Annotated in this window: 216 protein-coding genes and 1 tRNA gene (2 of these 217 only partly in view); 121 read left to right on the top strand and 96 right to left on the bottom strand. The window is 59.1% G+C overall.

Annotated elements, in window-relative coordinates:
* Positions 1–884 carry the 5' portion of a LysR substrate-binding domain-containing protein gene (locus ACQQ2Q_RS04220; protein WP_428185770.1) on the bottom strand. 58 nt of this gene lie to the left of the window's left edge, so only the first 884 of its 942 coding nucleotides appear in the window; it begins with the start codon at positions 882–884; the stop codon falls past the left edge of the window.
* Positions 885–993: 109 nt separating this feature from the next.
* Between ACQQ2Q_RS04220 and katG the strand changes: the two genes are divergently transcribed.
* Together katG and ACQQ2Q_RS04210 are read left to right on the top strand one after the other, a co-directional pair.
* Positions 994–3,198 carry a catalase/peroxidase HPI gene (gene katG, locus ACQQ2Q_RS04215; protein WP_428185769.1) on the top strand — a complete coding sequence of 735 codons (2,205 nt, stop codon included), beginning with the start codon at positions 994–996 and terminating at the stop codon, positions 3,196–3,198.
* Positions 3,199–3,424: 226 nt separating this feature from the next.
* Positions 3,425–4,054, top strand: coding sequence for a TetR family transcriptional regulator (locus ACQQ2Q_RS04210; RefSeq protein ID WP_428185768.1), 630 nt, complete (start codon positions 3,425–3,427; stop codon positions 4,052–4,054).
* A 17-nt stretch (positions 4,055–4,071) separates the two neighbouring features.
* Here the strand turns inward: ACQQ2Q_RS04210 and ACQQ2Q_RS04205 are convergent, their stop codons facing one another.
* Positions 4,072–5,028, bottom strand: coding sequence for a LysR substrate-binding domain-containing protein (locus ACQQ2Q_RS04205; RefSeq protein WP_428185767.1), 957 nt, complete (start codon positions 5,026–5,028; stop codon positions 4,072–4,074).
* Between the two features lie 188 nt (positions 5,029–5,216).
* Here ACQQ2Q_RS04205 and ACQQ2Q_RS04200 point away from each other — a divergent pair, with 188 nt between their 5' ends.
* Entirely contained in the window at positions 5,217–5,498 is a 282-nt protein-coding gene (locus ACQQ2Q_RS04200) for a DUF1127 domain-containing protein (protein ID WP_428185766.1), read from the top strand.
* A gap of 101 nt (positions 5,499–5,599) precedes the next feature.
* Here the strand turns inward: ACQQ2Q_RS04200 and ACQQ2Q_RS04195 are convergent, their stop codons facing one another.
* From ACQQ2Q_RS04195 to ACQQ2Q_RS04140, 12 genes are all read right to left on the bottom strand, one after another.
* The gene (locus tag ACQQ2Q_RS04195) at positions 5,600–6,505 is read right to left on the bottom strand and encodes a DUF937 domain-containing protein (RefSeq protein WP_428185765.1); all 906 of its coding nucleotides are present in this window, start codon (positions 6,503–6,505) and stop codon (positions 5,600–5,602) included.
* 141 nt (positions 6,506–6,646) lie between these two features.
* Entirely contained in the window at positions 6,647–8,020 is a 1,374-nt protein-coding gene (locus ACQQ2Q_RS04190; protein WP_428185764.1) for a glutamate--cysteine ligase, read from the bottom strand.
* Between the two features lie 153 nt (positions 8,021–8,173).
* Positions 8,174–8,911: a 16S rRNA (uracil(1498)-N(3))-methyltransferase gene (locus ACQQ2Q_RS04185; protein ID WP_428185763.1), complete on the bottom strand. Its 738-nt coding sequence runs from the start codon at positions 8,909–8,911 to the stop codon at positions 8,174–8,176.
* A gap of 30 nt (positions 8,912–8,941) precedes the next feature.
* Positions 8,942–10,447: an inorganic phosphate transporter gene (locus ACQQ2Q_RS04180; RefSeq protein ID WP_428185762.1), complete on the bottom strand. Its 1,506-nt coding sequence runs from the start codon at positions 10,445–10,447 to the stop codon at positions 8,942–8,944.
* Between the two features lie 152 nt (positions 10,448–10,599).
* On the bottom strand, positions 10,600–11,106 hold the full coding sequence (locus ACQQ2Q_RS04175; RefSeq protein ID WP_428185761.1) for an NUDIX hydrolase: 507 nt from the start codon (positions 11,104–11,106) through the stop codon (positions 10,600–10,602).
* Positions 11,107–11,241: 135 nt separating this feature from the next.
* Positions 11,242–13,272, bottom strand: a complete 2,031-nt coding sequence (locus tag ACQQ2Q_RS04170) for a sensor histidine kinase (RefSeq protein WP_428185760.1) — start codon at positions 13,270–13,272, stop codon at positions 11,242–11,244.
* A gap of 374 nt (positions 13,273–13,646) precedes the next feature.
* Positions 13,647–14,417, bottom strand: a complete 771-nt coding sequence (locus ACQQ2Q_RS04165; protein WP_428185759.1) for an HAD-IIB family hydrolase — start codon at positions 14,415–14,417, stop codon at positions 13,647–13,649.
* Positions 14,399–15,736, bottom strand: coding sequence for a glycosyltransferase family 4 protein (locus ACQQ2Q_RS04160; protein WP_428185758.1), 1,338 nt, complete (start codon positions 15,734–15,736; stop codon positions 14,399–14,401). Before ACQQ2Q_RS04160 ends, ACQQ2Q_RS04165 begins: the two co-directional genes overlap by 19 nt.
* Positions 15,737–16,040: 304 nt before the next feature.
* Positions 16,041–16,712, bottom strand: coding sequence for a LutC/YkgG family protein (locus ACQQ2Q_RS04155; RefSeq protein WP_428185757.1), 672 nt, complete (start codon positions 16,710–16,712; stop codon positions 16,041–16,043).
* A gap of 5 nt (positions 16,713–16,717) precedes the next feature.
* Positions 16,718–18,142 carry a LutB/LldF family L-lactate oxidation iron-sulfur protein gene (locus ACQQ2Q_RS04150; RefSeq protein ID WP_428186475.1) on the bottom strand — a complete coding sequence of 475 codons (1,425 nt, stop codon included), beginning with the start codon at positions 18,140–18,142 and terminating at the stop codon, positions 16,718–16,720.
* A gap of 4 nt (positions 18,143–18,146) precedes the next feature.
* Entirely contained in the window at positions 18,147–18,932 is a 786-nt protein-coding gene (locus ACQQ2Q_RS04145; RefSeq protein WP_428185756.1) for a (Fe-S)-binding protein, read from the bottom strand.
* Positions 18,929–19,777, bottom strand: coding sequence for a FadR/GntR family transcriptional regulator (locus ACQQ2Q_RS04140; protein ID WP_428185755.1), 849 nt, complete (start codon positions 19,775–19,777; stop codon positions 18,929–18,931). Before ACQQ2Q_RS04140 ends, ACQQ2Q_RS04145 begins: the two co-directional genes overlap by 4 nt.
* A 229-nt stretch (positions 19,778–20,006) precedes the next feature.
* On the opposite strand from ACQQ2Q_RS04140, the gene ACQQ2Q_RS04135 reads away from it, so the two are divergent.
* Complete coding sequence (locus ACQQ2Q_RS04135; protein WP_428185754.1) at positions 20,007–21,416, top strand: DUF6880 family protein; 1,410 nt, start codon at positions 20,007–20,009, stop codon at positions 21,414–21,416.
* 31 nt (positions 21,417–21,447) lie between these two features.
* Here the strand turns inward: ACQQ2Q_RS04135 and ACQQ2Q_RS04130 are convergent, their stop codons facing one another.
* Positions 21,448–22,671, bottom strand: a complete 1,224-nt coding sequence (locus tag ACQQ2Q_RS04130; RefSeq protein ID WP_428185753.1) for an MFS transporter — start codon at positions 22,669–22,671, stop codon at positions 21,448–21,450.
* Positions 22,672–22,786: 115 nt separating this feature from the next.
* Here ACQQ2Q_RS04130 and ACQQ2Q_RS04125 point away from each other — a divergent pair, with 115 nt between their 5' ends.
* Positions 22,787–23,596, top strand: a complete 810-nt coding sequence (locus tag ACQQ2Q_RS04125) for an AraC family transcriptional regulator (protein ID WP_428185752.1) — start codon at positions 22,787–22,789, stop codon at positions 23,594–23,596.
* 19 nt (positions 23,597–23,615) lie between these two features.
* Here ACQQ2Q_RS04125 and ACQQ2Q_RS04120 read toward each other — a convergent pair whose 3' ends face one another.
* Positions 23,616–24,512, bottom strand: a complete 897-nt coding sequence (locus tag ACQQ2Q_RS04120) for a LysR family transcriptional regulator (protein ID WP_428185751.1) — start codon at positions 24,510–24,512, stop codon at positions 23,616–23,618.
* A gap of 134 nt (positions 24,513–24,646) precedes the next feature.
* Here ACQQ2Q_RS04120 and ACQQ2Q_RS04115 point away from each other — a divergent pair, with 134 nt between their 5' ends.
* The 4 genes from ACQQ2Q_RS04115 (at position 24,647) to ACQQ2Q_RS04100 (ending at position 29,307) form a co-directional block, all read left to right on the top strand.
* Entirely contained in the window at positions 24,647–26,080 is a 1,434-nt protein-coding gene (locus tag ACQQ2Q_RS04115) for an FAD-linked oxidase C-terminal domain-containing protein (RefSeq protein WP_428185750.1), read from the top strand.
* A gap of 67 nt (positions 26,081–26,147) precedes the next feature.
* Positions 26,148–27,359 carry an FAD-binding protein gene (locus ACQQ2Q_RS04110; protein ID WP_428185749.1) on the top strand — a complete coding sequence of 404 codons (1,212 nt, stop codon included), beginning with the start codon at positions 26,148–26,150 and terminating at the stop codon, positions 27,357–27,359.
* A 113-nt stretch (positions 27,360–27,472) separates the two neighbouring features.
* Entirely contained in the window at positions 27,473–28,777 is a 1,305-nt protein-coding gene (glcF, locus tag ACQQ2Q_RS04105; protein ID WP_428185748.1) for a glycolate oxidase subunit GlcF, read from the top strand.
* Between the two features lie 59 nt (positions 28,778–28,836).
* Positions 28,837–29,307, top strand: coding sequence for a hypothetical protein (locus tag ACQQ2Q_RS04100; RefSeq protein WP_428185747.1), 471 nt, complete (start codon positions 28,837–28,839; stop codon positions 29,305–29,307).
* 9 nt (positions 29,308–29,316) lie between these two features.
* On the opposite strand, the gene ACQQ2Q_RS04095 is transcribed toward ACQQ2Q_RS04100, so the two are convergent.
* The 3 genes from ACQQ2Q_RS04095 to ACQQ2Q_RS04085 form a co-directional block, all read right to left on the bottom strand.
* A complete protein-coding gene (locus ACQQ2Q_RS04095; protein ID WP_428185746.1) occupies positions 29,317–29,997 on the bottom strand; it encodes an outer membrane protein in 681 nt (226 codons plus the stop codon).
* Positions 29,998–30,241: 244 nt separating this feature from the next.
* Entirely contained in the window at positions 30,242–30,937 is a 696-nt protein-coding gene (locus ACQQ2Q_RS04090; RefSeq protein WP_428185745.1) for a L,D-transpeptidase, read from the bottom strand.
* A 125-nt stretch (positions 30,938–31,062) separates the two neighbouring features.
* Positions 31,063–31,806, bottom strand: a complete 744-nt coding sequence (locus ACQQ2Q_RS04085; RefSeq protein ID WP_428185744.1) for a L,D-transpeptidase — start codon at positions 31,804–31,806, stop codon at positions 31,063–31,065.
* A gap of 214 nt (positions 31,807–32,020) precedes the next feature.
* Between ACQQ2Q_RS04085 and ACQQ2Q_RS04080 the strand changes: the two genes are divergently transcribed.
* On the top strand, positions 32,021–32,656 hold the full coding sequence (locus tag ACQQ2Q_RS04080) for a DNA-3-methyladenine glycosylase I (protein WP_428185743.1): 636 nt from the start codon (positions 32,021–32,023) through the stop codon (positions 32,654–32,656).
* Between the two features lie 69 nt (positions 32,657–32,725).
* Here ACQQ2Q_RS04080 and ACQQ2Q_RS04075 read toward each other — a convergent pair whose 3' ends face one another.
* From ACQQ2Q_RS04075 to ACQQ2Q_RS04065, 3 genes are all read right to left on the bottom strand, one after another.
* Entirely contained in the window at positions 32,726–33,394 is a 669-nt protein-coding gene (locus ACQQ2Q_RS04075; protein ID WP_428185742.1) for a DNA-3-methyladenine glycosylase I, read from the bottom strand.
* 21 nt (positions 33,395–33,415) lie between these two features.
* On the bottom strand, positions 33,416–34,120 hold the full coding sequence (locus tag ACQQ2Q_RS04070) for an HAD family hydrolase (protein ID WP_428185741.1): 705 nt from the start codon (positions 34,118–34,120) through the stop codon (positions 33,416–33,418).
* Between the two features lie 72 nt (positions 34,121–34,192).
* On the bottom strand, positions 34,193–35,200 hold the full coding sequence (locus ACQQ2Q_RS04065) for a YeiH family protein (protein WP_428185740.1): 1,008 nt from the start codon (positions 35,198–35,200) through the stop codon (positions 34,193–34,195).
* A gap of 106 nt (positions 35,201–35,306) precedes the next feature.
* On the opposite strand from ACQQ2Q_RS04065, the gene ACQQ2Q_RS04060 reads away from it, so the two are divergent.
* Positions 35,307–36,200 carry a LysR substrate-binding domain-containing protein gene (locus ACQQ2Q_RS04060; RefSeq protein WP_428185739.1) on the top strand — a complete coding sequence of 298 codons (894 nt, stop codon included), beginning with the start codon at positions 35,307–35,309 and terminating at the stop codon, positions 36,198–36,200.
* A 123-nt stretch (positions 36,201–36,323) separates the two neighbouring features.
* Complete coding sequence (locus ACQQ2Q_RS04055) at positions 36,324–37,376, top strand: Gfo/Idh/MocA family protein (protein ID WP_428185738.1); 1,053 nt, start codon at positions 36,324–36,326, stop codon at positions 37,374–37,376.
* Here ACQQ2Q_RS04055 and ACQQ2Q_RS04050 read toward each other — a convergent pair.
* Both ACQQ2Q_RS04050 and ACQQ2Q_RS04045 read right to left on the bottom strand, forming a co-directional pair.
* Positions 37,373–38,131, bottom strand: a complete 759-nt coding sequence (locus ACQQ2Q_RS04050; RefSeq protein WP_428185737.1) for a hypothetical protein — start codon at positions 38,129–38,131, stop codon at positions 37,373–37,375. The genes ACQQ2Q_RS04055 and ACQQ2Q_RS04050 overlap by 4 nt on opposite strands.
* A 10-nt stretch (positions 38,132–38,141) precedes the next feature.
* A complete protein-coding gene (locus ACQQ2Q_RS04045) occupies positions 38,142–38,594 on the bottom strand; it encodes a GyrI-like domain-containing protein (protein WP_428185736.1) in 453 nt (150 codons plus the stop codon).
* Positions 38,595–38,894: 300 nt separating this feature from the next.
* On the opposite strand from ACQQ2Q_RS04045, the gene hisS reads away from it, so the two are divergent.
* The 4 genes from hisS to hisG all read left to right on the top strand — a co-directional run bounded on the left by hisS (position 38,895) and on the right by hisG (position 42,879).
* Positions 38,895–40,412, top strand: a complete 1,518-nt coding sequence (gene hisS, locus ACQQ2Q_RS04040; protein ID WP_428185735.1) for a histidine--tRNA ligase — start codon at positions 38,895–38,897, stop codon at positions 40,410–40,412.
* A 164-nt stretch (positions 40,413–40,576) separates the two neighbouring features.
* Complete coding sequence (locus ACQQ2Q_RS04035) at positions 40,577–40,939, top strand: VOC family protein (RefSeq protein ID WP_428185734.1); 363 nt, start codon at positions 40,577–40,579, stop codon at positions 40,937–40,939.
* A gap of 126 nt (positions 40,940–41,065) precedes the next feature.
* Positions 41,066–42,187, top strand: a complete 1,122-nt coding sequence (locus ACQQ2Q_RS04030) for an ATP phosphoribosyltransferase regulatory subunit (protein WP_428185733.1) — start codon at positions 41,066–41,068, stop codon at positions 42,185–42,187.
* Positions 42,184–42,879: an ATP phosphoribosyltransferase gene (gene hisG, locus ACQQ2Q_RS04025; protein ID WP_428185732.1), complete on the top strand. Its 696-nt coding sequence runs from the start codon at positions 42,184–42,186 to the stop codon at positions 42,877–42,879. The genes ACQQ2Q_RS04030 and hisG overlap by 4 nt, the downstream gene beginning before the upstream one ends.
* Positions 42,880–42,983: 104 nt before the next feature.
* Here hisG and ACQQ2Q_RS04020 read toward each other — a convergent pair whose 3' ends face one another.
* A complete protein-coding gene (locus ACQQ2Q_RS04020) occupies positions 42,984–43,430 on the bottom strand; it encodes a DoxX family protein (protein WP_428185731.1) in 447 nt (148 codons plus the stop codon).
* A gap of 203 nt (positions 43,431–43,633) precedes the next feature.
* Here ACQQ2Q_RS04020 and ACQQ2Q_RS04015 point away from each other — a divergent pair, with 203 nt between their 5' ends.
* A complete protein-coding gene (locus ACQQ2Q_RS04015) occupies positions 43,634–44,341 on the top strand; it encodes a glutathione binding-like protein (RefSeq protein WP_428185730.1) in 708 nt (235 codons plus the stop codon).
* Positions 44,342–44,365: 24 nt separating this feature from the next.
* Here the strand turns inward: ACQQ2Q_RS04015 and ACQQ2Q_RS04010 are convergent, their stop codons facing one another.
* The 4 genes from ACQQ2Q_RS04010 to ACQQ2Q_RS03995 all read right to left on the bottom strand — a co-directional run bounded on the left by ACQQ2Q_RS04010 (position 44,366) and on the right by ACQQ2Q_RS03995 (position 48,104).
* Positions 44,366–44,809: a hypothetical protein gene (locus ACQQ2Q_RS04010; protein WP_428185729.1), complete on the bottom strand. Its 444-nt coding sequence runs from the start codon at positions 44,807–44,809 to the stop codon at positions 44,366–44,368.
* Between the two features lie 685 nt (positions 44,810–45,494).
* Positions 45,495–47,138 carry a chaperonin GroEL gene (gene groL, locus ACQQ2Q_RS04005; protein ID WP_428185728.1) on the bottom strand — a complete coding sequence of 548 codons (1,644 nt, stop codon included), beginning with the start codon at positions 47,136–47,138 and terminating at the stop codon, positions 45,495–45,497.
* A 68-nt stretch (positions 47,139–47,206) separates the two neighbouring features.
* On the bottom strand, positions 47,207–47,503 hold the full coding sequence (gene groES / locus ACQQ2Q_RS04000; RefSeq protein WP_428185727.1) for a co-chaperone GroES: 297 nt from the start codon (positions 47,501–47,503) through the stop codon (positions 47,207–47,209).
* 208 nt (positions 47,504–47,711) lie between these two features.
* On the bottom strand, positions 47,712–48,104 hold the full coding sequence (locus ACQQ2Q_RS03995; protein ID WP_428185726.1) for a hypothetical protein: 393 nt from the start codon (positions 48,102–48,104) through the stop codon (positions 47,712–47,714).
* Between the two features lie 89 nt (positions 48,105–48,193).
* On the opposite strand from ACQQ2Q_RS03995, the gene soxR reads away from it, so the two are divergent.
* From soxR to ACQQ2Q_RS03955, 8 genes are all read left to right on the top strand, one after another.
* Positions 48,194–48,646 carry a redox-sensitive transcriptional activator SoxR gene (gene soxR, locus ACQQ2Q_RS03990; RefSeq protein WP_428185725.1) on the top strand — a complete coding sequence of 151 codons (453 nt, stop codon included), beginning with the start codon at positions 48,194–48,196 and terminating at the stop codon, positions 48,644–48,646.
* A gap of 32 nt (positions 48,647–48,678) precedes the next feature.
* Positions 48,679–50,001 (top strand): chromate efflux transporter, encoded by a 1,323-nt coding sequence (chrA, locus tag ACQQ2Q_RS03985; RefSeq protein WP_428185724.1) that lies wholly within the window; start codon positions 48,679–48,681, stop codon positions 49,999–50,001.
* A gap of 119 nt (positions 50,002–50,120) precedes the next feature.
* Positions 50,121–50,972, top strand: coding sequence for a TIGR01459 family HAD-type hydrolase (locus ACQQ2Q_RS03980; RefSeq protein ID WP_428185723.1), 852 nt, complete (start codon positions 50,121–50,123; stop codon positions 50,970–50,972).
* Between the two features lie 168 nt (positions 50,973–51,140).
* A complete protein-coding gene (locus tag ACQQ2Q_RS03975; RefSeq protein WP_428185722.1) occupies positions 51,141–52,121 on the top strand; it encodes a bifunctional riboflavin kinase/FAD synthetase in 981 nt (326 codons plus the stop codon).
* A 163-nt stretch (positions 52,122–52,284) separates the two neighbouring features.
* Positions 52,285–53,484: a GGDEF domain-containing protein gene (locus ACQQ2Q_RS03970; RefSeq protein ID WP_428185721.1), complete on the top strand. Its 1,200-nt coding sequence runs from the start codon at positions 52,285–52,287 to the stop codon at positions 53,482–53,484.
* Positions 53,485–53,778: 294 nt separating this feature from the next.
* Positions 53,779–56,679, top strand: coding sequence for an isoleucine--tRNA ligase (gene ileS / locus ACQQ2Q_RS03965; protein ID WP_428185720.1), 2,901 nt, complete (start codon positions 53,779–53,781; stop codon positions 56,677–56,679).
* A gap of 130 nt (positions 56,680–56,809) precedes the next feature.
* Positions 56,810–57,436, top strand: coding sequence for a hypothetical protein (locus ACQQ2Q_RS03960; RefSeq protein ID WP_428185719.1), 627 nt, complete (start codon positions 56,810–56,812; stop codon positions 57,434–57,436).
* Positions 57,437–57,508: 72 nt separating this feature from the next.
* A complete protein-coding gene (locus ACQQ2Q_RS03955) occupies positions 57,509–57,988 on the top strand; it encodes an N-acetyltransferase family protein (protein ID WP_428185718.1) in 480 nt (159 codons plus the stop codon).
* Positions 57,989–58,106: 118 nt separating this feature from the next.
* Here ACQQ2Q_RS03955 and ACQQ2Q_RS03950 read toward each other — a convergent pair whose 3' ends face one another.
* A complete protein-coding gene (locus tag ACQQ2Q_RS03950) occupies positions 58,107–58,562 on the bottom strand; it encodes a nucleoside deaminase (protein WP_428185717.1) in 456 nt (151 codons plus the stop codon).
* Positions 58,563–58,693: 131 nt separating this feature from the next.
* Here ACQQ2Q_RS03950 and ACQQ2Q_RS03945 point away from each other — a divergent pair, with 131 nt between their 5' ends.
* Genes ACQQ2Q_RS03945 through ACQQ2Q_RS03935 form a run of 3 tightly spaced genes read left to right on the top strand, consistent with a single transcriptional unit; the run spans position 58,694 to position 62,086 of the window.
* Positions 58,694–60,604, top strand: a complete 1,911-nt coding sequence (locus tag ACQQ2Q_RS03945; protein WP_428185716.1) for a pseudouridine synthase — start codon at positions 58,694–58,696, stop codon at positions 60,602–60,604.
* Positions 60,605–60,607: 3 nt separating this feature from the next.
* Positions 60,608–61,168, top strand: coding sequence for a 16S rRNA (guanine(966)-N(2))-methyltransferase RsmD (gene rsmD, locus ACQQ2Q_RS03940; RefSeq protein WP_428185715.1), 561 nt, complete (start codon positions 60,608–60,610; stop codon positions 61,166–61,168).
* Between the two features lie 27 nt (positions 61,169–61,195).
* Positions 61,196–62,086 carry a patatin-like phospholipase family protein gene (locus ACQQ2Q_RS03935; RefSeq protein WP_428185714.1) on the top strand — a complete coding sequence of 297 codons (891 nt, stop codon included), beginning with the start codon at positions 61,196–61,198 and terminating at the stop codon, positions 62,084–62,086.
* A gap of 9 nt (positions 62,087–62,095) precedes the next feature.
* On the opposite strand, the gene ACQQ2Q_RS03930 is transcribed toward ACQQ2Q_RS03935, so the two are convergent.
* The gene (locus ACQQ2Q_RS03930; RefSeq protein ID WP_428185713.1) at positions 62,096–63,904 is read right to left on the bottom strand and encodes a monovalent cation:proton antiporter-2 (CPA2) family protein; all 1,809 of its coding nucleotides are present in this window, start codon (positions 63,902–63,904) and stop codon (positions 62,096–62,098) included.
* Positions 63,905–64,024: 120 nt separating this feature from the next.
* On the opposite strand from ACQQ2Q_RS03930, the gene ACQQ2Q_RS03925 reads away from it, so the two are divergent.
* From ACQQ2Q_RS03925 to lpxK, 6 genes are all read left to right on the top strand, one after another.
* Entirely contained in the window at positions 64,025–65,371 is a 1,347-nt protein-coding gene (locus tag ACQQ2Q_RS03925) for a TldD/PmbA family protein (RefSeq protein ID WP_428185712.1), read from the top strand.
* A gap of 40 nt (positions 65,372–65,411) precedes the next feature.
* The gene (locus tag ACQQ2Q_RS03920; RefSeq protein WP_428185711.1) at positions 65,412–66,224 is read left to right on the top strand and encodes a 3'(2'),5'-bisphosphate nucleotidase CysQ; all 813 of its coding nucleotides are present in this window, start codon (positions 65,412–65,414) and stop codon (positions 66,222–66,224) included.
* Positions 66,225–66,279: 55 nt separating this feature from the next.
* Positions 66,280–66,522 (top strand): DUF4170 domain-containing protein, encoded by a 243-nt coding sequence (locus ACQQ2Q_RS03915; protein WP_428185710.1) that lies wholly within the window; start codon positions 66,280–66,282, stop codon positions 66,520–66,522.
* Between the two features lie 159 nt (positions 66,523–66,681).
* Positions 66,682–67,998 carry a lipid IV(A) 3-deoxy-D-manno-octulosonic acid transferase gene (gene waaA, locus ACQQ2Q_RS03910; RefSeq protein ID WP_428185709.1) on the top strand — a complete coding sequence of 439 codons (1,317 nt, stop codon included), beginning with the start codon at positions 66,682–66,684 and terminating at the stop codon, positions 67,996–67,998.
* Positions 67,995–68,732 (top strand): HAD family hydrolase, encoded by a 738-nt coding sequence (locus ACQQ2Q_RS03905; protein WP_428185708.1) that lies wholly within the window; start codon positions 67,995–67,997, stop codon positions 68,730–68,732. Before waaA ends, ACQQ2Q_RS03905 begins: the two co-directional genes overlap by 4 nt.
* Positions 68,733–68,782: 50 nt before the next feature.
* Positions 68,783–69,820 carry a tetraacyldisaccharide 4'-kinase gene (gene lpxK / locus ACQQ2Q_RS03900; protein ID WP_428185707.1) on the top strand — a complete coding sequence of 346 codons (1,038 nt, stop codon included), beginning with the start codon at positions 68,783–68,785 and terminating at the stop codon, positions 69,818–69,820.
* A 12-nt stretch (positions 69,821–69,832) separates the two neighbouring features.
* Here lpxK and ACQQ2Q_RS03895 read toward each other — a convergent pair whose 3' ends face one another.
* Together ACQQ2Q_RS03895 and mutL are read right to left on the bottom strand one after the other, a co-directional pair.
* Positions 69,833–70,066: a DUF2093 domain-containing protein gene (locus tag ACQQ2Q_RS03895; protein ID WP_428185706.1), complete on the bottom strand. Its 234-nt coding sequence runs from the start codon at positions 70,064–70,066 to the stop codon at positions 69,833–69,835.
* Between the two features lie 64 nt (positions 70,067–70,130).
* Positions 70,131–71,954, bottom strand: coding sequence for a DNA mismatch repair endonuclease MutL (mutL, locus tag ACQQ2Q_RS03890; protein WP_428185705.1), 1,824 nt, complete (start codon positions 71,952–71,954; stop codon positions 70,131–70,133).
* Between the two features lie 290 nt (positions 71,955–72,244).
* Between mutL and ACQQ2Q_RS03885 the strand changes: the two genes are divergently transcribed.
* The 3 genes from ACQQ2Q_RS03885 (at position 72,245) to ACQQ2Q_RS03875 (ending at position 77,670) form a co-directional block, all read left to right on the top strand.
* A complete protein-coding gene (locus tag ACQQ2Q_RS03885; protein ID WP_428185704.1) occupies positions 72,245–73,966 on the top strand; it encodes a response regulator in 1,722 nt (573 codons plus the stop codon).
* A 121-nt stretch (positions 73,967–74,087) separates the two neighbouring features.
* On the top strand, positions 74,088–75,449 hold the full coding sequence (locus tag ACQQ2Q_RS03880) for a putative bifunctional diguanylate cyclase/phosphodiesterase (RefSeq protein WP_428185703.1): 1,362 nt from the start codon (positions 74,088–74,090) through the stop codon (positions 75,447–75,449).
* 172 nt (positions 75,450–75,621) lie between these two features.
* Positions 75,622–77,670, top strand: a complete 2,049-nt coding sequence (locus tag ACQQ2Q_RS03875; RefSeq protein ID WP_428185702.1) for an FAD-dependent oxidoreductase — start codon at positions 75,622–75,624, stop codon at positions 77,668–77,670.
* Between the two features lie 111 nt (positions 77,671–77,781).
* Here the strand turns inward: ACQQ2Q_RS03875 and ACQQ2Q_RS03870 are convergent, their stop codons facing one another.
* Positions 77,782–78,366 carry a PRC-barrel domain-containing protein gene (locus ACQQ2Q_RS03870; RefSeq protein WP_428185701.1) on the bottom strand — a complete coding sequence of 195 codons (585 nt, stop codon included), beginning with the start codon at positions 78,364–78,366 and terminating at the stop codon, positions 77,782–77,784.
* 728 nt (positions 78,367–79,094) lie between these two features.
* Here ACQQ2Q_RS03870 and ACQQ2Q_RS03865 point away from each other — a divergent pair.
* The 14 genes from ACQQ2Q_RS03865 to ACQQ2Q_RS03800 all read left to right on the top strand — a co-directional run bounded on the left by ACQQ2Q_RS03865 (position 79,095) and on the right by ACQQ2Q_RS03800 (position 93,094).
* Positions 79,095–79,835 carry a helix-turn-helix transcriptional regulator gene (locus ACQQ2Q_RS03865; RefSeq protein ID WP_428185700.1) on the top strand — a complete coding sequence of 247 codons (741 nt, stop codon included), beginning with the start codon at positions 79,095–79,097 and terminating at the stop codon, positions 79,833–79,835.
* A gap of 524 nt (positions 79,836–80,359) precedes the next feature.
* Complete coding sequence (locus ACQQ2Q_RS03860) at positions 80,360–81,412, top strand: glycosyltransferase family 2 protein (protein ID WP_428185699.1); 1,053 nt, start codon at positions 80,360–80,362, stop codon at positions 81,410–81,412.
* A gap of 10 nt (positions 81,413–81,422) precedes the next feature.
* Positions 81,423–81,836, top strand: coding sequence for a GtrA family protein (locus tag ACQQ2Q_RS03855; protein ID WP_428185698.1), 414 nt, complete (start codon positions 81,423–81,425; stop codon positions 81,834–81,836).
* 44 nt (positions 81,837–81,880) lie between these two features.
* Positions 81,881–83,545 (top strand): hypothetical protein, encoded by a 1,665-nt coding sequence (locus ACQQ2Q_RS03850; RefSeq protein WP_428185697.1) that lies wholly within the window; start codon positions 81,881–81,883, stop codon positions 83,543–83,545.
* A gap of 87 nt (positions 83,546–83,632) precedes the next feature.
* Positions 83,633–84,796, top strand: coding sequence for an iron-sulfur cluster carrier protein ApbC (gene apbC, locus ACQQ2Q_RS03845; RefSeq protein WP_428185696.1), 1,164 nt, complete (start codon positions 83,633–83,635; stop codon positions 84,794–84,796).
* A gap of 182 nt (positions 84,797–84,978) precedes the next feature.
* Positions 84,979–85,953, top strand: a complete 975-nt coding sequence (locus ACQQ2Q_RS03840) for a TerC family protein (RefSeq protein ID WP_428185695.1) — start codon at positions 84,979–84,981, stop codon at positions 85,951–85,953.
* A gap of 26 nt (positions 85,954–85,979) precedes the next feature.
* Positions 85,980–86,957: a magnesium transporter CorA family protein gene (locus ACQQ2Q_RS03835; protein ID WP_428185694.1), complete on the top strand. Its 978-nt coding sequence runs from the start codon at positions 85,980–85,982 to the stop codon at positions 86,955–86,957.
* Between the two features lie 15 nt (positions 86,958–86,972).
* On the top strand, positions 86,973–88,871 hold the full coding sequence (locus ACQQ2Q_RS03830) for a potassium transporter Kup (protein WP_428185693.1): 1,899 nt from the start codon (positions 86,973–86,975) through the stop codon (positions 88,869–88,871).
* A 156-nt stretch (positions 88,872–89,027) separates the two neighbouring features.
* Positions 89,028–90,194 carry a cell wall hydrolase gene (locus ACQQ2Q_RS03825; RefSeq protein ID WP_428185692.1) on the top strand — a complete coding sequence of 389 codons (1,167 nt, stop codon included), beginning with the start codon at positions 89,028–89,030 and terminating at the stop codon, positions 90,192–90,194.
* Between the two features lie 271 nt (positions 90,195–90,465).
* Positions 90,466–90,834, top strand: coding sequence for an AtpZ/AtpI family protein (locus ACQQ2Q_RS03820; RefSeq protein WP_428185691.1), 369 nt, complete (start codon positions 90,466–90,468; stop codon positions 90,832–90,834).
* Between the two features lie 57 nt (positions 90,835–90,891).
* Entirely contained in the window at positions 90,892–91,644 is a 753-nt protein-coding gene (locus ACQQ2Q_RS03815; protein ID WP_428185690.1) for a F0F1 ATP synthase subunit A, read from the top strand.
* Positions 91,645–91,712: 68 nt separating this feature from the next.
* On the top strand, positions 91,713–91,940 hold the full coding sequence (locus ACQQ2Q_RS03810) for a F0F1 ATP synthase subunit C (protein WP_006466154.1): 228 nt from the start codon (positions 91,713–91,715) through the stop codon (positions 91,938–91,940).
* 81 nt (positions 91,941–92,021) lie between these two features.
* On the top strand, positions 92,022–92,606 hold the full coding sequence (locus ACQQ2Q_RS03805; protein WP_428185689.1) for a F0F1 ATP synthase subunit B: 585 nt from the start codon (positions 92,022–92,024) through the stop codon (positions 92,604–92,606).
* A 2-nt stretch (positions 92,607–92,608) separates the two neighbouring features.
* Positions 92,609–93,094 carry a F0F1 ATP synthase subunit B gene (locus ACQQ2Q_RS03800; RefSeq protein WP_428185688.1) on the top strand — a complete coding sequence of 162 codons (486 nt, stop codon included), beginning with the start codon at positions 92,609–92,611 and terminating at the stop codon, positions 93,092–93,094.
* Positions 93,095–93,208: 114 nt separating this feature from the next.
* On the opposite strand, the gene ACQQ2Q_RS03795 is transcribed toward ACQQ2Q_RS03800, so the two are convergent.
* Together ACQQ2Q_RS03795 and ACQQ2Q_RS03790 are read right to left on the bottom strand one after the other, a co-directional pair.
* A complete protein-coding gene (locus tag ACQQ2Q_RS03795; protein ID WP_428185687.1) occupies positions 93,209–93,868 on the bottom strand; it encodes a ribonuclease HII in 660 nt (219 codons plus the stop codon).
* A 154-nt stretch (positions 93,869–94,022) separates the two neighbouring features.
* Positions 94,023–95,180, bottom strand: coding sequence for a PA0069 family radical SAM protein (locus tag ACQQ2Q_RS03790; RefSeq protein WP_428185686.1), 1,158 nt, complete (start codon positions 95,178–95,180; stop codon positions 94,023–94,025).
* Between the two features lie 131 nt (positions 95,181–95,311).
* On the opposite strand from ACQQ2Q_RS03790, the gene ACQQ2Q_RS03785 reads away from it, so the two are divergent.
* Positions 95,312–95,845, top strand: a complete 534-nt coding sequence (locus ACQQ2Q_RS03785) for a glycosyl transferase (RefSeq protein WP_428185685.1) — start codon at positions 95,312–95,314, stop codon at positions 95,843–95,845.
* A 9-nt stretch (positions 95,846–95,854) separates the two neighbouring features.
* On the opposite strand, the gene moaB is transcribed toward ACQQ2Q_RS03785, so the two are convergent.
* The 4 genes from moaB to ACQQ2Q_RS03765 form a co-directional block, all read right to left on the bottom strand.
* Positions 95,855–96,406, bottom strand: a complete 552-nt coding sequence (moaB, locus tag ACQQ2Q_RS03780) for a molybdenum cofactor biosynthesis protein B (protein WP_428185684.1) — start codon at positions 96,404–96,406, stop codon at positions 95,855–95,857.
* Positions 96,403–97,314: a 4-(cytidine 5'-diphospho)-2-C-methyl-D-erythritol kinase gene (locus ACQQ2Q_RS03775; protein ID WP_428185683.1), complete on the bottom strand. Its 912-nt coding sequence runs from the start codon at positions 97,312–97,314 to the stop codon at positions 96,403–96,405. The genes moaB and ACQQ2Q_RS03775 overlap by 4 nt, the downstream gene beginning before the upstream one ends.
* A gap of 4 nt (positions 97,315–97,318) precedes the next feature.
* Entirely contained in the window at positions 97,319–99,145 is a 1,827-nt protein-coding gene (locus ACQQ2Q_RS03770; RefSeq protein WP_428185682.1) for a tetratricopeptide repeat protein, read from the bottom strand.
* A 125-nt stretch (positions 99,146–99,270) separates the two neighbouring features.
* A complete protein-coding gene (locus ACQQ2Q_RS03765) occupies positions 99,271–100,287 on the bottom strand; it encodes a polyprenyl synthetase family protein (RefSeq protein ID WP_428185681.1) in 1,017 nt (338 codons plus the stop codon).
* 110 nt (positions 100,288–100,397) lie between these two features.
* Between ACQQ2Q_RS03765 and ACQQ2Q_RS03760 the strand changes: the two genes are divergently transcribed.
* Positions 100,398–100,625, top strand: coding sequence for a DUF2007 domain-containing protein (locus ACQQ2Q_RS03760; protein WP_428185680.1), 228 nt, complete (start codon positions 100,398–100,400; stop codon positions 100,623–100,625).
* 217 nt (positions 100,626–100,842) lie between these two features.
* Positions 100,843–101,634, top strand: a complete 792-nt coding sequence (locus tag ACQQ2Q_RS03755) for a tRNA1(Val) (adenine(37)-N6)-methyltransferase (RefSeq protein ID WP_428185679.1) — start codon at positions 100,843–100,845, stop codon at positions 101,632–101,634.
* A 4-nt stretch (positions 101,635–101,638) separates the two neighbouring features.
* Here the strand turns inward: ACQQ2Q_RS03755 and ACQQ2Q_RS03750 are convergent, their stop codons facing one another.
* Entirely contained in the window at positions 101,639–103,000 is a 1,362-nt protein-coding gene (locus ACQQ2Q_RS03750; RefSeq protein ID WP_428185678.1) for an Nramp family divalent metal transporter, read from the bottom strand.
* Positions 103,001–103,273: 273 nt separating this feature from the next.
* Between ACQQ2Q_RS03750 and ACQQ2Q_RS03745 the strand changes: the two genes are divergently transcribed.
* Both ACQQ2Q_RS03745 and ACQQ2Q_RS03740 read left to right on the top strand, forming a co-directional pair.
* Positions 103,274–104,134 carry a S49 family peptidase gene (locus tag ACQQ2Q_RS03745; RefSeq protein ID WP_428185677.1) on the top strand — a complete coding sequence of 287 codons (861 nt, stop codon included), beginning with the start codon at positions 103,274–103,276 and terminating at the stop codon, positions 104,132–104,134.
* Positions 104,135–104,151: 17 nt separating this feature from the next.
* Positions 104,152–104,343: a hypothetical protein gene (locus ACQQ2Q_RS03740; protein WP_428185676.1), complete on the top strand. Its 192-nt coding sequence runs from the start codon at positions 104,152–104,154 to the stop codon at positions 104,341–104,343.
* A 117-nt stretch (positions 104,344–104,460) separates the two neighbouring features.
* Here the strand turns inward: ACQQ2Q_RS03740 and ACQQ2Q_RS03735 are convergent, their stop codons facing one another.
* Together ACQQ2Q_RS03735 and ACQQ2Q_RS03730 are read right to left on the bottom strand one after the other, a co-directional pair.
* On the bottom strand, positions 104,461–105,177 hold the full coding sequence (locus ACQQ2Q_RS03735; protein ID WP_428185675.1) for a cytochrome c biogenesis CcdA family protein: 717 nt from the start codon (positions 105,175–105,177) through the stop codon (positions 104,461–104,463).
* The gene (locus ACQQ2Q_RS03730; RefSeq protein WP_428185674.1) at positions 105,174–105,584 is read right to left on the bottom strand and encodes a thioredoxin domain-containing protein; all 411 of its coding nucleotides are present in this window, start codon (positions 105,582–105,584) and stop codon (positions 105,174–105,176) included. Before ACQQ2Q_RS03730 ends, ACQQ2Q_RS03735 begins: the two co-directional genes overlap by 4 nt.
* Positions 105,585–105,870: 286 nt before the next feature.
* On the opposite strand from ACQQ2Q_RS03730, the gene ACQQ2Q_RS03725 reads away from it, so the two are divergent.
* The 7 genes from ACQQ2Q_RS03725 to glyS all read left to right on the top strand — a co-directional run bounded on the left by ACQQ2Q_RS03725 (position 105,871) and on the right by glyS (position 114,380).
* A complete protein-coding gene (locus ACQQ2Q_RS03725; RefSeq protein ID WP_428186474.1) occupies positions 105,871–106,803 on the top strand; it encodes a glycine--tRNA ligase subunit alpha in 933 nt (310 codons plus the stop codon).
* A 648-nt stretch (positions 106,804–107,451) separates the two neighbouring features.
* Positions 107,452–108,003, top strand: a complete 552-nt coding sequence (locus ACQQ2Q_RS03720; protein ID WP_428185673.1) for a LemA family protein — start codon at positions 107,452–107,454, stop codon at positions 108,001–108,003.
* A gap of 33 nt (positions 108,004–108,036) precedes the next feature.
* A complete protein-coding gene (gene aroA, locus ACQQ2Q_RS03715; protein ID WP_428185672.1) occupies positions 108,037–109,308 on the top strand; it encodes a 3-phosphoshikimate 1-carboxyvinyltransferase in 1,272 nt (423 codons plus the stop codon).
* 66 nt (positions 109,309–109,374) lie between these two features.
* Complete coding sequence (locus ACQQ2Q_RS03710) at positions 109,375–109,524, top strand: hypothetical protein (RefSeq protein WP_428185671.1); 150 nt, start codon at positions 109,375–109,377, stop codon at positions 109,522–109,524.
* Between the two features lie 100 nt (positions 109,525–109,624).
* On the top strand, positions 109,625–111,541 hold the full coding sequence (locus tag ACQQ2Q_RS03705; protein ID WP_428185670.1) for a DUF2207 domain-containing protein: 1,917 nt from the start codon (positions 109,625–109,627) through the stop codon (positions 111,539–111,541).
* Positions 111,542–111,556: 15 nt separating this feature from the next.
* On the top strand, positions 111,557–112,120 hold the full coding sequence (locus ACQQ2Q_RS03700) for a hypothetical protein (RefSeq protein ID WP_428185669.1): 564 nt from the start codon (positions 111,557–111,559) through the stop codon (positions 112,118–112,120).
* Between the two features lie 106 nt (positions 112,121–112,226).
* Positions 112,227–114,380, top strand: a complete 2,154-nt coding sequence (glyS, locus tag ACQQ2Q_RS03695) for a glycine--tRNA ligase subunit beta (protein WP_428185668.1) — start codon at positions 112,227–112,229, stop codon at positions 114,378–114,380.
* Positions 114,381–114,429: 49 nt separating this feature from the next.
* Here the strand turns inward: glyS and ACQQ2Q_RS03690 are convergent, their stop codons facing one another.
* Complete coding sequence (locus ACQQ2Q_RS03690; RefSeq protein ID WP_428185667.1) at positions 114,430–114,966, bottom strand: SRPBCC family protein; 537 nt, start codon at positions 114,964–114,966, stop codon at positions 114,430–114,432.
* Positions 114,963–115,331 carry an ArsR/SmtB family transcription factor gene (locus ACQQ2Q_RS03685; protein WP_428185666.1) on the bottom strand — a complete coding sequence of 123 codons (369 nt, stop codon included), beginning with the start codon at positions 115,329–115,331 and terminating at the stop codon, positions 114,963–114,965. Before ACQQ2Q_RS03685 ends, ACQQ2Q_RS03690 begins: the two co-directional genes overlap by 4 nt.
* A 112-nt stretch (positions 115,332–115,443) precedes the next feature.
* Here ACQQ2Q_RS03685 and ACQQ2Q_RS03680 point away from each other — a divergent pair, with 112 nt between their 5' ends.
* Positions 115,444–115,953, top strand: a complete 510-nt coding sequence (locus ACQQ2Q_RS03680) for a DUF523 domain-containing protein (protein ID WP_428185665.1) — start codon at positions 115,444–115,446, stop codon at positions 115,951–115,953.
* Between the two features lie 117 nt (positions 115,954–116,070).
* Complete coding sequence (locus tag ACQQ2Q_RS03675) at positions 116,071–116,820, top strand: dimethylsulfonioproprionate lyase family protein (protein ID WP_428185664.1); 750 nt, start codon at positions 116,071–116,073, stop codon at positions 116,818–116,820.
* Positions 116,821–116,900: 80 nt separating this feature from the next.
* Here the strand turns inward: ACQQ2Q_RS03675 and ACQQ2Q_RS03670 are convergent, their stop codons facing one another.
* The 3 genes from ACQQ2Q_RS03670 to purD form a co-directional block, all read right to left on the bottom strand.
* Positions 116,901–118,733 carry a methyl-accepting chemotaxis protein gene (locus tag ACQQ2Q_RS03670; protein ID WP_428185663.1) on the bottom strand — a complete coding sequence of 611 codons (1,833 nt, stop codon included), beginning with the start codon at positions 118,731–118,733 and terminating at the stop codon, positions 116,901–116,903.
* A 381-nt stretch (positions 118,734–119,114) separates the two neighbouring features.
* Positions 119,115–119,591, bottom strand: coding sequence for a plant virulence effector HPE1-like domain-containing protein (locus ACQQ2Q_RS03665; RefSeq protein WP_428185662.1), 477 nt, complete (start codon positions 119,589–119,591; stop codon positions 119,115–119,117).
* 128 nt (positions 119,592–119,719) lie between these two features.
* Complete coding sequence (purD, locus tag ACQQ2Q_RS03660) at positions 119,720–120,991, bottom strand: phosphoribosylamine--glycine ligase (RefSeq protein ID WP_428185661.1); 1,272 nt, start codon at positions 120,989–120,991, stop codon at positions 119,720–119,722.
* 172 nt (positions 120,992–121,163) lie between these two features.
* On the opposite strand from purD, the gene ACQQ2Q_RS03655 reads away from it, so the two are divergent.
* The 3 genes from ACQQ2Q_RS03655 (at position 121,164) to ubiA (ending at position 125,962) form a co-directional block, all read left to right on the top strand.
* Positions 121,164–123,479 carry a Tex family protein gene (locus ACQQ2Q_RS03655; protein WP_428185660.1) on the top strand — a complete coding sequence of 772 codons (2,316 nt, stop codon included), beginning with the start codon at positions 121,164–121,166 and terminating at the stop codon, positions 123,477–123,479.
* 154 nt (positions 123,480–123,633) lie between these two features.
* Positions 123,634–124,893: a class I SAM-dependent methyltransferase gene (locus tag ACQQ2Q_RS03650; RefSeq protein ID WP_428185659.1), complete on the top strand. Its 1,260-nt coding sequence runs from the start codon at positions 123,634–123,636 to the stop codon at positions 124,891–124,893.
* A 115-nt stretch (positions 124,894–125,008) separates the two neighbouring features.
* A complete protein-coding gene (gene ubiA, locus ACQQ2Q_RS03645) occupies positions 125,009–125,962 on the top strand; it encodes a 4-hydroxybenzoate octaprenyltransferase (RefSeq protein WP_428185658.1) in 954 nt (317 codons plus the stop codon).
* Between the two features lie 75 nt (positions 125,963–126,037).
* On the opposite strand, the gene ACQQ2Q_RS03640 is transcribed toward ubiA, so the two are convergent.
* On the bottom strand, positions 126,038–126,604 hold the full coding sequence (locus ACQQ2Q_RS03640; protein ID WP_428185657.1) for a DUF6101 family protein: 567 nt from the start codon (positions 126,602–126,604) through the stop codon (positions 126,038–126,040).
* A gap of 283 nt (positions 126,605–126,887) precedes the next feature.
* On the opposite strand from ACQQ2Q_RS03640, the gene ACQQ2Q_RS03635 reads away from it, so the two are divergent.
* Positions 126,888–129,509 (top strand): DUF1217 domain-containing protein, encoded by a 2,622-nt coding sequence (locus ACQQ2Q_RS03635; RefSeq protein ID WP_428185656.1) that lies wholly within the window; start codon positions 126,888–126,890, stop codon positions 129,507–129,509.
* 9 nt (positions 129,510–129,518) lie between these two features.
* Here the strand turns inward: ACQQ2Q_RS03635 and ACQQ2Q_RS03630 are convergent, their stop codons facing one another.
* Entirely contained in the window at positions 129,519–130,955 is a 1,437-nt protein-coding gene (locus ACQQ2Q_RS03630) for an FAD-binding oxidoreductase (RefSeq protein ID WP_428185655.1), read from the bottom strand.
* Positions 130,956–130,969: 14 nt separating this feature from the next.
* Entirely contained in the window at positions 130,970–131,947 is a 978-nt protein-coding gene (locus tag ACQQ2Q_RS03625) for an L-threonylcarbamoyladenylate synthase (protein ID WP_428186473.1), read from the bottom strand.
* 229 nt (positions 131,948–132,176) lie between these two features.
* Here ACQQ2Q_RS03625 and ACQQ2Q_RS03620 point away from each other — a divergent pair, with 229 nt between their 5' ends.
* On the top strand, positions 132,177–133,265 hold the full coding sequence (locus ACQQ2Q_RS03620; RefSeq protein WP_428185654.1) for a GGDEF domain-containing protein: 1,089 nt from the start codon (positions 132,177–132,179) through the stop codon (positions 133,263–133,265).
* A gap of 3 nt (positions 133,266–133,268) precedes the next feature.
* Here ACQQ2Q_RS03620 and ACQQ2Q_RS03615 read toward each other — a convergent pair whose 3' ends face one another.
* Positions 133,269–133,880: a DUF6656 family protein gene (locus tag ACQQ2Q_RS03615; protein ID WP_428185653.1), complete on the bottom strand. Its 612-nt coding sequence runs from the start codon at positions 133,878–133,880 to the stop codon at positions 133,269–133,271.
* A 290-nt stretch (positions 133,881–134,170) separates the two neighbouring features.
* On the opposite strand from ACQQ2Q_RS03615, the gene ACQQ2Q_RS03610 reads away from it, so the two are divergent.
* The gene (locus ACQQ2Q_RS03610) at positions 134,171–134,605 is read left to right on the top strand and encodes a BA14K family protein (RefSeq protein WP_428185652.1); all 435 of its coding nucleotides are present in this window, start codon (positions 134,171–134,173) and stop codon (positions 134,603–134,605) included.
* Positions 134,606–134,712: 107 nt separating this feature from the next.
* On the opposite strand, the gene ACQQ2Q_RS03605 is transcribed toward ACQQ2Q_RS03610, so the two are convergent.
* Entirely contained in the window at positions 134,713–136,605 is a 1,893-nt protein-coding gene (locus ACQQ2Q_RS03605; protein ID WP_428185651.1) for a PhoX family protein, read from the bottom strand.
* Between the two features lie 242 nt (positions 136,606–136,847).
* Between ACQQ2Q_RS03605 and ACQQ2Q_RS03600 the strand changes: the two genes are divergently transcribed.
* The 3 genes from ACQQ2Q_RS03600 (at position 136,848) to ACQQ2Q_RS03590 (ending at position 139,971) form a co-directional block, all read left to right on the top strand.
* On the top strand, positions 136,848–138,626 hold the full coding sequence (locus tag ACQQ2Q_RS03600; protein WP_428185650.1) for an acyl-CoA dehydrogenase: 1,779 nt from the start codon (positions 136,848–136,850) through the stop codon (positions 138,624–138,626).
* A 180-nt stretch (positions 138,627–138,806) separates the two neighbouring features.
* Complete coding sequence (locus ACQQ2Q_RS03595) at positions 138,807–139,568, top strand: crotonase/enoyl-CoA hydratase family protein (protein WP_428185649.1); 762 nt, start codon at positions 138,807–138,809, stop codon at positions 139,566–139,568.
* Between the two features lie 106 nt (positions 139,569–139,674).
* A complete protein-coding gene (locus ACQQ2Q_RS03590) occupies positions 139,675–139,971 on the top strand; it encodes a hypothetical protein (protein WP_428185648.1) in 297 nt (98 codons plus the stop codon).
* 22 nt (positions 139,972–139,993) lie between these two features.
* On the opposite strand, the gene ACQQ2Q_RS03585 is transcribed toward ACQQ2Q_RS03590, so the two are convergent.
* Both ACQQ2Q_RS03585 and ACQQ2Q_RS03580 read right to left on the bottom strand, forming a co-directional pair.
* Complete coding sequence (locus tag ACQQ2Q_RS03585; protein ID WP_428185647.1) at positions 139,994–141,247, bottom strand: class I SAM-dependent RNA methyltransferase; 1,254 nt, start codon at positions 141,245–141,247, stop codon at positions 139,994–139,996.
* Positions 141,244–142,008, bottom strand: coding sequence for a TlyA family RNA methyltransferase (locus ACQQ2Q_RS03580; protein ID WP_428185646.1), 765 nt, complete (start codon positions 142,006–142,008; stop codon positions 141,244–141,246). Before ACQQ2Q_RS03580 ends, ACQQ2Q_RS03585 begins: the two co-directional genes overlap by 4 nt.
* Before the next feature lie 148 nt (positions 142,009–142,156).
* Here ACQQ2Q_RS03580 and ACQQ2Q_RS03575 point away from each other — a divergent pair, with 148 nt between their 5' ends.
* Positions 142,157–143,203 carry a DUF4424 domain-containing protein gene (locus ACQQ2Q_RS03575; protein WP_428185645.1) on the top strand — a complete coding sequence of 349 codons (1,047 nt, stop codon included), beginning with the start codon at positions 142,157–142,159 and terminating at the stop codon, positions 143,201–143,203.
* A 75-nt stretch (positions 143,204–143,278) separates the two neighbouring features.
* On the opposite strand, the gene ACQQ2Q_RS03570 is transcribed toward ACQQ2Q_RS03575, so the two are convergent.
* Together ACQQ2Q_RS03570 and ACQQ2Q_RS03565 are read right to left on the bottom strand one after the other, a co-directional pair.
* The gene (locus tag ACQQ2Q_RS03570; RefSeq protein WP_428185644.1) at positions 143,279–143,530 is read right to left on the bottom strand and encodes a DUF2188 domain-containing protein; all 252 of its coding nucleotides are present in this window, start codon (positions 143,528–143,530) and stop codon (positions 143,279–143,281) included.
* A gap of 11 nt (positions 143,531–143,541) precedes the next feature.
* Positions 143,542–143,874, bottom strand: coding sequence for a hypothetical protein (locus tag ACQQ2Q_RS03565; RefSeq protein WP_428185643.1), 333 nt, complete (start codon positions 143,872–143,874; stop codon positions 143,542–143,544).
* A 265-nt stretch (positions 143,875–144,139) separates the two neighbouring features.
* On the opposite strand from ACQQ2Q_RS03565, the gene ACQQ2Q_RS03560 reads away from it, so the two are divergent.
* The gene (locus ACQQ2Q_RS03560; RefSeq protein ID WP_428185642.1) at positions 144,140–145,957 is read left to right on the top strand and encodes a methyl-accepting chemotaxis protein; all 1,818 of its coding nucleotides are present in this window, start codon (positions 144,140–144,142) and stop codon (positions 145,955–145,957) included.
* A 110-nt stretch (positions 145,958–146,067) separates the two neighbouring features.
* On the opposite strand, the gene dxs is transcribed toward ACQQ2Q_RS03560, so the two are convergent.
* Both dxs and ACQQ2Q_RS03550 read right to left on the bottom strand, forming a co-directional pair.
* A complete protein-coding gene (gene dxs, locus ACQQ2Q_RS03555) occupies positions 146,068–147,987 on the bottom strand; it encodes a 1-deoxy-D-xylulose-5-phosphate synthase (protein ID WP_428185641.1) in 1,920 nt (639 codons plus the stop codon).
* Positions 147,988–148,149: 162 nt separating this feature from the next.
* Positions 148,150–149,073, bottom strand: a complete 924-nt coding sequence (locus ACQQ2Q_RS03550) for a pirin family protein (RefSeq protein WP_428185640.1) — start codon at positions 149,071–149,073, stop codon at positions 148,150–148,152.
* 197 nt (positions 149,074–149,270) lie between these two features.
* On the opposite strand from ACQQ2Q_RS03550, the gene ACQQ2Q_RS03545 reads away from it, so the two are divergent.
* Genes ACQQ2Q_RS03545 through ACQQ2Q_RS03535 form a run of 3 tightly spaced genes read left to right on the top strand, consistent with a single transcriptional unit; the run spans position 149,271 to position 152,484 of the window.
* Positions 149,271–149,732, top strand: coding sequence for a MarR family winged helix-turn-helix transcriptional regulator (locus ACQQ2Q_RS03545; RefSeq protein WP_428185639.1), 462 nt, complete (start codon positions 149,271–149,273; stop codon positions 149,730–149,732).
* A 21-nt stretch (positions 149,733–149,753) separates the two neighbouring features.
* Complete coding sequence (locus ACQQ2Q_RS03540) at positions 149,754–150,944, top strand: HlyD family secretion protein (protein WP_428185638.1); 1,191 nt, start codon at positions 149,754–149,756, stop codon at positions 150,942–150,944.
* Complete coding sequence (locus ACQQ2Q_RS03535) at positions 150,937–152,484, top strand: DHA2 family efflux MFS transporter permease subunit (RefSeq protein ID WP_428185637.1); 1,548 nt, start codon at positions 150,937–150,939, stop codon at positions 152,482–152,484. The genes ACQQ2Q_RS03540 and ACQQ2Q_RS03535 overlap by 8 nt, the downstream gene beginning before the upstream one ends.
* 65 nt (positions 152,485–152,549) lie before the next feature.
* On the opposite strand, the gene ACQQ2Q_RS03530 is transcribed toward ACQQ2Q_RS03535, so the two are convergent.
* Positions 152,550–152,798, bottom strand: coding sequence for an exodeoxyribonuclease VII small subunit (locus ACQQ2Q_RS03530; RefSeq protein WP_428185636.1), 249 nt, complete (start codon positions 152,796–152,798; stop codon positions 152,550–152,552).
* Between the two features lie 2 nt (positions 152,799–152,800).
* Entirely contained in the window at positions 152,801–153,736 is a 936-nt protein-coding gene (locus ACQQ2Q_RS03525) for a histone deacetylase family protein (protein WP_428185635.1), read from the bottom strand.
* Between the two features lie 213 nt (positions 153,737–153,949).
* Between ACQQ2Q_RS03525 and ACQQ2Q_RS03520 the strand changes: the two genes are divergently transcribed.
* On the top strand, positions 153,950–154,351 hold the full coding sequence (locus ACQQ2Q_RS03520) for an acyl-CoA thioesterase (protein WP_428185634.1): 402 nt from the start codon (positions 153,950–153,952) through the stop codon (positions 154,349–154,351).
* 26 nt (positions 154,352–154,377) lie between these two features.
* Here ACQQ2Q_RS03520 and ACQQ2Q_RS03515 read toward each other — a convergent pair whose 3' ends face one another.
* The 4 genes from ACQQ2Q_RS03515 to ACQQ2Q_RS03500 form a co-directional block, all read right to left on the bottom strand.
* Positions 154,378–154,893, bottom strand: coding sequence for a hypothetical protein (locus tag ACQQ2Q_RS03515; protein WP_428185633.1), 516 nt, complete (start codon positions 154,891–154,893; stop codon positions 154,378–154,380).
* Positions 154,894–155,018: 125 nt separating this feature from the next.
* Complete coding sequence (locus tag ACQQ2Q_RS03510; RefSeq protein WP_428185632.1) at positions 155,019–155,582, bottom strand: biotin transporter BioY; 564 nt, start codon at positions 155,580–155,582, stop codon at positions 155,019–155,021.
* A 34-nt stretch (positions 155,583–155,616) separates the two neighbouring features.
* Positions 155,617–156,219: an energy-coupling factor transporter transmembrane component T family protein gene (locus ACQQ2Q_RS03505; RefSeq protein ID WP_428185631.1), complete on the bottom strand. Its 603-nt coding sequence runs from the start codon at positions 156,217–156,219 to the stop codon at positions 155,617–155,619.
* Positions 156,216–156,896, bottom strand: coding sequence for an energy-coupling factor ABC transporter ATP-binding protein (locus tag ACQQ2Q_RS03500; RefSeq protein WP_428185630.1), 681 nt, complete (start codon positions 156,894–156,896; stop codon positions 156,216–156,218). Before ACQQ2Q_RS03500 ends, ACQQ2Q_RS03505 begins: the two co-directional genes overlap by 4 nt.
* Before the next feature lie 130 nt (positions 156,897–157,026).
* Between ACQQ2Q_RS03500 and speB the strand changes: the two genes are divergently transcribed.
* The 5 genes from speB to ACQQ2Q_RS03475 all read left to right on the top strand — a co-directional run bounded on the left by speB (position 157,027) and on the right by ACQQ2Q_RS03475 (position 160,928).
* Positions 157,027–158,001: an agmatinase gene (speB, locus tag ACQQ2Q_RS03495; protein ID WP_428185629.1), complete on the top strand. Its 975-nt coding sequence runs from the start codon at positions 157,027–157,029 to the stop codon at positions 157,999–158,001.
* Positions 158,002–158,089: 88 nt separating this feature from the next.
* Positions 158,090–158,428, top strand: a complete 339-nt coding sequence (locus ACQQ2Q_RS03490) for a hypothetical protein (protein WP_428185628.1) — start codon at positions 158,090–158,092, stop codon at positions 158,426–158,428.
* 94 nt (positions 158,429–158,522) lie between these two features.
* On the top strand, positions 158,523–159,722 hold the full coding sequence (locus ACQQ2Q_RS03485; RefSeq protein ID WP_428185627.1) for a winged helix-turn-helix domain-containing protein: 1,200 nt from the start codon (positions 158,523–158,525) through the stop codon (positions 159,720–159,722).
* Between the two features lie 34 nt (positions 159,723–159,756).
* Positions 159,757–160,191 carry an antitoxin Xre-like helix-turn-helix domain-containing protein gene (locus tag ACQQ2Q_RS03480; protein ID WP_428185626.1) on the top strand — a complete coding sequence of 145 codons (435 nt, stop codon included), beginning with the start codon at positions 159,757–159,759 and terminating at the stop codon, positions 160,189–160,191.
* Positions 160,192–160,226: 35 nt separating this feature from the next.
* Positions 160,227–160,928, top strand: coding sequence for an RES family NAD+ phosphorylase (locus ACQQ2Q_RS03475; protein ID WP_428185625.1), 702 nt, complete (start codon positions 160,227–160,229; stop codon positions 160,926–160,928).
* A gap of 3 nt (positions 160,929–160,931) precedes the next feature.
* On the opposite strand, the gene ACQQ2Q_RS03470 is transcribed toward ACQQ2Q_RS03475, so the two are convergent.
* A complete protein-coding gene (locus ACQQ2Q_RS03470) occupies positions 160,932–161,888 on the bottom strand; it encodes a hypothetical protein (protein ID WP_428185624.1) in 957 nt (318 codons plus the stop codon).
* A gap of 245 nt (positions 161,889–162,133) precedes the next feature.
* On the opposite strand from ACQQ2Q_RS03470, the gene ACQQ2Q_RS03465 reads away from it, so the two are divergent.
* Positions 162,134–162,907, top strand: coding sequence for a gamma-glutamyl-gamma-aminobutyrate hydrolase family protein (locus ACQQ2Q_RS03465; protein WP_428185623.1), 774 nt, complete (start codon positions 162,134–162,136; stop codon positions 162,905–162,907).
* Between the two features lie 6 nt (positions 162,908–162,913).
* On the opposite strand, the gene arsK is transcribed toward ACQQ2Q_RS03465, so the two are convergent.
* The 7 genes from arsK to ACQQ2Q_RS03430 all read right to left on the bottom strand — a co-directional run bounded on the left by arsK (position 162,914) and on the right by ACQQ2Q_RS03430 (position 171,150).
* The gene (gene arsK, locus ACQQ2Q_RS03460) at positions 162,914–164,137 is read right to left on the bottom strand and encodes an arsenite efflux MFS transporter ArsK (protein WP_428185622.1); all 1,224 of its coding nucleotides are present in this window, start codon (positions 164,135–164,137) and stop codon (positions 162,914–162,916) included.
* A 2-nt stretch (positions 164,138–164,139) separates the two neighbouring features.
* Entirely contained in the window at positions 164,140–164,499 is a 360-nt protein-coding gene (locus ACQQ2Q_RS03455; protein ID WP_428185621.1) for a hypothetical protein, read from the bottom strand.
* Between the two features lie 74 nt (positions 164,500–164,573).
* Positions 164,574–164,894, bottom strand: coding sequence for an ArsR/SmtB family transcription factor (locus ACQQ2Q_RS03450; RefSeq protein WP_428185620.1), 321 nt, complete (start codon positions 164,892–164,894; stop codon positions 164,574–164,576).
* Positions 164,895–164,991: 97 nt separating this feature from the next.
* The gene (locus ACQQ2Q_RS03445) at positions 164,992–165,498 is read right to left on the bottom strand and encodes a DUF1993 domain-containing protein (RefSeq protein ID WP_428185619.1); all 507 of its coding nucleotides are present in this window, start codon (positions 165,496–165,498) and stop codon (positions 164,992–164,994) included.
* Positions 165,499–165,685: 187 nt separating this feature from the next.
* Positions 165,686–166,786, bottom strand: coding sequence for a 3,4-dihydroxy-2-butanone-4-phosphate synthase (ribB, locus tag ACQQ2Q_RS03440; protein ID WP_428185618.1), 1,101 nt, complete (start codon positions 166,784–166,786; stop codon positions 165,686–165,688).
* A gap of 10 nt (positions 166,787–166,796) precedes the next feature.
* The gene (aroC, locus tag ACQQ2Q_RS03435) at positions 166,797–167,891 is read right to left on the bottom strand and encodes a chorismate synthase (protein ID WP_428185617.1); all 1,095 of its coding nucleotides are present in this window, start codon (positions 167,889–167,891) and stop codon (positions 166,797–166,799) included.
* 148 nt (positions 167,892–168,039) lie between these two features.
* A complete protein-coding gene (locus ACQQ2Q_RS03430; RefSeq protein ID WP_428185616.1) occupies positions 168,040–171,150 on the bottom strand; it encodes an EAL domain-containing protein in 3,111 nt (1,036 codons plus the stop codon).
* Positions 171,151–171,471: 321 nt separating this feature from the next.
* Between ACQQ2Q_RS03430 and ACQQ2Q_RS03425 the strand changes: the two genes are divergently transcribed.
* Positions 171,472–171,732 (top strand): DUF1344 domain-containing protein, encoded by a 261-nt coding sequence (locus ACQQ2Q_RS03425; protein WP_428185615.1) that lies wholly within the window; start codon positions 171,472–171,474, stop codon positions 171,730–171,732.
* 12 nt (positions 171,733–171,744) lie between these two features.
* Here ACQQ2Q_RS03425 and ACQQ2Q_RS03420 read toward each other — a convergent pair whose 3' ends face one another.
* The 4 genes from ACQQ2Q_RS03420 to ACQQ2Q_RS03405 form a co-directional block, all read right to left on the bottom strand.
* On the bottom strand, positions 171,745–172,335 hold the full coding sequence (locus ACQQ2Q_RS03420; protein WP_428185614.1) for a histidine phosphatase family protein: 591 nt from the start codon (positions 172,333–172,335) through the stop codon (positions 171,745–171,747).
* Between the two features lie 21 nt (positions 172,336–172,356).
* Positions 172,357–173,175, bottom strand: coding sequence for an enoyl-ACP reductase FabI (gene fabI / locus ACQQ2Q_RS03415; protein ID WP_428185613.1), 819 nt, complete (start codon positions 173,173–173,175; stop codon positions 172,357–172,359).
* 121 nt (positions 173,176–173,296) lie between these two features.
* Positions 173,297–174,499 carry a DnaJ domain-containing protein gene (locus ACQQ2Q_RS03410; protein WP_428185612.1) on the bottom strand — a complete coding sequence of 401 codons (1,203 nt, stop codon included), beginning with the start codon at positions 174,497–174,499 and terminating at the stop codon, positions 173,297–173,299.
* 244 nt (positions 174,500–174,743) lie between these two features.
* Positions 174,744–175,199 carry an RT0821/Lpp0805 family surface protein gene (locus ACQQ2Q_RS03405; RefSeq protein ID WP_428185611.1) on the bottom strand — a complete coding sequence of 152 codons (456 nt, stop codon included), beginning with the start codon at positions 175,197–175,199 and terminating at the stop codon, positions 174,744–174,746.
* Between the two features lie 67 nt (positions 175,200–175,266).
* Between ACQQ2Q_RS03405 and pdxH the strand changes: the two genes are divergently transcribed.
* Entirely contained in the window at positions 175,267–175,887 is a 621-nt protein-coding gene (gene pdxH / locus ACQQ2Q_RS03400; RefSeq protein ID WP_428185610.1) for a pyridoxamine 5'-phosphate oxidase, read from the top strand.
* Positions 175,888–175,904: 17 nt separating this feature from the next.
* On the opposite strand, the gene ACQQ2Q_RS03395 is transcribed toward pdxH, so the two are convergent.
* From ACQQ2Q_RS03395 to ACQQ2Q_RS03385, 3 genes are all read right to left on the bottom strand, one after another.
* Positions 175,905–176,948 carry a polysaccharide deacetylase family protein gene (locus tag ACQQ2Q_RS03395; RefSeq protein ID WP_428185609.1) on the bottom strand — a complete coding sequence of 348 codons (1,044 nt, stop codon included), beginning with the start codon at positions 176,946–176,948 and terminating at the stop codon, positions 175,905–175,907.
* A gap of 103 nt (positions 176,949–177,051) precedes the next feature.
* The gene (locus tag ACQQ2Q_RS03390) at positions 177,052–177,831 is read right to left on the bottom strand and encodes a sulfite exporter TauE/SafE family protein (RefSeq protein WP_428185608.1); all 780 of its coding nucleotides are present in this window, start codon (positions 177,829–177,831) and stop codon (positions 177,052–177,054) included.
* Between the two features lie 71 nt (positions 177,832–177,902).
* Positions 177,903–179,417, bottom strand: a complete 1,515-nt coding sequence (locus ACQQ2Q_RS03385) for an MFS transporter (protein ID WP_428185607.1) — start codon at positions 179,415–179,417, stop codon at positions 177,903–177,905.
* Positions 179,418–179,878: 461 nt separating this feature from the next.
* Between ACQQ2Q_RS03385 and ACQQ2Q_RS03380 the strand changes: the two genes are divergently transcribed.
* Positions 179,879–181,174: a serine hydrolase gene (locus ACQQ2Q_RS03380; RefSeq protein ID WP_428185606.1), complete on the top strand. Its 1,296-nt coding sequence runs from the start codon at positions 179,879–179,881 to the stop codon at positions 181,172–181,174.
* A gap of 272 nt (positions 181,175–181,446) precedes the next feature.
* On the opposite strand, the gene tldD is transcribed toward ACQQ2Q_RS03380, so the two are convergent.
* Positions 181,447–182,862, bottom strand: a complete 1,416-nt coding sequence (gene tldD / locus ACQQ2Q_RS03375) for a metalloprotease TldD (protein ID WP_428185605.1) — start codon at positions 182,860–182,862, stop codon at positions 181,447–181,449.
* 65 nt (positions 182,863–182,927) lie between these two features.
* Entirely contained in the window at positions 182,928–183,449 is a 522-nt protein-coding gene (locus tag ACQQ2Q_RS03370) for an invasion associated locus B family protein (RefSeq protein ID WP_428186472.1), read from the bottom strand.
* A 324-nt stretch (positions 183,450–183,773) separates the two neighbouring features.
* Between ACQQ2Q_RS03370 and coxB the strand changes: the two genes are divergently transcribed.
* From coxB to ACQQ2Q_RS03290, 16 genes are all read left to right on the top strand, one after another.
* On the top strand, positions 183,774–184,661 hold the full coding sequence (coxB, locus tag ACQQ2Q_RS03365) for a cytochrome c oxidase subunit II (protein WP_428185604.1): 888 nt from the start codon (positions 183,774–183,776) through the stop codon (positions 184,659–184,661).
* A gap of 15 nt (positions 184,662–184,676) precedes the next feature.
* Positions 184,677–186,344 (top strand): cytochrome c oxidase subunit I, encoded by a 1,668-nt coding sequence (ctaD, locus tag ACQQ2Q_RS03360; protein WP_428185603.1) that lies wholly within the window; start codon positions 184,677–184,679, stop codon positions 186,342–186,344.
* Positions 186,345–186,431: 87 nt separating this feature from the next.
* The gene (locus ACQQ2Q_RS03355) at positions 186,432–187,388 is read left to right on the top strand and encodes a heme o synthase (protein WP_428185602.1); all 957 of its coding nucleotides are present in this window, start codon (positions 186,432–186,434) and stop codon (positions 187,386–187,388) included.
* Positions 187,388–187,525 (top strand): hypothetical protein, encoded by a 138-nt coding sequence (locus tag ACQQ2Q_RS03350; RefSeq protein WP_428185601.1) that lies wholly within the window; start codon positions 187,388–187,390, stop codon positions 187,523–187,525. The genes ACQQ2Q_RS03355 and ACQQ2Q_RS03350 overlap by 1 nt, the downstream gene beginning before the upstream one ends.
* 19 nt (positions 187,526–187,544) lie before the next feature.
* Positions 187,545–188,153, top strand: a complete 609-nt coding sequence (locus ACQQ2Q_RS03345) for a cytochrome c oxidase assembly protein (protein ID WP_428185600.1) — start codon at positions 187,545–187,547, stop codon at positions 188,151–188,153.
* A 51-nt stretch (positions 188,154–188,204) separates the two neighbouring features.
* Positions 188,205–189,080, top strand: a complete 876-nt coding sequence (locus ACQQ2Q_RS03340) for a cytochrome c oxidase subunit 3 (RefSeq protein WP_428185599.1) — start codon at positions 188,205–188,207, stop codon at positions 189,078–189,080.
* Between the two features lie 70 nt (positions 189,081–189,150).
* On the top strand, positions 189,151–189,435 hold the full coding sequence (locus tag ACQQ2Q_RS03335; RefSeq protein WP_428185598.1) for a GNAT family N-acetyltransferase: 285 nt from the start codon (positions 189,151–189,153) through the stop codon (positions 189,433–189,435).
* Positions 189,436–189,568: 133 nt separating this feature from the next.
* A complete protein-coding gene (locus ACQQ2Q_RS03330) occupies positions 189,569–189,952 on the top strand; it encodes a DUF983 domain-containing protein (RefSeq protein ID WP_428185597.1) in 384 nt (127 codons plus the stop codon).
* Positions 189,921–190,679 carry an SURF1 family protein gene (locus tag ACQQ2Q_RS03325; protein WP_428185596.1) on the top strand — a complete coding sequence of 253 codons (759 nt, stop codon included), beginning with the start codon at positions 189,921–189,923 and terminating at the stop codon, positions 190,677–190,679. The genes ACQQ2Q_RS03330 and ACQQ2Q_RS03325 overlap by 32 nt, the downstream gene beginning before the upstream one ends.
* A gap of 55 nt (positions 190,680–190,734) precedes the next feature.
* Positions 190,735–191,103, top strand: a complete 369-nt coding sequence (locus ACQQ2Q_RS03320) for a DUF1304 domain-containing protein (RefSeq protein WP_428185595.1) — start codon at positions 190,735–190,737, stop codon at positions 191,101–191,103.
* Complete coding sequence (ispH, locus tag ACQQ2Q_RS03315; protein WP_428185594.1) at positions 191,103–192,107, top strand: 4-hydroxy-3-methylbut-2-enyl diphosphate reductase; 1,005 nt, start codon at positions 191,103–191,105, stop codon at positions 192,105–192,107. Before ACQQ2Q_RS03320 ends, ispH begins: the two co-directional genes overlap by 1 nt.
* 52 nt (positions 192,108–192,159) lie before the next feature.
* Positions 192,160–192,339, top strand: a complete 180-nt coding sequence (locus ACQQ2Q_RS03310; protein ID WP_428186471.1) for a type II toxin-antitoxin system HicA family toxin — start codon at positions 192,160–192,162, stop codon at positions 192,337–192,339.
* A gap of 2 nt (positions 192,340–192,341) precedes the next feature.
* Positions 192,342–192,740 (top strand): type II toxin-antitoxin system HicB family antitoxin, encoded by a 399-nt coding sequence (locus tag ACQQ2Q_RS03305; protein ID WP_428185593.1) that lies wholly within the window; start codon positions 192,342–192,344, stop codon positions 192,738–192,740.
* A 202-nt stretch (positions 192,741–192,942) separates the two neighbouring features.
* Positions 192,943–193,908, top strand: a complete 966-nt coding sequence (locus ACQQ2Q_RS03300; RefSeq protein WP_428185592.1) for a homoserine kinase — start codon at positions 192,943–192,945, stop codon at positions 193,906–193,908.
* Positions 193,905–194,354 carry a ribonuclease HI gene (rnhA, locus tag ACQQ2Q_RS03295; protein WP_428185591.1) on the top strand — a complete coding sequence of 150 codons (450 nt, stop codon included), beginning with the start codon at positions 193,905–193,907 and terminating at the stop codon, positions 194,352–194,354. The genes ACQQ2Q_RS03300 and rnhA overlap by 4 nt, the downstream gene beginning before the upstream one ends.
* A gap of 211 nt (positions 194,355–194,565) precedes the next feature.
* The gene (locus ACQQ2Q_RS03290; protein ID WP_428185590.1) at positions 194,566–194,874 is read left to right on the top strand and encodes a Dabb family protein; all 309 of its coding nucleotides are present in this window, start codon (positions 194,566–194,568) and stop codon (positions 194,872–194,874) included.
* Between the two features lie 88 nt (positions 194,875–194,962).
* Here ACQQ2Q_RS03290 and ACQQ2Q_RS03285 read toward each other — a convergent pair whose 3' ends face one another.
* Entirely contained in the window at positions 194,963–195,448 is a 486-nt protein-coding gene (locus ACQQ2Q_RS03285) for a peroxiredoxin (protein ID WP_428185589.1), read from the bottom strand.
* Between the two features lie 64 nt (positions 195,449–195,512).
* The gene (locus ACQQ2Q_RS03280; protein WP_428185588.1) at positions 195,513–196,406 is read right to left on the bottom strand and encodes a protein-disulfide reductase DsbD domain-containing protein; all 894 of its coding nucleotides are present in this window, start codon (positions 196,404–196,406) and stop codon (positions 195,513–195,515) included.
* A 103-nt stretch (positions 196,407–196,509) separates the two neighbouring features.
* Between ACQQ2Q_RS03280 and ACQQ2Q_RS03275 the strand changes: the two genes are divergently transcribed.
* Entirely contained in the window at positions 196,510–197,115 is a 606-nt protein-coding gene (locus ACQQ2Q_RS03275; protein ID WP_428185587.1) for a YqgE/AlgH family protein, read from the top strand.
* A 35-nt stretch (positions 197,116–197,150) separates the two neighbouring features.
* Here the strand turns inward: ACQQ2Q_RS03275 and ACQQ2Q_RS03270 are convergent, their stop codons facing one another.
* The 4 genes from ACQQ2Q_RS03270 to thrC form a co-directional block, all read right to left on the bottom strand.
* The gene (locus ACQQ2Q_RS03270) at positions 197,151–200,063 is read right to left on the bottom strand and encodes an EAL domain-containing protein (RefSeq protein ID WP_428185586.1); all 2,913 of its coding nucleotides are present in this window, start codon (positions 200,061–200,063) and stop codon (positions 197,151–197,153) included.
* Positions 200,060–200,674, bottom strand: coding sequence for a GNAT family N-acetyltransferase (locus ACQQ2Q_RS03265; protein WP_428185585.1), 615 nt, complete (start codon positions 200,672–200,674; stop codon positions 200,060–200,062). Before ACQQ2Q_RS03265 ends, ACQQ2Q_RS03270 begins: the two co-directional genes overlap by 4 nt.
* A gap of 69 nt (positions 200,675–200,743) precedes the next feature.
* Entirely contained in the window at positions 200,744–202,039 is a 1,296-nt protein-coding gene (locus ACQQ2Q_RS03260) for a M16 family metallopeptidase (protein ID WP_428185584.1), read from the bottom strand.
* A 22-nt stretch (positions 202,040–202,061) separates the two neighbouring features.
* The gene (thrC, locus tag ACQQ2Q_RS03255; protein ID WP_428185583.1) at positions 202,062–203,456 is read right to left on the bottom strand and encodes a threonine synthase; all 1,395 of its coding nucleotides are present in this window, start codon (positions 203,454–203,456) and stop codon (positions 202,062–202,064) included.
* Positions 203,457–203,693: 237 nt separating this feature from the next.
* Between thrC and ACQQ2Q_RS03250 the strand changes: the two genes are divergently transcribed.
* The gene (locus tag ACQQ2Q_RS03250) at positions 203,694–204,233 is read left to right on the top strand and encodes a hypothetical protein (protein ID WP_428185582.1); all 540 of its coding nucleotides are present in this window, start codon (positions 203,694–203,696) and stop codon (positions 204,231–204,233) included.
* Positions 204,234–204,252: 19 nt separating this feature from the next.
* Here ACQQ2Q_RS03250 and ACQQ2Q_RS03245 read toward each other — a convergent pair whose 3' ends face one another.
* Positions 204,253–204,942, bottom strand: a complete 690-nt coding sequence (locus tag ACQQ2Q_RS03245) for an HAD family hydrolase (RefSeq protein WP_428185581.1) — start codon at positions 204,940–204,942, stop codon at positions 204,253–204,255.
* Between the two features lie 189 nt (positions 204,943–205,131).
* Here ACQQ2Q_RS03245 and ACQQ2Q_RS03240 point away from each other — a divergent pair, with 189 nt between their 5' ends.
* From ACQQ2Q_RS03240 to ACQQ2Q_RS03220, 5 genes are all read left to right on the top strand, one after another.
* Positions 205,132–205,461, top strand: coding sequence for an NIPSNAP family protein (locus tag ACQQ2Q_RS03240; RefSeq protein ID WP_428185580.1), 330 nt, complete (start codon positions 205,132–205,134; stop codon positions 205,459–205,461).
* Positions 205,458–205,805 (top strand): antibiotic biosynthesis monooxygenase family protein, encoded by a 348-nt coding sequence (locus tag ACQQ2Q_RS03235; RefSeq protein ID WP_428185579.1) that lies wholly within the window; start codon positions 205,458–205,460, stop codon positions 205,803–205,805. The genes ACQQ2Q_RS03240 and ACQQ2Q_RS03235 overlap by 4 nt, the downstream gene beginning before the upstream one ends.
* Before the next feature lie 114 nt (positions 205,806–205,919).
* Entirely contained in the window at positions 205,920–206,273 is a 354-nt protein-coding gene (locus ACQQ2Q_RS03230) for an MmcQ/YjbR family DNA-binding protein (protein WP_428185578.1), read from the top strand.
* Between the two features lie 148 nt (positions 206,274–206,421).
* Complete coding sequence (locus ACQQ2Q_RS03225; protein WP_428185577.1) at positions 206,422–207,552, top strand: site-specific DNA-methyltransferase; 1,131 nt, start codon at positions 206,422–206,424, stop codon at positions 207,550–207,552.
* 227 nt (positions 207,553–207,779) lie between these two features.
* Complete coding sequence (locus ACQQ2Q_RS03220; RefSeq protein WP_428185576.1) at positions 207,780–209,642, top strand: hypothetical protein; 1,863 nt, start codon at positions 207,780–207,782, stop codon at positions 209,640–209,642.
* Positions 209,643–209,671: 29 nt separating this feature from the next.
* Here the strand turns inward: ACQQ2Q_RS03220 and ACQQ2Q_RS03215 are convergent, their stop codons facing one another.
* The gene (locus tag ACQQ2Q_RS03215) at positions 209,672–210,286 is read right to left on the bottom strand and encodes an HAD family hydrolase (protein WP_428185575.1); all 615 of its coding nucleotides are present in this window, start codon (positions 210,284–210,286) and stop codon (positions 209,672–209,674) included.
* A 3-nt stretch (positions 210,287–210,289) separates the two neighbouring features.
* Positions 210,290–211,387, bottom strand: a complete 1,098-nt coding sequence (mutY, locus tag ACQQ2Q_RS03210) for an A/G-specific adenine glycosylase (protein WP_428185574.1) — start codon at positions 211,385–211,387, stop codon at positions 210,290–210,292.
* A gap of 92 nt (positions 211,388–211,479) precedes the next feature.
* Between mutY and ACQQ2Q_RS03205 the strand changes: the two genes are divergently transcribed.
* From ACQQ2Q_RS03205 to ACQQ2Q_RS03195, 3 genes are all read left to right on the top strand, one after another.
* Entirely contained in the window at positions 211,480–211,980 is a 501-nt protein-coding gene (locus tag ACQQ2Q_RS03205) for a DUF721 domain-containing protein (protein ID WP_428185573.1), read from the top strand.
* Between the two features lie 148 nt (positions 211,981–212,128).
* Positions 212,129–212,881, top strand: coding sequence for a DsbA family protein (locus ACQQ2Q_RS03200; RefSeq protein ID WP_428185572.1), 753 nt, complete (start codon positions 212,129–212,131; stop codon positions 212,879–212,881).
* A 171-nt stretch (positions 212,882–213,052) separates the two neighbouring features.
* Positions 213,053–216,520, top strand: a complete 3,468-nt coding sequence (locus ACQQ2Q_RS03195) for a chromosome segregation SMC family protein (RefSeq protein ID WP_428185571.1) — start codon at positions 213,053–213,055, stop codon at positions 216,518–216,520.
* A 9-nt stretch (positions 216,521–216,529) separates the two neighbouring features.
* Here ACQQ2Q_RS03195 and ACQQ2Q_RS03190 read toward each other — a convergent pair whose 3' ends face one another.
* Positions 216,530–217,435: a GGDEF domain-containing protein gene (locus tag ACQQ2Q_RS03190; protein ID WP_428185570.1), complete on the bottom strand. Its 906-nt coding sequence runs from the start codon at positions 217,433–217,435 to the stop codon at positions 216,530–216,532.
* A gap of 185 nt (positions 217,436–217,620) precedes the next feature.
* Between ACQQ2Q_RS03190 and ACQQ2Q_RS03185 the strand changes: the two genes are divergently transcribed.
* Both ACQQ2Q_RS03185 and ppdK read left to right on the top strand, forming a co-directional pair.
* On the top strand, positions 217,621–218,034 hold the full coding sequence (locus ACQQ2Q_RS03185; protein ID WP_428185569.1) for an Ivy family c-type lysozyme inhibitor: 414 nt from the start codon (positions 217,621–217,623) through the stop codon (positions 218,032–218,034).
* A gap of 155 nt (positions 218,035–218,189) precedes the next feature.
* The gene (gene ppdK / locus ACQQ2Q_RS03180) at positions 218,190–220,880 is read left to right on the top strand and encodes a pyruvate, phosphate dikinase (protein WP_428185568.1); all 2,691 of its coding nucleotides are present in this window, start codon (positions 218,190–218,192) and stop codon (positions 220,878–220,880) included.
* Here the strand turns inward: ppdK and ACQQ2Q_RS03175 are convergent.
* Complete coding sequence (locus tag ACQQ2Q_RS03175; protein ID WP_428185567.1) at positions 220,870–221,511, bottom strand: glutathione S-transferase family protein; 642 nt, start codon at positions 221,509–221,511, stop codon at positions 220,870–220,872. The two genes, ppdK and ACQQ2Q_RS03175, sit on opposite strands and share 11 nt — an antisense overlap.
* A gap of 165 nt (positions 221,512–221,676) precedes the next feature.
* On the opposite strand from ACQQ2Q_RS03175, the gene ACQQ2Q_RS03170 reads away from it, so the two are divergent.
* Entirely contained in the window at positions 221,677–222,582 is a 906-nt protein-coding gene (locus ACQQ2Q_RS03170; protein WP_428185566.1) for a hypothetical protein, read from the top strand.
* A 109-nt stretch (positions 222,583–222,691) separates the two neighbouring features.
* A complete protein-coding gene (locus tag ACQQ2Q_RS03165) occupies positions 222,692–223,615 on the top strand; it encodes a DUF1499 domain-containing protein (protein ID WP_428185565.1) in 924 nt (307 codons plus the stop codon).
* A gap of 9 nt (positions 223,616–223,624) precedes the next feature.
* Here ACQQ2Q_RS03165 and ACQQ2Q_RS03160 read toward each other — a convergent pair whose 3' ends face one another.
* From ACQQ2Q_RS03160 to ACQQ2Q_RS03150, 3 genes are all read right to left on the bottom strand, one after another.
* Positions 223,625–224,548 carry an MBL fold metallo-hydrolase gene (locus ACQQ2Q_RS03160; protein ID WP_428185564.1) on the bottom strand — a complete coding sequence of 308 codons (924 nt, stop codon included), beginning with the start codon at positions 224,546–224,548 and terminating at the stop codon, positions 223,625–223,627.
* Positions 224,545–224,841 (bottom strand): cupin domain-containing protein, encoded by a 297-nt coding sequence (locus ACQQ2Q_RS03155; RefSeq protein ID WP_428185563.1) that lies wholly within the window; start codon positions 224,839–224,841, stop codon positions 224,545–224,547. Before ACQQ2Q_RS03155 ends, ACQQ2Q_RS03160 begins: the two co-directional genes overlap by 4 nt.
* 142 nt (positions 224,842–224,983) lie before the next feature.
* Entirely contained in the window at positions 224,984–225,544 is a 561-nt protein-coding gene (locus tag ACQQ2Q_RS03150) for a type 1 glutamine amidotransferase domain-containing protein (RefSeq protein ID WP_428185562.1), read from the bottom strand.
* A gap of 207 nt (positions 225,545–225,751) precedes the next feature.
* Here ACQQ2Q_RS03150 and ACQQ2Q_RS03145 point away from each other — a divergent pair.
* Positions 225,752–225,826: transfer RNA gene (locus ACQQ2Q_RS03145), tRNA-Gln, on the top strand.
* Positions 225,827–226,208: 382 nt separating this feature from the next.
* Positions 226,209–226,936: the 5' portion of a flagellin gene (locus ACQQ2Q_RS03140; RefSeq protein ID WP_428185561.1), read on the top strand. 241 nt of this gene lie beyond the right edge of the window; the window shows 728 of its 969 coding nt (coding positions 1–728); it begins with the start codon at positions 226,209–226,211; the stop codon falls past the right edge of the window.

Here is a 226,936-nt window from a genome sequence, read left to right as displayed (position 1 = left end):
GCAGCGCTGCGGATGATCGCCTTTGCCAGTGCATCCATATCCTGGCGTCGCGTATTGGAGCGACGCCAGATCAATCCAATCTCACGGGTCGGTTCCGGATCTGCAAAGGGCACAATGCGGATCGCATTACGCGGGGTTTCCGTTTTCAACGCAATTTCCGGGATCAGCGTCATGCCCATGTCGTGCGAGACCATCTGCAACAGCGTAGTCATCGACGTTGCCCCGAAATTGACAAGGCTGCGTTTGCTGGCTGTCTGGCAGACCGCAAGCGCCTGATCTCGCAGGCAATGGCCCTCTTCAAGCAATAGCAGCCGGTTCGGATCGACCTGCGCTTCGGTAAGCGGCGACATCAGCACATCCTCTTCATTGCTGGCGACGGCCATGAAAAAGCGGTCTGTGAACAAAGGCCTTGCTTGCAGCGTATCGCCCTCCAGCGGCAGGGCGGCGACCACCGCATCAAGCCGGCCCTCCAGAAGATCTTCGCGCAGTCTGTCGGTGACCGTTTCCTTCAATTCGATCTCGATGCCGGGATAATGCGCCTTCAGATGTGGAACCAGTTGCGGCACCAGATAGGGGGCGACGGTCGGGATGACGCCGAGACGGATCAAGCCCTCCAGAATGCCGCTCTGCTGGCGCGCGGCTTCCTCGAGCCTGTCAATTCCTCCCAGCACCGTTCGCACATGCTGCAACACTTCAAGCCCCTTGGCCGTCAGCAAGGTATTGTTGCGCGTGCGCTCCACGAGCACAACGCCCAGATGCCGCTCCATTTCCTGAATTTGCGCCGACAGGGCCGGTTGGCTGACATGGGCAAGCGCTGCCGCCTTGCCGAAGTGCAGGGTGGTCGCCAGGGCATCGAAATAGCGCATTTGACGAATGGTAAGCATGATAGGAATATCTTATCGATATTCCCATTAAATACAATTGGAGATTATGGATGCGCTGGAGGATAGTGCTGACCAAGCCTCATGAAGGCGGCAGCGACTGGAGGAAAAAATGGACGCGAAGCTCAAAGAAATTAACGACAGTGTAGCCACCTGTCCCGTAGCGCATGTCAGTAATGGCGGTCGCTCCAACCGCGACTGGTGGCCCAACCAGCTTAATCTCAAGGTTCTGCACCAGCATTCGGCGCTGTCCGATCCGATGGGTGAGGACTTCAATTACGCCGAAGAGTTCAAGAAACTCGACCTGCAGGCGCTGAAGCAGGATCTCTACGCGTTGATGACCGACAGCCAGGAATGGTGGCCCGCCGATTTCGGCCACTATGGACCGCTGTTCATCCGCATGGCCTGGCACAGTGCCGGCACCTATCGCACCGGCGATGGACGTGGAGGCGCCGGAGGCGGCCAACAGCGTTTTGCCCCACTCAACAGCTGGCCGGACAACGCCAATCTCGATAAGGCCCGCCGGCTGCTATGGCCGATCAAGCAGAAATACGGCAACCAGATCTCCTGGGCCGATCTGATGATCCTCACCGGCAATTGCGCGCTGGAATCGATGGGCTTCAAGACCTTCGGCTTTGCCGGCGGACGTCCCGATACCTGGGAGCCGGAAGAAGATGTTTACTGGGGCAAGGAAGACACCTGGCTCGGCGACAAGCGCTATTCCGGCGAGCGCGATCTGGAAAACCCGCTGGCCGCCGTGCAGATGGGCCTCATCTACGTGAACCCGGAAGGCCCGAACGGCAATCCCGATCCGCTGGCCGCAGCACGTGATATCCGCGATACATTTGCCCGTATGGCCATGAATGACGAAGAGACCGTCGCGCTGATCGCCGGCGGCCACACCTTCGGCAAAACCCATGGCGCGGGCGATGCGGCTCTGGTTGGCATTGAACCGGAAGGTGCCGATGTCGGCGAGATGGGTCTTGGCTGGCGCAGCAGCTATGGTACCGGGAAAGGTGGCGATGCCATCACCAGTGGTCTCGAAGTCATCTGGACCACGACGCCGACCAAATGGAGCAACAACTTCTTCGAAAATCTGTTCGGCTTTGACTGGGAACTGACCAAGAGCCCGGCCGGGGCCCATCAGTGGACACCCAAGCAGGGGGGCGGGGCGGGAACTGTTCCGGATGCGCACAACCCCACCAAGAGCCACGCGCCGGCCATGTTGACCACCGACCTCGCACTGCGCTTCGATCCCGACTACGAAAAGGTATCGCGCCGCTTCTTCGAGAACCCGGATCTGTTTGCCGATGCATTTGCGCGCGCCTGGTTCAAGCTCACCCACCGCGATATGGGGCCAAAAGCCCGTTATCTCGGCCCGGAAGTGCCGGCTGAAGACCTGATCTGGCAGGATCCGATCCCGGCCGTCGATCACCCGCTGATCGATGCCACGGATGTCGCCGATCTCAAGGCGAAGATACTGGCGACCGGTTTGACCGTGTCGGAACTCGTTTCCACCGCCTGGGCATCTGCCTCGACATTCCGCGGCTCCGACAAGCGCGGTGGTGCAAATGGTGCGCGTATTCGTCTGGCACCGCAAAAGGACTGGGAAGCAAACCAGCCGGAACAACTCGCCAGGGTGCTGGCCAAGCTGGAAGAGATCCAGACTGCCTTCAACAGCGCACAGACGGGCGGAAAGAAGGTCTCTCTGGCCGATCTCATCGTTTTGGGTGGCGGTGCTGCGATCGAACAGGCAGCGCGAGACGGCGGCCACAACCTGTCGGTGCCGTTTACGCCGGGCAGGGCCGATGCAAGTCAGGAGCAGACGGATATCGAGGCTTTCGATGTTCTTGAGCCAGTCGCAGACGGTTTCCGCAACTATCAGCCTGAAAAATACACGATCCCGTCCGAGGCACTGCTGGTCGACAAGGCACAGCTTCTGACGCTCACAGCACCGGAGATGACAGCCCTTCTGGGCGGTCTGCGAGTGCTGGGCAATACGGTGGGCGGCGATACACGCGGCGTTCTGACGAGCCGTCCAGGTGTTCTCAGCAATGACTTCTTCGTCAACCTTCTGGATATGTCCGTCGAGTGGAGGCCATTGTCTTCGGACCAGACCGAGTTCGAAGCCCGCGACCGCAAGACGGGTGAGGTGAAGTGGAAGGGAACGCGCGCCGATCTCGTCTTCGGGTCCAACTCTCAACTGCGCGCCATCGCCGAAGTCTATGGTCAGGCAGACGCGCAGTCGCGCTTTGCCAAGGACTTTGTTGCCGCCTGGGCCAAGGTTATGAACGCCGATCGTTTCGATCTGGCCTGATCCGCCTCAGGCCGGGAATGGGTGGCAGCGCGAACCTTAAGGTCACGCGCTGCCACTTGTTGATCGCAGCTTGGATCTCGATCCGGCAAGCCGGGGCAAACGCCCCGGTTTTTTGCGATTCGGAATAGGAAAAAATAGAACGAATTTTTTCAGAGATCGTGAAAGATCAGGGGCTTATGGTCCGCGCCATGAAATCGGACAGGTTCGTTGTGGCCTGGGGAGAGTGATGGCTGAACAGGGCAAGGAGGCAAATCGTCTCCGTCAACGCAAGACACCGAGGCAGGAGCGCAGCATCCAGCGACTGGAGGCTATCCTCGATGCTGTGCGCCGTCTGATCGTCGCCAACGGGATTGGCAACCTCAAGATGACGGAGATTGCCGCCGAGGCCGGCATCCCGATCGGCTCGCTTTATCAGTTCTTTCCTGAAAAAGCCGCGGTCATCAGGGCACTGCACGACGATCTGACCACGCGCGTTGAAAGAGGAACGGAACAGACATTCGCCGAAATTCGCTCGATCGATGCGGCGGAAAACCTGATCACACAGAGCGTCGACAGGTTCTATGAGAGCTTCCGTGAAAACGCGATCTATCTGAGTGTCTGGCGCGCTGCCGTGTCGGATCGGGATCTCGAGCCGCTGAACCGCCTGCATTTCGAACGCATGGCGGCGATCCTCAGCAGGGTCCTCCTGCCATTGCTGCCCCCCGGTTTTAAAGGGGATTTCGAGATGCGCCTGACACAGATGGTCCACCTGTCCGGCAGCGTGGTGCGCTTCGCCCTGTCGGCCGATGAGGCAACAGCGCGTCGCGCACTTCAAGAGTGGAAACGCACGGTAAAGCTCACCTTGTTCACGCTTTAAAAGGGCCAGACCGGGCCTTACCAGCCCGGCTGCATCTGACTTGGTCTCTGCCGAGCCTGCTGGCGCGGATAGGTTCTGACATCCGCATCCAGTTCGTCATCCACCACATCTGCCGGCGTAATATTGTCGAGACAGGCGGTAATGTGATCGGTAATCGCATTGGCCAGCGATGGCAGGAGACCTGGCCGCTTCATCAGACCGATCTGGACCGGTGGCAGCGGTGGAAAACCATCGCTGGATGTCAGCACTTTCATGCCGGAGCGCAGTGCCGATTCTGGCAGAACAGAGACGGCCAGCCCGGCCAGAACAGCCGCCGCCACCACGGTCGACGACCAGCTGGTGAAGAGGATCTGGTAATCGCGCCCGTCGGCATCGAGCGACGAGCAGGCGAGCTGGCGCCAGTTGCAGTCACGCCGTCCCACGGCCAGCGGAACCGGCGCATCATCCTTTAAAGGATGGTTGGCGGAGGCGACCCAGCAAAGCGGCTCGGTGCGCACCACATCGGATGTGCGTGCCTGCGGATTGTGGGTCACAAGGGCGATATCCAGCTCGCCGCGCGCCATCTTCTCGGCCAGATCCACCGAAGGCTCGCAGGCGATATAGAGTTCCACATTGGGATTGGTCTTGGCAAAGCGTCCGATGATTTCGGGCATGTAGCGGTCGGCATAATCGTCGGGTGTGCCGATCCTGAGCGTGCCTTCCAGTCGATTGTCGTCAAAGGCGGCAATCGCTTCGGAGTTCAGCCGGATAATGCGTCGGGCGTAGTTCAGGAGCTTTTCACCTTCGGATGTCAGCCGGTTGCCGCGTCCGTCCTTCTGAAACAGCTGCTTGCCGATCCGCTCCTCAAGCCGGCGCATCTGCATCGACACCGCCGATTGGGTCTTGAACACCCGGCCAGCGGCCTTGGTGAAGCTACCGGTATCTACAATGGCAACGAAGGTATGAAGCTGGTCGATATCGAGCGGATTGGCCATGGCGAATATCCATCAGATTGTTTGATAATTACTATTAAAAACATTCGTTGGACTGATCAATGACTTTTTGAGACCTTCAGCGTGCAAACAGCACAACGCAGAACCCCTGCACCCGCCGCCGGTTCGAGGCACCTTTCCCATGTCGGGCAAGGGGTGAAGCCTTGCGCCTGAGGACAAGGAATTAAGCCATGACCATGAATGTAAGAGCAATCGATTATGATCTGCCAAAGCAGGTCCGCCCGTCGCTTTTCGCAAGCATCGGCGCGCTGGTATCCACGTTCCGGCGTCTGATCGAAAACCGCAGCGCGGTGATGCAACTGTCGGAACTTGATGATGCTCATCTCGCCGACATCGGCCTGACACGGCAGGACCTGAACCGGGTCATCAACACGGCCGGTCTCTTGGACGACCCTTCGCGCATGCTCGCCAATGCGGCATGCACAAGCGGGCGCCATATCCGTCGCAGCTGAACAGATTTCTTTCCATCCCCGCAGGGTGATGTTTAACGCCCTGCCGCTTGCCCGATGAAACCGTCTTTCATCGGGCATTTTTTATGCGCGGAGAGAAATCGTCAGTCCTTGGAAGGCTTCGCCTTGCCAGCTTTTGAAGGTGAGGACCCGGCCTTGCCTTCCCCGACCTTCATATAGGTGTCGAGGATCTGCTCCATGTTTTTCTGGTAGCTTTTCTGCACTTCCAGGCCGCTATCGAACATCGAGTTCATCATCTCCGAGAACGGATTGGCAGCACCACTGTCCTGCGGCTCGGCGTCCTCTGGCGCTGCGTCCGGTGTCGAGGGCTCGGCAGGCTTTGCGCCATTGGCTGGCATCATGTCCTGGAAAGCTTTCATGAACGGATTGTCCATGAACGGGTTTGCACCTGCCTGTGGCTTGGCGCTGCCAGCCATCATGTCCTGAAACGCCTTGGTAAAGGGATTGTCGAAGAAATTGGCGGGCTCCGGAGCCTTTGCCTTGGGCGAAAAGCCGGTGCTTTCCAGCCATTGCTGCATCATCTGGCCCATTGGCGAATTGGTGAAGGCGTCGGAGCCGTTTTGCATCTGGCCTGTGGCCTGCTTGAACAGGCCGCCCATGATCGCATCGGCCATTGCCGGCATCATCTGTTTCAGCACGTCCTGGCCAATTCCCGTCATCTGCGCGGCCTGAGCGGCAATGGCGCGAGAGACCTCCTTTGATCCGAACAGGGTTTCCAGCACATTGTTGCCATCGGCCATACCCTGCGGCGTGAAGGCCTTGTTCATGTCCTCGAAATATTTGGCATAATTGCCGGAGGTCATGGATGACAGCAGGGCGGAGAAATCCATCGGGTTGGAAGCATTGCGCTTGAAGCCGGAAGAAAAGGCCGGCATCAGCGCTGCCATGGCCTTGGTTGTCTGTTCCTGCGCAAGGTTGAATTGCTTGGCCATGGCTTCCATGGCGGTGCCGTTCTGCGCACGCATCATCATTTCGAATAGTGGCAGCATCGGCTTTCCTTCCCGGTCAGTGCAAGTCGTGTAACGACCACTATATCCGGAAAAAGCGTAACGCAAACCGCTTTCTAGCGAGAATGGACAACGCCGGGTGGTAATCCCCGATTCATCGGGGAAACGGCGGTTTCGATATGCCTAATATTGATATTCGGCAAAAACAGGCTCGACCGACTGGTTCCAGCGACCGTTATAGAGCATCAGCAGATCGTCGGCGAGAGTGGCCTTCTTGGCAATGATCTCGTCCAGCGAGGCCAGGAAAACGCTTTCATCCTCGCCTTCGCTGTTGAGCCGTGCCCGTGCCTTCAGACCGGCCCGTGAAATGCCGATGACTTCACGGGCAAGATCGAACAGACCACGACCGGCGATCTCTGCGTGAAGACCCTTGGCCGGCACGGCATTGCGAAGCGCAATCACGTCGGCATGGGTCCAGTCCTTTGTGAGCGCATCGGCTGCATCGAGAGCGGTCTGGTTATAAAGCAGCCCCACCCAGAAGGCAGACAGCGCACAGATGCGCCGCCAGGGGCCGCCATCGGCGCCGCGCATTTCCAGGAAGCGCTTCAGGCGGACATCCGGAAACAGGGTGGAGAGATGGTTGGTCCAGTCACCCATTGTGGGTTCCCAAGCGGCAAGCTCGCCCTTCAGCGCGCCGTTCATGAACTGGCGGAAGGTCACATGGGTACAGTCGTGATATTTGCCGTCGCGCACGACGAAATACATCGGAATGTCGAGTGCCCATTCCACATAATCGGCAAAGCCGAAATCGTCATTCAGCGTAAAGGGCGGAATGCCGGCGCGGGCATTGTCGGTATCGCGCCAGATCTCGCCACGCCAGGACACCAGCCCGTTGGGCTTGCCTTCCGTAAACGGCGAGGAGGCAAACAGCGCGGTCGCCAGCGCCTGCAGCTTCATCGAAACGCGCATCTTGCGGCGCATATCGGCTTCAGAGGAAAAGTCGAGATTCACCTGGATCGTGCAGGTGCGATACATCATGTCCAGCCCCATGCTACCGACCTTCGGCATGAAGCGGGTCATGATCTCGTAGCGCGACTTCGGCATGCGCGGCGTTTCATCGAACGTCCACTTGGGGCTGCCGCCGATGCCGAGGAAGCGGATGCCCATGGGCTCTGCCACTTCCCGCAGCATGGCCAGATGCTGGTTGGATTCCTTGCAGGTCTCGTGCAGCGTTTCCACCGGCGCGCCGGAAAGCTCGAACTGTCCACCCGGCTCGATCGAGATCGCGCCCTGTCCATGGGTTTCGGCAAGCCCGATGATATTGGCGCCGTCCATGATCGGATCCCAGCCGAGACGCTGGCCCATGCCGCTCAAAAGCGCGGAAATGCTGTCGTTACCGTAATAGGGGACCGGCGAGTTGTCGGCTGTGAAAAACGCGAATTTCTCATGCTCGGTGCCGATGCGGAACTGAGCTTCAGGCTTGCAGCCCTCGGCCAGATATTCGCTCAGGTCCTGGACGGAGCCAATCGGCGTATCGTCGGTGGTGTCACGAGCCATGAGGTAAACCTTGTATTGAATGCCGTCGGATTGTCGCCAGGATTGGCAGGCTGATTGGACCGGATTTACGTGGTGCGCAAGTCAATTTGTTTCAAGCGCAGATCAATGTTGCGAATACGAGCGCAGTTTCAACGGGCTGTTACGGAGAAAAATCTAGCGCCAGTCGCCAATTGCCGCCTGCACGACGGCAAGGGCTGCCACGGCTGCGGTATCTGCGCGCAGGATGCGCGGACCGAGCGGAATGGGTGTTACATAGTCGAGATCGCGCAATATCTGCCGCTCCTCATCCGAAAAACCACCCTCCGGGCCAACCAGGAGCGCAATGGACTGAGCCTGGATGGTGGAAAGGGCTGGAAGCGGGTTTTGGGTGCTGCTGTCCTCGTCGCAGAAGATCAGCTGCCGATCGGCGGGCCAGCCATCGAGAACGTCTCTGAGCTTGCGCACCGGCTCCACCGTCGGAATGGAGAGAATGCCGCATTGCTCGGCTGCCTCTATGGCGTTGGCCTGAAGGCGCTCGATACTGTTGATCTTGCCCTGCACATGTTGCGTCATGACCGGCTGCAGCACACCGGCACCCATTTCAACGGCCTTTTGTACCAGATAGTCGAGCCGCCCGACCTTGAGCGGCGCAAACAGGAAATGCAATGCGCTGTCTTCCGGCTGCGGTCGCGTCTGCGTCTCGGCAACCAGGGTGATCTTCTTGCGCGAGGGAAATGTCAGGCGCGCCGACCATTCGCCGTCGCGACCGTTAAACAGCAGGATCTCTGCCCCTTCGGTCATCCGCAACACATTGGCGAGATAATTATATTGCTCGCCGCTGGCCTCGATCCCAGCGCCGCTGGCAAGCGTGCCGGAGACGTAAAGCCTCTGCATTTTGTAATTCGCACGCATATCGTCGAACCCCGTCTTTGCAGGTCTGTCTTAGGGGATGAGCAGCACCATCGCGCCATAAAGCAGCGCGGCCAGTGCAGCAGCAGCCGGAACGGTAATGATCCATGCGGCCACGATGGTCATGAAATGCGAGCGCCGCACCAGATAGCGGCGACGCATCTCGTCCGGATTGGCAGGCCGTGTATCTTCCCGTTCCCAGCGGCCGGCCTTCATGCGCATATATTCAAGGCGACGCTTGGAGTTGCGGGTATACCATTCGCGGTAGAAGCCAACACCGAACACGGCACCCACGGCGATATGCGTGGAGCTCACGGGCAGGCCGAGGCCGGAAGCCACGATCACGGTCAGTGCTGCAGACAGCGCCACGCAAAAGGCGCGCATGGGGTTGAGCTTGGTGATCTGCTCGCCGACCAGCTTGATCAGCCGAGGGCCGAACAGCCACAGACCGAGCGAGATGCCGGCAGCACCGATGACCATCACCCAGAGCGGAATTTCCACATTGGCGGCAATCTCGTCGGCCTGGGCCGCATGCACGATGGCCGATAGCGGGCCGATGGCATTGGCTACGTCGTTCGCGCCGTGGGCGAACGATAGCAATGCGGCCGAAATGATCAGCGGCATCTGGAACAGCTTGCGCAGCGACTGGTTGCGGTTTTCAAGACCGGCGGATTGCCGTTTGATCAGCGGTACGGACAGGAGCCAGATCACGAAGCCTGCGCCCACACCGATGGTTGCAGCCGTGGGGAGCGAAATATGCGTCACATGGCTCAGCCCCTTCAGCGCCAGATAGGCGATAAAGGCACCGGCCATGATGCCGATCAGGATCGGCACCCAGAAGCGGGCGGCATCGATCTTGTCTTCGCGGTAGATAATGAAGGTCTTGATGAAGGCAAGGAACAGGGCTGCGATAATACCGCCCATCAAGGGCGATATCACCCAGCTGGCGGCAATCCCGACCATCGCGCCCCAGTTGACCGCACTAAAGCCGCTCGCGGCAATGCCGGCCCCGACCACGCCACCAACCACTGCATGGGTGGTCGAAACGGGGGCACCAAGCCAGGTGGCCAGATTGACCCACAGGGCAGATGACAAAAGGGCGGCCATCATGGCAGTGGCAAAGATGTTGGCCGATGGCATTTGTGCAGGGTCGATGATGCCCTTGGAGATTGTGGATACCACATCGCCGCCGGCAATCAGCGCGCCGGCTGTCTCGAACACGGCGGCCAGAATGAGCGCGGTTACCATGGTCATGGCGCGCGATCCGACCGCAGGGCCGACATTGTTGGTCACATCGTTTGCGCCGATATTCATCGCCATATAGGCGCCGATACCCGCAGCCGCGATCACCATGGCAGCACCCGGCTGGCCTGCCACATAGGCACCGGCAAAAACGGTGGCGAGAACCAGGAAGATGAAACCGAAGCCGAGAGGCGCAATTCCGCGCGAGACATTCTGAGCCGCTTCCTCGACATAGGCGATCTTGTCCAGATCCTTGTCGAGGGTCGGCTTGTAGAGTTTGGGCGTTTGCTTGGCCATGGTATCACTCTTCTTGCGCCGTGGTCAGGCTTTTCACCCTTGGGGCTTAAACGGGCAGCGAATGGACATTCGGCGGCTTCAGCCGCCCTTTCCGGGCACGCGTATGTATGGGAAATGCGCCGACGTCAAATCGAATCCCGGTCTTTCGGCAATTATTGCGCCGCAGCCGACCGTGGTGCGTCCGCGCCATTGGCCATCAACTGACCGAAACGATGGATGAGATCCTTGAGTTCGGGCTCCTGAACGCGCGAGGCCGCAAGTTCGCAATTGACCCATTCGAGACGGCGGGAGCGCTTCTCGGGGAAGTCCTTGATCATGTCCTTCACTTCCAGCAGATGCACCTGAACCTTGCAGTTCACCTTCAGCCCGTTGTCCAGACCCTTCGGATAATGGAAATAGCCAAAGGGATTGCGGTCAACCTTGCCCTTGACGCCCGCTTCCTCATAGGCTTCGCGCTCGGCAACGGCGTGGGATTTCTTGCCCATCATCGGCCAGCCCTTGGGGATCACCCAGCGTCCGGTGTCACGGCTGGTAACCAGCAGAACCTCGATAGCGCGGGTCTTCTTCTTGCGCCGATAGCACAGCGCAGCATATTGCTGGCGCGGTGGTCTGCGCAGCATGAGTTGAACTTCACTGGCGATGCGGCTGACAATGGTCACGTCTCGGACAAACCTCCTGCATGCTCAAATTGGGGATATACGCGCGATTCGTGACAGTATCGTCCCGTTGGCTTGCGCGGGCAATGACACGAAGGATCGGTATACACTGCTATGTGGCCATATACCCTTATAAGGTCAACCATGGCGCACCAGAAGCGGCGCGTCGTCGGCCATTTGCGCGCCGACAAAGGGATCACGATCGCTTGATCCCTCTTCGTTCGGTTCGCCTAGCGTAAAGTAGAAGATGGAACCTTGTCCCACCTCGGACTCCACCCAGATCCGTCCATTGTGGCGCTGGATGATCTTCTTGACGAAGGTAAGCCCTGCACCTGCACCCTCCACGCCTTCTTTGACATTCAGGCGTTTGAAGATGAGGAACACATCCTCGTAATGTTCCTCCGCAATGCCGATACCGTTATCCTTGACGTAGAACACGCGCTCGCTATCGCGTATGAAGTGGCCGATCTCGATCCATTTGCTGTCCTGGTCGTTATAACGGATGGCGTTGACGATCAGGTTGCGAAAGACTTCAAGGATCCGCGGCCGATCGCAGACAACGTAAGGTAAAGGGTTTGGCACCGAGATGATGGCATTTTCCTGCTTCAGGGTTACATCCAGCAGGGCCTCGATATCGGCGATGACCGAATAGAGATCGGTTTTCTGGGACGACAGCTTGTTGCTTCCAAGCCGTGAGAAATGCAGCAGGTCGTCAATCAGGCGCTCCAGTCGTTGTGACAGGAAGGTCATGCGTTTCAACCTGCGCTCGCCATCCGGCTCCAGTCTGCCTTCATATTCAGCCTGCAGCACCTGGGCATGATTGCTGAGACTGCTGAGCGGTTCCTGCAGGTCATGCGAGGCGATATAGGCAAATTCGTCCAGTTCCTTGTTGCTCGCCTTGAGCGCCGCCATGTGCTTCTGGATATTTCGCTCCGTTTGCTCCCGTTCGGAGATATCACGGATCGTGCCGACAAAGGATTTTCGGTTCCTGTCTCTGATTTCCGACACGCCAAGGTCGATGGGAAACACGGAGCCGTCCTTGCGCCGTGCAGAGACACTGCGCCCGGTGCCGATGATGTGTCGCTCATTGGTGGCCATGAACCGGCGCAGATAGGAGTCATGCGCGGAATGATAGGGCTCCGGCATCAGCATATTGACGTTCTTGCCGATCACGTCCTCTGCCGCATAACCCAGCATTTTTGCCGCCGCACTATTGAATTTTTCGATCATGCCGTGACTGTCGATCGTGATCATCCCGTCCAGAGCCGCCTCGAAGATGGCATTCAAGTGCCGGTCGCTTTCCTCCCGTGCGAGGCGATCATGCTGGCTGATATAGACGACGATCGCGGTAAACCAGATCGCCCCTATGCTGAGCAGTCTGTTCATCAAGACCGTCCAGGCTGGCGCGATTGCCGGGGGCGAGGCTGCATAGCCGGCGACGATCAATCCGGTGGCGACGGCTGCGAGGACGAAAGTCATCCGGGGTGCGCGAGCCCAAAGGCTCATGACGACAAGCGGGACATAGGCAATGCCGGTAGCAACGCCGAGCGGCGTTGCCAGGTCAAACCAGAACACGAACATGGAATAGATTGCTGCTATCCACCATCGTGGAATGCGAGCAAGGCGTGCCCGCTCTGTTCCCATCGTGTGGGTAAACAGACCAACGGTTATGAACAGGAAGCCAAGTGCCGTCTGCGGCGAAATCTGGGTGGACGTGCCCCAGGTGTAGGCAATCGGCAGGCCGGAAAAATAGCCGCCAAGAGAACTGATGGACACGAACAGCACAAGCAATTGCGGCACAATGGCCAGCGTCTGCCATTTATAGTGATCCAGAAGCGTCAGGAGAAAAAGAGTCAAGGATGTCAGCAGAAAGCAGGCGATGCTGTTTAGAGACATGCGACCGGGAAATGCCGCGTCGGGATGCCAATTGTCGTCGACAAAGGCCTGATCGACCCCCAGATCCATGTCCAGCATGTATTCCAGCAGCGTCAAAAAAGCGATTGCAGCCATGATCGCTGCCGCGGTGCGCGCCAGGTTTACCCTCTTGAGGTTGATCGCAATAACGGCAATTCCGCCGAGTGTGAGCCCCAGTGCGGTGTTGAACTTACAGGCATAGAGTAGCGGGATATTGGCCTCGATCCATCGAACCTGGATGAGCCATATCGTCATGACAAGAATGCCTGTCGCACATGCAATAGAGGCTGAATACAGCGACAAGATTGAAAAGATCAGGCTGTCGCGTCTCCCCGTACGTTCCTCCGACGGCTCGGACGGTTCGATGTGGTCATCCCGCGCGGCAACTCCGCTATAGTTTTCCATATATTCCCCGAGGCATCCGTCGGACCGGAAGAGAGGGTTGCTCACTGCAATATCTGTCGAAGTCGCCCAACCGCAGGGTGTTGTCCAAGATCGTTGCGGAAACCCCTCGAATCACTTCCACATCATTGAAGCATAAGATCCTAATATAAGGATTGATGCAATCACGAGTGGTGTCGACAGCAAATATGCTCTTGCCGGCCCGGAGCGGTGTCTCGGGGGATGTCTTAGCTGCGGATGGGGGAGGGGACGCGGAAGTGCAGGAGACCTTCAATCACGCCATCGGCTTCTGCACGGCTGGCATGGTAGAAGAAGTCGGGATCGTCAAAACGGGCTTTCAATTCGTCCAGCCCGTTGCGCGGAATAATCCCGCGAATGCCCGGCAGCACGAACATGCCGCCGTCATTGCCGGTGTCGCCGGCAACAATGGCTTCATCCGGGCCAAAGCCCAGTCGGTCGCAAAGCCATGTCAGTGCTTGCCCCTTGTCGGCATTGGCAGGCAGGATATCCAGATCGCGATTGCTGGAATAGACCACCTTGACGGCCAGTCCCTCGGCTTCCAGACGTTTCTCCAGATCGCTCAGGCTTTCATTGCTTGCATCATGGAAATACCAGCTGGATTTGTGCTGGTGCTGATAGCGGGCGGGCTGACGCTCGATTCCGTCCATCGCGCCCAGCACGGCACCGATGGCGTCGACGTCGTAGCCCTCGCTTAAGGAGCGCGAATAGGCTGTGGAAAGTTCAGGCTGGTTTTCGGCCACCATCATCGTACCGACACCGCCAATGACGAAATCGGCTTGCGGCAAGCCTTCGCCAGCGGTGAATTCCAGAATGTCATCCACCAGCCGACCGCTGTTATAGACCAGCAGCGGTCGGGTGTCGGGCTCAAGCTCATGCCAGAAGGTGGAGAAGCGTGCGCTCGCCTCCCGGTCTCCCGCCAGAGTGCCGTCGATATCCGATGAGATCAGCCGAACAGGCTTCAGTCCCCGTCGTTCCATGGTTCTGCCCAATCGCTTTCGTCCAGGGCCTGCGCAACGGGCCGTCCTTCGACAAGCGCGATCAACTGCTGTGCAATCCCTGTCCAGGTGAACAGACTGCGCGCCTTGTGCGCACCCATGCGCGACAGACGGCCATAAAGGCGTGCATGCTTGAACGGCTTCATCATGGTGATGCCGAGGTCTTCCTTGTCGAATGTATCGGCAAAGAGCGCATGTCGGCCGTAGCTGATGGCGCGGAACAGGCCGCCGTGAACGGTCACCACCGTCGGCGTGCCGCTGGCCATGGCCTCTATCGCCGTCATGCCGAAGGGTTCGTAGCGCGACGACAGCACGAACATGTCGGCGGCGCGGTAATAATCCGGCAGCTCCTCATCCGAGATAAAGCCGGAGAAACGAACCTGATCCTCGAGGCCGAGCTCTTTCACCTTGGCCGTAAGCTCGTCATAGATCTTCTGCTCGTGCTCATCCATGTTCTCGCCGCCAACGGCCAGATGCAGTCGCGCATCGGGAACGCGCTTGGCCATCACCGAAAAACCGTCGATCAGGAGGTCGTAGCCCTTGTTGGTCGCAAGCCGGCCGAGTGCCAGCACGACCTTGCCTTCAAAGCCAAGCTGGTTGCGGATCATCTGGCGCGATGCATTGGAGACCGGATAGAAGCGGTTGTCGTCATAACCCGGCGGGATCATGTGAACGCGGTTGCGCGGAACTTCGTAGTCTTCCATCAGCATATCGAGCTGGATCGGCGTGGTGGCCACAACCAGCTGACAGGTCCGGTAGATGATCGTCTCGTGCTGGATGCGTTCCTTGAAGTTGAACTCTTCTTCGAACTTGTCCGCCTTTTCGGGATAGTCCGTCTCCATCTGCCGTTTCTTCCAGAGGCCGACGGAGTGAGGCGTGTGGATGTGCGGAATGTTCAGCGCTTCAGACACGCGCTGACCGGCAACGCCGGCGTCCCAGTAGTGGCTGTTGATGAACATGTAATTCAGCTCTTCGCGCTTGATATAGCGCAGAGCCTTTTCACACCATTCGCCCAGATAGCGGTGCAGATATTCTTTCGGAATGAAATCCTTGCCGCCGCAGGGAATGCGGATGACGCGAACCAGCTCATCGACTTCATCGATTTCCGGCTGGTCTTCGAAGCGGCGGGTATAGATGTCGACCTTGTGGCCGAGCTGGGCAATTTTCTTTGCGAGTTCCAGAACGTACACCACCTGTCCGCCAGTATCTGCGGCGCCAAGGGGTGGATGAGCGGCAACATAGCCGTGCGTGGAGATGAGCGCGACGCGCGGCATCTCATTCAAGTCATTGCTGTGCAACATGATTTTCCCAAATTAGAAAATTCCTCCCGGGGAGGCAAGCCAGAAACGCAAAAAAGAAGGATTGGTTCCGTCTTTTGAGAATTTATTTGTTCGCATCTGCGAAGACACGACAGCTGTGCAAAGTCTGGCAAAGCCTTGTGACGCGGGAATGACGACCCGCGGGAGGCAATACTTCCCGTATTCGAACGCTATATTAGGCGCTTGTTATCGACGGGCGATCATGGGCTGAATGTGCATGCCGATGCAAGCCCGGACGGAGACTTAAGCTTTTGACTTGCTGAGAGACGGCGTCGCTGCCGCCCGCTCAGGCCAGAATGACGATATGCAGCGCGCGCGGTCCGTGGGCCCCCAGAAGAAGCGTCTGTTCGATATCGGCAGACCGCGACGGGCCGGTGACGAAATTGAGCGTGCGCGGCATGACGGCTTTGCCGTAGCGTTGGCGAAGTCGTGCGAATAGCGTCTCCATGTCACCGGCAATATCCTCAACCTTCAGCGCCACGATGTGATGCTCGGGCAGGAAGGTGACGGTCACCGGATTGTCCGGCCCGGATAGAAGCGCCAGCGTTCCGGTCTCCGCAATCGCACCGAAGGCCAGACTGACACCGGCGAGGTCCTCGCCGTCCGATGCACCCTGTTTCACCTCTAGCGTCTTCTCCGTCGCCCAGTCCGCACGGGCCAACAGGCTATCGTCCCCGAGACGGATCGAGGCTGGAAGATTGTGGGATTTCAGGTAGTCGACGACATGGGCGGCCAAGGCCTCGATACCGTCGATCCGCGCCGTGCTGGCATTGTATTTTTCCGCCATGGCAACAAACAGAGCAATGCGCTCATCTGTCGGCAATTGCCCGCGTTTGGGAATGACGCCAACGGGAGCCGATTGCAGTCGCTCGGCCACGGCAGCGGCACGTGTCTTGTCATCGGCCGCTGTGCGCAAGGATGAGCGGATCTTGGTGAGGATTGCCGATCTGCCATTCATGTCCGTCACTCCGTCTTGCCGTTGCGCGCCGCCCATTGCGCCAGGAAGGTACTGCCCTCCGGTGCCGGCAGGTCCCGATATTTCGTCCAGCCACCGGCAAGTGGCAGGCTGCGAAGCCGTTTGCTGGCGCCGCCCAGTGTAGACAGTGTCAGGGCGGCCATGGACGCTGCTGTGCGGTATAGCTTCGGATGCCGCGCCACAAAGGCCCAGGCCTTGATCCCGTAGCGGGCCGTGGCCGGCGTCAGATGCCGCTCGAATTCCTTTTCGCGCCAATGCCGCATCATCTTCGGCAGCGGAATATGCATCGGACACACGCTTTCGCAGCGCCCACAGAAGGTGGATGCATTGGGCAGATGCGCCGACTGCTCGATGCCGAACAGAGCTGGGGTCAGAACGGCACCCATGGGGCCGGGATAGACCGAGCCATAGGCGTGGCCGCCAACGGCATGATAGACGGGACAGTGGTTCATGCAGGCGCCGCAACGGATACAGCGCAGCATTTCCTGGAACTCGGTGCCGAGCATGGCGCTGCGGCCATTGTCGAGCAGGACCACGTGATATTCGCCGGGACCGTCCGGATCCGCCTCCCGCTTCGGCCCGGTGGAAAAGGTGGTATAGACCGACATGTCCTGGCCGGTGGCAGATCGCGCCAGCACCCGCAGGATCTGTGCGCAGTCTTCCAGCGTCGGTACGATCTTCTCGATCGAGGCCACCACCACATGCACCTTGCCCAGCGTTTGCGTCAGATCGCCATTGCCCTCATTGGTGACGATTACCGAGGATCCCGTTTCGGCGACCAGAAAATTGGCCCCGGTAATGCCGACATCGGCCTGGAAATAGCGCTTGCGCAGCACCCCGCGCGCTTCCGACAGCAGCGTTTCCGGAGCCGTCAGGTCGCGGTTCGGATCGAGATCCGTGTGGAACTTGCGGAAGTCTGCTTCCACCTGGTCCTTGTTGAGATGCACCGCCGGCGCGATGATGTGGCTTGGATGCTCGTGGCGCAGCTGGATGATATATTCGCCAAGATCGGTCTCCACCGGCTCGACGCCATTGCCTTCGAGGAATTCGTTGAGATTGATCTCCTCGGTGATCATCGACTTGCCCTTGGTGACAGTGCGGGCATTGGCCTTGCGGCAGATGTCGAGAATGATTTGGCGCGCGTCTTCTGCCGTCTCCGCCCAGTGCACATGGCCACCGGAGGCCGTCACCTTCTGCTCATAGGCTTCCAGATAGTGATCGAGATGGTCGAGCGTGTGGTTCTTGATGTCGCGACCGCGGTTGCGCAATTCATCGAATTCATCCAGCGCAGCGGCGGCCTTGGCCCGTTTTTCGATAAAACCGACCTCGACATTCTTGAGCGCCTTTTGCAGCTGCGGATCGTTCAGCGCGTTGACCGCATTGGCCTTGAAACTGGGTGAGGTGAATTCCATCGTGTCAGCCTCGCTTTCCCGAACCGGCAATCGGCGCATTGTCGGTCATCCCGGCCAGCACCTCGGCCACATGGCGCACAGCAATGGTCTTGCCCTCACGCTTCAGCTTGCCGGCCATGTTCATCAGACAGCCCATGTCGCCAGCCAGAAGCATATCCGCGCCGGTGTCTGTGATCGCCGTGGTTTTCTTCTCCACGATGGTGTTGGAAATGTCGGAATATTTGACGCAGAACGTGCCGCCAAAGCCACAGCAGACATCGCTGCCGGCCATTTCCTTCAGTTCCAGCCCCTCGACGGAAGAGAGCAGCTTGCGTGGCTGCTTCTGGATGCCGAGTTCGCGAAGCCCCGAACAGCTGTCGTGATAGGTCACGCTGCCATCGAGCTTTGCCTCGACATTGGAGATGAACATCACGTCGGTGAGGAAAGAGACGAGTTCATGCACCTTATTCGAAAAGCGCCGACAGCGTTCTTCCCATTTCACGTCGCCGGCAAAGAGCTCGGGATAGTGTTTCTTCAGCATGCCGGCGCACGAGCCCGACGGTGCCACCACATAGTCGAACCCCTCGAACAGTTCGATCACCTGCTCGGCAATGGCGCGCGTATCGGCCTTGTCGCCGGTATTGTAGGCCGGCTGCCCGCAACAGGTCTGCGCCATCGGTACATGCACTTCACAGCCCGCCTGCTCGATCAGTTTGGCCGCGGCAAAGCCGACCGACGGGCGAAACAAATCCACCAGACAGGTGGCAAACAGGCCGACGCGGGGCTTGGTGACGGTGGTCGGGGCATTCATCGTTTGCTATTCCTTGTCTCTTCGGTCGGGTCATCCGCGCTGGCCATCTTGGGCCTTGACGACCCGCCCTGCCGGTTCAGCAGTCTCAATTCAGCGATGCGGTCGCGCTGTCCTGCCCGCTCACTGTCTTCCGTTGCGCGCATCACGAAGTCGATATGGGCTTGCGCTGCCGCCTTGGCGCGCTTGCCGTCGCCGGACAGGATCGCAGCATAGATGGCCTCATGCTGCTCCAGCAGAGCCTCGCCTGAATTGGAATGAGCGAATACGGCCTTGCGGTTGAAGAAGATCCCCTCGCTCAAGAGCCGGTAGCAGGCACGCAAGGTGTGCAACAGGATGATGTTATGGGCGGCCTCGCCAATGGCGTTGTGAAATTCCACATCCGATGCCAGTTCCCGCTCGGCTTCGCCTGCCGCATGGGCTGCGCGCATATCGGCAATGATGCGCGAAAGCTGGGCCTTGTCGCCCTCTGTTGCGCGGGCGGCTGCAAGTTCGGCGGTCATGCCTTCCAGCTCGCGTCGGTATTCCAGATAATCGCGTGTCGCACGCGAATGGCGTGAGATGAGTGCGGTCACCGGCTCGGAAAAGATTTGCCCGATGATATCGGCGACATAGGTGCCGCCGCCATGCTGGCTGATCAGGAGGCCGCGGCTTTCGAGTGCCTTCAACGCCTCGCGCAGGATCGGGCGCGAGACGTCGAGCTGAAGGGCCAGATCCCGCTCGCCCGGCAGTCGGTCGCCATCGCGCAGCACACCGTCGAGGATCAGTTCCTCGATCTGCCGCACCACCTCGTCGGCTGTGCGGCTGTGGCTGACTTGCGTAAAAATCCCGCTTTGGCCCTGTTCCACCTGCTCCTCCATCGGCAAATGTCTAGCAACAGTCTCCACAACTGGTCAAATTAATTATCCAGTCTTGATCTGTCGGCAAGGCCCGCATCGGGGCGCTATGAGTGCGATACCCGCACTCACTCTTCCGGTTGCGGTTGTTTGCCTTTATGTCGTAACGGAATAGTCGCTTCCGCATCGCTATCTGAGGCGATCTCCAAAAACACCGATAAGGCAGGGTTCCACGCCGCCGATGGCAAAACAAAAGCGCGCAAAACTCGACAAGAACGGCCTCACCACTCTGGGCATCGACAAGCTGATCGAAATTCTTGTGGAAGAGGCCGGTGCCAACAAGGCGTTGAAGGCGAGGCTACAGACGGCGCTGGCCGGCGAGAGCAGCCCTGAGGAAATGGCACGGCTGATCGACAAGCGCCTTGACCTGCAGGAGCAGGCGAAGACGCGGATATCGTCGGCTCGCGCCAAGGATCTGGCCGTCGAGTTTTCCGGTCTGGTCCGCAATATTTTCTCGGAGCTTGGCAGTGTCGATGGTGCAGCTGCCGGTGAGCGCATCCTGCGGTTCCTCTCGCTGCGCTTCCGTATCTCCGCGCGGCTGGTCAATGACAGCGCCCGCCTTTGGAAAGTGTTTGACGATGCCGAGGGAAACGCGGTTCAACTGATCCACGGCCTGACAGCGGAGCAGCAGGCAGAACTCGTGCCCAGCATTGAAAAACTGCGAAGGCGCGATCGCTATGGCGAACATACCGGCTTTCACCGACAATTGGCCAAGGGCCTCGCAACGTCTGCGGCCGATGTGTGGAAAGCCACGCTGTCGGAGGTCGTGGCCAAGGAGCCGGCAAAGCTCGGTGCGCTCGATATCCTGCAACTGATCGCCCTCAACACAGATGACGTCGATGGATATCTCGCGCTCGAACAGACCAAAGCCGAGAACCGTCGCGATACGCTGGTGGTTGCCCGCATGCTGCATCAGGCCGGCCGCCATGCGGAGGCGCTGGAATGGATCCGCATTCGCCCGCCGCAGATGCGGCTGTTGATGGTACAGGGCATCGTCGCCAATGTCGGCCCCGAATATGAAGCCAGAGAGCGTCGGCTGCTGGAGGCCGATATTCTTGAGAGCCTCAAGCGCCGCAGCGATGCTCAGGAGGTTCGCTGGAAGGAATTTGCAGAAACCTTCGATCCCGAGGTTCTGAAACTCTATCTGTCGAAACTGGATGATTTCGCCGAGTTCGAAGAGCTCGACAAGGCCCTGGCCGTGGTCACGTCCGGCGACGACATCTATTCGGCACTCGAATTCCTGGTGTCGTGGCCGCGCCTCGATCTGGCCGCCGATCTGGTCCTGCGCCACGCCGCGCGCTGGGATGGTCGCCACGACGATGTGCTGGCTCCGGCTGCCGAAGCACTGAGCGACCATAACCCGTTGGCCTCAACGCTTCTTTACCGCGAACTGGTCACCTATATCCTCAAGCGCGGTCTGGGCGACGCCTATGACGACGGCGCCAGTCATCTGATCCAGCTGGCGCGGATCGCGCCGCAACTGCCGCAAGACCTGTCGATCAAAAGCCATGGCGCGTTCCTCGAAGAGCTGAGGCGTATCCACGTCAGAAAATACGAGTTCTGGAAGCTGGTCCCGCCGTTCCTGGCGTGAAACGGCGGCGACCTTTGATCCCGATCTTGGGTTAGTGCGACCGCTGCGCCGTATGACGGCGTCCCTTGCCGAGATCCGGCAGCAATACAGTCAGCAAACCCAGCAACGGCAGGTATGAGCACAGATTGTAGACGAAGATGATGCCCTTGCTGTCGGCGACCACGCCCAGCACGGCCGCGCCGATTCCGCCGATGCCGAAGGCGAAGCCGAAAAACAGCCCGGCAATCATGCCGACCCGGCCCGGCACCAGTTCCTGGGCAAAGACAACGATGGCCGAAAAGGCAGAGGCAAGGATTAGCCCGATGATCACCGTCAGCATGATCGTTGGCCAGTAGCCGACATAAGGCAGAGCCAGCGTGAAGGGCAGGGTGCCGAGAATGGAAAACCAGATGACGAATTTGGTGCCGAACCAGTCCACAATCGGTCCGCCTGCCACGGTGCCAACGGCGACAGCACCGAGGAACACGAACAACAAAATCTGCGCCTGCTGCACCGAAATGTCGAAACGTTCGATCAGGTAGAAGGTGTAGTAGCTCGACAGGCTGGTCATATACACATATTTCGAGAAGATCAGCAGGGCCAGAACGGCAATGGCCTTGATGATCGTCTTGCGCGGAAGAACGAGTGGCGGCGTCGCGGCCGAGCGCTTTGCAATCGCAACCCGGTGATGGGAATACCACAGGCCCACGCGCCACAACACGATCATGCCGGTCAGGGCCGCCAGCGAAAACCAGGCGACGCTTTCCTGCCCGTTGGGCAAGACGATGAAGGCTGCAAGCAGCGGGCCGATTGCCGAGCCGAAATTGCCGCCCACCTGAAAGATGGATTGTGCCAGCCCGTGCCGTCCACCGGAGGCGAGCCGGGCAACACGTGAGGATTCCGGATGAAAGATCGCCGATCCGAGACCGACGGTCCCGGCGCCCAGCAGCAGCACCCAGTAGGAATGCGCGTAGGCCAACAGGACGAGGCCGATCAGCGTGCAGGCCATTCCGGCTGACAGGGAATAGGGCAAGGGCCGCTTGTCGGTATAGATGCCGATCAGCGGCTGGAGCAGCGAGGCCGTCACCTGAAAGACAAGGCCGAGCAAACCGATCTGGGCGAAATCGAGCGCGTAGCCGTCCTTGATCATTGGATAGAGGGCGGGGATCAGCGACTGCATCGTATCGTTCAGCATATGGCCGAAGCTGGTGGCCAGAATGATGCCGAAGACGATATTTTCGGGCTGATGGTCGTGATCTGTTGCGGTGTTCGCCATGTCGATGCTCCCTAGTAACGGCGATTGTCTATAACGGGATTTGCGTGCGACAACTTTCGTGTTTTGGTCTATCTTTTTCGCAAGTGGGCCAATTGCATGTGGGGGGGGGAGATGTATGGTGACGAAGACGGTCGAGACCAGTGTATTTCGCGAGCGTCTGTCCGGCGTCGTTGGGCCATGGGGACTGACCCCGCCAGATCCGAAAACCTATGTCGCCGGCGAGCGGATTGCCCTGCATCGCCACGACTGCCCGCAGCTTCTCTATGCCCGTCAGGGCGTGCTGATCGCGGCAGTCGACAAGGCGCGCTGGATGGTGCCGGCCGGGCATGCCCTGTGGATCCCGGAAGGGGCCGAACACGCAGTCGAAATGCTGGTCAATGTCGATCTGATATCATTGCATGTGGCCCCGGATGTCATACCACATATGCCGGTCCAAGCGCGTGTGGTGGAGGTCAGCAGTCTTGCCCGAGAGTTGATCCTGGCGGCACTGGAAGCCGGCCCTGCGGGGATTGCATCGAACCGTATGGATCTCGTCATGCCCTTGCTGCTCGACGTCTTGTCGGCACTGCCTGAACGGGAACTCGGCCTGCCCTTTCCCCGCGATCCACGTCTTGCCACCCTTTGTCGTGACTTTGTCAAGAAGCCGACAGCCGATCTCGCCATCGACGAATGGGCGCGCACTCTGTCGATGAGCAGGCGCAGTTTCACCCGTTTCTTTCGCCGGGAAACCGGGCTCAGCCTCTCCCTTTGGCGTCAGCAGGCCTGCCTGTTCTCCGCCCTCCCGCGCCTTGCCGATGGAGAGGCCGTGACCAGTATCGCGCTCGATCTCGGCTATGACAGCATCGCCGCCTTCACAACCATGTTCAAGCGGATGATGGGCGCACCGCCACGCGCTTATGTGGGCGCGCGCAAGTCTGCGGCGTAAAGACTGCGATCGCCGGTGGCTATAGCTCCCAATAGGGTATCGGCCCGTAGAGCTCCGTCAGATAATCGATAAACAGCCGCACCTTGGCTGGCAAAAATTGCCGGCTCGGATAGATGGCCGAAACCGAGACATTCTTGGAACTTTCATAGGCCGGCAGCACCTGTCGAAGCCTGCCGTCTTTCAGCTCCGGGCCGATATCCCAGGTCGAGCGCAATGCGATACCCAGGCCCTCGATCACGGCCTCGCGGATCACTTCGCTGGAATTGGTAATGAGCCGCCCCTCCGGGCGAAAGCTGACGGCGCCGTCCGGTCCTTCCAGTCGCCACAGGTCGAAATTATGCGGCGGCAGGCAGATATGACGCTGCAGATCATCGAGGTTTGCGGGCTCTCCATAGGAGGCAATGTAATCCGGAGCGGCACACAGCACGCGCCGTACGGAGGCAAGTTTGCGCGCCACCAGGCTGGAATCGGTGAGCTCGCCAATGCGGATCGCCAGATCGAAGCCGCCGCCGACAATGTCGGTAAACTCATCCGATAGCACGAGATGAATCGTCAGCTCTGGATGCCGCTCCATGAAGGCTTTCAGATGCGGGGCCACATGCATGCGGCCAAAGGATGTGGGGGCTGAAACCTTCAGCGTGCCGCGCACTTCGGACGAGCGTCCGGCGGCGAAGGCTTCAGCGTCTTCAAGACCCGCCAGCACGGCGATCACCCGTTCGTGAAAGCCTTGGCCTGCTTCCGTCAGCGAGATCTGCCTTGTGGTCCGCTGCAACAGCCGCGTGCCCAGCCGCTCCTCCAGCCGCTTGATGCGTTTGGACACAACAGCGGGTGAGAGGCCGAGTTCGCGCGCGGCCGTCGACATGCTGCCGGTGGCAATCACCTGCGCGAAGACTTCGAGATCACCGAGATTGGTCATGATATCGCATTCTTTCCTGATTTGTCATAAGTGCATAGCATTTGCGCCCTTTGTCGCAAAGTGGTAAAAAATAAATACCAGTTGAAGTCAGGCGTGTTGGTGTATATTCGAAAACCAACTGGGGAGGCCCTGCCATGTCCGATGCGATTGCATTCCTTGAACCCGACCGGAAGGTCCTGTCTCGGCGCGCCGAGATCATTGGCGACCTCAAGGAGTTGCTCCCTCCGGAGCGGCTGATCCACGAGGCGATGGAGCTCACCCCGTTCGAGACCGATGGCTTCATTGCCTATCGTCGTCGTCCGCTGGCGGTTGCCTTGCCGGAAACCACCGCCCAGGCCGCAGCGGTGATGAAATATTGCCATCGATACAATATCCCCGTCGTCCCGCGTGGTGCGGGAACATCGCTGTCCGGTGGCGCGATCCCGCAGGAAGATGCCGTCGTCATCGGCCTGTCCGCGATGGCGAAAATTCTCGAAGTCGATCTGCCCAACCGCTGCGCCCGGGTTCAGGCCGGCGTGACCAATCTGGCGATATCCGAGGCGGTTTCGGCAGACGGTTTTTTCTATGCACCCGATCCGAGTTCGCAACTGGCCTGCACCATTGGCGGCAATATCGGCATGAATTCCGGCGGCGCGCACTGTCTGAAATACGGTGTCACCACCAATAACCTCCTGGGCGTCACCATGGTGCTGGTCGATGGCACCGTGGTGCAACTGGGCGGCAAGGCGCTGGATGCGGAAGGCTATGATCTCCTCGGTCTCGTTTGCGGCTCGGAAGGCCAGCTCGGTATCGTCACCGAGGCCACCGTGCGCCTGATCGCCAAGCCGGAAGGTGCACGCCCGGTGTTGTTCGGCTTCGATAGCTCGGAGGCCGCCGGTGCCTGCGTGGCCGATGTCATCGGCGAGGGGATCATCCCGGTTGCCATCGAATTCATGGACAAGCCCGCAATTGAAATCTGCGAGGCCTTCGCCCATGCCGGTTATCCGCTGGATGTCGAGGCCCTGTTGATCGTCGAGGTCGAGGGTTCCGAAGCCGAGATGGACGCCATGCTCGCCAATATCGTCGAGATTGCCGGTCGCCACGGCGTCAAGACCGTGCGCGAATGCCAGTCTGCCACGGAAGCGGCGCTGATCTGGAAGGGACGCAAATCCGCATTCGGCGCAACCGGACGCATTGCAGACTATATTTGCATGGACGGCACGGTACCGCTTGGCCAGCTTTCCTATGTACTCAAGAAAACCGCCGAGATCATTGCCCGTTACGGGCTGCGCTGCGCCAATGTCTTTCATGCCGGCGACGGCAACATGCATCCGTTGATCCTCTACAACATCAACGACCCCGAAGATGCCGCCAAGGCCGAAGCCGCAGGCATGGACATCCTGCGCCTGTGCGTCGATGCTGGCGGCTGTCTCACCGGCGAGCACGGTGTCGGTATCGAAAAGCGCGACCTCATGCGCCATCAATATTCCGAGATCGACCTTGCCCAGCAAATGGCCATCCGCTCCGCCTTCGACGAAGCCTGGATCCTGAATCCGTCCAAGGTGTTCCCGCTGGAGGGGAGGGTGTGATGCACGGAATTGCGAAAAGCCGCTGCAGGCCGGACCGGATGGCGCCTGAGATGAAAGAAACCGCGCAATGCTGATGCCCAACACCGAAACCGAAGCCGCGGAAATCGTTCGCGCGCATGCCGACACTGCCGCAGCGCTGGACATCGTCGGCAATGCGACGCGCGGTGGAATCGGCAATCCGGTCGAAGCGGATCAAAGGCTGTCGTCGCGCGGGCTGACCGGCATCGTTTCCTATAATCCGGCCGAAATGGTGCTGTCGGCAAAGGCCGGCACGCCCATATCGGAGATAGAGGCGGCGCTGGCTGAGGCCGGCCAGATGATGGCCTTCGAGCCGATGGATCATCGCGGTATCATGGGCACATCCGGCGAGCCGACGATTGGCGGTGCATTTGCCGTCAATGCCTCCGGTCCACGCCGTATTTCGGCGGGAGCGGCGCGCGACAATCTTCTGGGCGTGCGTTTCGTCAACGGTATGGGCGAGTGCGTCAAGGCTGGCGGGCGGGTGATGAAGAATGTCACAGGCCTCGATCTGGTCAAGCTGCTGGCCGGTTCGCACGGCACGCTCGGCTTTTTGACCGAGGTCACCTTCAAGGTTCTGCCCGTTCCAAAATATTCCGTCACCATCGTCCTTTCCGGTCTCTATGAAGACGCGCAGGCAGCCGCTGTCATGGCAACCGCCCTTGGGCTTCCGGTCGAAGTGTCGGGTGCCGCCCATCTGCCGGTCATGGTCGCGCCGCATCATCTGGATGGGAGCTTGCCGGAAGGCCCGGCAACCGTGCTGCGGCTGGAAGGTCTGGAGGCCTCGGTGCTGGTGCGGGCAGAAAAGCTGGAAAAGGCCATGGCAGGTTTTGCTCCCGTCTCGCGCCTTGGACCAGACGATACGGAAACGCTCTGGCGCGAAATCCGCGATGTGAAAGCCTATAGTGACGGTACGGAAAAGCCTCTCTGGCGTGTCTCCATGGCACCGACCGAGGGCGCCAAACTGGTCGCAAGGCTGAGGCTCGAGGCGGGCATCGATGCCTTTTACGATTGGCAGGGCGGGCTGGTGTGGATGCGTATGGAAGCCGATCCTGAAGCCGATTCACTAAGGCAGATGATCAAGGCATTCGGTGGAGGCCATGCGACACTGATGCGCGCACCCGCAGTCCATCGAGACGGCATTTCCGCCTTTCAACCGCTGGCGCCGGCTGTGGCGCTGCTGTCGCAGCGTGTGAAGCAGAAAGTCGATCCCGTCGGCATCTTCAGCCCGGGGCGAATGGCCAGAGGAGCGGGCGCGTGATGAAGTCGATGTTACGCACGCGATTCCCAGGCCTGAGAGCTGGATCATCTGATTTTGCTGCAGCGACAGTCGCAGATGGCCTTGGCGCCGCCTGCCGTTTCGGAGGCATATAAGTGCAGACCAATTTCACCGCCGAACAGCTTTCCGATCCGCAGACGGCCGAGGCTGAGGCGATCTTGCGCAAATGCGTGCACTGCGGGTTCTGCACGGCCACCTGTCCCACCTATGTGACCCTGGGCAATGAGCTCGACAGCCCGCGCGGGCGCATCTATCTGATCAAGGACATGCTGGAAAACGATCGTCCCGCCGACACGCAGACGGTCACCCATATCGATCGCTGTCTGTCCTGCCTTGCCTGCACCACCACCTGTCCCTCGGGCGTGGACTATATGCACCTCGTCGATCATGCCCGCGTCCATATCGAAAAGACCTATCGTCGTCCCATCATGAACCGCCTGACGCGCGCGGTGCTGGCCATGGTGCTGCCCTATCCGGCGCGCTTTCGCGCGGCCTTGACGCTCGCGCGTTTCGGTCAGCCGCTTGCCGGTATGATGAAGGGCATAGCCCCGCTCAAGCCTTTCGCCGCCATGCTGGAACTGGCCCCGAAACAGATCCACACGCCATCGCAATTTGCAAAGCCCGCCATCCACCAGCCCGAAGGTCAAAAGCGCGGTCGCGTGGCCATTTTGACGGGTTGTGCCCAGCCGGTTCTCGACCCGAAGATCAACGAGGCCACCATTCGGTTGCTGACCCGTCTGGGCGTGGAAGTCGTGGTGCCGGACGGCGAGGGTTGCTGCGGCGCGCTGGTTCATCATATGGGCCGTGAGGAGCAGGCGCTCGCCAGCGCCCGCCGCAATGTCGATGTCTGGTTGCGTGAGTTGGAGCGCGGCGGTCTGGATGCGATCGTCATCACGGCGTCCGGCTGCGGCACAACCATCAAGGATTACGGCCATATGCTCAGGCTCGATCCGGCCTATGCGGAAAAGGCAGCCAGGGTCTCTGGCCTTGCCAGGGACGTGACAGAATATCTGGCCTCGCTCGATCTGCCGGAGGCCGAGCCCAAAGGCATGACCGTTGCCTATCACTCGGCCTGTTCGATGCAGCATGGCCAGAAGATCACCCTGTTGCCAAAGACCTTGTTGAAGAGGGCAGGCTTTACAGTCCGCGATCCGGCCGAAGGGCATCTCTGCTGCGGATCTGCCGGCACCTACAATATTATGCAGCCGGAGATTTCCGCCACACTGAAGCGTCGCAAGGTCAAGAATATCGAAGCGACCAGGCCGGATGTCATTGCTGCCGGCAATATTGGCTGCATCACCCAGATCGCAACGGGCACCGCCATCCCGATCCTGCACACGATTGAACTGCTCGACTGGGCTTACGGCGGCACCATGCCGAAGACGTTATCCAATCGCTAACAGATCGCTGTTAGTATAAATTTGGAAACCATAATATATCGTCGATACAGGAGATCCGCATGTCGCGCTGGAACGCTTTGCCTATCGCCGCGATCCTGTCATTGGCAGCCGCCATGCCAGCCGCTGCGGCCAGTCGCTTTTATTGCGCCATAGATGACGCCGCGTTGAAGCTATCGCTGGAGAGCAATTTCACCGATGGCAGCGGACGCCGGCTCAACCATTTCCGTGGCAAATTGCGCATCAAGGGCGACAAGGTTCCGGGCCTGTTTCAGGATCTGACGCTCAATACGCCGATGCTGACCCAGACCTGGGTGGACGAGAAAAGTTTGCGTCTGCGGTTCTATTACGTGACCGAACGCCAGTTTCCCTATGCCGCCATCGACATGATCGTGAATACGGAAGTTGTTCCGGGTGAAACGGCGCGGTTCCAGGGCAAATATTATATTGCCGCCGAGGCGGTAGACCCGAAAAGCGAGAAAACCGAAGAGGTTATTCGCACCCAGGGTCAGGTCGGGTGCGAATACAAATAAGGTTCTGCCTTACCAGTGGAAGGTCAGGCCGACATTGATGGCGTTGGTGAAGATTTCCGTCTTCAGCGACGAGCCGCTGTCGATATCCACATCCACCCACGAATAGTTGCCCTTGTATTCAGCAAAGGCCGACCAGTGTTCGGCGAACTGGTAGGAAACGCCAGCCTGTGCCTGCAGCGTTGCGCCACCGAGCTGGTAGTCGAAAGTCGAGCCTCCGGTGCTGGTGCGATCCACTTCCACATGCGGAATATTCACACCCGCACCGAGGCCGACATAAGGCGTAAACTTGGTGTTTTCGAGCGGCATGCGATAGAGCGCATTCAGCGTCAACAGGTTCAGACCATCGGTAAATTCAAAGTGGGTGAAACCTGCCGTCGTCTTGGTCGAATCGTCCGCGTAAACTTTTGTATGCGTATAGTCGAGCGCCACGCCCCAGTTGCTGTAGCCAAAATCGTCAAGCCACCAGGTTCCACGAACACCGTAATAAGGCGGGGCGCCGAACGACTTGCCTTCCCAGCTGGCCGTAAAGTCCTGAGCACCCGTCCCCGAGACGCTGACATCGCTATCGGTTGCACCTTGGACGCCGCCATAGACGGAAATACCCATCTCGGCATTGGCAGAACCTGCCATCAGGAAAACGAAGCCTGCCGCCGAAACGGAAGCAAGAAGAGAGGCTGGCAGAATTTTCATGAAGACATCCATCGTGCTGGAATAGACGGTCGAGACACGCAGGCCGCTATAGGTGATTCTCTGTTGATGACCCTGAACTTAAAGAGCTTGCTGCTATTTCTCTTTGACATTTGGATGCTTCAGTATCCGCCCGCCGTCACTTTACTCAGGTGATGTTGCCTAATCGCCACAACGATGCAACCGCAATCAATGAAAGCGCGCGATCGCTCGCGCGCTTTGCGTGTTCTTCTGCCAATTGTAGAGGTCAGCCGCCGAAAATCGTGCGCAGCAGATCGATGCCGTTATCCTCGAAATTCACCTTGCCCTGGCGGTTGCCGGGACCAACGACGATGACCTTGGTGCCGACATTGGCGCGAGCGTAGAGATGCTCCACATCCTTGTTCATCATGCGAATGCAGCCCGATGACATGTTGAGGCCGATGGTCCAGGGCTGATTGGTGCCGTGGATACGGAAAATGGTATCGCGGCCGCCCTTGTAGAGATACATGGCGCGCGCGCCGAGCGGATTGTCGGGGCCACCCTCCTGGACGATCGGCAGCTTATGTCCCTTTGCCGCTTCGCGGGCGCGCATGGAAGCCGGCGGACGCCATTCCGGCCATTCGGCCTTGCGCCCGATCTTCACCACGCCGGACCAGCCAAAGCCGTCGCGACCGACGCCGACGCCATAGCGTGTGGCGCGGTTCTTGCCATCGACGAAGTAGAGAAACTTGTTGTTGGTATCGATGATGATGGTGCCTGGCGCTTCATCCGTCTTGAAGTAGACGGAGCGGCGCTTGAACTTTTCCTTCACCGTCTTTTGCTGGGCCACCTGCACGACATTGCTCGGCACCGTGTCCGAAATATTGGCCGGAGCACGGGTGAAGGCGCTCGCATCGAGCGGAGATAAAATGCCGGTCGCGGCAATGGCGACCGCCGCCATTGCGGAGATGTATTTCGTCATGATGAGCCCTCTCTAATAGATCGACGGGAGGTTACTGAACTTCAGCATCGTTTCAAGAACGAATATGGGTCCGGAAAACGAATTTGTACCTTCCCCACCATTTTAGAGGGGAAAGGGCAATCCGATTACATGACGATTACAGACGTGCCGACCTTCACACGCTCATAAAGATCCGTCACGTCCTGATTGCGCATGCGAATGCAGCCGGACGATACGCCGTAACCGATGGTCCAGGGCGCATTGGTGCCGTGGATACGATAAAGCGTGGATCCAAGATACATGGCGCGGGCACCGAGCGGATTTTCCGGGCCGCCATCCATGCGGGCCGGCAGGTAATGTCCCTTGGCCGCCTCACGGGAAATCATCTCTTGCGGCGGTGTCCAGCTTGGCCACTCACGCTTGGCGGTGATCTTGTGGCGTCCGGCCCACTGGAAACCCGGTTTGCCGACCCCGACGCCATAGCGCCGTGCCTGACCATTGCCTGTGACCAGATACAAAAAGCGCTGCTCGGTATCGATCACGATCGTGCCGGGCTTTTCCTTGCCGTCATAGGCAACCATCTGCGGCAGGAAGCGCGGATCGATCTGCGTACGGGCAGGTTTGTTGGGTCGGGCAGCCACAGGCTGAGCCTGCGCAGGGCGCGGCGCTGCAGGAAACAGTGTCCGCTGGCTGCGGCCTTGCGAGGGACGAACGCTAGGTGGCGAATAGACCACCGGCCGCGCGGCACCACCAAGCTGCATCACCCATGGGGCGCTGAGATCGGGGCTGATCAGTACCGGTGGGCGTTGCTGATAGCGGTCTCCGGCCAGAACCGGTTGCGTCAACGCCAGAATCAGGCTGGCGGTCAAAAGAAAGCTTTTCTTGATCATCGGACGAACTCACTACTATTTCACCGAGAAGGGGGACCGGAACCTCTGGTCGCTTGCCGTCATCGTGACTCCGAGAACGCCGCGAAATGGTAAAGATGCGTTCATGAAAATGCCGCCAAACCTGTAAACCTTTCATCAGGGTTAGCAGGGCGTTTGGAAAAACAGTGAACAAATGGTAAACGACTGTTGATCGACAGTGTAGGATTCTTGACGAATGGAACAAAACGGCCTGATTATCGGAGACGACGGTCTGACGCGCTGCTTCTGGCATGGCGGGCTGGAGGATTACCGCCGCTATCACGACCAGGAATGGGGCCGACCGGTAACCGACGATATCAGGCTGTTCGAGAAGATCTGCCTGGAAGGTTTCCAGTCCGGGCTCTCCTGGCTCACCATCCTGAGAAAGCGCGAGAACTTCCGTGCAGCCTTTGCCGGTTTCGATTTTCACAAGGTCGCGCTGTTCGATGACGCGGATATTGCCCGCTGCCTTGCCGATGCCGGCATAGTGCGCCATCGCGGCAAGATCGTCTCCACCATCAACAATGCCCGCCGGGCCGTCGATCTGAAAGCGGAATACGGCTCACTGGCAACCTATTTCTGGAGCTTCGAGCCCAGCGCCGACGAACGACCGGCCCGCATGGATTATGAAACCCTGCGGGCCAACCCGACATCGCCGACGTCTGTGAAACTGTCCAAGGAACTGAAGAAACGCGGCTGGAGCTTTGTCGGCCCGACAACCATCTATGCCTTCATGCAGGCCATGGGGCTGGTGAACGACCATATCGAAGGCTGCTGTTGCCGCCCCGAAGTGGAGACGCTGAGGGCCGCTTTCGTTCGGCCGAAGGGGTGAGCGGCCCCCGATCCCTGGTTTCGGAGCATCTCAATACGCCTCTGGCCTGCCGGCCATCCTCACATCACGTCAATCGATACTCATCGCCAGCACCCGGCTGATCTCCACGAGGGATCGCCCTGACTGCGCGCGCCAGTCGTTGAACGCGGCCTGCACCGCTGCCTTGGCCTTGACCGATGTCGGCGGTTTGTCGATCACGCCTTCCGCAATCAGCCGGTTCACCACACTTTGCGACAGGATGAAGCTGTCGATGCCGGCAAAGCGCAGGAAATATTGTCCGGTATTGCCACCAAGCCGGCTGCCGCGCTTTTTCAGGATCTCCAGCAGGCCGATGTAATCCTCCGCAGGCCAGCCGGCGAAAAAGGCGCCGGCACTGCCGTATTCCGTTGCAAGATCGGACACGAAGCGCGCGTTTTCCTGGACCGTCCTGATCTTGGGACCGTGACGGACGATACGGGTGTCGGATACCAGTCGCTCGAAGTCTTCGTCATGGAGCATGGCGCAACGGGCGATGTCGAAACCGTCAAACGCGGCCTCGAATCCCGGCCACATGGCTTCCACCACTTTCCAGTTGAAGCCGGCCTGAAACACGCATTTCGCCATGAGGGACAGATAGCGGTCATCCGGCAGGGCCGCGATTTCAGCGCGTGTCTTCGGCGTGGCGAGATTGTTCTCCACGGCCTCTTCGCTGCCCTTGCGCCCGACGGCAAGCGCATAGATCTCGTCAAATCTGTGCATGATATTCCAGTCTCTCGTCCATTACCCAAGGCTCTCGATCAAGGCTGGCAACTCGCCCAGATTGGCGATCTCGCGGAAGCGTGGCGCTTCGGAGGGTTTTTCCACATGCTCCAGAATCCAGGTAAGGGCATGTGGAACGAACACGCCCCAGGCGCCCGTGGCGATGGCCGGCACAACATCCGATTTCAGCGAATTGCCCACCATCATCGCCCGCTCGGGCTCTTCGCCATTCATCGAGAAAATGCGGCGATAGGTGGTGGCGGTCTTGTCCGAGACAATCTCGACATTGTCGAACAAGGTGCCGAGCCCCGACTGGGCAAGCTTGCGCTCCTGATCGAAAAGATCGCCCTTGGTAATCAGCACCAGATAATATTTTCCGGCGAGCGCCTCCAGGGTTTCCAGCGCATGCGGCATGGTCTCGACCGGATGACTTAGAAGCTCGCGACCGATCTTGAGGATTTCAGAAATGACGCTTGAGGGAACCTTGCCCTCGGTGATCTCCAGCGCCGTCTCGATCATCGACAGGGTGAAGCCCTTGATGCCGAAACCGTAATAGGAAAGGTTACGTTTTTCAGCCTCCAGCAGACGCTCCGACACATGCTCGCCCTCGGCATAGTCAGTCAGCAGCGCCCTGAATTGCTCCTCGGTCAGCCGGTAATATTGTTCGTTCTGCCAAAGGGTGTCATCGGCATCGAAGCCCACGGTCGTCAGCGAGTGGCGGCTCATCGGATCTTGCTCCCTCCATCTGTTGAGGCGCAATCTAGCGCCGCCATCGTGGCGATGCAAAGGCCTGGATGATCAGGCGATCTGCAGCATGTGGATGAGCAAGATGCTGATGACCGACAGCAGCAGCAGCGAAAAGATGGCCGCCGTAATGACCCGTCCGCCGGCGCGGGCCGTGTGGCGGACATCGACAGACAATCCAAGGGCTGCCATGGCAATGATGGTCAACACATTGGTGATTGCGGAGATTGGGCCGAGGGCTGCTTCAGGAATGAAACCGAGCGAGCGAAGCGCGATCATCGCGGCAAAGCCCAGGATGAACCAGGGCAGCATGTGACGCATGGAGATGCTGGTGTCGCGGGCACCGTGTATCAATCCCAGAGTGAAGATGACAGGTCCGAGCATCAGCACGCGGATCAGCTTGACCAGCGTTCCAGCCTGCATGCTGATCAGGCCCGCCGGTGCCGTGGCCGCCAGAACCTGCGGCACGGCATAGACCGTCAGGCCGGCAAAGGTGCCGTATTGTAGGGAGGTGAGCCCCAGCAGCCTCTGCAAGAGCGGCATTAGCAACACGGCAAGCACGCCCAGAACGGCGGTAAAGGCAATGGAAGCGGCCACATCGTCCGCATCGGCATCGATCACGGGTGCCACGGCGGCAATGGCCGAATTGCCACAAATGGAGTTTCCGCAGGCAACCAGCGTGGAGAGCTTCGCTGACAGTCCGAGCATGCGTCCGACAAGGAAGCTCAATCCGATCGAAATGATGACTGTCAGCGCGATTCCGACCACCAGTCCGGCGCCGGCATCTTCAATCGCCTTGAGGCTGATCGATGCACCCAGAAGAACGACTGCGATCTCGAGCAGAAGCTTGGCACTGAAGGTGATGCCGGCCTCGAAATGCGGTTTGACATGCACGGTCGAGCGGATGGTCGCGCCAATGATGATGGCAAGCACCAGGCTTTCCAGCCAGCGTCCGCCCAGAAAGGCGATTTCGAATGTCTCAAGGGCAATGGCAGCGAGCGTAACGCCAAGACTGAGGAAAAGGCCGGGGAGAATATGGAGGCAACGCTGGGAAATGGGCATGGGAATAATCCGTGAACTTACTATGTTCCGATAAATCCCATGCGCGATCATGGATTTCCATCGAATAATATGGCATAATTCGTTCGGAAAAATAGAATGATATGCCTTGACCTTTGAACAGCTCGCCATTTTCGTCGCGGTTGCCGAGCGCGAACATCTGACCCGCGCTGCCGAAGCGATCGGGCTCACGCCCTCCGCCGTCAGTTCCGCTATCCGTATGCTTGAAAGCTTCTATCGGGTTGAACTCTTCAACCGGGTGGGGCGACGGATCGAGTTAACCGCCGAGGGCCATGCTTTCCTGCCCGAAGCAAAGGCCGTGCTGGGCCGGGCCAAAGCCGCAGAGCTGATGTTGGCGGAAATGGGCGGCCTGTCGCGGGGTGCGCTGTCCGTCCATGCCAGCCAGACGGTTGCCAGCTACTGGCTGCCAGGGGTGTTGATGCGCTTCCACGCAGACCATCCCGGCATCGAACTCAATCTCACCATCGGCAACACCACCACCGTGGCGCGCGCGGTGCTGGACGGCGTCGCCGATATCGGCTTTGTCGAAGGTCCGGTCGACGAGCCGGCACTGTCTGTCACCCGCATCGCCAGCGATGAAGTGATCCTCCTGGTCGGCCGCGATCACCCCTGGGCGGATGGCCGAAAGCTGGCGCCGGAAAACCTCGTGGAGGATGGCGCCTGGGTGATGCGGGAACCGGGGTCGGGCACGCGCGCCGTGTTCGAAAGCGCTCTGTCGGCCTATGGCATAGAGCCGTCGTCGCTGAAGGTCGTGCTGGAGTTTCCATCCAACGAGGCGGTGCTGTCGGCGGTCCGATCCGGTCTTTGCGCAGCCGTGGTCTCTGAAATTGCGGCCGAACCGCAATTGCGCGCGGGGCATCTGGCGCGTGCCAATTTCGCGCTTCCGGCGCGCCAGTTCTCCTGCCTGCACCACAAGGAGCGTCGCCTGAGCAAGGCTGCAGCCGCCCTGCAGCAATTGAGCCGGGAAGCGGCCGTGACCTGAAGACTTCTTCCGCCAATGATCCATTGAGCCTTGCCAAAACGTGCCCACCCTGCATCATTCGAGGGCCAGGCATCAATGGGGGAGGAGAACCATGCAAGCCGTGTTTGAAAAGGATAGTCGGCTGTGAGCAGGACACGTATTGCCATCATAGGTCTTGGAATGGCAGTCACGCCCCATGCGCGCGGACTGATCGATCTGGCCGATACGGTCGAGGTTGCCTATGCCTTCAGCCCCAGCGCTGCGCGACGTCAGGCGTTCGCCGAAAAATATCCCTTTCCCCTGTGCGATGACCTCGACACCATTCTTGGCGATAGATGCGTTGAAGCGGTCGCCGTGCTGACGCCGGCCAATACCCATTGCGAACTCGCCGAACGATGTGCCGACGCCGGCAAGCATGTGCTGATGGAAAAGCCGCTCGACATTTCCACCGCGAAAGCAGAGCAAATGGTGGTCTCGTGTCGCAAGGCCGATGTCAAACTTGGTGTGGTCCTGCAGCATCGCTTTCGCCCGGCCGCTCTGCGCCTGACGGAGCTGCTGCGCGAAGGCACACTCGGTGCCATCATAGGATGTTCGACGACGATAAGGCTGTGGCGCCCGCAGAGCTATTACGACGAACCCGGTCGCGGTACCTTCGCCCGGGATGGCGGCGGCGTTCTCATGTCGCAGGGTATCCACACACTGGACCTGATGTTGAGCCTTGCCGGACCCATTACCCATGTGACCGGTTTTACCGCCACAACGCCGGTCCACCAGATGGAAACAGAGGACATGGTCTGCGCTGCCGTCCGCTTCGAAAACAGTGCAATCGGCACCATCGATGCAACAACGGCGGCTTATCCGGGCTATCCTGAGGAGATCAATCTGACCTGCGAAAACGGCACCGCCCGCCTGCGCGGAACGGAACTGCAGGTGACATTCCACGACGGGCGTATCGTGTCCATGGAGCCGGATCAGTCGGCAGGCGGTGCCGGTGCCGATCCCATGGCCTTCCCGCACGACTACCACCGCGCCGTGATGGCTGACTTCATCTCGGCTATCAGACACGGTCACGAGCCCAAGATATCGGGCGAGGAGGCGCTCAAGGTCCACAGGCTGATTGACGCCCTGATCGAGACAGGCAAGACGAACCGTGTCGTGGAGATCGGCCAGGCAGCAGGGTTAGACGACAAGCGCTAGCCGTGGATTGCCGCGATGACCGTGTGCACGATCCGGTAGTCGGGGCTTTCCTCGCCAAGCGGCACCACGGGCCAGTCCCACTGCGCGCTATGCATCGGCGGCTCTGCCCCATACAAAAGATCGAAGCTCTCGTGCTGTTGGCCGGTGCGGTCGATCAGGCCGTAGGCGATATCGGTGATCAGGCACGTCCGGCAGGGCAGGTTTTGAAGACCGTCGATATGGGTGCGGGCAAGCTGTGCGACCGGTTCCATCGCCGGCTGTCCGCTCGCCTCCAGCCGCCGCTTGGCCCCGCGTCCGATCTGCGAGAGAAGGTTGGCGGAGGCAACGAAATCGAGATAGGGCACCTGTCGCAGAAAATCGAGCGGCTGTGCTTCGCGGCCCGCGATCAAGGCGTCGAAGCCCGATAGATCGCGCTCGATCGATCGCACATTATGCAAGCCCTTGATGCGCAACCATGCCCGCACGCTCGCCAGATGCACGAGGTCGACCAGGACCACCGTATCGAAGGTTTTCGCCAGTTCGACAATCGGCACATCGCGCAACAGGCCGGAGCCCAGAACCACGGCGGTGCGTGTCTGCTTCAGATCGGCAATGGCCGATAGCATTGCCCGTTTGCTGTTATCCTCATGCGCGGCCCAATCCTTGGCGCAGCGGCTGGCACGCGACCACAGATTGACCGAATAGCGGATCGAGCTTCGATGATCCGCAGTCGTGAGCGGCCAGGTGGCAAGATAGTTCAGCGCCTCAAGGATCATCGCAACGCCCTCAGCCGAGAAGAAGCGGCTTGGGGGCAAGTTGCAGATTGAGTTCGTGCGGAGTGTCGGCAAGGCCCGGCAGATAGCCGAAATCGAGCGTCATCCCCGTTGTCTCGGCACCCATGGCCGCCGCGTGTTCATGCAGGGTCCGAAAGCTCGAATCGATCTCTGACAATGGCCCTCGATGCAGCAGGCGAAGATATTGCCCGGCAGGGATCGAAACCCGTTCCAGACCATCCGGGATCTTTGTCTTGCGCGCCGCCAGGTAGCCCACAAGCGCGCCAATCTGGTCGCTCGGCGCCGGTTGCGAGATCTTGAGGAAAGCTGTCGCACCGGTCTCCGTCGAATACAAGGTCTTGAAGGCGTCGGCCACGGCTTGGGGAAACTCCGCAGGACTGGCCACAACGGCAATGCCGATGCAGATCAGTTCGGGCAGGTCTATGGTCTGGATATCTGTGCTCATGGCCTTGGCCTATTGGGATTCGCAGGCCGGGTCCAGCACCGTGCCAACAGCTTGATATTCATCGCCGGCGATAGATGTCGCCGCGGTGGCCAATCTCGAACACCAGCACGACGAGACGATCATCCTGAATGTCGCATGTTCTCGACGGACTTGCGACCCTCCGTGTTGTCGTCAATCCGCCAGGTCATGCCAGAACTCTTCTTAGCTCGTCGCCTCGCCTCCTTGCGGCCTTGCCGTGAAAACCCCGATCCTCTAAGACAGCCGCAACTCTTCAAAGACATGAAAAGACGGTCCGAACCCATGAGCGAAAAGAACAAGAAGCCGCAGAAACTCAAAGCCCGCCTGCCGCGCGGTTTCGTGGATCGAGAGGCGCATGACATTCGCGCCGTCAACGAGATGACCTCGAAGATCCGCGAAGTCTATGAGCGTTACGGTTTCGATCCGGTCGAGACTCCGCTGTTTGAGTATACCGATGCGCTCGGCAAATTCCTGCCTGACTCGGACCGCCCCAACGAGGGCGTGTTCTCGCTGCAGGACGACGATGACCAATGGATGAGCCTGCGCTACGACCTGACCGCGCCGCTCGCCCGCCATGTGGCCGAGAATTTCAACGAGATCCAGCTGCCCTACCGCACCTATCGCGCCGGCTACGTCTTCCGCAACGAAAAGCCCGGCCCCGGCCGCTTCCGCCAGTTCATGCAGTTCGATGCCGATACCGTCGGCGCCCCCGGCGTCCAGGCAGATGCCGAGATGTGCATGATGATGGCCGACACCATGGAAGCGCTCGGCATCAAGCGCGGCGACTATGTGATCCGGGTGAACAACCGCAAGGTTCTGGATGGGGTGCTTGAGGCGATCGGTCTCGGCGGTGACGACAATGCCGCCCAGCGTTTGACCGTGCTGCGTGCCATGGACAAGCTGGACAAGTTTGGTCCCGAAGGCGTTAAGCTGCTGCTGGGAGATGGGCGCAAGGATGAGTCCGGCGATTTCACCAAGGGTGCCGGGTTGAACGCCGAGCAGATCGAGAAGGTGCTGTTCTTCGTTGGCATACAGGATTACGCCGCGAATGCAGACGCTCTGGCGCAGCTTGTCGCCGGCACCTCCAAGGGTGAAGAAGGTGTGGCGGAGCTGAACATGATCGGTGGTCTCGTAACCAGTGCCGGTTATGATGCGACACGCATCAAGATCGACCCCTCCGTCGTCCGCGGCCTCGAATACTATACCGGCCCCGTCTACGAAGCCGAACTCACCTTCGACGTCACCAATGAAAAGGGCGAAAAGGTCGTCTTCGGTTCGGTCGGTGGTGGCGGGCGTTACGATGGCCTCGTCTCCCGCTTCATGGGCCAGCCGGTGCCGGCCACGGGCTTCTCCATCGGTGTATCGCGCCTGATGACGGCGCTGAAGAATCTCGGCAAGCTCGGTCAGGACGAGGTTATCGCCCCCGTTCTCGTCACCGTCATGGACGGCGATGTCGAAAGCATGGGCAAATATCAGAAGTTCACCCAGGAGCTTCGCGCAGCCGGTATTCGCGCCGAAATGTATCAGGGCAACTGGAAGAAGTTCGGCAACCAGCTGAAATATGCCGACCGCCGCAACTGCCCGCTCGCCATCATTCAAGGTGGAGACGAGCGCGAAAAGGGTGAGGTCCAGATCAAGGATCTGATCGAGGGCAAGCGTCTCTCCGGCGAGATCGAGGACAATGCCGCATGGCGCGAGGCGCGCGTGGCCCAGGAAGTGGTCAGCGAGACAGATCTGGTCGCCAAGGTCAGGGACATGCTGGAAGCCCAGGCTGAAGACCGCCGCCGCGCCAACAGCTGAACTTTCCAACCGTCAGACTGCCAGGGGCATAAGCGACAACCACGGCTCTCTCCCACTGTGTGGGGGAGAGAGCCGGTACGCCGACGGAGCTTGGTCTACGCGGTCTATTCGAGGGCTGCATTCGGCAGAAAATCATCCTATGCTCCCATGCGGAGGATCATCGGATGTCCATTCTCTTCATTGAACATGTCCAGCTTGCCATGCCCGCCGGTCGCGAGGCCGAAGCGCGGGCTTTTTATGCAGGCGTTCTCGGTATTCCCGAAGTTGAAAAGCCCGACAACCTCAAAGCCCGTGGCGGGTGCTGGTTCGAGGATGGGCCGGTGCGTGTCCATCTCGGTGTCGAGCCGGATTTTCGACCCGCAAGGAAGGCCCATCCGGCTTTCACCGTGGAAAACGTTGCCGCACTGGAGCGGAAGATTGCCCGAGCCGGCTATCTGGCAGTCCGCGACGAGCCCTTGAGAGGCTTTGATCGTTTCTATGCCGAAGATCCCTTCGGCAACCGCCTCGAATTCCTGCAGGCAATATGATTGCCGAACTCTGCGCCCGGTTTGCGGAAAAAATGGCCCAATCCGCCCGCCAATCGTTGACATCCGGGTCAAAGGGTGGTGTTCGCTTCCCCCGAAAGCCTGAACAACCGACTGCCGGGATAGCCTATGCCCTTGATCAATATGCCGGACTTCTCCGACGAGCTGCTGGCGGCCTTTGCCGAGCGACGCACCGAACGCGTTGATGCGCCCGTCATTCAGCCGGCCGAGCCGTTCCTCGACATGGCCGGAGAAGATCTGCGCCGCCGTATTTTCATGACCGAAAACGAGCGCGGCGAAAGCCTGTGCCTGCGTCCGGAATTCACTATTCCTGTCTGTCTGCGCCATATCGAAACGGCCACCGGCACGCCCAAGCGCTATGCCTATCTGGGCGAGGTGTTCCGCCAGCGCCGCGACGGCGCCAATGAATTTTATCAGGCCGGCATCGAGGATCTGGGCGATAGCGGCATTGCCGGAGCCGATGCGCGCGCCATTGGCGACGCCCATGCGGTGCTATCGAAACTGCTGGATGGCCGCAGGCTCGAAGTCACCCTTGGCGATCAGTCGGTATTCGAGGCGGTGCTGTCGGCCCTTGGCCTGCCGGATGGCTGGCGCAAGCGGCTCATCGATGCCTTTGGCAATGCCGAACGGTTGGAACAGTTGCTGCAGGATCTGGCGAGCCCGCACCCGGTCGCCGGTCTCGATTTCAAGGTGGCCTCGCTGGTGGCAGCCGGTGACGATGCGGCCCTGATCGCGCATATCGACGAGACCATGCATGCGACCGGCTATTCCACCAATGCCAGCCGCGCACCGAAGGAAATCGCCACCCGGCTCAAGGAGAAGCTGGTTCTGGCCGCCACGCGGCTGGATGACAAGACGCTGGCGCTGCTGACGGAATTCCTGTCGCTGGAATTGCCGCTGGGCGAGGCAAGTGCCGCACTTGCCGGCTTTGCCGATGCGGCCGGGCTGAAGCTCGGTGCCGCCATTTCCCGTTTCGATGAGCGCGTGGCAGCGCTTGCCAATATCGGACTCGACCTTGCCACCATCACCTATCGCGCGGCTTTCGGCCGTCCGCTGGATTATTACACCGGCCTCGTCTTCGAGATAGGGCTCGCAGGCGAGGAGGGCGTTCTGGCCGGTGGCGGTCGCTATGACCGGCTGCTGACATTGCTGGGCGCTGCCGACCGCATTCCAGCCGTCGGTTTCTCGCTGTGGCTGGACCGGATCGAAGCTTCAAGGGCAAAGCCATGACCATTACAATTGCGCTGCCCTCCAAGGGCCGGATGAAGGAAGATTGTGCTGCGATCTTCGAAAAGGCAGGCATGCCGATCACCGCTGTCGGCAATGATCGCTCCTATCGCGGTCGGGTCGAGGGCTTCGATGATATCGAGATCGCCTTCCTCTCGGCATCGGAAATCTCGCGCGAGATCGGCAATGGCACCGTGGATTTTGGCGTGACCGGCGAAGATCTGGTGCGCGAAGGTCTGGCCGATGCCGATACCCGCGTGGAATTTTGCGCCCGCTTGGGCTTTGGCCATGCCGATGTCGTCGTGGCCGTGCCGGATATCTGGCTGGACGTGGACACGATGGCCGATCTCGGCGATGTCGCCGCCGATTTTCGCGCACGCCATGGACGCCGGCTGGCGATCGCCACCAAATACTGGCGGCTCACCCAGCAATTCTTTTCCCGCCGCCACGGCATCCAGGTCTATCGCATCGTCGAAAGCCTGGGCGCGACCGAAGGCGCACCCGCTGCCGGTCAGGCCGATATCATCGTCGACATCACCTCTACCGGCTCAACGCTGAAGGCCAATCACCTCAAGATCCTGTCAGACGGCACGATCCTCAAATCCGAAGCCTGCCTGGTGCGCGCCCGCAAGCCGGAACATGAGGGAAATCCTACGGTGGCCAGGATCATTGAGGCTGTCAAAGACGCGCTCTGACAGACGCTGCGACGGACGGTCTTTTGGCTTGCCGCACTGAAAAGCTGATATAAAAAATGCCGCCGGAGCGATCCGGCGGCATTTTTGCTTGGGGCAGGGAAGCCTTAGGCGGTGACAGTGTTCACGCCACGGCGGGCATCGATCGAATAGGCGCCGGCACCGACAGTCGCGAGCAGAAGATAGCCGCCGGCCAGTGTGATGTTCTTCATCATCATGATCATGTTGAGCGTATTGATCCAGCCAAGCGCTGCATCCGGCCAACCTTCAATGGCAACGGTGCCGCTGTGGAAGACAAGACCGGTGAACACACAAAAGAGGGCCAGCAGAATAGCGGCGATCTTGGTCTGAAAGCCGACGAGCACGGCAATGCCGGCCAAGAGTTCGAACGCGCCTGCGAGATAGGCAAGCGCAGTTGCAGCCGGCAGGCCGGCGCCGGTGATCATGCCAGCCGTTGCGGCAGGGTCGGTCAGTTTGCCGAAGCCGGACATGATGAACATGAAGGACAGTAGGATACGGGCGACCAGGATCGCGACATTTGTCGTGTTGGACATATTTTTCTCCAGAAGCGAGTTGTTGGATCGGGGGACTGAACTATGTGGCTATAGATGTTCTTTTTCTGTCGTTCTGAATAGATGGACAATAATGCACATATTGTTCAACAAACGGAGACAATTAACGATCCTGCCTCGGTACCGGTTTGAAACGAGGACGTCTCGCTCAGTCGAACCGGTTCTGGCAAAAATGGAGAATGCCCATGTCTGATTTGACCGCCTATCCCGTTACCCGGCGCTGGCCTGCCAAGGACCCCTCGGTCATCCAGCTTTACTCGCTTCCGACCCCAAACGGTGTGAAGATCTCGATTGCGCTGGAGGAATTGGGCCTGCCTTACGAGCCGCATCTGGTGTCGTTTTCCACCAATGATCAAAAGACACCAGAATTCCTGTCGCTCAATCCCAATGGCAAGATTCCGGCCATTCTCGATCCGGATGGTCCAGCTGGCAAACCGCTCGGTCTGTTCGAATCCGGGGCAATCCTGCTCTATCTCGCCGAAAAGACCGGCAAGCTTTTGCCGTCGGATGCGGCGTTGCGCTATGAAGCCATTCAGTGGGTTTTCTTCCAGGTGGGCGGCATCGGCCCGATGCTCGGTCAGTTCGGTCACTTCTTCAAATTCGCAGCCGACAAGGTGGCCAATAATTCCTACGCGATGGAGCGATACCGGGATGAGGCAAAGCGTCTGCTCGGTGTGCTGGAACAGCGCCTCGAGGGCCGCGACTGGCTGATGGGGGCTGAGTATACGATTGCCGATATCGCCAATTTTCCGTGGGTGCGCGCCATTGAAGCGGCTTATGGCGCGGGCGATGTCATCGGCATTTCGGATTTTCCAAAGGTGATGAAGTGGGTCCAGCGCGCGGAGGTCCGGCCTGCAAGCGTCAAAGGCCTGGAGATTCCGGAGACCAGCTGACCATGTCTGGATGGCGTGACGCCGTCACGCCATCGGCTGCGGACGGTTTGCGCCAAGCTTGAAGCGTGGAAAGATGAAGATGCCCAGCATGGTGCCTGCCAGCTTTTCTTCCAGCCCGTTCGATTCGCCCATACAAAACACAGGCTGGCGGTTGCCATTCGCCTGCGTGATCATGGTCGAGTAGCAGAAGTTGGAGGAGGCCGTGGCGGCCTGCTCGAAAAGTTCGAGAATATGCCCGCGGTCATTGGTCTCATAGGCGCGCATCATCGACAAGAGGCCGCATTCCGGGCTTGTGAGGCCGTGAAGCGCCATGGCGCGCTCGCCGAGGCGGATCACACCGTTCGAGAGGTCGCCGGTCCAGGTTTCGGAGGCAGCAAACTGCGACATGACGGATGAATTGCCGCTGTCACGTTCCGCACAGGCGGTAACGAGCGGTTCGGCAAAACTGGACTTGGCAATTTTAAACAAGTCATTCCTCAACGAGTCGCACCGATGGCCCCGCATCCCCAAAAAGATATGGTCTCGGCTGATATTTTCAATAACTGTACCGCCTCGGTCTTTTCTATGGCGGCGCAAGTAGCAGTTACGCGGGCGCGGTTAGAAAGCCCATTCATGCGTCATTGACCCGTCATGGCACCTTTGGAAGGCTCATGCCGACGGAAACTGCGCGGAGCCTGTCTATTGCGGGCATCCGGGCGGGCAGACAAGTCACCCCAGATCATGAGGTCAAGCGATATATAGCCGAGACATGTTTATATTTTGTTTTTGCGTGTCGGCAATGTGTCTTGTCAATATTCCGAGCCGAGAGTGACATTCGCCGGAAGTCGCACATCGCACACGTGTATTTTGCGCAGCGCGCACGAAAAAGGGCGGTCCGAAGACCGCCCCGTATTTCTGAACCGATATGGTTGGCTTTCGCAATAAGGCTTTCGCCTTATTACATCATGCCACCCATGCCGCCATTTCAGCGCGCTTGACGCGCTGAAACTCTTGAAGGCAATGGGCGTGCTTTATGGTTGGCTTTCGTAATAAGGCTTTCGCCTTATTACATCATGCCACCCATGCCGCCATTTCAGCGCGCTTGACGCGCTGAAACTCTTGAAGGCAATGGGCGTGCTTTATGGTTGGCTTTCGCAATAAGGCTTTCGCCTTATTACATCATGCCACCCATGCCGCCCATGCCGCCCATGTCAGGCATGCCGCCGCCAGCAGCTTCCTTCTTCGGAAGCTCGGCAATCATGGCTTCTGTAGTGATCAGCAGCGAAGCAACCGAAGCTGCGTTCTGCAGAGCCGTACGGACAACCTTGACCGGGTCGACGATACCCATGGCGATCATGTCGCCATATTCAGACGTCTGGGCGTTGTAGCCGAAGTTGTCTGTGTTGCCGTCGAGGATCTTGCCGACAACGATCGAAGCTTCGTCACCGGCATTGGTGGCGATCTGGCGAACCAGCGACTGAAGAGCCTTGCGAACGATGTTGATGCCAGCTTCCTGGTCGTCGTTTGCACCCTTGACGGTGATCTTGGTCGAGGAGCGCAGCAGAGCTGTACCACCGCCAGGAACGATACCTTCCTGAACAGCAGCGCGTGTTGCGTTCAGAGCATCGTCGATGCGGTCCTTGCGTTCCTTGACTTCGATTTCCGTCGAGCCGCCAACGCGGATGACGGCAACGCCGCCAGCGAGCTTGGCAAGACGTTCCTGCAGCTTTTCGCGGTCGTAATCGGAAGAGGTTTCTTCGATCTGAGCCTTGATCTGGGAAACGCGACCTTCGATGTCCGACTTCTGGCCGGCACCATCAACGATCGTTGTGTTTTCCTTGGTGATCGAGACCTTCTTGGCGCGGCCGAGCATGTCGAGCGTGACATTTTCGAGCTTGATGCCGAGATCTTCGGAGATAACGGTACCACCGGTCAGGATCGCGATGTCTTCGAGCATGGCCTTGCGGCGATCGCCGAAGCCAGGAGCCTTGACGGCAGCAATCTTCAGGCCGCCACGCAGCTTGTTGACGACGAGCGTTGCAAGAGCTTCGCCTTCGACGTCTTCAGCGATGATGATGAGCGGCTTGCCAGACTGAACGACAGCTTCCAGAACCGGCAGCATTGCCTGAAGGTTTGAGAGCTTCTTTTCGTGGAGCAGGATGTATGCGTCTTCGAGATCCGCAATCATCTTTTCCGGGTTCGTCACGAAGTAAGGCGACAGGTAACCGCGGTCGAACTGCATGCCTTCAACGACTTCGAGTTCGGTTTCAGCGGTCTTGGCTTCTTCAACCGTGATGACGCCTTCATTGCCGACCTTCTGCATGGCTTCGGCAATATCTGCACCAACCTGCTTGTCGCCGTTTGCCGAGATCGTGCCGACCTGAGCAACTTCTTCAGAGGTCGAGATCTTCTTGGCCTTGGCCTGAAGGTCCTTGACGACTTCCGACACAGCCAGATCGATACCGCGCTTCAGGTCCATCGGGTTCATGCCGGCAGCAACAGCCTTGTTGCCTTCGCGCACGATGGCCTGGGCCAGAACGGTAGCAGTCGTGGTGCCGTCGCCGGCGATGTCGTTGGTCTTCGAAGCAACTTCGCGGACCATCTGGGCGCCCATGTTTTCGAACTTGTCTTCCAGTTCGATTTCCTTGGCAACCGATACACCGTCCTTGGTGATGCGCGGTGCGCCGAAGGACTTGTCGATGATGACGTTACGACCCTTGGGGCCGAGGGTAACCTTCACGGCGTCAGCGAGGATATCGACGCCATGAAGCATCTTTTCGCGCGCGGTGCGGCCAAACTTGATTTCTTTAGCAGCCATGTTTCAAAACTCCCGGAGCTTAGCTCTTTGGTGAATTGTTGATTGGATTGAGAAGTAACCGGCTAAATTCAGCCGATAACGCCCATGATGTCGGATTCCTTCATGATCAGAAGGTCAACGCCATCGAGCTTTACTTCGGTGCCCGACCACTTGCCGAACAGGACGCGGTCGCCGACCTTGACGTCCAGAGCGACGAGTGCGCCCTTGTCGTCACGAGCGCCGCTGCCGACAGCGATGATTTCGCCTTCAGCTGGCTTTTCCTTGGCAGTGTCAGGAATGATGATGCCGCCCTTTGTCTTTTCTTCAGACTCGACGCGCTTGACTACAACGCGGTCGTGCAGCGGACGGAAATTGGTGCTTGCCATTGTCTAATCCCTCGATCGAATGACATTCGCGGGATCTTTGGGTCCCGCATGGATGTTGTTAGCACTCTCATACGGGGAGTGCTAGCGAGCTCGATCTAAGGATGGGAAGGCTGAGAGTCAAGAAAAACGGCTAAAAATTTTTGCCGTCTTTTCGCTTTCTAGGCGTTTGCCATGTCGAGAATGTGTCTGGCGTGTCGGCATGTCTAAGTCAACCGGCTGCGTGACGCTGCGCATGAAAGGCGGCGACATCGTGGTAAAGGCCGAATTCTCCGGTGATGCCGCGCTCTGCCATGAAGATTTTAGGGTCGAAGCCGTCGACACTATAAAATTGGTCGACAGCCTCCTTTGCGGCCGTCAGGGCTGCCGCACTCTTCCATTCGACGATGGTGACGATCTTCACGGTCGAAGGTCCGGGCGCAACCGCAACCCGATTGTAAAGGCAGCCCTCAAGCGTGTCGAAATAGCCGTGGATAATGGCAAGGCGGTCGGAAAAGGCGCGCACATGATCGGGCGGGCACTCGAAGCAGTCGATGCGAAAGAGGCTGGCGCTTTCCGCCGGAGCTCCGTTTTCGTTGGCGGGGATTTGCAAGGACAATGTCATGGCAGGCGTTCCTCTCTCAAAGGCGTGTTGTCAGGTGAACGCGAGCACGATAAAACCTCAACAAAGATTGAGGTCAAGGCGTAATTTCCATGTCGCAAACAACCCGCAAAACAGTGCAGTCTCTCTCGGTCGGCGAGATTGCCCAGCGCTCCGGCGTCGCCGTGTCGGCACTGCATTTCTATGAGCGTGAAGGGCTGATCGAAAGTTGGCGTTCCCAAGGCAATCAGAGGCGCTATCCGCGCGGAGTCTTGCGGCGCATCGCCGTCATCAAGACCGCCCAGCGACTGGGCATCCCCCTGGCGGAGATCCGAGTCGCACTGTCCAGACTACCGGCGGACCGACCTCCCAGTGCTGCCGACTGGCGCAAGCTGTCAGCCGCCTGGCGCGCCGAGCTCGACAGCCGTATCGAAACCATGATGGCGCTGCGCGATCAGCTCGACAGCTGCATTGGCTGCGGCTGCCTGTCGCTCGATGATTGTCCCCTTCGCAATACTGACGACAAACTGCGTTATGAGGGCGCCGGTGCACGGCTTTTGCCGTGATGATGGGGTGTCCGGTTTGGAGTTGAACGACGATGGCTGAAAATTCCGAAGCGGTTGCCCGTCCACAATTGTCGGAACTGGTGGGTGCCTTTGCCCGTATCGGCCTGATGAGTTTCGGCGGCCCGGCCGCGCAGATCGGGCTGATGCACCGTGTGGCCGTCGACGAGAAGCGCTGGATCTCCGAGGATCGCTTCCTGCATGCTTTGAACTACTGCATGCTGTTGCCTGGCCCGGAGGCCCAGCAACTTGCCACCTATATCGGCTGGCTGACCCACGGCGTGCGCGGCGGCGTCGTGGCCGGCCTGTTGTTCGTGCTGCCGGGGTTGGCCGTCATGCTCGGCCTTTCGGCTGCCTATGCGCTCTATCAGGATACCCAGTGGCTGACCGGCCTGTTCTTCGGCCTGAAGGCGGCAGTGCTGGCCATTGTCATCGACGCCTTGATCCGCGTCGGCAAGCGGGCGCTGAAGACGCGGTTTCACCGCATTGTCGCGGTCGTCGCGTTTCTCGCGCTTTTCCTCCTGTCGCTGCCATTCCCGCTGGTGGTTCTGGGGGCCGGCATGGCCGGGCTCGTCCTGGCCCGCTCCAGGGCAGCCACCGCGACAGGGGATATCGACCTGTCAGCGGTGCAAGCCAAACTCGTCGGCTCGCGCCAGGTCCTTGTCCTGTTGTTCTGGGTCGCTGTCTGGCAGGCACCCCTGGCGGTGTTGTGGCTTGTCGCCGGTCCAGACGGAATGACCGCGCTTTACCTGTTCTTCTCCAAAATGGCACTGGTGACCTTTGGCGGCGCCTATGCCGTGCTGGCCTATGTGGCGCAGGTGGCGGTCGATCATTATCGCTGGTTGATGCCCGGCGAAATGCTGGACGGCCTGGCGCTGGCAGAGACCACACCCGGTCCGCTGGTGCTGGTCCTGTCCTTCGTCGGCTTCCTTGCGGGCTTTCGCGATGCCGGTTTGGGAGCGCCGCTTGTCGGTGGCGTGCTCGGCGCACTTCTGACCGCCTGGGCGACCTTCGTTCCAAGCTTCATCTGGATCTTCGCCGGTGCCCCCTATGTCGAGCGTCTGCGCGGCAATCGCTTTGCCACCGCTGCCCTGTCCGCCATCACCGCAGCCGTGGTCGGCGTCATTCTCAACCTTGCGCTCTGGTTTGCGCTGCATGTCCTGTTTGCCAGGGTCGGGCGCATGTCATGGGATCTGGCCGGCGCCAGCATCCCGGTGCCGGAATGGTCAAGCCTCGATGTGGCGGCCCTCATCACCACACTTCTTGCCGTCGTCATGATCTTTGCCTTCAGGCAGGGGGTCGGCAGAACGCTCGTTGTCTGCGCTATCGCCGGCTATGGAACCCGTCTCATCCTGTGAGGCATAGAAGGCCTGCTGCATATGTTTTGGCCAACATCGCCATTAAAGACGGATGTCTCTTGTAATCTGCGATCCGGTTTGCGATGTGACACCAGACTTTATCAAGCAGGACATTTTCCATGGCAAAGCGCATCCAGACCCTCGGTGAAGCCACAGGCGGCTATGACGTCATTCTGTGTGACGTCTGGGGCGTCCTGCACAACGGGATCGATGCGTTTCCCAAGGCATCCGTGGCATTGACCGAAGCCCGCAACGCCGGTCTCACGGTTGTGCTGATCACCAACTCGCCGCGTCCCTCTCCGGGCGTCATCACCCAGTTGAAGGCAATCGGCGTCGCCGATACCGCCTTTGACCGGATCGTCACCTCTGGCGATGTGACCCGCAAGCTGATTGCCGAGGGACCGAAGAAGGTCTTCCTTCTCGGCCCCGAGCGCGATCTGCCGCTGCTGGATGGAACAGGTGCCGAAGCCGTCGATGCGGCTGATGCCGAAGCGATCGTCTGCACCGGTTTCTTTGACGACGAAAAGGAAACGCCGGAAGATTACCACGACATGCTCGTGGAATTCCAGAAGCGCCAAGTGCCGCTGATCTGCGCCAATCCCGATCTGGTGGTCGAGCGCGGCGAACGCATCATCCCCTGCGCAGGTGCGGTAGCTGCCTATTACGAGCAACTGGGCGGTCAGACCCGTATTGCCGGCAAGCCCCATCATCCGATCTATGAGGCCGCCATGGCTGCCGCCGCTGAAGCTCGCGGCGGCAAAATCGATCCGGCCCGCGTGCTGGCCATTGGCGACGGCATGCCGACCGATGTCCGCGGCGCGCTCGATGCCGGCTATGATCTCCTCTATATCTCCGGCGGCATCCATGCTGGTGAATACACTGTCGACGGCAAGACCGACGAGGCCATCCTGAATGCCTATCTCAAGCGGGAAAGCGCGACGCCGGTATTCTGGATGCAGCGGCTGGCATAAGGTTGGTTTCATGCCGGTGAACTGGACTTCGATCACGGCGAACTGTTGGCGCAAACCTATGTGTGTTAGCGCAACGGGTAATCCATGCCTTGACGCCGCATCCGTTGGGCAGTGCCATTGCAGAGTGTCGGACAGCACGGCGTCCTTGTTCGGAAACGGAGCGTCGGCGTGACCGTTTTTCACCGCAACGAACAGAAGAACCCGCTTCCCGATGCGCTGAAGGGCGGCGTCATTGCCATCGGCAATTTTGACGGCGTGCATCGCGGCCATCAGGCTGTTCTGGGCGAGGCACTGGAACGGGCGCAAAGTCGCGGCGTCCCGGCCATCGTCTTGACCTTCGAACCGCATCCGCGCTCTGTCTTCAATCCCGACAAGCCCGTTTTCCGTCTCACGCCGCCATCGCTGCGCGCCCGGCTTCTGGAAGCGTTGGGCTTCCATTGCGTGGTCGAATATCCCTTCGATCGTGAATTCTCCACCACGTCGGCCGAAACCTTCGTGAAGTCCATTCTCGTCGATTGGCTGGGGGCCTCGCAGGTGGTGACCGGTGTCGATTTCCATTTCGGCAAGGGCAGGGAAGGCGGTCCGGCCTTCCTGATGGGCGCCGGCGAGCGCCACGGTTTTGGCGTCACCCTGATCGACCCCTTCCGCGACGAAGGCGCAGAGATCATATCCTCAAGCCGCATCCGAACGCTGATCGCCAAGGGCGATGTGGCACAGGCCGCAGGTCTTCTCGGCTATCGCTATACGGTGGAAGCAGAGGTGTTCAAGGGCCAGCAGCTTGGTCGCACCATCGGCTTTCCAACGGCCAATATGGAGCTGGCGCCGGAGGCGGAGCTGAAGCCCGGCATTTACGCCGTCAGGTTTCGTCGCGCCGATGGCACATTGCACGATGGCGTTGCAAGCTTCGGTTACCGCCCCACCGTCAGCAGCGATGGAGCCGCCTGGCTTGAGACCTACATCTTCGATTTCGACGGTGACCTCTACGGTGAGACCTGTTCGGTCTCCTTCTTCGGCCATCTACGCGATGAGTTGAAATTTGACGGCCTCGATCCGCTGGTTGCCCAGATCCGTCGGGACGAGGAAGAGGCGCGCGCGCTGCTGTCAGGTGTCAGAACGCTTGGCGACCTCGACACGGTCATCGCCTTTTAAATTCAAGTTTAACATTTTTCAGAAACAAAGAGATTGAAGTGCACCGTTTGACAGTCCCTGTCGAAGTCGGGGCTGAAAGGTGCATAATTTCTAAAATTAACAATTAATTTGTCCACATCCACTATAACTGGAGCGTAAGGACGATTTAGACTCATTGGATGCGATGTTGGAGCTAAAAACAATCTTCATCTATACAGCGATGATCAATCTCTCGATCGTCTCCGTCGTCACGATTGCCTGGCTACGAAATCCAAGGCAAAAAGATCTGGTCCTGTGGTGTATGGCGGCTCTTTGCGCGGTGCTCAGCGGCGTCTTGATGAGCAAATTCAAGTTGATCTCTGTGGACTATGTCGAGTTTTTCGGCGGCGCGCTTCTGATCAGCATGACCGGTTTCATATGGCTCGGCTTCAAAGACTTCTTCCGCTGCTCCTACCATCCCATCGAAGCTTTCGCCGTCACGGCCGCCGCTGCCATACTCATGGTTCTGGCGGGCTTCTTGCCTGATCCGGAAGGTGTGCGTGGCATGCTGATTTACGGGGGCTCAGCCGTGAATCTACTGCTGGCTGCCAATGTCGTATGGGGCAGCCCGAGCAGCGAGCATCTTCCGTCACGCCGATTGGCCGCCCTGGTTCTCGGGGCCTATGCATTGACGAACATTCTGATTGCGCCAATGTCCATCGTGGCGCCCGTGGAGATCGTGGTGAACACACCGGTGTCGGCCTGGCTTGGTCCGGCAAGCATCCTGCTGGCGATCTTCAACATGGCCTGCTTCCTGGTCATCGTAGTCTTGAAGCTGGAGCGCACCAGCGAAAGGCAAAGGCAGCTTGCGGAGCGCGACGCCCTCACGGGTGTGTTGAACCGGCGCATGTTTTTCGCCCTTGGCGAGACACTGGCAAGGACCGGCAATGGCGCTGTTGCAATCTTCGATCTCGATTACTTCAAGCGAATTAACGATACCTTTGGCCACAAGGGCGGCGATGATGCCCTGATTGAAGTGACGAAAGTCATCGAGGCGAATCTTCCTTCCGGCGCTCTTTTGGGTCGCCTTGGGGGCGAGGAATTCGGTCTGTGCCTGCCGGGGCATGATCGGCGCGAGGCAGCAGCGGTGCTGGAGCGTGCGCGTGCGGCAATAGAAAAGCTGGAAGTCCAATCGGCAGAAAACCGCTTCAGTCTGACGATTTCCTGCGGTTATGTGATGATGAACACTAGCCCAGTGCGGACCCTGGATGCATGGGTCAACGATGCCGACCGCGCACTTTATGCCGCCAAGAACGAGGGGCGCAATCGCGTCATCCTCCACCATGTGACGGAAGCCGCGAGCCCCTTTGAAGGCATTTCTCCGCCCAAACCGTCACCGGCATAGCAATGTGCCGCGCTCGGCCGGAGGTTTCAAGCAGCCGTCATTCGGTAGCCCGCCCGGTGAACGTCGACATTCTTGCCGGCCACCTCTTCCTTTTCCCGGTAAAACCGCCTAAACAACCGCCACCATGAGCAAGGTACGGCAGACGATATTCTTTCGAATTATTGGCCCGGCCTTCCGCGCGCTTTGAGAGCTGCCGGAGGGTCCGGGTTTTGGGCGCTTCGTTTGCCCCCCTCCGTCACCGCGAATTTCCTTGATTTTCGGCGCGCCTCAAGGCCGCCCCACTTTGGCTAGATCATGACAGATACTGTTGAAAAAGTAGACTATTCCTCCACTCTCTATCTGCCGCAGACGGATTTCCCGATGCGCGCAGGCCTGCCGCAAAAGGAACCGGAAACGGTCAAGCGCTGGCAGGAAATGGGGCTTTACAAGAAGCTTCGTGCATCCGCTGCCGGTCGCGAAAAATTCGTGCTGCATGACGGCCCTCCCTATGCCAATGGCAATATCCATATCGGCCATGCGCTCAACAAGATCCTGAAGGACGTGATCAACCGTTCCTTCCAGATGCGCGGCTATGACGCCAATTACGTTCCCGGCTGGGATTGCCACGGCCTTCCGATCGAATGGAAGATCGAGGAAAAATATCGCGCCAAGGGCAAGAACAAGGACGAGGTTCCGGTCAACGAGTTCCGTCAGGAATGCCGCGACTTCGCAGCCGAGTGGATCAAGGTCCAGTCGGAAGAGTTCAAGCGCCTGGGCATCGAAGGCGACTTCGACAATCCCTACACCACGATGAACTTCCACGCCGAAGCCCGCATCGCTGGCGAACTCCTCAAGATCGCCAAGTCCGGCCAGCTCTATCGCGGCTCCAAGCCGATCATGTGGTCGGTGGTCGAGCGCACGGCGCTGGCGGAAGCCGAGGTGGAATATCACGAGGTCGAGAGCGACACGATCTGGGTGAAGTTCCCGGTGGTTGAAGCATCTGACGAACTGAAATCCGCCTCCGTCGTCATCTGGACCACGACCCCTTGGACCATCCCGGGCAACCGCGCGATCTCCTTCTCGTCCCGGATCGAATACGGCCTCTACGAGGTGACGGAAGCAGCCAATGATTTCGGTCCGCAGCCGGGTGAAAAGCTGATCTTTGCAAAAAGCCTCGCCGAGGAATGCGCGGCAAAGGCCAAGGTGACACTGAACCTTGTGCGTGAGGTCGCAAGCGAGGAGCTGGCAGGGATGACCTGCGCCCATCCGCTGGCCTCGCTCGGTTACGACTTCGCCGTGCCGCTCATGGACGGCGATCACGTCACCGACAGCGCCGGTACCGGTTTTGTGCATACGGCCCCCGGTCACGGCCGCGAAGACTTTGACGCATGGATGGACAATGCCCGTGCGCTTGAAGCCCGCGGCATCTCGTCCAAGATCCCGTTCACCGTCGATGATGCCGGCTTCTACACCGATGAGGCATTTGGCTTCGGCCCCAGCGCCGAGGGCGGTGCCGCGCGCGTCATGGATGACAACGGCAAGAAGGGCGATGCCAACAAGCGCGTCATCGAAGCCCTGATCGCCGCCAACAATCTGTTTGCCCGCGGCCGCATCAAGCATGATTATCCGCATTCCTGGCGTTCCAAGAAGCCGATCATCTTCCGCAACACGCCGCAGTGGTTTGTCTATATGGACAAGGAACTCGGCGATGGCACAACGCTGCGCTCGCGCGCACTGGGTGCCATTGAAGACACGCGCTTCGTGCCGGCTGGTGGCCAGAACCGTCTGCGCGGCATGATCGAAGGTCGTCCGGACTGGGTTCTGTCGCGTCAGCGCGCCTGGGGCGTCCCCATCGCCGTCTTTGCCGACGAGCAGGGCGAAGTTCTGGTCGACGACGCGGTCAACGCCCGCATCCTCGAGGCCTTTGAGGCCGAAGGCGCTGACGCCTGGTTTGCCGAAGGCGCCCGTGAGCGCTTCCTCGGCGACCGTGCGGGCGAACCTTGGGTTCAGGTCAGGGACATCCTCGATGTCTGGTTCGATTCAGGCTCGACCCACACCTTCACGCTGGAAGATCGCCCGGACCTCAAATGGCCGGCGGACGTCTATCTCGAAGGCTCGGACCAGCATCGCGGCTGGTTCCATTCATCGCTGCTCGAAAGCTGCGCGACCCGCGGTCGTGCGCCTTACAATGCCGTTGTCACCCATGGCTTCACCATGGATGAGAAGGGCGAAAAGATGTCGAAGTCCAAGGGCAACACCGTTGTGCCCCAGGACGTGATGGCCCAGTCGGGCGCCGATATCCTGCGTCTGTGGGTCATGACCACCGATTATTCCGAGGACCAGCGCCTCGGCAAGGCGATCCTGCAGACCAATATCGACAGCTACCGCAAGATCCGCAACACCATCCGCTGGATGCTCGGCACGCTCGCCCACGACGAGGGCGATGAGATCGCCTATGCCGACATGCCGGAACTCGAGCGCCTGATGCTGCATCGTCTGGCCGAGCTCGATGCTTTGGTGCGCTCTGGCTATGACGCCTTCGATTTCAAGAAGATCACCCGCGCCTTGACCGATTTCGCCAATATCGAACTGTCGGCCTTCTACTTCGATATCCGCAAGGACGCGCTTTATTGCGATGCACCGTCATCGCATCGCCGCCGTGCCTCGTTGTTCGTCATCCGCAAGCTGTTCGATTGCCTGGTGACCTGGTTTGCGCCCATGCTGGCCTTCACCATGGAAGAGGCCTGGTTGTCGCGCAATCCGGATGCCGAGTCAGTGCATCTTGAGCAGTTCCCGGACGTGCCGGCGGAATGGCTGGCACCGGAACTGGTCGCCAAGTGGGAAAAGATCCGCGACGTCCGCTATGTCGTCACGGGTGCCCTGGAAGTCGAGCGCCGTGAAAAGCGCATCGGCTCCTCGCTCGAGGCAGCACCGGTTGTGCATATCGCTGATCCGGAACTCCTGTCGGCGCTCGATGGGCAGGATTTCGCTGAAATCTGCATCACCTCTGCCATCACGCTTGTGGCGGCCGAAGGTCCGTCGGATGCTTTCCGCCTCTCCGAAGTGCCAAAGGTCTCGGTGGAGCCGAAACCGGCGGATGGGATCAAGTGTGCACGCTCCTGGCGTATCACCCAGGATGTCGGATCGGACCCGGATTATCCCGACGTCTCGGCCCGTGACGCCGCTGCCTTGCGCGAATTGGCAGCGCGTGGATGACAAATGATGACCGGATGATTTGCGCTTTCGCGGGTCATCCGGTAAAATTGCCTGAAAATGGCCGGATTCATCGGTCAGGCGGTATAACAACATCGCGTGGGGCGGAGACCGGCAAGGCTGGAAGGGTTTCATGAAGACGGCAAATGCGTTTCGAGTTGGCGCCGGTATGGCGGGCATTCTCATGAGTTGCGTTGGCTTGAGCGGCTGCCTTGGCAGTCCGACTTATGGCACAGACAAGACTGCCATAGAGCAGCTGGCGGACGATCTGGGTGACGTCGCCTCCATTGGTGCCAACCCCAACAAGAACACCGGCGAGAAATACAATCCTCGCCCTGAACTGGTAATGCCGCCCAACCAGGAAACGGCCCAGTTGGTTCAGCCGCAGCAGTCTCTTGCCAGCAAGGAAAATCCTGCCTGGCTGGAAACGCCGGAAGAGACGCGTGCGCGTCTTCGCAAGGAAGCCGACGACAACAAGGACAATCCGAACTATCGTTCGCCGCTCCTCGTTGGTTACGGCAGTGCCGGCACCCAGACGGAAAAGCAGAAATGGGAAGCCTTCCGCGAGGCGCGCAAGATCCAGCAGGGCTCTTATCTCGATCAGCGCCGCTTCCTGGCCGATCCGCCGACGGAATATCGCGCAGCAGAAGCTGTCACGCTGGATGATCTGGGCGAACCGGAGTTGAAGAAGGCAAAGCGTCGCAAGAAGGAAGCCAAGGCTGCACAGCAGACCTCTTCCTGGTGGATGCCCTTCCAATAAGCGCAATCGACAGCATCGAAACGGCAGGCCAGTGGCCTGCCATTTTTTTTGGCTATTTATCTGGACTGAATAATGACTTTCACCATTCGCGACGCAACAGCCGATGATGTCGGCACCATCCTGCGCTTCATCACCGATCTGGCGATTTTCGAAAAGGCCGAGCATGAGGTCGAAGCCACAGAAGAAAGCCTGACGGCATCTCTGTTCGGCCCCGGCTCTGTGACCGGTTCGGCCATTCTGGAAGCCGATGGCCTGCCCGTTGGCTTTGCCGTCTGGTTTTTCAACTATTCCACCTGGCAGGCCCGTAACGGCCTTTACCTGGAAGATCTCTATATTGCCCCGGATTACCGTGGCTCCGGCGCGGGCAAGCTCCTGCTGCGCCACCTGGCCCGCATTGCCGTCGAAAAAGGCTGTGGCCGCTTTGAATGGAGCGTACTCGACTGGAACGAGCCGGCCATCCGCGTCTACGACGCTATCGGAGCCGAACCGCAGACCGAATGGATCCGATATCGCCTCGCCGGAGACAAGCTGAAGACTTTTGCCAAGGGATAAATCTCGCTCAAGTCCCGTCGCGGAAGACTCGGCGCGGCAGGATCACATAGAAAACCTCGACTGATGGGCGCGCCACAGTTGACCATGCCCCTCAGCGACCCTTGCATGGGCTGGAGGATCAGCGCTCCCGTTTCTCCTGAAAGAACCGTTTGAGAATATCGCCTGCGGCACGCTCGCCAATGCCGGAATAGACGTCCGGTGCATGATGGCAGGTCGGCTGGGCATAAAACCGCCCGCCATGATCCACGCCACCGCCTTTCGGGTCCTCGGCGCCGTAGTAGAGACGACGGATGCGGGCAAAGGAAATGGCGGCCGCACACATGGCGCAGGGCTCCAGCGAGACATAGAGATCGGCGCCCGGTAGCCGTTCCTGCTGAAGCGCTGCTGAGGCCGCGCGAATAGCCTCTATTTCCGCATGCGCGGTCACATCATTCTTCTCGCGCGTGCGGTTGCCGCCGCGCCCGACGATCTCTCCATCGAGCACCACAACGGCCCCGATTGGCACTTCGCCACGCTCTCCGGCGGCTTGCGCTTCGGCCAATGCCGCTTCCATGAAGCGATTTGTCTCCGCCATCCGATGATTTTCCTCTTAACCCGGACCGCGCGACCTGATAGGACACGCAAAATTGCCTCGCCCCCGCGGATATACCGCTTATGGTTGGCGCCATGCGGTCGCCCGAGGTTAGGAACACAGGCAAACAGCAAATGACACCTAAAGACAAGTCCACAGGACCCAAGCCTGCATACGCATCCCGCGGTTCGCGCGACAGCCGCAAATCGGATGGCGATGCGCCCAAGCGTGACAGCAAGCCGGCAGGAAAAGCGTCCGACAAGACGTTCAGCCGCTCATCGGCAGTCGCATCGGCATCGGGCGAAGCAACAAAGCCCGAGCGCATTTCCAAGCTGCTCGCCCGCGCCGGCATCGCCTCTCGTCGCGATATCGAGCGCATGATCATGGAAGGCCGCGTCAGCCTCAACGGCAAGGTGCTGGAAACCCCCGTGGTCAACGCAACCTTTGCCGACAAGATCGAAGTCGACGGCGAACCGATCCGTGGCGTCGAGCGCACGCGCCTGTGGCTCTACCACAAGCCAGCCGGTCTGGTGACCACCAATGCCGATCCGGAAGGTCGCCCGACCGTCTTCGACAACCTGCCGGAAGAATTGCCGCGCGTCGTCTCCATCGGCCGTCTCGACATCAACACCGAAGGCTTGTTGCTGCTGACCAATGACGGTGGCCTTGCCCGCGTTCTGGAACTGCCGACAACAGGCTGGCTGCGTCGCTACCGCGTTCGCGCCTATGGTGAGGTCGAACAGGCCGATCTCGACAAGCTCAAGGACGGCATTGCCGTCGATGGCGTGCTCTATGGTGCCATCGAAGCCACGCTCGACCGCAAGCAGGGCCACAATGTCTGGATCACCATGGGTCTTCGCGAAGGCAAGAACCGTGAAATCAAGAACGTGCTGGGCGAGCTCGGCCTCGAGGTTAACCGCCTGATCCGTATTTCCTACGGACCTTTCCAGCTTGGTGACATTGCCGAGAGAAAGGCGCTGGAAGTGCGCGGTCGCATGTTGCGCGATCAGCTCGGTCCCCGCCTGATTGAAGACGCCAAGGCCAATTTTGACGCACCGCTCTTCTCCGACGGTGCTGCGGAAGAAAAAACAGAGGCCAAGGAAAAGCGTCCCTGGGGTGCACGCGAGAAGGGTTCGGATTTCCGCGAGGAAGGCCGTGCACGTCTCGACACCCGCAAGTCGTCTTCCGACCGCGGCGAACGCAAGTCGGCACCGAAGAGCTTTGGCGGCGGCAAATCTGCCGGCCGTGACGAAGACCGTGGTTATGGCGACAAGCCAAATAGCCGGCCGGCTGCCACGCGCGCCCGCACGGCCAATGTCTGGATGGCTCCGGGTGCTCGCCCTGTGGCTGAAAAGACCGCAAGAGAAGAGGGCGCAGAAGCTCGCAAGCCCGCACGCCGCGATGGCGCTCCGCAGTCCAAGCGTTACGGTCGCGACAAGGATGGTCTGCCGACCAGGAGCCGCGGCAAGTTCGATCCCGACAGCAAGGGCAAGTCCGATTTCCGTCGCGACGACGGCCCACGCGTTGTGGTGAGCCGTACCCGCGACGAAGAGGGCGAATGGATCCGCGCGGATTCGCCTGCCAAGCCCGACCGCAAGGACGGCGGCGGTTTCGGCGACAAGCGCAGCTTTGGCGGGCGCAGTGATCGTCCGGAACGCAATGATCGTGGCCCAAGAGATGACCGGGGCCAAAGAGGCGACAGAGGTCCCAGAGAGGACCGTGGCCCTCGTTCAGACAGAAGCGACCGCCCTGCACGCGCTGAACGCAGCGGCGAAGGCCGTCCGGCCCGTGGCGACAGACCTTTTGGCGACAAGCCCTTTGGCGACAAGCCGCGCGGGGCAAAGCCTTTTGGCGATAAGCCCCGTGGCAAACCTGCCGGTGGTCGCGCCTTCGGCGACAAGCCCGGTGGCGGCAAGCCAAGCGGTGGGAAGCCCAGTGGCGGGCGATCCTTTGGTGACAAGCCCGGCGGCGATCGTCCGCGCGGCGACCGTCCCGGTGGTGGCAAGCCCCAGGGCGGACGTGGTCCATTCAAGGGCCGGAGGTAAGCGGTGCGGATTGTCGGCGGTGAGTTTCGCGGACGTGCTCTGGCCGGTCCGAAGTCGAATGATATTCGCCCGACGACCGATCGCACCCGCGAGAGCCTGTTCAATATTCTGGGCCACGCCTATCCGGAATGCCTGGATGGGACGCGCATATTGGACATTTTCGCGGGCACCGGCGCTGTCGGTATAGAGGCATTGTCGCGAGGATGCCGCACGGCGCTGTTTGTGGAAAACAGCGTCGAGGGCCGCAGCATTCTGTGGGAAAATATCGATGCCCTGGGCCTTCATGGCCGGGCCAGAATGCTGCGCCGCGATGCGACACAGCTCGGCGGACCGGGAACCATGGAACCATTCGACCTGGTGTTTGCCGACCCGCCTTACGGCAAGGGTCTTGGCGAAAAAGCCTTGGCCGGTGCCCATTCAGGCGGCTGGCTTGTACCCGGCGCCCTTGTCATTCTCGAAGAGCGATCCGATATCGAACCTGCCGTCGACCCCGTCTTCAACCTGCTTGAGGATCGCGGTTTTGGCGATACGCGCATGCATTTTTATCGCTACACGCCCGGCTGACGGGCCGCAAGAAAAGGTCGTCCGTCCATGGATCAATCGCAGTCTTTGACCGGTACGGAACGAAAAGCGCACTCCTCTGATCCGACCGTGGCCATTGCCTTCGGTGCCGGCGGCGCACGCGGCTTTGCCCATATTCCCGTTATCGAGGCGCTGGATGAAATGGGAATTCGCCCGGTGGCGATTGCCGGTTCGTCCATCGGCGCCATCATGGGTGCGGGCATGGCGGCCGGCATGACCGGTGCCGAGATCCGCGAATTTGCGCTGGAGACCGTTGGCAGGCGCGGCGCTGTCACCAGCAGGCTTTGGAGCCTCCGCGGTGGCACCATGCGCGATGCGCTGGGCGGCTTTCGGTTCGGTCAGTTCAATCTTGAAACCATCCTGCCCGCCTTCCTGCCGGCGCAGCTTCCGGACCAATTCTCCGGCCTGCAGATACCGCTGACAGTCATGGCGACCGATTATTACGGCCAGCGGGAAATCGCGGTGAGCGAAGGCAAACTGGTGACGGCACTGGCAGCCTCTGCCGCCATTCCAGCACTCTTCATGCCGGTCAGCCTCAACGGCGCGCTCTCGATCGATGGCGGTATCTTCAATCCCGTCCCCTATGACAAGCTGAAAGGCAGGGCCGATATCATTATAGGCGTCGATGTCGTCGGCGGTCCCGTGGGCGATCCGACAGAAGCACCCAGCCGTTTCGACAGTATTTTCGGGGCCGGGCAGCTCACCATGCTCTCGGCCATCCAGCTGATGCTGAAGATCTATACGCCGGAGATATTCCTGCGCCCGCCGGTTTCCGGCTTCCGGGTTCTCGATTTTCTCAAAGCCCAGCAGGTGCTGGAGGCGACGGAAGGTTTGAAGGACGGGTTCAAGCGCGATCTGGAAGGCAAGCTGGAAGCGGCTTCGCGCAAATCCATCGAATAGCTTGTCTTATCATCCTGCCTCGGTCGAGGCCTCTTCGTCTGTTTTCTCGACAGGATTTTTGAGACGCTTCGGCTTGATCAGCGGTTCCGGGTTGACCGGTCTGTTGTGCAGCATGTGTCGACCGGCCAGAATGCCATCTGCGGCCTGGATCTGAAGCCGCTCCTCGTCGCGGCGGCGCACATCCTTGACGATGGCACGCGCATCGTCCTCCGACATGCCAAGCGCCTGAATGGTTTTCCGCCCGAACATGAGGCCGGATTCCAGCGTTTCGCGCAGTTCGTACTCCACGTCCCGTGCTCGAAGCGACAGGCTGTGGACGCGGTCATAAGACCGCACGAACAGGCGCGCATGCGGATATTCGTCCCGCACCAGATCGACGATGCGGTCCGTCGTTTCCTTCTTCTGCGTACAGACAGCGACAATCTTGGCATGTTCGATACCGGCCGCCCGCAGGACATCCAGCCGCGTACCATCGCCGAAATAGATGCGAAAGCCGAAGGAGGCCGCCTGGCGCACACGGTCGGCGGAATCGTCGATGATGGTTACCTCGCGACCGCTTGCCAGCAGGATCTGTGCGCTGATCTGGGCGAAGCGGGAAAATCCGATCATCAGCACGTCCGCGCCGGCACCCTCGAAATCCTCTTCCAGTTGCTCGCGACCGTCCTCTGTCAGGAACCGGCGCGACAGCAAAGCACCCAGCGGCGTGAGCGCCATGGTGAGTGTGACCATGGAAATGAGCAATGAGGCCGTGGCATTGGAAAACAGTCCGGCTGTGGTGGCGGTGGTGAACAGCACGAAGCCGAATTCACCGCCCTGCGGCAGAAGGAAGGCAATGCGCACCGCATCGTTCCGGCTTGAACCGGTGAACCGCGCGAGCACAAACATGATCGACGCCTTGACCACCATCACGGCAACCACGCCGACGGCCAGCAGCAGCAGATTGTCCATGATCACGGCGAGCTCCATCGAAAGCCCGACCGCCATGAAGAACAGCGCCAGGAGCAGGCCGCGAAAGGGCTCGATATCCGCTTCCAACTCGTGACGATAGGAGGATTCCGCCAGCATGACACCTGCCAGGAACGCACCCATGGCCATGGAAAGCCCCGCCACCTGCATCAAGGTGGCAGCGCCGATGACGACAAACAGCGCCGCCGCAATCATCACCTCGCGCGCACCGGTGCGGGCAATGATCTGGAAAAACGGCGTCAGCAGATAGCGTCCGGCCACAACGGTCGCAGCAATGGCACCGACGGCTTTCAGAATTTCGGGTAAAACCGCAGTCTCGGACTGGCTGTGACTGGTGCCCAGAATGCTGACCATCGCCAACAGCGGCACGATCGCCAGATCCTGCAACAGCAGGATCGAGAAGGCGCGTTGTCCATAGGTTGAGTTCCGGTCGCCCTGATCATTGAGAAGCTGCAATGCGAATGCGGTCGAGGAAAGCGCAAGACCAAACCCGACCACCAGACTTCCGCGCCATTCTGCAATGCCCGCCACCATGGAAAGACCTGTCAGGGCCAAGCCTGCAAGCATCACCTGTGCGGTTCCAAGCCCGAAGATGTCGGCCCGCATGCGCCACAACCGCGACAGATTGAGTTCCAGCCCGATGACGAACAGCAGGAACACCACGCCGAGTTCGGCGATGCTGAGAATTTCCTCCGCGCCGGTGATCAGATGGAGCACCGGGCCGATGACCACACCGGCTGTCAGATAGCCCAGAACGGTTCCAAGACCGATCTTGCGGAACAGCGGTGCAGCGACAACGGCACCGCCCAGAAGCAGCAGCGTTTCGGAAAACAGAGTTGTCGAGGTACTCATGAACGACTTTTCCTTCAACTCATTTGGCGACAATTGCCGCAGTTCTGCGGGAATCGACGGTGCTGCCCTTGATGCTGGGTGTATTGCACAATAAATGGTGCCCGAACGAAAGGCTATTTCATGTCGTCAGAATTCGATTCCGCCAGCCTGTTATCCCGCGCCGATCAACTTGTCGAGCTTGCCCGCGCCGCCGGTGCGGATCAGGCCGATGCCGTTGTTGTCCGGTCCCGCTCCAAGTCCGTGTCTGTGCGCCAGGGAAAAGTGGAATCCACGGATTCCGCCGAAAGCGACGATTTCTCTTTGCGCGTCTTCGTCGGCAAGCGTGTTGCCAGCGTCTCGGCAAATCCGGGCTTCGATTTGAAGGTGCTTGCAGAGCGCGCCGTGGCCATGGCCAAGGTGTCGCCGGAAGATCCTTATGCCGGTCTGGCCGACAAGGAAGATCTGGCAACGACCTTCCCGGATCTCAAGCTCTTCGACCCGACGGAAGTGTCGAGCGAAGAACTGACGCAGGCAGCCCTTGCCATGGAAGAGGCCGCCCTTTCGGTGGACGGCGTCACCAACTCCTCGGGCTCCGGTGCATCCTCCGGCCTTGGCGGCATGGTACTTGTCACCTCCGACGGCTTCTCCGGCAGCTATATGGGCTCCCGCTTCGGTCGCTCCGTCAGCGTCATTGCCGGCGAAGGCACCAAGATGGAGCGCGACTATGATTTCGATAGCCGTCTTTATTATTCCGAACTGGATAGTTCCGAGGATATCGGCCGCCGCGCCGGCGAGCGCGTTGTCCGTCGCGTCAATCCGCGTCAGGTGAAGACCGCCTCCAATCTGACCGTGGTCTTCGACCCGCGTGTCGCCCGTGGCTTTGTCGGGCATATCGCGGGCGCCATCAACGGGGCCTCGGTTGCCCGCAAGACCTCGTTCCTGCGCGACAAGATGGGTGAGCAGGTCTTGAAGCCCGGTCTCACCATCATCGACGATCCACGCCGCGTCCACGGCTCGGCCTCGCGTCCCTTCGACGGTGAAGGCGTGGCCGGCGAGCGCCTGACCATGATCGAGGACGGTGTCTTGAAGCACTGGTTCCTCTCGTCGTCCACGGCGCGTGAACTGGGGCTGAAGACCAATGGTCGTGGCGCACGCGGTGGCACCTCTGTCTCCCCGACATCCACGAACCTTTCGCTGGAACCGGGCGACGTGTCGCCGGAGGAACTCATCCGTTCCATCGGCACAGGCTTCTACGTCACCGAATTGATCGGTCATGGCGCCAACATGATCACCGGCGAATACAGCCGCGGGGCATCCGGCTACTGGATCGAAAATGGCGAGATCGCCTATCCGGTCTCGGAAGTGACCATCGCGTCCAACCTCAAGGACATGTTCATGCGGTTGACGCTTGCAAATGACATCGACCGCGATTTCTCAGTGGCATCGCCGACCATCGCCATTGAAGGCATGACACTCGCCGGCCTTTGAACAGACCGGCCGGTCACCATAGAAAGGCAAGGGCAGCACCATGACATCCGCTCCGACGAACGAACGGCTTGCGGACCTCGCCCTTGTTGCCAAGGCGGCGCGCAGTGCCGGCGAAATAGCCATGACATTCTTCGGCCAGTCACCCGATGTCTGGTGGAAAAACGAGGGTAGCTCGCCGGTCAGTGCCGCAGACTTTGCCGCCAATGACCGCCTGTCGGATATCTTGCGCTCCGCACGTCCCGACTATGGCTGGCTTTCGGAGGAAACCGACGACGATTCAGCGCGGCTTGGCTATGAGACCCTGTTCGTGGTCGATCCAATTGATGGCACACGGGCGTTCATCGGTGCCAAGAAAACCTGGTGTGTGAGTGTCGCCGTCGTTCACCGGGGTCGCCCGGTTGCCGCAGCACTGTATGCCCCGGCCTTGGATGAGGAATTCCTGGCGGTCGCTGACGGCGCCGTCACCAGGAATGGCAGCCCGATTTCCGTCGCGGGTCCCTCGGCAGGTCCAACCCGGGTCGCGACCGCGACCGATATGCTGGACCTTCTCGATCCCGCGTATCGTGAGACGGTCGAGCGCGTGCCGCATATCCCCTCGCTGGCCTACAGATTGGCCTTGATTGCTGACGGACGTATCGACGCGACGCTGGTGAAGAAAAACTCGCATGACTGGGATCTGGCCGCCGCCGATCTTCTGCTGGAACGGGCCGGGGGGCAGTTGGTTGATTTTCGCGGTGAACCGCTTCAATACAATCGCGCCGAAGTTGTTCAGGATCACCTCTGCGCCGGCTCTGCGACCGCGCTGCCGGGCCTTCTGCAACATCTGCGGGTACCCCGCGCGGTTGACCTTTGAGCCGAAATCGCGCACAGCAATGGCAACAAAAACTGGAATGGAAGGATGACAAGGTATGACGGGAGCAGCAGGCAAGAAACAGCTTCTTCACCTGGTCTTTGGCGGCGAACTGTCCAATCTTCAGGAAGTTGAATTCCGCGATCTGAACGATCTCGACATCGTGGGAATTTATCCGGACTACGCATCGGCGCTGACAGTCTGGAAATCGAAGGCGCAGCAGACGGTGGACAATGCCCACATGCGATATTTCATCGTCCATATGCATCGCCTTCTCGACCCTGTCGGGAAAGACGTTTAAAAGAATTGATCCGGGTGCGCCCGCGACTGGCTTGATTAGCCATCGCGGGCGCCACTATTTTAACGAAGTTATAGCTCAGTCAGTATAGTGGTTTGTGGGGGTAACCAGAGCCACTTTTCAGGTGCCATATTTGATATGATGACGCGGATTTCATAACCCATGAGCAATGGATTGGCCTCGGTCGCGCTGACAGCATACCGGTGGGCGGGCGTCGCTGCCTATCCGCTGGCTGGTGCGTTTCTGGCGATCCGTGCCGCCAAGGGTAAGGAAGACAAATCGCGTAAGCTCGAGCGCTTCGGCTATGCCAGCGTCGAGCGTCCGGCAGGCCCGCTGGCCTGGGTCCATGCCGCAAGCGTGGGCGAAACTCTGGCCGTCATCCCGCTCTTGCGCGAATTGCGTCGGCGCCAGATCCAGGTGCTGCTGACCACCGGAACAGTGACCTCCGCGGAAGTCGCAGCGCGCCGCGTCGGCGGCGACATTATTCATCAATATGTGCCGCTGGACGTGAAGCCCGCCATCAAGCGCTTTCTCAAATACTGGAAGCCGGACATAGCCCTGTCTGTGGAATCCGAAATCTGGCCCGCCACGATCATGGAACTGCGGCGTCGCCATATTCCCCAGGTTCTCGTCAACGCCCGCATTTCTGAACGCTCGTTCGATAGCTGGCGCCGCCATTCGGGCATCGCCGAAATCATCTTCGGGCAGATGGCGCTGGTCGTCAGCCAGACGGATATCGATGCCGAGCGCTTTCGCGATCTGGGTGCATGGCCCGTCAGCATTTCCGGCAATATCAAGGTCGATAGCGAAGCCCCGCCTTGCGATGAAGCGGTGCTGGCGCATTATGCCCAGCAGATCGGCAAGCGCCGCACCTGGGTGGCCGCGTCCACGTTCGAGGGCGAGGAAAAGGCCGCCGTGATGGTGCATCGCGCACTGAAAGCCCATACCGGCATATTGACCATTATCGTGCCGCGCCATCCCGAGCGCTGTGACGAGTTGGAAAAGACGATGACCGAGAAGGGGCTCGTGGTCGCCCGCCGCAGCCGCAATGACCCGATCACGGACGAAACCGATATCCTGCTCGGCGACACCATGGGCGAAATGGGTCTGTTCCTGCGCCTGACCGAGATTGCCTTCCTCGGCAAGTCGCTGACCGACAAGGGTGGGCAAAATCCGCTGGAGCCGGCCATGCTCGGCTGCGCAATCCTCTCTGGCCCCAATGTCGAGAACTTCCGCGAAACCTATCAGAAGATGGTGAAGGCGGGTGCGGCCCGCATGGTGCGCGATCCCGAAATGCTGGCCAAGGCCGTACATTTCCTCTCCAACAACGACATTCCGCGTCACAAGATGATGGATGCGGGCACCGAATGCCTGCAGGAGATGCGCGGTGCGCTGGCCGCCACCATCAAGGGTCTGGAACCCTACATCAATCCCCTGACCGTCAAGGCAAGGCTTCAACCGAGAGCAGCGCAGGTATGAGTGTATCAACGGTCGCCATGCCGACGCCCGAGCGTCTGGCCGCCATCGGCGGCATCCTGTTCGACAAGGATGGCACCCTTCTGGATTTCAACGAAAGCTGGGAACCGGTAAACCGCGCCGTGGCGCTGATGGCAGCGGGCGGAGACCCGGTGCTGGCTGCAGACCTGCTGAGGCTTTGCGGCATGGACCCGGCAACCGGCATGATCGCGCCCGACAGCCTCTTTGCAGCCGCCAATACACGAGAAATCGCAGAAGCGATGATTGCGGCCGGTGCGCGGTTCGAGCTGGAAATCTTGGTCGCGCGGATCGACGCCGAATTCGCCGGTGCTGCCGATCAGTCGGTGCCGGTCGCCGCGCTTGCACCCTTGTTTGCAAGCCTGAGCGCACGTGGTCTGAAACTGGGAATCGCATCCAGCGACAACGAGCGGTCGATCAGGGCCATCGCCGCGCGCTTCGGTCTCGATCCCTATCTCGATTTTGTCGCCGGGTATGACAGCGGTCACGGCGTCAAGCCTGAGGCCGGCATGGTTCTCGCATTCTGCGATGCGACGGGCCTGGAGCCGCATCAGGTCGCCGTGGTCGGCGATAACAATCACGACATGCATATGGGCCGCAATGCCGGTGCCGGGCTCACCATCGCGGTGCTGAGCGGAACGGGGTTGCGCGAAACGCTTGCAGCCCATTCCGACCTCATACTTGACGATGTGACAGGTTTGCCTGTTCTCTTCGGGTAAGGAGTGGCGGCTTCGGTTCGAAGAGCCGCCTGCAAGGGGGATAGATAGATATGGTTTCGGAAGCGCCTCCATTCTGGTGGACGCGGCGGGGATGGCAGGCAATCGCTCTGCTGCCGTTATCTTTTCTCTATGGGCGCGTGGCCGGCTGGCGCATGGGCGTGAAGAGCCGAAACTCCGTTCCTGTTCCCGTCATCTGCGTTGGAAACTTCACCGTCGGCGGTGCCGGAAAGACGCCCACGGCTGCAGCCCTTGCGCGTGAGGCCAAGGCCCGTGGTTTGCAGCCGGGCATTCTCAGTCGCGGCTATGGCGGTTCGCTGGATGTCACCACGCTCGTTGACGCAGATCACCACCGTGCAGCCGATGTGGGCGATGAACCGCTCTTGCTGGCGCGCGAGGCGGTCACTGTGGTGGCCCGCCGCCGCATTGCCGGTGCTCGCATGCTGGTCGAACAGGGGGTTGATCTGATCATCATGGATGATGGTTTCCAGAGCAATTCGCTGGTGACGGATTTCGCGTTGATCGTGATTGATAGCCGCCGCGGCATCGGCAATGGCCATGTGGTTCCGGGCGGACCGGTGCGCGCGCCGATCGGGCGTCAGATGCGGCGCCTGTCTGCGATCCTCAAGGTTGGTAATGGCGATGCTGCCGACAAACTGGTGCGAAGGGCGTCTCGAAGCGGCAAGCAGGTCTTCGTCGCAACCTTGAAGCCCAAGGATGACGAAGGACTTGCGGGTCTGGGCGTTCTGGCATTTGCCGGTATCGGCGACCCGGAAAAATTCTATCGCACCCTGTCTGAGCTCAATATTCTGATCGAGGACAGGCAGGATTTCCCCGACCATCATCATTTGGCAGATGATGAAATTGTCGATTTGCTGACCCGCGCCGATGCCAAGGGGCTCCAGATCGTGACGACGGCCAAGGATATGGCGCGGCTCGCTCATGGCCATGGGCGCGCAGCCGAACTGGCCGCCAGGTGTCATGTCATCGATGTCGATATGATCTTCGACGATCCGGGAGCACCATCACAGATCATCGACCGTGCCATCAACGCCTGCCGTGAGCGAAATCTCCGTCGCGGCCGGTCCTGATCCCGTTGGCGTTCAGCGCCCCGTCTGTACCGGAAGCGTGCCGGCACGCTTTTCGGCTTCGAACGAGGACGCGGCATCGACATAGGGCTCTTGGCGGGCAATGCTCCAGTAGCGCAACTCGTCGATGAGGATCTGTTTGCCGGTCATGGCGCAGATAACATGCGAACCCGGCGACAGGATCTGGAAATCCCCATCGAGATATTTGATCTTCGCTTCGCGATTGCTGCCGCCTTCGAACCGGTTCATGTCTTGCCCTTCCGTACTGCCGTCGTCTGCCTTAAACCGCCGAACGGTCGATTTCCAGAGAAAATCAGCTTCGTCCGAACAGACGCTCGATATCGGAGAGCTTCAACTCCACATAAGTCGGCCGACCATGATTGCATTGGCCGGAGCCCGGGGTCTCTTCCATTTTCCGAAGCAAGGCGTTCATTTCTTCCACGCGCAGCACGCGGCCTGATCGCACAGAACCGTGGCAGGCCATGGTGGCGGCCACATATTCGAGCTTGGCTGCAAGACCACCGGCTGTATCCCACTCGGCAATCTCGTCGGCCAACTGGCGCACAAGCGCATCCGCATCGACCTCACCCAGCATCGCCGGCGTTTCGCGAACAGCAATGGCACCGGGGCCGAAGCGCTCGATGGCCAATCCCAACTGGTCCAGATCCGCGGCATGGGCCATCAGCCGGTCGCAGTCTTCTTCCGGCAGGTCGATGATCTCCGGAATGAGCAATCCTTGCGAAGGAAGACGCCGTCCCCGCAGCGCTGTGCGCAAGCTCTCGTAGACGAGCCGCTCATGGGCGGCATGCTGATCGACGATCACCAGCCCGTCAGGCGTCTGGGCGACAATGTAGTTCTTGTGCACCTGCGCCCGCGCAGCACCGAGCGGAAAGCGTTCCACCGGTTCGACGCCCGCAGTCTCTGTATCCGGGCGCATTGGCTGGACAGGCATCTCCGCGCGCGCGGCGGGCACGGTCATCGTGTCGAATGCGCTTTGCACGGGTTCGCCAAATCCGCCGGCAGCGCCGGGCGTAAAGGGCCGATACGGCGAAGACTGCGTCGTCCATGTTGCGGAGGGGCTAGGCTGCGGCGGGCGATAACCCGGCCTGAAGGCGCGTAGCATGTCGCTGGCACCTTTTGTCGATGATCGGTCGCCTTCACGCGTCAGCGCCTCGCGCACAGCCCCCACCACCAGGCCACGCACCATGCCCGGATCGCGAAACCGCACATCGGATTTTGCCGGATGAACATTGACATCGACCAAGGCTGGATCGAGCGTGAAGGACAGGACCACGATGGGATAACGGCCATGCGGGATGGTTTCGGCATAGGCACCGCGCACGGCAGAGAGGATCAGCTTGTCCTGAACCGGGCGACCGTTGACGAAGGCGTATTGATGCGCCGAATTGCCCCGGTTGAAGGTCGGAACGCCGGCAAAGCCGCTCAGCTGCACATCCTCGCGTTCCGCATCAAGCGCAATCGCATTGTCGCGAAAGTCGCTGCCGAGGATCTGGGCGATGCGTGCCAGATGGTCTTCGCCCGTTGCCGGGAATTCGAGTGTCGAGCGGTCCGATCCGGACAGGGTGAAGCGGATTTTTGGAAAGGCGATCGCCATCCGTTTCACCACTTCGGTGATTGCGGCGGCTTCGGCACGTTCGCTTTTCAGGAATTTCAATCGGGCAGGGGTGGCGAAAAACAGATCGCGTACCTCGACCACGGTGCCGGGATTGGCAGCGGCTGGACGCACTGGCGAAACCTTGCCGCCGCTCAGCGCAATTTCGGCACCCTCGCTGGCCCCTTGCTTTCGACTGGTGATGATGACTTTTGCCACCGAACCGATCGAGGGCAGGGCCTCGCCGCGAAAGCCCAGGCTGTGGATATCGTCCAGCGTGTCTGAAAGCTTGGAAGTACAATGACGCCGCACGGCCAGTTCAAGATCCGTCGAATCCATGCCGCTGCCATTATCGGTAATCCGAAGCAGGCTCTTGCCACCGCCGGCGGTCGCGATCTCGATCCGGGTCGCCCCGGCATCGATGGCGTTTTCGATCAATTCCTTTGCGGCGCTGGCAGGTCGTTCGATGACCTCGCCGGCGGCAATCTGGTTGATGAGCGTCTCGGAAAGTTGCTTGATGGCCATCTGTCTATTTTCGGGGATTCGCAGGCCTGAGGGAAGGGGAAATCGAAGAGAGCGGCGCGCAGTTTTATTGCTCCCGTCGGCAATTTACGATTAACACCGCCTTAATTGAAAGGCGCTAGTTTGCCGGGAAAATGAAATCCTGGCAAAGACGGGCCAAATGATGGCAAGCGCGAGCAAGCTTGAGCTTTCTTCCATAAAAACCGGTTCCAAGCCCCATGCCTCATCCGGGCATGCATTGTCTTCGTGCGCATCGATCACCGTTCGACCTCCAGCCTTTGAGGGAGTGCACGGTGACTGACTTTGCAAAATCGTCTTCAGGCGACCAGGCCCGCGACAGGACGCCCGCTTCAGCGGCTTTGCGTGGCGGCGCGCTGCAGCCGGCAGTGCTTGAGGCTGCAGCCGACGCGCTGGGTGCGGCATTTCTCATCTTCGACCAGAACGATAAGATCATCTTTGCCAGCCGCAATGTCAGGCAGTTTTTCCCTGTAGCGCCTCTTTTTCTGGAAGCCGGAACGCGTCTTCGCGATCTTTTTGGAGCGCTTTATGACGCGGGCATGCGTGTCAGTTCCGAGGCGCCGGCCTCTGCCTCGAAGGGGGCATCCCGAGAAGAGTGGATCGCCAGCCACACCTCCAGCCATTGGCGCGAGCGCAGCGACAAACAGGAGCGTGACGCCTCAGGACGTTGGCTGCGCTATTCCCGGCGCCGATTGTCGTCCGGCTATGGCCTGTCGCTTGTGACCGATATCACCGAGCAAAAAAAACGCGAAGAACAGTGGCGCGCCGACATGGAGCGCGTGCAGTTGACCGAGGAAATCCTCGACAATCTGCCCAATCCCGTGGTCGTCCAGGATGCCAATCTGACCGTGGTCGCGGTGAACCTCGCCTTTTCCAACCTATTGTCGCTGAGTTCCGATGGGCTGCTGGGCAAGAGCATGGACAAGATCTTCAGGACCGATGTGGCCGAGCGCGTGAACGCGGCTTGCCGCCACACGCTGCAGACCGGTGCGCCGTCGGTCATCGCCCAGGAGATTGCGGCGGAAGACGACCCCTCGGCACCGGTCTTGATCCGCACCAAGCGCGTGGGAAAGCCGGGACGCTACTTCATCGTGACCACGATTGACGACCTTGCCGAGCTTCACGATCTGCTGCCGGCTGCCGCTGCATCCGCCTCGAACGGGATGCCGCGGCCAAGCCCTGCGTCCGACAGGCGTGACCATGCTGCCGGTCCGGCAGGTCCATTCCCTGTCACCGACCGCAACATTCTTCTCGTGACCGATGATCCGACGATCGAGGCGCAGGCGTTAAGAACGCTCATTGCCCTGGGCGCGGATTGCTGTGCCGTTCGCAGCATCGAAGAGGAAGAGGCATTTCTGCGGCTTGCCAGGTCATCCGGCGCTCTGGTCGATCTGGTTCTGATCGACGCGCAGATGGATATCGCCTGTCTGGAACTCGCAGAAATGCAGGGTCTGGATGTTCTGCCACTGGATGCCTTCCAGCTGACATCGGACCTGCCGCAATCGATCGGCAATTACCTGGCGACGCGCGCGAATGCGCAAAGACATTTGCCGGATTGGCAATTCTTGACCGGCTCGGAAAAACGCACTGAGGTTGAAGTCACTGACCGTCCCCTGGTGCTTGTGGCCGAAGACGACGAGGTCAACCAGGTTGTCTTTGCCCAGATTCTGGAAAGCCTGGGTTACCCCTACAAGATTGCAGTCAGTGGCGATGAGGCAGTTCGCCTGTGCCGGGACCTTCAACCAGGCATCGTGATGATGGATGTCACGCTTCCTGTATTGTCGGGTCTGGAAGCCTGCCGAATAATCCGGGAACTGGGCGGACCGGCGGGCGCAGACATACCGATTATCGGAGTGATTGTAGATAAGTCCGGTGACCTGCGTGCGAGATGTCTTGTCTCTGGAATGAACGATACAATCGCCAAGCCGCTCAGTACAGAAATGATCCGAGATGTGTTCGAGCGTTTCCTGAAAAAGAGTGTGAGCCGCCTCGGTTGAACACTGCTCCCCCCAAAATTAGGGGTGAGAACATCTAGTCTCCGTCCGCCTATTGCTATGATCTTGTTAAGAGTTGCAGGGCCATTGTTCAGCGGCAGATAGTTGACGCAGGATGACTGAAATGAGGCCCGACAACAGGACTTCGCCGGATGAGAGCCATAAAGAGCTCCAGGCAATGGCCTATACGGACTCCTTGACCGGTCTGGGCAATCGCCACCGTCTTCGAGAGAAGGTCAAGCATCTGGCTGCCGAACGCGCGGATGATCCGGCTCCCTTCACGGTGGGGCTGGTCAATCTGGACGGTTTCAAGCCGATCAACGATCTCTTTGGAACCGAGGCCGGAGACGAGATCCTCTGTCAGGTCGCCCACAGGCTGAAGGCCTGTGTGCCGGATGGCGCCACCGTGACCCGTCATGACGGCGATGAATTCGCAGTTGTCTTGCCTCTCATCTGCGAGCGCGTAAGCGCCGAGCGGATGGGCCAGATGATCAAGGATGTGCTGTCGGCACCCTATGATCTGGGCGATCGCAATGTTCGTCTTTCTGCCTGTCTTGGCTTTGCCGTCTATCCCTTTGCCGGTGCAGAATTCGAGGATCTGCAAAAGAGTGCGGAGACGGCACTCTATCGCTCCAAGCGCCGCGGCCGTGGCCACATCACGGTCTATTCCAGCGAAATCGCCCAGGAAATGATGCGGGCCACCCAGATGGAACAGGCATTGCGCCATGCCATCATCAACGACGCCGTCGAGGTCTACTTCCAGCCGATCGTGCGCCTGTTCGACAATCGCCCGGTGGGTTTCGAGGCACTGGCGCGCTGGAACGACCCCGATCTCGGCTTTGTATCGCCGTCGGTCTTCGTACCTCTTGCCGAAGAGCGCGGCTTCATCGATCTGCTGTCGGAGGCACTGCTGCGCAAGGCAGCGGAAGCGACCCTCACATGGCCAAGAGAACTCTTCCTGTCCTTCAATCTCTCTTCAGCCCAGTTGATGGATTTGCGCACCACCAGCAATATTCTGGCCATCCTCGCAAGCACCGGCTTCGATCCGCACCGGCTGGAACTGGAAATCACCGAAACGGCGGTCATGACATCGGCAGAAACTGCCGAGCGCATCATTCAGGATCTTCGTGACGCCGGGATACGCATTTCTCTGGACGATTTCGGAACCGGCCAATCAAGCCTTGGCCGACTGCGCGACTTTGCTTTCGACAAGCTCAAGATCGACCGTGCCTTCGTCTCGTCGATTTCCAAGGACCGCGCCTCCGAGCACATCGTCAAGGCCATCATTACCATGTGCGAAGGCCTTGAGCTGCAGGTCGTGGCCGAGGGTATCGAGACCGAGGCGGAAGCCAAAATGCTGCGCGCGCTGGGATGCGGCATGGGGCAGGGCTATTATTTCGGCAAACCGGTCGATGCCGCTGCCACCCTGCGTTATCTGAAGCAGCATTTTCACGAATTTACCGTCGCCGATCGCATGAACGCCTGAGATCGACCGCCCGGTCGGCCTCTTCCAGCTTGATCACCAAACGACGCACTTCGACCAGAAATCGCCGTGTCTCGACATTGCGGGTCACGGGGCGCTGCGCAACTATGGCAGACGATAGGCGGATCTTCGCCGTCCGGCAGCCATGCCGAAATGCAGCGCGAGTGTGTTCTTCATGCCTGATTTTTCCCGCGATCCGCTTCTTCAGCCATTCCAGCTCAAACATCTCACGTTGAAAAATCGGGTCATGTCGACGGCGCATGAACCAGCCTATTCCGAAGACGGCATGCCAACCGACCGCTACCGGCTCTACCACGTTGAAAAGGCCAGGGGCGGCATCGCCTTGACCATGACGGCGGGATCGGCAAGCGTTTCCAGCGACAGCCCGCCGGCATTTGGCAATCTGCTCGCCTACAGGGACGAAATCGTCCCGCATCTGAAGCGTCTGACCGATGACTGTCACGAGCATGGAACGGCGGTGATGATCCAGCTCACCCATCTTGGACGTCGAACCAACTGGAACAAGGGCGACTGGTTGCCGGTTTTGTCGCCTTCCCCGATCCGGGAGCCGGCCCATCGCCATTTCCCCAAGGAGATCGAGGACTGGGATATCGAGCGCATCGTCGCCGACTATGCCGCAGCAGCCCAGCGCATGCAGGCAGCCGGTCTCGATGGCATCGAGTTCGAGGCCTATGGTCACCTGATGGACAGTTTCTGGTCGCCCGCCACCAACCGGCGAGACGATGACTTCGGCGGATCGCTCGATAACCGCATGCGCTTTTCCAATATGGTGATCGATGCCGTGCGCCATGCCGTCGGTCCCGAATTCATCGTCGGCATTCGCATGGTCGCCGACGAGGACTGGGACAAGGGATTGTCGAAGGCGGAAGGCATGGAGATCGCCAAGCGCATCGCGGCCTCGGGCAAGATCGATTTTCTCAATATCATCCGTGGCCACATCGAACATGACGCCAGCCTGAACGATGTCATTCCGATCCAGGGTATGGCCGCCTCGCCGCATCTGGATTTTGCCGGAGAAGTTCGCCTGGCGACCAAATTTCCGGTGTTCCACGCCGCCAGGATTGCCGATGTGGCAACGGCCCGCCACGCCATTGCCGAAGGCAAGCTCGACATGGTTGGCATGACGCGTGCCCATATCGCCGATCCGCACATTGTCAGGAAGGTCATGGCAGGCGAGGAGGCACGCATCCGCCCTTGCGTCGGTGCGACCTACTGTCTGGACCGTATCTATGAAGGGGGCGAGGCACTCTGCATCCACAACGCCGCGACAGGCCGGGAAGGATTGATCGACCACGATATTGCAAAGGCGCAACGCCCGCGCAAGGCGGTGGTCATCGGTGCCGGACCGGCGGGGCTGGAAGCTGCCCGTGTGCTGGCCGAGCGCGGACATTCCGTCGATGTCCTGGAGGCGAGCGGAAACGCCGGCGGGCAAGTCAATTTGCTCACCCGCAATCCCCGTCGCAAGGAAATGGTGGGCATCGTCGACTGGCGGCTCGGCGAACTGGAGCGTCTGGGCGTTCAGATCCACTACGACACCTATGCCATGGCCGATGACGTTCTGGAATTCGAGCCGGATCTGGTGGTGGTCGCCACCGGAGGCATCGCCCAGCCGCCGGAGCTTGAGGCAGGCGAAGATCTGGTTGTCTCGAGCTGGGATATTCTGGCCGGTTCCGTCAAGCCGGCTGGTCCCGTTCTGCTCTACGACGACAATGGCGGTCATCAGGCGATGAGTGCCGCAGAAGTGATTGCCAATTCGGGCGTGGAACTGGAACTGGTCTCGCCTGAACGCTTCTTTGCGCCGGAAATGGGCGGCATGAACCATGTCCCCTATGCAAAGACCTTCGCCGAGAAGGGCGTCAAGGTGACGATCAATACGCGGCTGGTTTCCGTGCGCCGCGAGGGCAACGGGCTGGTGGCGATCCTGGGATCGGATTTTTCAAAAACCGCAATCGAAGAGCGGCGAGTGGCACAGGTGGTCGTCGAACATGGCACCATGGCCAATGCCGATCTCTATCTGGAGCTCAAGCCGCAATCGCGCAATCTCGGGGCCGTGGACTATTCAGCACTCATCAAGCGCAAGCAGCCTTTGCCGACCAGGAATCCGGATGGCACCTTCGAATTGATCCGCATTGGCGACGCGATAGAGAGCCGCAATATTCACGCGTCGATCTATGACGCTTTGCGCTATTGCACGCTGCTTTAGGCGAAACCTGTCGGCTGTCGGAGCGGCGTATCGTCCGGCAGAGGACGAAAAGAAAGGGCGGCGCACAAGGCACCGCCCTTCGGGATCGTGACACGTCCCTCGTTCAAATGCTTAGTTAGCAGTAGACGAGGTGGTCGTGCTGTCGGGCATGGTGGTTGTCATGTCCGTATCGGCTTCGGCAGCCTGCTGATCCAGTGTCTTGAAGGCCGGTGCGGCTTCCAGGGATTCGGCAGTTTCAACCGTGGTCAGACGAACATCGTTGTTTTCGTCATGCGTCACATCGATCTTGGCCATTGGAACAGCGACATCCTTTTCACCGATGCCGAGGAAGCCACCGACGCCGATCACGGCTGCGGCAACCTTGCCGTCTTCACCGATAATCAGGTCGTTGATATCACCGATGCTTTCGTCCTTGCCGTTATAGACGGACGAGCCGATGAATTCGTTGGCGCTGACCTGGTTTTCGGCCTGTTCGGTCAGATATGTGTCTGTTGTCGCAGACGCGTCAGCCGACATATCGACCTTGGGAGCAACGTCCTTGTTCATCGTATCGGTCGAAGGGTTTACACCCGTTGCCGATGGAGCTTCCACAGCTGGTGTAGCCGGGTCGACTGTTGCGTCCTGTGCGAGGGCAAACGGTGCTGCTGCACTGGCAAACAGGGCGGTGGCGGCGAGCAGATTAATAGACTTCTTCATAACAGATTCCTTTCCTCTCTCGTGAACATCTGGCGGGACGCTGATTGTCCAATCCCACCGTTGTGGTTCGGGGGGTAAATGGCGAAGGCGGGCAGATCGTTCCGGAAAAGGCGCCAACTATATTTTTTCGAAGAACAGGAACCTTGGATTGCGGTTTGCGTTTGGCCGGCCGCCATTAATGGGCGCACCTCGCTTTGAAAAAGACCCCCGTCTGCTGGCCGGTGGTCCACAACTTGTGCGCCACCGCGGTATCGCCCCGCAGCTGCATAGTCTTGAATTTACGCTGATAAATATGGCTTATGTTTCGAGTTTCGTTTTGATTGACCATGCAGTCAACGCGGAACACGCTGCGTGTCGCGTCGCTTGCCTATTGCGCGCTATGAGAGTGATCCAATTTTGATCAATCTGTGCAACGTGACTAGACGATAGGCATTTTTTGCGGATATGATGTATTGAGTTGTTCAAACCTAGAATTTTTACGATATGTCATATTTCTGACAGCGGGATCGTGGGGCGGGCAATTTTTATTGAGTATGTGGTATCTATTTAATTTATATTTTTATTGTATTCGGCTGAAGTTATTCAGTTCTCCCAGATCCGTGAACTTACCCATGACGGAAAACATAATTTTCATCATTGGTAATAGCTGACGTCATTAATAACAGTATTGGCTTTCAGGGGAATAGATTTGAATTTTCTTCTTTGGCCCTTGTGAAGAAAAGTGCATTATGACGCCAGCAGAACAAAATAATTCGGAGAGCTTTGTAACGCGCATGCTCACTGAGTTGCACTCGTACAAGACGCAATTCGATGTATTCCGCTTTATGAAGCGACTAACCGATAGCGTCGGTGCGCGAGCATTCATGGTCTTCAACATACCGCACGCAACGTCGGTTGATCTTTCCAGTAGCTCGATCATCACCAACTGGCCGGCTGAGCTCTTGTCGAGCTATGACCAGTCGCGCTTGCTGGCGAATAGTCCTGTCATCGAGCATATCCGGGTGTCGACGGTACCGCTCGCCTTTGATTTCGACGTTGACTACACCAACAAGTTTTCGGTGCCGGTCGAATCCGTGCGGGACCTCTTTGTCCGTTTTAACATGTATCGCGGGACCTATTTTCCGGTTCATGATGCAACAGGAACGCGTGGGGCTGTCGCTTTTACCGGGGACAGGAAGCCATTCACTCAACAAGAAACGATCGAACTCTATTATCTCTCCGCCCATGTGTTCAATCGCCTGGCCGATATCCGCGATCTGGACAATCGCGCGACGGAAACCTTGACCGATCGGGAGATAGATTGCCTCAACTGGACGGCGGCCGGAAAGACAAGTGTGGAAATCGCCGAAATATTGGGGCTCTCGGAGCACACCATCAATCACTATCTCAATCGCGCGACCAAGAAGCTCGATACGGTCAATCGAACCCAGGCTGTCGCCAAGGCCCTGCGCATCGGGCTCATCAAGTAGCAGTCGCGGTGCATTCGGTTTGACGAGACACGCGAGTGGCCCCCGGCGTTCATCCCCTCCGCTTCTCGTCCGGTACTGCAAAGCAGCCGGAAGCCGCCTAAAACATGTTCAGGGCTGCGTCGCATCTATACGCACTGCACAATTATTCATCGTGTGCACGTCGGCGCAAGGTTCTGCCCAATCAGACAATGTTGGCGGAAGTAACTGAAAAACAAGACGAATAAGCCGACCTGCCAAACTGGCACACATTCTGCATATCCTAAGGTAAGTCCAGAGGGGACTATGTAGAAGCGTCCATCTAAGGTCGCTCGAGACAAAGTCGCCAAGCCGCTCTCTTGCGCATTGCGTTGATGAGATCAGGCTTGGCGGCTTTTTCATTTTTAGCGTGGTAATTCACCACAACATGCGTCGGTGCTTCAATTTGCCTGCCACTCGCAGTCCCGTGGTTGGGCCACCCCGGGCGGTTAAAGGGTTTTTCACATTTTTCCGACACGATTCCGGAAAAGATGGAAGAGGCACTAGAAATGGCAGCGCGTGAATGTCTGGAGCTGTCGGTTGTAGCGCCGTGCTACAACGAAGAGGACGGTCTGGTAGAGTTTTGCCGCCGCGCGTTGGCGGCTGCGGCTGCCGCCTCGACCGATGGCGCCTACGAGCTAGTGCTGATCGATGATGGATCCAGCGACAGCACCTGGTCTTTGATCAGCGAGCAGGCGTCCCTGCACCCCCAGATCGTTGGTATCAGGCTTATGCGCAACCATGGTCACCAGTTGGCTGCCTCTGCCGGGCTTGCACATGCTCGTGGTAACCGTGTGCTCTTGATCGATGCTGACCTTCAGGATCCGCCCGAGCTGCTTTTGCTGATGATGCCGATCATGGATGGTGGGGCAGACGTTGTTTATGGCCAGCGCGCGGTGCGCAGAGGCGAAACCTGGTTTAAGCGTGCAACGGCAAGCGCCTTTTACCGAATGCTATCCTGGTTGTCGGAGACGGATATTCCAAAGGACGCCGGCGACTTTCGTCTGATGAGCCGTCGTGTGGTTGATGTGGTCCTGTCAATGCCAGAACGGGATCGGTTTCTGCGCGGTCTTGTCAGTTGGGTCGGCGGACGCCAAGTGCCGGTAATCTACGAACGCGATGCGCGTTTTGCCGGTGACAGCCATTACCCGCTGCGCAAGATGCTGCGCCTCGCGCTGGATGCCGTCACCTCATTTTCCACCAAGCCATTAAGGATCGCGTCCTGGTGTGGTGTCGTGACCGCAGCTTTTGCAATGCTGCTTTTGGCATACACGCTATGGCAATGGATCAGCGGCGCAACCGTGTCAGGCTGGGCGAGCCTTATGGTCGTACTGACAACCTTCAGCGCCGTCCAGTTGCTCACCCTCGGTATACTGGGTGAATATCTCGGGCGTCTGGTACAGCAAACAAAGGCAAGGCCCTTATATCTGGTCGACGAAATCGTCTGCCACAACGAGGTGACGACAAATCCCCGTGACGCAACAGAGAAACCCAATACGGTACAATCTACCCGGACGGCAGGGGCACGGTCCGCTGATTTGCCGCGTGCCGCGTCGAAGTGATTGGCGGCGGATGTCAGTGCGACTTTTGTTGAGTTGGCTTCGAGGCAAAGTCTTTTTCAAATATGCGTTGACCGGCATTTTGAACACACTGATTGATCTTGCTATCTTCTCGGTTCTGTTGGCTTTTGGCGCTTCGGCCCAGCTGGCAAACATCATCGGTTTTCTGTCTGGCGCAACAAATAGCTATGTTTTGAACCGCAATTTTACATTCGCTGTCGGTGGTGGACTGACCAGACGAAGCGAGCTTTCGCGAGTCCTCGCCTTTCTGATTGTCACGCTGATCGGTACCGCAATTTCATTCCTGACATTTTTTATACTTGATCCGTTGATCGGACACTTCGGTGCCAAATTACTGTCGATCCTGACTGTGTTGTGGGTGGGGTTCGCACTCAATCGGTTCTTTGTATTTCGTACAGCCGACTGAAATGGCTGATGCGCCTGCTAAGCAACGGATCCGGGGAATTGGAAATGACCGAATGTGCACAAGACCATCAGTCGAAAATGTTCACCATTCTGTCGATTATCGTTTTCGTTATCTGCGCGGCACTTTTGGTGGCTGTGGTCGATATTCCACCCGTACTGGACTATCCAAATCACTATGCGCGCATTTGGCTGCTGTCCGGCGGTATTGGCGAGGCGCCGCTTTCCTCGATCTATGAGCTCGACTGGAGCCGGACATCAACCAATATCGGCATCGACCTGATCGCCTGGAAGCTTGGGCCGGTATTGGGGGCCGTTGCGATCGCCAAATCGGCTTTGTTCCTGGCAATAGTCATGCCGCCCTTGGGCGCGGCGCTCTTGAACCGCTATCTTCTTGGCGCGTGGCACCCCTGGCAGGTTGCCATTTTTTTCTTTGCCTGGTGCGCCACCATGATCGGTGGCTTCATGAATTTCCAGATCGGGATCGGCCTGGCGTTGCTCTTCGCCATCGCCGACGCGTGTCTTCACAAAAGAACTTGGGTTTTGCAGTTCGGCTGGCGAGTATGTGCCACTACCATCCTTTATTATGACCATGCCTTTGCCGCTGCCTTCTTTCTGCTTGTCGTCGTTGCTCTTGAATTCTCTGCACGGTTTACGCCCTTTCAGGATCGTCATGCGTTCTGGAACTTTTGTCGAAGGGCGATGATGGCGACAATGGCGTGGGGCGCGGCCTTGATTGCGATTGCCTGCCTTCAGGAAGGAAAGGGGACCGTCCCGGGCGAAGACTTTCATGCGATGTGGAATGATCGAATGGTGTCGCAGGTGTGGAACCTGCTATCAGCCATTTGGTCGTATACCTTGATCGTCGATGTCCTGTTCTTGATTGGTTTACTCGTCGTCCAGAGTATATTACGGAAAAATGGTTACAGACTGCATGCCGGTCTGCTGATCGCCACCGCCCTTCTTGTGGTGCTGTCGATTGCGTCGCCACGGAGCGCTTTCGGGACTGGCTGGATCAGTTGGCGTTTTCCAATCATGGCAGCACTTGCTGCAACGGCTATGTTTTTGCCATCCCATTTGCAGCGGCGCAGCCCATCAATTGTGCTGTGTCTTATCATAGTCATGACAGTCTTTGGGCGGTTCGCCTGGATCAGCTACAATTGGGTGGCGTATCAGCCGACTGTCGCGCATGTCCGGGACCTCTTGGTCCAGATCCCGCCGGGGTCAGCAGTTTTGCAAGTCGGTCACGTATTTAAGGAGCGTTCTTCTCAAGCGCCGGCTTTTGAACGGATGAGCTGGTATGATGATACCTATCGTCATTTGGCGACGCTTGCCGTCCCGATTGCGCGCTCATTCGTGCCAACAGTCTTTACTGCCAAAGGCAAACAGCCGCTGATGGTCACGCCGCATTGGCGATCTATCGACGTACCCGAGGATAACCTGATCTCGACATCCACATTGATCTGCATCCCACCCGAAAAGTTCGAAGGCGGATATCGAAACTACTTGGCTGACTGGCGGAACCGGTTTGATTACGTGCTGCTGTTGAACGCCGATCAGCCGGACAAAATCGCCGGAATGGACTTGATCGGTGGCTTGGACCTTGTAGACGGAAGCGGCTTTGCCCAACTTTACAGGGTGGACAGAGGCTGGCGTGCGGATATCGGTGACCTCAGGCCTGCCTATTGCGACGCCGCCGAGCCTTGGCAGTGACGAAAGTCGGTGTTAGGCCGTGATTCTGCAGGATGCTCAACAGGCGTCTGTCGCGTATGAAATGTGTTAGGACGGGGTACAAAAATTATGACGGCTGTTACCAGAGAACAGGTTCTCGAAACGCTGAAGACCATTCGCGGGCCGGATCTGGAAGGCAATGTCGTCGATCTGGGCATGGTCTCGGATATTTTCATCTCCGATGCCAAGGCATATTTTTCGATTACGGTCCCTGCCGATCGTGCCAATTCGCTTGAGCCTCTGCGTGAGGCCGCCGAACGGGCGGTCAAGGCGATCCCCGGCATCAAGGGGGCGCTGGTGTCCTTGACGGCAGAAAAAAAGGCGGGTGCGCCCAATCCCACGCCCCAACCGGCGCGGCCTGCAGCAAAACCGTCTGCGGCACCGGCGCATGGCCATTCCCATGGACCGGCTTCAGGCAGCCGCCCGGCCAAGACCGATATCCCCGGCATCGGCGCCATCGTGGCCGTTGCGTCCGGCAAGGGTGGCGTTGGCAAGTCGACGACAGCAGTCAATCTGGCGCTGGGCTTCAAGGCCAACGGTCTGCGTGTCGGCATTCTCGATGCCGATGTCTACGGTCCTTCCCTGCCGCGCCTCATGGGCATTACCGGCAAGCCGAGCCAGATCGAAAACCGCATCATCGTGCCCATGGAAAACTACGGCATCAAGGTCATGTCCATGGGCTTTCTGGTGGATGAAGCGACCGCCATGATCTGGCGCGGACCGATGGTGCAGTCGGCACTCATGCAGATGCTGCGAGAAGTGGCCTGGGGCGATCTCGACGTTCTGGTCGTCGATATGCCGCCGGGCACCGGCGATGCGCAGTTGACCATGGCCCAGCAGGTGCCGCTGACCGGTGCCGTGGTGGTGTCCACGCCACAGGACCTGGCCCTCATCGATGCGCGCAAGGGCATCACCATGTTCAACAAGGTCGAGGTGCCTGTTCTCGGCATCGTCGAGAATATGAGCTATTTCATCGCGCCCGATACCGGAAATCGATACGATATCTTCGGTCATGGAGGCGCAAAGGCCGAGGCCGAGCGCATCGGCGTTCCCTTCCTGGGCGAGGTGCCTCTGACCATTTCGATCCGTGAGACGTCGGATGCAGGCACGCCTGTCGTGGTATCGGAACCCGATGGTCCGCAGGCCAAGGTTTATCGCGACATTGCCGAAAAAGTCTGGCAGCAGGTCAGCGCGAAATCGCCGCGGTCGGCACCCAATATTGTCTTTGAGTAACGGGATATCGGCTTGCTGATCGACATAGATCAGCGACTTATTGAATAATCCCGACCGATGACCATATCTTCGATGTGCGCCTGGAACGACGCGCCAACTGCGGGCCCCTCTGGCGGGAAATTTCGGCTTTCCCGTGATGTCGGAGTTGTTGTTTCGTAATCCGCCGGTGGATTTATTCCTCCATGTACGCGCTCTCTGCTGATTTTATGGGGCAGCCACTGTGGATGTGGCTGGGCTACCTTACCTTCGTATTCGTTCTGCTTTCCTTCGATCTCTGGTTCCTCAGCCGCAAGGGCAGGGACATCGATATCAAGCAGAGTATGCGCCTTTCAGCTTTCTATATCTCGATGGGCCTTGCCTTTGCCGTCTTCATCTGGTGGCGTCTGGGCGGCGACGCGGCGGTCCTTTACCTCACAGGCTATGTGGTCGAAGAGAGCCTCTCGCTCGACAACATCTTCGTCATCGCCCTGATTTTCGGTTATTTCCAGATCCCGCAAAGTCATCAGCATCGCGCGCTCGTTTACGGCATCATCGGTGTCGTCCTGCTGCGCGGCCTGATGATCGGTGCCGGCACCGCCATGGTCGATCGCTTCCACTGGGTGCTTTACGTCTTTGCTGCCTTTCTGGTTTATACCGGCATCAGGATGCTGTTGTCGGCAGATGACCAATTCGACGTATCGAATGCCAGTCTGCTGCGTTTCCTGCATCGCCATCTGCCACTGACGACAGAGCTTCACGGCGATCGCTTCTTTGTTCGAGAGCCAAAGACAGGTGCCGAAAAGGCCGGATATTTGGCAACGCCCCTGTTTTTGGCGCTGGTCATGGTGGAGTTCGCAGATGTGATCTTTGCCGTCGACAGCGTGCCGGCGATCTTCTCGATCACCACCGAGCCCTATATCGTCTTCACCTCCAACATTTCTGCCATTCTTGGCCTTCGTGCGCTCTATTTCGCACTGTCGGCCATGCTGGAACGGTTCTCCCTTCTCAAATACTCGCTGTCTGCCGTGCTGGTCTTTATCGGCGGAAAGATCCTGATCGGTGAGATGATGGGACTTGGCAAAATGCCGGATCTCTGGTCGCTGGCGATCAGCGTCGCCATTCTGGCTGCAGGCGTCGTCGCATCGCTGGCGTTGACCAAAACGCCTAATACGCAATAAAGAGCCTCCGAAACAGGATCTGCATCGTGATCAACGTTTACCATCAGGATGGCACGGCCAAGGCCTTGCAGATGTCGCAGCCGCCTCAGGTGCTGGCCGATAATGTCGTATGGCTCGACCTTCTTAATCCCGACAAGGGCGAAGAACATCTCGCTGAAACGCTGCTGGGCATCGAACTTCCGACGCGCGACGAGTTGAAGGATATCGAGCCCTCCAGCAGGCTTTATATCGAAGCCGAGGCTGTCTTCATGACAGCATCGCTCGTTTGCAAGGCCGAAAGCGAACTGCCGCAACTGGCCGATATCGCCTTCATTCTGGCGGGCAATCGGCTGGTCACCATTCGCTATGCCGAACCAAAGGCCTTCACCTTGTTCGTGGCCGCGATGCAGCGCAATGGCGGCAAATGTCGATCGGGTGTCGAGGTTCTGGCACGCCTGATGGAGACTGTGGTTGACCGCACCGCGGAAGTGCTGGAACTGGCTGTGTCCCGCATCGACGACCTGTCCACAAATGTATTCGTGGATCGCAAGGCGGCCAAGCGTCGCCCTCCACGCTTTCTCGAAGACAAGCTTCTCGACATTGCCAGTCACCACCGGCTGGTGAGCAAGGCACGCGAGAGCCTGATCACGCTGGAGCGGCTGGCGACCTTCATGCGGGCGCTGCCACAGATCAAGAAGGACAAGGACGCCTCTGATCTCTGTCGTATCATTGCGCGCGATGTACAGTCACTGTCCGAACACGCAGCCTTTATCGCCAACAATATCACCTTCCTGCTCGATGCATCGCTTGGTCTGATCAATGTCGAGCAGAATGCCATCATCAAGATCCTGTCGATTGCCTCGGTGGTCTTCCTGCCGCCAACCCTTGTGGCATCGATCTACGGCATGAACTTTGAGTTCATGCCGGAGCTGCACTGGAACTACGGCTATGCTGCCGCGTTGCTGGGCATGCTCGTCTCTGCCATCGTCCCCTTTGTCTTTTTCCGCTGGAAAGGCTGGCTCTAGCAGCCAGGGTCACCCATGTCCCAACCTTCATCCGTTGAAACCGCGCACCCGCGTGCGCCCAGTCTTTTCGCGCTCACGCTCGGCTCCGTCGGTGTCGTTTATGGCGATATCGGTACAAGCCCGCTCTATGCCTTTCGCGAGGCACTAAAGCCGATCAGCGCAGACGGTATCGACAGGCCGGAAATCATTGGCCTCATTTCGCTGATGATCTGGGCGCTGACCATCATCGTCACCATCAAATATGTGCTCTTCCTGCTGCGTGCCGACAACGAAGGCGAGGGCGGCACGCTGTCGCTGCTGGCGCTTTTGATGAAGAATTCCGACCGATACATATCCGTCCTCACCATGATGGGCCTGGTCGGCGCGGCACTCTTTCTCGGCGATGCGATGATCACGCCGGCTCTGTCGGTCCTGTCGGCAGTCGAAGGCGTCAAGCTCGTGGCGCCAGGGCTGTCGGATTATGTCCTGCCGATTACGATCGGCATCTTGATCGGCCTGTTCCTGTTCCAGGTGCGCGGTACCGGAGCCGTCTCGGCATTCTTCGGACCGATTACGCTCGTCTGGTTCGTCGTCATGGCGCTTGGCGGCATCGTGCATATTTCCGATGATTTCGGCATCCTGTCGGCCTTCAATCCCTGGTATGCCGTGGCATTCCTGATGGAAGACGGATTTCTGGGTTTTGTCGTTCTGGGGGCGGTCTTCCTGACAGTCACCGGTGCCGAGGCGCTATATGCCGATCTTGGCCATTTCGGCCGCAAGCCGATTCAGCTCGCCTGGTTCATCATCGTCTTTCCGGCACTCGTGCTCAATTATCTGGGGCAGGGCGCTCTGGTCTTGAAAGACCCTTCCGCCGCCAGCAATCCGTTTTTCCTGATGTTTCCCGATTGGGCGCTGTTTCCGGTCGTGATCCTGGCAACGGCTGCGACCATCATTGCCAGCCAGGCCGTCATCACAGGCGCATTTTCGCTCGTGCGCCAGGCCATCAACCTTGGTTTCCTGCCACGCATGCAGATCCTTTTCACATCCGAGACCCATACCGGCCAGATCTATCTGCCGTCGGTCAATCTCATGCTGCTGATCGGCGTGCTGTCGCTGGTGTTGCTGTTCCAGACATCCGATGCGCTGGCCACCGCCTATGGCATCTCGGTCACCGGTGCCATGGTGGTCACCACTATCATGGCATTTGAATTCCTGCGCACCCGCTGGAAGTGGCCGGCTTTCGCCGCCGTGCTGGTGTTGTTGCCGCTTCTGGTGCTCGAACTGGTTTTCCTTGGCGCGAACGCCATGAAGATCATGGATGGTGGCTGGGTGCCGGTGCTCTTTGCCATTGGCTTCACTGTCATCATGTGGACCTGGCGACGCGGCTCTGACCTGTTGTTTGAAAAAACCAGGCATGCCGACATTCCGCTCGACAGCTTTATCGCTTCGATCGAGAAGAAGAGTGAGCATGCTCCAGTCCAGGTGCCCGGAACCGCGATCTTCCTGACATCCGATCCGCAAACGGCCCCCGCGGCACTGCTGCACAATCTCAAGCACAATCATGTTTTGCACGAGCGCAACATCATCTTGACCATCAAGACGGTGAACCGTCCGCGCGCCACCGAGAGCGAACGCTTCATCGCCGAGAGTATTTCTCCGCGTTTCAGCAAGGTGGAATTGCGCTTCGGATTCATGGAGAGCCAGAATGTCTCGCAGGCACTCGCCAAGGTGCGCAAGAACGGACTGAAGTTCGACATCATGTCGACCTCCTTCTATCTTGGGCGTCGCAAGCTGGTGCCGGATGCAAAGAGCGGCATGCCCTATTGGCAGGACAAGGTCTTCATCGTGCTGGCCAATGCGGCTGCAGATCCGTCGGATTACTTCCGTCTGCCGACCAATCGCGTGGTGGAACTGGGATCGCATGTGATCATTTGACCGACCTGCAAAACCGACCGTAACGCGCATTTCAAGCACTCGGATCACGCTATTGCGAGATTTCGTTAGGGTTGCGTGCATTAGAGTTAACCAATCATCAAGGTTAACAAGGCATCTTTTTCGCATGTAACCGATGTCGCGTATGGAGTGCCGGTTTTGCGTTCGAGTAAGCCTGTGTCTAAGTCGTCCCGTGTCCGCCGCCGGGACTGGGTATCCCCTCTGGTCTTTGGCTGTCTTGCCTGGCTGGCCCTTCCCAACGACGCTGCACGCGGCGATTTGGCCGGCCTTCTGGCCGGCGAAGATAGTGGCCAGCAATGGCGCATGGTCCTGACCCCGTCACCGGCGGGGTCCGTCCATACCGCCGAATTGGCCTTTGCCGGTTCGACCGGTCCTGCGGCCTTTTCGGGCGATGCCGGACTGATCATGCCGGACGGGCGCAAGATGGCCTTCGTCGATCTTGAAAAGGATGCGGTGGACACACCGGACGAAGATCGCGTCACCCGCACTCAGAAAAAATCGCGTGTTGTCACCGTCGAGCCCATGCAGCCACCCAAGGCTTTTACGGCGGGCTCGGTCCTGCAGCGTACCAGCATGCTGTTTACGCCGAAGAAAGATGGTGCTGAACAGGCGGCCTTTACCCGGGACAAGCCCAAGAACCTCAAGCTCGCAAGCTTCTACTACCGCAAATCCGACAAGAAGGCGGATCCGGGCGTGCCGACCATGCTGGCCGGCCTCGTGACCAACCGCAAGGCCGATATACTTGCGACCGCCTATGCGCCGCCTGAACCCGATTACGCAAGGGTCTCCCCTTTCGATGCCATTTTGGCAAAGCCGGACGCGGGCCGCTTCGTGCCGCAAATCGCACCCGACGACCACGCCTGGGCCGCCGCCGTGCTGCCGCCTGAGGTGTTTTCTGCCAAGGAGCAGCAATGTCTGGCATCGGGTGTCTATTTTGAGGCCCGCGGCGAATCGGTAAAGGGACAGGCAGCCGTTGCCCAGGTCATTCTCAACCGCGTCCGCAACCCGTCCTATCCGGATACGATCTGCGGTGTTGTCTACCAGAACCAGGATTGGCGCAATCGCTGCCAGTTTTCCTTTGCCTGCGACCGCATAAAGGACCGTATCAATTCGCAGTCGCACTGGAAGGTCGCGCGTGATGTGGCCATGGCGGTGACGGCTGGAAAGATCTGGCTTGATGAGGTTGGCTCTGCCACTCACTATCATGCCGTCTATGTCCGGCCTGCATGGGCACGCACCATGAAGAAGGTCGGCCGCATCGGTCTCCACGTTTTCTATCGCACCTATGGCGGCGGCTGGAGCTGAGGCACACGCCCCATTGGCCTTTCGCACGCAATGCGACAGCGATTCCCCGGCGTCGCTTTAACGGGGAATCGTCACATGCGACTTAAGTCTATGATTTCCCGGTAAAATTTAGTTCATTCACAACCCGATTCCACGCCTTGACTATGCGGGCACTCAAAATTATGGTGCGCGCGACTTCAAAGCGGGCCCGAGGAAGGCGTTACTCAGCCGATTGCATATCCGCAAAAGCCGTTTAGGCTCGCGATACGGCGCAAATCGGACGGAGGATGTCATGGCCAAGGACCGGGAAGAAAGTCTGGAAGAACGCCGCAAGCGACTGGGGGCCGAATTGGCAGAAGTCCGCACTGAGGCGACGGAAGACGGGGAGAGGGAAGTTCGGGCAGAGCAAAGCCGTAAAGGTTATGCACAGGCCATGAAGCTTTCCAGTGAATTCATCTCCGCAATCGTCGTTGGCGCCATTCTGGGCTATCTCTTCGACCGTTTTGTCGGTACAGCGCCATGGGGCATGATTGTTTTGCTGCTTCTGGGCTTTTGTGCCGGTGTATTGAACGTACTTCGCTCCGCTGGCGCCGTGGCCTCGCCACATCCGGCGGATCGTGACGTAGGTAAAGACAGCTCGAATGGGAACGGCAAGGCCTGAACCTGATCGAACAATTCAAATTCCGCGTTTCAGCGGCAAAGCGAGAGATTAAAGACGGTGTCAAACGATCCGACTCATCAGTTCCTGATCAACAAGATTGTCCCGATCGAAATCGGCGGAATTGATTTTTCGTTCACGAACGCGTCACTCTTCATGGTCGCGACCGTGGCTGCCGCATCAGGCTTTCTGTATTTCTCGACATCGAATCGTGGCCTGATCCCGGGCCGCATGCAGTCGGTTGCCGAGATGTCTTACGAATTCATCGCCTCCATGTTGCGTGAAGGTGCAGGCAGCGCGGGGATGAAGTTCTTCCCCATGGTGTTCTCGCTGTTCATGTTTGTGTTGACGGCGAACCTTCTGGGCATGTTCCCGTACTTCTTTACGGTGACCAGCCAGATCATCGTCACCTTTGCCCTTGCTCTCTTCGTCATCGGCACGGTTCTGGTCTACGGTTTCTGGAAACACGGACTGCACTTCCTGCAGCTCTTTGTTCCGCAGGGCGTCCCCGGCATGCTGTTGCCGCTGGTGGTGACGATTGAAATCATTTCCTTCCTGTCGCGTCCGATCTCGCTGTCCGTCCGTCTGTTTGCCAACATGCTGGCCGGCCACATCACGCTCAAGGTCTTTTCAGGCTTCGTCGCATCGCTTGGAGCGCTTGGCGCGCTCGGTATCGGTGGCGCAATCCTGCCTCTCATCATGACCGTCGCTTTGACCGGTCTCGAGTTCCTCGTTGCCTTCCTTCAGGCTTACGTCTTTGCGGTACTGACTTGCATGTATCTCAACGACGCGATCCATCCCGGCGGGCACTAAGGATAATCCACATTGGCGTCCTGAGGCGTCAGTCTACAGCCGCAACAACCCATTCAAGGAGTTTTCACATGGAAGCGGAAGCAGCAAAGTACATCGGCGCAGGTCTGGCTTGCTTTGGTATGGCCGGCACGGCTCTCGGCCTCGGCAACATCTTCGGCAACTATCTGTCGGGCGCACTGCGCAACCCGTCTGCCGCTGACAGCCAGTTCGGCCGTCTGGTATTCGGCTTCGCCGTTACGGAAGCTCTGGGCATCTTCTCGCTGCTCATCGCTCTCCTTCTCCTTTTCGCCGTTTAATTTCGGTCGGAGATCGGGATCACGGCCGGGCCATATGGCCCGCCGTGATCTCTTGCATTAGGAGTACACCTGGAGGTGAGCATGTTTGTGACCCCCGCCTTTGCCCAGGAAACTGCGGTAGAGGACCATAACACGGAGACCGGTGTCGCCCACGAGCAGGGACACGGCGGTGGCGCTTTCCCGCCATTCGACCAGACCACGTTTCCGTCCCAGCTGCTTTGGCTGGTGATTACATTCGGCCTCTTCTACATGCTCATGCAGAAGGTCATCGTGCCGCGCGTGGGTGGTATTCTGGAAAGCCGTCATGATCGCATTGCGCAGGACCTCGACGAAGCCGCACGGCTGAAATCGGAAGCCGATGCAGCGATTGAGACCTATGAGCGTGAATTGACCCAGGCCAAGGCCAAGGGAAATGAAATCGCCTCGACTGCACGTGCAGCTGCCAAGGCCAAGGCCGACGCGGAACGCACGGCACTGGAAGCTGAACTCAACGCCAAGCTTGCGGCAGCCGAAGCCAATATCGGTGAGATCAAGACCAAGGCTCTTGCCGAAGTCGATGAGATCGCCAGCGAAACGGTATCGGCCATTGTCGAGCAGCTCATTGGCGCCAAGGCCACCAAGGCGGACGTCAAGTCTGCCCTGACAGCATCCACCAAGGAGGCATGATCATGGCATTGGACGCAACATTATTCGCTCTTGTCGGCCTGATTCTCTTCTTCGCGCTGATCGTTTATCTCAAGGTGCCGGGCATGCTCGGCAAGGCGCTTGATGAACGCTCCGACAAGATCCGTGAAGATCTGGCCGAAGCCAAGCGCCTGCGTGAAGAGGCTCAGCATCTGCTGGCCGAATATCAGCGCAAGCGCAAGGAAGCAGAAGCGGAAGCTGCAAGCATCGTTGCCGCTGCAGAGCGCGAGGCTGCAGCTTTGGCTGCCGAAGCCAAGCAAAAGACCGACGAGTTCGTGGAACGCCGTACTGCGCTTTCCGAACAGAAGATCAAACAGGCTGAAGTCGATGCGGTTAACGCCGTTCGCTCCGCGGCCGTCGATCTGGCCATTGCGGCTGCTGAAAAGGTTCTCGAAAAGAAAACCGATGAAGCTGTGCAGGCCAAGCTGTTCAAGGACGCTGTCGGACAGGTCAAGTCACGTCTCAACTGAGAATGCGACCATACCCTTTGAACGAGGCCGGGTTTTGCCCGGCCTTTTTCGTTTGTGCTGTCGACTGTGTTGCACAGACAATTGCAGCGATGTTGGAGGGGTAGGGGCCGGATCTCAATCCAGATCGCTGCGGAATGTTTTAAAGCTCAGGCGATGCAGCGGACAGGGGCCATGCTCGACGATCGCGCTGCGGTGTTTCGCAGTGCCATAACCGGCATGGATCTCGAAACCATAGGCAGTGTGGACCGTGCCGGCCCTTTCCATCATCCGGTCACGGCTGACCTTGGCAATGATGGATGCGGCCGCAATCGAGACACAGCGTCCGTCGCCCTTGATCACGGCTGTTCCCGGGCAGTTGAGGCCCGGCGGCACATCTCGTCCGTCGGTGAGCACGTGCGCGGCTCTCAATTCAAGACCGGCGACGGCGCGTCGCATGGCATCGAGGCTTGCCTTGCGGATATCCGTCTTATCGATCAGTCGCGCGCTGGAGCTTGCGATGGAAACAAAGGCTGTGGCCAGGATTTGCTCAAACAGCTGATCGCGTTTTGCAGCCGACAGTTTCTTGGAATCGTTCAGCCCGTCCGGAATATTGTCGGGGTCGAGAATGACGGCAGCTGCGACCACCGGGCCGGCCAGCGGCCCGCGCCCGGCCTCGTCCGTTCCGGCAACGGGCCAGACGCCTTGCCGCCTGAGCGCAAGTTCCATGGAAAAATCAGGCCCTTTGCTCAGGTCCTGAAAGAGTGTGGGAGAATCGGGCGGCGCGCGACGTTTCATGCGGCAGAAGTCGCACGCCGACCCGATTTCCTGCAAGCCCCCGATTGGCGCGTAAAGGGGATAAAAAACGCGCCAGGCGGCAGTCCGGGGGCATTTTCCAGCACATGGCGGTGCGCCGGAACCTCAAGGCGTCAGCGCAGGCTGACAGCCAATCTCAAAGAAGCGACAACTGCACACCGCCGCCAGCCGGCGGAATGAACAGGTCATCGCGCAGGTGAATGCTGCGGCGGGTCATCTTCAGCCGTTTCGTCGCCATTTCGAAACGACGGCTGATCTGCCAGGCATAGGGGCCTGCACCTTTCATGCGCTTGCCGAATTCGGCATCGTAATCCTTGCCACCGCGCATGGAGCGCACCAGCGACATCACGTGACGATAGCGGTCCGGATAATGCTGCAGCAACCAGTCCCGAAACAGCGGGCTGACCTCCAGCGGCAGCCGAAGCAGCACATAGCTTGCCTCGGCAGCGCCGGCTGCCTTGCCAGAATCGAGGATACGCTCGATCTCGTGATCGTTGAGGGCCGGAATGATCGGGGCCATCATCACCGCAACCGGAACACCGGCGTCAGACAGGGTCTTGATGGCTTCCAGCCGTTTCGACGGTGTCGAGGCACGCGGTTCCATGGCACGCGACAGCTTGCGGTCGAGCGTGGTCACGGAAATGCCGACCTTCATCAATCCGCGCTCGGCCATGGAGGAGAGAATATCGAGGTCTCTCAGCACCAGAGCGGACTTGGTGACAATCGCCACCGGATGATTGGCCTTGTCCAGCACTTCGAGGATCTGCCGCATGATGCGCCACTCCCGCTCGATCGGCTGATAGGGATCGGTATTGGTGCCGATGGCAATCGTTTTCGGCTTGTAGCCAGGCTTGGACAGTTCCCGCTCCAGAAGCTTTGCCGCATCAGGCTTGGCAAACAGCTTGGCTTCGAAATCCAGTCCCGCCGAAAGCCCCATATAGCTATGGGTCGGTCGGGCGAAGCAGTAGATGCAGCCATGCTCGCATCCGCGATAGGGATTGATCGAGCGATCGAAGGGAATATCGGGCGAATCATTGCGGGTGATGACGGTGCGCGGACGTTCCACCTGGACTTCCGTGCGGAAGGGCGGCATGTCCTCAAGCGTCATCCAGCCATCGTCAAAGGCCACGCGCTCCGTCGGCTCGAAACGCCCGGACGGATTGAGCCCGGCACCACGGCCACGCCGCCGGTCGACCTCGATCCTGAGGCCGGAGGCGGTGACCATGGCATCGGCAATATCTGCCGTGTTCACAGGCTGGAATGCAGCCTGCGTCATATGAGTCAGCTCGTTCATCGAATTCTCCCGTGCGCAACCAGTCGTCCCGCTCAAGTGACTTTATTCCTATCCGTAAAATGAGAACAATGCAAGAACAAACTTCGAAATCCACAGTGGTATTTCGTTGTGCGATGCGGTAAACATAGCGAATGTTGACTGTCATCATGGAGTGCCGCAACCAGGAACCCGAGCTGGCCCAGACCTTGGCAGGTCTTGTCGTCGGCGCGGTGGAGGGCTTGGTAAGCGATGTGATCGTACTGGATCATGGATCCAGCGACGGCTCGTCACGCGTTGCCGATGCGGCTGGCTGCCGCTTTCATGCCGATTGGGACATGAAGGACATCGTGCGTTCGGCGCGGGGCGAGTGGATATTGCTGATCGAGCCCGGTTCGCGTCTGCATGGTCGCTGGATCGAAGAAATCCATGAATATATTGCACTCAACAAGCGCCCTGCGCGCTTTACGGTCGCCCGTCCTTATCGAATGCCATTCTACAAGCGCATTGTGCGCTCCAGTCCGCCACTGGAGCAGGGTTTCCTGCTGACCAAGGACCAGGCATTGACGATTGCAAAGTCTGGCACGGATCTTGGAACGCTGGCACGCGGCCACAAGCCCAAGCAGTTGCTGACCGAGATGATCCCGTCCTGGGTCGCCCGCCGGGGCAGGTCGCTCGCCGGCGCGTGAAGCTTTGGCTTAGCCTTTTCCGCCACGCTTCAGATGTTCATCCAGACGCGGCATGATTTCCACGAAATTGCACGGCATATGGCGATAGTCGAGCTGCGCCTTCAATATTCCGTCCCAGGCATCCTTGCAGGCGCCGGGAGAGCCCGGCAGCACGAAGATGAAAGTGGCATTGGCAACGCCGCCGGTCGCGCGGGACTGAATGGTCGAGGTGCCGATCTTGTCGTAGGAAATCCGGTGGAAGACTTCTGAAAAGCCATCCATGCGCTTTTCAAACAGCGGTTCCAGCGCCTCCGGTGTCACATCCCGTCCGGTAAAACCGGTCCCGCCGGTTGTGATCACCACATCGATGTCATCGGATTTCGTCCAGGCTTCCACCTGCGCATAGATCAGTGCCTTGTCGTCGGTGACGATGGTGCGGTCCACCAGTCGGTGACCGGCCTCTTCGATCCGGGCGGCCAGCGTATCTCCGGATTTATCGTCGGCAAGCGTGCGGCTGTCGGAAATGGTCAAAACCGCGATGCCGACGGCAATGAAGGGACGTTCGTCGTTGATCCGGCTCATGCTGCATCTCCCGCCATTGTCGTCGTTGCCGCAAAGTACCAGTCGGGCCTTCTGCGCGATAGGCTATCTGCTGCGGCTTGTGCTGCGACAAAATCACTGTAGATGCCAAAGCAACTGGCACCCGAACCGGACATGCGCACCAGTTCAGCACCACTGTCGGCCATCCGTTCTGACAGCGCTGATATATCCGCCAGCAATGCGCGTGCGGGCGGCTCAAGATCATTGCGCAGATCAGCTAGCCACGCGATCCAGTCACCCGTCGACGCGTTCTGAGGACTAGCGCCAGCCGGCGGATTGGTCTTGGTCGTCAGTTGCTGGAAGATCGCAGGCGTAGAGACACCCTTCAACGGGTTCCCGAGCACCACGGCAAAGGCCGGCATGTGAGAAAGCGGTTGCAGCATGTCACCGATGCCGCTCACACGAAGCGGTCGGGATGTCATGCACATGGGCACGTCGGCCCCCAGTCTTACGGCAAGTGCCGATAGCACATCGCCCTCAATCTCTGCCTGCCACAGCTGCAGCAACCCTCTGATGGCGGCCGCCGCATCCGCAGACCCGCCACCGATTCCGGCAGCCACCGGCAGGTTCTTCTCTAACGTGATCGCGACAGGTGGCGCCGGATGACCGGAAGCAACAAGGGCCTCACGCAGAAGATCGCGTGCCTTCAAAACGAGGTTTTGCGCTTCCGGTTCGGCGGATAACAGCGGCCCAAAACGACCCTCCAGATGAAAGCTGTCGGTCTTGGCAGGTGAAAATGTCAGCTGATCGCCCAGCGCGGCAAATGTCACGATACTGTCGAGCAGATGATACCCATCCGCACGCTGGCCGGTGACATGCAGGCAAAGATTGATTTTGGCCGGTGCAGTTTCCCGCACCGTGCCATCCACGGGGCTTGGACGCTCCGTCATGATATCAGGACTTCTTGTCCACTTCGCCTTCCACTGGCGCTGCGTCGGCAGGTTTTTCCGCGGTCGTGCCCGCATCGTCCTTCACCGGCGGCAATCCATCGGCGATCTTGGCCTCGAGCTCTGGAATAAGCGTCGCTTCAGGCTCGGATGCCAGTGCCCGCTTCCACTGATATACGGCTTCGAGCTTGCGGCCGACGCGCCAATAGGCATCGCCGAGGTGGTCGTTGATGGTGGCGTCGCCTGCCTTCAACTCGATCGCGCGTTCCAGTTCGGTCACGGCGTCATCGTATTTTTCCAGGCGGTAGTAAGCCCAGCCAAGCGAGTCGACGATGTAACCGTCATCAGGCCGCAGTTCGACAGCCTTGCGGATCATGTCCAGCCCCTCATCGAGGTTGCGGTTCATGTCCACCCAGGAATAGCCGAGATAGTTGAGGACCTGCGGCTGATCGGGGCTGAGTTCCAATGCCTTGCGGAAATTCGGCTCTGCCTTGTCCCATTCTTTCAACCGTTCATAGGCAATGCCGCGCTGGAAGAAGACAGGCCAATGCACCCGGTTCGGTGCAGGGCCGATCTCGTCTACGGCCGTGTCGTAATTGGCGGCCATGGCCTTGTAGTCCTTGGCGTCCGACAACACGCTGCCATAAGCCAGATAGCTGCGGAAATTCTTCGGATCGGACTCGATCAGCTCCGCCAGATGCTTGCGTGCCTCGTCGATCTTGCCGTTCTGCGCCAGTGCCAGACCCAGCTGCATTTCTGAAATCCGCGCCATGGGCGAAGTATCCGGCACGGACTGGTAGTATTTGATCGCCTGTTCCGGCTGATCGTTCTTTTCGGCAATCCCGGCCAGTAGGATCAGCGTGTCGGCAGCCTTTGGCGCCAGCGCATGGGAAAACTGCAGGTAAAGCGTCACCGTGTCTTCGGCGCCCGGGCGGTTCAAGGCACCGCCAACGGAAAACAGCACAGCGGCCGCCCCTTCCGTTGCAGTGCTGACGACCGGTTTTGGCTTCTCGCCTGCGTTGATCTGATCGCGCATCGCCTTGAAGGGCGCGTAATCGCGGATCATCGCGTCGCCGATGGAAATGGCGTCCAGCGCCTTCTGCTTGTTGCCCTGAGATGCTTCCAGCGTCGCAAGGGCAATCACGGCACGGCTGAAGGTGTCGGTCGCAGTCGCCCCGCCGTCTCGATCGGTCACGGCCTCATTCAGGTGGCGACGCGCGGTATCGACATCGCCCAGCATGGCTGCAGCAACACCGGCATTGTAGTTCTTGAAGATGGCATACCATGGCGGACCGTCGAGATCGTCCATCATGGCCAGCGCTTGCTTGCCTTTGCCGGCACCAAGCTTTGCCCAGGCAACCAGAAGCGAATTCATCAGGCGGTCGAGATCGTTGGGGCCGTCATAGGCGAGCAGCTTTTCAGCCGCGTTGAACTCACGACTCCGGATGGCGTCAAGCCCGCGCGCAACGGCGGTCACCCGTTCTACCGCAGCATCGTTTTTCAGATCCTTGGCGTATTTCACGCCCTGATCGAAATCGCCCTTCATGAAATGCGCCAGCATCAGCCTCTGGCGAATTTCCACATTGCCGGGGTCCAGATCGAGAGCCTTCTTGTAGAAGACAACAGCGTTGACGAAATCGCGATCGGCATCGGCCGTGCGGGCAGCGAGAAACGCGCCTGAAAACGTGTCGATATCCGAAGGGTCGAAATCGCTGGTGTCGACCGAAGCCTTTGCGTCCCCGGCAGCAAAAGCGTCCATCTGGCCGGGTGCCAGCCACAAGAGGGCAGCGAAGGTTGCACTGGAAAGAAGACGGATGGCAAGTCTTTGCCGCATGAAAAAGCCTTTCAACAAGCGAGCGCCGGGCTCAGCCGGTGAGGTGAGTCGCGAGAGGCGAACTGATTCCGCAACACAATGGCTTTTTTGAAGCCGAGCCGCAAGGCAATGCCACGCCCGGCCCGTCAATTCACACGGGCCACGCAGAAATCGATCACCTCCATCAGGGCATCCTTGCAGGCCCCGTCCGGAACCGGTGCCAGAGCATCGCGGGCAATGGTCCCGTAATGCAGCGCGCGGGCGATTGTGTCGTTCAGACTGCCATATTTTGTGATCAGGCCGAGTGCCTTTTCAAGCTGGGCATCATCCGCATTGCCGCCCTCGATCGCGTCCTTCCAGAAGGCGCGTTCTTCCTTGGTGCCACGGCGATAGGCGAGAATGACCGGAAGGGTGATTTTGCCCTCGCGGAAGTCGTCGCCGGTGTTCTTGCCAAGGTCGGCAGATTTGCCGCCATAGTCCAGCACATCGTCAACCAGCTGGAAGGCGAGGCCCAGATTCATGCCGTAGGATTTGAGCGCATTGCGACTGGCTTTGTCGACGCCTGCAATGATCGGTCCGACTTCCGAGGCTGCGGCAAAAAGCGCAGCCGTCTTGGCGCGGATCACCTGAAGGTAGTCGTCCTCGGTGGTTTCCATGTTCTTGGCGACCGACAGCTGTAGCACCTCGCCTTCGGCAATCACGGAAGCGGAGGTGGCAAGCACGTCCAGAGCATCGAGCGAACCGACTTCCACCATCATCTTGAAGGCCTGGCCGAGCAGGAAGTCGCCCACCAGAACGCTTGCCTGGTTGCCCCAGATCATCCGCGCCGTCGACTTGCCGCGCCTAAGATCGCTTTCGTCCACCACGTCGTCATGCAGCAGGGTGGCCGTGTGCATGAATTCAACGCTGGTCGCGAGCTTGATATGGCCTTCGCCCTGGTAGCCGAACATCTGGGCTGCCGCGAGCGTCAGCATCGGCCGCAGCCGTTTGCCGCCCGAAGAGATCAGGTGGTTGGCCACTTCCGGGATCATCTCGACATCGGATCCGGCCTTTGACAGGATCAACTGGTTGACCCTGTCCATGTCCGAGCGCGTGAGGTCCACGAGCGGCTGGACAGAAGCCTGTTTGTTTTTGCTTTCGCCAAGCGGTATGACAACGCCCAATTTAGGCCACTCCTATTCACATGATTGAGCCGGACAATAATAAATGGCTCCGTCGCACGGCAAGAGGCGATTTGTCTCGTTGCACTCTAAAAAGGCGGTTTTTGCAGGAAATGCGTGAACTCATCCGAACCAATGACCCCGTTCTGCTCTCCTTTGCGGAAAGCCTTATGAAGGAAGTGGGCATTCACCACATGATTGCCGATCAGGCGACCAGCATCATAGAGGGATCTCTCGGCATGTTGCCGCGTCGTTTTCTGGTGGAGGAGGACCGCGCCGACGAGGCGCGCGCGATTTTGCGCGATGCGGGTCTTGAGGCGGAATTGAGAGACGAGGTGTGAAAGCGGTGTTCTATTTGGGTTCAGGGGTGAGGAGCGTCTCGTTTTCGGTAGTGCGGCGCGGGACCTGCCACTCGAAGTCCTGCCGCACATCGTCAGACTCCGTCGGCTCGAAGAGAGCTGGCCCATCGCGCCGTGCCGATATCTCCACCTGTGGGGGAGATGCCCGGCAGGGTAGAGGGGGGCTTTCCGATCTGACTTCAAAGTCGAGGCGTCCCCAATGAGCTTGCCGGCCGAAACCACCGCTGAGCATACCGTCGACGCCTTCCACCGCGGCGGCTTCCATCTGGTTCAGCCCAAGGGTCGCGGGCATCGGGCAGGCATTGATGCGATGTTGCTCGCGGCACTGGTCGATGCCGATCGACCGGTGAGGGTGGCCGACCTCGGTGCGGGAGCCGGCGCGGCCGGTCTGGCGGTTGCCACCCGGTTGCCGCAGGCGTCCGTCACCCTTGTCGAACGCTCCGCCGAGATGGCCGACTATGCCCGCCGCAGCCTTGTTCTGGTCGAAAACGCCCATCTGGCTGACCGCATCGCCGTTATCGAGAGCGATGTCACGCTCACCGGCAAAGCACGGGCTGAGGGCGGTCTTGAGAATAATGCATTCGACCATGTGATCATGAACCCGCCCTTCAATGACGGCGCGGATCGTGTCACGCCGGATGCGTTGAAGGCCGAAGCCCATGCCATGACCGAGGATCTGTTTGAAACCTGGATCCGCACGGCAAGTGCCATCACGGTCTCGGGCGGGCAATTGTCGCTGATCGCAAGGCCGCAATCCCTGGCTGAGATCATTGCCGCCTGCGGACGCCGCTTTGGCGGATTGCAGATCACGCCTGTGTATCCGAGGCGCGGTGAAAACGCAGTGCGTATTCTGGCAACGGCGATCAAGGGGTCTCGGGCAAGGCTGTCCTTGCGCGCGCCTTTGCTGATGCACGACGATCCCGAAAGCCATCGCTTTGCAGCCGACATTGATCGGTTGATCAATGGCCGGGTGGCATACCGACGCGCTTGAAACACTACATTGCGGCACCTGACAGGAAATCGATCACCAGCTTCACATTGAGCAGGCTGATGAGACCGGCGATCAGGAGAGCGATGCCAGACAGCCAGCGTGGTGAGACCAGTGCGCCCATCTTCATGCGGTTGGCGGTCATCGTCACCAGCGGGAAAACCGCAAAGGGAAGTTGAAGGCTCAGTACCACCTGGCTCAGGATCAGCAATTCGGCAGTTCCGCTCTCGCCGTAGAGAATGGCAACGGCGCCGGCTGGTATGATCGCCAGACCTCGCGTGATCAGGCGCCGCACCCATGGCCTGACGCGAATATTGACGAACCCCTCCATCACGATCTGGCCGGCAAGGGTTGCCGTTGCTGTCGAATTCAGGCCGCTGCACAAAAGGGCTACGCCGAACAGAATTGGTGCCAGTGAACTTCCAAGCAAAGGGGCAAGCAACGCATGGGCATCGCCAAGCTCGGCCACTTCATGATGGCCGCTCTGATGAAATGCCGCTGCGGCGAGGATCAGGATTGCGGCATTGACCAGAAAGGCAAAGGTCAGCGCCAGCGTGGAGTCGATGGTGGCGAAGGTCAGCGCCTCGCGCTTGCCCTTCGGGGTCTGCTCGATATGGCGTGTCTGCACAATGCCGGAATGCAGGTAGAGATTATGCGGCATCACTGTTGCGCCGATAATCCCGATGGCGATGTAGAGCATGTCCGGATTGAGCACGACCTCGCGGTCCGGCAGGAAGCCCGCAGCCACATCCGACCAGTCTGGATTGGCAAGCGCCAGCTGCACGGCGAAACTGCCGCCGATGATCGCTGTGAGCGTAATGACGAAGGCTTCAATCCAGCGAAACCCAAGTCTCTGCAGCATCAGGATGATGAACACGTCGAGTGCGGTGATCAGTACGCCGATCTCCAGCGGAATGCCGAAGATGAGCTTGATGCCAATGGCTGTGCCGATCACCTCGGCAATGTCGGTCGCGACGATGGCGACCTCCGCCAGAAGCCACAGCATGATGCCCGCAGGCCTGGAATAGGTATCGCGACAGGCCTGTGCCAGATCGCGCCCGGAGGCGATCGCAAGCCGGGCGGACAGCGACTGCAACAGCACCGCCATAAGGCTGGAAAGCAGAATGGCAACCAGAAGCGTATAGCCGTAGCGCGAGCCGCCGGCGAGAGACGTCGCCCAGTTTCCGGGATCCATGTAGCCGACCGCCACCAGATAACCCGGACCCAGAAACGCCATGGCCCTTCGCCAGAACGGACGGCTGCTGACAACGGGAATGGAGCCATGAACATCCGCCATTGGCGGCTCGCCGCGCGCCCTGCGCCAGCCCCCGGCATTTTCCTCTTCGGCTAGCGCCTGCACGTCCGACATGATTGCCCATTGGAATTGAATGCGAATAAGTTGCAACTAAGCTAGTGCAAAGGGCAGTATGCTGCAAGGTCTATGGTTGCATTGCACAATGCGCGCCTGAAGTGCTGCCCATTGCGTTTCGCGCCCAAATACATACATCAGCAAGCAAGAGCCGGGCCGGGATGAGGATCACAACTCTGATCGCTGAATTATTCCGTCAACGGCATGGAACGACAATGCGGTCTGCTGCGCTATGACCATAGGCGCGGTATCGACCGCAACAAGGAGATAGAGATGGCCGGATTTATGACGCGTTACTTGCCCCAGCGGTTTCGCAAGACTGGAACTGTAATTCCGGTTATCCGTATGCAGGGCGCGATCATGAGCGGCGGCGGGAAATTCAAGACGCAACTCAATCTGGCAAGCGTCGCCCCCGGTCTGGAAAAGGCTTTCACCCGCAAGAAATCGCCGGCCGTCGCCATTATCATCAATTCGCCCGGTGGCTCGCCCGTCCAGTCGCGCCTGATCTTTGAGCGCGTGCGCACACTGGCGGAAGAAAACAACAAGAAGGTTCTGGTTTTCGTGGAGGATGTCGCAGCCTCCGGCGGTTATATGATTGCCCTTGCTGGTGACGAGATCTTTGCCGATCCAACCTCGATTGTCGGCTCAATCGGTGTGGTGTCAGGCGGCTTCGGCTTCCCCGAACTCCTGAAGAAGATCGGCGTCGAGCGCCGCGTTTACACAGCCGGCGAAAACAAGGTGATCCTCGATCCCTTCCAGCCGGAAAAGGAAAGCGACATCGAATATCTGAAGTCGCTGCAACTCGAGATCCATCAGATCTTTATCGACATGGTCAAGGACCGCCGTGGCAGCAAGCTTTTGGATGACGGCAACCTGTTCTCCGGCCTGTTCTGGACCGGCACCAAAGGACTTGAGCTTGGCCTGATCGACGGCATTGGCCATATGCGCACCATCCTCAAATCGCGCTACGGCAAGGACACCAAACTCGAACTCGTCAGTGGTGCGCGCGACTTTTTCGGTCGACGTACACCTGGAATTTCCGCAATCTGTCCTGAACAAATCGCCGCAGCCGGTGCCTCCGGTCTTGCAGAGGCGATGGAGGAAAAGGCACTCTGGAGCCGGTTCGGGCTCTGACAACGGCTGGGGGATAGATGCCGCAGATTATCTTGTTACTGTTGCTGGTGGGTGCTGGAATGCTGCTGTATCGCCGCTTCATCGCCGACGCCCAGAAGCTGCAGAAGCGCTCGGAGCGCGAAGAAAAAGAGCGCGAAACGGGCGCCGTTGGAACATTGGTAAAAGACCCGGAAACCGGAGAATACCGGGTCAAGCGGGACGACGAATAGCTTACGCCCTCTGAACGGTCGATATGACAGGGCGACGCGTGATTGCGTTGCAATAGATTGATCGAGCGGAACGCCCGCGCCTGAGGGTCGGCGCAGGCGGGTCTAGAATGGCGGACATCAAAACCGGGTGGTAAGGTCCGTCAGCCAGGCCGGCGATGCATCGACCAGAGTTGCCTCGAGCCGTTTGTCTGCCCCCGACAGGATCAGCACGCCCAGGAGTAACAGCACGATCCCGAATGCGCCTTTCAACACCTTGCCGGCATTCAGCATCCGGTCGCGCATGCGGTTGAACACATCGCGCGACAGCATGCCAAGCAGCAGCAGCGGCAGGGCCGCACCAATGCCGAATGCCAGCATCGTGGCAGCCACCTGACCCAGGTTCTCGCCTTGCGCCGCCATCAGCGAGGCGGCCCCCAGCGTCGGGCCCACACAGGGGCTCCACACCAGGCCCAGCAGCAGGCCGATGCCGAACTGGCCCTGCCAGCCCTCGCCATCGCCCCCGAAGCGGCGTTCGCTCCAGTTGCCAAGCGGGCCGGCCGCCAGCGCCAGTCGCGACTGCATGGATGGGACCAGCAGGACGGCTCCCAGAGCAATCATGATCAGCGCACCGATGTAACGGAAGAAGCCGAGATCGAAACCCAGGCTAAAGCCGATCAGCGCCACGAACATGCCAACCGCCACGAAGGACACCGCAAGACCGACGGCAAGTGCCACAGGTCCCAAGCGATGTTTGCCCGATGCCGTTGCCAGCACGATCGGCACCAGCGGCAACACGCAGGGCGACAGGATTGACAAGACGCCGGCAAGGCCAGCCAGGAAGATCGTGGTGATCATGGTTTGGCCGAAAGCGTCGACTTGAACAGGTTTTCGATGGATTGAGGCTTGGTGTCGCCGACCGAGCGTCCGGTTTCGGTTTCGCCGTTAAAGGCAATCAACGTCGATTGCATATTGGCCCCAAGCGCGCGCACCACGTCCTTCTGGTCATCGAAATTCACTTCGAACACGGTGACCGGCTCAAGGTCGGACGAGGTTGTCAGCGCCTGAATGATCGGCTTTTGCGCGCGGCATGTCGGGCACCAGCTTGCGGTGATGTCGACGACGATTGCGTCGCCCGCCTTTTGAGCAGCTTCGAATGCACCCTGTTCATAGGGCTTGATTTCGCCTGCAAAAGCGCTGGAAAAAGCGACTGCTGAAAGGGCTGTGGCGGCAAGGCCGGTCAGGATCTTGGATCGAAATGACATCTGGAGGTCTCCTTCGCATTGATGTTGAGCGCCTCCCGGTCGCAACCCTGGAAGACACCAGTCCGCCATGCTGTGCCCGCAAGCATCATGGCTTCATCGACGGTTACGCATTCATCCGGCCCATTGTTACATCTTCCCTAAGACACGTTTCCGTGTTTCCCGGGTGAAAGCGTAGCCCACGGGATAGCGTGTCAGACTTGACCCTGCCGCTGCACCGTGGCACCAGACGCCAAACAGATCCTCACAAGTCGGACAGTTATCCATGACCACCACGCTTGCACCCCATATGGACCCGAAGCGCTCGTTCCAGGCGCTGATCCTGACGCTTCACAATTATTGGGCGGACAAGGGTTGTGCCGTGCTGCAGCCCTACGACATGGAAGTGGGCGCTGGTACCTTCCATCCGGCAACGACATTGCGTGCGCTCGGGCCAAAGCCCTGGAAGGCCGCCTACGTGCAGCCCTCGCGCCGGCCGTCTGACGGTCGCTATGGTGAAAACCCCAACCGTCTTCAGCATTATTACCAGTATCAGGTCATCCTGAAGCCCAATCCGTCCAACCTGCAGGAACTCTATCTCGGCTCGCTGGCGGCAATCGGTCTCGACCCGCTGCTGCACGATATCCGCTTCGTCGAGGACGACTGGGAAAGCCCGACACTGGGCGCCTGGGGTCTCGGCTGGGAATGCTGGTGCGATGGCATGGAAGTTTCGCAATTCACCTATTTCCAGCAGGTTTGCGGCATCGAATGCTCGCCCGTTGCCGGCGAACTGACCTATGGTCTGGAGCGTCTGGCCATGTATGTGCAGGGCGTCGACAACGTCTACGACCTCAACTTCAACGGCCGCGAGGGTGACGAGAAGATTTCCTACGGCGACGTCTTCCTGCAGGCCGAGCAGGAGTATTCCCGCCACAATTTCGAATTCGCCAATACCGAAATGCTGCATCGCCACTTCATCGATGCAGAAAGGGAATGCAAGGCGCTGCTGGAAGCCGGTGCTCCGGGCGAAAACGACAACCAGCGTCTGCACAAATGTGTCTTTCCCGCCTACGACCAGTGCATCAAGGCATCCCACGTCTTTAACCTTCTGGATGCCCGTGGCGTGATCTCGGTGACCGAGCGTCAAAGCTATATCCTCAGGGTCCGCACGCTTGCCAAGGCCTGCGGCGAAGCCTTCCTGATGACCGATGCCGGCGGTGTGAATTTCGGCAAGGCTGCCTGAACCGCCAAAACAGAATGTCGCCTGACGGTTTCCCGTCAGACGACATCCATGCTCGCTTGGAGAGGATCAGACAAGGTCACATATCCCGCAACGGCCCCCGTCGGAAGTTGCTTGGAGTAGATCTGCAGGGTCCGCCGAGTACCACAGGGTTCCACTCTCTGCATTGCAACTGCATAGTCGAAAAACAACGACAGAAACGCCGCCATATTGATCACATGCGTAGCGGTAGACATTCCTCGTTCCCCGCTATTCCAGCCATTTCGGGCTTCCGGTACTGGGAGGGACCCGTCCGCCTTGGGTCCCCTGCAGTTCCTTGCCACGAACGATTACCAAGTTAGCTGCGTCGAGAAAAAAGCGGTATCCCGCGAACTGCCTAGCAAGATCTTTGTATAGCGAAGCGCGCGCCCTGTGATTTGCGCGTTGCATCCACAGTCCGAACCACTGGGTGTCGCAGGAATGTTTCAGACCGGCCAGCGAGGATTGCGTGATTTTGATGCGTTGAGACAGCAAGATACGCGAAACCATGTGGGGCAGACCTGTTCATCCGGCCCGTCCGCCCCTATAGGTCGTTGTCGAGGGCGCGTCTTGAGATGACATCCATTTCCGTTGCGCCTATTGTCCCGCTGCTCATTTCGCCGGAGAAGCCCGATGTATATTACGCTTGCAGTCCTGGCCGTTCTCGCCGTCTATGCGGTCATTGTCTATAACGGACTGGTCAAGTCCCGGCAGATGACAGAGGAAGCCTGGTCCGGCATCGACGTTCAGTTGAAACGCCGTGCCGATCTCGTTCCCAATCTGATCGAGACCGTGAAGGGCTATGCCACCCACGAAAAGCGGACGCTGGAAGAGGTGGTCGAGCTTCGCAATCGCGCGCAGGGCGTGCCATCGGGCGATGTCGAGGGCAGGGCTGCTGCCGAAGGCATGCTGTCCCAGGCACTCGGACGCGTCATGGCGCTGGCTGAAGCCTATCCCGACCTCAAGGCCAATCAGAACTTTCTCGAATTGCAGCGCTCGCTGGAAACCATCGAGGGCGAGATCCAGATGTCGCGCCGCTACTACAATGGTGCGGCCCGTGATCTGAACGTCAAGGTCGACAGCTTTCCGTCCAATCTGGTGGCGCGTAATTTCGGTTTCACCAAGGCCGGCTATTTCGAAATTGCCAATGATGCCGATCGCGCGGTTCCAGCCGTGAAATTCTAATACCGGGCTGCAAGGCCCGTTTTGAGACCTGATATGACAACTGACAAACTGACCATCATTCCGCCTGGCCATCCATTGACCGGCCGCGTGAGCCCTCCCGGCTCGAAATCCATCACCAATCGCGTGCTGCTTCTGGCAGGCCTTGCCAAGGGCACGAGCCGGCTCACCGGTGCGCTGAAAAGCGATGATACCCGCTATATGGCAGACGCCCTGCGCGCCATGGGCGTCACGGTCGATGAGCCCGATGACACCACATTCGTGGTCACAAGCAGCGGTGAACTCACGCAGCCTGAAGCGCCGCTCTTTCTCGGCAATGCCGGAACCGCCACCCGCTTTCTCACCGCCGCATTGGCGTTGGGCAAGGGGCGCTATGTGGTCGATGGCGACGAGCATATGCGCAAGCGCCCGATCAAGCCGCTCGTCGATGCCTTGAACGCTCTCGGCGTCAAGGCGGACGCCCCGACCGGTTGCCCGCCCGTCACCATCGATGCCACAGGCCAGTTTGCCAGCCATCGTGTGGTGATCGATGCAGGGCTCTCCAGCCAGTATGTGTCGGCGCTCTTGATGGTGGGCGCCTGTGCGTCCGACCCTTTCGAGATCGAGCTGGCCGGTGCCGAGATCGGTGCGCGCGGCTATGTCGACCTGACGTTGTCGGCCATGCGCGCCTTTGGAGCAACGGTCACCCAGCCGACATCGGCCTCCTGGCGCATTGCGCCAACCGGTTACACCGCCGCCGACTATCACATAGAACCGGATGCCTCGGCCGCCACCTATCTTTGGGCTGCCGAAGTGCTGACAGGCGGCGCGATCGACATTGGCACCGCGACAGCCGATTTCACCCAGCCCGATGCCAAATCGCAGGCCTATATGGCGCAGTTCCCGAATATGCCGGCTGAGATCGATGGTTCGCAGATGCAGGACGCCATCCCCACCCTTGCGGTGTTGGCGGCGTTTAACCGAACGCCGGTGCGCTTTGTCGGTATCGAGAACCTGCGCGTGAAGGAATGCGACCGCATCAGAGCCCTGTCGACCGGCCTCAACAATATTCGCGATGGCCTGGCAACGGAAGAGGGCGATGATCTGGTGATCGCCTCGGATCCGGACCTTGCCGGCCAGACCCTTCCAGCCGATATCGACACCTTCGCTGACCACCGGATTGCCATGAGCTTTGCGCTTGCAGGCCTGAAGATTGCCGGCATCACCATTCTAGATCCGGGCTGTGTGGCGAAAACATATCCGGCCTACTGGAACGCACTGGCGTCACTCGGCGTTGAATATGCTGGCACTGACGGGGGAACTTTATGACCGGCTAGGCATTAATTCCCCGGATCGGCGCGCTTCCGCGCGCCTGGAATTTCAGGAGTAATGCTTATGAGCCGCAGCAATGGCCTTTATCTCATCATCGGTGCGCTGGCCGTCGTCGTCATTGGTCTGGCCACCTATGTCTATCAGGAAGAAACCGAGCCAAAGGGCGTCGAGCTGAGCATCGGCAAGAACGGCCTGTCCGTCGAAGAAAAATAACAGGCGAACGATCTGCCTGCATGTCAGGTAGCCGCGTTTCATGTTTCAATCCCCCTTGTCTGCGCCCTATAAGGGGACTGCAACAAGGGGGATTTTATTGATGAGACCTGTTTTCGGCCTCGTGCTGGCACTGCTTTTGAGCCTGGTCGGGCCGCTATCGGCATCCGCCGAAGAATTCATCAAATCCTATCATGCCGACATCGCCGTCCGTCCGGATGCCTCCTTGCATGTTACGGAAACGATTACCGTCAATGCCGAGGGGCGCGACATCCGCCGCGGCATCTTCCGCGACTTCCCGCTGTTTGCGCGCGATGCCGACGGCAAAGTGGTACGTGTCGATTTCGATCTCTCTTCCGTCACCCGCGACGGCGAGCCTGAGGCCTTTCACACCGAGAGCATCAGTGGCGGCATTCGCATTTATGCCGGCGACGAGAATGTCTGGCTCGACAACGGCCTGCACACCTATAAGATTACCTACGACACCAGCCGCTGGATTGCCCGTTACGACGACCAGGATGAGCTCTACTGGAACGTCAACGGAACTGGCTGGCAGTTCCCGGTCCGCGAGGTCTCCGCAACCGTCACCTTGCCGGGCGATGCTGCGCCCACGCAGGCCGATTATTTCACCGGCGGTTACGGCGCGGAAGGCAAAGACGCCCGCGCGCGCATTACCGGGAGCAGCGCGCGGTTCGAGACGACCAGGCCGCTGGGGCCAAACCAGGGGCTCAGCATCATTGTTGGCATCCCCAAGGGTGTGCTGGCGACGCCCACCGATGCCCAGCGTACATGGTGGTTCTTCCGCGACTACAGCAATGTCATCATCGGGTTTGGCGGGCTGCTCGTCGTCGGGCTTTATTACCTGCGTGCCTGGCGTGCGGTGGGGCGAGACCCGGCAAGAGGCATTGTCGTGCCGCGCTGGGACGCACCCGATGACCTGTCCCCGGCGCTGGTCAACTATGTCGACAACAAGGGATTTTCCGGCTCGGGCTGGACGGCCTTTTCCGCATCCGCCATCGATCTCGCGGTCAAGGGATTGCTGGAACTGGACGATCTCGACAAGACCTTGATCATGCGCCGCACGACTGCCGAGCCCAAGGCCGATCTGCCGCCGGGGCAGCTGAGCCTGCTCAATTCGGTTGGACCGCCCGGATCGAGCCTGACCGTCGACAAGGCCAATGGCGAGACGGTGCAAAAGATCGGTGTGCGGTTTCGCAGTGCCATCGAAAAGGAACATCGCAACAAATACTACAAGCATAATCTGGGATATATCGCAGGCGGCGTCGCCTTGAGCGTCTTGGCACTGCTCAGCCTTTTCATCTTTGGCTGGATTTCCGAAACCTCCATCGGCTTCATGGTGATGGCGGTGTTCGTCGGCTTTTTTGCAGGCGGCATCGCAGTCGCCTTCGGCAAGGAACTGCGCTCGGCATCCATGGTCAAGAAGATCGTGATCATTGCGGCCCTTGGCATCATTCTCTTTGTCGGGGTCATGATTGGCGGCCTCATCATAGCCAGTATGCTGACCGAGCTGGAGGGCATACAGCAGATTGCAGCTGTCATTGCCTTTGGCGGCATCGCTCTTCTCAACGTGCTGTTTTTCTTCCTCATGGGCGCACCGACCCCGCTGGGTCGCAAGCTGATGGACGGGATCGAGGGCTTGCGGCTTTATCTGACGCTGGCTGAAAAAGACCGCATGAACATGCAGGGCTCGCCCACCATGTCGCCGCGCCATTTCGAAACGCTTTTGCCATATGCCGTGGCGCTCGGCGTGGAAAAGCCCTGGACCCGAGCCTTCGAGGCCTGGCTTGCAACGGCGGCCGCGGGGGTTGCTGCGGCAAGCTATAGTCCGCTCTGGTATCACGGCGGCAATATGGGCGGCTTCTCCGACCGCATCGGCGGATTTTCCTCCTCCATGGCCTCGACTATCTCGTCTTCGCTACCCGCTCCCAAGGCAAGCTCTGGCGGTGGCGGTGGCTTTTCCGGCGGTGGCGGCGGCGGCGGCGGCGGCGGTGGCTGGTGAGGCGGGAGTGAGAACGTGTTCGGCTTGAGCAAATCCGCCGACAGGTATCTTGCCATCGCAGCAACGGTTGCGAGCCTCCTGTTGCTGGCTGCCTTCTTCACAAATGATGCCTTTTTCGAATGGGCATTCAATCGCCATCGGAACACGGCCTCGTGGGTCGCTCGTCCGCTGCTGCTTCTGCCAATGTGTTACTGCGCATGGAAAAGATCGTTCGGCGGGATCGGTGTCTGCATTTTTGCTTTGTTGAGCTCGATGTTCTGGTTTCCGGCACCTGTCGAACCGAGAGAGGATGTGACGGCCTTCCTCGCGATGGAGCGCGCCTTGCTTCGCGCAGGCTGGACCTGGTCAAACCTATCCGGACTGATCGCGGTGATGGTGTATGCCGCAGCTCTGCTGACGGCCTTCTGGCATCGCTCGTGGAAGCTCGGACTAGGAGTTGCCATAATAGGTGCCGTCGGCAAGATCGCCTGGAGCCTTGTTTTCAGTCCGCAGGCGGGCAGTGCCGTCATACCTTATGCTGTGGGTGGGGCGCTTATTCTGGCTGCCGTCGTTTTCCTGTCGCGCAAGCATTTGCCTTAGGGTCTGCTGGCTCCTTATCGGTTTTTCCTGCTTTTCGGATGACAACAGGCTTAGGCCTTGCTAAGTCCGCCGCAGCTTTTCTGTCCATTGAAAAAGACATTGTCCCATGCCCGATCTTCTTATCGAACTCCGCTCCGAGGAAATTCCAGCCAGCATGCAGCGCAAGGCCGCAGGCGACCTGAAGGCGCTGGTCACAGGTGCGCTGGTTGAGGCGGGGCTCAATTATGAAGGCGTCAAGGAATACTGGACGCCTCGTCGTCTGACACTGGATATCCGCGGCCTGTCGGCCCGCTCCGCCGATGTGCGTGAGGAAAAGAAGGGCCCCCGTGTCGATGCACCGGAAAAGGCCATCGAAGGCTTCCTGCGTGGGGCTGGCCTGTCCGACATTTCCGAAGCCGTGGTGCAGAGCGATCCGAAGAAGGGCGAATTCTACGTTGCCTTCATCGACAAGCCCGGCCGTGCTGCCCAGGAGATCGTCACCGAGGTAATGCCCGGCATCATCCGCACATTCCCGTGGCCACGCAGCATGCGCTCAGGCGCGGCCTCCAGCCCCCGGGGCTCGAGCTATAACGGCATTGAAGGCAAGGGCTCGGAAAGCCTGCGCTGGGTGCGCCCGCTGCAATCGATTGTCTGCACCTTCGGCATCGAACACGACGAAACCGAAGTCATCCCCTTCGAGGTCGACGGCATCACGGCCTCCAACGTCACCTATGGCCACCGCTTCCATGCGCCTGAAGCCATCACCGTGCGCCGCTTCGACGATTATGCCGCCAGCCTGGAAAAGGCCAAGGTCGTGCTCGATGCCGAGCGCCGCAAGGAAATCATCGCCCAGGATGCGGCCAACCTGGCCTTCGCCAATGGGCTGGATCTGGTCGAGGATGCGGGCCTTCTGGAAGAGGTCGCAGGCCTCGTCGAATATCCGAATGTGCTTCTGGGTACCTTCGAGGAGAGCTTCCTGGCGATCCCGCCGGAAATCATTCGTCTGACGATCAAGACCAACCAGAAATGCTTCGTCACCCGCCCGACCGGCGAGACGGACAAGCTCTCCAACCACTTCATCCTCGTCTCCAACATCGAGGCAAAGGATGGTGGCAAGGAAATCATGCACGGCAATGGCAAGGTGGTGCGCGCGCGCCTCTCCGACGCTTTGCATTTCTGGAACCGCGACCAGGGCAATCTGCCCGATCTCGGCGATCTCGAAGCCTCGGCTGCGAAATTCGATCTGGACCTCACCAAGCCGCTCGACCAGCGCATGGCCAAGCTCGATGCGCTCAACGTCACCTTCCACGCCAAGCTCGGCTCGCAAGGTGACCGCGTCGCGCGTATCCGCGAACTGGCCAAGATGCTGGCGCCGGTCGTTGGCGCCGATCCAGCGCTCGTGGATCGTGCCGTGGTGCTCGCCAAGGCCGATCTGCGCACCGAAGCCGTCGGCGAATTCCCCGAGCTTCAGGGCGTCATGGGCCGGAAATATGCCGTGCTGCAGGGTGAAGACCAAAGCGTCGCGGCTGCCATCGAGGACCACTACAAGCCGCAGGGCCCGTCCGACCGCCTGCCGGAAGACAAGGTTGGCCTGACGGTGGCGCTCGCCGACAAGCTCGATACGCTGGTGGGCTTCTGGGCCATCGACGAAAAGCCGACCGGCTCGAAAGATCCTTACGCGCTTCGCCGTGCAGCGCTCGGCGTCGTGCGCATGATCTTGGAGCGCGGCGTTCGGGTGCCGTTGCTGACGGTGGTCAAGGACGCCGATCTCCTCTCCTTCTTCCATGATCGCCTCAAGGTCTATCTGCGCGATCAGGGCGCCCGCTATGACATTATCGATGCCGTGCTGACGCCGGATGCCGACGACCTGTTGATGGTGGCCCGCAAGGCCGAGGCGCTGACGGCCTTCATCACCTCGGAAGATGGGCTCAACCTGCTGGCCGGCACCAAGCGCGCCACACAATTGCTGGCCGCCGAAGAGAAGAAGGGCACTGTGGTTGCCGATGGCGTGTCGGAGGTGCTGTTGAAGCTGGATGCTGAAAAGGCACTGGCGACTGCGGTCAAGGCCGCGACGGACGAAGCAGCAAAGGCGGTCGCCAAGGAAGACTTCCGCTCCGCCATGCAGGCGCTCTCGACGCTGCGCGTTCCGGTCGACACATTCTTCGAGGACGTGCTGGTCAACGACGAAGACACCGCCATCCGCGCCAATCGTCTGGCTCTTCTTTCAGCCATCCGCGAGGCGACGGGCACCGTGGCAGACTTCTCCAAGATCAGCGGATAATAAAAAGGCCCGGTGATCCGGGCCTTCTGCTTTGTGCTTCTGTGCCTGCTCAGGCCGGCAGGCGCTTGTCGTAATCGTCTTTCAGGCTCGCCCAGTGTGCCCAGAAGTCCGGGCGTGCCTTGCCGTTTGTCACGGCCACGAGCGCGTCGAGATGGGCGTGCCAGCCGGCGGAAACCATCAGCAGCATGGCGCGGTTAGCAACGCGGCGATGGGTGATGGTGAGCAGCACGTTCTCGCCTTTTTCAACAAGCGCAAACGCCACCTCGCCATTGTCTCCCCAGGTGAAAACCAGTGTATTGGGAGGATCGACCGCGACGATGCGGCTTTTCATGCTGTGCTCCGCCCCGAAATCTTCCGGGCGCGGGGTGGCTGGACCGTCGACGAGATTGTCGTTTCGCCAGGTGAGTTCGAAATCCGCACCGTTTTCAAGCTCCATCTCGCCGGAGGCGAGCCATTGGCTGCGCAGTTCGCTGTCGGTCAGATAGGACCAGACGCGCGAGATCGGGCCCGGCAATATGCGCCGGATCATCAGTGTGGTCGGGTCCTCAAGGGTCCCGTAGTCGTCACGCATGCTCATGTCGTTCATGTCTGCTTTCCTTCTTCGGGTGGGGTCTTCTGAGATTTGTCGTCCTGGCGCAGCAATTGCTCGAGCACATCGAGACGGCTGTTCCAGAAGCGTTCGTAATGGCGCAGCCACGCATGGGCGGCGCCCAGTGGCTGTGGTGCCAGCCGGCAGATATGGGTCCGGCCGCGGATTTCGCGGCGAACGAGTCCCGCATTCTCCAGCACCTTGATATGTTTGGATGCCGCCGCAAGCGACATCTCGTAGGGGTCGGCCAGCTGGCTCACAGTCTGTTCGCCATCGGCAAGTGCATTCAGCATCCGGCGGCGTGTGGTATCGCCGAGTGCGTGAAAGACGGTATCGAGTTGGGATGCGATTAATTCAACCATATGGTTTAATATAAATGGATTGAGCGAATAGTCAACCGAATGGTTTAATAAATTGCAGCATTCTCTCCCGGACCCGCTTGCTGCCGATGCCCTGCGCGTCTTAGAAAAGCCCATGACCGGAAAAATTCTCATCAGTGCCTGCCTGCTTGGTCGTCCCGTTCGCTATGACGGCAAGGGCAAGCTGCTCGCCCATCCGGCCATCGAGCGTTGGCGCAAGCAAGGCCGGCTTGTCGGTTTCTGTCCCGAGCAGGCCGGTGGTCTGCCCACGCCCAGACCTCCGGCCGAGATCGAAGGCGGCTTCAGCGCTGAAGATGTGCTGGCGGGCAGGGCGCGGGTCGTGGAAGTGACCGGCGCGGATGTGACAGAGGCCTTTATTGCCGGAGGTCGTAAGGCCGTGGACATGGCTCGCAATGCCGGTTGCCGCTATGCGCTGCTGATCGATGGCAGCCCGTCTTGCGGATCGGGCTTTATCTATGACGGTAGCTTTACCGGAAAAAGACATGCAGGCGAGGGCGTCACGGCCGCGTTGATGCGAGAGGCCGGTATCGAGGTTTTCTCTGACAACCAGGTCGATGAACTGGTGGAGCGTTTGAACATGGATGAAGCCGACCCGGCAATCTGATGCCTCTCGTTACGCTTTGGGGTCTCACGCAATTCAGCGGAAAGGAAAGGACGGCATGTCGTTTTCAAACCGTCAGTCACGTCAGCGGCATGGCATAGCGACAACAGGACCTGCAGCGTGGCAGGCAAGGCAGCAATGTCGGCGCGCGCGGATCCGCCCAAACTTTCAGTGGATGAGCCGGCAATGACACGCAACCTCTCCGACGTTCCAGACTGGATCTATCTCCTTCGCGAGTTCGAAACGCTCTATCGCTATGGCTCCGCCGGTGGCAGCAAGGCCATTCGCAGCCACCGCAAGCGGGTGCGCGATGCCCTGTCGGCCATCATCGACGCCAATCCGGAGATCGTCGAGCGCGACGTCGAGACCAGACCGGTCGTTCAGCATTTCGGCCGCGCCATCGATATAGGCAGCCGCAATGTCATGGCAGGACTCAGTCGCGCCTTGTCGCGGCTCGAACATCAACTCACCTGGGAATTCGGCTATGAGCGCGTGCCAAAGCCGCTGGAACGCAAATATGCCTATTGCGAGGTCTTGGGCCCCAAGGGACCGATCAAGGCGGATAATCTGATCCTGGGTTTCGTGCTCTTTGCACCCAATACCACCTATCCGCAGCACAGCCACAAGGATATCGAGGAAAGCTACATCTCGATTGCCGGGGCATGGTCGGAAAACGACAGCGCCGTCTATGCGCCGGGCTCGCTGATCCTCAACCGCTCCGATCACGAACACCGTATCACCACCGGTGAATTCGAGCCATGTCTGCTGGCCTATGCCTGGATCGGGCCGATAGAGCGTCTGGCCTATCCGGGGATGAAATTTACGGCCATTCGAAAGCCCAAGCCACCAGGCCTTGCTCCACTCGATTGAACTGTCCTGGCTGTAAAAAAAAAGGGCCGCCGGACATATGTCTGGCGGCCCTTATGGCAGGCGGTGGATCTAAGGCAGGGTCAGCTTGCGCGGCGCATCTGCTGGGCTGCATGGTGCAGACCGCTTGTGGATGCACTCGAGACCTTGAAGCCGCGGATGAGGTTCAGAAGTTCCTCGGTATCGGCAGCCAGTGTCTCTGCCGATGCCGTGGTTTCTTCGGCCATGGCGGCATTCTGCTGCGTGGTCGTATCCAGCTGGTTCATCGACGAGGCAATCGAGCGCAGCGTTGTATCCTGCTCCGATGCCGAATGGGCGATCTTGGTTACGATATCCGAGGCTGACTTGATCTGGTCGGAGATACGCTTCAGCGCTTCGCCGGCCTGACCGACCAGTTGCACGCCGTTTCCAACTTGGTCCGAAGAGGTCGAGATCTGTTCCTTGATCTGCTTTGCCGCGGCGGCCGAACGCTGGGCCAGTTCACGCACTTCCTGGGCAACGACCGCAAAGCCCTTGCCGCTTTCGCCGGCACGCGCAGCTTCGACACCGGCATTCAGCGCCAGAAGGTTTGTCTGGAAGGCGATATCCTCGATCACGCTGATAATGCTGGCGATCTGGGTTGAGGACTGTTCGATGCCGGTCATGGCATTGATGGCAGCCGTGACGACCCCATCCGACTTGTCCGCTTCGGAGGAAACGCTGACAACCCGCTTGGCGGCTTCCTTGGCACCATCTGCCGTCTGGCGAACGGCAACCGTCAGCTCGTCGAGAGCAGCCGATGTTTCTTCCAGATTGGCGGCCTGACGCTCGGTCCGCTGCGACAGCTCGTTCGAAGCCCGGCGGATTTCTTCCTTGGAGCCACTGATGTCGATGCCCTTGGCATTGACCTTGCCCATGGCCGCTTCGAGGTGATCCATCGCCTCGTTGAAATTGCCGCGAAGGGTTGCGTATTTCTGGCCGAGGTCGGCGCAACGCACGGTCAGGTCGCCCTTTGCCAGCTGTTCAAGGCTGGCACCGATGGTGGAGACCACATGGGCCTGCTGCTCGGCTTCTGTGCGCTGCATGGCCGCATTCTGCTGGCGTTCGCTATCGAGCAGCGTCTGCTGTTCCGTCTGGCGTGCCACCATGGCATGGCGCTCGCGCACCTTTTCCTGCAGCGATTCCGTGGCTTTCGCCATCATCCCGACTTCATTGCCCATGTCGGTATGCGGGATCTTGATGCTGACATCCTCGTCAGCCACGGCCTCAAGCGACTTGTGGATCGCTGCCAGCGGCTTGGTGATGCCGCGGATCACGAACCAGGCGGCAAAAAGGACAACGGCAAGAACGCCGCCGCCGATGCCAACGGCCTTGAACACCATGCCGCGGATCTGTGCCTGCAGGTCATCGACATAGACGCCGCTGGCAAGAACGAGCCGCCATGGCTCGAAAGCCTTGGCATAGGAACTTTTCAGATAGTTGCCCGTTGGTTGGCCTGGCTTGACGGTGCTGTAATAGTCGACGATGCCTCCACCGGCCTTGCCGACAGAAACCATCTCGTCGCGATACAAATGCCCGGTCTGGTCTCCCTTGCCCTTGCCGGCTTCGCCGATCTTGCTGGCAACAGGGTGGATGCGCATGACGATGTCATAGTCATAGGCAAAGATATAACCGTCCGGATTATACTTGATTGTCGTGATTTCGCGGAAAGCCTGCTTTTGGGCTTCCTCTTCTGTGAGCTCGCCGGACACTTCGCGGTCGTAGAAAGACTGCATGATCGAAAGTGCAGACTCGACCTGCGAGCGCAGCATGCCGTAACGCTCGGCATAGATCGCGGTCGTCGCCATCTGGATCTGATAGTAGACGAGCCCGGCCGTGCCAACGACCAGAGCCATCACCAGCAGGAAGAGCTGGCGGGAAATCTTCATGTTCTTCATCAAAGGGCCTCTGAGAGGAAAACTGAAATTGTCGGGGGTGAGATGCGGACTAATCATGAGACGCATATCGAAGCGATGCATGGGGCCCGGCCATCATTGCCGTCAGCATTTTCCATTCGTCGATAAGGTTACGACCTAAAAGAAAATGATTTACTAAAATATTCGGACCTAAAAAAGATAGGTTTCCCAGGTCGTCTGTCTGATCAAACAGGAAAAGTTGCATTGGCACGCATCATATACGGCGTGCCTTGCACCACGTGCCTTTGAATTCGGCACAAAAAGGAAGCGCCCCAGCGATAAGGCCGGGGCGCCCTTCCGCTCTTCGCGGATTGCCCATGCAGCTGGGATCGTGCAGCTGGAAGGGGCAGGGAAGTCTGGGGATCACTTCAGTCGAAGATCAAAACCGCCGACATCGGGACCGGCATGCATAGGCGGTGTGCGGCCCATCATTGAAGCCATTGCGGGTTCTGCTCCGCTTGCATCGTCAACAGCGGCGGTGGTCGCATTCCGATCAACGCTGCCATCGGCGATAGCAACAGCCAGTCCGTTCGCACCGCTTGTCCAGCCGGCAGCCTTGTGCACGAAGACCACGGGAGAACCGCCCATCCAGGCTTCTGTCCGAACCAGCTTCTTTTCGCCGTCGACATCTATCGCGACCGTGCGCTGTGTTCCGGTCTTGAGCTCCGGCACGATATAGCTCAGCCGTTTTTCCTTCGGCTTCAGCGGCGGGCAATCGGCGCAACTGATCGTCGTCACGCTGTTGTTCGGCACATCAGGCGTTTTCACGATCTCGATCGAAGACGCCAGTGTCGGTCCGGCGATCAGCACGGCTGCGGCGGTGAGGATCATATGACGCATTACAGGCACTCCTATCCAATTCGAAGGGCAGGATAGCGCCTGTTTATTGCGATCCGGTCAGGAGGGACGGTAAAATTTTACTGAATATGCCGATTTCACCCGGTAACCATGCGACCTAACGCGGAATTTCAGGCTTTTTCGCGAACAATCGCCTGCCAGCCGATGTCCCGGCGGCAAAAGCCATTGTCCCAGGATACGGCGTCGACCTGGTCATAGGCGCGCGCCTGCGCCTGCGTGACGGTCTTGCCAAGGGCCGTAACATTCAGCACGCGTCCGCCAGTGGCGACAAGCTTGCCGTCCTTCAATGCCGTACCGGCATGGAACACCTTGGTTTCGCCACCTTCGTCCGGAAGCGAGGAAATCGGCGTATTCTTGTCATAAGCGCCGGGATAGCCCTTCGATGCCAGCACGACTGTCAAGGCAGTCTCGTCACGCCATTCAGCGGAGACCTGATCCAGCGTGCCGACAGCCGATGCATGAAGCAGAGGCAACAGGTCGCTTTTCAGGCGCATGAAGACCACCTGGCATTCAGGATCGCCGAAACGCACATTGTATTCGATCAGTTCCGGGCCCTTATTCGTGATCATGAGCCCGGCAAAGAACACGCCTTGAAATGGCATGCCGATCTCCGCCATGCCGCGCATGGTGGGTTCTATGATTTCCTTCATGGTGCGCTCCACCATGTCGGGCGTCATCACCGGCGCCGGCGAATAGGCACCCATACCGCCCGTGTTCGGTCCGGTATCCCCGTCGCCCACGCGCTTGTGGTCCTGCGCGGTCGCAAGCGGTAAAAGCGTCTTGCCGTCGGACAGGCAAAAGAAGCTTGCTTCCTCGCCGTCGAGATAGGCTTCCACCACGACTTCCGCACCGGCTTCGCCAAAAGCACCCTCGAAGCAGTCATCAATGGCTGCAAGTGCCTCATCCAGTGTCATCGCCACTGTCACGCCCTTGCCGGCCGCAAGTCCGTCGGCCTTGATCACGATCGGCGCGCCCTGTTCGCGCACATAGGCCTTGGCCTTGGGCGCATTGTTGAAGCGCTGATAGGCACCGGTTGGAATGTTGAAGCGGGCGCAGATATCCTTGGTGAAGCCCTTGGATCCCTCAAGCTGCGCAGCGGCTGCAGACGGCCCGAAGACGGCAATGCCGGCACTGCGAAGCGCATCTGCCATGCCGGCAACCAGCGGCGCTTCGGGACCGACAACGACCAGATCGATCTGCTTGTCCTGGGCAAAGGTCACAACGGCTGAATGATCATCGATATCGAGCGACACCAGTTCGCAATGCTCCGCGATGCCCGGATTGCCGGGCGCGGCATAGAACTTGGTCAGAAGCGGCGATTGCGCGATCTTCCAAGCGAGTGCATGCTCGCGTCCACCCGATCCGATCAGCAATACTTTCATGTCCAAGCTCCTTATGGGATATCCTTGCGCGGTTAAGGGCAGGGGGGCGAAAGGTCAAGGATAAAGAGCGCCGGCCTTGCAGCCTTTCCTGTGGGCGCACGTGCTTCGCCGTTGCCTTGCCGTTTTCGCTGACTACAGTCGCGCGACTGAATTTCTGAGGAACTGACTGCCCATGGCCGACGATATGAAATCCATTGCTGCGATCATTGCAACCGAGATCAAGGCCCGACCGGACCAGGTGGCGTCGGCTGTCGGTCTGCTGGATGAAGGTGCGACCGTTCCCTTTATCGCCCGCTACCGAAAGGAAGTGACGGGTGGGCTCGACGATACCCAGCTGCGCGATCTGGCCGAGCGGCTGACCTATCTTCGCGAACTGGGTGCAAGACGGTCATCGATCTTCGAGAGCATCACCGCGCAGGGCAAGATGACCGATGAACTGGCGGTGAAAATTGCGTCGGTGAAGACCAAGGCGGAACTTGAAGATATCTATCTCCCCTACAAGCCCAAGCGCCGCACCCGCGCCGAGATCGCCCGCGAACGCGGGCTGGGACCGTTGGCCGAAGCCATTCTCGCAGATCGTAGTGCCGATCCGGCAAAGCTTGGGCAAGCCTATCTCACGGAAGAGGTCGCTGACATCAAGACCGCGCTCGACGGTGCCCGCGACATCATCGCGGAAGGCATTGCCGAAAATGCCGATCTGATCGGCCGTCTGCGCAACGACATGAAGGATCGCGCTGTCTTCTATTCCAAGGTGGTCGACGGCAAGGAAACTGCAGGCGAGAAATTCTCGGATTACTTCGACCATTCCGAACGCTGGTCCACAGTGCCGGGTCACCGCGCGCTTGCCATGCTGCGGGGCTGGAACGAGGAGTTCCTGACCCTCACCATCGAAATGGACAAGGACGATCCGTCGCCTATCAAGCCAGCTCAGCGCACAATTGCCGCCGCTTACGACATTCGTGACCGCGGCCCGGGCGACAAATGGCTGATGGACGTTGCCGGATGGACATGGCGGGTCAAACTTTCCATGTCGCTGTCGCTCGACCTGATGCGCGATCTGCGCGAGCGCGCCGAAGAAGAGGCAATCCACGTCTTTGCCCGCAACCTGAAAGATCTCCTCTTGGCAGCCCCCGCCGGCTCGCGTGCCACAATGGGGCTTGATCCGGGCATCCGCACCGGCGTCAAGGTCGCGGTCGTGGACGGCACCGGCAAGGTGCTTGATACCACAACCGTCTATCCTTTCCCGCCCCGCAACGATGTGCGCGGCACCCAGTCTGAGCTCGCCTCCCTCATCCGCAAACACAATATCGAGCTGATTGCGATCGGCAACGGCACCGGTAGCCGCGAGACCGAAAAGCTGGTGGCCGATATGTTGGCACAGATGCCGGCGACAGGTCCCAAGCCCACCAAGGTCATCGTCTCTGAAGCAGGTGCGTCCGTCTATTCGGCCTCGGAACTGGCCGCCAGGGAATTCCCCGGTCTCGACGTGTCGCTGCGCGGCGCGGTCTCGATTGCCCGACGCCTGCAGGATCCGCTGGCAGAACTGGTGAAGATCGAACCCAAGGCCATCGGTGTCGGCCAGTATCAGCATGATGTCGACCAGAGCAAGCTGGGTCGCTCGCTCGATGCGGTCGTCGAAGATGCGGTGAATGCCGTTGGCGTCGACCTCAACACAGCCTCGGCACCGCTTTTGGCACGGGTCTCAGGGCTGAGCGCCTCGATTGCGGAGGCCATCGTCGGACATCGCGATCAGTCGGGTGCGTTCGCGAGCCGCAAGGATCTGATGTCGGTGCCGCGTCTGGGAGCGCGCACATTCGAACAATGCGCCGGATTCCTGCGCATCACCAATGGCAAGGAGCCGCTCGACTCTTCGTCCGTTCACCCGGAAGCTTATGGTGTGGCCAAGAAGATCGTCGCTGCCTGCGGGCGGGATCTGCGCTCGCTGATGGGCGACAGCGCCGCGCTCAAACAGGTCGATCCGCGCCAGTTCATCGATGAGAAATTCGGCCTGCCCACCGTCAAGGACATCATTGCCGAACTGGAAAAGCCGGGCCGTGATCCGCGTCCGTCCTTCAAGACGGCAACCTTTGCCGATGGAATTGACGAAATCACCGATCTGAAACCCGGCATGTTGCTGGAAGGCACCGTCACCAATGTCGCCGCCTTCGGCGCCTTTGTCGATATCGGCGTCCACCAGGACGGTCTGGTGCATGTCTCGCAGCTCGCCGATCGCTTTGTCAAAGATCCGCACGAGGTGGTGAAAGCCGGTGATGTGGTCAAGGTTCGCGTGGTCGAGGTCGATGTAAAGCGCAAGCGCATCGGACTGACCATGCGCAAGGATGGCGGCGAGGAAGCACCGCAGTCGATGCGGGAAAAACGCGGTCCGGCTACGCCTCGGCAGTCTTCCCCAAAACCGGGGACCAAGCCCGAACAGGCTGCCGTCGGCGGTCTCGGAGCAGCCTTGATGGATGCGATGCGCAAAAAATGAGTGTCCGCCGATAAGACCGTTTCATCAATGAATTTGAGCGGATCTTTTAAAAATATGACGCAACCCGGGCATTCTTCCGCTTGTTTCTGCGAAGAGACGCGCTAACCTTTACAGCATTGCTATCTTTTGATCTTACAATGTTGTGGGGGTGTTAATGACCTCGTCTCTTCGTGAGCTCCTTGGAAGAATTATACGTAAAGGCAATTTGGAAGTCACAGGCGCCGATGGTCGCAAGCAGACCTTCGGCGACGGCAGTGGTCCACCCCTCAAGATCCGCTTCACCGACAACAAGGCCGAAGATGAGGTCTACAGGGACGCGCAATTAAAGCTCGGCGAAGTCTATATGGATGGCCGGCTGATCGTGGAACAAGGCGAGATCTACGATCTGCTCGCCATGGTCAAATCCAATACTCTGGTTGAGGATCTGAGTTTGGGCATGGCCTGGCGTGGCATTGCCCGCATCGCGCTGAACAAGATCCGGTCGATGCTGCCGGTCAATCACAACAAGCGCAACATTGCCCATCATTACGACCTCTCTGCGAAATTATACGATCTCTTCCTCGATGAGGATTGGCAGTATTCCTGCGCCTATTTCAATCCGCCCGATATTTCGCTCGAGGAAGCGCAACTGGCGAAAAAACGCCATATAGCTGCAAAGCTGTTGGCAAAACCTGGCCAGAAGGCACTGGAAATCGGCTCCGGCTGGGGCGGCATGGCCATGTATCTGTCCGAAGCCTGCGATGTGGACGTGACTGGCATCACGCTCAGCGAAGAACAGCTGAAGATTTCGCGCGAACGCGCCGCGAAACGTGGCCTTGCCAACAGCGTTCGCTTCAATCTGCAGGACTATTATTATCTGCCCGCGGAGCGAAACTACGACCGTATCGTCTCGGTCGGAATGTTCGAGCATGTCGGCATCCGCAACTATCCGCGCTTTTTCGACAAGGTGAACGACGTTCTCGCCGATGATGGCGTGATGGTGCTTCATTCGATTGGCCAGCCCTATCCGGCGCTGCTCACCAATCCCTGGATCGAAAAATACATCTTCCCGGGCGGCTATATTCCCTCGCTGGGGGAGGTCATGCCAGCGGTTGAAAAGGCAGGACTGCTGGTCTGCGATATCGAGATCCTGCCCATGCATTACGGTCACACGCTGCGAAAATGGCGCGAGCGGTTCATGGCCCACAAGCAGGAAGCGATTGCACTGTATGATGAGCGTTTCGTGCGCATGTGGGAGTTCTATCTGGCCGGCTCGGAAATGGCCTTCACCCATGAGAATTTCTTTATCTTCCAGATGCAGATCGCCAAGCAACGAAACGCAGTGCCGGACAACCGCGATTATATCTATGAGCGTGAAGCGGAACTGAAGAGTTTCGAACAGCGCCGCCCACCGCTCGACCGGATCGCGGTCTGAACACGAGCGTTGCGCGCGGAGCGAACCTGCGGGCAATGCTTGCGTCTTTCTGACGTGAACCTTCACATCCCTTGTCCGGCTTGACCGGGCAGGGCGCTGGACTTTAGATGCCGTCATGAAGATTTCTGCTGATTTGACCGACCGCGTTTCGGACGCGCCTTCCACCAATTGGGTCTATCGTTTGCTGCCGCGTGCGGTCTGGCCCTATGCGCAGCTGGCCCGGTGGGATAGGCCCATCGGCTGGCAATTGCTGCTGTGGCCATGCCTCTGGTCGTCGGCGCTGGCTGCCAATCACCTGGCCGCGCAAGACCTCTTGCCGGTTGGCCTGTTCATCTTTCACCTGGTGCTGTTCACCATTGGCGCTATCGCCATGCGCGGTGCCGGCTGCACCTATAATGATATCGTCGACCACGACATCGATATGGCCGTTGCCCGCACCCGGTCGCGGCCCATACCGTCAGGTCGCGTCAGCCGGCAACAGGCCAAGATCTTCATGGTGGCACAGGCGTTTGTCGGTCTGCTGGTGCTGTTATGCCTGAATTCGTTCTCGATCATTCTCGGCCTGTGCTCGCTCAGCCTTGTGGCGATCTACCCCTTTGCCAAGCGCTTTACCGACTGGCCGCAATTCTTTCTGGGGCTTGCTTTTTCCTGGGGTGCCCTGATGGGCTGGGCGGCCCTTGAAGGCGCACTCTCATCGGCAGCCGTCGTGCTTTACGTGGCAGCCGTGGCCTGGACCATCGGTTATGATACCATTTACGCCCATCAGGACAGGGAAGATGACGCCCTGATCGGTGTGCGTTCCACCGCGCGCCTGTTTGGCGAACAGACCAAACAATGGCTGATTGGCTTTTATGGGTTGACGCTGCTTCTTCTGCTTGCGGCATTCCTGCTCGCGGGCGTTGGCATTCCGGCCTATCTCGGCCTCGCACTCGCTGCGGCGATGCTTGTCTATCAGATCGTCGTCTTGAATATTGACGATGGCGGCGAATGCCTCAGGCTCTTCAAGTTTAATTTCCATGTCGGCACCATCATTTTCCTGGGGCTGATTATTGCCTTGCCCTTTGCCTGATGTCCCGATTTGACACGAAAAAGGCGGCTCCGAGATTGCCTCGGGGCCGCCTTTTGTTAATGCGCATGCTTTTGATCAGCTGCGCGCAATGATTTCCTTGCCGGAGATTTTCATCGCCACGCCCAGCGAACCTGTCGTGCGGCGGACCAGGAAGCGCGGACGGCGTTCTGCGAAATAGGAATGGCGCCGGCGCGGTGCCATCGGGCGGGTGCGAACCTCGCCCAGGTGATCTTCCAGCGGACGTGCAATGCCGTCTGCTTCAACCATCAGCATCGGGATGCGGAAGGCATCGGCCCAGCCACGCCAGTCAGCGGCGATATCGCTAAGGTCATGGGCAACCAGCAGCGGGATGCACAGTTCCGGATCTTCGTGGTGAAGTTCAAGCGTGACGGTCACTTCCCCGTCGCCATGGTCGATTGCCCGTGCGGCCACACCCTTGAAGGCGCGCGCCGGCAGCGCGAATGAAAGCGGCAGGCCGCTCGCGGGAAGAATTTTCCGCAGTACGGCACCGCGCTCATCGATCGTGATGGTCACATCACCCGAAGTTTCGCGCAGCGCATAGGTCACATGCTGTGGAAATCGCGAGGGGTCCAATCGCAATGTAGCGCCTGCCCAAGCAGGCTTCAAAACCGTATTCGTCATTCGTATTACCCTTGTTTTACCCGAGAGCCGTTGTGCGGTCTTCGCGTCGGGACTTTTCGTCCTCTGAGGGTGGAGAATAGGCGCGGGGTGTCACGGACGACTTAAGAATCGCGGTTAAAAAAAGTTTGAGATGCCAGATGGTTAGCAAAATCGAACGAGGCAGGGTTGCTCAAAAGTAAACCGGACCGCTTTGCTGTGCCGTCCATGAAAAAAGCCACGGGCAAGGCTCGTCGCGCACAATAGCGCCAATCGCTGCAACTATGTCCCATGGAAAAGGCCCCAAATGGTATCGACCTATCTGAGTTATGATCTCGTCTCGCGTGATCTCCGGTCGAGTATGAACCGTACCGCCAGCCAGGCGCAGGTCCAGCGGGACACGGAGTATTACAAGGAGAATATCGGAAAGGTGACCTCTGTCGATGAATTTGTCGACAATTACCGGCTCTACAATTACGCCATGACGGCCTTTGGTCTCGATGACATGGCTTACGCCAAAGCATTTATGAAAAAGGTTCTGGAAAGCGATCTCAGCGACGAGGACAGCTTTGCCAACAAGCTGTCCGATGCGCGCTACCGCGACTTTGCTGCCGCCTACCAGTTCGACAAGGGCACGGAAGTGCCCATGACGAGCAATCAGCTGGACGATGCCATCGGGCTTTACAACCAGAGCATCGAAAATCTCGACACCAGCATTCAGACGGAAACCAACTACTACAATGCCATGATGGGCGGAATTTCCAGCGTCGACGAGTTCCTCTCCAATGAGCGCCTTCGCTCCTACATGTTTACCGCCTTCGAGATCGACGAGAATACCTACGACCGCGATCTGATACGCGGCCTGATGACCTCGGATCTCGATGACGAGAACAGCTATTTTAACACGGAAATCTTGCCGAAGGCGACGAGCGCCAACGAGACCGTGTCTGCCAATGCGCAGACGCTCAGCGATATCGAGGCCCGTCAGACAGCGGTTACGACCATCGCCGCGCTCGAGGCGCTGCCGCAGTCGGTCTCCGATATTGATGATCAGATCTCGGCCTTGGAGGCCTCCAAGTCCGATGCCGGTGCCGATGTCGACGCAATCCAGGCTGAGATCGATGGGCTTGAGACACAGAAAGCCGGACTTTACACGGCAGCGGGCGTCGAAAACCAGAGTGAGATATCCGGAGCGATTAGCACCCAGCAGGCAATTGTCGACAGCTATGCCAGCACCTTGCCGGCGCTCGGCGCTGAGACGACGGCGCTTGTCAGCCAGCTCAACGCTGAAAACTCAACGGCGGCCTCCTATCTCAAATATGCGGCCGGATATCAAAACATCGTCCTTGCCTTTGATTTCAACGCCGACGGCAGCGTGCCTGAAGAAGGCCCGATGACGGAGGAAAACCAGCAGTCGATCAACAACAATTATATCTTCCTCCAGGAGCGTCTGACGAAGACTGGCGCCATGCTCAATGACGAGTATTTCCGCTCCGTCGTCAACACCTTCACCACCGTCGATGAGATGTTCGCGGACAGCCGGGTGGTCAATTATCTGGAGTCAGCCTTCGGTCTCTCAACCTATCCGGCGGTGGTCTCGTCCACCCTGGAGAATGCGATCACCAGTGATCCTGACGATCCGGACAGTTATCTGAACTCCCAATACAAGGGACGCGAATACTACGACAATCTGGTCGCGCTCTCGCGCACATTCAATTTCCAGGACGATGGCACATTGCCTGATGGCGTTCTGCCCGTTGATGAAAGCCAGCTGGATATACTCTCAAGCCGCTATTACTCAGGGTATAATGATGTGGACGAAGCAGCCGACGAGGCTGCGATCGAAGCTTTGAGGAATGCCATCGATTCATTCAATACCGATGACGGTGGGATTGCCACCGTGGATGACCTGTTGGGTAATTCCGCTGTTTACGAATTTGCGATGAAGGCCGTAGGGCTGGATAGCGACGAGGTCACCAAGCGGGTGATGAAGCAGGTTCTGATGAGCGACCTGCAAGATCCGAAGAGCTTCGTCTATACGCTCAAGGATGATCGCTACGTGGAGTTTGCCAAGCTCTTCAACTTCAACACATCGGGAGATCTGACCTGGCCGGTGATGGCACAATCCGAGCTGACAATGCAGGAATATGCCAGCCAGTACATCATCAACAAGAGTAAATTTGCTGACGAAAACGAGAAGGAAAAGATCAAGTCCGACGCCAGCGATGAATCCAAATACTATCAGGATAAGATCGCGGATATGGAGAGCTTGGACGAGCTCCTGTCCGACCGGCGTCTGATCGATTTCGTTCTCGTATCCAAGGGTATCGATCCGGACGATGTGACCGACGACTACATGAAACAGATGTTCCAGTCGGATCTGGACGATCCCAAGAGTTTCGCCAACACCGAACCCGACTATCGTTTCGCTGAAATCGTCGCCTCCTTCAACTTCGACGAGAACGGAAATGTCATTCGCGCCGAAGCCGATTCTCTGCAGACCGATGGCGATGTCATGGAGACGGTAAACCTCTATCTGCGCCAGACCATCGAGTCGCAGCAGGGCGAAGACAATACAGGTGTCCGTCTCGCGCTCTATTTTGAGCGCAACGCTCCCAATCTTGTCGACGAATATGATCTGCTCGGCGACGAAGCCATGGTGGAGGTGTTCCGAACGACCTTCGGCTTCACCGAAGAATTCTCCACGATGGATATCGATCAGCAGGCAAAATATGTCGAGAAGAACCTCGATCTTTCCGATTTCCAGGATCCGGAGAAACTCAAGAAATTCATCGGACGCTTTACCGCCATGTATGATGCGGAAAACTCCACGTCCAATAGCCCGGCACTGACATTGCTGACGGGCTCGTCCGGAACCGGCATCAGTGCCGATCTCATGCTTTCGATTGCATCGCTGAAGAGCGGCTGACCGGCCAGATCAGCGCGCCTTGACCGCCACCATCTTGCCGGGGTTCATGATCCCGGCCGGATCGAAGGCGGCCTTGATGCGGTTCATCAGTTCGGTCTCGATGGCCGGCCGCGTGGCAATCAGTTCGTCACGCTTCAACTGTCCGACGCCATGTTCTGCCGAAATCGATCCGCCATGGCGACGCACGATGGAATGAACAATGCCGTTTACCTCGTGCCAGCGCTCGAGAAAGGCCATTTTGTCGGCGCCGACGGGCTGGCTGATATTATAATGAATATTGCCATCGCCCAGATGTCCGAAGGCGCAGATGCGCGCGCCCGGAACGGCGGCCAACACGGCCGCATCTGCCTCATGCATGAAAGCGGGCACGCTTGAAACCGGCACGGAGACATCGTGCTTGATCGAGCCGCCCTCCGGCTTTTGCGACAGGGACATGCTATCGCGCAGGTGCCAGATTTCCTTTTGCTGGGCAACGGAACTTGCAATGACCGCATCCTCGATCAGCCCGGTCTCCAATCCCTCTTCCAGCAGTTCCGTCATCATCCGTTCTGCCGCTTCAGCCGTGTCGGATGTCGAAATATCGACCAGCACATACCATGCATGCTCTCCAGAAAGCGGATCGCGGACGCCTGGAATATGTTTGGTGGTAAACTCCACACCGATGCGTGGCATCAGCTCGAAGCCCGTAAGCGCGGAACCGCACAGCATCGAGGCACGATCAAACAGAGCAAGCGCATCTTCGGTCGATTTTACGCCGGCAAAAGCGACCTGATGGCCGCGCGGTTGGGGATAGAGCTTCAATACCGCACCGGTAATGATGCCAAGCGTGCCCTCGGCACCGATGAAGAGATCGCGCAGGTCGAACCCGCTATTGTCCTTTTTGAGCCGGCGCAGACCGTCCCAGATCTCACCTGTCGGAAGAACCACTTCGATACCCAGGCAAAGATGGCGCATATTGCCGTAAGCCAGTACGGCGGTACCGCCGGCATTGGTGGAAAGGTTGCCACCAATCTGGCAGGAACCCTCGGAACCAAGCGAGAGCGGAAAGAGGCGGCGATTGTCCTCGGCAGCCTTTTGCACGGTTGCCAGCACGCAGCCGCCGTCGACCACCACGACATTGGCGACCGGATCGATCTCGCGAATGCGGTTCAGCCTGTCGAGCGACAGCACGATGTCGCGCTGGCCATCACGCGGGACGCCGCCACCCACATGGCCGGTGCGCCCGCCAGCGGGAACGATGGGCGTACCAGTTTCGCTCGCAAGGCGCATGATGTCGGACACCTCCTGGACAGTGCCGGGTTTGAGCACCAGCGGCGAGGCGCCGTGATAAAGGCCGCGCGTTTCTTCCAGATACGGCGCGATATCGTTCTCAGACGTCAGCGCGTTGGCCTCGCCAACGATGGCGATGAACTGCTGGATCAACTCTTCCGGATAGGGGGCTGTCATGAAGGTGCTTCTCCTCAAGCGCCGCGCGGCGCCGCTGCCCGGCTCAGCCGGTCATTGATGGCCTCGCCAAGTCCCGTATCGGGAATGGACGCAACGGCAATACCTGTGGCACCTGCCGCATCGGCCTTTTTCATATAGTCAAACAGGTTGGCTGCGGCTTCGGCAAGGTCGCCGGTGGGGCTCAGATTAAGCACAAACAACGCATTGCCCTCTCCGGTGATCCTGTCAGTCCCGAATGCAAGCAGCGCTTCGCCAGGCTCGATCGACGAGGCTTCAAGGCGGATAGGGGCATTGGGTGCATAATGCGATGCCAGCATGCCCGGTGCCTCGATTGCAGCGCCCGCTTTTTCCGGGCGCGCAACAGTGAGGCCCGTTGCCGCCTCTATCTCTTCGGCAGCGATGCCGCCCGGCCGCAGCAACCGGATTGCGCCATCTTCTACCTTGACGATGGTCGATTCCACCCCAACCCCGCAATGGCCTCCGTCCAGAATAAGTGAAATGCGCTCGCCCAGATCCTGCGCCACGTGATCGGCGCTTGTCGGGCTGACACGGCCGGACGGATTGGCGCTCGGTGCGGCAAGCGGTTTGCCGAATTCAGCAATCAGTCTGGAGGCGAACCCCATCGGCACACGGACCCCCACAGTATCGAGGCCGGCAGTCGCAAGGGGATGGATCGCGCTATCGCCTTTCAGCGGCAAAACCAGTGTCAGCGGTCCCGGCCAGAACCGTTCAGCAAGCTTTCGCGACAGCGGATCGAACACGGCATGGCGTTCGGCCATGGCAAGATCGGCCATATGGCAGATCAACGGATTGAACCGGGGTCGCCCCTTGGTCTCGTATATGGCGGTGATGGCTGCCGGATTGGTGGCGTCGGCCGCAAGGCCGTATACAGTCTCTGTCGGCACCGCGACGGGATGGCCGGCGGAAAGCTCCGCACAGGCTGACTCCATGGCCAGCTCTGGCGCTTGCGCAATCGATATCCGTCTTGCCATCATGCTCGATCTACCTGCCGTTTTAGCGTCAATAGCCTGTCTTGGCGGTGGGGATCAAACGCTCTTTTTCTGTGGATTGGAAATGCTGTCGCTACAGGCAATACCCGCGCGATCCGGCCCGTAATGCAGATCGGTCAAATTTTATGGATCGTTGTAAGAGAAAGAAAGAAACCTTCGCATACAGTTGCTGACAGGGAAGTTTGGACCATGTGCGGGAAAGAACAAAAAGATGCAGCCTCTTAAAAATCCGGCATCCAGTATCGCATTGCGCGTGGCAACCGCCATGCACCAGATGGGCATTGATGGCCTGCCGCGCAATTACGAACTAGTCTACGAGGCCTATTCCGGCGCCAATCCGGATCTGGTGCGTGAGTTTATCGCGCTGGGCAAGAACAAGACCCAGGAAGCGCTGGACGAACTCGGTCGTAAATATCTCCCGCACCATCACGAGGAAAGCATTCTTGGCCGCCATAACGGCAGGGTGCGCAAGGAGATGAGCAGCTTCATCAACCTCCTCAACGAGGAGAAGATCTCGCTGAGCGACTATGGCCGCCTGATCGGCGATGCTACCCGAGTGATCCTGAAGGAAGTCGGAGACGAGAGTAAGGGGCTTGGAAAATCGATTGCAGCGCTGAAGGCCGCCACGGAAAAGCGCGCCAACCAGAACAGCTCCGTGGTGCGCGCCGTGGTTGGAAAGACCGCAACGCTTGCCGAAATCCAGCGTGAAGCAGATGATGCGGATACGGCAAGATATGTCGATGCGCTCACCGGTCTTGGCAGCCGCCGCGCGTTCAACAAGGCGCTCGCCAAGGTTTATGTGAACCCAGAAATGCCATTGATGTGCGGTCTCGCCATAGGTGAGATCGACGAATATACGCGGCTCACCGAACAAATGGGGCCGGCCGCTGCCGACCGCTTCTTGAAACAGGTCGCCAAGGTGATCGAGGCGCTGGCGGGGGGCGAGGATCTTGCCTGCCGTTTCGACGGTGGCCGCTTCGGCATGCTCTTCTACACGACCGACGAAGCCGAGATTTGCCGGCTGGTGGATCTCGTCCGTGCCAAACTGCGCAGCACTGCCGTGGTCAATACGGGCTCCGGACGATCGCTCGGTCAGGTCCTGATGTCGTTTGGTATCTGCCTGTCGCAACAGGCACCCAATGCCTTCGACTTCACCAATCACGCCGAAAAGGCGCTCTCCACGTCCAAGGCCGCCGGCGGCGACACCGTCACGATCTATGGCACAAGCGATCCGTCATTCGTGCCCAAGGACTGGCTGATCTACAAGAAGCAGGTTGTCCCCGAAAAGGCGCAACGCTGAACTCTACAGTCGGTCGATGGCGTCGCGCAGTTGCGGCGTCGCGGCCCCCAGCTTCAGCACGTTCTTCAACGCGACCATCGGGTCATGCGTCTTGAACAGCAGGCCGTTGGGGCGGATAGAACGGTCGATTGAAAATGTCCGCGTCGGGCGCTCGGGCTGCATGGCGACAGCAAAATACATGCGTGAATAATGGGGCTGGATGCGGTCAAAAAATGCGCCATCCTCGCCGATATCCGAAAAGAAGTTGGCGATATAGAAAGACCATTTCACGTCTGCAAAACTGGCGAAATTGGTACGCGAAGCCGTAACATGGCAATAGCCGAGATGCGGCGTGTCGGCAAATGTGCGGTGAAATACGATCCGGGGAAAGCGGATCGAGCGGTGGAATGAATTGATGCGCTCATGGGATTTCTCGCCCACCGCCTGCAAACGCTTTCCGGTCTTCTCCGCCACCTCCGCATAGCTAAGATAGCGACGTTCCTCCGAGACCCAGTCTTCCCGGCGCCGCGAAATACGACCTGTCCGCAGGAATTCCGAATGCGCAGTTTCCACAGCCTGCGGAACCGGAGCCTGTTTCTCGTTCTTCGCATAATATCGCAGTTCTGACTTGGACACGCTTGTAACTCCTGTACGTCGACGGATCTAAAAACGGTCCGAATCGACTTTCTTGGGAACAAACATGCCACGAAACGATTTCCCGAACCTTGCCGCTGCATTTTCCGTTGAAGGTTTTCAGGCCGGAAACCGTGAGCTGTTTCGACAAGAAGCCGGGTGCGGAACGCGTTAATCTTGCATTCAGGTTGGTTTTTCTAGGTTACCTACACGGAATTCGGCAACAGGTGATATCGTTCCTTCAGGAACCTTCGCCTGCTTCGAACCGGTAGAAACGGTGAAGGGAGAATACAATGTCAAATATGTTCAAGCGCCTCACAACGACCGGTATTGCAATGGCGGTCGTCCTCGGCAGCTTCATGCCATCCGGCGCAGCCATGTTGCCTGTTCAGTCGCAGGCTTCCGTAGCCGTCGAAGGTGGCAACAATATCGTCGAAGTGAAGCACAGAGGTTATCGCCGCGGCTATTATCACGGTCATCGCGGTTATCGCCACAAGCGCCCCGGCTATCGTTATTATGACGGTTTCTGGTTCCCGCTGGCCGCCTTCGGTGCCGGTGCCATCATCGGCGGTGCCATTGCCCAGCCCGCACCGCCACCGCGTGCAGGTGCGATCAATCCGCGCCATTACCGCTGGTGCGCTGATCGTTATCGCTCCTACGATGCGCGCAGCAACACCTACCAGCCGTATAACGGTCCGCGTCGTCAGTGCCTTTCGCCGTACTATTGAGGCAAGCGCATCGATTGAAAACCAACGCCCGGCATTGCCGGGCGTTTTGCGTTTGAGCCGGAGACCATGTGGCGAACCCACCGCATCTCTCTTCCGGTGACTTGAGGCTAGCCAACCAGCGCGTTGTCGTCGCGCTTGATCGCGATGATCGTCGAGCGCGGAAGCTTGCCTTCGCCGTCCGGGAAGGGCGCGTCGGGATGCTGGATGCCAACGAAGTGGGTGCGGCGGTCGGCAGACCAGGTCTGGCCTGTGACTTCCGATCCCTTCGGCGCTGTCAGGAAGCGCTCGATGCGGCCCGTTGCCGGATCGCCTGCAAGCATCTGGTTATTGCCCTGACCTGCAAAATCATCCTCGTTGCTGTCCTCGCCATCGGTCTGGATCCACAAGAGACCGGTGGTGTCGAACATCATGCCATCGGGAGAGTTGAACATATTGCCCGAATTGATGTTGGTCGAACCGGCATAGGCATCCTTGTGGACATCCGGATTACCGGCCATGCAAAACAGGTCCCACTGGAACTTGCCGTCGGCATGATCGTCATTTTCCGGATACCAGCGCACGATCTGGCCATATTCATTCTTCTCGCGCGGGTTCGGGCCACCGACCGGTGTCGCGTCGCCGCCGGCATTCGGCTTGACGCCGCGGTTCTTGTTGTTGGTCAGCGCGCAATAGGCTTCGACCGCAATCGGGTTGATCGCAACCCATTCCGGACGGTCCATCGTCGTGGCACCGACCTTTGACGCCGCCATGCGGGTAAAGACGAGGATTTCGTCCGTCTTCATGCCGGTTGTGTCCGGTGTCAGGGCCAGCCATTCACCATTGCCGTCATCGCTGAACTTGGCGACGTAAAGCGTGCCCTTGTCGAGCAGCGTCGAGGTGTCGTTTCCGGCCACATAGACGTCGTCGGAAACGAACTTGTAGAGATACTCGCCGCGCTCGTCGTCACCCATATAGACGATCACGCGACCGTCGCGGGCAAGCGCCACGGCAGCATTCTCATGCTTGATACGACCCAGTGCTGTGCGCTTGACCGGTGTCGAGGAGGCATCCGACGGGTCGATCTCGACGACATAGCCTGCACGATGCGGTTCGTTCGGGTTCTTCGAGATGTCGAAGCGCGGATCGAACTGCTCATAGGCATAACGTGTCTCGTTCGAGATGCCGTAACGCTTGTAGTCTTCCGGCAGGGTGAAATCCGCATCGGTCGATCCGAAATAGCCGTTGAAGTTTTCTTCGCAGGTGAGATAGGTGCCCCATGGTGTGCGACCGGCACCGCAATTGTTGAAGGTCCCGAGACATTCCGTGCCGGTTGGGTCGGCTTCGGTCTTCAACAGATCGGAACCGGCGGCGGGGCCGGAAATCTTCATCGGCGTATTGTGGTGGATACGACGGTTGAACGGGCTGTCGAGCACGATCTCCCAGCCATTGTCGCCTTCAGCCACTTCCATCACGGTCACACCCTGCATGTTCTGCAGGATCTTCACGTCATCGGCGCTCTTCGGCATGCCCTTTTCGTTGTGCGGAAGATTGATCTCCGGGTTCACATATTCATGGTTTACAGCGATCAGCTGATGACCGCCCACCACGAACAGTTCCATGCCGTCGGTGTTCTCGCCGAATACCTTGTCGGAATTCTCGACGCTCACGCCATTGGCCGGGTCGACGTCGCTGACGTTGGAAAACAGCGGCTGGCCCCACTTGGCAAGCGGCTTCCAGTGATAGCCTTCGGGCACATGCACGGTATGGTCTGTTGCAATCGGAACCGGCTTGAAGGCAAAGCGGCTGGCTGCTTCCTGCGCCTCAGCCGAGGTCGAAGACATCAGGTTGCCAACTGTGCCCATGGCAGCCGCTGCCGAACCCATCGCCAGCACGCCACCCAGAAAGCCGCGACGCGAAATCGCGCGCTCGACCACGCGGTCGAATTCGGTTTCTGCCGGAGGCGGCGTCTGCAATTCGTCCCATTCGTCCCAGGACAGTTTGGATGTGTCGATATCGCTCATGGATTTTCCCTCGTTCACGTTTGGAATGGTTCCAGATGCGCGAATAGACTGTGAAAATCACAGCCGAATGACGATAGAGGCATTTTACGGTTTGAGCGCATATGGTCGAAAATTTCTCCCCATATGCAATTCCAAAAAGTTGACGTTTACGTAAAAATCAACTAGCCAAGGAAAGGGATGGAAACTTCGCGAACAAGGCGACATGATCGGCGCCCGCGAGGCATGGAAGGCAGGAGGATTGCATGTACAAGGCACCCGTTGACGAGATTGCGTTTACGCTCAAGCACGTGGCCAATATGGGCGATGCGCTCGATAAGGGGCTGCTTGGCGATCTGAGCGACGATCTGGTCGATGCCATTCTCCAGGAAGCCGGACGGTTCGCCACCGATGAGGTAGCCCCGCTCGCGGAAGTCGGCGATCGTCAGGGCGCCAGGCTTTTGGACGGCAAGGTCACGGTACCGGACGGCTGGGCCGATCTTTACCGCCACTGGGCCGAAGGTGGCTGGAATGCGCTGACAGCACCGGAGGAATTCGGCGGTCAGGCCCTGCCGTATATGCTCAATGTCGCCGCGCTGGAAATGTGGAATTCCGGTTCCATGGCTTTTGCCCTCGGTCCGACACTCACCATGGGCGCGTCTGAAGCCCTGAGCGCTCACGGCGCATCGGAGCTCAAGGAGAAATTCCTGCATAAGATGGTGTCCGGCGAATGGACCGCCACCATGAACCTCACGGAACCGCATGCAGGCTCCGATCTCGGTGTGATGAAAACCCGAGCCGAGCGCCGCGACGACGGCACCTACCGGATCTTCGGCCAGAAGATCTTTATCACCTGGGGCGACCACGAGATTACCGACAATATCGTCCATCTTGTTCTGGCCCGCTTGCCGGATGCTCCGGCTGGAACCCGTGGCATCTCGCTCTTTCTGGTGCCGAAATATATCCTGAACGACGACGGCACGCCCGGCGCCCGTAACGATCTCTATTGCCATTCTCTGGAACACAAGCTCGGCATTCACGGCTCGCCCACCTGCACCATGATCTATGGCGACGGCAAGTTTGGCGACGAAGCCGGTGCCGTGGGCTATCTGATCGGCGAGGAAAACCGCGGGCTGGCCTGCATGTTCACCATGATGAACAATGCCCGCCTGGCGGTCGGCATGCAGGGTGTCGCGATCTGCGAAGCAGCCACCCAGAAGGCGGTGGAATACGCCAGGGACCGCACACAGGGGAAAGCGCCCGGCTGGTCTGGTTCGGGTATGAGCCCGATCATCGAACATCCGGATGTTGCACGCACGCTCGTTACCATGAAGGCCTTGACGCAAGGGTCGCGCGCCATCTGCTATTCCTGCGCCAACGCCATCGACCTGTCGCACCGCATGGAAGGTTCTGACGCCGCGCACTGGACGGAACGTGCCGCCCTTTTGACACCGATTGCCAAGAGCTTTGCCACTGATTGCGGGGTGGATGTCGCCTCGCTGGGTATCCAGGTGCATGGCGGCATGGGCTTCATCGAGGAAACCGGTGCCGCCCGTTATTGGCGCGACGCTCGCATTGCCCCGATCTATGAGGGCACAAACGGCATTCAGGCCATCGACCTGGTCACCCGCAAACTGCCGCTCTCGAACGGAGATCAGGTGCGTGGCTTCATCGCCGAACTGAAAGACATCGCCTCAGCGGTCCGCGCGTCCAATCGCGATGGTTTCGCAGAAACAGCCAACCGCCTCGACGCCAGCATTGCCGATCTTGAGGCCGCAACTGACTGGCTGCTGATGCAGCTCTCCAAGGGCGATCAGACAGCCGCTTTGTCTGGAGCGACGCCTTATCTGCGCCTGTTCGGTCTGACCTTGACCGGTGCCTATCTTGCCAAGGGGGGGCTCGCCGAGGAAGAGCACGGGCGCGACCACCGCATCGCGCTGTGCCGCTTTGCCGCCGAAAACCTGATCGCCGAAACGGCCGCGCTGAAAGACCGCGTCATCAATGGCGAGGCGAGCCTCGCCGCGGCCCGCGCGGTTTTGGGGTGAGGGTTCATTCCCCGTCCCAACGTCTTCCCACAAGGGGGAGGGGCTGATGCGCCGAGATCGGTCGCGACCGCTGCGACCCGGAATTATCCCCTTTGTGGGGGAGATGGCCGGCAGGCCAGAGGGGCAATTGATGCCGTCGGCAGCGACGCCAGGAGAAACAAGCTCACGGAGAGCCATCCAATGACCGACCACATCCTGATCGAACGTCCAGACGCCTATCCCGGCGTGCTCGTCATCCGCTTCAATCGCCCGGAAAAGAAGAATGCGATCACGCAGGCCATGTATCTGCGCATGATCGAGGGGTTAAAGGAAGCCGACGGCGATGAGGCCGTTCGCGCCGTTGCCTTCCTCGGCACCGAAGGCAGTTTTTCCGCAGGCAATGACATGATGGATTTTCTGGCCTTTGCCATGTCGGGTGCAACGGGTGAGCCGGCAGCCTTCTCGTTCTTAAAAGCGCTTGTTGGTGCCAGAAAGCCGCTTGTCTCTGGCGTGGATGGTTTGGCTATCGGTATCGGCACCACGCTGCACATGCATTGCGATCTGACCATTGCCTCTGATCGCAGCCTGTTCAAGACGCCGTTCGTGGATCTGGCATTGGTGCCCGAAGCCGGCTCCAGCCTGCTTGCCCCCTTGATGATGGGCCATCAACGCGCCTTCGCCCTTCTGGCGCTCGGCGAAGGATTTTCAGCCGAAGTGGCCAGACAGGCCGGGCTCATCTGGAAGGTCGTGTCCCCCGAAGCGGTGGAGACCGAAACTCTGTCCCTGGCTGCAACCATTGCCACAAAGCCTCCCGAAGCCATGAGGATCTCGCGCGATCTCGTCCGCGGCGATCGCGATCAGTTGCTGGCGCGTATGGAAGAAGAGCTGAAACACTTTCTCGCACAGCTGAGAAGCGCTGAGGCTCGCGCCGCATTCGAGGCCTTTATGAAAGGTCGTGGGTGAGGGGGCAGAGTGGGGTTTGATCCATATCGTCCGGGAACCGGTGCTTAAGGCTTGTCGTTGATACGATAATCGCTATCTGTGTTTCTGATTTCGAAGAGGTGTTCGTATGTTGATGAGTAGAATAGCCTTGGGTTTGATGCTGACGCTTGTCGCCTCTATGGCCAGCGCCGCAAATCTCACCCCCACCGCACAGGCAACGCAGCTGGCTCAGCTCCAGATGTCGCAGGCCCAAACGGGTATCACCATCAAGGAGAAGACCAAGCCGGACCGCGAGCATGGCTATCAGCCACGCCGTTATTGCATCATCGACAATGACCGTTTTTGCCGCGCCGACAATGATCGCGTGGGCGGCGTCTGCCGGTGCTCGGGCATGACGGGCAGCGGCAGGGTGGTGGTGCGCTAACAGCGATTGCTATTGCCCGAGACTACACTCTGGTCAGGGTCGCCACGGCTTCCACATGCGGCGACCACAAAAACTGGTCGACAGGCGTTACCGTATGAACGCGGTATCCGCCTTCTGTCAGGATTGCCAGATCGCGGGCGAGCGTCAGCGGATTGCAGGACACGGCCACGATCTTCTTGACCTTGGACCGGGCGATTTCCTTGCACTGCTCTTCTGCACCGGCGCGCGGCGGGTCGAACACGATGGCGTCGAAATTCTTCAACTCCTGCGTCATCATCGGACGGCGGAACAGGTCGCGCTTTTCGATCGTGACGGGCTTCAGCCCCTGCGTGTGGCGGGCCGCCGCATCCAAAGCCTTCAGGGATTTCTCGTCCGACTCGACCGCCAACACCTGACCGATGCGCGCAAGCCTCAATGAAAACGTGCCACTGCCTGCAAACAGGTCGGCGATGCGCTTCGATTTGCCGACATGATCAAGCACCAGTTTCGCCATGGCCTCTTCGGCAGGGATTGTGGCTTGGGTAAATGCGCCGCCGGGAGGGGAAACCGTGACGCCGGAAAATTCGATCTGCGGCTTGACCGGCTCGATCACGATTTCTCCGTTCCAGGACACGCGCGCAATGCCGCGCATGCGAATGACGATTTCGGTCACAGCCTTGCGCTGCTTGTCGGTGATCTTGGCGGTGCCGTCACCAGCAATGTCGAAACCGGTGATGGTTTCAAGCACGGTCAGGCGGAAAGGTTCGGCATTGACGGAAAGTGCCATGCATATACGGCGGATGTCGTCCAGTCGCTGAACGATGCCGTCCGAGGCCACGGGACATTCTGTCATGGCGACGATGTGATGGCTTTGTGCCTGGTTGAAGCCGAGAAGCAGGCCTTTTTCGGTCCGCCGGGCAGCCAGCACCACCCGGCGTCGCTGGCCCGGTTCGGCTGTCATCAGCGGTGCAACCTCGGCCTCGATGCCCTTCGACTTCAATGCCGCAATCACGAGATCGCGCTTGAACGTGTTGTAGAGTGCCGGTGAGATATGTTGCAGCGAACAGCCACCACAGGTGCCGCCATCTGCGTCCGGTCCAAAATGACGGCATGCAGGCTGAATGCGCTCGGGCGATGCCGAGGCAATAGACATGATCGTGCCCTGGTTCTTCACCCGGGCAATGGCGATCTTTTCTCCCGGCAGCGAAAAGGGCACGAAGATCGGGCCGTCAGCGCCATGGGCAATGCCGTCGCCCTGTGCGCCGAGGCTGTCGATGGTAACTGTCTCTGTGCTCAAGGCGCACTCTCCGGTTTTTGTCCAGCCAGAAGGAATTCCACATTACCGTCGCCGCCGGCAATCGGTGAGGGGATCAGGCCAAGGCTGGTCCAGCCCATTTCGTCTTGAAGCCAGCGCTCGAGTTCCGCTGCCACGTCTGGCGCGGTTTCCGGATCCTTCAACAGGCCGGCCTTGCTGATGGCATCGCGACCAGCCTCGAATTGCGGCTTCACCAGAAGCACACAGGTCGAACCCGCAAGAGCCATGTCGAGCGCCGGCACAAGCGCCAGCTTCAACGAAATGAACGAAACGTCCGAGACAATGAAGTCGATCGGCCGGTTGCCGATATCCGAGGGTTCCAGATAACGTGCATTGAGGCCCTCGATATTGGTCATGCGCGGGTCTTCGGAAAGCCGCGCATGCATTTGGCCGTGACCAACATCGATCGAGGTCACATGGGCAGCGCCCCGCTTCAACAGCACTTCGGTAAACCCGCCGGTGGACGCACCGACATCCAGACATTCGCGACCCTCTGGCGACAGCTGGAAGTGATCCAGCCCCGCGACGAGCTTAAGTGCAGCGCGCGACACATAGTCCTGCGCCGGATCGTCGATCTCGAACAGATGATCGGCACTGAAGGTGAGGCTGGGCTTGGTGACGACCTTGCCATCGATCTTGACGGTCCCCCGTTCGATCGCATCGCGCGCACGCGCGCGGCTGGCGAACAGATTGAGGGCGACGAGAAGCTGGTCGAGGCGTTGATTTTTTTGTTCTGAGGACATGGCCTGTCAATGGCGTTGCCAGCGTTCGGTTGCAAGTCTTTTATAGAGACTGCCGAAGAAACTGTACCCAAATGCCCTTGCGGACAGCATTTCGCCCGCTATCCTCCCGCGGGCCAGGTGGGGATCCGAGGCAAACAGGGGACATTCGATGAACACCAGAACAGCTTTTTCAGCCATGTCGATGTCAGCGACGTGCACGCTTGCGTGTCTTGCAGCCATGCCGGCCGGTGCCAATGACACTATGGCAGAGCTGGTGGCGGGCGGCCTTAACTTTGTCCAGACGGACGCCGTCTCCATGGTTGAGGAAGACCTCTATATTTCACCCGAGCGTGTCACGGTCGATTATGTCTTCCGCAACACAAGCGACAGTCAAGTGACATCCTACATCGCCTTCCCCATGCCCGACATCAAGGGGGACTATGAGTCTGAGATCGCGCTCAATGATCGCGAGGCAGACAATTTTCTGGGGTTCACCGTCACCCAGGATGGTCAACCAATACAGCCGAACCTGCAGCAGCGCGTGATTGCCACCGGCATAGACATGACGGATGACGTTCGGGGACAAGATGTGCCATTGTTGCCGTTCAGCGACCGCACCCATGAGGCACTGGCAAAGTTGCCATCCGATGTGCTTGAGGACTGGCGGGCGCGCGGCCTGATCTACGATGATGTCTATGAAGATGCAGGCGAGATGAAACACCATCCCATCCCGCTCTGGACGCTGCAATCGGCCTATTGGTGGAAAACAACGTTCCCGGCGGGACAGGATGTACGCGTGCATCACGAATATAGCCCAGGAGTCGGCGGAACGGCCGGCATCAGTTTTGCCGGGGAAGAGTTCAAGGGTGATGACTGGTTTGACAAGAACCAGCGCGAATACCGGCAGAAATACTGCATCGACGATAGCTTCATGCGTCTCGCCGACAAGCTGCAGAAAGACATGTCAGCGGGAACCGGTCCATACTACACGGAAAGCTGGATCTCCTATGTGCTGAAGACCGGCGCAAACTGGGCGGGGCCGATCGGCAAGCTGCGCATCACCATCGATAAGGGCGACAAGGCCAATTTTGTCAGCTTCTGTGGCAACGGGGTCAAGAAAACCGGGCCAACCACTTTCGAGATGAATGCCGTGGATTTCATGCCCGAGCAGGATATTCATGTTCTGCTTCTGGTGCGCGCGCAATCGGAAAACTGAAGAGCGATAACCACTGTTTACATACAAAAAGCCCGGCAACATGTCGCCGGGCTTTTTGTGTTCTTGTGGTCAGGATCAGCTTTCGACGTCGTCCACGACGGAGCTTGCAGGTCGGTCTGTGCCATCGGCATGTTCGCGATGCCAGCGCCCATCTGCGTCTTGAAACGAGATTTCCGCGTCGTCACCGCTCAGGCCATGTTCTGTCGCAACGGCCCGTGCCGCGGCAAGAGCGTCTTCATGCGTTGGAAAAGGCTCTGAATAGACATCGCCAAGCCGATACGCAAAACCTTCATCGTGCTTGACGACGTGATAGGTAATGTCAGCCATGACGCTGTTCCTTAGTGCCAGCGCCAGCGTGTATCGCGCTCGGTTGTCTGGCTCTGGCCGATCAGATAGCCGACCACGCCGCCGATCAGGCCGACAGTCAGAAGTGCTGTGGAAGTCGCGGTCGGATATTCGCGCGCCATTGCAGCAGCACCGCCGGCTTCGTTGCGAGCGTAGCGGGCAGCATCGCGTGCCTTGGCCGAAGTCACTTCAAGGGCCTGAGCACCCCGAGCGCGCGCTCCCTCTGCAACGTTGCGTCCCTCGTCGCCAAGCATTTCGCGGTAGTGCGAAACCTGGTCCTGAAGCTTCTTCAGTTCTTTCATCATGTCGCGATCATTGTTGTCCATGTCGATATCCTTCCTGTTCGGATGGTTTCAAATCGTGTCGGAGGAATAACGCGGCGATGCAGCTAATGTTCCAGGCTCTTTGTCGAGCCTCGGGCCTGAAGGCATCACAAATAGAAGTACCCGGCTTCCAATGCATGCATGGAATAAAAGCTCCGCAAGCACCACTAATCTGACGAGCGGCAATAGTTTTGAGGAATGCCAAACAGAACAGTTTATTCACATTCGTCATTTATAAAATGGTAATACGCCAAAGGGATGTCTGGAAATGAAAATATCGATTGCGAAGCTGTTGACGGGCCTCACCGGACTTCTTGTTATGGTGATCCTCGTTCAGGGTTTATTTTCTGTCCGTTCACTGTCGTCGATCCGCACCGATGCGGAAACGGTGGTCAACAGTCGTGTTCCGGCATTCATTGCCCTGGGTAAAATCAACAGTGAACTGGCAAAAATGCGCAGTGTCGGAGGTGGCGTGCTGAACGCGGAGCCTTCCGACCGCCAGAGCTTCGAAACCAAATTGGAGACGACCGCTACCTCCCTGAATGCAAACCTCGCTGCCTATGAGCCATTGATCGTCGATGTTGCCGATCGCGATGCCTTCAACGCCGTCAAGCAGGCTATTGCCGATATGAATTCCGAATGGGATGCAACTTTCGCGCTTCTGGAAAGCGGCGACAAAACCGCCGCCATCTCACGGTTTTTCGGTCCGGCTCTCACATCCTACGAGGCAGCAGCTTCTGCCTTGAACGACGCGGTCGAGGATATGTCTGGTGATGTGGAGGCCGAAGGTGACGCGATGCTGTCGACCACCGCGAGCGCCAGCGAGTTTACAATCATTGCATTGGCCGTTGCCCTTCTGGTCGGAATAGCATCCGCAATCATCGGCAACCGCAAGATTGCCCGTCCTCTCGTTCAGATGTCGGGCGTCATGCACCGATTGACCGAAGGCGATACCGATATCGTTGTTCCCGGTAGTGGGCGCCAGGATGAGATCGGCGACATGGCAGCCTCTGTCGAGGTCTTCCGTCAGGCAGCCATCACCAATAAACGCCTGGAAGCTGAAGCCGAGACCAACCGGAAAAAGGCCGAAGCGGATCGCATCGCCACGCAAGAGCGGGCCGAGGCCGAAGCAGCGGAACGCCTTCGGATCGCAACCTCGGGTCTTGCGTCTGGTCTGAAGCGCATGGCCGACGGCGATCTCTCCTTCCAGCTGACGGAAGCGTTTGCGCCCGATTTTGAAGCACTGCGGCACGACTTCAACCTATCGATCGGCCAGTTGGCCAGCACGCTTTCGGTTGTATCGACGACGATTTCCACGATTGAGTCCGGGGCCCGTGAAATTGCCGGCGGAGCCAATGATCTGTCGAAACGGACCGAGCAGCAGGCAGCAGCCCTTGGGGAAACGGCAGCAGCCGTTGAGCAGATCACCTCCAATGTCAGCAATTCCGCCAAACGCACCGAGGAAGCACGAACTGTCGCGGTGCAGGCCAATCAATCGGCGGGCGAGTCGGCAAAGGTCGTGTCCTATGCCGAGGACGCCATGCGCCAGATTGAGGCTGGTTCAAAGCAGATCTCGACAATCATCGGCGTCATTGATGAAATCGCCTTTCAGACCAACCTTCTGGCGCTCAATGCCGGCGTCGAGGCAGCGCGTGCCGGTGAAGCTGGCAAGGGCTTTGCGGTGGTCGCCCAAGAGGTGCGCGAACTGGCACAGCGTTCGGCAAACGCCGCCAAGGAGATCAAGGGTCTGATCAACACCTCTGCCGGGCAGGTCAAGAACGGTGTGGATCTGGTACGGGATGCCGGTGGCGCGCTGAACACGATTGGCCAGTTCATCGCCGAGATCAACACCCATATGGAATCGATTGCCGTGTCTGCCAAGGAACAGTCGGGCGGCCTGAACGAAGTCAACAAGGCAGTGAATTCCATGGATCAGTCGACCCAGCAGAATGCTGCCATGGTCGAGGAATCCACCGCAGCCTCCAACGCGCTTGCAATGGAATCGGCCAAGCTCAGGGAACTGGTCTCGCGTTTCCGTCTGACGGGCGAAGCGGCAAAAACACCCGCGCACCAACGGGCCGCTTAACATCTTCCCGCAGGGTCGCTTGCGGGTGCGTCACCTGAAATTTCGCTAGATAGGTGCAAGGACCGGCTCTACCGGTCCTTTCCTCTTTGCCCCGTCTCACGCTTTGGGGATTAACCGGCAGCGCCGATCCCCAGGCCCTTTTGCCCCAGCGCCCGGAACACCGTTTGCACGATGCCATGGCTGTCGAGTCCGGCGCGGGCATACATCACTTCGGGCTTGGCCTGATCCACCCAGGCATCCGGCAGCACGAGCGGCCTGACCTTCAGCCCGCTATCCAGCAGACCATCCATAGCCAGATACTGCATCACATGCGATCCGAAGCCCCCCACGGCGCCTTCTTCCACGGTGATCAGGATCTCGTGTTCTTGCGCGAGGCGGCGGATCAGATCGTGGTCGAGAGGTTTGGCAAAGCGTGCATCCGCAACCGTGGTCGACAGGCCGGCAGCATCCAGATCCTCGGCGGCAAGCAGGCAGTCGGCCAACCTTGTGCCAAAGGACAGAAGCGCGACTTTGGTCCCTTCCTTGACGATCCGGCCCTTGCCGATTTCCAGAATTTCGCCGCGCTCCGGCATGTGCACGCCCACGCCCTCGCCGCGTGGATAGCGGAAGGAGAGGGGACCTTCGTCATAGGCAGCCGCAGTGCGCACCATATGCTTGAGTTCCGCCTCGTCGGCAGCCGCCATCACCACGAAGCCGGGCAGGGTGGCAAGGAAGGTGGTGTCGAACGATCCGGCATGGGTCGGGCCATCGGCACCGACAAAGCCTGCGCGGTCGATGGGAAAGCGCACCGGCAGTCCCTGGATTGCCACGTCATGCACAACCTGATCGTAGCCACGCTGCAGGAAGGTCGAATAAAGCGCGCAAAACGGCTTGTATCCTTCTGTCGCGAGGCCTGCGGCAAAGGTCACCGCATGCTGCTCGGCAATACCGACGTCGAAGGTGCGCTGTGGAAATTCTTCCATCAACTTGTCGATGCCGGTGCCCGATGGCATGGCGGCGGTAATTCCGACAATCCTGTCGTCCAGCCGCGCTTCCTGCACCAGGCTCTCGCCAAAGACGCTGGTATAGCTGGGCGCATTGGGCTTGGCCTTGGCCTGCGCGCCGGTGATCACATCGAACTTGTTGACACCGTGATATTTGTCGGCCGCCGCTTCGGCCGGTGCATAGCCCTTGCCCTTCTGCGTGACCACATGGATGAGCACGGGCCCCTTGGCATTGTCGCGCACATTGCGCAGCACCGGCAAAAGATGGTCGAAGGAATGCCCGTCGATCGGGCCGATATGGTAAAAGCCGAGTTCCTCGAACATCGTGCCGCCGGTCACATAGCCGCGCGCATGCTCGACAGCGCGGGTAATCGCCCGATCGAATCCCTTGCCGAGATAAGCCGTCAGCTTCTTGCCCAGCTCGCGAAATCCCATATAGGTGCGGCCGGATGCCAGACGGGCGAGATAGGCACTCATCGCACCGGTCGGCGGTGCGATCGACATATCGTTGTCGTTGAGGATGACGATCAAACGTGCATCGAGCGCACCGGCATTGTTCAGCGCTTCGAAGGCCATGCCGGCACTCATCGCACCGTCGCCGATAACAGAAATCACCTTGCGGTCGGAATTCGACATGTCGGCGGCGACCGCCATTCCGAGACCGGCAGAGATCGACGTCGAGGAATGGGCAGCACCAAAGGGATCGTATTCACTCTCGGCGCGCTTGGTGAAACCGGAAAGACCGTCTTCCTGACGCAGCGTGCGAATACGGTCACGGCGTCCCGTCAGGATCTTGTGCGGATAACACTGATGCCCGACATCGAAGATCAGCCGGTCGTCGGGTGTGTTGAACACGTTGTGGATGGCAATCGTCAGTTCGACCACACCCAGTCCGGCACCCAGATGTCCGCCGGTGGTCGACACCGCGTCGATCATCTCGTCGCGCACTTCGCGGGCAAGCTGCGGCAGGTCGCGGTCAGCGATCTTGCGCAGGTCCGCGGGCAGCCGGACGGTATCGAGCAGCGGCGTATCAGGCTGGGAAGTCACAGGGCAGGCCTCATTGTTATTGCGGCGGGGCGGTCGCCTTTACGTTAAATCGCGCTGAGGCAAAAGCCACGCTGCCGCGTGTGCGGTTACGCCTATATAGGGCTTTATCCCGCATCGGGCAAAGGGGTAATAAACAATGCAGCAACCTCAATGGCCCGATTTTCACCGTTCCGGCAAGGGAACGAACTCTTCCTCGTCGCCCGGGACGATGTCAAAACGCCCCGTGCGCCACTCTTCCTTGGCCTGTTCAATCCGCTCCTTCGACGACGACACGAAGTTCCACCAGATATGGCGCTTGGACGCCATGGCAGCGCCGCCGAACAGCATCACATGACAGCCGCCGGCCCCGCCTTGAAGGGTGATCTCGTCACCGGGCCGCAAGACCAGAAGCTGATCGGCAGCAAAGCGATCGCCCGCGACCTCCAGTTCGCCGGACAGAATGTAGAGCGCGCGCTCCTCGTGGTCCGCGGAAAATGGGAACGTGCTGCCGGCCTCAAGCGTCAGGTCCACATAGAGCGTATCGGAAAACACGCGGACGGGCGATTTCATGCCGGAGAAATTGCCGATCACCACGCGACCGCTGGCCCCCTGGTGGTCGAACAGTGGCATAGCCGACTGTGCTGTATGACCAAAGGCCGGGTCGATTTCTTCCATCTGGTCGGGAAGGGCGATCCAGGTTTGCAGGCCGGAGATCGAAAGAGGGGCGCCACGCAGTTTTTCAGGTGTGCGCTCCGAATGCACGATGCCGCGTCCTGCCGTCATCAGGTTCACGTCGCCGGGTTGGATCACAAGCTCATTGCCAAGGCTGTCGCGATGCTTGATCTCGCCGTCAAACAGATAGGTCACGGTCGATAGCCCGATATGGGGATGGGGTTTCACGTCCAGCGCCTCACCGGCGCGCATCACAGCCGGCCCCATACGGTCGAAAAAGATGAACGGTCCAACCAGCCGGCGCCGGACGGTGGGCAAGGCACGGCGAACGGCAAAGCCGCCAATATCGCTGGAACGGGGAATGATCAGCTGTTCCACGCCATCGCAGGCAAAGGCGTCACCGGCGACCGGGTCTTTTCCGGGAAAAAAGGACATGGGGACAGAACCTCCGATTTGTGTCTTCTCAGTCTATGACGGGCCGGATCGTCGCGGAAGGTGCAATTGGTGCACACAGCGTCAACTTTCCAAGTCGACAAAGTTGAAAAAATCTCCGGCGCAGAGCTTGTCAAAATATCATAAGGGACTACATCATAAGCCACCTTATGAAAATCGAACTGTCGGCGGAGCCTCCTTTGCAACCTCCCAGCAAATCCTCGTTTGGAATTCTCCTGAAGGACGTCTCGCGCCTGATGGGCAAGCGATTTGAATTCCGGGCGCGCCATTCGGGGCTCACCAGAGCCCAATGGCAGGCGCTGGCCTATATCTCGCGTAACGAGGGCATTCACAATGCTGCCCTGGCCGAGCTTTTGTCGGTGGAGCCGATCTCCTTGACCCGCGTCCTCGACAAACTGGTCGAGAAAGGTCTGGTCGAGCGCCGCTCCCATGAGACCGACCGCCGCTTGAGGCTCATGCATCTGACTGCGGCGGGGCGCGACCTCTTGAGCAGCGTCAGCGGCGTTGCCGAAGACACGCGCGTCGAGGCGATGGAAGGCTTGTCCGAAGAAGAGCAGGCCCTGCTGGTCAAAATGCTCGAACACGTGAAATCCAATTTGTCGAATGTCTGCCAGTGCCAATCCCAGCCTCTGGCCGAATAAGAGTCTTGAGAAAGTCATCCCATGAGTGAACATAGATCTGAGCAAGCCGGCGCCAGCGCGACCGAGGAGCGCCCGGACGCGGGTTCTGCGCCAACAGCCGCAGCGACCCAAGCGCGGTCGAAACCTGCCAATAATGCGCGCCCCAACCAAGGTCGCAATCGGATTAGGCGGCTACTGTTTCTCGTCGTGCCGGTCGCACTGGTTGCCGGAGGCTATTTTTACGTGAACGGCGGACAGGAGATGGAAACGGACAATGCCTATATCGGTGCCGATATCGTCAATCTGTCCACAGATGTCTCCGGCATCGTCAAGTCGATTGCCGTTCATGACAACCAGGAGGTCAAAGCCGGAGACGTCCTCTTTACTCTCGACGAGCGCCCGTTCCAGATCGCACTCGATGCGGCGGATGCCAAGCTTGGCGCTGCGCGCAACCAATTGCTCAACCTGAAGGCCGCCTACAAGCAGTCCCTGGCCGAGATCGAACAGGCCGAAGCCGATATTCCCTATTATCAGACGGCCTATGACCGTCAGATGCGGCTGAACTCGACCTCTGTCACATCCAAGACCAGCCTCGATGAGGCCAAGCATGCGCTTGTGGCCGCGCGCCAGAAAGTTGCCGTTGCCAAGGCGCAGGCCAACCAGACGCTCGCCGAACTCGGAGGCAAGGCCGATGCGCCCATCGAGCAGAATCCGATCTATCTGGAGGCAAAATCGGCTGTCGAAGATGCAAAGCGCGCGCTGGATCACTCTGTTGTCCACGCTCCCTTCGATGGCGTGGTCACCAATGTGAATGCGCTCCAGAAAGGCAGTTATCTGCCCGCGGCCCAGTCAGCCTTCTCGCTGGTCGCGACAGAGCATCTGTGGATCGATGCCAATCCCAAGGAAACCGAACTGACCTATGTACGTCCGGGCCAACCTGTGACGATTACGGTCGACGCCTATCCGGGTGCGACCTGGAAGGGCGAGGTGGCAAGTGTCAGTCCTGCCTCAGCATCCAGCTTTTCGCTTCTGCCCTCGGAAAGTTCGTCCGGAAACTGGGTCAAGGTCGTCCAGCGTATTCCGATGCGGATCGACATCGAGGATAACAAGGACAATCCGCCGCTGCGTGTCGGCATGAGCAGTGTCGTCTCCATCGAGACCGGGCATGCCCGTGGCCTGCCGCTCCTCGTTCAGAACCTGCTTGGCCAGCAAAGCGCCTACGCTCATGAGTGATACGACAGCAGATGCGGTCGCGCCGGCAATCAACCGCGGCGCGATCTCGGCCTGCGTCATCCTCGCGGTGATCATGCAGGCGCTGGACACGACGATTGCCAATGTCGCCTTGCCCTATATCCAAGGCAGCGTGTCAGCCAGTGCCGACCAGATCAACTGGGTGCTGACGTCTTATATCGTCGCCGCCGCCATCATGACGCCGCCATCCGGATTTCTGGCCGCCCGCTTCGGTCGCAAGCGGGTGCTTTTGATCGCCATTGCCGGCTTCGTCACCGCGTCCGTGCTGTGCGGCCTTGCCCAGTCGCTGACGCAGATTGTCGGCTTCCGTCTCTTGCAGGGCTTCTTCGGTGCGGCCCTGGTACCGCTGTCGCAAGGCATCCTTCTCGACATCTATTCGGTCGAAGAGCGCGGATCTGCCATGGCCATGTTCGGCGTTTCCGTCATGGTCGGGCCGGTTCTGGGGCCTGTGATCGGCGGCTGGCTCACCGATCACTTCAGCTGGCGCTGGGTATTCTACATCAATGTGCCGATCGGCATTCTCGCCTTTGTCGGCATCTCGTCCTTTGTGCAGGAGACCAAGATCAATGCGGGGTCCAGGCTGGACTGGCTTGGCTTTGGCCTGCTGTCGGTCTCCATCGGCGCCTTGCAGATGATGCTGGACCGTGGCCAGCAACTCGACTGGTTTTCCTCCGGTGAGATCATCATCGAAACGATCATTTTCGTCAGCTGCTTCTACATGCTGCTGGTTCACACCTTCACCCGCGACAAGACCTTCATCAATCCGCGCCTGTTCCTCGACCGGAATTTTGCGGTGTCGATGCTCTTCATCTTCGTGATCGGCGTGACCTATCTGGCCTCGCTGGCGCTGATGACGCCCTATCTGCAATCATTGATGGGCTATCCGGTCATCACCGCCGGGATTGTCATGGGGCCGCGTGGGCTGGGCACCATGGTCTGCATGGTAATTGTCGGGCGCCTGATCAACAAGGTCGACACACGGCTGCTTCTGTTTGCCGGTCTCGCAATCACGGCCTGGGCCATGTATGACATGACCGGCTGGACGCCCGATGTATCGCAATGGACGATCGTCTATGTGGGCTTCGTGCAAGGAGCGGGTCTCGGCTTCCTGTTTGTGCCACTGACGACCATGGCCTTTGCCACGCTTCCGGCAGACATGCGTGGAGATGGCACCGGACTTTACAACCTGTCGCGCAACATCGGATCGAGCGTGGGTATCGCCGTCGTTTCGGCGCTGCTGGTGCAAAACGTCCAGATCAACCATGCCGAACTGATGACCCATGTCACGCCGTTTAACCACGCCTTCGACAATCCGGCAGCCGCAGGCCTCAGTCCATGGACGGCTGCGGGCCGCGCCGCGCTCGACCAGATGATCACGCTGCAATCGACCGTGATTGCCTATGCCAACGACTTCAAGCTGTTGATGCTGATGTCGATCGCCGTCATGCCGCTATGCCTGCTACTGCGAAAACCGGGCACCAGCAAAAACGATGATGACGAGCTTGCCTTGGTCATGGAGTAAAAAAAGACCCGGCTGGATCGTCTCCGCCGGGTCTTCTAGTTTACAGATCGGATTACCCTTGCGGGCTATTCCCGGTCGAGCGGCTCCGTCCCCTGCGGTGTGCCGGCGCGATCCAGGCGGATCTTTTCGATCCGGTTTTCAGCAGCTGTCAGCAATGTCTCGCAGTGCTTTTTCAGCGCTTCCCCCCGTTCGTAAATGGCGATGGATTCGTCGAGAGCCACATCGCCGCGTTCCAGCCTTGCGACAATGCTCTCGAGTTCGGCAACGGCCTTTTCGAAACTCAGCGTGGCAATTTCGGTGGCGGCGTCCGTCATACTCAACCCTTCATCAGTCTCATGATGTGAAAACCGGCCGATTCGGCCAGACCCTCAAGATCATATCCGCCTTCGAGCAGGCTGACGACCCGGTTGCCGGCGAATTTGTCAGCGACTTCCATCAGCCGTCCGGTTGCCCAGTCGAAATCCTCGCCGACCAGATTGATCTGCGCCAGCGGATCGCGGTGATGCGCATCAAAGCCGGCGGAAATCAGGATGAGGTCGGGAGAAAAGTCATTGAGTGCTGTGAGCACCCGCGACTTGAAGGCCTCGCGAAAGTGGTCAGAGCCGACATTGGCCGACAGTGGCGCATTGACGATGTTGTTCTTGATGCCGGTCTCGTCGCGCTTGCCGGTGCCGGGAAAAAGCGGCATCTGGTGGGTGGAGCAGAACAGCACGGACGGGTCGTTCCAGAAGATGTCCTGCGTGCCATTGCCGTGATGCACGTCCCAGTCGACGATCGCCACCCGTTCGGCCCCGTGCTTTCGTTGAGCATGACGCGCGGCAATCGCAATCGAATTGAAATAGCAAAAGCCCATGGCCGTTGCCTTTTCTGCATGGTGGCCGGGCGGGCGTGCTGCGATGAAGGCGTTGGAAACGTCGCCGGTCATCACATCGTCCACGGCCGCCATGGCGCCGCCAATGGCTGTCAACGCACTCTGCAGGCTCTTGGGCGAGGCATAGGTATCGGCCTCGATCTGCCGGATCTCGCCTTCCTCCTCCGGGATCTGCCGCATCACCGCAAACAGATGTTCCTCCGGATGAGCCAGGAGAATGGCATCCTCATTGGCCTGCGGAGCCTGACGACGATCCAGCGGCGCAAAATTCGGATGCTCCAGCGCCACATTGAGCGCCCGCAGCCGGTCGGGTCGTTCGGGATGGCCGGGCGGAGTGAGATGTTCAAGAAAGATTGGATTTTCATAAAGGCGGGTGGTCATTGGTTTCTCCGCATGGATTGTCACCATAGGGGCCGGCACTGTCATGGTCTACGGGCTTTGGAGGCGCTATGCACAGATCAGCATTTGAGCGCTCATTTCGGTCCTGTTGCCCTTTCCCTGGAATGCTGCGATTTACGCCTTAACGCGACGGGCCTTGTTCAGGTTCGGTTTTTTATTCTAGACTGCCAAACCCGTTGAAATGCAGGGGCATATATGAACGACGATCAACGCGTCGAGGTGACGGAACTTCGGGTCCCTTACAGGGATATCGACATGAATGGGCTGATGCGGGCATCCGCCTATGTCGACCATGCCGAAACGGCGCTTGCCCATTTCTGGCGCTACCGTCCGCCATTGGAGGACGAGCCGGTTTACGTAACCAGCAAGCTGGAATGCCGCCTCTACGAGCCCTTGCGGCTGGATGATGCGCTCCGATTGACGGTCCGGATCGACAAGATCGGTGGAAAGTCCATCGGCTTCAACATCATGATCGAGCGCGGTAATTCGGTTGTTGCAGAAGTGGAACTCACCCGCGCAGCCACCGGCGTGGAAGCGGGAGAACCTGTTCCCTTGCCGGAAGATACCCGCGACTGGCTCTATGGCCATCTCGCGTGATCGCTTGGCCTGAATGGCAAGAGGGTCTACCGGCCTTTCGGTGGATAGTCGGCGCAAGAGGATAAAACACCCTCCGGCTTGCCGCCTTCGCTGCAGAAAATGCCGCCCCAGGTGAAACCTGTGCCGGAACTGCTCTTCACCTTGAACCACTGGTAATCGCCCATCCACGTGCCGGTCGCTTCCAGGACTTCGAGCGGCTGGCCCTCGCGCAGGCTCGCCTTCTTCTTGAACTCCATGCCCGGACCGGACCGCAGGATGCCGCCATAGGAAATGGCGGGCAGATCGGTTGCTGCTGGTGCATCCGAGGCCAGCGGATCGCGCTCGTCCTCGATCATCGACTGCACATCGCCTTCGCATTTGGCCGGTATCCTGGTCCAGGCGACTTCGGGCTCGAAACAGGTGCCAAGCGGTGTATCGCCACACAGGGACTTAACCGCATCGAGGCAATCCGCATCATAGCCCTGTGCAAGGGCCGGGGCGGCACCGCATGTCATCAGCAGCAGGCCGGCAGCAGTCGATATGGATCTGGTTCTTGTGGTCATGGAACCTCCGACCGGTAAGTCATCGCAATGACCATAGCGCAGTTTTCGCGCAAGCCCTTCAAGGAACCTGCGATCGCGATGTGTGGCGAGGAAATCCCCGCCGCATATCTCCAAATTCGACGCGATCAGGCGCGCTGCGGCAGCAGCGGATAGCCGACCATGACGGCACGGGCGGCCAGGGCTGCAACGCCCGCCTTCAAAAGGTCGCCCGGCACGAATGCCATCGAGCCGTAGAAGGCTTTCGAAAAGCCGATGCCGGCACCCCATGCAAGCCAAGCAATACCGAAGGCGTATTCAACGACGATACCGCCAATTACGGCCGCGACGAAAAACGCGATCACCTGAAAAACAGCATTGGAGGAAGACCGTGCAACTCGCTCAGAGATCAAGCCGGCGACATAGGCTGCAGGCACCCAGCCGATCAGGTAGCCGAGGGTCGGCGCGGCAAACACAGCAAGGCCGCCACGGCCACCCGACAGCACCGGCAGGCCGATCGCCACCAGCAGGATCACGAGAAGAGGCGCAAATGCGCCGCGCTTTGCACCCAGGATCACGCCAGCCAGCATCACACCGAAGCTCTGCATGGTGATTGGAACGGGAATGAAACCGAGCGTAATGGGTGGCATCAAGCCGAAGGCAACAATCAATGCGGCAAAAAGCGAAATAAGGACAATATCACGTGTAGTCATAATGGCGTCTCTCTCCAGATCCCCAGCCTGCATTTCATTGGCGGCGAATTCCGCGGGCGTCAATGGCGTCAGCAATATTATCCGCATCCTTGAGCGTCAGGATGATGAGCGGACCGATCAGCGTCGCCGCCGAAATCTTGATGCCGCGCGCCTTGTGCGCGTCCCGGATTGCAGTATAGCGCGCCATCACTTCAGGAACGAAACGCAGCACCAGCCCGACCGCAAGCGCGATATCGGCTGCGCGCGCAAGCCTAAGCTTTTCCAGCGGCCAGGCGGCCTTCGTGACCGTTTCCATGAACGCGGTAATACGTGTGGTCGCCGTGACCGTCGCTGCAGCCAACATCAGCGTGGTCAGCCGCAAAACGGTGACCGCTGCCTCCTCGTGGCCATTGAACAACCATTGAAGAGCGCCGACAATCAGGATGGTCAGCAAGATCGGCTTTAACGGACGCATCGCTTCGCGAAGGGGCTGACCAAGCGAAAGATAGGCGGCAAGGGGCAGGGCCATGGCCAGCGTCAAAAGCAGCGGATTGCGGGTGAGAAAGACGGGCACCGCATAGACCGCGAGGGCTGACAGCTTCACATCCGGTGTCAGCCGGTGAAACAGGCTCTTTCCCTCGACATAGAGCGTCTTCATCGAAGAGCGATCTCCCGATAGGCGGAAACGGCCTCCGTGGCAGCGCCATCGAAGGCAAGCATGCCCGCATCAAACACCAGAACCCGCTCGAACCCTTCGATCAGTGCCAGATCATGGCTGATCACGATGGCCTGTTCATTCAGGCCGGCAATCGCATCCATCACCCGGGCGCGGTTCTTCAGGTCGAGCTGGTTGGTGGGCTCATCGAAGATCACCAGTTGCGGATGGGTCACCAGCACCGCGGCGAGCGCTGCCAGCTGCAATTCGCCACCGGACAATTCATGCGGACGGCGGTCGGCAAGGTGCGGGATGCCCAGCCGCGCGAGAACCGCACCGACCTTCGCTTCCGTCTCTGCCTTGGAGAGCTTCAGGCTTTTCAGCCCAAGCGCAATGTCGTCGCGAATGATCGGCAGCACGATCTGGTTTGCGGGGTTTTGAAAAATGAAGCCGGTGCGGCCGCGCAGGGCATCGGCATCCGCCACGGTATCCAGCCCGTCGAGGAAGACATGTCCGGCACTTGGCTTCGTCAGCCCGGCAATCAGTCGCGCGAAACTGGTCTTGCCTGATCCGTTGAGACCGATCACGCCGATGCGGCGTTCGGCCAGCGAAAGCGTCAACGGGTGAAGCGCCGTTCCGGCTTCATGTGTCAGCGTTGCGGCGTCAAACCGGATATCCAATGATCGTGTCCCTTGCGTTTCTGGCTCCCCTATAACCTGTCGGCTGGCCCAGGCAAAGTGATGCGACTTGCTTTACGGTGGAGCCTTGCGCCCATGTCAAGGCGCTGCAATTCATGTTCAGGAGCTTACCGTGTCATCCCAGTTTCATCAGCCCGTCGACGCCACCGAAGTTCCCCGGTTTGCAGGTCCTGCAACCTTCATGCGGCTGCCGCTGGTGCCCACTGCAGACGGTCTGGATATCGCGCTTGTCGGTGTTCCCTGGGATGGCGGCACTACAAACCGCGCCGGCCCGCGTCATGGACCGCGTGAAATCCGCAACCAGTCAAGCTTGATCCGCCGCGTTCATCACGTCTCCAAGATCGCTCCATTCGAAATCGCCAATATTGCCGATGTCGGCGACGTCTCGGTCAATCCGATCGACCTGATGGATGGCCTGAAGCGCATCGAAGACGGCATGGCAGCCATCGTCGCAGCCGGTGCGCTGCCGCTCACAGCCGGCGGCGATCATCTGACCACGCTTCCGGTCATGCGCGCCGTGGCCAGGCAGCGCCCCGTCGGCATGATCCATTTCGATGCCCATTCCGACACCAATGACAGCTATTTCGGCGGCAATCTCTATACTCACGGCACACCCTTCCGTCGTGCCATCGAAGAGGGGCTTCTGGATCCCAAGCGTACGGTTCAGATCGGCATTCGCGGCTCCAACTTCTCCGCCGATGAGCATGACTGGGCAAAAGCCCAGGGCATCCGCATTATCTATATGGAAGAGGCGACACGCCGTGGTGCAGACGATGTCATGGCCGAGGCCAGAGAGATTGCCGGCGATGGTGCCACCTATGTCAGTTTCGACATCGACTGCATCGATCCTTCGATGGCGCCAGGAACCGGCACCCCGGAACTGGGCGGTTTTCTGACCCGAGAAGCCCAGGCCATGGTCCGCTTGCTGGAGGGGGTCAATGTTGTCGGCGCGGATGTCGTCGAGGTAGCACCGCCATTCGATCTGAATGGTATGACCGCACTGGCCGGCGCCACCATGATGTTCGAATTGCTCTGCATCATGGCGAAGTCCGTCGCCGACCGGCGAAAGCAGAAAAAAGTCAGCTGATCGCATCCGCATCAGATCGTCGGTCTATTGCTTATTTGTAGATGCAGGCTAAGGGTTTTTCATCTCAACCTGCATGAAAGAATATCGAATGAACAGGACGATCCAGTTCGTCACGGCGTCGTGCGCCATCCTGCTGGCGACTGCCGGCGCAGCGCTTGCGGAAGATCTCGTCTTCACGCTGAAAAACAGCACAAGCGAAGTGCTGGAGCGCTTCTATACCTCGCCAAGCGGCGTTGAGGACTGGGAAGAAGATGTCTTCGGGCAGGACGTTCTCAAACCCGGCCAGAGCATCAAGATCACCATCGCCGATGGTCGGACGGTCTGCAATTACGATATGCGCTTCGAATTCTCCGAGGATTCCGATCTCGAAGACATGGAAGACACGCAGGACCTTTGCGAAACCGGGTCCTACGAAATCACCGAGTAGCCCTTATCGGCTCCACTCGCCATTCTGCCGGCGCTCAAATGCGTCGGTAGAATTGCCTGTTGAACATATCATGAACATTGTCTAGCGTTTGGGTATGGCGATTCTGATATCCAATGCGCAGGCGCGCAAAATCTTCATGGAGCGGCAAGGGCTTTCCCGGCCGCCGCAAAAGGCGATGACGCGGTCTGAACTCTATGAGCTGATCCATGATCTGGGCTTCGTGCAGGTGGACAGCATCTCGACGGTGGAGCGTGCCCATCATCAGATCCTGTTTTCCCGCAACCAGACCTACCGGCCGAAACATCTGAGCGGGCTGATCGAGAAGGATCGGTTGCTGTTCGAACACTGGACCCATGATGCCTCGGTCATCCCCTCTTGCTTCTTCCCGTACTGGAAGCATCGTTTTGCCCGCGAGGAGGCGCGTATTCGCGCGAACTGGACCAAGTGGCAGGGGCGCAATTTCGATGAGGCGGTCTTCGACGAAACGCTTGCCCGCATTGCCGAAAACGGGTCGCTGCTGTCCCGTGACATCAAGGTCGACGATCACAAGTCCGGCGGCTGGTGGAACTGGCATCCCAACAAGACCGCGCTCGAATTTCTCTGGCGCACCGGCAAGCTTTCGATTGCCGCGCGCGAAAATTTCCAGAAGGTCTATGACCTCTCCGAACGGGTGATCCCGGCCGAGCATCATGCAGCAGAAGTTGATCACGACGCCTTTGTCGACTGGGCCTGCCGCGAAGCATTGAAACGGCTGGGCTTTGCCACCTCCGGGGAAATAGCCGCCTTCTGGGATCTGGTCACACCGGCAGAAGCCAAGACCTGGGTGGAAAGCCATCAGGACGAGTTGCAACCGGTGACGCTCGAAGGCATCGATGGCAAGCCACGCCTCTCATATGCCTTTGTGGAAGGCATCGACAATCTGCTCGACGCACCCGAACCACCGGCGCGCATCCGGGTGCTCTCGCCTTTTGACCCATTGCTACGAGACCGCAAACGCGCCGAGCGCCTGTTTGGCTTCTACTATCGCATCGAGATCTTCGTGCCCGAGCCCCAGCGCCAATATGGCTATTACGTCTTCCCGCTCTTGGAAGGTGACCGCATGATCGGCCGCATCGACATGAAGGCCGACCGCAAGGCCGGCACGCTCGATGTAAAGCGGCTCTGGCTTGAGGTGGGCGTGCGCGCCGTGCCCGGCCGCTTCGACAAGCTCGATGCCGAACTCGTGCGCGTGGCCCGTTTTGCCGGCGTCGAACGGGTGAATTATCTGGATGACTGGAAATCCGCCATCAAATGACATATATATAATTAGTCATTTGATGGAGGTCTTTATGCCTGAACATCTATTATCCGTTCCAGTCGCCAAAACCGCGGCTCGGAAAGGCTTTGCTGACGAGGCTGATCGCCTGCGGCTGTCGAACACGGCGCTGAAAGCCTTTCGCCGCATCGTCAGTGCCTGGGGCCTGACAGGGGCGCAGGCAGCAGCGCTTCTTGGCGTCTCCTCCAGTACATGGGAGCGGATGAAGCCGGAGGGCGGGACAAAGACGTTGAGCCAGGACCAGATGACCCGGATCTCGGCGCTGACCGGCATTTACAAGGGCCTGCATCTGCTCTTTGCCGATGCCATGGCTGACCGCTGGCCAGTGCTGGAAAATTCCGGTCCGCTCTTTGATCGGCGCTCTCCGGTTGGCGCCATGATCGACGGCGGTATTCCATTGATGCTGGATGTCAGGCGTTATGTCGATGCGGTGCGCGGCGGACTTTGATCTGCAAGACGAGTGGTTGAGAAAGGCATGTGATCGTGGAAGTCGACGGCGTACCGGTCGCAACAATTGCTTATCCGCGCACTGTGCGGCTGGTGTCGACCGCGCGCCTGCGTCCGCCCGTTCTGGCGCAACTGACCGATAATGATCGCGAGATGCAGGAACTGGCCGAGATCGAGGCCGCCACCAGCAGTCGCATGAATGCGCAGGCGACGGGGATTTCGGGCCTTGCCGCCAGAGAACTCGTCTACGATGTGCCCCATGCCGCCTTCATCAATGCAAGCTTTGCCTATGCAAAGCCGCGTGATCCCAACAGGTTCAACGGCGAATATCGCGGTGCCTGGTATGCAGCACTTCAGGTCGAGACCTGCCTGGCCGAAATCACCTTTCACATGACCGAGTTTCTGGCCAATGCCGGCGATTTCAATGCCACTGTCGAATATGCCGAAATGTATTGCAGCACCTCCGGCGAGTTTCTCGACCTGAGGGAAAGGATCGGCCATCCAGCGCTTCAGCCGCAAAAGGCATTTGGTTATGCCGCCGGAAACGCTCTTGCTGTTGCGGCCCGGGCCGCCGCGATGAATGGCATCATTTATCCTTCCGTCCGCCACGAAGGTGGAACCTGTCTGGCCATCCTGCGTCCGGCAGCCGTGCAGTCCGTGCGTCAGGGAGACGTCTATCGTCTGGTCTGGAGCGGTGAAGCGACCCCGGCGGTCGACGGGCCAACAGGCGTGGTGTGATCCTCAGCTTGCTTCCCGCTCAACATCGGCATCGTGTGCCGATGGTATGCTCAGACTGCGGAAATCGCTGGACGCAGAGGCCAGATGTGCCTCCCATTTCGGATTGGGCAGTTGTCCCTCGATGCTATGCAAATAGACATCCATAAGCGCCGCAGTGCTGAAGGGCTCCAGCACGGAAACCTTGAATGCCCAGGTGAGGATTGCCGAAAAGATCAAGCCGAAGGCCCAGGCGGCACCCGGCAAGACATAGCCGATGGCTGTCACCGGTCCGATGATCATCAGGAAAAACAGCGCAGCTGACATCCAGCGAAAAGTCGCAAGCCACAGAGCGTTCTTTGCCAGCCGCCGCACATTCTGCGCGTAGAGTATAAGTCCTTGTCGGCAGCCATCGGACGGTTTGCCGCGCTGCTCATGCAGATCGTAGCCGAGAATGATCTCATTCGTTCGGACGATCGAGACGCGTGCCAGCACCCGCGCAATCCGAGAGGATTTTCCAAGCGCTGGCATGAGCTGCCCGGCATCCGCCATGACCTTCGCGACGAGGGAAAGCACGGCCCCGATTGTCTGGCTGAGATGCACAAGCGCCCGCGTCTCACCGAACCGCTCGCGAATGACGGATTGTGCATGGCCGACAGGTTCGTCGTTTGCGGAGGAAACAGGCACGGAATAGATCGCCCGCGTCATCGCCAAAATATGCGGTGCCTTGACCAGCTGAAACAGATAGTCGCGCGCCCATCCCAGCCCGTAGGTTACGAGCCCAAGCGACATCGCCCCGCCGACAACGCGGCCGATGGAGGGCATGCCGATCAGCACGCCAGCAACATAGCCGATGCCGGAGCCCAGGCCGAAGGTCAGCAGGTAGATCAGCGCAATTGCGAAATAGACGGCCAGCCTGAACCGGATGAAAGGCGCGGTCTGCGCCAGAATTCCAGCTGTCCGGCTGATCGAAAAATCCCACATATATGTCGTCCCTGCTTTGGCGTGCGGGACATTAGTTGAGGTCTATTGGGACTGCAACGTGGAGGGAAATGTTTGTACGCAAGCATCTGATTGGTGACGCAGTGTTTCTCACGAAAGGCTGCATTTGTCGATCTTTAGTCTTGGCGTGCTGACATGCGGCCCCTAGATTGTTATCAACGATAAAGTTCCAGCTGCCGGTCGCCCGATCCGGGCGATGAGACCGGCTCAAGATAGCGTGAGACGACATGACAAAGCCCGTGATCGGCGTGATCGGTAACATTTACAGCGTGGAAAACCGCTTCAACGTGCAGATGGCAGGCGACAAGAACCTCTATTCCGTCAAGCAGGTAGCCGACGCACTGCCGGTCATTTTCGCCGGCGATCCGGATATCACCGATATCGAAGATCTGCTGCAAGTGGTCGACGGCGTTCTCCTGACCGGTGCCCGCGCAAACGTCCACCCCAGCCGCTTCAATGTCGCGCCGGATCCAGCCCATGAACCCTATGACGAAGGCCGCGACGCCGTGGCCTTGCCTTTGATCGAGGCCTGTATCGAGCGTGGCGTACCGCTATTCGGCATTTGCCGCGGGTTTCAGGAAATGGCCGTCGTCGGTGGGTCCACGCTTCATCCGGAAATTCGCGATTTGCCGGGCCGCATGAACCACCGCATGCCCCGGCTGGAAAACGGTGAGATCCATCCGGATCCGGATGTTGTCTTCGCCGACCGTCACGATGTGACGCTCACGCCAAAGGGCACCTTTGCCAACATCCTGGGAAGCGAGGTCATTCGCGTGAACTCCCTGCACGGGCAGGGGATCGTCACCGTCGGAGATCGCATCGAGGTCGAAGGTGTCGCCGAAGACGGCACGATTGAAGCAATACGCTTCAAGGATGCCAAGGGCTTTGCACTCGGCGTTCAGTGGCATGCTGAATATGATCCGGTCACCAACCCCATCAATCAGGCGCTCTTTCGCGCCTTTGGTGACGCCGTCAGGACCTACCGTCAGTCCAGGGGCTAAACCGGATCAGCAGGCGACCGCCATCCGGCGTCGCGTTGTCAGCACGACAATGCTGCCAAAGCAGACGAGAGCGCCGGCGCCAGTCAGGCCCGCAAGCCCGAGCGACGGTGCAACGCCCAGATGCGCCATGGCAAGCGACAGGCCGAATGGCGCAAGCGCTGCAGCGGTCTGCCGTGCGGCCGTCACCCAGCCCAGCAAGGCGCCATACCCTTTGCGACCGAAGAGTTCGAGCGGAAGCGTGCCGCTGACAATGCTGTTGAGCCCGGAACCAAGTCCGATCAAAACCGCAAACAGCACCCCGCCGGCGGCAGAGGGTGCGGTGGCAATCAACACGGCAAGTCCTATTGGCAACAGCGCCGATGAGATCACCGCAAGCCAGGTCTGCGACAATCGCCCGCCAAACAGCATATTGGTAAATCGGCTGGCCACCTGTGCCGGGCCGAACAGGCCGGCCACGAAAAGCCCCATGCTGCCCATGCCGAGCGCCTGCGTGAGCGGGACCAGATGGACGAGGATGGCAGAGAGCGTCAGACCCTCCAGCGCAAAACCTGCCAACAACAGGATAAAAACGGCCTGACGCTGTGAGGCCGAAAGGGAAATTCCTGGCTGCTCTTCGCCAGCGCCTGCATTGGCGGTCTGCCTGCCGATGTCGCTTTGCCTTCGGCTCTGAGCGGCGATCATGGCATGTAACGGAGCGCAGACGGCGAGGTGGATAAGGGCGAACGAGACATAGACCGAGCGCCACGACAGTAACTCGTGCAGGAAGGTTGTCAGGGGCCAGAACAGCGTTGAGGCAAAGCCTGCAATGAGCGTGAGATGGACGATGCTGCGCTGGGCCTTGCTGCCCCCAAACTGCACGATGGCCACGAAGGCTGCGCTGTAGAGCACAAGCGTGGATGCGGCCTGTGTGACGGCCAGAAGCAGGACAAAAATAAAGCCATTCGGAGCTGCAGCGCTGGCCAGCAGTGCCAGAGCGCAGACAAATGAACCGGCGGTCATGATGCGCCCCGCGCCATATCGATCCGCAAGCCGCCCGGCGGTTGGTGAGACAAGTCCGGCCAGCAGCAATGCAAGCGAAAATGCTCCGAAGATCGATTGCTCCGTCCAGCCAAATTCAAGCGCCATATCGGATGCAAGGATGCTGAAACTGTAAAATAATGTCCCGTATCCAAGGATTTGGGTGAAGCCGAGAGCCCAAAGACCCGATGCAGGCATCCTATCTGCGGCCATGGTCAGGCGGTCTCTGCCCTGGCAGTGCGGTTCGAGGACAAGGCACCGCATCCGCATCCGCAACCGTCACCGCCGGCAGCTTTGGCATCGGCGTCACGCTTGCAACAGGCGTCCATCCTATCAGGTGCCGGACCGCCGCAGCATTCGCCGTTTTCGTCCAGTACCTCTCCGTCCATCGCGTTGGAACTGCACGCATCTGTTTCCGGCAAAACAAGATCCACGTCGCGCGCCGCCTTGTGGCCTGCCGCCATCGCTGTCCGGTTCAGATTGTTCGGCGCGAAACCGTGTTCAACACGACGCCCTGGCGCAGCAAGACCGATCGGATCGGTGCCTGTAACGGCAATGGGAGGATTTTCAGTCATGGCGCCCGATGCTCATTTTATATTTCTGGAACAATCGAAATATCACGGCAAAATTTCTATTCTGTCTATTCTGTCTATTCTGTCTCTTTTGTCAGTGCTGGTTTACAGCCTGAATCCGCACAACACTCATCAACCAGGTAGCCAATGAGGTCATTCATGCGTGGATAGTGCGCCCGGCAGATCAAAGTCGTGGCCTGCCGCTCCTGTTCCACAAGTCCTGTCGCCACCAGCCGTTTCAGGTGATGGGAGAGGGTGGACGCGGCAATCCCCAGCTTTTCCTGCACGCTGCCAACCGCAAGTCCGTCCTCACCGGCGCGCACAAGCGTCCGGTAAAGCCTGAGCCGCACGGGATTGCCCAGAGCTTCCAGCTGTGCTGCTGCTTTTTCGAGTTTCATGGAAATAAGCTATCACCGATGGTCTTCATGTCAATCCCTATTTCGATTTTTGTCGAAATAGGGATCCTGCATGGGCGTTCGCGGCCATTCCGTGCGATCAAGGACGGCCCAGGAAGTCCAGCTTGCCAATGGGCACGCCCTTGTGGCGCAGCAGGGCATAAGCTGTGGTCGCGTGGAAGTAGAAGTTTGGCACGGCGAAGCCCAGAACATAATCGCGGGCGGTAAAGTGGCGCACACTGTCGCGTGTTTTCAGCTCCACCATGGCGTCGTCACGTCCGTCCATGGATGTCTCAGGCACCGATTTGAGGAAGGCGACCGTCTTGGCGATACGTGCCTGCAAGTCGTCCAACGAGGTTTCGTCGTCCTCCATCGAAACCGACTCCACCTGGCCGACGCGAACGGCGGCAAATTTTGCCGTGTCGCTGGCGCGCTGAATTTGTGCGATCAGGTTGCCCATATCGGGGAAAAGCCGTGCTTCCAGCAAATCCTTCTCGTCGAGCCCGCTTTCGGTCGCGAAACGTCTGCCTTTTTCGAGAATGGCCGAGAGATTATCGAAGCCCCGAATGAAGACCGGGACGCTGACCTGGTAGAGTGTGACTGACATGAGATATCCCCAATCGGATTGGATGTGGTCCGGCATCGCGCCGGCAAACCGCTAAGTGGGGAGGCAAGCGTCAGGCGGCAAGCGGGTTACCAGAAAGTTCTGCCATGAATTCTGCGCAGGTCCGTGCCGTAGAGACGAGGACAGGTGGCCCGGTGCGCAAACAGCCGTGGCGCGCCGGGTCGTGTTGTCAGCAGATTTCGGTGTCGACGATTTTGATGCCGAAGCCTTCCAGTCCGACATAATGGCGCTCACGCGAGGCAAACAGCCGGATAGAGGACACACCCAGATCTTTCAGGATCTGTGCGCCAAGACCGATTTCCAGCCATTCACTTTCACGGGCCTGCGCTTCCTCATGCACCTCGCGGTCGTGCCAGCCAGAACGGGCCGTGGTCGAGGCGCCGACGCCCACCGAACCTTCCCGGAGATAGACCACCACACCGCGGCCCGCTTCGGCGATCCGTTTCATGATCGCATTGATCTGCCGGTCCTTGCCAAACACATCCTTGCCCACATGTTCCTGATGCAGGCGGACGGGGATATCCTCACCGTCGCGAATGTCGCCGAAGACGACGGCCAGATGCTGCATCGGATCCCAGGGCAGGGAATAGGCATAGGCCTTGGCACGCCCATATGGCGTTTCAACCTCAAAGCTGGAGGCCAGCTGGATCAGTGTTTCCTTTCGCTGGCGATAGGCAATCAGATCGGCAACCGACACCTGCTTCAGCCCATGCTCTACCGCAAAGGCTGCCACCTGCGGTCCGCGCATCACGGTGCCATTGTCATTGACCAGCTCACTGATCACGCCAATAGGGGGCAGGCCGGAGAGCTTGCACAGGTCGACGGCTGCTTCCGTATGGCCGGACCGCATGAGAACCCCGCCCTCACGGGCAATCAGCGGGAAAACATGGCCGGGCCGCACGAAATCGGCCGCACCCGCATTGGGATTGGCCAGATTGCGCACCGTCAATGTGCGGTCATCGGCGGAAATGCCGGTGGTGGTGCCGTGCTTGAAATCGACGGAGACGGTGAAGGCTGTCGTGTGCGCGCTGTCGTTTTCCGCCACCATGGCGTTGAGGTTCAGCCGCTTGGCCTCTTCCTTGGGCATGGGCGCACAGACGATACCGGAGGTGTGGCGCACGATAAACGCCATGTTCTCGGACGTACAATGAACCGCCGCAACGATCAGATCGCCTTCGTTTTCACGATCGTCGTCATCCATGACAACGACGATTTCGCCAGCTTCGAAGGCCCGGATGGCCTCCACGACACGTTTCTGGTCATAGGCCATCAGGCAGTCCTTATTTCAGCCGGCCGGTCTGGCCGCGATCTCTCAAGTAATGGTCGGCAATGGCGCAGGCCATCATCGCTTCGCCCACCGGCACCGCGCGAATTCCCACACAGGGATCGTGGCGGCCCTTGGTGCGAATGTCGACATTGCGGCCGCTGGCATCGATCGACTGGCGCTCGGTCAGGATCGATGAGGTTGGCTTGATTGCGAAACGCACGACCACCGGCTCACCGGTGGAAATGCCGCCCAGAATGCCGCCGGCATTATTGGACAGGAAAATCGGCTTGCCGTCATTGCCCATGCGCATCTCGTCGGCATTCTCTTCGCCAGTGATTTCCGCCGCGCCGAAACCATTGCCGATTTCCACGCCCTTCACGGCATTGATCGACATCATCAGGCTGGCGATATCCTGATCGAGCTTGCCATAGACGGGAGCGCCGATCCCGGGTGGAACACCGTCGGCCACGACTTCGACAACGGCACCAACCGATGAACCGGACTTGCGGATACCATCCAGATACTCTTCCCAGACCGGAACGATGGCCGGGTCCGGAGCAAAGAACGGGTTCTCGTTCACCTGGGCCCAATCCCAGTTGTCGCGGTTGATCTTGTGCTTTCCGATCTGCACCAGTGCGCCGCGGATTTTCACATCCGGCACCACCAGGCGCGCCAGCGCACCGGCTGCCACACGGGCTGCCGTCTCGCGCGCCGAGGAGCGTCCGCCGCCACGATAGTCGCGAATGCCGTATTTCACGTCATAGGTATAATCGGCATGGCCCGGCCGGTATTGTTGCGCGATCTCGCCATAATCCTTCGAGCGCTGGTCGGTGTTTTCGATCATCAGCGAAATAGGGGTGCCGGTTGAAATGAAAGAACCGTCTTCCTGCGGCATGGCGCCGGAAAGCACCTTCACCAGATCGGCCTCGCGGCGCTGGGTCACGAACCGAGACTGGCCGGGTTTGCGCCGGTCGAGGAAAGACTGAATGTCATCTGTGCGAAATTTCAAGCCGGGAGGGCAGCCGTCGACAACACAGCCAAGCGCTGGGCCGTGGCTTTCGCCCCAGGTGGTAACGCGAAAAAGAACGCCGAAGGAATTGTGAGACATAGCTCCTGACCAATTGATGCGGGTGGGCCAGTGCTATCGGGCCACCCTCGCTGCTGGGCGGCACACTCTTAGTAGAAAAGCTGGAATGGGGAAATGCCTTTTCTTTCAAAACGACCGTGAGACCGCTGTCCTCTCGGTCGTCATGACATCACGATGCCTTGCGCCAGGGTTCGTCCGTCGCAAACGTAATCAGTTGGTCAAGGGGCAGAGGTCGCGCAAAGGCATAGCCCTGCAGGATGTCGCAGCCGAGGTCGCGCAGCAATTCCCCGTGTGCCTTGGTTTCGACACCCTCGGCAACGGTTTCGACGCCAAGCGAGCGGGCGATCTCGACAATGGAGCGGACCAGCGCCAGTTCCTGCGGCGAATTGAGGATCGGCATCACCAGTTGTCGATCGATCTTCAGCCGCTTCGGCTTGAGCTTCAGCAGACTGACGATAGAGGTGTGACCTGTGCCGAAATCGTCGATCTCGACGTCGATGCCGAGTTCCTTGACGCGTTCGATATTGGTGGTGACCACATCTTCGCTCTCGTCGAGGAAAATGGATTCGACCAGTTCGAAGCAGATTTCGCCGGGCGTGATCTGCAAGCCTTTCAGACTGGTGATCAGGCCGTCGTCATGGAGTCTCTTGGAGGAAACATTGACGGCCATTTTGGGGATTTGGACCCCGTGCGCGGCAAGGACCATCTTGTCGCGAAGCGTTTGTTCCAGCACCATCTGGTCGATCCGCGCCATCACATTCAACTCTTCTGCGGCTTTCAGGAAGCTCGCGGAGGTCAAAATACCCTTGTCCGGATGCTGCCAGCGCACAAGAGCCTCGGCGCCAATCAGTTTCATGGAACGGGCATCAAACTGCGGCTGGTACCAGACGGTAAACTCGTCGCGATCTAGACCGGCAAGGATCTCGTCGCTCATGCGCTTGGAGTTGATGATGTTGGCCTGCAGTTCCAGGGTGAAGAACTCGAAACAGTTGCGGCCCTTTTCCTTGGCCTTGTAGAGTGCAATGTCGGCATTGATGAGTGTCTTGCGCGCGTCGACCTGCATGCCACTGGCCTGCGCGATACCGATGGAGACCCCGCAGCGACAGGAGAAGCCCTCGAAGTCGATGGGCCGGTTCATCTCGGCAATGATCCGCTCGCAAAGCTCGGTCAAATGCTGCGCATTGGTCATCTTGCGTGTCAGGATAACAAACTCGTCGCCACCTATACGCGCCACCAGGTCGCTCTCGCGCACGCAGCGCATCAGGATCTTTGCTGCGTTGACCAGCATGGCATCGCCGGCGGCATGGCCGAGCGTGTCGTTGATTTCCTTGAACCGGTCAAGATCCAGGTGGAGGATCGAGAACTTCTGGCCCTCATGTCTGCTGTCGCGCGACAGCATATCGAGTTCCAGGTCGAATTTGCGGCGATTGGCAAGCGACGTCAGCGGGTCATGTAGCGCGTTGAATTCGATGCGGTTCTTGGCGTCTTCCAGCTCGATATTGCGGGTATCGGCTTCTTCCTTTGCCAGCTTCAGCTCTTCTGTCATCAGAATGTCGGAGGTGATGTCGAAGGCAATGCCGATGATCTTGTTCTTGCCGTCTTTGCCGACATGAACCTGGCCCACCGACCGTACAAAGCGGAAGCTGCCGTCGGGCAGCGCAATACGCTGCACAGATTGCAAGGACTGTCCCTTGGAAATCCCGCGGTTGGTTTCATTCAGGATGATCCGTCGATCAGCCTCATGCAGGCAACTCAACCATTCCTGCTCGCTGACATGGCCGCCCTTCCTGTAGGGCATGCCATAGAGCTGATGCATGCGAACATCCCAGATAGCGCCCCCATCGGCAGGGTCAGCTTCCCAGATGCCGCAATTGTAAGAGGCGAGTGCGAGCTCGAATTTGTGCGAAAGCTCGGAAAGCTCGTTTTCCCGCTGGGACAGCTCTTCCAGTGCAAGCTCCATCTCGGCATTCTTGATTTCGCTGTGGTCCTTGGCATTGCGCAATGTCTGGTGCGCCTGCATGTCGGTGGTCACGTCCCAGACGATGCCGGTAATAGTGTCCTCGTCCTGTCGCGACAGCGTTCCGACAGAACGCAGATAGCGCACCGAACCATCGCTCTGCGGCGACCGGTAAATGATGTCGAAGGGGTCTGTTTTATCTGTGTTTTTATACTGGAACAGCTGCTCTATGACGGCGCTTCTATCCCCGGCATGTGTTGCCCTTGCCCAGTCGTCTTTGCGGTTCTGGCCTTCGTCAATGCTGGGCGGGCAGCCGTGAATTTTCGCGGCGCGCTCATCCCAGAAGAAGTGGTTCTGGTTGACGACTTCCCAAATGCCGATATTGGCAGCTGTCATCGCCATCTCGAACCGGTTGGACAGTTCCAGCAGCTTTTCCTCGCGCGCTTTGAGTGCCGCGATATTGCGATTGCGCTCGCCGACCAGAATGGTCGCGACGACAATGGACGCGATCAACGCGCCGGCGACAATGGCAAGGGTCAGGCGGAAGGCAAATTCGTTCTTCGGTGGTGTGCTCCAGCCGCCCTTTGGCGCAGCGTGAACCTCCCAGTCGACAAGCGGGGACGACAGTTTGCGCGTGATCGGCTGGTCTTCCGAGGTGAGGGCCGCCCCCATGACAGGAAATGCCGGCGCATCGCGTTCGGCGATTGTCAGCGAAAGATAATCGAGCCCCTCAGTGCCCTCTGGCGTTGCAGGAAGACTGTAGATACCGCTCTTTTGCAGGAACTTCGTCTCATCGACGAGGATCAGCAGCGAGCCCCAGAGCTTTCGCTTGTCATTGTCCAGATAGACGGGGAAATGCAAGGACATGTATCCGTGCGCCGTACGTGACAGTGACGGAGATGCTGCAGAATGATCCGTGGTGTCGGCCGCGTGCCGTTCGATTTCGGTGCGCACCAGTTGGCGGGTGTCTTGTGCCAGATCCGATGCGGGCCTGACCGAATAAAGCGCGAAATGCGGGGCGAGACCTATGGAGGCGATATGCGCATGATGAGATATCACCCGGTCGGTCAATGTTTCCAGTTCCGCCATGGACATTGACGGATAAGCCACAATCGAATCGGCCAGGTGACGGGCGATATTCAGGTCACTGTCGATCTGCGAGTCCAGGCGCGTCTGGACGAAGGACGTATCCTTCTCCACATGCGCGCGAAGATCACGCAATGTAGCTGACTTATTTTGGGCATCGAGGTTGAGGCTTGCGAAAATGACGGCCAGCCCGATAAGCGCCACGCCAATCAACATGACGACCATGCGCCGCGACATACGCGTTAAGCCCGCAATACCTGGTAATTTACGATCCAAAACAGCCTTATGCCCCCAAAGTTTTGATCTGCTGAACTTAGGCACTGGCGGTTAATTTAGGCTTGCCTTGCCCTTAATGATATTCACCCTCATGCACACCACAATACCATTATTAAGTATGTGCTTAATTATCTGCAAAGATCGCCCAGTGACTTGATCGAGATCGTAATTCCGGTCATCAATCCCACGGTAAGATCACCTTTGTGGGCGAATTTAGCCATATTCCGGGAGCATAGCTTGATGCGTACATTTACTTCGTTCAAAGCCTTGAGGAGCTCTGGCATGCGTATCTTGATTGCGGTTTTGCTTGCAACGGCGAGCTTCCTGTCACCTCTGCGCAGCATGGCCGCCAGCGACGATGTGGAATCGACGATCAAAGCGGTCAATGTCGACCAGCTCACCCTGACCCTGGATGATGGAAAGACCTATAGCGTTCCCGAAGAGTTCAATTTCGACGGACTGGAATCGGGTGTGAAGGTTGTGGTGTTCTACACAGAAGTCGACGGCAAGCGCGTGGTCAACGACCTTGAGGTCGTTCAGTAAGGCATATCGCCTTTAAAGCCAGCCGACGCTGTTGGTGTCGGTCTCGACTTTCAGAATTCTGTCCTGGTGAATGCCGATGTCGCAGGCTTCTTCCGGCGGAGACAATCCGACAAGTTTGAAAATGCTGCGCATCACGCCGCCATGACTGACGCAGATTGTCGGTCGGTTGACGGTGGCAAGCCATGCGCCCACCCGCCAGGACAGGATCTCGTAGCTTTCTGCCAGTTCGCCCGGAGGAATGAAGTCCCACTTGTTGCTCGAACGCTGCGCGATATGCTCGGGGTAGCGGGTTTCGAGTTCTGAATAGGTATTGCCTTCCCAATCGCCAAAACAGATCTCGACGAGACGCTCATCGGTTCGATAATCCTTAGGTTCCAGACCCATGGCGGTGCGCACGCGCTCCATGGTTTCGCGCGTACGACCGAGCGGCGAGGCGACAAAGTCGAATGCCGCTGCATCGCCGCCCAGCACATGATCCATCACTTCGCCATTGGCGATCGCCTGTCCGCGGCCTTTGGCATTCAGCGGAATATCGTGCTGACCCTGGAAACGCCCTTCGGCGTTCCAGTCTGTCTGGCCATGTCGGATCATGTAGATGAGCAAGGTCAGTTGGCCTTGTTGGTGTCAGTCCTTGACGACGGAGATATCCGGCGCATCGACGGCTTTCATGCCGATGGTGTGGTAGCCGGAATCGACGTGGTGCACTTCGCCGGTCACAGCCGTGGACAGATCCGACAGCAGGTAAACGCCGGACTTGCCGACTTCATCCGTGGTGACGGTGCGCTTCAGCGGAGAATTGTATTCGTTCCACTTCAGGATATAGCGGAAATCGCCGATACCGGAGGCGGCAAGCGTCTTGATCGGGCCGGCTGAGATGGCGTTGACGCGAATGCCGCGACCGCCAAGGTCGACTGCCAGATAGCGCACGCTTGCTTCAAGGGCCGCCTTCGCAACGCCCATGACGTTGTAGTGCGGCATCACTTTTTCGGCGCCGTAATAGGTCAGCGTCAGCATGGAGCCGCCGTCATTCATGATCCGCTCGGCGCGATTTGCAACGGCGGTGAAGGAGTAGACGGAAATGTCCATGGTGCGCGTGAAGTTGTCCCGGCTGGTGTCGACATAGCGACCGGTCAACTCGTCCTTGTCCGAAAATGCGATGGCGTGGACGACGAAGTCGATCTTGCCCCACTTCTCTTCGAGCGTCTCGAACACGGCGTCGATGGAAGACATGTCGGTGACGTCACAGTCGCCAGCCATGAAGGCGTCGAGTTCTTTCGCCAGCGGCTCAACGCGCTTTTTCAGCGCGTCGCCCTGCCATGTGAGAGCGATCTCTGCTCCCGCCTCGCGGCATGCTTTTGCGATACCCCATGCGATTGAACGGTTGTTTGCGACGCCCATGATGACGCCGCGCTTGCCTGACATGAGGTTGGAACCCTGAGCCATTTTACGCCCCTTGATACTTGCGATTGAAAATGCCTATGGCACAGCCGGAACCGGGGTTCAAGCTTCAACGGCATCATCAACTGTATGCTGGCGTAACAAAGGGTGTGTAGCGACCAAGCCGTTACAAATACAAGCCTTCGCGCATGATCCGCATGAGATCGGTCACCTTTTCGTCGGGCTTTTCCCACAGAATAACGCGAAGTTCGACCTTCAGCGCACCGCGACCACCTTCACCATTGTGCAATCCCTGATCGTCGACGGTCAGCACATGATCGGAACCGGACCAGGCTGGAACGGTAATCTCGATCGGCCCTGTTGGTGTCTCAACGGTCGTCTCGCAGCCCAGTACGGCATTCTCCAGCGTGATCGGCAAAACGGTCTTGATGTCGAACCCATCGATGGTGAATGTGTCGCTCTTCACCACGCGGATCGTCACGACCACATCGCCGCGGGTCATGCCGGGGACTTTCAGGCCCTGGCCCTTGAGGCGTACTGTCGAGCCTTCTGTAAGCCCACTTTGCAGCGTAACGCGCACATCGCGCCCATCCGGAAGCGTCGTCAGCACGGACAATTCGTTGAGAAGATCGTCGATGGCCACCATGGTTTCGACGAAAAGATCCGGCGCCTTTTCCGGCGGTGGCTGACCGCCACGGATACGGCGCACGAAATAAGACAGCAATTCAAGCGGTGCGAGACCGCGCGCTGCGGCCGCTTCGCGCGCTTCGGCATGCTCGTCTTCCTTGGTGCCGTCCTGGCGCAAGGCGTCGGCTGCCGCTTGAGCTTCAGCTGTTTCGCCGAAGATGCGCGAAACCACGTCTTCCGGCTTCTCTGACTTGGCATTTGCTTTGCCACCCGATTTGCCGTCGGGATTAGCCTGCCCGTTGGCATTGGCGGCAGCGCCGTTGGCTGCAGCGGTCTTGGCTGCCTTTGCCTTTTCCGCGGCTGCCTTCTCGGCTGCAGCGGCCTTGTCGGCCTTCGCCTTGGCCGCTTCCGCCTCAGCCAGTTCGGCCATCACCCGTTCGGCATTGGCCTTGGCGGCCTTTGCCCGTTCGGCCGCCTCTTGCGCGGCCTGCCTCTGCTGCATGATCGTGTTTTCGCGCTGCATCGCCTCCACCTTCGAGCGTTGCTCGTCATAGCGGTTTCGCTTGGCGGGATCTTTCAGCACCTCATAGGCACGGCCAATCTCTGCGAAGCGTTTGGTCGCATTGGGATCTTCCCGGTTTTGGTCCGGGTGAATGGATTTAGCCTTTGTCCGCCATGCCGCTTTTATTTCGTCAGCCGCAGCGTCCCGCTTTACGCCAAGAACAGAATACAGATCTCGCATAGGACATTCCGATACCAGGACGTCGCGGGTTTCATTCTCGCGCCGCCATCCTCCAACCTGCACGCCCAGTTCATCGGCGCAGCAGTATCCGGTCTGAGAATATGCCCGGAAGTTGCTAACTTTACGTTACGCGCAAAACGGCCTGAAAGTTCCCGCTGCGGTGGAAAAATGAAGCTTTGTCACGGAATGGCGTACCAAAGGTCTCCATTTGGCACAGGCAGCGGTCATCCAGTCTGGATCTCGCTCACGACGTCTTGTCGAATGCCAGCAGATGCCATGAGCCGTCGCCCAACAGGCAGGTCTTGCCGTTGAAGTTGGCAATGCCGGCATAGGAGTGGCGTGTGGTACTGAAGGAGCGGCAGAGGAGACCATCATTCTGGTCTTCCTGAATTGAGCTTACCACGCCGGCGCTTCCGCTGGAGGCATTGGCCCAGGGCAGGGGACTGCTGTCGAGTTTTTCAAGATCTGCCGAAGACACCGCATTGCGGATCGTCGCTTCATCCGAATTCGTCGTGGCGGGCTTGCCGGACGAAATGGTATTTGTGGAGATGGTGCGGTCGACCTTGTCCCCGCCGAAGAAGTCCAGGCTCGCGCCCATGCAACCGGTAAGCGGTAGACCCAGAATGAGGATCGTCGTTAGCCTGCGCATGCGTGCCGCGATATCCTTTGTAACCGTCTTTGACTTTGCTATGTGTTCCAAGGCGCATCCAGTCCAGTCACAAATCAGGCCGGCCATACTGAAAACTTTCAGGAGCATTTGAGTCAATATGTCAGAAAAAGTGTTAACAACAGGTGACTTTACCGAGGAGACGGAGCCCTTCGCGCTTTTCGCCTCCTGGCTGAAAGATGCGGAAGCCTCCGAACCCAACGATCCGAACGCAGTCGCCGTCGCGACGGTGGACGAAGACGGGCTCCCAAATGTGCGTATGGTGCTTCTCAAGGAGTTCGATAGCCGCGGTTTTGTGTTTTATACGAACTTTGAAAGCCAGAAAGGACAGGAAATCCTTGGCCAGAAGAAGGCGGCCATGTGCTTTCACTGGAAAACCCTGCGCCGTCAGGTGCGGTTGCGCGGTGACGTCGAGGTGGTCAGCGATGCAGAGGCAGACGCCTATTTTCAGTCCCGGCCGCTGGGCAGCCGCATCGGTGCCTGGGCATCGAAACAGTCGCGCCCGCTTGAAGGGCGTTTTGCTCTGGAAAAGGCCGTTGCCGAAACCACAGCGCGGTACGCGCTGGGGCAGGTTCCGCGCCCACCGTACTGGTCGGGCTTTCGGATCAAGCCGATCTCGATCGAATTCTGGCATGATCGCAAGTTCAGGCTGCACGACCGCATCGAGTTTCGCCGAGACCATGCCGAAGGCGACTGGTCGAAGGTGCGCATGTATCCCTGACGATAACCGCCTGAGGATCAGCCCTTCAGTTTGAAGGGAATACCGGAGGCCAGCGCCGAGACATAGCGCGGCTTCTGGAAATAGCCGTTGAGCGAAATGCGCGGCAGGCTTTGTGGACTGGAAAGCGCCTCCGCGTCGATCGTGCCGGGTACTGTTGATACGGCAATGGAAAATCCGGCTTCTGCGGCAAGCTTGCAGGTCTCCTTGGTGACGCTGCGGTGATCCCCATAGGGATAGGCAAATGTTGTGGGGCGTTTGCCGGTAATTGCCTCCACATAGTCGGCCGAAGCGGCAAATTCCTGCGAAGCCTCCTCGGCATCGAGAAAGGCCAGGGCGCGATGGCTGACGGTGTGTGCCCCAAGCGAAACCAGTGGGTTTTGCGCGAGTGCCTTCAGTGCGTCCGCCTCCATGATCAGCTTTTTGCAAAGCGCTGCTGCATCCACCCCATATTTGGCGGCCGTCGCGTTGAGGTGGGCAACAGCCTCTGCCTCGCCGGGTTTCGTGATTTCTGCCGAGATGGCATGACTTGCCACCCAGCTTTCCATCAGGTTCGTCACGGGAAATTGCCGCGTTCCGTCGCTGAATTCGTAAACCACGGCGTCGGTAGCATTCACCAAAGCTTCAAGCGTCTCCCACCACAGCGTGTGGCTGCGCTCAGAGAAGCCCTTGCAGACAAAGATCGTGAACGGCACCTGATGACGCTCAAATACCGGAAGGGCAAATTCGGCGTTGTCGCGGAATCCGTCATCGAGTGTGAAGACGGCGTAGCGTTCGCCTTTGTCTGGTTCCGCCAGACGCTCCGGAAGGCTTTCAAGTGACACGAATGTATAGCCATCGGCGCGCAATTGCCGGATCGCGGCATCCAGAAATTCCGGTGTGATCTCCAGATGGCGGTTCGAGGGCGACTTGCCGGCTACATAGGGGCGCACGTGATGAAGCGTGAAGATGGCGGCACGTCCGCGCGCCTTGGACATCAGGCCGAACTTCTGCAGAAGGTTCGAGGCCTCCAGGCCACCGGTGATGGCTGTTCGTTTGGCAATGCCTTTCAGTGTGGCGATCATTATAAAACCCTTGCAGGCAAGCTGTCGTGAAACTTCAAACTATGCGTGCAAGCTAATGGTGCGGGGTTAAGTGTTGCTGAATACCACCGGAAAGATCTCGCACTCACCGGAGCCAGGGGTCCAGAAGAGGCAAGCCAATGATGGCCGCTGAACCGATGAGCCCATAACAGACGCGCCGGAACACGATTTCGCTGGCCCGCCCGAAACCATGCGACCCCAAAGAGAGTCCAAGCCCGAAGGCGGGGCCTATAAACAGGGCCATGGCGGCAGCCTGCCAGTTCAGCAGCCCCGCCAGCGTGTAATTGATGCCGGTCAGCACCGAGCCGAGGCCGAAATAGAAAATGATATTGGCGCGCACGATCGCAGCGGGAAGCGAGACGCCGAGCCAGTAGGCGATAACCGGTGGCCCGCCCACCTGCGCCGCGCCGGCAAACAGTCCCGACAGGGCGCCCACCGCAATTGTTGCCGGCGCCGTGGGTTTGCCACGATAGCGCCAACCGGAAACGAGCAGTGTCAGAAGCAGGATCACCAGGACGACGATGGCCCAGCGAAGTGTCAGTGCATCTGCATAAGTCAGGACCATCGTGCCGAGCGGAGCCCCGACGACGGCGCCCACCAGCATGGTTGCCACGGCCCGCTTGTCGGCCCGGCGATAGGCGGCAGGCACCATCGGAAACGCCATCACGGCGTCGATCATGAACAGCAATGCCGCAGCAAGCTTGGGGTCTATCACCGAGCTTGCCAGTGGCATGAAGATGAGCGCGGCACCAAAGCCGGCAAAACCACGCGAGAGCCCGGCAATGAAGGCAATAAAGCAGAGGAACGCGATCATCTGCCAATCGGGCAACAGGGCGGCAATCTGTGGCAAAGTTGGAAGGAACATGCGGCAAGTCCGGTGGGTGAAGCACGACATCTGATCTGACACCACCGGTCGCTTGTCGTCTGATGCGGACCTCAGATGTCTTCCGGTAAACCGATATCGCGGTGCAATCGAGTAGATAGCGCCGTAACACTGTTTGACCGATGCTGTCGAGCGATGTGGCTGATGGTGGATGCACGCACAGCCCGTCTGGCGGCGAATATTCCGGGGATCGCCATCAAGGCGGCACAGAGGAAGGTCACCGTAAGCGGCAGATGCACAGCCTTGGCGGTCACCGAATCGCCAAGGCCTGCAGCATTGGCAGCAAGCCCGGCAAAGGCACCGCCAAAAGCGAAGCCGGCCGACTGCAGTGTCGGCAATAGCGCCGAGGTCTTGTCGCGCTCCATCTTCGGCGTTGCCTCCATCAGCGTCTGGCTGAGAAATGCCCAGCTGACGCCGAAGGCCGAGCCCGTCAGGATCTGACCGGGAATGATCAGGCCAAGGGTTCCCGTCGCGACGCCGGCGAAGAGTGAAAAGAAACCTGCGGCATGCAGTAATGGCCCGAGCCAGATCGCAGTCTGTTGCCAGTGCGTCGATTTGAGATTGGCCACCAGAATGGCCGACCCGCTCCACGAGATGGCCATGACTGCGCTTAAGGAGCCGGCAACGAAAGGCGAAAGCCCCCAGAGATGTTGAAGGGCAAAGATCAGATAAACGCCGCTCGTTGCCTGCGCGACAGGCATCAGCAACACGACCCAAAGCCCGAGACCAAGCGTAGAGCGAAGCGAAAAAGCCCCCTTGGGCATCAGCGAAAACGATGCCTTGCGGTCAAGCCGCACGGCGGCAGCGAGCACCGCTGCCGAGGCAAAAAGCGCGACGAAGGAAATGGACAGCGATGGTGAGAGCCCGGCGCTCATGGCGATCAGAAGGCTTGCCAGGAGCAGGCTCAGGCGCATGGCCGGGAAGCGTCCGCGTTCGGTGTCGCCGATATGCTTTGGCACTATGATCAGGGCCAGCAGGATGAAGATCGCAACGATCGGGACGTTGACGTAAAAGGCAGCGCGCCAGGAATGAAACTCGGTGAGATATCCGGCCACGGCCGGCCCGCCAAAGGCTGCAACACCCCACACCATGGCTTCGGCACCGAACACTTTGGGCACCAGTCGGGACGGAAACATCTCCGGGATCAGTGTGTAGGAGATGGCAACCACCACACCGTCTCCAACACCTTGCAACACCCGTCCGACCAGCACGGTCGTCATGTCATGCGCGCCGGCCGCCAGAAGCGTTCCGGCGAGAAACACGAACGCCGTTCCAATGAGAGCGAAACGTGCCCCGAACCGGCGCTTGATGAGCGGAGCCGCGGCCCCGGCAACGATTGATGACGCGAGGAACAGGCTGAGCGACCAGGATATCAGGCGCGCTCCGCCAAGTTCTTCGACGGCTGTGGGAAGAGAGGTCGAGACCAGGAAGTTGTTGAAGGCGTAAAGGGCCACACCAATGCAGAGCATGATCGTTGTCGCCCCATATCGGGGTTGCAGCAGTTCGCGCCAGTTGCCATGGTCACCGCTAGTGGCTGCCATGGTCTCGTTCGTCTCAATCGTCTGCACGTTTTTTCTCCGGTCTTTGTCAATGTCCGGCGACGCTACAACCTCAACAATAGTTGAGGTAAAGAGACTTTTTCGATCAGGACGACTTTTTCTCCGGTATCCCGAGTCAGTGCCAGGCCCGTCCGCAACAGCCGGGCTCGATCATGTCACGAACCCGGGACTGTTTAAGGCTTGCCCTCGGTGTCAGGCCGTTTGCAATGATTTTAATCGCTTTTTAAGCATAACGGTGTCGTTCCGCTGCCGTGCTGCATTACTGCCCCATTTTGACACTATTGCCCCATGCGTCGCGCAACCGGGATTTGTGCGACGCAAGTGCCATGTTTGGTTGCGGATGGGCGTTGCAAATCCTTGGATTTCGATCGCCGCAGCAAAAGCTGGCCTTGAACAACAATCGTCCAGTCGCTAGGCTCCGCGCCATATTGGTCGATTTTTTTGAAATACGAATGATTTCAGGGGACGAAATGAGAAGACTGATACTGGCCGTTGCATGCCTCTTTTCTATTTTCGCCCTTCCCAATTTTGCCAGTGCCGGCAGTGCCCAATTCCTTCTTGATGTTCGGACCGGTCAGGTCCTGGCGTCCGAAAATCCCGATACGCTCAATCATCCAGCGTCTCTCACCAAGATGATGACGCTTTATATGACGTATGATGCGATCCACCGGGGCAAGCTTTCCTGGGATAGCCGCATCACCTTTTCCAAATATGCATCCAGCCGTCCGCCGACAAAACTTCGGGTCAAACCCGGAGATTCGATCACCGTCAAGGAAGCCGTGCTGGGCATGATCGTGCAGTCGGCCAATGACGCGGCAGCTGCCATGGCTGAAAAGCTCGGTGGTTCAGAAGAACGCTTTGCCGCCTTGATGACGGAGAAAGCCCGTGCGCTTGGTATGACACGGACGGTGTTCAAGAACGCGTCCGGTCTGCCAAACGATGCCCAGGTGACCACGGCGCGAGACATGTCGACCCTTGGCGTGGCACTGATGCGTGACTTCCCTCGGGAATATGCGCTGTTTGCAACGAAGAACTTCAACTTCCGCGGACGCACGATCCATGGCCACAACAATCTCATGTACCGCTATGGCGGCATGGATGGCATCAAGACCGGCTACACCAATGCGTCCGGCTTCAATCTCGTGAGCTCGGTCAAGAAGGGCGATCGCCGCGTTGTCGGCGTCGTCATGGGCGGGCGCTCTGCCGCAAGCCGTGACAGGATCATGGAAAAGCTGATCGACGCCTATATGGGACGCGCCTCCAGCGGGTCGCAGCTGATCGTCAGTACCGGACGCACGCCGGCATCCGTTCTGGCGCGCCTCGGCGATGATGTCCCTGTTCCGGCCTCCCGTCGCGACGATCCGATCGCTGCCATGATCGACGTGGCCGACGGCATTCCGGTTCCGTCTTCGCGTTATGAAACCGCCTTTGCATCCAGCTCCCCGGCACCGTCTGCAGCGGCGGCCTTTGCTGCCGCCACAACGCCTGTGGCAAAGGCGAAACCTGCACCTGCCAAGGGATGGCAGATCCAGATCGCTGCCGCCGGAAGCGCCGAAGCGGCAATGAGCCTGCTCGCCGATGCCCGCTCCAAGATCGGGGCACCATTGACGGGACGTGACATCTATACCGAACCGGTCAATGCCGGCGGAACCACACTCTACCGCGCCCGCTTCACCGGCTTCTCTTCCAAGGACGAAGCCCGCCAGGCTTGCGACAAGCTCGTAAAGATCCGCTACGACTGCCTGCTGATGCCGTCGCGGGGTTGAGGGCCTACACTTAAGGTGAGGAACGAGTGGATGGTTCCCGGCCGCTTTTGCGGGTCCAGCGGACCTCATCCGGTGTCGACGCGTTTTTGAGTTTCAGCCCGGATCGCGGCAATCGACGCTAAACGCTTCTCGTCCGCGTCCTGAAGGACCATCTTGATCTTGGCATCCGGTCAAGCGCGCATGCCCTCATTTGCCTCGCCCGTCGCGGGAAGGCTGCATCATCGAACATCTTGCCTATGGTTTGGAGCAGGCCTAAGCCCGCTCCGATCCGCTCACATCTGCGTGCCGCCAACGGTGATCTTGTCCATGCGCAGATGCGGTTGCCCGACGCCGACGGGCACCCACTGGCCGCCCTTGCCGCAATTGCCGATACCGCCATCGAGCTGCATGTCGTTGCCGACCATGCTGACGCGCTTCATCGCATCCGGACCATTGCCGATCAGCATGACGCCTTTGACCGGCGCGCCGATCTTGCCGTCTTCGATCATATAGGCCTCGGTGCAGCCGAACACGAACTTGCCCGAAGTAATATCCACCTGACCGCCTCCGAAGGAGACGGCGTAGATGCCCTTCTTGACCGAGGAGATGATCTCCTCGGGCGTCTTGTCGCCCGACAACATATACGTGTTGGTCATGCGCGGCATGGGTTGGTGTGCATAACTCTGGCGACGTCCGTTGCCGGTCGCCTTCATGCCCATCAGTCGGGCATTCTGCCGGTCCTGCATATAGCCCACCAGTTTGCCGTTCTCGATCAGCACATTATAGCCGGAGGGTGTGCCTTCATCGTCGATGGTAATCGAACCGCGGCGATTGTTGATGGTGCCGTCATCGACCACGGTGACGCCTGGGGCTGCAACCATTTCGCCCATCAGTCCGGCAAATGCGGAGGTTTTCTTGCGGTTGAAATCGCCTTCAAGCCCGTGGCCCACGGCCTCGTGCAGCATCACGCCCGGCCAACCTGAGGCCAGAACGATATCCATTGTGCCGGCCGGTGCAGCGATTGCCTCGAGATTGACATGGGCCTGGCGCAGCGCCTTGTCGGCGCCGTCCTTCCAGCTGTCTTCGCTGAGGAAGTCGGAAAAGGTCATGCGCCCGCCGGTGCCAAACGAGCCCGATTCCTGTCGGTCACCGGAACCTGCAACGACGGATATGTTGAACCGCGTCATCGGCCGGATATCGCGCACCCGATGACCGTCGGCCCTGAGGATCTCGACAATCTGCCAGCTTGCGGCAATCGAGGCGGTCACTTGGCGGACGCTCGCATCCTTGTCACGCAGATACGCGTCTATTTCGGCCAGAAGCTTGGCCTTTTCCTCAAAGCTCGGCGCGCCGATCGGATTGTCGTCTGTATAAAGTCTCTTGTTTGTGCCTTGTGGTGCCGCCGCATAGCTGCCGACAAAACCGCGCGTTACGGCGCCAACGGCATCGGCGGCACGGTCGAGAGCGGCAAGCGACAGGTCGCCGGAATGGGCGTAGCCAACCGCTTCGCCAGCCACAGAGCGCAGGCCGAAGCCCTGATCGGTGTTGAAGCTGCCGCCCTTCATGCGGCCATTGTCGAAGGTCAGCGCTTCCGACTGCGAATGCTCCACATAGAGTTCGCCGTCATCGGCACCCGCAAGCGCGGTTTCCACACGGCGGGCAAGTGTCGCCTCATCGCAATCGAAAAGGGTGAGAAGGTTCTCTGTCATCATTGTCTCCTTGCCGCGTTCCTGCCCATGTAGTTCTGAAAAGGGCGTGCGGCAAGGCGCAAGCGTCAGGGAAGGGCGTCGTAGCCTTCGGCAAAGCCTGTCAATTCGATCGGAATGCCGACACGGTCCTGATCCGCAGATTCGCGCAGCGCAAACACGGCGCTTTTGCCGGCGCGCAGGATCTTCATCAACTCGTCGTCGATTTCGACCTCGACATAGCAGCCTTCGGTAAAGCAGCGGGTGAAATAGGCGCGGCCGATATTATTGCCGTCGACATAGAGTTCCATGCCGTCTTTCAGGAGGACGCCCAATGGCGCAAGAATCCGGAGGATCTTCGCCTTGCGGTCTGCCGTCTTCAGGACGACGACCGAAAGCCCGACTTCCGGTCTGTCCTCGGCAATGACATTCTGCATCAGGGCGCATTGCTCAACCGAGGAACCGGCAGGCATATCGCAGATCACCGACCACGCGCCATGGTTGGAGCGAACGGTTCCGGGTTGAGCCTGCTGCGCCGAGGCAGGTCCAAGGACTGCGCTTACCGCCAACAGGGAGGCAATGGCGATGGACGCAAATCTACTGAAACCCATGGAAACCTCTGGAAAACGAATCACTGTCGCCATTTTTGTCGTCCGGCGCCCGAATTGAAAGGGGTCAGCTTCCTTTTCAGTCGATCAAGGCGGAATTGGGACCCGAAAACCCGCGACGCGGCGCGAAGAATCGGCTATTTCTCATCAACTGATGAGCCCATCTGCTGTCAGTGCATAAGACTAAATGTCATTGTGAAAAAATGCCGCATGGGCTTTATAGCGCAGATATTGCGATTGCGACCAAACTATGATTTGAAACGCATAGAATGGCATAGTTTATGCGCTTGACGTTGATCTGGATCAAGCGTGAGAGGGAGAGACACAGTGTTCAAGAAAGCTTATGCAGCTTTGGCCTCGGCGGCCTGTCTGCTTTTTGCTTCAGGCAGTTATGCCGATCAGCCGGTAGATTGGCAGACTGATCTTCAACAGGCTGCCACGCCGATCATGCATCAAATCCGCTGGTTTGAAGAATACACGCTGTGGTTCATCGTTCCGATCACATTGTTTGTTCTGCTTCTTCTGATCGTGGTGACCGTGCGTTTCCGCGCGTCGAAGAATCCTGTTCCGTCCAAGACCAGCCATAACACGATCATCGAGATCGTCTGGACGGTCGGCCCGGTTCTCATTCTTCTGTTCTTCGCCATCCCGTCCTTCAACCTGTTGACGGATCAGCTGACGATCCCGGAAGATCCGGACCTCACCGTCAAGGCCACTGCGACCCAGTGGCAGTGGAACTACGAATATATGGACGACAGCGAACTGTCCTTCGACAGCTTCTTGCTGAAGGATGCGGACCGCGCCTCCTATGGCAAGGAAGACAAGGCCGCTTATCCGCATCTGCTGGCAGTCGACAACGAGCTGGTCGTTCCGGTTGGCGGTGTTGTTCGCGTTCTCGTCACGGCCGCCCCGACCGACGTTATCCACGCCTTCGCCATGCCATCCTTCGGCATCAAGATCGATGCCGTGCCGGGCCGCCTGAACGAAACCTGGTTCCGTGCCGATATCGAAGGCATGTTCTACGGGCAGTGTTCGGAGCTTTGTGGTAAGGACCACGCATTCATGCCGATCGCCATCCGTGTCGTCTCTGCAGAGCAGTACGCCACATGGAAGGCAGCAGCAGCCACGAACGTCGAGGACGCCAACAAGGCGCTGATGGCTTCGGTTGATGCAGGCAAGCCGTCGGTGCAAGTCGCCGACAACGTTTCGAATTAAGGGAGGAGCAGCACTATGGCTGGATCTGTTGCCCACGACGAGCACGCCCATGGCGAGCATCATGACCACAAGCCGGGTTTCGTGGCCCGTTGGTTCTTCTCTACAAACCACAAGGACATCGGCACTCTTTACCTGATCTTCGCGATCATTGCCGGTATCCTCGGTGGTGCATTGTCCGTTGCCATGCGCATGGAGCTTCAGGAGCCCGGTATCCAGATCTTCCACGGTCTGGCATCGATTGTTTACGGCTTTGAAGGTGACGCAGCCATCGATGGCGGCAAGCACATGTACAATGTGTTCACCACGGGCCACGCCCTGATCATGATCTTCTTCATGGTCATGCCGGCGATGATTGGTGGCTTTGCCAACTGGATGATCCCGATCATGATCGGCGCGCCTGACATGGCGTTCCCACGCTTGAACAACATCTCCTTCTGGCTGATCGTGCCTGCGTTCATTCTGTTGTTGATGTCGATGTTCGTTGAAGGTCCTGCAGGCGCCTACGGTGTCGGCGGTGGCTGGACCATGTATCCGCCCCTGTCTACCTCCGGGCAGCCTGGGCCGGCGGTCGATCTGGCGATCTTCGCATTGCATGTTGCCGGTGCGTCCTCGATCCTCGGTGCGATCAACTTCATCACCACGATCCTCAACATGCGCGCTCCTGGCATGACGCTGCACAAGATGCCGCTGTTTGCCTGGGCCGTTCTGGTCACAGCATTCCTGCTGCTGCTCTCTCTGCCGGTTCTGGCAGGTGGCATCACCATGCTTCTGACCGACCGCAACTTCGGCACGACCTTCTTCGCGCCGGAAGGCGGCGGCGATCCGATCCTGTTCCAGCACCTTTTCTGGTTCTTCGGTCACCCTGAGGTCTACATCCTGATCCTGCCGGCATTCGGCATCGTCAGCCACATCATCTCGACCTTCTCGAAGAAGCCGGTCTTCGGTTATCTCGGAATGGCCTATGCCATGGTTGCCATCGGTGCCGTCGGCTTCGTCGTGTGGGCACACCACATGTACACGGTCGGTCTGTCGCTTTCGGCTCAGCGCTATTTCGTCTTCGCAACCATGGTCATCGCGGTGCCGACCGGTATCAAGATCTTCTCGTGGATTGCAACGATGTGGGGTGGTTCGCTGACCTTCCGCACACCAATGGTCTGGGCAATCGGCTTCATCTTCCTGTTCACCGTCGGCGGTGTCACAGGCGTACAGCTTGCCAATGCCGGTCTCGACCGTTCGCTGCATGACACCTATTACGTGGTTGCCCACTTCCACTACGTTCTGTCGCTCGGCGCCGTGTTCGGTATCTTTGCAGCCTGGTATTACTGGTTCCCCAAGATGTTCGGTTACATGTATTCCGAATTCCTCGGCAAGCTGCACTTCTGGGTCATGTTCGTCGGTGTGAACATGGTGTTCTTCCCGCAGCACTTCCTTGGTCTTGCTGGTATGCCACGCCGCTACATCGACTATCCGGATGCATTCGTTGGCTGGAACTACGTCTCCTCCATCGGCTCCTACATCTCGGCCGTTGGCGTTCTGATCTTCCTCGTCTGCGTTTTCGAAGCCTTCATGAAGAAGCGTGTTGCTGGCGATAACCCCTGGGGTGAGGGCGCAACGACGCTGGAATGGCAGCTTTCTTCTCCGCCGCCATACCACCAGTGGGAACAACTGCCGCGCATCAAGTAAGCGGCAGCCGTTCACGAAAACAGTCATCGGGTGCCGCGGATCAAGTCTGCGGCACCCGACACAAGCGTAAGAGACAAGGCCAATACGATGACAGTAATCGACAATCGCGATGTATTCGGCGTCGAAGGCGATATCCGCATGTCCGAAGCCGGCCCGCGCGATTACTTCGAACTGCTGAAGCCAAGCGTGATGTCGCTTGTCGTCTTCACGGCCTTTTCAGGCTTGGTGCTCGCGCCTGGCCAAATCAATCCGATCCTCGCGGTCATCGCGGTTCTGTGCATTGCCGTCGGCGCTGGCGCCTCTGGCGCACTTAACATGTGGTATGACGCCGATATCGACGCCATCATGACGCGTACTGCAAGACGGCCGATCCCGTCCGGTCGCATCGCGCCGACTGAGGCGCTGGCTTTCGGTCTGATCCTGTCCGCATTTTCAATATTCATCCTCGGTCTTGCGGTGAACTGGCTGTCTGCCGGCATCCTCGCATTCACCATTTTCTTCTATGCCGTCGTCTACACGATGTGGCTGAAGCGCTCGACCACGCAGAATATCGTCATTGGCGGTGCTGCCGGCGCGTTTCCGCCCATGATCGGCTGGGCCTGCGTCACCGGCGGTGTATCGCTGGATAGCATTCTTCTGTTCATGATTATCTTTCTGTGGACGCCAGCCCATTTCTGGGCTCTGGCTTTGTTCAAGATGGGGGACTATGGCGCGGTCGGCGTGCCGATGCTGCCCAATGTGGCCGGCGAAACCGCCACCAAGCGCCAGATCTTCGTCTATGCTGTCCTGACTGCCATTGCTGGCGTGCTGCCGAGCGTGACCGGATTGGCAGGCATGTTCTACGGACTGTTTGCAGCCGTGCTTGGCGCTATATTCGTCTACTGTTCCATCGCCGTTTGGCGCATGCCGAACGGCGATACGAAGATGGTTCCAGCCAAGAAGATGTTCGGTTTTTCGATCGTCTATCTGTTTGCGATCTTTTCGGCCTTGCTGGTCGATCATGCAGCACCTTCGCTGGTCGCCTTTTTTGCAGGAGCACTCTGATGGAGACCGTCAAGCTGACTGACTCACAGAAGAAGTCGCGCCGTGGCCGCAACATTGCGCTTGGCCTCGTTCTGGCTGTTCTCGTCGTGCTGTTTTATCTCGTGACGCTGGTGAAGATCAGCAACATGGGACAATAAGAGCAATAGGAAGGGCCTCATGACCGAAACACCGAACAGACCAAAGTCGAAACCCCGCTCCAATATCGCGGTGTTTGCCTATTGCGGCGTGTTCGTGGCGGGCATGGTGGGCATGAGCTATGCCGCGGTTCCGCTCTATCGCATGTTCTGTGCTGCGACCGGTTTTAACGGCACCACCCAGCGCGCCGAGCAGGCTTCGTCTGTCATCCTCGACAAGCGCATCACCGTCACCTTCGATGCCAATATGGCGCCTGGCCTCGACTGGAATTTCAAGCCCATGCAGCGCTCGGTCAAGCCGCGCATCGGCGAGACCCAGGAAGTGCGTTTTCTGGCGACCAACAAATCCAGGCATGCAGTCACCGGCCAGGCAGTGTTCAATGTCACGCCGCTGGAGGCTGCAGCCTACTTTAACAAAATCGAATGTTTTTGCTTTACTGAAACCACCTTGAAACCGGGTGAGAGCCTGGAAATGCCGGTGGTGTTCTTCGTCGATCCGGATATTACCACTGCCGAGGAAACCAAGAGAATCAGTACGATTACGTTGTCCTATACATTCTACCCGGAAGAGACGGATCAGCCACTGGCCGCGCTTCCGGCAGAAGATGAAGGCGACAACAAGAAACTGTAATGGAGAGAGGTCCGGACAGTCCGGGCTGGAGAGACTTCGGGGATAGATGACATGGCCGACGCCCATCAGAAACACCACGACTACCATATTATAGATCCGAGCCCATGGCCGATCCTCGGCTCGATCGGCGCTTTTGTGATCACCTTCGGCGGCGTTGGCTACATGCGCTATCTGAATGGTGGTTCGTTCCAGATGTTCGGTCTGGAACTGGCGACGCCCTGGCTGTTCTTCATCGGCCTTGCCATCATTCTCTACACCATGGTCGGCTGGTGGGCAGATACCATCAAGGAAGCGCATGAGGGTCACCACACCCGCGTTGTGTCGCTGCATCTGCGCTACGGCATGATCATGTTCATCGCATCCGAAGTGATGTTCTTCGTCGCCTGGTTCTGGGCATTTTTCGATGCCAGCCTTTATCCGCACGAAGCCATTCAGGCCTCCCGTCTGGCCTTTACCGGCGGTCAGTGGCCGCCAGCCGGCGTTGAAGTGCTCGATCCCTGGCATCTGCCAATCTACAACACGGTGATCCTGCTGCTCTCCGGCACCACCGTGACCTGGGCGCACCATGCCTTGCTCCACAACGATCGCAAGGGCTTGATCAGCGGTCTTGCTCTCACGGTTGCTCTGGGCGTGCTGTTCTCCTTCGTGCAGGGCTACGAATATGCTCACGCACCGTTCGGCTTCAAGGATTCGATCTACGGCGCCACCTTCTTCATGGCCACCGGCTTCCACGGCTTCCACGTTCTGATCGGCACCATCTTCCTGCTGGTCTGCCTGTTGCGCGCGCTGAAGGGTGATTTCACCCCCAAGCAGCATTTCGGCTTCGAAGCGGCGGCCTGGTACTGGCACTTCGTGGACGTTGTCTGGCTGTTCCTGTTTTTCTCCATCTATATCTGGGGCGACTGGGGCGCTCCGCTGGCCCATTGATCGACGGTCTGGCATAATTTTCGGAGGCGGCTGTGCAAACAGCCGCCTCGTTTCATTTCAGGAGATGAAAATGGATATCAGGGAAGAAACCACCGCATCGGGTGGGCGCTACGCGGCGACGGTGGAAGGCCATGAGGCCGAGATGACCTATTCGCGCGCGTCACCCCAGCTCATCATTATCGATCACACGGGCGTGCCCGACTCATTGCGGGGCAAGGGCGTCGGCCAGGCGCTTGCGGTTCACGCCGTGGAGGAAGCCCGAAGCGGCGGCTGGAAGATCTTCCCTCTCTGCCCCTTCTTCAAGGCCCAGTTGAACCGTCATCCCGAATGGAACGATGTGATCAGCGGACATTGAGCGGGAATGCTCAAGCGGCGGTCCAATTGACGCAGTATTTCGGTTGGACGTGCGGCAGCTTGAGGGATACCTATGCGTCCATGGCGAATTATTCTGAAAAGACAGGCTGCCCAAGTGCGAACAGGACAATTGCATGAGTGAAGACGAAGCCCTTTATCCGCCCGTCGATCCCGTCAAGGCTGGCTTTGCCTGTACCTGCCCGCGTTGTGGTCAGGGGAAGCTGTTCGATGGTCTGACGAAACTGAAGCCCGTCTGCGCCAATTGCGGACTGGATTATTCCTTCATCGACGCCGGTGACGGCCCGGTCATCTTCGTTATTCTGCTGGCCGATCTGATCGTGGTCGGTTTGGCAGTCTGGATGGAGATCAACTATCATCCGCCTGTCTGGCTCCATGTCATCCTGTGGGGGCCGCTCGCCATCGGGCTGTCAATCTGGCTGTTGAGAACCATCAAGGCGCTGTTGATTGCGCTCCAGTTCAAGAACAATGCGCGTCAGGGCACGATTGAGCGTGAATAATATGAGGCCATTGGGCCGCGGCAGGAAAATTGCCGCCTGGATATTTTTTCCAATCGCGCTGGCCATCCTTTTGTCACTCGGCACCTGGCAGGTGCAGCGGCTGGCCTGGAAGGAAGGCCTGATCGCTTCCATCGAGGAGCGCCGGCATGCCGATCCCCTGGATGTACCGCAGATTGAGGCACTGGTGGCGGAAGGCAAGCCGATCGACTATCGCGCAGCGCGCGCATCCGGCCGCTTTCTCAATGACAAGGAACGGCATTTCTTTGCCACCTTCGAGGGACGCAGCGGCTTTTACATTTATACCCCGCTTGCGCTGTCAGACGGTCGCTATCTCTTCGTCAACCGGGGCTTTGTCCCTTACGAGATGAAGGACCAGCAGACCCGCACAGCCGGCCTTCTGGACGGCGCGCAAACAGTCACGGGCCTTGCCCGCCAGAAGCTGACCGAAAAGCCGGGATCGCTGGTTCCGGAAAATGATCTGGCCAAGGACATCTTCTACTGGAAAGATCTCGATGCAATGGCCGAGACGGTGGGCCTGGATCAGGAAAAGGTCTTGCCTTTCTTCCTCGATGCGGATGCAACGCTGGTCAATGGAGGATGGCCGGTCGGCGGTGTAACCCAGATCGAAATGCCCAACAATCACCTGCAATATGCAGTGACCTGGTATGGACTGGCAGCAGCCTTGATGGTGGTTGGGGGAATGGCCCTGTTTCGCCGCAAGGACTGATCGACGCCACTGCCGTTTCGTGACAAAAGAGATCGACGGGCAGGGGAGGGTAAACATGAAGCTTATCGCAGATCTTTTTATCGCACTTGTAGCATTGGAGCATGTCTACATTCTGGTTCTGGAGATGTTTCTCTGGACCAGGCCTGCTGGCCGAAAGGCCTTCCGCATGAGTGCGGCACAGGCCGAGGCGACGAAGATCATGGCGGCCAATCAGGGCCTCTATAACGGCTTTCTGGCTGCGGGACTGTTCTGGGCACTGATCCAGCCCGAACCGGCCTTCGCCCTTCAGCTCGCAGTCTTTTTTCTTGGCTGTGTGCTGGTGGCAGCCCTATATGGGGGAATGACCGCGTCTCGCCGCATCTTGATGATCCAGGGTGGGCCGGCGCTGATCGCCCTAATCTTCGTGTTGCTGACAGGCCTCTGATGACTGTATCCAATTCTCGCCCGCCACTGACCATTCGCCTGTGCGGCCCGCGCGGCTTTTGCGCTGGCGTCGACCGGGCCATTCAGATCGTCGTGCTTGCGCTGAAAGGCTATGGCGCTCCGGTCTATGTCCGCCATGAGATCGTTCATAATCGCTATGTCGTCGAAGGGCTCGAGGCCAAGGGTGCCATTTTCGTCGAAGAACTGGACGAAATTCCCGAAGAGCACCGCAAGCAACCGGTCGTGTTTTCCGCCCATGGCGTGCCGAAATCCGTGCCCGCCGACGCACAGTCGCGCAATCTCTTCTATCTCGATGCCACATGCCCATTGGTGTCCAAGGTTCATAAGCAGGCCATGCGCCACGAGCGTCTGGGCCGCCATGTTGTGCTGATCGGCCATGCTGGCCACCCGGAAGTCATCGGCACCATGGGACAATTGCCGCCCGAAGCCGTCTCCCTCGTCGAGACCGTTGAGGATGCCGAGCGCTACCAGCCCAAGGATCCCGACAATCTCGGTTTCGTCACCCAGACCACGCTCTCGGTCGATGATACAGCTGGCGTGATTGCCAAGCTGCAGGAGCGCTTTCCCAATCTCAAGGCACCGGCCGCAGACAGCATCTGCTATGCCACGACCAACCGCCAGGAAGCCGTCAAGCAGGCCGCTCCCGGCTGCGATCTGTTCATCACCGTCGGTGCGCCCAACTCATCCAATTCCAAGCGCCTGGTCGAGGTCGCTTTGCGCGCAGGGGCCAAGCAGTCCATGCTGGTGCAGCGCGCCAGCGAGATCGACTGGAGCCAGATCGGCGACATCTCAACCCTTGGCCTCTCAGCCGGCGCCTCGGCACCGGAAGTGATCGTCAACGAGATCATCGAAGCCTTCAAGGCCCGCTATGAGACGACGGTGGAACTGGCAGAATTTTCGATCGAGAACGAACACTTCCTCGTCAATCGCGAACTGCGTGAGATAGAGCTCACCCACCACGACATGGCCTGGGTGAACGGGTGAGATGGGCTCCGACCAGCGAGAGCCGGTTGGAGCAATCGATCCAGCGCCGCGATTGCAGCATCGAACGTCCTTAGCCCAAGCAAAGGGCGGGGGCGTGGCCACACGCGGCAGCCACGTGCAGTTCAAGCATGCCGAAAAGTCCGGGCGCGTGACGGTCCCCCATCCCAAACGCGACATCCCCATCGGCACATTGGAGAGTATCGAGAAGCAAGCGGATCTGAAACTGAGGTGACAATGGTGAATTTCATTGGACTGATCCACAAGGATGAAGGCAGCGACTACGGCGTTTCCTTTCCTGATTTCCCAGGCGTCGTGACTGCCGGTCAGGATCTCGACGATGCCCGCGTCATGGCAACGGAGGCGCTGGCCTTGCATGTCGAGGGTATGATCGAGGATGGCGATGCCATTCCCGAGCCATCGACATTGGAAGCAGTCATGAGCGACCCGGATAATCGTGACGCGGTGGCTGTTCTCATCCCGCTGAAGGCTCAGGCCCGCAAAGCAGTACGGCTGAACATTACCCTTCCGGAGGATGTGTTGCGCGACATTGATGCTTATGCCGAGGCTCATGGCCTGACGCGTTCGGGGTTTTTGGCGCAGGCCGCCAAACGTCAGATGTCCGTTGAGCGTTGAGGAAGATTCCGGAAATCGACGGGGCTATGCGGTTTCTGCCTGATACGCAGATTTTTCTCGACCTGACATTCGTCCAAGTCCCACTACAACGACACCAATTTTTGTTGCTCGTGTCGCCGCGGGGCTTTCACTCCCATTTCGGCCCCTGTAAGGCTGTCGAGGATATTCGCGACAGAGCCGAGCGCAGGCAGGGTGAGAAAACGTGGCAGTCTACACCGACATTAATGAAGTCGATCTCAAGGCGTTTCTGGATCAGTATGATGCCGGAGATTTGCTGTCCTACAAGGGTATTGCCGAAGGCGTTGAGAACACCAATTTCCTGCTGCACACCACCAGGGATCCACTGATCCTCACGCTCTACGAAAAGCGCGTGGAAAAATCCGATCTGCCTTTCTTTCTGGGTCTGATGCACCATCTGGCAGCACGCGATCTGTCCTGCCCGCTGCCGCTGCCACGCAAGGATGGCGCACTCCTGGGCGAATTGTCAGGCCGCCCCGCAGCGCTGATTTCGTTCCTGGAAGGCATGTGGCTGAGAAAGCCCGAAGCCAAACACTGCCACGAGGTGGGCAAGGCCCTGGCGGCCATGCATGTCGCCGGTGAAGGTTTCCAGATCGAGCGCCCCAATGCCCTGTCGCTGGAAGGCTGGAAACAGCTGTGGGACAAATCGGAAAGCCGCGCCGACGAAGTGGAAAGGGGATTGCAGGCGGAAATACGCGCAGAAATCGATTTTCTCGATGCCAACTGGCCAATCGATCTGCCGGCTGGTGTCATCCATGCCGATCTCTTCCCCGATAACGTCTTCTTTCTGGGCGACAATCTGTCCGGCCTGATTGACTTCTATTTCGCCTGCAATGACTTTCTCGCCTATGACGTTTCCATCTGCCTCAATGCCTGGTGCTTTGAAAAGGACGGCGCCTTCAACGTCACCAAGAGCATGGCGCTCCTTGAAGGCTACCAGTCTGTGCGTGCGCTCTCTGAAGAAGAACGCGCAGCATTGCCCGTCCTCGCGCGCGGTTCTGCCTTACGCTTTTTCCTCACCCGTCTCTATGACTGGCTGACCACGCCGGAGGGTGCTCTGGTGGTGAAGAAAGACCCACTTGAATATCTGAAAAAGCTACGCTTTCACCGCGCTGTTGAAACCAGCGCAGAATACGGACTGAATGCATGAAACACGTTGATATCTTCACCGATGGTGCCTGCTCGGGAAATCCCGGACCCGGCGGCTGGGGCGCGGTTCTGCGCTATGGTGAGACGGAAAAGGAAATGTCGGGCGGCGAAGCCGAGACCACCAATAACCGCATGGAATTGCTGGCCGCGATCTCGTCGCTGAACGCGTTGAAGGATCAGTGCGAGGTCGATCTCTATACCGACAGCAAATACGTCATGGACGGCATTTCCAAGTGGATTTTCGGCTGGAAGAAGAATGGCTGGAAAACCGCCGACAAGAAACCGGTGAAGAACGGCGAACTCTGGCAGTTGCTGGATACCGCCAACCAGCGGCACAAGGTCAAATGGCACTGGGTCAAGGGCCATGCCGGTCACCCGGAAAACGAACGCGCAGACGAACTGGCCCGCAACGGCATGGCGCCCTTCAAGAACAAGGGACGCGGGTAAGAGACAAGCCTCTTTCGCGAGGAAAATTGGTCTTTCGCGAAATCTCCCCTGGCCTGGCGGCCATAGCGCCCACGACATAGCTCTTTCGCCTCATGGGGAGGGGCGTCGATGACGTCTGAGACAACGCCCCTTCAATTGCGCGTATTTGGCGCTTGCCAACACTTTGTCAGACCCTATTGTGCGGCCAACGAAATCAACGCGGAGTCTCCATATGATCCTTCATTGTGTTTTCCTGCGCTTCAAGTCATCGGTGCAGGAAGAGGAAAAGCAGGCGATCTACGAAGCAATCGCGGCTTTGAAGGAATTCATTCCCGGCATGGTCGATGTGAAGTACGGCCCAAATGTCTCGCCGGAAGGCCTGAGCAGCGGCTATAATGACGGCTTCACGGTCACTTTCGAGGATGAGACCGTGCGCGATTACTACCTGTCCCATCCGGATCACAAGGCCGTGGGCGATCGCATCGTCCGCGCCACCGATGGTGGCCTCTCGGGCATCCTCGTCTTCGACATGGATATCTGACCAGCTCTGCCGGCGGCGGCACAAGCGGTAATGACAAAGGGGCGCCAGAAGCGCCCCTTGATCGTTTATAGACTGAATTTGTCTGAGATCAGAGCTGGCCCAGCATCGTCGACGCGCCTGAAGTCACGGCCTGACCGGGGCTCTCTTCGATATTGAGCTGCTCGACCACGCCATCCTTCACCAGCATCGAATAGCGCTTTGACCGGTGGCCGAGGCCACCGGCAGACAAATCCATATCAAGACCGGTCGCCTTGGCAAAATCGCCATTTCCGTCGGCCAGGAAGCGGATCTTGCCGGCAGCGCCCGTGTGCTGGCCCCAGGCGCCCATCACATGGGCATCGTTGACCGATACGACGGCGATGTCGTCGACGCCGCGCGACAGGAAGGCATCGCGGTTTTCCAGATAGCCGGGCAGGTGATTATTGGTGCAGGTTGGCGTAAACGCGCCGGGCACGGCAAACAGCACGACTGTCTTGCCCTTGAAGAAATCCTCGGTCGTCACGTCGACGATGCCGTCGGCTGTCTTTTCCTTGAAGCTTGTAGCGGGCAGCCGGTCGCCGATTGCAATCGCCATGATGTCCTCCGAATGGGTTGGCTAAGGGCCTTATGGCCGCGTGCAGAGGCAATATAGGGTGCCGCTATTCGAAGGCAAGCGCGCTTTCCATCGCCCGTCCGCCATCGACAACCAGAACCGACCACGTCTTGCCGGAGGGATCGTAATGTTCAGGCAGACGCGCGACCGGCATCTCGACAGACAGCGTGCCAGGTGCGCTTTCAACGACGGTGTAGTCGAGAAACAGCGTACCTTCCGGACCGGTCACAAACAGCTGCGGGTTTTCATCTGTCTTCGGCACAGCAAGATCGAGATGCAGCGTGCTGTGGTCGTCATTGAGAGAAAATCCGGTGACGGAAAAGTCCCGCGACGGTGGCTCAGGCAGCGCTGCCTTGGCCTCTGCCAGGATCAGGCCATCTCCCATATCGGTCTGCGGGCTGACATCGACGGTAAAATGCGCCTGAAAGGGAATGCAGATATTCTTGCAAATGCCGATAAAGGCGGAAGCCTCAAGCCTTCCGCCGGCAGCGACGGGACCGGAAAAGACCAACGGAAACGTTACCTTCTGCTCATAGCCAACATCGCGCACGGGACCATTGTCGATGCGCACTGGGACCGGATAGGAAATGCTCTCGAGTTTGAAGTCGCTTCCCGGCATGACGCCCACCTGTGGCGGGATGCCGCTATCGCCCGGCTCGCGCCAGTATGTGATCCAGCCGGCATTTGGCTCGATCTGCAACGCACCCTCATAGGTCCCTTTGTCGTCCCCTGGCATGAGGATCAACCGCATGCGCCCACCATCATTGATCGCCCATTCGGACTGTGCCGAAAGGGCAGACGTGGCCAAACCCATGCCGATTAGCAGTGCTGCGGCAAGGGCGATGAAAGGGTGGGGGAACTGGACGCGCGTGCTCATTGCCGAAAGCTTTAGTCCGATTAGCGCCGGCAGGCCAGTCACGCTTTTTTTGCTTTCCATCATTTTCGGTTGATTGATCCTTGATGTTGCCCCATCCTTGCCATTCCACCGATCTAATATGTTTGCTGACTTGGACAGCGGTGACGCCATAGACACGGGAGGCAGCATGGCTTTTTCGGACCTCAAGAGTGATCGCGAACGTGGCTTTCTCGACGGCCAGTTCCTGATTGCCATGCCCGGCATGGCAGATGGGAACTTCTCCAGAAGCGTCGTCTATATCTGCGCCCACTCGCCAGCGGGTGCCATGGGCTTTATCATCAATCGCGCTCAACCGGTCAGCTTCCCGGATGTCCTCTCCCATCTCGAAATTCTGCCGCAGGATGAACTGATCATGCTGCCCGATACCGCGCGGCAATTCCCCGTGCAATGCGGAGGCCCGGTGGAAAGCGGTCGCGGTTTCGTGCTGCACTCCGACGATTACCTAAGCGGTTCCAGCATCCCGGTGACGGATGATATCTCGCTGACCGCGACCTTGGATGTGGTCAGAGCCATTTCCGGCGGCCACGGTCCGCGCCGCGCCACCATGCTGCTGGGTTATGCCGGTTGGGGGCCGGGGCAACTGGATGACGAAGTCGCCAATAATGGCTGGCTCAACTGCCCGCCGACCGAAGATCTGATTTTCGATACGGCGCTCGACACCAAATATGAGCGCGCATTGGCCCTGATGGGTGTAAGCCCTGCAATGCTGTCGGCCGAGGCCGGCCACGCCTGAGCAAATCATCCTGTCAACGGTAGGGATGACGCGCCTCAGGCTTTCTGCTTTTCGGCCTGCCGCTCCTTGAGCAGTCGCAGGACCGAATCGGAACCGATGGGTGCGCCGAACAGATAACTCTGGCCGAAACGGCAGCCCATCTTGGCCAAGGTTTCCGCATCCTCGTCGGTCTCGATGCCTTCGGCCACGACATCCATGTCCAGATCCCGCGCCATGCCTATGATCGATTTCAAAAGCACGTTCTTCTTCGGGCTGTGGTCGCAGACCAGCGCCTTGTCGAGCTTGATCGTGTCGAAAGGAAAGCGTGTCAGATAGGCAAGCGAGGAAAAGCCGGTCCCGAAGTCATCGAGTGCAAGGCTGATGCCAGTGCTCTTCAGCTTGTCGAGAACCAGTCGGGCCTGTTCGGGGTTCTGCATCACAACCGATTCGGTCAGTTCCAGCTTGATCCGCTTTGGCTCACATTCGGTCCGCGACAGGATCGAACGCACATCGTTGTAAAGATCGTTGCTGAGCAACTGTGCGCTGGAAAGATTGACCGAGACAAACAGCGGCAGAGTGCCGTTCTGCTTTTCCCACTGCATGAGATCCGTCGTCGTGCGCTCAAGTGCAAAAATGCCAAGCGGCTCGATCAGATCCGACATTTCCGCAATCGGAATGAATTCCGAGGGCGGAATGCTGCCGCGCTTCGGATGGTCCCACCGCATCAAGGCTTCAAAGCCGGCGAGCTCGCCATCTTCCAGATGGATGATCGGTTGATAGACCATCGACATTTCGCGACGTTCGATGGCGCGGCGCAGATCGGTTTCCAGCTGCAGCCGGTCAGTGCCGGCGGTACGGAAGGCAGGCCGGAACGGTTCGACGCGATTGCCGCCCACACGCTTGGCGCGGTACATGGCAAGCTCGGCATCATTCATCAGGCTGGTGGCACTTTCCTGCTGGTCGACCCAGGAGACAAGCCCGATGGACGCCGTCAGCACGATCTCGCGATTGGCAAAATTGATCGGCACCATGATCGCCTTGGAAACGGCATCGGCAAAATCCGCCACCTTGGAGGGATCGCGTTCCGAAACAAGGATCAGACCGAACTGGTCGCCGGAAAGCCGCGCCAGCGTGTCCTGCGGCTTCAACAGACGGCGCAGACGGCGCGTCAGCGCAATCAGGATATTGTCGCCGGCGGCAATGCCAAGCGAATCATTGACCTGCTTGTAGCGGTCGATATCGATCGCCATCACCGTCGGGCGAAAGCCCTCATTGCTTGGCGCAAGCGTCAGCATCGACTGCAGACGGTCGAGGAACACTTCGCGGTTCGGCAATCCCGTCAGGTTATCGTGCATCGCGTCCTGAAGAAGGCGATCGATCGAATTCTTCTGCTCGGTTGTGTCGATGATCGTGCCGACACAGCGGATCACTTCGCCATTCGATCCGAGAACCGGGCGTGCGCGGATTTTCAGCCAGTGAAAATGGCCGTCTTCCGCGCGGATGCGGAATTCGTGGCTAAGACGGCCCTTGCGATGCTCCAGCAGCACGTCGAGCGTGGCGCGGAACCGGTCACGGTCATCGGGATGAAGCCGCGGCAACCAGTTGCGCGCGGCGCCATGCATGGTGCCGGGCGACAGGCCGAGCGGTACCGAAATGTCGGGGCTGGTGACAACCCGGTCGCGCGCCACATCCCAGTCCCAGACGGTATCTCCGGACCCGGTCAGCGCCAGAGACTGACGCTCCAGATCGGAAAACAGCCCCTGTTGATAGGCCCCGCCGGCAAAGGCGTGCTGCATCACGGTAAACCCGATCAGAAGGACGATCAGGACCAGTCCGCCACCCAGAGCCGGCTGTACGATGTCGTTGTCGAGCCGGCCCGTCACGGTCAGCCAGCCACCGAACAGCCACACCAGGATCAGCGCCCAGGTCGGCACCAGAAGGATGGCGCGGTCATAGCGGTTGAAGCCGAGATAGATGATGAGTCCAATGCCAGCGGTGGCCGTCAGAGCGAAGGAAAGCCGCGCAATGCCCGAGGCAATGGACGGATCGTAGATCGCAACGCCGAACAGAAGCCCAAGCCCCAGCACCCAGGCAAAGGTGGCATAGCCCAGATTGACGTGCCAGCGGTTGAGATTGAGATAGGTAAACAGGAAGATCACAAGGCTGGAGGCCAGCGCCACTTCCGCGCCCGCTCGCCAGATCTGCTGATCCGCCATGGAGACGTTGACGAGTTTGCCGAGAAAGCCAAAGTCGACGCAAATATAGGCAAGAACCGCCCAGGCCAGGGCCGCTGCAGCCGGCAGCATGGATGTGCCCTTGACCACGAACAGGATGGTCAGAAACACGGCCAGTAGACCGGCAATGCCAAGCACGATACCGCGATAGAGCGTAAATGCGTTGACGGTGTCCTTGTAGGCATTGGGCTCCCACAGATTGATCTGTGGCAGGCTCGGTCCCTCAAGCTCGGCCACGAAGGTCACCACCGAACCAGGGTTCAGGGTAATGCGAAACACATCCGCCTCGTCGCTCGGTAAGCGGTCGAGCGCGAAGCCTTCGGATGGGGTAATCGATATGATCCGCTGCGAGCCGAGATCGGGCCAGAACATCTTGGAATTGGCGAGACGGAAATGCGGCGCGACAATGACGCGCTCCAGCTGTTCTTCCGAAACGTTTGCAAGCGCAAACACAGCCCAGTCGCCCTGGTGATTGTTGGATGTCGCGCGCACCTCGATCCGTCGACGGATGCCGTCGGCACCGGCGGCGGTGGACACCTGGAAAGCCTCGCCCTGATTCGTATAGATCTCGGTGGTCGGCGTCAGGTCCAGCGCCATGTCGTCGCGCGCGATCTTCACCGGCTCCAGCGCGAGGGCAGGCGACAGCGCAAGAGCAAGCCATGCGATCATCATTGCGGCAAGTGTCGTCGCCACCCGGCCGAGCGGTATCGCGTGCTGTGTCAGTGGATTGCTCATTCCGTCGGAAATTTCCCGTTGCCCTCGGCGTCACTGGACAACCGCGAAAAGATCGCATGGTCGCGCCACTGCCCGTTGATTTTCAGATAGTCCCGCAAGATGCCTTCTCGCTGAAACCCGGACTTTTGCAGAAGCCGGATGCTTTTTTCATTGTCCGGAATACAGGCTGCTTCAATCCGGTGCAACTCAAGCTCCCGGAAGATGTAGGGTATTGCGATTCCAAGTGCGGCAAACATATGGCCGCGACCCGAATGTCGCTCCCCCATCCAGTAGCCGATCATGCAGGTTCGGGCCGCACCGCGGCGGATCAGACCGATGGTCAGCCCGCCCAGAAGGACGTTGTCGGATTGCCGGAAGAGAAAAAGAGGAACGGCGCTGCCGGAGGAAAATTCCTGTTCATTACGCAGAACCCGCGCCCGGAAAGAGCGCTCGAACAGGTCGTCCGCACGCCATGCCGGCTCCCAGGGTTGCAGGAAGGACTGGCTTTCGCGCCGCAGTGACTGCCATTGGCGGAAATCGGAATGCCGGGGCAGGCGCAGATGGATGGTCCCATCGCAAAGGTCCGGGAGCTCCGGCTGCCGCGACAGAAACCGAAATACCGATCGTACCATGCCCAAACCCCAGCGCTTCGGGCCTGATGTCTCGCCCGCAGCCAGATCCTAAAGTGTCGGTGGCCGGCCTTAGCCGGCAGCCGCCTTTGCCTTGTGCGGCTCAGACAGCGAGCCGACAATGTCGTCCAAAGATGCAAGCTTATCCAGCGGTCCGATCGCCGAAAGCGTCGGCACCGTGTCGAAGAACAACCGTCCGGCAAGGTCGGTCAAACGCTCGGTGGTGATGCCTTCAAGCCGGTCCATCATCTCCTGATTGGAGATTGGACGACCGTAGAGCATCATTTGCCGGGCAATCTGGCCGGCCCGTGCTGCCGGGCTTTCCTGGCCCATCAGCAACTGTGCACGGATCTGTGCACGCGAACGCTCGATTTCTTGCTGGTCGATCGATTGCGATGCCTTGCGCAGTTCCTCGATGATGACGGGCATCAGTTCCGGCAGGTTTTCGCCGCCGGTGGCTGCATGAACGCCGAAAATGCCGGTATCCGAGAAGCCCCAATGGAATGCGTAGACCGAATAACAGAGGCCGCGGAACTCACGCACTTCCTGGAAGAGCCGCGACGACATACCGCCACCGAGGATGTTGGCCAGGATCTGCGAGGCGTAGAAATCGCGAACGTGATAGGCCTTGCCCTCGAAACCGAGCAGCACCTGCGCGTCCATGAGGTCGCGCGCCTGACGGGTCTCGCCGCCGGTATAGCGTGCCGGTTCATTGACCGGTGAAACTTCCGGCTTGGTCGGGATCGAGGCAAAGCGCTGCTCGACCTGCTTGACGAACTTGTCGTGATCGACAGCGCCGGCCGCGACAACGAACATGCGGTCGGTGGTGTAATTGCGCGCAAGATAGGCGCGGATATCGTCGCTGGTGAAGCCCTTCACGGTGTCCGGCGTGCCGAGGATCGGCCGACCGAGCGTCTGCCCGCGATAGGCGACCTCGGAAAAGCTGTCGAAGACCACGTCATCGGGAATATCGTTGGCGGCACCGATTTCCTGCAGGATCACGTGTTTCTCGCGCTGAAGTTCGTCAGCCTCGAAAACCGAATCGGTGAGGATGTCGGCCAGGATATCGACCGCCAGCGGCGTGTCGTTCTTCAACACGCGGGCGTAATAGGCGGTGGTCTCTGTCGAGGTTGCCGCGTTCAGTTCGCCGCCGACATTCTCGATTTCCTCGGCAATCTGCCGGGCACCGCGAGTGCGGGTGCCTTTGAACGCCATATGTTCGAGGAGGTGGGCGATGCCGTGTTCGTTTTCGGTTTCGTCGCGTGAACCGGATTTGATCCAGGTACCGAGAGCAACGCTTTCGAGGTGGGGCATGCTTTCGGTTACGACCGTCAACCCGGACGCAAGCCGGGTACTCTGCACATTCATGTTCCGTCTTTCTGCGTTTCTTTTACCGGGTGCGTACGTTGTCGCCGACAAAGCTTTCGACGGCTTTAAGGTCTGCATCCAGAATTGTGAAACGCTCCTCCCTGTCCATCAGGTCAGCAAGCCACGCCGGCAGGGCCGGGTCAATACCGCTTGCAGCTTTTACTGCCGCGGGGAATTTCGCCGGATGGGCCGTGGCCAGCACGATCATGGGAGTATTGGCCTTTTCGTGCTTCTTGGCAACATGGACACCGACAGCTGTATGCGGGTCGAGCAGATAGCCGGTCTCGGCAAGCGTGTCCTTGATGGTCAGCGCCACGTCCTTTTCCGAGGTCTTGCCGGCGCGGAAAGCCTTGCGGATCACCTTCAAGGCCCCTGGCTTGATTTCGAAGCCGCCGGACTGTTTGAGGCTGGTCATCGCGGCGCGAACTTCTTCCGGCTTACGGTCATTGGCTTCGAACAGAAGACGTTCGAAATTTGACGAAATCTGGATATCCATGGAGGGCGAGGTGGTCGCCTTGACGCCCTTCATCTCGTAGCGACCGGTGCGCATGGTGCGGGCGAGAATGTCGTTTTCGTTGGTCGCAATCACCAGCCTGTCGATCGGCAGTCCCATTTTCTTGGCGACATAACCGGCAAAGATATCGCCGAAATTGCCGGTCGGCACCGTGAACGACACCTTGCGGTCCGGGCTTCCAAGCGAAAGCGCCGACGTGAAGTAATAGACCACCTGCGCCATGATACGCGCCCAGTTGATCGAATTGACCCCGGAAATGCGATATTTGTCGCGGAAGGCGCCGTCGTTGAACATGTCTTTGACGAGGTTCTGGCAATCGTCGAAATTGCCCTTCACCGCGATGGCGTGAACATTCTTCTCGGTTGAACCTGTCATCTGCCGCTGCTGCACAGGCGAGACTTTTTCATGCGGGAAAAGAATGAAAATATCGGTGCGTTCGCGTCCGGCAAAGGCGTCGATGGCGGCACCGCCCGTATCGCCCGAGGTGGCGCCGACGATCGTTGCGTGCTCATTTCGCCCGGCTAGAACATGATCCATCAGCCGCGCCAGAAGCTGCATGGCCACATCCTTGAACGCCAGCGTGGTGCCGTGGAACAGTTCGAGCACGAAGGAGTTGGCACCCGTCTGCACCAGCGGCACGACGGCTGGATGGCGGAAGGTTGCATAGGCATCGTTGATCATCGAGCGGAAAGCGTCCTTCTCGATTTCCCCGCCGGTAAAGGGGTAAAGCACTTCGAAGGCGACTTCCTGATAGGTCATGCCGCGCATGGCGCGAATGTCTTTCTTGGAAAGCTCTGGCCATGTCTTTGGAAGGTAAAGACCTCCGTCGCGTGCGAGCCCGGTCAACAGGGCGTCGCGGAAGCCGAGGCTGGGTGCCTCGCCGCGGGTGGAGATGTATTCCATGGCAATGATCCTCGCTCGTAACGGCGGCCCGCCGTCAATCCCTCGATTGGCAAATGAGTGGCAAAGTCGATCCTGGGCGAAGGCTGGGACGGGAGTTTGAAAACTGTACCAAAAACGCCCACGAACAGATCGATTTTTTGCCGCGCCGCTGGTATAGACCAATGCCAAGGCCAATGAAAAGGCCTGAGAGCGAAGGATTTGGCCGCATTCGACGGCCTGGAATGCAGAAGGTTGAGTATGGTGTTTCTGAACGTCTCTCGCGGCGTGGCCGCGGCATCGCTGCTGGTAGCACTTGCTGGCTGCAACACCGACAGCACATTGGATCCCAAGGCCGCCCAGCGGGCAGCTGACGTCGCGGTGGTGCAGACCACATGCCCGGGGATTTCGCTTCGCGATGGAACGGCCTCCTACCGGACCTATGCCAGTGGCGGCAAGGATGACCCGGAAAAGGTGATCTATCAGGCCTCGCTTGCCGACACCACGCGTGCCTGCACCAAGAATGACGCGACGCTCACCATCACCGCCATGGTCCAGGGCCGCATCATCGCCGGCCCCATGGGCAAGGCCGGCAATATCGTCATGCCGATCCGGGTGTCTGTGGTCGATGGCGACAATGTGCTGTATTCAGAACTGACGAAATACGAACAAACGCTGGCCGATCCGGCTGTCGCGACGCAGTTCGTCTTCACCAAGGACGTCAATATTCCGGTTCAGGGTGATCTGAGCGGTCTTGCCCGTGTTTATATCGGCTTCGACGAAGGCAAGTCGAAACAGTAAGCCGGCCGGGGTGGCGCGATCAGATCGCGCCTTCCCATTCTGCCATGGCGGCAATCACCGCCGGCAGGTCCTTCATCCGCGAAATGACCGTTTCCGCACCGGCATCGGTCAGTTTGTCGGCATGCGAGGGATAGGTGTGTGACGCGCCGGTAAAGCCGATCACGCGCATGCCGGCAGCGCGCGCTGCGTGGATACCATGGACGGAATCCTCGACCACCACGACTTTTGACGGGGACACGTTGAATTTTTCCGCGCCATGCAGAAAGATATCCGGCTTGGGCTTCACCCGGTCGGCGCCCAGATCCTTGGCGGAATAGACATGGTCGCCAAACGCCGCTTTGAGACCAACCTTGGTCAGCATCATGTCGAGACGGCTGGAGCCGGAATTCGAGCAGATGCAGCGCGGGCCTTCGAGCCGTGACAATGCGTAGAGAACACCCTCGATGATCTTCACCTCGCGCGCCAGCCGCTGATCGAGAAGCTTCTCCGATTTGTCCAGCAGGCTGGCAGACAGCGGAATGTCGATTTCCTTTTCGATCGTCAGAAGAATGTTCTTCCAGGTCATGCCGGCAAAGCGCTCGCCCATTTCTTCCACCGAGATCGGATAGCCGGCATCGTTGAGCAGTCCGGATTCGACCTTGGCTGCAATGATTTCAGAATCGACGAGCACGCCGTCGCAATCGAAAATGGTAAGGTCGAAACCGCTCATGATGATGTCCGTATCTTGGGGTCTGGGAAGGCGGCTTTCCCTACACGATGTCAGGCGAAAGAACAACAAGTGCGCCTGGACAAGGCAACATCGCCTCTCGCCATCACCGTCAGACACTTCGGCGGTTGCCGAAGCTTCACCAGCAGGTGCCATGCGAAGACAGGGGCAGAAACCATAAAGGAGCCTGCCATGCTGACCTGCATCATCCGCTACGAGATCGATCCTTTTTCCCGCGATCAGTTCGCAACCTACGCCCGCAACTGGGGCGAAGCGATCCCGCGTTGCGGTGCTGATCTGGTCGGCTATTTCGGCCCGCATGAAGGCTCAACCACCACCGCCTACGGCATCTATCACATCGAAAACCTGGCGGCTTACGAAGCCTATCGGACAAGGCTCGCCGCAGATCCGCTCGGCCAGGAAAATTATGCGTTCTCTCGCCGCGAGCGCTTTATCCTCAAAGAGGATAGACTGTTTTTGAAATGCGTTTCCAACCCCCATGGAGAGTTGCAAAAGCCATGATCGCAGTGATCTTCGAAGTGACGCCGGCAGAGGGCCGGATGGACGCCTATCTCGACATAGCCGCCGGGCTGAAGCGCCAACTGGAAACCGTTGACGGCTTTATCTCGGTCGAGCGGTTCCAGAGCCTGAGTCAGCCTGAAAAACTGCTCTCGCTCTCCTTCTTCCGCGATGAAGAGGCGGTAAAGGCCTGGCGCAACACGCAGGAGCACCGCCTTGCCCAATCCGCTGGCAGGGGCGGCGTGTTTTCCGATTACAGGCTGCGTGTCGCCCATGTGCTGAGGGATTATGGATTGGAAGAAAGGATGGAAGCGCCAGCCGACAGTCTGGCGCGTCACGGAGAGTGATGCCCTCAATGAGGGGCTACCGGAGGGTGATCGCTCCGTGGTTTGGCGCCGGCACGTTTCCCGCTTCGACAGGAGCCGAAAATCTGCCATTATCCAGGCGAGGGGGCTTCGTTCATGCTGACACTCGATATGTTGCGCGACATCGTGCTGGCTTTGCCAGACGTCGTCGAAACGAAATCCTGGGACGCTGTGTCTTTCAAGGTCAACAACAAGGCGATCCTGTTCTGGAACCCCACCCATGATTGCCCCGTCTTCAAGGTGCCGTTCGAGGAGCGTGATTTCCTCATCGAGGTAGATCCGGACACGTTCTTCACCACGGACCATCACCGGCCATGGCCGCTGATCCTGGCTCGACCGGAAAAGGTCGATATCGACTGGGTGCGCGCGACGGTAGAGCGCACCTGGCGCAAGCAGGCCAGGAAGGCGACGCTCAGGGCTTATGATGCTCAGGCGAACAGAGATCCCTGAACACGGACGTATTCCACCGCCATGTGCCGATTGCAGACATTTTTCTCGACTATTTCGCCAATGACTCTCCATCCTTCAGGGTTTGGTAACCAAGTTCGGTAACCATAACAGCCATCAAGTATCGCGTCCGTGTAAGAGTGAGTATCCGATGGCCTCTGTCTCCCCGATCGCCGAACTGCGTCGTTCGAGTGCACCGTCCTCCTTTATCGACACCATCATCAAGGGTGATTGCGTCGCAGCGCTGGAAGCACTTCCCGCCAATTCCGTGGACGTCATCTTTGCCGATCCACCCTATAACCTTCAGCTGGGCGGTTCGCTGACCCGTCCCGACCAGAGCCATGTCGACGCCGTCGACGATGACTGGGACCAGTTCGCATCCTTTCAGGCCTATGACGCCTTCACCCGCGCCTGGCTTCTCGCTTGCCGCCGCGTGCTCAAGCCAACCGGCACCATCTGGGTGATCGGCTCCTATCACAACATTTTCCGCGTCGGCGCCACGCTGCAGGACCTCAATTTCTGGATCCTCAACGATGTCATCTGGCGCAAGACCAATCCCATGCCGAATTTCAAGGGCCGCCGGTTCCAGAACGCCCATGAAACCATGATCTGGGCTTCTCCCGATCCGAAGACCAAGGGCTATACCTTCAATTACGATGCCATGAAGGCCTCCAATGACGACGTGCAGATGCGCTCCGACTGGCTGTTTCCGATCTGCAATGGCGGCGAACGCCTGAAGGGCGACGATGGCAAGAAGGTTCATCCGACCCAGAAGCCGGAAGCACTGCTGGCCCGTGTCATCATGGCCTCCACCAAGCCCGGCGATCTGATCCTCGATCCCTTCTTCGGTTCGGGCACAACCGGTGCCGTTGCCAAACGCCTCGGTCGCCATTTCGTCGGCATCGAGCGCGAGCAGGATTACATCGATGCGGCTCAGGCCCGCATTGAAGCAGTCGAGCCTCTCGGCAAGGCCGAGTTGACCGTGCTGACCGGCAAGAAGTCCGAGCCGCGCGTTGCCTTCAACACGCTGATCGAAAGCGGTCTGGTGAAGCCCGGTCAGGTTCTGACCGATGCCAAGCGCCGTTACAGCGCCATCATCCGCGCCGACGGTACGATCGCGTCTGGTGGCGATGCCGGCTCCATCCACCGGCTGGGTGCCAAGGTGCAGGGTTTCGATGCCTGCAACGGCTGGACATTCTGGCACTATGAGGATGGCGACGCTCTGCGTCCCATCGACGATCTGAGGTCAGTCATCCGCAGTGAACTGGCAAAGCTGGGATAGGATTGTCCATCATTTGATGGACGGTCCTGACGATCCACCCTTCTTTGCCCGTCTGCCCATCCTTCCTGCGGTTTTAGTACCTTCAGTCCCGCAGGAAGAAATAGACGCCCGGTCCTCGGTTACGAGGTCCGGGCGTCATGTATTCAAGCCAATTCATATAGGAAGACTGGCCAGCCTCGAGCAAGCTGACGCACCTAAATCTCCACCTCAAATTTGGGGTGCGAAATTTGACAGCTCTGTTGGACAAGGCAAAGCAGGCGTTTAACCGGGGCGATCATGCGGTCGCGCTCAAGGCGTTGGCGCGCCTGATGGAACGCGAAAAGCGCAATGCCGATGCCCGCATCCTCACAGCCATGGTGCACGAGAAACTGGGCGACCGCGCTGCGGCCGGACTTTATCTCGCCGGCGCCATCGATCTCGCAAGCGCCCGTCGCCGCGATGTCGCCTTTCGCGCTGCCTCGCATTTTCTGGCCGTCAACGACAACCAGTCGGCCCTTGGTGCGCTGTTGAAATTGCATGCCCATATGGCAAGCGACAGTGACGTCAATCACTCGATCTGCAGTCTTTACCGCGAAGCCGGGCGCTATGCCGAGGCCTTGCCCTTTGCCCGGCATCTGGCTGATCATGGCAGCAGCGCCGGCAATTTCCTCAATGCCGGTATCGTCCTCTCAGGACTTGGCCACTATGATGAAGCCTATCCGGCACTTTTGAAAGCCTATGCTGCCAATCCCACCGAGCGACTGGCTTTGAGCGAATTGTTCTGGTGCGCTGCCAATCTTTGCGATTTTTCGCTCTCAGCGACGCTTCAGTCCGAGCTGGAAGCGGCCTATGCCCGCGAGGGCGATCGGGCCGACATCCGCGAAAATGCCTTTCGTGCGCTCACATGGTCCGGCGATGAAGCCTATCACGCACTGTGCGCCCGCCGCACGGCGCAGGTTCTGTTGCCTCAACTGTCACCGCACCGTCCGCAGCCGCGCAAGCGCACCCCCGAAGAACCGCTTCGCATCGGCTATGTCTCGGCGGATTTTTGTGAGCACGCAACCATGGCGCTGTTTGCAGGCGTTCTGGAAGCCCATGATCGCGACCGCTTCCAGATCTACGGTATCTGCCACACGCCGAAACAGGCCCGAACCGGCAATCATCGCGCGCGGTTTCTTGCAAGTGTCGACCACTATATCGATATTCTGGACCTCGACGATCAGGCCGCAGCCGAGTTAATTCGCACCCTCGAACTCGATATCCTGGTCGATCTGAAGGGCTTCACCCAATCGAGCCGCCTTGGCATTTTCAGCCGTCGTCCCGCACCCGTTGCAATAACCTATCTCGGTTTTCCCGGCAGCGTGCCCGGTGCCGGCATCGACTATGCGCTGACCGATGCCGTGGTCACACCTGCCGCAAGCGAGCTGCATTACGAAGAAAGACTGCTGCGGCTTGATCCCTGCTATCAGTCGAACGACGATCGCCGTCCTCCGGTCGCGCGAACCGGCAACCGCGCGGCACACGGTCTGCCAAAGGATGCGATTGTCTTCTGTTCCTTCAATCAAACGCAGAAAATTCGTGGGCCGGTCTTTGCCGCCTGGATGCAGATTTTATCCGCCGTCGATGGATCGGTATTGTGGTTGCTCGACCATCAGGGCCTTGCCCGCACCAATCTGGAAAAGGCGGCAAGTGATGCAGGTGTCGATCCGAACCGTCTGATCTTCGCACCCAAAATGCCGATGACCGATCATCTGGCCCGCCTCGCCGAGGCGGATATCGCCCTCGATACCGCCCCCTATAACGGCCACACCACCACATCCGACGCCCTTTGGTGCGGCGTGCCAGTGCTCACATGGCATGGCTCAAGCTTTGCCAGCCGCGTCTCGGAAAGCCTGCTGCGTGCGGTCGGCCTGCCGGAACTGGTGGCAACAGATATTCAAGAATTCGTCCGCCTGGCGGTCGAACTGGCGCAGGATAAGGACCGCCATATCCGCCTGCGCCAGACCCTTTTGGAGGCGCGTAAATCCGCAGCCCTCTTCGATACCAAAGCGCTCACACGTCAGATCGAAGCGCATTATGAGGCGGTGACACGCGAGCCCGTCGACGCCTGAGCGTCAACGGGTTCGTTTTCCATCCGATTTCAGACGTCCACTCCATGGGCGGCGAGATCGGAGCGCAGCTTGTCTGCCCCGGTAAAATGCACCGCATACCATCCGGCAGCCTTGGCACCCTCTACATTGGCGAGCGAATCGTCGATGAAAATGCTCCTGGACGGATCAAGGCCGAAGCTCTTGGCATGGGTCTCGTAGATGGCGATATCCGGCTTGATCAGCCCGACTTCGGCAGAAACCGTGACGCCGCGCGGGCGGTCGAGGAAGGGAAACATACCGCGGGCCTCACGAAACGTGTCGGCGGCAAAATTGGTGAGCATCGTCACATCGCGTCCGTCTTCGATCAGGCCAAGCATGATCGCGACACTGTCTTCATAGGCATGCGGCACCATTTCGCGCCAGTATTGCCGAAAGGCACGAATTTGCTCGGCGCGCTCGGGATGGTCGGCAATCAGCAGCGCTTCCGCTTCGGCCCAGTCACGACCGCGGTCTTGTTCGACATTCCATTCATGGGTGCAGACATTGTCGAAGAACCATTGCCGTTCGCTCTCATCGGGAATGATCCGGGAAAAGGGCAGGTTGGGATCGTAATGGATCAGAACCTTGCCGATGTCGAAAACGATATGCTGTATGTCTGCGGCCATGAATCATTTGCTCCGTGTTGGAAATGCGTGCGGCATAGCCTGCATGATTATCTTTTTCATGACGGTGGGCAGCGCTTGCTGTTCAAGATTTTCAACCGGCTCCCACCAGCCGTTATCGGCGGGTGCTTTGTCAACGTCGGCGCAATAGACACTCAGCCGCAATTCGAAATGTGTGAAGATATGTGTGACCACCCCTTTGGCCTGCCAGTCGGCGGGGAAGGGGGCGTGCTCGATCCCGGTTCCGCCATCTTGCCGTGAAGTCCACTCGGTTGTCGGAACCTCGGTCATGCCTCCCAGAAGACCGCTTGCCACACGCCGTCTCAGCAAAACACGGTCCTCATGTACCGCCACATAAGCAGCACCCAAACGAACAGGCTTTTCCTTTTTGGCAGCCTTGACCGGAAAGCGCTCCGGATCATCCTTCAGAAGCGCCAGACAGTGGGCGTTGAAAGGACAAAGAGAACAGGCGGGTCTCTTCGGCGTACAGATCGTTGCTCCCAGATCCATCATCGCCTGGGCAAAATCGCCGGGCCTCGATGCCGGTGTCATGGTCGCAACATGTGCCTTCATCACCGGCTTGGAGCTTGGAAGCGGGGCGTCGATCGCGTGAAGCCTGGAAATCACCCGCTCGACATTGCCATCCATCACGGCCGCTTGGCGGTCAAAGGCGATGGCGGCGATGGCGGCTGAGGTATAGTCGCCAATCCCCGGAAGCGCTTTCAAGCCCTCTTCGCTATCGGGAAAGATCCCGCCATGCGCGGTCGCCACCACTTCCGCACATTTCTTCAGATTGCGCGCACGAGCGTAATAGCCAAGTCCCGCCCAGGCGGCCATGACGTCGTCCACCGGGGCGTCCGCCAGATCCTTGACCGTGGGCCAGCGGCTGAGAAATATCTGGAAATAGCTTTTGACCGCCTGCACGGTGGTCTGCTGCAACATCACCTCGGAAAGCCAGATATGGTAGGGATCGGCCACCACGCCATGCTTGCGCATCGACGGCGATACCCGCCAGGGCAATTCCCGGTGGTGGCGGTCGTACCAGGCAAGAAGCGCCATGGCCTCGGCGTTTTCGGGGATATTGTGTGTCATCATTTGCCGCATATGGGGAAAGTGCCGTATATCTGGACAAATCAGTCGCTGTAATCAAGGCGAGAAGCGTAAGGCACATGCCGGTCCATGAAAAAACAACAGCCATGAAGAAACCACGCAGAGGCGCGTTCCAGATTGCCGAACTCGCCAACGGTATCATCGATCCCGTCCTCTCCCGCCGTGCAGGTATCACCACGGCGCTGCTTGGTTCGTGGGAAGATATTGCCGGCGAGAACTTTGCCGATTGCACCCGTCCGGAAAAGATCACCTGGCCGCGCCACAACGATTTCAACGAGGCTGGCGGTCACCGCCCCGGCGTGCTGGTGGTTGCCTGCGAAGGTGCCCGTGCCCTGTTCCTCAATCACGCGCAGGGTGAATTGATCGATCGTATCAACGGTTTTTTCGGCTATCCCGCCATTGCCCAGATCCGCATCGTGCAAAAGCCGGTATCGCAATCCTACAACCATCGCCGCAAATTGCGCCCGCTGGAAGGCGAAAGGGCAAGGAGGCTGGAAGCCATGCTGGACGGAATTGAAAGTGAAACGCTGAAATCGGCAATCCGAAAACTCGGGACCGGCGTGCTTTCTTCCGCCAAGCGTAAATAAGCGCGCGATAACATGGAAGAAATTTAATGATTGCGGCCTTTTCTTCTCACAATTCTTTGATGAAAGTGGCGACCAACCGCCTTGTTTGCGGCCAATGGCCGATATAACGAATTGGCAGACCCGAAATTCATAATTGCAGGATAGACCGATGGCTAATCTTGAACTCACCACCACCAGGCGCCTCCTTCTGGGCGGCATCGCCGTCGGTGCTCTTTCCGTAGGCCTTGCTTCTTGCAGCGACGAGAAGGCGCCCAATGCCCTTGCCAATGCATCAGATAGCGCCAAGGACGGTGTTGACCCGGTAACGACGGCTGCCACAAGCAGCACGGAAATTCCAAAATCCGACCGCGATGTCGATATGGCCGACGTGCTCAAGCCCGGCCCGCTGCCGGAAATGACCATGGGCGACGAAAATGCGCCGGTAAAGATCGTCGAATACATGTCGATGACTTGCCCGCATTGCGCCCATTTCCATGAAACGACGCTTGAACCGATCAAGACCAAATACATCGACACCGGCAAGGTCTATTTCGTCATTCGCGAATTCCCCTTCGATCCTGCCGCAACCGCTGCCTTCATGCTCGCGCGCTGCGCGCCGGAAGGCCAGCAGCTTCCTTTCATCTCGATGTTCATGAAGCAGCAGCGCGCCTGGGCGGCTCCTTCCGACGGCGATGTGCGCGGTGCGATGCTGCAATTGTCGAAACTGGCAGGTTTTACACAGGAGAGCTTCGAAGCCTGCTTGACGAACCAGAAGCTAGCCGCTGATGTGACGGCTATCAGGGACCGCGGTGCGAAGGATTTCGGCGTGAATGCCACACCGACCTTCTTCATCAACGGCAAGACCTATTCTGGAGACATGTCGGTTGAATCCATGTCGGCGCTTATCGACAGCATGCTCTAACCAACGCTCCGTTGCGAGAACGGGCGGCGGGCGGACCCGTGCGCCCGTTTTTTTGTGTTTTTCCGCCTCTGCAATGGGGATGTATCGGAAGCCGCTGGACCGGCTTTCGCACGCCTCGTCTGAGCTCTTCAGCCTCCTTCTCACCGTCGCGGACAAGACGAGGTCGGTGTCATGAGGTTTACCAAGCTCAGGCTGCAGGGCTTCAAGTCTTTCGTCGAACCGTCCGAATTCATCATCGAACGCGGCCTGACCGGCGTTGTCGGGCCCAATGGCTGCGGCAAGTCCAATCTTGTCGAGGCCCTGCGCTGGGTGATGGGCGAGAATTCCTACAAGAACATGCGCGCGTCCGGCATGGACGACGTGATCTTTTCCGGGTCCGGCAACAGGCCCGCTCGCAATTCGGCGGAGGTCGGCCTTTATCTCGACAATTCCGACCGCACCGCACCAGCTGCCTTCAACGATCAGGATGAGATTCAGGTCACCCGCCGGATCGAGCGTGAGAATGGTTCGGTCTATCGCATCAATGGCAAGGAAGCCCGTGCCAAGGATGTGCAGCTTCTGTTTGCCGATGCCTCCACCGGTGCGCGCTCGCCTTCCATGGTGGGGCAGGGCCGGATCGGCGAACTCATTCAGGCAAAGCCTCAGGCCCGTCGGCAATTGCTGGAAGAGGCAGCCGGAATTTCCGGCCTGCATTCGCGTCGCCATGAGGCCGAGCTTCGTCTGCGTGCCGCCGAAACCAACCTCGAGCGGCTTGAAGACATCACTGTTCAGTTGGAAAGCCAGATCGAGAGCCTGAAACGTCAGGCCCGCCAGGCCAACCGCTTCAAGGCACTGTCTGCCGATATACGCGCCCGCGAGGCCATGCTGTTGTATATCCGCTGGCTGCAGGCCAAGGACGCCGAAGCCGAGGCGGAAACAGCGCTCAATCAGGCAACCGCCATCGTTGCCGAAAAGGCGCAGATCCAGATGGAGGCCGCCAAGGCACAGGCCATCTCCAGCCTCAAGATGCCGGAATTGCGCGACGCCGAAGTGGCCGCTGCCGCAACCTTGCAGCGCCTTCAGATCGCCCGCTCGCAGCTGGACGAAGAGGCGAACCGTATCCTCAAACGTCGCGACGAACTGACCCGTCGGCTGGCCCAGCTGGATGAGGATATTCGGCGCGAGGAACGGCTGACCGCCGACAATACCGAGGTGCTCAACCGTCTTGCCGAGGAAGAGGCGGAACTGGAAGAGATCCTTTCCGATTCCGGGCGCCAGTCGGAAGAAACAAGGGCTGCTTTCGAAGCAGCCGCCGCCGATCTCGCAGAGGCGGAAAAGCGCTTTTCAATTCTGACTGCAGAGCGTGCAGAAGCCTCTGCCGGGCGCAATGCGCTGGAACGGAGCATCCGTGATCTGGCCGAACGCCGCCAGCGTCTCGAGCGTCAGGCAGAGGAGGCGGGCCGCGAGATCGATACGATCGCAGCGCGTATGGCCGAACTGCCCGACCCCTCGGAAAAGCAGGAACTGGTCGAGGCCGCCGAAGTCGCCATTGAGGATCTGGAAGTCCAGATGGCCGAGGCCGAGGATGCGGTATCCGCCGCCCGCCGCGCCGAAGCCGATCTGCGCCAACCATTGGAAGTGGCACGCTCCAGGGTCAATGCACTGGAAACCGAAGCCCGCACGATCCAGAAAATGCTGGCAAGCGGTGCGACCTCGGGTGAGTTTTCACCGATCGCCGATGCCCTGACCGTCGACCGCGGCTTCGAGACGGCGCTGGGGGCGGCACTGGGCGACGATCTGGATTCCCCGCTGGACGAGCGCGCCCCCGCCCACTGGACCGAAACTGGTTCCGGCGATAGCGACCCGGGCTTGCCGGAGGGTGTTTCTCCGTTGATCGGCCATGTTCAGGCACCCGACGCGCTCCACCGCCGCCTGCGTCAGGTCGGGCTGGTCGATGCCGCCGAGGCTGCAACACTGATGAAACAGCTGCGGCCAGGTCAGCGGTTGGTGACGCGCGATGGCGCCGTCTATCGCTGGGACGGTCATGTGACGGGCTCGGAAGCCCCGAGTGCGGCAGCGCTGCGTCTGGCCCAGAAAAACCGTCTGGCCGAGCTTGAGGCTGAAAGCGAAGAAGCCCGCGACATGATGGCGGAGGCGGAGGATAACCTTGCAAGTGCCGGCGAGGGCATCCGTATTGCCGAAGCGCGTATGGCCGAGAGCCGCGAACGCCAGCGCATCGCCATCCGCCAGTTGGCCGAAGCCCGCGAGGCATTGGCCGCTGCCGAGCGCGCATCCGGTGATCTGGTTCGCCGCCGCGATGTCATCAATGAAGCCCGAAACAGCCTGAGCGGCCAGCTGGAAGATCTCGCCATCAACGAGGAAGACGCCCGCATTGCCCTTGAGGATGCGCCCGATCTATCCGACCTGGACGAAAAATTGCGCGAGGAACAGGCCTCTGTTGCCACCCTTCGCGGTGTGCTGGCCGAAGCGCGGGCCGTGCATGAAAGCCTGAATCGCGAAAACGAACAGCGCCAGCGTCGCATTCTGTCGATCCGGCAGGAGCGCTCGACCTGGCAGGCACGCGCCGCCAGTGCCGAGGCCCAGATCGCAACCTTGAGAGAGCGCGATGCCGAGGCCCGCGACGAACTTGCCGAGCTGGAACTGGCGCCTGACGAGTTCGACGACAAGCGCCGCATGCTGATGACCGAATTGCAAAAGGCCGAGGGCGAACGCAAGGCAGCCGCAGACCGCCTGGCCGAGGCCGAAACCCGCCAGCGTGAAGCCGATCACAAGGCGGCAACGGCGCTGTCGGAACTGGCCGAAAGTCGCGAGCGTCGTGGCCGCGCCGAGGAGCGGCTGGTATCGGCCCGCGATCGCCGCAAGGAAGGCGAGGCCCGCATTCAGGAAACGCTCAATGTTCAGGCGCATGAGGCCTTGCGTCTGACCGGGATGAAGGATGCCTCCGACATTGCCGACCTGCGCGATGTCGAGCGCGATCTCGACCGGCTGCGCATGGAGCGCGAGCGTCTGGGCGCGGTCAATCTGCGCGCCGAAGAAGAACAGCAGGAATTGTCGGATCAACTGAGTGCCCTGATCAAGGAGCGCGACGATATCATCGATGCCATCCGCAAGTTGCGCGGCGCGATCCAGAACCTCAACAAGGAGGGTCGCGAACGACTGCTGGCCGCCTTCGATGTCGTCAACGCCCAATTCCAGCGCCTGTTTACCCATCTCTTCAACGGCGGGACCGCAGAGCTTCAGCTGATTGAAAGCGACGATCCGTTGGAGGCTGGCCTCGAAATCCTCGCCCGCCCGCCCGGCAAGAAGCCGCAGACCATGACACTGTTGTCCGGTGGCGAGCAGGCGCTGACAGCCATGGCGCTGATCTTTGCCGTGTTCCTCACCAATCCGGCCCCGATCTGTGTGCTGGACGAGGTGGACGCCCCTCTCGACGACCACAATGTGGAGCGCTACTGCAATCTGATGGACGAAATGGCGGCCTCGACCGAAACCCGCTTCGTCATCATTACCCACAACCCCATCACCATGGCGCGCATGAACCGCCTCTTCGGCGTAACCATGGCCGAGCAGGGTGTGTCGCAACTGGTGTCAGTCGATTTGCAGACAGCAGAGCAACTCCGCGAGCGCGATCTGGTGTGAAGCCTCGGCTCAGGCAGCCAGGCTCAACCGATCGCGACCACTGTGCTTGGAAGCGTAAAGCGCTGCATCGGCACGGGCAAAGACGGATTCGACTGTATCGCCCGCCATGATTTCTGAAATGCCGGCAGACGTGGTGTAGGTGAAGCTGGCGTCTTGCGCCAGCGGGTGACTTTCCCGTACGGATTTCAGCACCCGGGAAATCATGCCGCTGCTTTGCTCCAGACTGGTGTCTGGCAAGATCAGCATGAACTCCTCTCCGCCCACGCGTCCGAAAATATCGGTTCGGCGGATATGCTGCTGCACCGTGCGGGCAAAATGCACGATCAGAGCGTCACCGGCCTGATGACCATAGTCATCGTTGACCTGCTTGAAATAGTCGATATCGAAGAGGCATACACAGCCGCCACCGGTTTGACCGGCACTATTTCCCGCCAGCACATTGTCGAGCTGTTCCATGATGTGGCGACGGTTGGAGATACCGGTCAGATCATCGGTTTGCGAGGCGCGTCGGGCAAAGTCGCGGGTCTGGCGCAATTCCCGCTCGTCCATGCGTAACTCAGTGATGTCGACGCCGGTCATCAACAGCCAGCCATCTTCCCGCAGGCTTTCGACCACCCAGATCCATCGGCCGTCAACCAGGTCGACCTCGAAGCCGCGTTTTGTGGATTTTCCCCGGCGTGTAAATGCAGTTGCCAGCCAGGATTCAATATTGGGATCTTTGATCACGGGGCCGCGCTTTGCGGCGTGGTTTCGGCGCATGATATCCGCCCAGACGATGCTCTCTCCCTCGTCGACGAAGTAGGCATCCCGAAAGGCGGTATTGCAGTACTGCAGGCGATCGTCCGCGTCGAAAGCGGCCGTGATCACGCTGGCGCCGTCTTGCAGGTGCAACAGTTCGTCTGCGATGGACCGCATCCCGCCTTGGCTCCATGTGTCAATTCGAATGAACTTATAAGTATCCCACGGGAAGCTGAAAATTGCCTGAAGCAATTGCCTAAACTTTTCCCCTTTGGCCGCCCGGATTTGATTTTATCGCTCACCTCGGACAAAACACTTATTATGGTCCGTCTCCGACGGTCGGAACTACACGGGTTTTAGCTATGCGTTTTCTAATTTTTATCGCAACAGTCGTTATTTTCGCGACATCTGCCCAGGCGCAGGACAATCTCTCCGGTCGGTTTTTATTCCGCGTCGTCGAGCAATCGGAAGTCTATGCCGATACGCTTTCGGCCCTGATCAAGGGTCGCGGCGATATTCCAAATTGGGTGCGCAACATGGTCTCGCGCGGCGGTTATGTCGCCATGGGGTCGAGCCGCGAAACCGTCGATGGCAAGCCGATGGAGCGCTTCATGGCGTGCCAGGCAGGCCATTGCCCGGATAGCCAGCTGCATGTGCTGTTTTCGGCCGACGGCAAGCACGCTGTCATGCGCGTCGTCGACAAGGACAAGGGTGAAGTTTTCCTCGGCGATCCGAGCGATGCTGAAAAGGCCGCGCTGATTGCACCCGATGACTGAAGCGGAGGCCTTTTCGCTCGTTTCGATGAAGGAGGCAAGGCGGCGCCGGAAACAGTCATGCTGCAGCGCAATAAAATCTTGGCTGTCACCGTTCCCAAGCCGTCACAATTCATATAAACATTAGGAAATAAAGGCATTTCGGGTGGAGCAAGGGAATGACGAAGTGGGTCTACACGTTCGGCGGCGGTAAAGCCGAAGGCCGGGCGGTTGATCGCGAATTTCTGGGGGGAAAGGGTGCCAATCTGGCGGAAATGGCGGCACTGGGGCTACCGGTTCCTCCCGGTTTGACCATCGTCACGGATGCATGCGCCTATTACTACAAGAATGACCGCGCATTGCCCGATGGCTTGAAGGCGCAGGTGCTGGAAGGCTTGAAGGGTATCGAGGCCGAGACCGGTCGCCGCTTCGGCCATGACAAAGATCCGCTGCTGCTCTCGGTTCGCTCCGGTGCCCGCTCCTCCATGCCCGGCATGATGGATACGGTCCTCAATCTCGGTCTCAACGATGAAACGGTGCAGGCGCTGGGTCATTCGTCTGGCGACGCCCGTTTTGCCTGGGATAGCTACCGCCGATTCATCCAGATGTATGGTGACGTGGTGATGGGTCTCGACCATGTCGTTTTCGAGGAAATTCTCGACCACGAAAAGGCCATGCTCGGTCACGATAGCGATACCGAGCTCACTGCCGTCGATTGGCAGCACGTCATCACGCTCTACAAGGAAGCGATTGAAGAGGGTCTGGGCGAAAGCTTCCCCCAGGACCCCTACGATCAGCTCTGGCGCGCCATCGCAGCCGTCTTTGCAAGCTGGATGAACCCGCGTGCCGCAACCTACCGGATATTGCACAAAATTCCCGGCGAATGGGGCACCGCCGTCAATGTCCAGGCCATGGTCTTCGGCAATCTCGGCTCGACTTCTGCGACGGGCGTTGCCTTTACCCGCAATCCCTCGACGGGCGAAAAATCGCTCTATGGCGAATTCCTGATCAATGCCCAGGGCGAGGATGTCGTGTCCGGCATCCGCACGCCGCAATCCTTGACGGAGGAGGGCAGGCTTTCGGCCGTGTCGGAAAAGCCATCGCTGGAAAAGGCCATGCCAGAGGCCTTTGCCGAATTCACCGGCATCTGCACCCGTCTGGAAAGCCATTACCGCGACATGCAGGATCTGGAATTTACCATAGAGCGCGGCAAGCTGTGGATGTTGCAGGCCCGCTCCGGAAAGCGCACCACCAAGGCTGCCATGAAGATTGCCGTCGACATGGTGGCTGAAGGCGTGATCACGGAAGATGAGGCGGTCGCGCGCATTGAGCCATCTTCGCTGGATCAGCTTCTCCATCCGACAATCGATCCACGCGTCGAGCGCCATGTGATTGGCTCCGGACTGCCGGCATCGCCGGGTGCTGCCACTGGCGAGATCGTCTTTACCGCGGAAGAAGCCGTTCTGGCCGAGGAAGAAGGCCGCAAATGCATTCTGGTGCGCGTCGAAACCTCGCCTGAGGATATTCATGGCATGCATGCCGCCGAAGGTATCCTCACCACCCGTGGCGGCATGACCAGCCATGCGGCTGTCGTCGCACGCGGTATGGGCATTCCCTGCGTGGCCGGCGCAGGTACCATGCGCGCCGATTTGCGCAACGAGGTGTTGATCGGCATAGGCGTGACCCTGAAAAAGGGCGATATCATCACCATCGATGGCTCGTCCGGTCAGGTGCTCAAGGGCCATGTGCCCATGCTTCAGCCGGAATTGTCGGGCGATTTCGCCAAGCTGATGGAATGGGCCGACAAGACACGCCGCATGACGGTGCGCACCAATGCCGATACGCCGGGCGATGCCCGGGCCGCGCGCTCTTTCGGAGCCGAAGGCATCGGCCTTTGCCGCACCGAACACATGTTCTTCGAGGGCGAGCGCATTCAGGTGATGCGCGAGATGATCCTGGCGGAAGACGAACGGGGCAGGCGTGCGGCCCTCGACAAGCTGCTCCCCATGCAGCGTTCGGATTTCACCGAACTCTTTTCCATCATGCATGGCCTGCCGGTCACGATCCGCCTGCTCGATCCGCCGCTCCATGAATTCCTGCCGAAAACGGACGCGGAAATCGAGGAAGTGGCAGCGGCCATGGGCATCGACGTCGCTTTCATGCGCCGCCGAATGGACGCGCTGCATGAGTTCAATCCCATGCTCGGTCATCGCGGCTGCCGACTGGCGATTTCCTATCCTGAAATCGCCGAAATGCAGGCCCGCGCTATTTTCCAGGCAGCGGTTGCTGCTGCCCGTGAGACCGGTGCGCCGGTGGTGCCGGAAGTCATGGTCCCACTGGTGGGACTGAAGTCGGAACTCGATTATGTGAAGACGGTGATCGACCGCATTGCAAACGAAGTCATGGACGAAGCCGGGCTCTCCATTTCCTATCTCGTCGGCACCATGATCGAATTGCCAAGAGCGGCCCTGCGCGCCCATGTGATTGCCGAAGCCGCCGAATTTTTCTCGTTCGGCACCAATGATCTGACCCAGACCACATTCGGTATTTCCAGAGACGATGCCTCTGCCTTCATCACCACCTATCAGAAAAAGGGGGTGATCGAGCATGATCCCTTCATCTCGCTCGATTTTGACGGTGTGGGTGAACTGATCCGGATCGCGGCCGAGCGTGGACGCCAGACACGGCCCGACATGAAGCTCGGCATCTGCGGAGAACATGGCGGCGACCCGGCCTCGATCCATTTCTGCGAGAGTGCCGGCCTCGATTATGTGTCCTGCTCCCCCTTCCGCGTGCCGATCGCCAGACTTGCAGCAGCGCAAGCAGCCATCGAGGCAAGGAAAGCAGGCGAAGGGGCGGTCAGACGGTAGGCGCGGTCCGCACCATGGAGGGCCGGGCGGACATTTCCGTCCACCAGTCTTGCAGTGCCGGATAGTCGCCGATCAGCTTCTTGCCGTCCTCGGCCATCAGGAAATAGTCGAATATCGGCGCATAATAGAGATCGCCAAGCGACAGCGTGTCTCCCAGCAGCCAGGGGCCGTTTTGCTTGAAGCCTGAAAGCGCGCTCAGCACCTTTCGCGATATCTCCAGCGATGCCGCAAACCTGGCCTCGTCCATCGGCTGACCATTGGTTGGTTTTTCGACCTGCTCGACAAATACACCCCAGACCATATGCATATAGGCATAATTGTCGGCGATGCTGATGATCTGATTGCAGCGCGCCCGTGTCTCCGCGTCCTTTGGCTGTAGCGCCTGCCCCTCGAAGGCCTCGTCTATATAGCGCGTAATCGCCCCCGTCTCATAAAGCCGGAAACCGCCATGGTCGAAGGCCGGGATGCGGGCGAAGGGATGGCGCGCAAGGTAATCTGCAGATGGCCCCCCTTCGGCAAAGATATCGACGGGCACGAGTTCGTAGTCTACGCCCTTTTCCTCGAGCGCCAGCCGCGCAATGCGCACATAAACGCTATAGTCCGCGCCAAACAACCTGATATCCGTTCCCATGCTTTTGTCCTTGCGCCGTCGGCGCGGTTGCCGATCCTGATCGAAGAAAGCCGATCCTTGCAGCTTGGCGAGGAGGCTGCAATGATGACATAAGCTCGGCTTTGTGAAATAGCCGCATCATCTGAAATAAAGAGCAGTTCGTGGACATCCGGACTGGCTGAGTGAATGGCAAGCCGGAAGAACAATGAGCAACAGATCGCTTCCGTCGACAACACGGATGCACAATCAGCGTCAGCGCTTTCCCGTGCCGAGCGCCGCCGCCTTTTGCGTGAAGGCGTTGCGCAACTTGAGGCACCGAAAGCCGGATGGCCGCGCATCCGTGCCATCATGCAGACGTCGACCTTTCGCTTTGCCGCTGCGTTCTTCGCAGCGGGTCTGCTGATCGTCTTTTTCTCCCAGGTGCTGCCGCATGATTACGGCTTTCTCGAACTGGGCTGGCTGTTCACACTCTCCGTCTACGATCTGGTTCTGGCCATGCTCGGCCTTTCCGTGGCCGTCGCCATGGCCGGGACCGCGCGTCGCGCCGCCATGATCGTCGTGGTCTTTGCCGCGGTCATGTTGCCCATGCTGCTCGTCTTCGACCCGATTTTTACGGTCATCCGGGAATCGCCCTTGGGGCAGGTCCTGTTCCTGGTTGCACCTGCCGCCGTGTTCTGTTCCGGCGCGGTGCTCTGGCTGCCGGGCAAATGGCGCGACCATGCAGCCATTCTCGCATCAGCCATCGTCTCCTTGTCGCTTGCACTCTTCATCGGGCTCGATGATCTCGGCGTCGGTATTGCCGACTTTGCCTCAGGCGCGTTTTTCTGCGCGCTCTGGCTGATCATTGCGCCGGCATTGCTGCTTCGCCCTTTCAGGGGCGCATGGCTCACTATTCCGGCCCGCATTATCGGCAGCTGGCTGATCGTGATTTCCATGATTGTCACCGCCTCGCTTTACGTGCCGGACTTCCAGATTGCACCGCAAGTGCCTGCAATGGGTGACAATGCCGAACAGATCCTGCCCGGTGTCGGCGTTCAATCTCAGGGCGGTGGCACCATGATCCAGGTCGATCCTTCCGCTGGCGAGCCGTAGGAGGCAGCGAAGTCGCAATTGCGCGATGGATCGTCTTGTCGCATCGCCGCTGCGCCGATAAACAGTAAGGCGAGCCGCTTCGGCGACCCTGTGAGCATATGGATCCTTCATGTCAGTCCGCTACGACCGCCCGGTTTCCGTCTCGGCCCGTCTCGCCGGTCAGTTCGGTGTCTTTTCCATCACCATGCTCGTTGTCGTTTTCCTGTGGCATCGTTTTGGCCCCCTGACAGATCCGGATTTTGTCGGCCTTATACTTGTTGCGGCCATACCGGCGGCATTCGCGGTGCCGCTGGCCATCATTGGCCTTTGCCAGTTGTGGTATTCCGGCGCTTATGGCGGCCTCAAGGCGGCACGTGGGCTGATCCTCGGCCTGTTTCCACTCGCACTCGTCAGCTTTGCCGCTTACCGCTACATCGTTTTGCCGCCGATCTATGATGTGTCCACCGATCTGCTGGAGCCACCGCGCTGGATCGTGACGCCCGATGCACCGCAGAAATGGTTGCCCGACCGCCCCGAAATCACGCCGCAGATGCGCGAGGCGCAATTGATCGCCTATCCGGCCCTCAACGGTCGACGCTATGAAGGCGCGCTGGACCGCGTTTATGAGGCGGTACTGAAGGTTGCCCAGCAAAACGGCTTCAAGGTTATGGAAAGTCTGGGCGAGGAATATGCCGCGCCGGAACTCACACCCGAACAGGAAAAAGACCTGGAAGCTTCCGTCGAAGCGCCGGGCGGCGCCGTGGCGCCCGATGTCGGCCCGGTACCGTCACCGCGCCCCGAACCGGCGCCGCCGGGCGTGGAATCTCCGCTCAATCCACCGGGTATCGTGCGTCTGCAGGTCGATACACGCAGCTTCTTCTTCGGCTTTCCCTTCGATGCGGTGATCCGGCTGCGCGAGGAAGCGGAAACGACACTGGTGGATATCCGCGTGGCCAGCCGCTACGGGCCGCATGATCTGGGCTTCAGTGCCGAGATCGCCCAGCGCTTTCTTCACGCTCTCGATGCCGAATTGCTGGGGATCGCCGGCGGGTGATGGTTTCGCTCAAGCCGGGTGGTAGTCGCCGTCAAGTCTAGGCGGTCCGTCGGTCGTGATCGCGCCTTTTTCCACCAGATCCTCGATATGGGCCAGAACCGAGAGCGCTGCTGCGCCATGCAGCTTGGGACTGGTCGAGGCGTAGATCACCTTTACCATGTCGGCGATCTTGCGGTCACCCGCCTTGATCCGCTCCAGGATCGCACGTTCGCGCATGCGCCGGTGCGTGCGAAGGCCGCGCAGAAAAGCCGAGGGCTGTTTGACTGGCCCGCCATGGCCTGGAAAATAGATCCGGTCCTCGCGCGCCAGCAGTTGCTCGAGCGAAGCCATGTAATCGCTCATCGAACCGTCGGGTGGCGCAACGATGGATGTTGCCCAGGCCATCACATGATCTGCGGAAAAAAGAATGCCGCTATCGGCAAGTGCAAAGGCTACATGATTGGCGGTATGTCCGGGCGTCAGCACCGTCTCCAATGTCCACCCGTCGCCCTCGACCCTGTCGCCGTGCTGGAGCGTGATATCCGGCATGAATAGCGTATCCGAGCTTTCCCCGAAGGGATTGCTTTCGCCGTCATGCAGAACGCGCGATGCGCGGTGCGGACCTTCGGCCACAATCACGGCACCCGTTGCAGCCTTCAACCTCCCCGCCAGCGGCGAATGGTCCTTATGGGTATGGCTCACGGCAATATGGGTTACTTCCCGTCCCTCCAAAGCCGCCATCAGTGCCTCAAAATGGGCGTCGTCGTCAGGACCCGGGTCGATCACCGCCACCGACCTGTCGCCGACGATATAGCTGTTGGTACCGTGAAAAGTGAAGGGGGAGGGATTGTTGACCGTGATGCGCTGGACGTGTCTCGCAACAGGGACAGCCGTTCCGTGTGCCGGCTCGAACGACAGGTCGAATTCCAGGCTCTCCGGCGCCGGCGTCTTCATTTGTATTCGATCTCGATAAAGCTCATCGCTCGCTCGCCGCCATTGATGACATTATGTTCCACGCCGGCATCGCGCCGATAAGCCTCTCCGGCCTGACTGGTCACCCGCCGTTCGCCGTCCTTGTCCTCGATCAGGAAATGGCAGTCTGTCAGCGGCACCACCACATAGCCCATGCCATGGATGTGATGGCCCGTTGCCGCACCCGGTTCGAAATCCCAGCGCGTAATGCGAACATTGGCATCGTCTTGCAGGACGGTGGAAAGGGCGGGGATACGAGCAGAATAACCGGGCATGGGCAATGATCCTGATGCTGAACGAGACAGAAGTGTTATCGCGCCCGGCCTTGGCAGGCAAAGAAAAAGGCGGCGGCCCGAAAGCCACCGCCTGTTTTTGAAAGATCATCTCTCTCCATAGGATCGAGATCGACACGCGGCCTCAGGCCGCGCGGCGTTCGTGGCGGCCTTCTTCGACCTCTTCCACGATCTTGGACACAAACGCATCCAGATCCTCAGGGGAACGCGAGGTGATAATGCCCTTGTCGGTCACAACGGCCTCGTCGTGCCAGCGGCCACCGGCATTGATGACATCTGTCTTGATCGACGAATAGGATGTCACGTCAACACCCTTCACGGCATCGGCCTCCACCAGTAGCCAGGGCGCGTGGCAGATGGCTGCAACCACCTTGCCGCTGTCGACAAAGTCACGCACCAGCTTGACGGCATTGGCCTCCTTGCGCAGCAGATCCGGATTGATCTGTCCGCCGGGAAGAACGATGGCGTCGTAGTCGGCGATATTGACGTCATCAATCGTCAGATCGACGTCGATCGTGTCGCCCCAATTCTTCTCGTCCCAGCTCTTGATCGGCTCCTTCTTCAAGGATGCGATGGTGACCTTGGCCCCCTGTGCGTTCAGCTTGTCAAAGGGCACGCGAAGTTCCGAGCGCTCATAGCCGTGCGTGGCGATAATGAGAATGTTCGAAGATGTAATCGAGGTCATGATGTCCTCCTTTTCGGGTTGCTAATGGTCTGCCTAATCAACCGTTGGGCCGCCATGATGTTCCCGCCCGATTTTTGCCATGGTCGAAGAGAGCGCGTGTGAAGCACGAAAGCCGGTAAAAAACCGTCAGGGCATATTGCCCACCCGCCAGTCCTTTGCTATCAGGCAGCACCATCGACGAACGCCAATTGCGCGTCGATCGGGTTTTGGGGCGTAGCCAAGCGGTAAGGCACTGGTTTTTGGTACCGGCATGCGGAGGTTCGAATCCTCCCGCCCCAGCCACACTCTCTCTTCCTTGATGATCCATCGAATAACGCCTGGCGCTGCTCAATCGTGCGTCTACGGGCCGCCTCGTGGCATGGCGTCTCGCCTTCTCGCGCCGCTTGGCCGGTGACCCGCACCACATCATCCACTGGGTTCCGATCATCGGCACATGGTCTTAATAAGAAGTTAGGTAATGCTAACGGCCAGTGAAGTGTTGATTGTGAGTATAACTAAGTATTAACCATAAAAAATGAGACCTATACGCACTTTATTAACCCTAACAGATATATAAACTCTGCCATCCTCAGCAAGTATTGCGTTGGAGGTTTCTGTTGGCGAATGCAGCGGTTCCGTAGTCTGTTGCGTTAGCTGTCTGATGTTGTTTTTGCGTGAGTGTGTCATGATTAGCTTCAATACCAATAGTGCGGCGCTTGGCGCTCTCGATATCCTTCGCTCCACTGATAGCCAGCGAAACAACTCTCTTTCACGCATGCAAAGCGGCTACCGCGTTGCCACCGCCAGTGACGATGCTGCCTATTGGTCGATCGCAACCACCATGCGGTCCGACAATCAGACCTTGGCTGCAGTGGAAGATGCCCTGGGAATGGCCAGCGCCGTGGTCGATACCGCATATAATGGATTTGAGAGCGCGACCGATCTCATGGCGGCGTTCAAACAGCGTCTTGTCCTGGCCCGCGAGCCGGGTGTCGATCGCGACAAGATCAATGAGGAGCTGACGGTCTACAAGCAGGAGCTTCAGACCATCGCCCATGCTTCCTCATTCTCGGGCGAGAACTGGATGTGGCGCACCTCAACCGTGGATGACCGCGATCGGTCGCTGGTCGGCTCGTTTCACCGCGAAACAAGTGGTGAGATCAAGGTCACCGATGTCAATTACGAGATCGCCGGAACGGCGGGCACCACGGACGTCAATTTCCTCGTCGACGATCTCTCGGGCGACAGCGGCATCCTGACCGGAAGCGGCTTTGCCGCAGCCCTTGGCACCTCCAGGACATGGGTCATGTTCAATGGCGAAAATGGTCCGACCTATGATGAGATGACCATCGGCGAAAACACCACCGATGCGGAAATCGAGGAGATGATCAGCGTCGTTGACGCGATGGCTGA

The sequence above is a fragment of the Agrobacterium sp. ES01 genome, assembly GCF_050320885.1.
Classification (GTDB): domain Bacteria; phylum Pseudomonadota; class Alphaproteobacteria; order Rhizobiales; family Rhizobiaceae; genus Allorhizobium.
Note: the sequence above shows the minus strand (reverse complement) of the source record. Positions and strands in the feature narration are given on the sequence as shown.

Bases quoted from the DNA above. Each gene is read 5' to 3' on its own strand.
- ACQQ2Q_RS03450 (WP_428185620.1), bottom strand. From the start codon at position 164,894: ATGAAACTCGAAAAAGCAGCAGCACAGCTGGAAGCTCTGGGCAATCCC.
- ACQQ2Q_RS03755 (WP_428185679.1), top strand. From the start codon at position 100,843: ATGAGCTTGCCGGCCGAAACCACCGCTGAGCATACCGTCGACGCCTTC.
- ACQQ2Q_RS03290 (WP_428185590.1), top strand. From the start codon at position 194,566: ATGATCCTTCATTGTGTTTTCCTGCGCTTCAAGTCATCGGTGCAGGAA.
- katG (WP_428185769.1), top strand. From the start codon at position 994: ATGGACGCGAAGCTCAAAGAAATTAACGACAGTGTAGCCACCTGTCCC.
- ACQQ2Q_RS03720 (WP_428185673.1), top strand. From the start codon at position 107,452: ATGTATATTACGCTTGCAGTCCTGGCCGTTCTCGCCGTCTATGCGGTC.
- ACQQ2Q_RS03955 (WP_428185718.1), top strand. From the start codon at position 57,509: ATGACTTTCACCATTCGCGACGCAACAGCCGATGATGTCGGCACCATC.
- ACQQ2Q_RS03165 (WP_428185565.1), top strand. From the start codon at position 222,692: ATGTCAGTCCGCTACGACCGCCCGGTTTCCGTCTCGGCCCGTCTCGCC.
- ACQQ2Q_RS03610 (WP_428185652.1), top strand. From the start codon at position 134,171: ATGTCAAATATGTTCAAGCGCCTCACAACGACCGGTATTGCAATGGCG.
- ACQQ2Q_RS03515 (WP_428185633.1), bottom strand. From the start codon at position 154,893: ATGACCACAAGAACCAGATCCATATCGACTGCTGCCGGCCTGCTGCTG.
- ACQQ2Q_RS03150 (WP_428185562.1), bottom strand. From the start codon at position 225,544: ATGACCTCGATTACATCTTCGAACATTCTCATTATCGCCACGCACGGC.
- ACQQ2Q_RS03170 (WP_428185566.1), top strand. From the start codon at position 221,677: ATGGCAAGCCGGAAGAACAATGAGCAACAGATCGCTTCCGTCGACAAC.
- ACQQ2Q_RS03470 (WP_428185624.1), bottom strand. From the start codon at position 161,888: ATGTGGGATTTTTCGATCAGCCGGACAGCTGGAATTCTGGCGCAGACC.
- ACQQ2Q_RS03540 (WP_428185638.1), top strand. From the start codon at position 149,754: ATGAGTGAACATAGATCTGAGCAAGCCGGCGCCAGCGCGACCGAGGAG.
- ACQQ2Q_RS03240 (WP_428185580.1), top strand. From the start codon at position 205,132: ATGCTGACCTGCATCATCCGCTACGAGATCGATCCTTTTTCCCGCGAT.
- ACQQ2Q_RS03265 (WP_428185585.1), bottom strand. From the start codon at position 200,674: ATGGTACGATCGGTATTTCGGTTTCTGTCGCGGCAGCCGGAGCTCCCG.
- glyS (WP_428185668.1), top strand. From the start codon at position 112,227: ATGCCCGATCTTCTTATCGAACTCCGCTCCGAGGAAATTCCAGCCAGC.
- ACQQ2Q_RS03230 (WP_428185578.1), top strand. From the start codon at position 205,920: ATGCTGACACTCGATATGTTGCGCGACATCGTGCTGGCTTTGCCAGAC.
- ACQQ2Q_RS03345 (WP_428185600.1), top strand. From the start codon at position 187,545: ATGACCGAAACACCGAACAGACCAAAGTCGAAACCCCGCTCCAATATC.
- ACQQ2Q_RS03390 (WP_428185608.1), bottom strand. From the start codon at position 177,831: ATGTTCCTTCCAACTTTGCCACAGATTGCCGCCCTGTTGCCCGATTGG.
- ACQQ2Q_RS03320 (WP_428185595.1), top strand. From the start codon at position 190,735: ATGAAGCTTATCGCAGATCTTTTTATCGCACTTGTAGCATTGGAGCAT.
- hisS (WP_428185735.1), top strand. From the start codon at position 38,895: ATGAGCGAAAAGAACAAGAAGCCGCAGAAACTCAAAGCCCGCCTGCCG.
- ppdK (WP_428185568.1), top strand. From the start codon at position 218,190: ATGACGAAGTGGGTCTACACGTTCGGCGGCGGTAAAGCCGAAGGCCGG.
- ACQQ2Q_RS03455 (WP_428185621.1), bottom strand. From the start codon at position 164,499: ATGACTGAAAATCCTCCCATTGCCGTTACAGGCACCGATCCGATCGGT.
- apbC (WP_428185696.1), top strand. From the start codon at position 83,633: ATGACGGCTGTTACCAGAGAACAGGTTCTCGAAACGCTGAAGACCATT.
- ACQQ2Q_RS03530 (WP_428185636.1), bottom strand. From the start codon at position 152,798: ATGACGGACGCCGCCACCGAAATTGCCACGCTGAGTTTCGAAAAGGCC.
- ACQQ2Q_RS03775 (WP_428185683.1), bottom strand. From the start codon at position 97,314: ATGACGGAGCGTCCAAGCCCCGTGGATGGCACGGTGCGGGAAACTGCA.
- soxR (WP_428185725.1), top strand. From the start codon at position 48,194: ATGTCGCAAACAACCCGCAAAACAGTGCAGTCTCTCTCGGTCGGCGAG.
- ACQQ2Q_RS03670 (WP_428185663.1), bottom strand. From the start codon at position 118,733: ATGAAGAACATGAAGATTTCCCGCCAGCTCTTCCTGCTGGTGATGGCT.
- ACQQ2Q_RS03945 (WP_428185716.1), top strand. From the start codon at position 58,694: ATGACACCTAAAGACAAGTCCACAGGACCCAAGCCTGCATACGCATCC.
- thrC (WP_428185583.1), bottom strand. From the start codon at position 203,456: ATGGAATACATCTCCACCCGCGGCGAGGCACCCAGCCTCGGCTTCCGC.
- ACQQ2Q_RS03690 (WP_428185667.1), bottom strand. From the start codon at position 114,966: ATGAACGACATGAGCATGCGTGACGACTACGGGACCCTTGAGGACCCG.
- ACQQ2Q_RS03870 (WP_428185701.1), bottom strand. From the start codon at position 78,366: ATGAAGAAGTCTATTAATCTGCTCGCCGCCACCGCCCTGTTTGCCAGT.
- ACQQ2Q_RS03175 (WP_428185567.1), bottom strand. From the start codon at position 221,511: ATGGGAACGGATATCAGGTTGTTTGGCGCGGACTATAGCGTTTATGTG.
- ACQQ2Q_RS03805 (WP_428185689.1), top strand. From the start codon at position 92,022: ATGTTTGTGACCCCCGCCTTTGCCCAGGAAACTGCGGTAGAGGACCAT.
- ACQQ2Q_RS03625 (WP_428186473.1), bottom strand. From the start codon at position 131,947: ATGGCAAGACGGATATCGATTGCGCAAGCGCCAGAGCTGGCCATGGAG.
- ACQQ2Q_RS04020 (WP_428185731.1), bottom strand. From the start codon at position 43,430: ATGTCCAACACGACAAATGTCGCGATCCTGGTCGCCCGTATCCTACTG.
- chrA (WP_428185724.1), top strand. From the start codon at position 48,679: ATGGCTGAAAATTCCGAAGCGGTTGCCCGTCCACAATTGTCGGAACTG.
- ACQQ2Q_RS03185 (WP_428185569.1), top strand. From the start codon at position 217,621: ATGCGTTTTCTAATTTTTATCGCAACAGTCGTTATTTTCGCGACATCT.
- ACQQ2Q_RS03250 (WP_428185582.1), top strand. From the start codon at position 203,694: ATGGTGTTTCTGAACGTCTCTCGCGGCGTGGCCGCGGCATCGCTGCTG.
- ACQQ2Q_RS03635 (WP_428185656.1), top strand. From the start codon at position 126,888: ATGGTATCGACCTATCTGAGTTATGATCTCGTCTCGCGTGATCTCCGG.
- ACQQ2Q_RS03425 (WP_428185615.1), top strand. From the start codon at position 171,472: ATGCGTATCTTGATTGCGGTTTTGCTTGCAACGGCGAGCTTCCTGTCA.
- ACQQ2Q_RS04130 (WP_428185753.1), bottom strand. From the start codon at position 22,671: ATGGCGAACACCGCAACAGATCACGACCATCAGCCCGAAAATATCGTC.
- ACQQ2Q_RS04095 (WP_428185746.1), bottom strand. From the start codon at position 29,997: ATGAAAATTCTGCCAGCCTCTCTTCTTGCTTCCGTTTCGGCGGCAGGC.
- ACQQ2Q_RS03335 (WP_428185598.1), top strand. From the start codon at position 189,151: ATGGATATCAGGGAAGAAACCACCGCATCGGGTGGGCGCTACGCGGCG.
- ACQQ2Q_RS03200 (WP_428185572.1), top strand. From the start codon at position 212,129: ATGGCTAATCTTGAACTCACCACCACCAGGCGCCTCCTTCTGGGCGGC.
- ileS (WP_428185720.1), top strand. From the start codon at position 53,779: ATGACAGATACTGTTGAAAAAGTAGACTATTCCTCCACTCTCTATCTG.
- ACQQ2Q_RS03790 (WP_428185686.1), bottom strand. From the start codon at position 95,180: ATGAACGAGCTGACTCATATGACGCAGGCTGCATTCCAGCCTGTGAAC.
- ACQQ2Q_RS03275 (WP_428185587.1), top strand. From the start codon at position 196,510: ATGGCTTTTTCGGACCTCAAGAGTGATCGCGAACGTGGCTTTCTCGAC.
- ispH (WP_428185594.1), top strand. From the start codon at position 191,103: ATGACTGTATCCAATTCTCGCCCGCCACTGACCATTCGCCTGTGCGGC.
- ACQQ2Q_RS03865 (WP_428185700.1), top strand. From the start codon at position 79,095: ATGACGCCAGCAGAACAAAATAATTCGGAGAGCTTTGTAACGCGCATG.
- ACQQ2Q_RS03980 (WP_428185723.1), top strand. From the start codon at position 50,121: ATGGCAAAGCGCATCCAGACCCTCGGTGAAGCCACAGGCGGCTATGAC.
- ACQQ2Q_RS03525 (WP_428185635.1), bottom strand. From the start codon at position 153,736: ATGACCACCCGCCTTTATGAAAATCCAATCTTTCTTGAACATCTCACT.
- ACQQ2Q_RS04125 (WP_428185752.1), top strand. From the start codon at position 22,787: ATGGTGACGAAGACGGTCGAGACCAGTGTATTTCGCGAGCGTCTGTCC.
- ACQQ2Q_RS04210 (WP_428185768.1), top strand. From the start codon at position 3,425: ATGGCTGAACAGGGCAAGGAGGCAAATCGTCTCCGTCAACGCAAGACA.
- ACQQ2Q_RS04205 (WP_428185767.1), bottom strand. From the start codon at position 5,028: ATGGCCAATCCGCTCGATATCGACCAGCTTCATACCTTCGTTGCCATT.
- ACQQ2Q_RS03215 (WP_428185575.1), bottom strand. From the start codon at position 210,286: ATGGCCGCAGACATACAGCATATCGTTTTCGACATCGGCAAGGTTCTG.
- ACQQ2Q_RS03685 (WP_428185666.1), bottom strand. From the start codon at position 115,331: ATGGTTGAATTAATCGCATCCCAACTCGATACCGTCTTTCACGCACTC.
- ACQQ2Q_RS04045 (WP_428185736.1), bottom strand. From the start codon at position 38,594: ATGAGCACAGATATCCAGACCATAGACCTGCCCGAACTGATCTGCATC.
- groL (WP_428185728.1), bottom strand. From the start codon at position 47,138: ATGGCTGCTAAAGAAATCAAGTTTGGCCGCACCGCGCGCGAAAAGATG.
- ctaD (WP_428185603.1), top strand. From the start codon at position 184,677: ATGGCTGGATCTGTTGCCCACGACGAGCACGCCCATGGCGAGCATCAT.
- ACQQ2Q_RS03740 (WP_428185676.1), top strand. From the start codon at position 104,152: ATGCCGCAGATTATCTTGTTACTGTTGCTGGTGGGTGCTGGAATGCTG.
- ACQQ2Q_RS03680 (WP_428185665.1), top strand. From the start codon at position 115,444: ATGACCGGAAAAATTCTCATCAGTGCCTGCCTGCTTGGTCGTCCCGTT.
- ACQQ2Q_RS04170 (WP_428185760.1), bottom strand. From the start codon at position 13,272: ATGACGATATGGCTCATCCAGGTTCGATGGATCGAGGCCAATATCCCG.
- ACQQ2Q_RS03395 (WP_428185609.1), bottom strand. From the start codon at position 176,948: ATGATCGCCACACTGAAAGGCATTGCCAAACGAACAGCCATCACCGGT.
- ACQQ2Q_RS03725 (WP_428186474.1), top strand. From the start codon at position 105,871: ATGGACCCGAAGCGCTCGTTCCAGGCGCTGATCCTGACGCTTCACAAT.
- ubiA (WP_428185658.1), top strand. From the start codon at position 125,009: ATGAAGATTTCTGCTGATTTGACCGACCGCGTTTCGGACGCGCCTTCC.
- ACQQ2Q_RS03205 (WP_428185573.1), top strand. From the start codon at position 211,480: ATGAAGAAACCACGCAGAGGCGCGTTCCAGATTGCCGAACTCGCCAAC.
- ACQQ2Q_RS04035 (WP_428185734.1), top strand. From the start codon at position 40,577: ATGTCCATTCTCTTCATTGAACATGTCCAGCTTGCCATGCCCGCCGGT.
- ACQQ2Q_RS03730 (WP_428185674.1), bottom strand. From the start codon at position 105,584: ATGTCATTTCGATCCAAGATCCTGACCGGCCTTGCCGCCACAGCCCTT.
- ACQQ2Q_RS03750 (WP_428185678.1), bottom strand. From the start codon at position 103,000: ATGTCGGACGTGCAGGCGCTAGCCGAAGAGGAAAATGCCGGGGGCTGG.
- groES (WP_428185727.1), bottom strand. From the start codon at position 47,503: ATGGCAAGCACCAATTTCCGTCCGCTGCACGACCGCGTTGTAGTCAAG.
- ACQQ2Q_RS03235 (WP_428185579.1), top strand. From the start codon at position 205,458: ATGATCGCAGTGATCTTCGAAGTGACGCCGGCAGAGGGCCGGATGGAC.
- ACQQ2Q_RS03710 (WP_428185671.1), top strand. From the start codon at position 109,375: ATGAGCCGCAGCAATGGCCTTTATCTCATCATCGGTGCGCTGGCCGTC.
- ACQQ2Q_RS04190 (WP_428185764.1), bottom strand. From the start codon at position 8,020: ATGGCTCGTGACACCACCGACGATACGCCGATTGGCTCCGTCCAGGAC.
- ACQQ2Q_RS03745 (WP_428185677.1), top strand. From the start codon at position 103,274: ATGGCCGGATTTATGACGCGTTACTTGCCCCAGCGGTTTCGCAAGACT.
- ACQQ2Q_RS03490 (WP_428185628.1), top strand. From the start codon at position 158,090: ATGAACAGGACGATCCAGTTCGTCACGGCGTCGTGCGCCATCCTGCTG.
- ACQQ2Q_RS03575 (WP_428185645.1), top strand. From the start codon at position 142,157: ATGAACACCAGAACAGCTTTTTCAGCCATGTCGATGTCAGCGACGTGC.
- ACQQ2Q_RS04100 (WP_428185747.1), top strand. From the start codon at position 28,837: ATGTCGCGCTGGAACGCTTTGCCTATCGCCGCGATCCTGTCATTGGCA.
- ACQQ2Q_RS03800 (WP_428185688.1), top strand. From the start codon at position 92,609: ATGGCATTGGACGCAACATTATTCGCTCTTGTCGGCCTGATTCTCTTC.
- ACQQ2Q_RS03225 (WP_428185577.1), top strand. From the start codon at position 206,422: ATGGCCTCTGTCTCCCCGATCGCCGAACTGCGTCGTTCGAGTGCACCG.
- ACQQ2Q_RS03650 (WP_428185659.1), top strand. From the start codon at position 123,634: ATGACCTCGTCTCTTCGTGAGCTCCTTGGAAGAATTATACGTAAAGGC.
- ACQQ2Q_RS03280 (WP_428185588.1), bottom strand. From the start codon at position 196,406: ATGATGGAAAGCAAAAAAAGCGTGACTGGCCTGCCGGCGCTAATCGGA.
- ACQQ2Q_RS03285 (WP_428185589.1), bottom strand. From the start codon at position 195,448: ATGGCGATTGCAATCGGCGACCGGCTGCCCGCTACAAGCTTCAAGGAA.
- ACQQ2Q_RS04015 (WP_428185730.1), top strand. From the start codon at position 43,634: ATGTCTGATTTGACCGCCTATCCCGTTACCCGGCGCTGGCCTGCCAAG.
- ACQQ2Q_RS04050 (WP_428185737.1), bottom strand. From the start codon at position 38,131: ATGATCCTTGAGGCGCTGAACTATCTTGCCACCTGGCCGCTCACGACT.
- ACQQ2Q_RS03510 (WP_428185632.1), bottom strand. From the start codon at position 155,582: ATGACTACACGTGATATTGTCCTTATTTCGCTTTTTGCCGCATTGATT.
- ACQQ2Q_RS03305 (WP_428185593.1), top strand. From the start codon at position 192,342: ATGGTGAATTTCATTGGACTGATCCACAAGGATGAAGGCAGCGACTAC.
- ACQQ2Q_RS03620 (WP_428185654.1), top strand. From the start codon at position 132,177: ATGCAGCCTCTTAAAAATCCGGCATCCAGTATCGCATTGCGCGTGGCA.
- ACQQ2Q_RS03915 (WP_428185710.1), top strand. From the start codon at position 66,280: ATGACGGGAGCAGCAGGCAAGAAACAGCTTCTTCACCTGGTCTTTGGC.
- arsK (WP_428185622.1), bottom strand. From the start codon at position 164,137: ATGGCCGCAGATAGGATGCCTGCATCGGGTCTTTGGGCTCTCGGCTTC.
- ACQQ2Q_RS03605 (WP_428185651.1), bottom strand. From the start codon at position 136,605: ATGAGCGATATCGACACATCCAAACTGTCCTGGGACGAATGGGACGAA.
- ACQQ2Q_RS03950 (WP_428185717.1), bottom strand. From the start codon at position 58,562: ATGGCGGAGACAAATCGCTTCATGGAAGCGGCATTGGCCGAAGCGCAA.
- ACQQ2Q_RS03270 (WP_428185586.1), bottom strand. From the start codon at position 200,063: ATGAGCAATCCACTGACACAGCACGCGATACCGCTCGGCCGGGTGGCG.
- ACQQ2Q_RS03380 (WP_428185606.1), top strand. From the start codon at position 179,879: ATGAGAAGACTGATACTGGCCGTTGCATGCCTCTTTTCTATTTTCGCC.
- waaA (WP_428185709.1), top strand. From the start codon at position 66,682: ATGAGCAATGGATTGGCCTCGGTCGCGCTGACAGCATACCGGTGGGCG.
- pdxH (WP_428185610.1), top strand. From the start codon at position 175,267: ATGTCAGAAAAAGTGTTAACAACAGGTGACTTTACCGAGGAGACGGAG.
- ACQQ2Q_RS03565 (WP_428185643.1), bottom strand. From the start codon at position 143,874: ATGGACAACAATGATCGCGACATGATGAAAGAACTGAAGAAGCTTCAG.
- ACQQ2Q_RS03550 (WP_428185640.1), bottom strand. From the start codon at position 149,073: ATGTCCTTTTTTCCCGGAAAAGACCCGGTCGCCGGTGACGCCTTTGCC.
- ACQQ2Q_RS03665 (WP_428185662.1), bottom strand. From the start codon at position 119,591: ATGCGTCATATGATCCTCACCGCCGCAGCCGTGCTGATCGCCGGACCG.
- ACQQ2Q_RS03830 (WP_428185693.1), top strand. From the start codon at position 86,973: ATGTCCCAACCTTCATCCGTTGAAACCGCGCACCCGCGTGCGCCCAGT.
- ACQQ2Q_RS03860 (WP_428185699.1), top strand. From the start codon at position 80,360: ATGGCAGCGCGTGAATGTCTGGAGCTGTCGGTTGTAGCGCCGTGCTAC.
- ACQQ2Q_RS03340 (WP_428185599.1), top strand. From the start codon at position 188,205: ATGGCCGACGCCCATCAGAAACACCACGACTACCATATTATAGATCCG.
- ribB (WP_428185618.1), bottom strand. From the start codon at position 166,786: ATGGCCTATGACCAGAAACGTGTCGTGGAGGCCATCCGGGCCTTCGAA.
- ACQQ2Q_RS03155 (WP_428185563.1), bottom strand. From the start codon at position 224,841: ATGCCCGGTTATTCTGCTCGTATCCCCGCCCTTTCCACCGTCCTGCAA.
- ACQQ2Q_RS04160 (WP_428185758.1), bottom strand. From the start codon at position 15,736: ATGTTGCACAGCAATGACTTGAATGAGATGCCGCGCGTCGCGCTCATC.
- ACQQ2Q_RS03595 (WP_428185649.1), top strand. From the start codon at position 138,807: ATGACCGACCACATCCTGATCGAACGTCCAGACGCCTATCCCGGCGTG.
- ACQQ2Q_RS03880 (WP_428185703.1), top strand. From the start codon at position 74,088: ATGAGGCCCGACAACAGGACTTCGCCGGATGAGAGCCATAAAGAGCTC.
- lpxK (WP_428185707.1), top strand. From the start codon at position 68,783: ATGGTTTCGGAAGCGCCTCCATTCTGGTGGACGCGGCGGGGATGGCAG.
- mutL (WP_428185705.1), bottom strand. From the start codon at position 71,954: ATGGCCATCAAGCAACTTTCCGAGACGCTCATCAACCAGATTGCCGCC.
- ACQQ2Q_RS04145 (WP_428185756.1), bottom strand. From the start codon at position 18,932: ATGAATGCCCCGACCACCGTCACCAAGCCCCGCGTCGGCCTGTTTGCC.
- ACQQ2Q_RS04180 (WP_428185762.1), bottom strand. From the start codon at position 10,447: ATGGCCAAGCAAACGCCCAAACTCTACAAGCCGACCCTCGACAAGGAT.
- ACQQ2Q_RS03995 (WP_428185726.1), bottom strand. From the start codon at position 48,104: ATGACATTGTCCTTGCAAATCCCCGCCAACGAAAACGGAGCTCCGGCG.
- ACQQ2Q_RS03430 (WP_428185616.1), bottom strand. From the start codon at position 171,150: ATGTCGCGGCGCATGGTCGTCATGTTGATTGGCGTGGCGCTTATCGGG.
- ACQQ2Q_RS03350 (WP_428185601.1), top strand. From the start codon at position 187,388: ATGGAGACCGTCAAGCTGACTGACTCACAGAAGAAGTCGCGCCGTGGC.
- ACQQ2Q_RS03245 (WP_428185581.1), bottom strand. From the start codon at position 204,942: ATGAGCGGTTTCGACCTTACCATTTTCGATTGCGACGGCGTGCTCGTC.
- ACQQ2Q_RS03190 (WP_428185570.1), bottom strand. From the start codon at position 217,435: ATGCGGTCCATCGCAGACGAACTGTTGCACCTGCAAGACGGCGCCAGC.
- ACQQ2Q_RS03840 (WP_428185695.1), top strand. From the start codon at position 84,979: ATGTACGCGCTCTCTGCTGATTTTATGGGGCAGCCACTGTGGATGTGG.
- ACQQ2Q_RS03560 (WP_428185642.1), top strand. From the start codon at position 144,140: ATGAAAATATCGATTGCGAAGCTGTTGACGGGCCTCACCGGACTTCTT.
- ACQQ2Q_RS03820 (WP_428185691.1), top strand. From the start codon at position 90,466: ATGGCCAAGGACCGGGAAGAAAGTCTGGAAGAACGCCGCAAGCGACTG.
- ACQQ2Q_RS04065 (WP_428185740.1), bottom strand. From the start codon at position 35,200: ATGCCCATTTCCCAGCGTTGCCTCCATATTCTCCCCGGCCTTTTCCTC.
- ACQQ2Q_RS03875 (WP_428185702.1), top strand. From the start codon at position 75,622: ATGCCTGATTTTTCCCGCGATCCGCTTCTTCAGCCATTCCAGCTCAAA.
- ACQQ2Q_RS03630 (WP_428185655.1), bottom strand. From the start codon at position 130,955: ATGACAGCCCCCTATCCGGAAGAGTTGATCCAGCAGTTCATCGCCATC.
- fabI (WP_428185613.1), bottom strand. From the start codon at position 173,175: ATGGCTCAGGGTTCCAACCTCATGTCAGGCAAGCGCGGCGTCATCATG.
- ACQQ2Q_RS04135 (WP_428185754.1), top strand. From the start codon at position 20,007: ATGGCAAAACAAAAGCGCGCAAAACTCGACAAGAACGGCCTCACCACT.
- ACQQ2Q_RS03465 (WP_428185623.1), top strand. From the start codon at position 162,134: ATGACAAAGCCCGTGATCGGCGTGATCGGTAACATTTACAGCGTGGAA.
- ACQQ2Q_RS03920 (WP_428185711.1), top strand. From the start codon at position 65,412: ATGACATCCGCTCCGACGAACGAACGGCTTGCGGACCTCGCCCTTGTT.
- ACQQ2Q_RS03485 (WP_428185627.1), top strand. From the start codon at position 158,523: ATGGCGATTCTGATATCCAATGCGCAGGCGCGCAAAATCTTCATGGAG.
- ACQQ2Q_RS03930 (WP_428185713.1), bottom strand. From the start codon at position 63,904: ATGAGTACCTCGACAACTCTGTTTTCCGAAACGCTGCTGCTTCTGGGC.
- ACQQ2Q_RS04150 (WP_428186475.1), bottom strand. From the start codon at position 18,142: ATGGAATTCACCTCACCCAGTTTCAAGGCCAATGCGGTCAACGCGCTG.
- ACQQ2Q_RS04030 (WP_428185733.1), top strand. From the start codon at position 41,066: ATGCCCTTGATCAATATGCCGGACTTCTCCGACGAGCTGCTGGCGGCC.
- ACQQ2Q_RS04080 (WP_428185743.1), top strand. From the start codon at position 32,021: ATGGAACAAAACGGCCTGATTATCGGAGACGACGGTCTGACGCGCTGC.
- ACQQ2Q_RS03935 (WP_428185714.1), top strand. From the start codon at position 61,196: ATGGATCAATCGCAGTCTTTGACCGGTACGGAACGAAAAGCGCACTCC.
- ACQQ2Q_RS03785 (WP_428185685.1), top strand. From the start codon at position 95,312: ATGTTGACTGTCATCATGGAGTGCCGCAACCAGGAACCCGAGCTGGCC.
- ACQQ2Q_RS04120 (WP_428185751.1), bottom strand. From the start codon at position 24,512: ATGACCAATCTCGGTGATCTCGAAGTCTTCGCGCAGGTGATTGCCACC.
- ACQQ2Q_RS04075 (WP_428185742.1), bottom strand. From the start codon at position 33,394: ATGCACAGATTTGACGAGATCTATGCGCTTGCCGTCGGGCGCAAGGGC.
- ACQQ2Q_RS03325 (WP_428185596.1), top strand. From the start codon at position 189,921: ATGCGCGTCAGGGCACGATTGAGCGTGAATAATATGAGGCCATTGGGC.
- ACQQ2Q_RS04185 (WP_428185763.1), bottom strand. From the start codon at position 8,911: ATGCGTGCGAATTACAAAATGCAGAGGCTTTACGTCTCCGGCACGCTT.
- ACQQ2Q_RS03410 (WP_428185612.1), bottom strand. From the start codon at position 174,499: ATGCGAGATCTGTATTCTGTTCTTGGCGTAAAGCGGGACGCTGCGGCT.
- ACQQ2Q_RS04195 (WP_428185765.1), bottom strand. From the start codon at position 6,505: ATGCTGCCACTATTCGAAATGATGATGCGTGCGCAGAACGGCACCGCC.
- ACQQ2Q_RS03760 (WP_428185680.1), top strand. From the start codon at position 100,398: ATGCGTGAACTCATCCGAACCAATGACCCCGTTCTGCTCTCCTTTGCG.
- ACQQ2Q_RS03590 (WP_428185648.1), top strand. From the start codon at position 139,675: ATGTTGATGAGTAGAATAGCCTTGGGTTTGATGCTGACGCTTGTCGCC.
- ACQQ2Q_RS04085 (WP_428185744.1), bottom strand. From the start codon at position 31,806: ATGATCAAGAAAAGCTTTCTTTTGACCGCCAGCCTGATTCTGGCGTTG.
- purD (WP_428185661.1), bottom strand. From the start codon at position 120,991: ATGAAAGTATTGCTGATCGGATCGGGTGGACGCGAGCATGCACTCGCT.
- ACQQ2Q_RS03640 (WP_428185657.1), bottom strand. From the start codon at position 126,604: ATGACGAATACGGTTTTGAAGCCTGCTTGGGCAGGCGCTACATTGCGA.
- ACQQ2Q_RS03330 (WP_428185597.1), top strand. From the start codon at position 189,569: ATGAGTGAAGACGAAGCCCTTTATCCGCCCGTCGATCCCGTCAAGGCT.
- ACQQ2Q_RS03895 (WP_428185706.1), bottom strand. From the start codon at position 70,066: ATGAACCGGTTCGAAGGCGGCAGCAATCGCGAAGCGAAGATCAAATAT.
- ACQQ2Q_RS04155 (WP_428185757.1), bottom strand. From the start codon at position 16,712: ATGAATGGCAGATCGGCAATCCTCACCAAGATCCGCTCATCCTTGCGC.
- ACQQ2Q_RS03810 (WP_006466154.1), top strand. From the start codon at position 91,713: ATGGAAGCGGAAGCAGCAAAGTACATCGGCGCAGGTCTGGCTTGCTTT.
- ACQQ2Q_RS03570 (WP_428185644.1), bottom strand. From the start codon at position 143,530: ATGGCTGACATTACCTATCACGTCGTCAAGCACGATGAAGGTTTTGCG.
- ACQQ2Q_RS03160 (WP_428185564.1), bottom strand. From the start codon at position 224,548: ATGAAGACGCCGGCGCCGGAGAGCCTGGAATTCGACCTGTCGTTCGAG.
- ACQQ2Q_RS03535 (WP_428185637.1), top strand. From the start codon at position 150,937: ATGAGTGATACGACAGCAGATGCGGTCGCGCCGGCAATCAACCGCGGC.
- moaB (WP_428185684.1), bottom strand. From the start codon at position 96,406: ATGAGCCGGATCAACGACGAACGTCCCTTCATTGCCGTCGGCATCGCG.
- aroA (WP_428185672.1), top strand. From the start codon at position 108,037: ATGACAACTGACAAACTGACCATCATTCCGCCTGGCCATCCATTGACC.
- ACQQ2Q_RS04115 (WP_428185750.1), top strand. From the start codon at position 24,647: ATGTCCGATGCGATTGCATTCCTTGAACCCGACCGGAAGGTCCTGTCT.
- ACQQ2Q_RS03445 (WP_428185619.1), bottom strand. From the start codon at position 165,498: ATGTCAGTCACACTCTACCAGGTCAGCGTCCCGGTCTTCATTCGGGGC.
- ACQQ2Q_RS04165 (WP_428185759.1), bottom strand. From the start codon at position 14,417: ATGGAACGACGGGGACTGAAGCCTGTTCGGCTGATCTCATCGGATATC.
- ACQQ2Q_RS03705 (WP_428185670.1), top strand. From the start codon at position 109,625: ATGAGACCTGTTTTCGGCCTCGTGCTGGCACTGCTTTTGAGCCTGGTC.
- ACQQ2Q_RS03795 (WP_428185687.1), bottom strand. From the start codon at position 93,868: ATGAAACGTCGCGCGCCGCCCGATTCTCCCACACTCTTTCAGGACCTG.
- ACQQ2Q_RS03480 (WP_428185626.1), top strand. From the start codon at position 159,757: ATGCCTGAACATCTATTATCCGTTCCAGTCGCCAAAACCGCGGCTCGG.
- tldD (WP_428185605.1), bottom strand. From the start codon at position 182,862: ATGACAGAGAACCTTCTCACCCTTTTCGATTGCGATGAGGCGACACTT.
- ACQQ2Q_RS03770 (WP_428185682.1), bottom strand. From the start codon at position 99,145: ATGCGGCAAAGACTTGCCATCCGTCTTCTTTCCAGTGCAACCTTCGCT.
- rnhA (WP_428185591.1), top strand. From the start codon at position 193,905: ATGAAACACGTTGATATCTTCACCGATGGTGCCTGCTCGGGAAATCCC.
- ACQQ2Q_RS03260 (WP_428185584.1), bottom strand. From the start codon at position 202,039: ATGAATGTGCAGAGTACCCGGCTTGCGTCCGGGTTGACGGTCGTAACC.
- ACQQ2Q_RS03850 (WP_428185697.1), top strand. From the start codon at position 81,881: ATGACCGAATGTGCACAAGACCATCAGTCGAAAATGTTCACCATTCTG.
- ACQQ2Q_RS04110 (WP_428185749.1), top strand. From the start codon at position 26,148: ATGCTGATGCCCAACACCGAAACCGAAGCCGCGGAAATCGTTCGCGCG.
- ACQQ2Q_RS03520 (WP_428185634.1), top strand. From the start codon at position 153,950: ATGAACGACGATCAACGCGTCGAGGTGACGGAACTTCGGGTCCCTTAC.
- hisG (WP_428185732.1), top strand. From the start codon at position 42,184: ATGACCATTACAATTGCGCTGCCCTCCAAGGGCCGGATGAAGGAAGAT.
- mutY (WP_428185574.1), bottom strand. From the start codon at position 211,387: ATGCGGCAAATGATGACACACAATATCCCCGAAAACGCCGAGGCCATG.
- ACQQ2Q_RS03735 (WP_428185675.1), bottom strand. From the start codon at position 105,177: ATGATCACCACGATCTTCCTGGCTGGCCTTGCCGGCGTCTTGTCAATC.
- ACQQ2Q_RS04090 (WP_428185745.1), bottom strand. From the start codon at position 30,937: ATGACGAAATACATCTCCGCAATGGCGGCGGTCGCCATTGCCGCGACC.
- ACQQ2Q_RS03370 (WP_428186472.1), bottom strand. From the start codon at position 183,449: ATGGGTTTCAGTAGATTTGCGTCCATCGCCATTGCCTCCCTGTTGGCG.
- ACQQ2Q_RS04070 (WP_428185741.1), bottom strand. From the start codon at position 34,120: ATGAGCCGCCACTCGCTGACGACCGTGGGCTTCGATGCCGATGACACC.
- ACQQ2Q_RS03600 (WP_428185650.1), top strand. From the start codon at position 136,848: ATGTACAAGGCACCCGTTGACGAGATTGCGTTTACGCTCAAGCACGTG.
- ACQQ2Q_RS03855 (WP_428185698.1), top strand. From the start codon at position 81,423: ATGTCAGTGCGACTTTTGTTGAGTTGGCTTCGAGGCAAAGTCTTTTTC.
- ACQQ2Q_RS03580 (WP_428185646.1), bottom strand. From the start codon at position 142,008: ATGTCCTCAGAACAAAAAAATCAACGCCTCGACCAGCTTCTCGTCGCC.
- ACQQ2Q_RS03195 (WP_428185571.1), top strand. From the start codon at position 213,053: ATGAGGTTTACCAAGCTCAGGCTGCAGGGCTTCAAGTCTTTCGTCGAA.
- ACQQ2Q_RS03505 (WP_428185631.1), bottom strand. From the start codon at position 156,219: ATGAAGACGCTCTATGTCGAGGGAAAGAGCCTGTTTCACCGGCTGACA.
- aroC (WP_428185617.1), bottom strand. From the start codon at position 167,891: ATGTCTCACAATTCCTTCGGCGTTCTTTTTCGCGTTACCACCTGGGGC.
- ACQQ2Q_RS04200 (WP_428185766.1), top strand. From the start codon at position 5,217: ATGACCATGAATGTAAGAGCAATCGATTATGATCTGCCAAAGCAGGTC.
- ACQQ2Q_RS03355 (WP_428185602.1), top strand. From the start codon at position 186,432: ATGACAGTAATCGACAATCGCGATGTATTCGGCGTCGAAGGCGATATC.
- ACQQ2Q_RS03655 (WP_428185660.1), top strand. From the start codon at position 121,164: ATGGCCGACGATATGAAATCCATTGCTGCGATCATTGCAACCGAGATC.
- ACQQ2Q_RS03925 (WP_428185712.1), top strand. From the start codon at position 64,025: ATGTCGTCAGAATTCGATTCCGCCAGCCTGTTATCCCGCGCCGATCAA.
- ACQQ2Q_RS03905 (WP_428185708.1), top strand. From the start codon at position 67,995: ATGAGTGTATCAACGGTCGCCATGCCGACGCCCGAGCGTCTGGCCGCC.
- ACQQ2Q_RS03960 (WP_428185719.1), top strand. From the start codon at position 56,810: ATGAAGACGGCAAATGCGTTTCGAGTTGGCGCCGGTATGGCGGGCATT.
- ACQQ2Q_RS03970 (WP_428185721.1), top strand. From the start codon at position 52,285: ATGTTGGAGCTAAAAACAATCTTCATCTATACAGCGATGATCAATCTC.